A 179,635-nucleotide genomic window follows, 5' to 3' on the forward strand; every position below is an offset into this window, starting at 1 on the left:
ATGGGCGCCGGTCGGCGCGACGTCGATATAGATGCCGCCGGCCAGCGTGACCTCAGGCTCGCAATACTGAAGTGCGGCGACTTCCCTGCCACGCACGACGCCGTCGACCGCGATCAGGATCTGCACACCATGGCAAATGGTGAAGATCGGCTTGCCGGTCTCGTGGAAATGCCGCACCAGCGCCTGTATGCGCTTGTCTATGCGGATATATTCCGGGCCACGTCCGCCTGCCGCATAGACCGCATCGTAGTCGGTAGGGTTCACCTCGGCAAAAGTCTTGTTGAGGATGTAGTCGTGGCCGAGCTTTTCCGTATAAGTCTGGTGGCCCTCGAAGTCGTGCAGAGACGTCTTAAGTATGTCGCCCGCCTTCTTGTCGGGACACACGACATGCACCGTATGGCCAACCGCATGCATGGCCTGTTCAAAGACGAAAATCTCGTATTCCTCGCTGAACTCGCCAACGAGCATCAATATCTTCTTGCCAGCCATTCCCGGTTCCTCCCTTGTGACCACATCTATTTCAATAATAGACCTATCCTAAGGCGCGGATATAAAAGACTCAATCTGCGAATTGGTCCGACCAGATCAGGCAAATCCCGCGCTGGATCCGATCAGCCGGCGCGCTCTCGCCGCCAGGAATATTTGGGGCCTTTGGCCTCTGGCTCGGCGGTCGGCTGATAATACAGCGAAAGTCCACCGGTCCGGCCTTCCTCGAGGCGCTTCAAAAGCACCGGGTTCGACACTTCGAACTCGTCGAAACCGAGGCGCAGCATATGCGGCAGCTGGTCGACCAATACCTGCCCGGTGGCGCGGATCGCGCCCTTGAAATGATAGCGGCTGCGCAGCAGTTCGCCCTTGGAGAAGGAACGGCCGTCATTGAACGCCGGGAAGGCCAGCGCCACCAGCGACAGCTGGTCAAGTAGGTTGGCGATCTTTTCGAGTTGGTCGCCGGGCTGAAGCTCGACGCCGAGACGCTCCTTCGCCGAGCGGCGCACCTCCGGGTCCAACCCGAGGAACGCTTGCAGCGGCAGAATGAAACGGCCATTGCCGGTGAGCGCTTCGGCGCCTTCGGCATGGACCCACTCGTCCTCCCGGAAACCTTGCGGAGTCCAGAGGCGGGTCCCCAATGTTGGTTCGGTCATCAAAACTTCCTAAAGCTAAAAAGAATCCTAGAGTGAGGCGTCGGTCAGCGACTTCTCCAGCCCCGACAGATGGATGCCGCACTCAGTCTTGGCATGCCCGGCCCAGCGGCCGCTGCGCGCGTCCTCGCCCGGCTGTACCGGCTGCGTGCACGGGAAGCAACCGATCGACAGATAGCCATAGGCGACCAGCGGGTTTTCGCGCAACGCATGCGAACGCATGTAGGCGGCCTGATCCGACGTCGTCCAGTGCGCCAGCGGGTTGATGCGGATGCGTGAACCCACCGCCTCGAACACCGGAAGTGCCGCCCGCGTCGACGCCTGGAAGCGCTTGCGCCCGGTGAACCAGGCGCGGAACGGCTCGACGCCCCGCGCCAGCGGCTCGACCTTGCGCACATCGCAGCAGGCGTCGGTGTTGGTTTCGTTCAGATTGCCGGTCGGGTCGATCCGTTCGAGCGCCGCCTCGTCGGGCGTGATCACCCTGACATCGGTCAGCCCGAAATCGGCGACCAGCGCGTCGCGATAGCCAAGCGTTTCCCCGAAATGCTTGCCGGTATCGAGAAAGATGATCGGCAGCGTGCGGTCGATTTCGGAAATCATGTGCAGCAGCACGGCCGAATCGGCGCCGAAGGAGGAAACGGCGGCGATCTCGCCATGAAACAATTCCCGCGCTGACCGCTCGATGATCTTGAGCGGACTCAGGTGACCGTAGAGCGCGTCGAGCCCCGCCGCCTCTGCGGCGACGCCGGCCTCGACGTCGACAATACGGTCAAGCGGCCTTGGCTTCGCCAGCATAGAGCGCCTCCTTGAACGGCGCGGGACCGACACGGCGGTAGGCGTCGATGAATTTTTCCTGTGGATCGAGCCGAAGGCCGAGATAGGTCTCGACGATCTGCTCGATGGCGTCCGTGATCTCTTCCGATGAGAAGCCGCGGCCGATGATCTCGCCGACCGAAGTGTTTTCGTCGGCCGAGCCGCCAAGCGTGACCTGATAGAGCTCCGCGCCTTTCTTCTCGACGCCGAGAATGCCGATATGGCCGACATGATGATGGCCGCAGGCATTGATGCAGCCGGAGATCTTGAGCTTCAACTCGCCGATTTCGCGCTGCCGCTCCAGCGAGGCGAAGCGCTGAGAGATCTCCTGCGCTATCGGAATCGAGCGCGCCGTGGCCAGCGCGCAATAATCGAGGCCGGGGCAGGAGATGATGTCTGATATCAGGTTGGAATTGGCCGTCGCCAGGCCGATATCGACCAGCGCATCGTAGACCGCCTTGAGGTCGGCGCGCGCGACATGCGGCAGGATCAGGTTCTGCTCATGGCTGACACGCAGTTCGTCGAAAGCATATTTCTCGGCGATGTCGGCGACCGCTTCCATCTGGCTGTCCGAGGCGTCGCCCGGCACCTCGCCGATGCCCTTGAGCGAAATCGTCACCGCCGCATAGTCGGGATGGCGATGCGTCACCACATTCTGGTCGAGCCAATCCGAAAAGCTCTTCGAATCGAGCCGGGCCAGCTTGACCGCCTCGTCGCCTTCCGGCCGGTCGCCGAGCTGAGGTGGCGCGAAATAGGCGTCGATGGCGCGGATGTCGGCTTCCGGCAGCTTCAGCTCGGCGTCCTTCAACTCCTGCCATTCGGCCTCGACCTGGCGCGTGATCTCCTCGACCCCGGTCTCGTGGACGAGGATCTTGATGCGCGCCTTGTACTTGTTGTCGCGGCGGCCATAGAGGTTGTAAACGCGCAGGATCGCCGTGCAGTAGGACAACAGATCCGCTTCCGGCAGGAAGTCGCGGATCTTCTTGGCCACCATCGGCGTGCGGCCCTGGCCGCCGCCGATATAGACGGCAAAGCCGAGCTCGCCGGCAGCGTTCTTCTTCAAATGCAGGCCAATGTCATGTGTCTGGATGGCAGCGCGGTCGCGCTCCGCGCCCGTCACCGCGATCTTGAATTTGCGCGGCAGGAACGAGAACTCCGGATGCACGGACGACCATTGCCGCAGGATCTCGGCATAGGGACGCGGATCGGCGGCTTCGTCGGCAGCAGCGCCGGCGAAGTGGTCGGCGGTGACATTGCGAATGCAGTTGCCGCTGGTCTGGATGGCATGCATCTCGACGCTGGCCAGATCGGCCAGGATCGCGGGAATGTCGGACAGCGCCGGCCAGTTGAACTGGATGTTCTGGCGCGTGGTGAAATGGCCGTAGCCCTTGTCGTATTTGCGGGCGATATGGCCGAGCATGCGCAACTGCTTGCTGTTCAGCGTGCCGTAGGGCACCGCGATGCGCAGCATATAGGCATGCAGCTGCAGGTAGACGCCGTTCATCAGCCTCAGCGGCCGGAACTGGTCCTCGGTGATCTCGCCGGCCAGCCGGCGCTGGACCTGGTCGCTGAACTCGGCGACGCGGGCCTGAACGAAATCATGATCGAACTCATCGTAACGGTACATAGTCTGATCTTTCCGGGCGCGTCCGCCCGTGTTTCATCTGATTTGTAGTTTTAAGCCGCCCGGGCAGCCTGCTTGCCCAGATCGTGGCGGATGGTGGGGCCCGCGGCGCGGATCTTCTCGCGCAGCCGCACCGGCTCGACGACGCCATTGACGACGCTCACGTCGATCAGGTTGACGTCGACCACTTCGTTGCTGGCATGAGCCGCCGCACCGATCGCCTCCAACCGGTCCTCGGCCGCTTTGTCGTGGGCAATGTCGGCATGGTCGACCGTGTCGGCCCAACCGCCATCGGCATACCAGACGGCGATGCCGTCGGTTAGGCGGTTTGCAGTCAAAACCTTCACTGTTCAACTCCTTCGGCGGCAGCTTGAGCCGCGCCTTCATGCCTGTGCGCCGCGAGCGGCTCGGAACGTTCAAAATTGGCGCCGGCGACTGCATCGCCAATAATGGTCATCACCGGTCCTGAAAGGTCGGCGCGCGCCTCCAGCGAAGGCAGATCGGCGAGCGTGCCGTGGAAACGGCGGCGGTTGGCAAGGCTGGCATTCTCGACCACGGCGACCGCGGTGTCCGGCGACAAGCCGGCCTCGATCAGCCGGCCGGCGACCTCGGCCGCGACCGAGCGGCCCATATAGACGGCGACCGTGGCGCCGGAAATCGCAAGCTTGGCCCAGTCGGGCAGCGAATTGCCCTTGAGGTCGTGACCCGTCGTGAACACCATCGACGACGACACGCCGCGCAGCGTCAGCGGCAGTTCGAAATCGGCGGCGGCGGCAAACGCCGCGGTGACGCCCGGAACCACCTCATAAGCGATGCCGGCATCGCGCAGCGCCGCCATTTCCTCGCCCGCACGGCCGAACACCAGCGGGTCGCCGGATTTCAGCCGCACGACGCGTTTGCCGTCGCGGCCGAGTTCGATCAGCAGGGCGTTGATCTCGGCCTGGCTCTTGGTGTGGCAGCCCTTGCGCTTACCGACCGGCAGACGCTCGGCATCGCGGCGACCCATGGCGACGATCGCCTCCGGCACCAGCGCGTCATAAACGATCACGTCGGCTTCCATCAGCAGGCGATGAGCGCGCAGGGTCAGCAGGTCTTCCGCACCGGGGCCAGCCCCAACCAGAGCGATGTGGCCCGAGACCGGTGCGTTCGAGAGCAGCAGGTCGACGGCGGCATCATTCGCCTGCGACAACGCGCCGGCCTCCATGGCACGGGCTGGCGCGCCGCCGAAGAAATCGCTCCAGAAGCGGCGGCGTGCATTGCCCTTGGGCAGCAGTTTCTCAGCGGCGCCCCGGAAAGAAGCGGCAAGTGCGGCAAGCGGGCCGAGCGACGGCGACAGCATACGGTCGATGCGGCTCCGCAGCATCTGGGCAAGCACCGGGCCTGCCCCTTCGGTGCCGATGGCGATGGCGACCGGCGCGCGGTTGACCAGCGCCGGGGTGAAGAAATCGCACAGTTCCGGCCGGTCGACGGCATTGACCGGAATGCCCAACCGGCTGGCATCCTCGACAACGCGGAAGTCGAGCGCTTCGTCGCCGCTGGCGGCAAACACCATCACCACGCCTTCGAGATGCGCGACATCGTAGGCGGCGGCGATGTGGGTCGCGCCGGTGGCAGTGATGAAGGACAGCAACTCGGGTTCGGGGGCGTCGGCAATGATGCGCAACGCGGCGCTCGACTGGCCGATCAGTCGCGCCTTTGCCAACGCCTGCTCGCCGCCGCCGACAATGGCCACGGCTTCGCCTTCGACCCGCAGGAAGATTGGGAAAGCATTGAGCTTGGGCGTGGCTTGCGACATTGGGGATGGAATCCTGAACACGCGGCCAGTTCTACGCGCGAGCGCGAAAAAGCAGAAGGAACGCTCTCGCGCATCACTTTGAGGGAAGCAATCGCTTTTCTGCAAGCCTAACAGCCGGGAGAAAAATATTCCACATCGCCATTCCTGGCGGATCGAAGCCCCTGTCGCGGGCCTTGATCTCAGGCTCTTTTAGCGACAGGCAGCGCGCGCCACAAAACGGATTTTTCTAAATTCTACCAATCTACTAGATTAAAGTCGCCTCTGGAACATTCCCGCCTCGGCGCGCGTTTGCCCTGTGCAACCGAGCCTGTCCGTTCGACCGCCGCGACGGCCTTGGCAATGAGCCGAGAAGCCGGGAATGAAACCAGCAAAAGAGGAGCGCGCCATGGACAATTTGAAGCTGAAACATGGTCTTTGGATCGTGGTGGCCGATGGCGAGAAAGCGCTGTTCCTTCGCAACGAGGGCGACACGCTCCATCCGAACCTGCAAGTGGTGCAGGAAATGGAGCAGGACAATCCCGCCAGCCGCGAACAAGGCAGCGACCGGCCCGGTCGTTACAATGATGGTCCTTCCATCCACCGTAGCGCGGTCGAGGACACGGACTGGCACCGTCTCGGCAAGGAGCGTTTCGCCGACGAGATTGCCGAGCGGCTATACAAGCTCGCCCATCGCGGCACGTTCAAGGAGATCGTGCTGATCGCGCCGCCGCAGGTGCTGGGCGAGATGCGCAGGAAACTGCACAAGGAGGTTTCCGAGAAGATAGCGGCGGAAATACCGAAGACACTGACCAATCACACCGTAGCCGACATCGAGACCCTGCTGCAGGCAGCCTGACCGGGCACCGCAGCGCACAACCGACTTTCCGCATCGACCGCCAACAGACCGGAGCACGCTGCCGTGGCGGCTGATCGGGGTCTGACGCCGCCAGATCTCCGTCTTTCGCCGTCTTTGCCATAGATTTCATGGCATTGCGGGTTGCCTCATGGCCAGCCCTGCCTCCATATTGCAAAGGCGGCGGCTTCGGGCGGCGCATACCCGACATTGCGATTTCTGAAAGGCGCTCCATAGACCATGCCGCATGACACGCCCCTTATCGCCACCATCGTCGCCGGTCTGGGGCTGGCTTTCGTCTTCGGCGCTCTCGCCAACCGCTTTCGCATTCCGCCGCTGGTCGGTTACCTCGTCGCCGGCGTTCTGGTAGGACCGAACACGCCCGGCTTCGTCGCCGACGCCGGCCTTGCCAATGAACTGGCCGAGATCGGCGTCATCCTCCTGATGTTCGGCGTCGGCCTGCATTTCTCGCTGAAAGATCTGTTGTCGGTCCGCGCCATCGCCGTGCCCGGCGCCATCGTGCAGATCGGCTTTGCGACGGCGCTTGGCGCCGGCCTCGCCTGGCTGCTCGGCTGGTCGATAGGCGCCGGACTGGTCTTCGGCCTGGCCCTGTCGGTCGCCTCGACGGTGGTGCTGTTGCGCGCCCTGCAGGAGCGGCGGCTGATCGAGACCGAACGCGGCCGCATCGCTGTCGGCTGGCTGATCGTCGAGGATCTCGCCATGGTGCTGGCGCTGGTGCTGTTGCCGGCGCTGGCCGGCGTGCTCGGCGGCCAGCAGCAGGTCGAGACCCACGCCAGCCTGTTGTCGCTGCCGGCGAGCTACGGCATCTGGGGCGTCGTCGGCATGACGCTGGCCAAGGTCGCCGCCTTCGTCGTGGTCATGCTGGTGGTCGGCCGCCGGGTCATTCCCTGGATCCTGCACTATGTCGCCCATACCGGGTCGCGCGAACTGTTCCGGCTGGCGGTTCTGGCCATTGCGCTCGGCGTCGCCTTTGGCGCCGCCAAGCTGTTTGGCGTGTCGCTGGCGCTGGGCGCTTTCTTCGCCGGCATGATCATGAGCGAATCCGAACTCAGCCACCGGGCGGCCGAGGAATCGCTGCCGCTGCGCGACGCCTTTTCCGTGCTGTTCTTCGTCTCGGTCGGCATGCTGTTCGACCCGTTCAGCCTGATCGACAACGGCTTGCCGATCCTGGCGACGCTGGCGATCATCGTCATCGGCAAATCGCTGGCGGCCTTCGTCATCGTCGTCGCTTTCCGTTATCCGCTCGGCACCGCGCTGATGATCTCGGCCAGCCTCGCCCAGATCGGCGAATTCTCCTTCATCCTGGCCGAACTCGGCGTCGGCCTGAAGCTGTTGCCAGAACAGGGCCGCGACCTCATTCTGGCCGGCGCCATCCTGTCGATCCTCCTCAACCCGCTGATGTTCCTCGCCCTCGACTGGATGAAACCATGGCTGGAGGAGCGCTCCGCCAAAGCATCGCCACCGGTCGAGGCAAAGCCGATCGGTCCGGCGACGCAGCCCGGCCAGGTGGCTTCGGTCGCTGTATCTGAGACGGCGGATGGTCCGCCGCCCAGGACAGCGCTCGTCGGCCACGCCATCCTGATCGGCTATGGCCGGGTCGGCAGCCTCGTCGGCGCGGCGCTCAAGGAAGCCGCCCTGCCCTTCCTCGTCATCGAGGATGCCGACAAGACGCTGGCCAGGCTCAAGGCGGACGGCATCGAAACCGTCGCCGGCAATGCGGCCAATGCCGATGTCTTCGCCGCCGCCAATCCGGAGGCCGCCAAGCGGCTGATCCTGGCCATCCCCAACGCCTTCGAGGCCGGACAGATCGTGCTGCGCGCCCGTGCCGCCAACCCAGCCATCAGCGTCATCGCGCGCGCCCATTCCGATGCCGAGGTCGAGCATCTCAAGGGGCTTGGCGCCGACACGGTGATCATGGGCGAACGCGAGATCGCGCGTGGCATTGTCGAAGAGGTGCTTGGTCACAAGCCAGGGGCGGCTGAACCGTCCGCTGCCTGAGCGATCCTGCAGGATCACGCGACGAATGCAGAGCCGCCATTTCGAGCGATACTGCCGAGGTACTTTGCCGGCGGCTTGCCAAGCGCCTTCTTGAACATGGTGATGAAGGCCGTGACGGAACCATAGCCGAGATCGCCAGAGACCTGCTGTACGCTGGCACCGGAGGCCAGCTCTCGAATTGCGACGATCAAATGCAGTTGCTGGCGCCAGCGCCCGAAGCTCAGCCCCGTCTCCTTTACCACGAGGCGGGCGAGACTGCTTTCGCTGAGCGCAACGCGGTTGGCCCATTCCGCCAGTGTGCTGCGGTTAGCGGGGTCTTGCGCCAACGCTTCGGCGATCCTCTTCAGGCGAGGCTCGGATGAGATCGGCAGATGCAGCCGCTGGACAGGCATACGCGGCAGTTCGCTGAGCAGCGCCCTGATCAAAAGCCCGTCCCTCGCCTCATCATCCTCCACGCTATCGGACAGTTCGATAATCAGTTCGCGCAACAGTGGCGAGATCGAAAGGGTGCAGCACCGGTCCGGCAGATCGACGGCTCCCGGTTCAATGTAGACGAAGAAAATCCGCGCATTGGCGGTCGCAACATTGCTGTGCTCCATGTCGCCGGGAATCCACACCCCGCAATGAGGCGGCACCATCCACAGGCCGCTGGGCACGTGGCATGTGACGCCGCCTCCGAGCGCGAAGACGAGTTGACCCTTGCGGTGCCGGTGGGCGGGTACCTCCGCCCTGCTCTCGGGGACGTCGACGCGCACGGCAATCGCCGGCGTGGAAGGGTCATCCACATCGACGTCGAGCCAAGGGTAACGGAGGGATTGTCTCATGATTGACTGTTTTTAGAGATTAAATTCCTAGATATCCAGATTATTCGAGAGGGAAATCGATAGGTTCCGCTTGTGAATTAGCACCCTGGAGCGTGCGGCGCTGGCGACCTTTTCTTCGCCAGCGGCCGCCGGCGCTCCAAAGTCGAACCAGCAAGACCGGGCATACAACTGCCCGAAGAGCTGCGCGTCCACCGCGCGGCAGTGAGGTATGAACCATGCTCGCCCTCGTCATCTCTTCCGATAGCGCGACCGGACTGGGGATCGCGGAACTCGCCGAGCCTCAAGCGGCCTCGAACGAGGCGCTTGTTTCGGTCCACGCAACCTCGTTGAACCGCGGCGAACTGCGCCTGCTCTCCATACGTCCGAACGGCTGGATACCCGGCCAGGACATCGTTGGGGTTGTCGAACGGGCAGCAGCCGACGGCTCCGGGCCTGCCGTGGGCGCCCGGGTTGCGGCTTTGGTCGACCAGGCCGGCTGGGCCGAGCGCGTCGCCGTTCCGACCGACCGGCTCGCCGTCCTGCCGGATGACGTCAGCTTCGCTTCCGCCGCCACGCTTCCGGTCGCGGGCACGACGGCGCTGAGGACTTTGCGCCATGGCGCCGACCTGGCCGGCCAGCAGGTCCTGATCACCGGCGCAAGCGGTGCGGTCGGTCGTTTCCAGATCCAGATCGCCCGCGAGCAGGGCGCGTCGGTGACCGCGATCGCCGCCGCCCGGCATGCCCACGACCTCCGCGGCCTTGGAGCCGGGCAAGTAGTCGAGTCGATCAAGCTGGCCGAGGGACCGTTTTCGCTGATCACCGAGTCAGTCGGCGGTGAAAGCCTCGCACACGCGATCGAACGCGTCGCACCTGGCGGGGTCATCGTCATGTTCGGTTCTAGCAGCGGTGAACTCACACCCGTCGGATTCCGCCAGTTCGTTCCGGGTCACGAGGGGGCGAGGCTTCAGACTTTCGCCTACTACGCCTCTGGTCCGAGCATTGGCGCCGACATCGCCTCGCTGCTCGCTCTGGTCGCGGCTGGCCGGCTGGAAACCCGTGTGGCCTTGACCGTGCAGTGGACGGACATCGCCCAAGCCCTCGACGCACTGCGACAGCGCAGCATCAGCGGCAAGGCTGTTCTCACGATAAACGGATGAACAAACCTGCCGATAACGCAGGCGCCGACACGATGATCAGCAGACCGCGCCAAATGCTACTCTTTCACAATCGTGAGGCCTGCGTCGATCAGCAGCTTTCTGATTTTTTGAATGTCTTCGGGCGGAACATCCCACTGCCATGTGACAGGCGAGAGTTGCCGTAGAGCGCCGTAGGCGTTTTCTTCAATCCAGTGCTCCAATCGCTTGCCGTCCAACCGGCGGTCCAGATGCCCCTGTGACAACAGGTTGAAAGGAAACACGTCGCGAAGATTTTCGTTCAGACATCGTTTGTCGCTATCGGCACGGAATGTTCGGCCGAACGCGAAGGATTGCTCTCTCATTTGCGCTGGCGGGCCGTAGAGCGTCTTATCGACCGTCGCGAAGCGAGAAGATGATGAGCCTTTTGCGAATGCTCTCGGTCCCCAAAAATATGGCATCGAGAGGCCAATCCCATAGATCGGTTGCAGCTCGTCGCAGACAAATTGGAGGATTCTCTGGAACGTCCCTTTCAAATCCGCGACTGCAGCCTGGTCTATGTGAATCTCGAACAGCCTGAAGCGATCGATGGAACAACCAATTTCTATCGCAAAGTCCGACAACACATCGGGGCTACGCTTCCACAGATAGCCAACCGAGTCCCAATTTTTCTTGCTTATGACGTCGCGCTTTACAAAATTGCCGTAGAGATAGTCCTTAGCCGCTGTGCCATCGACAACGGTGGCCATGTCAGGCAAAGAGCCAATGATTTCCACGACTTGATCCAGCACTTCGCGTGCCCGATGAATGCTGAGGGTTGCGGCCCACTCATAAATCAGAAGCGACTCAACGACGTTGGTTTCCGTGAACCGCTCATATCGGCCAATCTGCTCGCTCACACGTGCTGGCCGCCATTGATGTGGATTTCCGAACCCGTCACATAGGACGCCTGCTGCGAGCACAGGAAGAAGATAATGTCGGCGACTTCCGCCGTGGTGCCGAGCCGTCGCAGCGGAATCGTCTCGACGATCTTGTCCGTTCCCGGCGACAGGATCGCCGTATCGATCTCGCCCGGCGCAATCGCATTGACGCGGATGCCGTGCGGGCCGAAATCATGGGCCATTTCGCGCGTCAGCGAGCCGAGTGCCGCCTTCGATGTCGCATAGGCGGTGCCGGCAAAGGGATGCACGCGGGTGCCGGCGATCGAGGTGACGTTGACGATCGAGCCCTTCGCCGACGCCAGTTCTTTGAACAGACCCCGCGCCAGCATGATCGGCGCGAAGAAATTGACCTGGAACACGTCGCGCCAGACATGCATCGGCGTGTCGATCGAGTTCATCCGGCTGTTGCCGTCCTCGAGCTTCGGCGAAATGCCGGCATTGTTGACCAGCGCATGCAGCTGGCCGCCATGCGCTTCCAGCCGATGGCGGATTTCCGAGACGGCGACGCCGACATCCTCCTGGTCGGCGAGATCGACCTTGATGTGGTCTTCCGGCCCGGCCGGCCACGGGCAGTCCTCGGCGAATGCCTGGCGCGAGCAGGTGATGACGCGCCAGCCCTCGCGTGAAAAGCGCTTGACCGTGGCATGGCCGATGCCCCGGCTGGCGCCGGTCAGCACGATCGTCTTCCTGGTGTCGGTCTCGGCCATGTCGCGGTCTCCAACCGGAGATGTAGCCGAACACGGCAGCGGTGGCGAGGGGTGGATCAGAGCAAGATGAAGTTGGGTTTAGCCGTTCAGCCCCCGGTGAGGATGTCGAGGATCGAGGTCTGCCGCTTCTTGACCGGGCCGCCGACATTGCCGGGCGGCACCGGGTGCTTGATCGATCCCGTGGCGCCGTCATTGCCCGGCATGCCGAAGCCGCCGGCATCGACCGTTTCCGCGGGACGCGCAGCGCGCACCGGCGCCTGTGCGGGCGCAGCAGCGCGCGCCGGGGCAGCAACCGGCGCCGATTGACCGACGGATACCGAAGGTTGCGGCGCCGGCTGGTTGTCAGCTGAGGGAATATCGTCGGGGACGATCGTATCGGGCGGCGTCGATTTCCATGTTCCGGGCAGCGGCCTGACCGGCACGCCTTCGTGTGCGGCGACCATGAATTCGTGCCAGGCCTGCGCCGGCAACGCGCCGCCGGTGACCTTCTTCATCGCGCTGCCATCGTCATTGCCGAACCAGACGCCGGTGGTGAGGTTGGCGGTGTAGCCGACGAACCAGGCATCGCGCGAATTCTGGCTGGTGCCGGTCTTACCGGCCGACGGCCAGGCGAAAGCCGCCTTCCTGGCCGTGCCGACCTCGACTGTGCCTGTCATCATCGAGTTCATCATGCCGACGATCTCGGGTTTGACGACGCGCGGCGCGCTGCCGCCATTATTGTCGTAGAGCACCTTGCCGTCGGTCGTCGTCACGCGGCGGATGAAATGGACGTCCGGCCGGTAGCCGCCATTGGCGAAGGGGACATAGGCCGACGTCAGCTCCAGCGGCGTCACTTCCGAGGTGCCGAGCGCGATCGACGTGTTGGCCGTCAAGTCGGACTGGATGCCCATGCGATGCGCCGCCTCGACCACCGCGTCGGGTCCGACTTCCATGGTCAGCTGGGCGGCCACCGAATTCAGCGATTTCGCCAGCGCGGTGGCCAGCGTCACCTTGCCGAAATACTTGCCGCCGTAATTGTCGGGCGTCCATTTGCCGATCTTGATCGGCGCATCGTTGCGCACGCTGTCGGGCGTCCGGCCGGCTTCCAGTGCCGCCATGTAGACGAAGGGCTTGAACGCCGAGCCCGGCTGGCGGCGCGCCTCCGAGGCGCGGTCGAACTGGCTGGTCGAATAATCGTAGCCGCCGACCATGGCGCGCACCGCGCCGGAATTGTCGATCGACACCAGCGCGCCCTGGCTGACATTGAGTTTCTTGCCGCTCGCGTCGATCAGCCTGCGGATCGATTGCTCGGCGAGCTTCTGCAAATTCAGATCGACCGTGGTGTCGACGACGATGTCGCCGCGCACGTCGCCGATCAGGTCGGGCAGTTCTTCCATGATGGTGTCGGCGACATAGTTTTCCGAGCCGGTCCAGTAGGACGGCGAACGGGTCGCCGGCGCGCTCATCGCGCTGGTCAGCTCCTTGGCGCTGATCTTGCCTTCCTCGCGCATGGCGGCGAGCACCAACTGCGACCGCTCCTCGGCCGCCTTCGGGTCGCGCGACGGCGACAGCCGCGACGGCGCCTTCAAAAGACCGGCCAGGAGTGCCGCCTCCGACAGCGTGACATCGCGTGCGCTCTTGCCGAAATAGCGGCGCGAGGCCGCCTCAACGCCATAGGCGCCGGAGCCGAAATAGACCCGGTTGAGGTACATTTCGAGGATCTGATCCTTGGTGTGCTTGTGCTCGAGCCACAGCGCCAAAAGCACTTCCTGCACCTTGCGCTCCAGCGTGCGGTCGGGCGTCAAAAACAGGTTCTTGGCCAATTGCTGGGTCAGCGTCGAGCCGCCCTGCGCGAAATGTCCACCGAGAACGTTGGTGACCATGGCCCTGGAAAGACCGATCGGGTCGATGCCGAAATGCGAATAGAACCGGCGATCCTCGATGGCGATGACGGCCTCGGGAATATACGGCGACATTTCATGCAGGCCGACGGCTTCGCCGCCGCTCATGCCGCGATTGGCAAGCAACTGCCCGTCGACGGAGACGATCTTGATGTTGGGTGCGCGGTCGGGGATGGCCCAGGTGGTGGCAGCCGGCATTTTCGCGCCATAATAGACGACGATGCCGGCAGCGGCGATGCCGCCCCAGATGGCCAGCACGAAGCACCAATAGACCAGGCGGCCAAGCACGCCGAACAGGCCGCGCCGGCTTTTGCCGCGCCCGCGACGCGACGATTTCGCCCTGGCCGATTTACCTTTTGCGGCGCTCTTGCGGTTGCCAGGCACGACGCGGTCCTCCTCGCTCACCGAAAAGCCGGCCGATGATTTCGCCCCCGGCGCTCCCTCGAAGCTGGGTTCGATGCGGCTGTCTTTGCGGTTCGCCATGCGCTGTGCTGTCTGTCCCAATGCCTATGGCGCTCGGCGTGAAGAGTAGATGCGGCGATTTAAGGGCGCGTTAAAGCACGAAAATGCCAGCCTCTTGAATTGATTTGGAGATTTCGAAATCCATTCGCTCGCGAGGTTGGGACGGTTCAACCTCCCAAGAAGGCAATCGTCCCGACCGGTTTTACATACGCGGCAAACGCGATCGCCCAACGGCGTTCGATCTGCGGCTCGGTTCGAAAGGATTCGCTAAAGGATGTACGAAAGCGTACAATATTGTGTCGTCAGCAGCACGGTACGGGCGTTGACGCTTGGGAGCGACCATCGCACTCCTGCCCCAGCGCGAGGCATGGGATGTCATGGCGAAAGAACCCGAGCGCCCTGGTCTGGCAGCCGAAGCCGCCCGCGCACTTGCGCGGGAATCGGGCGCCACGGAACAGCAGATACATGAAATAGTATCGCTGGTTGGGTTCGATCGCGCCTCTATCCTCCGGGAAGCTCGTCTTCTAGCGAAGAATGGATAGTCCACGAACCTTACGGTTTTTCCACAGCAGTAATTGTCGGTTTTATACCAACAGGACCGCTTGCCTAGTGCTGCCTGTGGGACGGTCTATGGTTCGCCACCGTCCGCTCGTTCGACGGGCGCGACCGGCTGAGAGATCCCGATGCTCTTGCCCAGCGGAGAGTGTTTCGTGGATCAGAAGATTCTGCAAGCCAGGAGCGAATTGCTGCGCCGCATGAGCGCCGACGATTTCGCGCGGCTGAGGCCGCATCTCCAAAGTGTTTTCCTGGAGTTGCGATCGCCCCTGGAGAATGCGGGGCAAAAGATCGAATCCGTTTATTTTCTCGAAAGCGGGATCGCCTCCGTCGTGGCAAGGACTTCGGCAGCGGCGGAAGCAGAAGTGGGGATAATCGGCTTTGAAGGAATGACCGGTTCGGCCCTGATCATGGGAGACGACCAGGCGAGCCTTGATTGCTATGTCCAGTCGACAAGCGAGGCGATACACATCGGCGCCGGCCCATTCGTCGAGGCCTTGCAGGACAGCCCTACCTTGCGGGCTTTCTTGCTGCGTTACGTCCAATATTTCCACGTTCAGACGAGCTACACGGCATCGGCCAACGCGCGGCAGAGCCTGGAGGTTCGGTTGGCCAGATGGCTTTTGATGTGCAGCGACAGGACCGTCGGCGACAGGCTTATGATAACCCACGAATTTCTCTCCATCATGCTGGGTGTCCGACGCCCCGGCGTAACTGTGGGGCTCCAGATAATCGAGAGCCATGGCTATATCCGTGCCCGCCGTGGAGAGATCACGATCCGCGATCGGGAGGGCCTTCGGAAATTGGCGAAAGAGTCTTACGGCCCTCCTGAAGTCGAATACCGTCGGCTGGTCGGAGATCTGGGTTCAAAGAACCCTTCGAGGCAGGAACGTCCCCCCACCTGACCATCGATATGTTTGTACGGGTTGGAAGTAGCTGCTGGTCCGCGACCGGGATCGAGGCAAATTGCAAATGGCCGACGCGATGGTGCCAGTGAAGGCAGCATTGCCTGAACCCGCGTCGGCCACTACGGCGCACTTTGGGGGTTTGCCGTCTAACCAAGCTAACACGCACCAAACGGCCGGCAATGATGCGCCCGGCTTGGTAAAAAACGTACAGAAAAGTGATCTTGAAAGCCCGGTTCAGCCAAACATATAAATTTTTACGGCGCAATTTCTGAGCGCGGGGCAATGCGGTGGGCGGCACGGTCAAAGAAGGCGCAAGCCTGACAACGGTTGAGGTCGTGGAAGCCTGCGGCGAATGGTTCGTGCGCGTAGTCGAGGACGGCAAGGAAGACAATCGATCCTTCGATCTGGAATCTTATGCTCTCGCTTTCGCCGAGGGCCAGCGGCTGCGGCTCAAACTGGCCGAAATCGTGCGACTTTAGGCACCTCAGAATATTGAACCAATTCCGTGGTTCGGCTGTTTGAGGTGATGCCGCGCTATTTCTTCGACTTTGTCGACACCAGCGAAGCCTATTTCGACGACGAGGGGACGGAGCTTCCAGACTTCGACGCCGCGAAGGACGAAGCGGTAAGGGCGCTCGTTGAAATAGTAAAAGAGGTTTTGCCGGACGGATCATATCGCGAACTGGCGTTCAAGGTCCGCGACGAGCGCGGCAACCAGCTTATGCAAGTCGTGATCAAGTTCGAGCTGCAGATGCCGTAACCGGGGCCGGCTGGATCATCGATTTCAACCGGAAGAAGCCAGCGTCTGTTACAGACGGGAAAGCTGAGCCGGCCCCACGACTCGTACCGAACGGCCACCATGGCGCGGCTGACCCAAAGCGATCAGTTCTGCTGGATCGAAATGCCCTTGTCGTCGATCTTGAGCTCCACGCCCTTCGGCTTGGTCTGCTCGCCGTAGACATAGATGCCGAGCGCTACGACCACGACCAGAAGCGCGCCAACGAGAAGATAGAGCGTATTCTGTTTCATGGCGCGCCCTTGTTCATATCGAGCATCATGCTCGCTTCAGGACCTTGACCAGCACCAGCAGGATGACGGCACCGATCGTGGCATTGATGATGGCGGCGATGGTGCCGCCGCCAATGGCGAAGCCCAACCTGGGGAAAAGCCAGCCGGCGATCAAGGCGCCGACGATGCCGACAACGATGTTGCCGATCAACCCGAAGCCGAAACCCGAGACGATGAGGCCGGCGAGCCAACCGGCGATGGCGCCGATGATGATGAAAACGAGAAGGCTTTCGATACCCATAGAGCGTTCCTCCGCGAGAAGAGGCTGCAGCGGAAAATCCGAATCAGCCTCGATATCAACGGCTTCAAGCTATGCGAAAGTGACCGGTCCCGCCAGCGGCGGCGTCATTCGTCGTCGCTGCCTTCGGAGGTCGGCCGCCAGCTCGTCGGATCGACCCGCTTCTGGGTATCGCTGTCGATATAGGTCCACCAGCCCGCATCGCGATACTGTGCGATGGATTCGTTGATCACGCCGTTGCTGTCTTTCCAGTAGATGGTGACCTTGGAACCGTCCTTCGGCGCTGTCTCGATTGGTTGACGGGCAGCCATCTCATCCCCTCCATGGACCGACGGAAACGCCGGGGAGCACGCCCGGTTCCGTCATCAACTATGTGCAAAAATATCCTCTTCGTCCCAGCCCATCAGGTCGAGCTTGGCACGCGTCGGCAGGAAGCGGAAGCAGGCCTCGGCCTCCTTCGTCCGGTTCTCGCGCGCCAGCCGTGCGCTCAGCACCTCGCGCAGCCGGTGCAGGTAGAGCACGTCGGAGGCGGCGTATTCGAGCTGCTCGGGCGACAATGTCTCCGCCGCCCAGTCCGACGATTGCTGCGCCTTCGACAGGCCGACGCCGAGAAGCTCGAAGCAGATATCCTTCAGCCCGTGCCGGTCGGTGTAGGTGCGGGTCAGCCGCGAGGCGATCTTGGTGCAGAACACCGGCTCCGCCATGACGCCGAAGGCGTTGTAGAGCACGGCCAGGTCGAAGCGGCCGTAGTGGAACAGCTTGGTCACATTGCGGTTCCTCAACAGGCTGACCAGGTTCGGCGCCCTCTTCTGGCCGGGCGCGATCTGGATGACGTCGGCCGAGCCGTCGCCCGGTGAGATCTGCACCACGCACAACCGGTCGCGATGCGGGTTCAGCCCCAGCGTCTCGGTGTCGATGGCGACCGCCCCGACATTGTAGTGGGCAAGGTCGGGCAGGTCATTTTTGTGGAAGCGGATGTCGCTCATCGTCTTCTCCGGTGAGGGCGTGCATCGTCCTCGCCGCGATCCGGCGAAAAATCAACAAAAACTTGTCTTTCCACCACTTCAGCTTTTCAGCGCATCGAGAATGCGCGCCCAGGAGCGCTGTCCCTTGTGGAAGGAACTCATCTCGTATTTCTCATTGGGTGAATGGATGCGGTCGTCGTCGAGGCCGAAACCGACCAGCAGGGATTCGATGCCGAGATAGGTCTGGAAATCGCCGACCACCGGGATAGAACCGCCGCTCCCCGTGGTCACCGCCGGCTTCGGCCATTCGTCGGACAGCGCGTTCTTGGCCTTGGCGAGGAACGGCGAGTCGTAGGAGAGCTGGATTGCCGGCGAACCGCCATGCGGATGGAATTCGACCGAGCAATCGGCCGGGATACGTTCCCGTACGAAGGCCTGGAAAGCAGCGCGGATCTTCTCGGGGTCTTGCTTGTGGACCAGACGGAACGACACCTTTGCCGAGGCTTCCGCGGCAATCACCGTCTTGAAACCCTTGCCGGTATAGCCGCCGGTGATGCCGTTGAATTCGGCAGTCGGCCGCGCCCAGGTGAGTTCGAGCACCGAGCGGCCCTTTTCGCCCGAGGGGATCGACAGGCCGACCGGGCCGAGGAAGGTCTCGGCGGTCTCGCCCAGCGTTTCCCACGATTTCAGTACCTGCGAAGGCGTTTCCTCGACGCCGTCATAGAAACCCGGAATGGTGACATGGCCGTCCTTGTCGTGGATGTCGGCGAGGATCCTGGCCAGGATGCGGATCGGATTGGCCGCGGCGCCGCCATAGAGACCGGAATGCAAGTCGCGGTCGGCGGCTTTCACCGTGATCTCCTCGCCGACCAGCCCGCGCAGCGAAACGCAGATCGAGGGCGTATCGCGGTCCCACATGCCGGTGTCGCAGACAAGCGCGAAATCGGCCTTGAGCTCGGCCGCGTTTGCCTCGAGGAACGGCTTCAGCGACGGCGAGCCGGACTCCTCCTCGCCCTCGAACAGGATCGTAATGCGGCACGGCAGGCTGCCATGCACCTGCTTCCAGGCGCGGCAGGCTTCGACGAAGGTCATCAACTGCCCCTTGTCGTCGGCCGAACCGCGCCCGGTGATCACCTTGTGGCCGGGCCCGATCTCCTTGACGGCGGGCGCGAACGGGTCGTTTTCCCAGAGCTCGATCGGGTCGACCGGCTGCACGTCATAATGGCCGTAGAACAGCACATGCGGCGCGCCCGCCGGGCCTTCGTGATGCGCCACCACCATCGGATGGCCTGGCGTGTCGCGCATATTGGCGTCGAAGCCGATCAGCTTGAGCTCCGCTACCAGCCATTCCGCCGCTTTGCGACACTCCGCGGCATAGGCCGGATCGGTGGAGATCGACTTGATCCTGAGCAGGCCGAACAGGCGCTCCAGGCTCTGGTCGAGGTTGTTGTCGAGACGGTCGAGAACGGGGGAAACTGCTGACATTTTCAAAGCCTTTCGATTCAGAACCGGCACCGTAAAGGCAGGACTGGAAAACGAAAAGCCCGCGATCGTTGGACCACGGCCGGTGAACGCCTGGCAACGTGAATGCCTGGCAAAAGGCAAAAAAATGCCGCCGTGGTGGAGGGGGAACCACGGCGGCCTTTACTCGAAACGATGCGGCAGCCCGGAGAGGGGGGATAGGCTGCCGCAAGTGTCCGGGATAGGCGGGGGACGGGCCTTGCTCCGGACGTCGGCGAAAAACTGCCGATGCCCTCTATCTGTGTCTTCGAACGTGGCGATTCAAGGGCACCAAAATTACACTTTTGTAACGTGCCCGTGATCGGCCCGGCCCTCGGGCTGGAAACCACATCAGGTGGCCAGTTCTGTCAGGGTGTTGCCGGAACCGGTGATCAGCGCCGCCTTTGGCATGGACCGCAACGCCGCGCCGCGCTATCCCTGCCGGCATGAAAAAAGGCGATCATCTCTTTCTTGTCGACGGCTCCGGCTACATCTTTCGCGCCTATCACGCGCTGCCGCCGCTCAACCGCAAATCGGACGGCTTGCCGACCGGTGCCGTGCTCGGCTTCTGCAATATGGTGTGGAAGCTGATGCAGGATGCCCGCAATACCGACGTTGGCGTGGTGCCTACGCATTTCGCGGTCATCTTCGACTATTCGTCGAAGACCTTTCGCAACGACCTCTACCCCGAATACAAGGCCAACCGCTCGGCCCCGCCGGAAGACCTGATTCCACAATTCGGCCTGATCCGCCAGGCGACCGCGGCGTTCAACCTGCCCTGCATCGAAATGGAAGGGTTCGAGGCCGACGACCTCATCGCCACCTATTGCCGGCTCGCCTGCGATGCCGGCGGCGACACCACCATCATCTCCTCCGACAAGGACCTGATGCAGTTGGTCGGCGCTACCGTCGGCATGTACGACCCGATGAAAGACCGCCAGATCGGCATTCCCGAAGTCATCGAGAAATGGGGCGTGCCGCCGGAAAAGATGATCGACCTGCAGGCGCTGACCGGCGACTCCGTCGACAACGTGCCGGGTGTGCCCGGCATCGGCCCGAAGACGGCGGCGCAATTGCTCGAACAGTTCGGCGATCTCGACGGCCTGCTCGCCCGCGCCGGCGAGATCAAGCAGGACAAGCGGCGGGAATCGATCATCGCCAATGCCGACAAGGCGCGCATTTCACGCGAGTTGGTGACGCTGAAGAACGACGTGCCTGTTGCCGAAGGCTTGGACGATTTCGTCCTGAATGCGCCCGACGGACCGAAGCTGATCGGCTTCCTCAAGACCATGGAATTCACCACGCTGACCCGCCGTGTCGGTGAAGCAACCGGGACCGAAATCGGCGATGTCCAGGCCGTTGCGGTCACCATCGAACGCGCCGACACCGCGCATGGCCCCGATGTCGGGTCCGGAGCGCCGGCAGCCGCCGAAAGCGCGGCTGGTGCCGGGCCTGACGAAGCAGCGTCCGCCAAGGCGCAGGCACCCTCGCAAGGCGACACCCCCTCCCTGCTCTCGGCGCTGCGCCTGGAGGCAGCTTCCGCCGGCAAGATCGACACATCAGCCTATGTCGCCATCCGTAATGCCGCGACGCTGAAGGCTTGGTTGGCGGAGGCCAGGGAGACAGGTGTCGTCGCCTTCGATACGCAGACCACCTCGTCCGATCCGATGCTGGCTGACCTCGTCGGTTTCTCCATGGCCATCGCGCCAGGCCGCGCCGCCTATGTGCCGCTCGCCCACACGAGCGGAAACGGCGACCTGCTCGGCGGCGGGCTGATCGAGAACCAGGTCCCGGTCCGCGAAGCGCTGGCCCTCCTGAAACCCTTGCTCGAGGATCGCTCCGTCCTCAAGATCGTGCAGGACGTCAAGTACGACATCGTCGTGATGAACCGCCATGGCATCGACGTCGCGCCCTTCGACGACACCATGCTGATCTCCTACGTGCTCGACGCCGGCACCGGCCACCACACCTTGGCGGCTCTGTCCGAAAAATGGCTTGGCCATGCGCCGACCCCACTCAGGGATCTCGCCGGTTCCGGCAGGAGCCTGGTCGGCTTCGACCAGGTCGACATCGACAGGGCGGCCAGCTACGCCGCCGAGCACGCCGACGTGACGCTGAGGCTGTGGCGGGTGCTGAAGCCGCGGCTGGCCGCCAAGGGCCTCGTCTCGGTCTACGAGCGTCTGGAACGGCCGCTGGTGCCTGTTCTGGCCAGGATGGAACAGCGCGGCATCTCGGTCGACCGGCAGATCCTGTCGCGGCTCTCCGGCGAGCTGGCGCAAGGCGCGGCACGGCTGGAAGAGGAAATCTATGGGCTGGTCGGCGAGCGCATCAATATCGGCTCGCCCAAGCAGCTTGGCGACATCCTGTTTGGTCGCATGGGCCTGCCGGGCGGTTCGAAAACCAAGACCGGACAGTGGTCGACCTCGGCGCAATTGCTGGAGGATCTCGCCGCCGAGGGCCACGAGCTGCCCAGAAAAATCGTCGACTGGCGCCAGCTCACCAAGCTGAAATCGACCTACACCGACGCCCTGCCCGGTTTCATCCACCCCGACACCAGGCGCGTCCACACCTCCTACGCGCTGGCCGCGACAACGACGGGCCGGTTGTCGTCCTCCGACCCCAATTTGCAGAACATCCCGGTGCGCACCGCCGAGGGGCGCAAGATCAGGACGGCCTTCATTGCCGACAAGGGCCACAAGCTGGTGTCGGCCGACTACAGCCAGATCGAGCTGCGCGTGCTTGCCCATGTCGCCGAAATCCCGCAGCTCACGCAGGCTTTCGCCGAAGGCGCCGACATCCACGCCATCACCGCCTCGGAGATGTTCAACGTCCCGGTCGAGGGCATGCCATCAGAGGTGCGCCGTCGCGCCAAGGCGATCAATTTCGGCATCATCTATGGCATCTCGGCTTTCGGCCTGGCCAACCAGCTGTCGATCCCGCGCGAGGAAGCCAGCGCCTATATCAAGAAATATTTCGAACGCTTCCCCGGCATCCGCGACTATATCGAGGCGACCAAGGCCTATGCCCGCGAATACGGCTTCGTCGAAACTATCTTCGGCCGCCGCATCCATTACCCGGAGATACGCTCGTCAAATCCTTCGATCCGCGCCTTCAACGAGCGCGCCTCGATCAATGCGCGCCTGCAAGGCACCGCCGCCGACATCATCCGCCGCGCCATGGTCCATATGGACGAGGCGCTGGAGAAGGCAGGGCTCTCGGCCCGCATGCTGTTGCAGGTGCATGACGAGCTGATCTTCGAAACGGTGGAAGCGGAAGTCGAGGCGACGATCCCCGTCGTGCGCCAGGTGATGGAGCACGCGCCGATGCCGGCGGTTTCAATGTCGGTGCCACTGCATGTCGACGCCCGCGCCGCCAGCAACTGGGACGAGGCGCATTAGCAATCCGAACGGCTGGACGCGCCGCGTTCCTTCACACCCCTCCGTCCTGCCGGACATCTCCCCCGCAAGGGGGGAGATCGGCAGTTTCACGGGCAGCGCTTTCATTTCAACGCTGGCAACTGGCGAAAGCTGAAGCGACAACTAATCTCCCCCCTTGCGGGGGAGATGTCCGGCAGGACAGAGGGGGGTACTGTCCCTCCAGCGTCGACAAGGCAGGCCTTCAAGCCGCCTCCGCCAAACACTTGGCGCACGTCCCCCGAAATTCGATCACCGCCTTCTTCGCGGCGAAACCGGTCGAGCGCACCCATTCGTCCAGCTGGTGGCCGACATCGTGGTCGGACATTTCGGTCACTTGCCCGCATGTGTCACAGATGGCAAAGGCGGTCATCGAATGGCTGTGATCGTGCGGTTCGGCGCAGGCGACGAACGAGTTGAGGCTTTCGAGCCTGTGCACGAGACCGGACTTAACCAGCGTATCGAGCGCGCGATAGACCTGGAGCGGCGCCCGGAAACCACGCTCGCGCAGCTGGTCGAGCAATGTGTAGGCGCTGAGCGGTCCGCTGGCGGCCTCGAGTTTCTCGAGCACGCACAATTGGTTCTTCGTCAGCACATCCCTAGCCGCCATGATCCCGTTTCCAGCCTGTCTGCGCCATCCGCACGCCACGTCTGCATGCCAATGGATCCTCGTCCCTACCCAGATAGCGACGAACAGGCGTTTTTGCTACTGTTTCCGCCTGAAGGCTTCGTGGCGCGATGGCGCATCGCGGGCCGAGCGTAGCGCCGCATTCGAAATACCCGAGCGGGTACACGTTCGAATGAAAGACGGCGGGACCAGGCCCCGCCACCTTATATTTTGCCGGCTATTGATTTCCGGTCACTTCCTCGGGGGGCCTTTGCGCTCTGCCGAGGCCGCCCACAGATTGATGTCGGCTTCGCGCGCGTAGGTGTCGATCTCGGCGAGTTCGGCGTCACTGAAATCGAGCGCCTTCAGCGCGCCGACGCAATCCTCGACCTGTTCCGGCCGGCTGGCGCCGATCAGCGCCGAGGTCACCCGGCCCTTGCGCAGCACCCAGGCCAGCGCCATCTGCGCCAACGTCTGGCCGCGGCGGCCGGCAATCGCGTTCAGCGCCTTGATGTTGGCGATGGTCTTGTCGTTGATGAAGGCCGGCTTCAGCGACTTGCCCTGGCTGGCGCGGCTGCCCTCGGGGATGCCGCCGAGATATTTGTCGGTCAGCATGCCTTGCGCCAGCGGCGTGAACACGATCGAGCCGACGCCGAGACCCTCCAGCGTGTCGAGCAGACCATCGTCCTCGACCCAGCGGTTGAGCATCGAATAGCTCGGCTGGTGGATGATGCAGGGCGTGCCGAGCTGCTTCAAAATGTCGGCCGCTTCACGCGTACGCTGCGAATTATAAGAGGAGATCCCGGCATAGAGCGCCTTGCCCGAACGCACCGCATGGTCGAGCGCACCCATCGTCTCCTCCAGCGGCGTATCGGGGTCGAAACGATGCGAATAGAAGATGTCGACATAGTCGAGCCCCATCCGCTTCAGGCTCTGGTCGAGGCTTGCCAGCACATATTTGCGTCCGCCCCATTCACCGTAGGGTCCGGCCCACATTTCATAGCCCGCCTTGGTCGAGATGATCAGCTCGTCGCGATAGGCGGCAAAGTCCGTGCGCAGGATTTCGCCGAAAGCGGTCTCGGCCGAGCCCGGCGGCGGGCCGTAATTGTTGGCAAGGTCGAAATGCGTGATGCCAAGGTCAAAGGCCTTGCGCACGATGGCCTGCTTGGTTTTGTGCGGCGTGTCGTTGCCGAAATTGTGCCAAAGCCCGAGCGAGATGGCCGGCAGCTTCAGGCCGGATCGCCCACAGCGGTTGTAGATCATCTTCTCGTAGCGGTTTTCGGCGGCAACATAGGGCATGGGGAAATCCTCGTATCTGAACGGACTAGAGCAATTCCAGGAAAAGTGTGAAACGGTTTTCCGCCCGGAATTGCGCAAGAACAAAGAGATAGAGTGGTTGGGCGTTTCTGTGAAACGATGAACCGCTCTAGGAGCCGTCGTCACGAATATGACGAGAAGCCCCGCGCGCCATCCTTACCCTCTCCCCAAGGCAACGGGGAGAGGGACAATCAAAATTATCGATAATCGCTGCGGGTTTATTTCTTCTTGGCCAGCAGCGCCTTCGCTTCCTCGATGCCGAGTGCGGCCGGCCGTTCGCAGCTCGTCTGCATGGCGACGAACTTGCCGGTCTCGCCGGAGAGCAATATGCCGGTCATGACGTCGACGGCATGCAGCGCCAGTTCCATCGAGCAGCGGTGCGGCCGCCCTTCGGTGATCGCCAATGCCATGTCGGCCAGGCCGGCGGTCCGGTAATTGGCCATCATGCCGTGCGAATGCATCTCATTGGCCACGCCGAACGGATGCTTCCATTTCGGCAGCTTCTTGACCGGCTTGGCCGCCTCGGTGAGACGCACTTCGCCACCGAAGAAATTCGGATCCGGCACGAACACCGTGCCCGCCTCGCCATAGAGCTCCATCGGCGCATGGCCATGGCTCCAGACGTCCCAGCTGGTGTTGAGCGTGACCACGGCGCCATTCTCGAACTCCAGCAGACCGTGGATGGTCGTCGGCGTGGCGACCGGGATTTTTTCGCCCGCGCGCGGCCTGGACGAAATCGTCCGCTCTTTCGCAGGGATCGAGGCGAAGGCCGCGACCCGGCTAACCGGCCCGATCAACTGGATCAGATTGGTGATGTAGTAGGGTCCGATATCGAGCACCGGTCCCGCGCCAGGCAGGAAGAAGAAGTCCGGATTGGGATGCCAGTGCTCCATGCCGTGGCTCATCACATGGCAGGTGCCGCTGGTGATCTTGCCGAGCTTGCCGGTGTCGATCAGGTCGCGCACAAGCTGATGCGCGCCGCCGAGGAAGGTGTCGGGCGCCGAGCCGATGCGCAGCCCCTTTTTCTCTGCCCGCTTCTTCAGGTCGAGCCCTTCCTTGACCGACAGCACGAAGGGCTTTTCCGAATAGACGTGCTTGCCGGCATCGAGGATCTGCTTCGACACCTCGTAATGCACCGCCGGAATGGTGAGGTTGACGATGATGTCTATGTCGTCGTCCTTGAGCAGATCGTCGACGGTTTCCGCGCGCAGCTTGAATTCCTTCGCCCGCGCCCTTGCGGCATCCATATTGATGTCGGCGCAAGCCCGCATCTCGATGCCGCGGAACAGCGGGGCAAGCGAGAAATACGCCTTCGAGATGTTGCCGCAGCCGATAACGCCGATACCCAGTTTTTTTGCCATGTTGGTTGTTCCTAGTAATTCTTGACGGATGCGATCGAGCGGCGGGCGAAACGCTCGACATCGTTGGGATTGTCCTGCTCCATGACGTAGTACTTGGCGGCGCTGTTAGAGCGCAATGCCTTGATCAGGCCGGCCCAGTCGATCGTGCCGTGGCCGACATCCGACCAACCGTCCTCGTCGAGCCCCTCGCCGGGCCTGGCCATGTCCTTGACGTGGACGGCGACGATGCGCTTGCCGTGCTTTTCGATCCACGGCAGCGGATCGCCACCGCCGCGCACCACCCAGGCGACGTCCATTTCCCAGCCGGTGTTGGGTGCGGAAGACAGGATGTGATCCTGCGGCACCGAGCCGTCGGCAAGCGTCTTGAATTCGAAATCATGGTTGTGCCAGGCAAAGCCGTAGCCGGCTTTTTTTGCGGCCTCGCCGACCTTGGCCAGACGCTCGCCGAAACCGCGCCAGCCGGCTGTGTCCGCCGGCCTGGCGTCGGCGGCCAGATGGGGGCAGATCAGCAGCGTGATGCCGAGCGCGTCGGCGATTTTGCGCACGCCGTCGAAATCCTTCTCCAGCGCATCGATCGAGAAATGCCCGGTCGGCATGGCAAGCCCGTTCTTGTCGAGCTCGGCGCGGAAGGATTTGGGATCGTCATAGACGCCGCCAAAGCCTTCGACCTGCGCGTAGCCGAGTTCGCCGAGCGTCTTCAGCACGCCCTCCCAGGGCAGGAAATTGCGGGCGCTGTAAAGTTGGAATGACCAGTTCATCGTCTCTGTCCGTTTCTTGGGGGATGGATCTCTTGGGGAATAGGTGGATTGGAGTCTAAAGGCGGTTGCCGGTTTTGGCATCGAACAGCGAGGCGCGCATCGGGTCGAAACCGACGCTCACCGTGTCCGCATTGTTTGGCGTGCGTTCCGAGGTAACTCGGACGGTGAAATTCTGCCCGCCGAGCTTCAGCCACACCAGCGTGTCGGAGCCCATCGGCTCGACGACCTCGACACTTGTCGTCGCGGTAAATGGCCAGCCCGCCCCGCTGTTGAAGGCAACGTGCTCGGGGCGAATGCCGAACACCGCCGGACCCGGCGTCGGTTCTTTCTCGAAGGTGTAGGTTGCGAGCGGGATACGCACGTCCTCGACGGCGAAGTGCCAGTCGCCTTTGTCCTTCTCCAGCCTGCCTTCGAGGAAATTCATCGCCGGTGAGCCAAGGAAGCCGGCGACAAACCGGTTGACCGGCCGGTTGTAGATCGTCTGCGGCGCGTCGAGCTGCTGGATGACGCCGCCCTTCATCACCGCGATGCGGTCGGCCAGCGTCATCGCCTCGATCTGGTCGTGGGTGACATAGATCATCGTGTTCTCAAGCTTGCGGTGCAGAAGCTTGATCTCGACCCTGAGCTCGGAGCGCAGCTTGGCGTCGAGATTGGAGAGCGGCTCGTCGAACAGGAAGACATCGACGTCGCGCACCAGCGCCCGCCCGATCGCGACGCGTTGGCGCTGGCCACCGGACAGGGCGGCAGGTTTGCGCTGCAGCAGCGGCTCGATCTGCAGGATTTCCGCGGCGCGCGCGATGCGCTTGGCGATCTCGTCCTTGGCCAGGCCGGCGACGCGCAGGCCGAAGGAGAGGTTCTTCTCCACCGTCATTTGCGGATAGAGCGCGTAAGACTGGAACACCATGCCGATGCCGCGGTCCTTGGGCTCTTCCCAGGTGACGTTCTTGCCCTTGATGAAGATGCGGCCGTCCGAAATGTCGAGCAGGCCGGCGATGCAGTTGAGCAAGGTCGACTTGCCGCAGCCGGACGGCCCGAGCAGCACGATGAACTCGCCCTCGGCGACGTCGAGGTTGAGCGTCTCCAGCACCGAGATCGCGCCGAAATTCAGCGACAGGTCCTGGATCGACACGCTGGGGTTGGCGATTGCTGTCATTATCACCCTTTCACCGCGCCGGCGGCGATGCCGCGCACGAAGAGCTTGCCGGAGAGGAAGTAGACGATGAGCGGCACAAGGCCGGTCAGGATGGTGGCGGCCATGTTGACGTTGTATTCCTTCACGCCCTGCACCGAGTTGACGATGTTGTTGAGCTGCACCGTCATCGGATAGGTGTCGGGGCGGGTGTAGACGACGCCAAACAGGAAGTCGTTCCAGATGCCGGTCACCTGCAGGATGACGGCGACGACGAAGATCGGCAGCGACATCGGCAGCATGATCCTGAGATAGATGCCCCAGAAACCGGCGCCGTCGACGCGCGCGGCCCGGAACAGCTCCTCCGGCATGGAGGAGAAATAGTTGCGGAACAGGAGCGTCAGGATCGGCATGCCGAAAATGGAATGGACGATCACCAGGCCGCTCAGGCTGCCATAGAGGCCGATCTCGCGCAGGATGATGACGATCGGATAGATCATCACCTGATAGGGGATGAAGGCGCCGACGATCAGGATGACGAAGAACGTGTCGGCGCCCTTGAAGCGCCAGTTGGCGAGTGCGTAACCGTTCACCGAGGCAATGGCGATCGAGAGGATCACCGAGGGAATGGTGATGCGCACCGAGTTCCAGAACCCACGCGAGAGCCCGTCGCAGTTGAGCCCGGTGCAGGCCTGCGACCAGGCCTTGACCCACGGTTCGAAAGTGATCTCGAGCGGCGGCGAGAAGATGTTGCCGAGGCGTATCTCGGGCATGCCCTTGAGCGAGGTGACGACCATCACATAGAGCGGCAGCAGATAGTAGAGCGCCACGACGATGAGCGTGCCATAAAGGAAAATATTGCGGCGCGAGAATGTATGGCGCGGCTTCGGCCCACGCGGCCCCAAGGCTTCGCGCCCGACGCCGGCAGGGGTCAAGGAGACATCCTGATCAGCCACGCTTCCTGCCTCCGAATTCGAGATAGGCCCACGGCACGATGACGATCATTACCGACAGCAGCATCATCGTCGAGGCGGCGAAGCCCTGGCCGAGATTCTGGGCGAAGAACATGTAGTCGTAGACATACTTTGCCGGCACTTCGGAAGCGATGCCGGGACCGCCGCTGGTCTGGGCGACGACGAGGTCATAGACCTTGACGATGCCGGAGGCGATGATGACGAGCGTGGTGATGAAGACCGGCCGCATCATCGGGATGATGATGAACAGATAGGTCTTCCACATCGGTATCCCATCCACCCGCGCGGCCTTCCAGATGTCCTCGTCAATGCCGCGCAGGCCGGCCAGCATCAGGCACATGATGAGCCCGGTGCCTTGCCAGAGTGCGGCGATCGATATGCCGTAGATGACGATGCTGGAATCATAGAGCGGATTGAAGCTGAAGCTTTCCCAGCCCAGCTCCCGCATCACATGCTGTATACCGAAATCCGGATTGAGCAGCCACTGCCAGACGAGGCCGGTGACGATGAAGGAGAGCGCGAAGGGATAGAGGAAGATGGTGCGGAACGTGTCCTCGAAACGGATCTTCTGGTCGAGCAGCGCGGCGAGGACGAAACCGATGACCAGCGAGAACACCAGCGACAGCACACCGTAGATCAAGAGGTTCTCGATCGAGACCAGCCAGCGCGGCGTCGACCACAGCCGGTAATACTGGTCGAGCCCGACGAAGTTCAGCCGCGGCAGCAGCTTCGAGTTGGTGAAGGAATAGAGCACCGTCCATGCGGTGCCGCCGACGAACACCACCAGTGCAGTGAGGATCATCGGGATCGATGCGACCTTCGCATTGAGATTGCGGAAAAGCTGGTTGGGGCGTTCGCTCTTGCTCATCTCGACAGCCGGGCTGGATCGGGTAAGGGCGGGAGGATCAGGACCGAGGTCCTGACCGTGAGATTCCGGCCACGCGCTCGCGCGGCCGGGAGGGCGCGATTGGCCGAAAGGTCAGTCGGCCGAGCCGACGATGTCGGCGAAGCGCTTCTGCGCCTCTTCCACCGTCATGTCGGGCTTGGCGAAGAATTCGGAGAAAAGATCCTCCTTCTGCTTCTGGGTATCCTGCGACAGCAGCTGGTCCGTCCAGGGCATGACGCTGCCCTTGGCCAGGATGTCGAGGCCCTTCTTCATGCAGTCATTCGCCGCTTGCAGGTCGACATCGCCGCGCACCGGCAGCGAACCCTTCTTGAGGTTGAAGGCGACCTGCGTTTTGGGATCGAGCAGGGTTTCGGCCAGCGCTTCCTGCGCCTTGGCCTTGTCGGCGTCCTTCAGCAGCGGGAAGTAGAAGGCGTCGCCGCCCGTGGCGATCACCTCATTGAGGCCGAGGCCCGGAAGGCAGGTATAGTCCTTGCCAGCGGTCTGGCCGGCGACCTGGAATTCGCCCTGCGCCCAGTCGCCCATGATCTGGCCGCCGGCCTTGCCGGTGATGACGAGGTTGGTCGCCTGGTTCCAGTCCTGCACATTGGTGTTCTTCGCCATCTTGCGGGCATCGTCGGCGGCCTTGAAGACCTTGGCGACTTCGGGTCCGGCGGCGAATGTCGCGTCCTTGTCCTTGTAGACCTTGAGGAAGGCGTCGGTGCCGCCCACCGCCGCCAGCAGCACGTCGAAGGCGCCGGAGGACTGCCAGGGCTGCCCGCCGACGGCGAGCGGAATGATGCCTGCCTTCTCCAGCGCGGGAGCGGCGGCCACATATTCATTCCAGTTTTTCGGCACCGGCACGCCGGCTTTTTCGAAAGCGGCGTTCGACAGCCACAGCCACTGCCAGGAATGGATGTTGACCGGCACGCAATAGATCTTGCCGTCGATGGTGCAGCTGTCGAGCAGGCTCTTCGGCCGCACGACTTCCGTCCATTTGCCCTTGGTGGCGATATCGGTGAGGTCGCGCATCAGCCCGGCCTGCACCAGTTCCTCGGCCTGCCGGCCGTGGTTGAACTGGGTCGCGCCCATCGGGTCGCCGCCGGTGATGCGGCTGATCATGATCGGCCGCGCGGTGCCGCCGGAACCGGCGATGGCGCCATCCACCCAGTGATTGCCGGTGGCATCGAAAGCCTTGGCCAGTTCGGCAACCGCCGCCGCCTCGCCGCCGGAAGTCCACCAATGGGTGACTTCCAGATCCGTCGCCGCCGCCGGGCCGGCGAGCTGCAATGCGGCCGTCGCTGCCAGCGCAGCAGTCATAAGTCTGTATCGCATTTCGGTTCCTCCCAGAATCTGAAACGTTACAGAATTTCGATACGGCAATTGAGCGATGCGCGCAACCCCTCGGGTAAAAGGGCGGTCGATATTTTTTCGAAACCCGAACAAAATCCCATCGCCGAACGCGTTTTTGTGCGCCGCAGCGCACAGAACTGCGCGGCAAAACGACAAAAGCCGGCAAGGAGCATGCTCGATACGCCCGGGGCACTGATTTCCAACGGTTTTCCATCCCAGGGGCACCGGGGCCATAGGATACCTGTCAGGATCATTCCTCGCGCAGTCGTGACAAGCTGTAACGTTTCAGTATATTGCAATTCAGATCGGCGGAGAACCGCGATGGACGCGGCGCGCCGATTGCCGGCCAGCCCGGCAACTGCTATGCGCCTGACGGGCGGGACGAATGGACAGACATCAAACCGAGAAGGACGACGAGACGTCGGCGCCAGGCCGGCCGACGCTGAAGACGCTCGCCTTCATGACCGGGCTGGGCGTCACCACCGTCTCGCGCGCGCTCAAGGACGCGCCCGAGATCGGCGCCGAGACGAGGCGGCGCGTCCAGCTCGTCGCCAAGCAGATCGGCTATCGGCCGAACCGCGCCGGTGTACGCCTCAGAACCGGCAAGACCAACGTCATCAGCCTCGTGCTCAACACCGAGCGCGAGATCATGAGCTTTGTCTCCGATATTATCTATGGCGTGTCGGAAGTGATCGCCGACACGCCCTATCACCTGATCGTCACGCCCTATTCACGCTCGCAGGATCCGCTCGACCCGATACGCTATCTCGTGGAGACCGGTTCCGCCGATGGCGTCATCATTTCGCGCACGCAGCCGAATGATCCCAGGGCCCGCTACATGCTGGAGCGCGGCATCCCCTTCGCCACGCATGGCCGCACCGACATGGGGCTCGTTCACCCCTATCATGATTTCGACAATTACGCTTTCGCGGCCGAAGCGGTGCGCCATCTCGCCGGCATCGGCCGCCGCAGGCTGGCTCTGCTGGCGCCGCCTGTCGGCCTGACCTATCACGGCCACACGGTGAACGGCTTCGCCGATGCGCTGAGCGAAGTCGGCGCCAGCGAGGTGCCGTTCAACACCGTTTCGATCGACCATTCGATCGAGCAGATCAGGATGCGCACGGCGCAAGTGATGCGCCGCCAGGACCGGCCGGACGGCTTTGTCAGCAGCGCCGCCGCCGCGACGCTCGCAATCGTCGCCGGCATCGAGGACGCCGGCCTCAAGCTCGGCCGCGATGTCGACGTGGTGTCCAAACAGTCCTCGGAACTGCTGCATCTGTTCCGGCGCGAATTGCTGGTCGTCAACGAGAACTTCCGGCTGGCCGGCTCCGAACTCGCCCGCGCCGTGCTCGGCTGGATCGGCGGTGCGGAGCCTGGCTCCTTGCAGAGCCTGAGCGCGCCGGGCGAGGTTGTGGCTTATCGCCGCTCCGACTAGAGCGGAGACGATCAAATTGAACCGGGCATCCCGCTCCCTCTATTTGTCTTAGCCGCTTTTCTGCGACGCCAAGTGAATCCACTTGGCTGCAAAATGCGCACCGCTGATTGGCAACCTTGGGCCGAGAGCGGAATGTCCGCTTCTGGCCAAGGTACGGCAAATACTTGTAGGCGACTTGCACAACGCCTCGTCTGCCGTCTTGCCCTTAGTGAGCACCTGAGCGAAGCTCCTATGGCGATGCTGGGGAACCGACATGATGGAGAAGATTGACCTTTCGCACTGGTGGACCGCAAGCTTTGCGGGAGGGATCGCGCTCGCGGTTGCCGCCGCAGCAATCGGTCACAATGCACTCATTCTGGTGGGGGTCGGGTTCTCCTGCCTTGGAATCGGGGAGTGGATTAACCGCCCCATCCAGCAGTCCCTTCACCAAGGCTATGGAATGAACGGCATCGTCACCGGCCATCCTTGGCGACCTAAACCATTCGGTATTGCTTTCGACGTTGTCGGCGTCGCGTTGTTCGCCATCGGCGTCTACCGCTTAATCGTTCTGTAGCTCAGGGCGGTTGGACGTTCGCTTTAGGTCTTCACGCTAACGCCTGTCGTTTCGCTGGCTAGTGATAGCTGCTATTATCGTGAGCTTTTCAGAGCAATTAAACTATTGGAATTAGTCGACTGGGGCGTCGGCTTCATCATAAGGCGGGAGGGGTCATGAAATTCGATGTCTTGGGCCGCATCAGCAACATGCAATTGCCCGATGGGCGGACTGCGCTGCTGTATTCGATTTACGAAGCGATAAGTAATGCCATACAAGCTGCTGAGGAGCGCTTCGGTCGAGCAGATTTCACCAAGCGTGGGATAATAAGTATTTTGGTCGAGTTCAACTCGGACAAATCTCTTCGCCACATTGCGATATCGGATAACGGAATTGGGCTAAACTCAGCGCACCTCGAAGCATTTGAGACCTGCGACACCAGACAAAAATATGCACTGGGTGGAAAGGGGGTCGGCAGGCTTGTTTGGATCAAAGTTTTCAGCAAAATTGGTGTTCAGAGTACTTATGAGGTCGGATTAGACCGTTGCGAGCAAGTGTCATTCACTTTCGACCCAACCGCAGAAAACTCCTTGGTCAACCTTAAGAAGGAAAAAGGACGGATTGACGACGTCGGGACAAAGATTGTCCTCGCGGGCATTAAAGCGGATGAAAATGCCGCGATAAGCCCTGCCATTCTGACTCGGAATATCTGCCATCACTTTTTTCCGTACTTCATCGCTGGAAGCATGCCGCGGCTGATCGTGCAGTTCGGGCGTCGCAACATTGATGTCGTGGATTATCTCTCTTCGAAGATTGATAGACAGGCAGACGAGACTATCGATGTCGCAGTCGGATCCGTCGGCACAATCCAAATCGACCATGTCTATGTCGACAAATCGATTTCGCAGAACCTTTCGAACTCAATTCTTCTAACGGCTCAGGGCCGTGTTGTGCAGAGCGTGGAGATCGAGAAGAAGTTCGCCCTCAAAGGTCTCGAAAATGGTCGGGCGTATGTATGCGTCGTGAAGGGCGATTTCTTGAATGCTCGAGTGGATCAAGAGCGGACTGGTTTCAAATCATTGGAATCGGAAATCGAGGCGATCAAAGAAGCGGCTTTGGAGGCGGCCGAGCGATTTCTGGAAGCTCACATAAAAACGGTGCGAGCGACTCAGAAGACTCTCGTGATCAGCCTGTTGGAAGAGCACCCGCAACTCGCGATATCGGTAAAAGATGTTGATGGGTATGTGGCTAGTCTTTCGCCGAGTATGGCCGAAGAAGACATTGGTAAAACCCTATTCACTTTGCTTTATCGCCACGAGCGAAAGGTACGATCTCAGATCAGTGCAATCACTGACCAGCCCTCACCCATTGAAAATGAAATCAGCCGGGAGAAGATCGAAGCACTAGTGAACACCGTCACTGACGACGCTAAACGCCGACTCGCGGAATATACAATAAAGCGACATCAGATAATACAGCTAGCCAGAACGCTCCTACGCTTCAAGGACACATCTTCAAGAAATTATTACTTTGAAAGTGCTGTGCATAATGTAATTTGCCCGATGGGTAAGATGCTTTCGGCGAAGGATTACGATGAACATAATCTCTGGTTGATCGACGATTTACTCTCGTACTACAGCTTTTTTGCTTCGGATAAATCCATGGCTTCGCTGGGTGTCGACGGTGAACGGAAAGAGCCTGATTTGATTTTCTTGAATCCTCATGGCTTCCGGCGCGAGGGCACTAATGACCCGGTTGTAGTTATCGAATTCAAGCGACCGGGCGACGAGGCGCTATCCAGCGACCCAGTTGACCAAGTGCTCGATTACGTCGAGCGCCTTCGCAATAAGACGGTCCGCGACGTGGAGGGGGCGGTCGTATCGGACATTAGTGATCACACTCCGTTTGAATGCATCGTGATATGCGATCTGACCGAGACAGCACGGAAAAAATTCACGCGGAGTATCGCTCAAACGCCGACGCCCGATGGCATGGGATACTACGGTTTTTCGACACCCCACCGAGCGGCGATTAGAGTGCTAAGCTATGCGAAGGTATTCAGAGATGCGGAAATGCGAAACAGAGCGTTCTTCGACAAGCTAGGACTGCTACCCGAGGAAGTCAGAAAGGCTTTGACTGATGCCGCCCAGGCGGCTGAATAGGAGCCAGCCGACATTATCGATAAGCGTCTTCTTTTCAGAGTGGGTTTCACGGAAACGCAGAACGATCTATCTCTTTCTGATGCGATTGCCTTCATGTCCGCTGTCAGTGGTGGGCGGCGCTGTCCTATGTCCGATCTGAGGCGCAGTCCCGACGTCCAGATGGCGAACCGCCGGACCGGCCCGAGAAACGGCTCGCTTGAGATCACCCGAGCGCGGCTCTACTAGTCCGAAAACCTCACGCTCACGCCGCGCTGCCGAAAATAGGCCTGCATCAACTTGCGCCCCGAGCGGTTGTTCTGCGCCAACTTGGTCGGATCGAACACCGCCTGTTTTATACCTTCTCGTGTCAACGCCGCTTTAAGCGTCGCGATATGTGCGTCGATGTCGGCATTGTCCGCCCGCAGCGAGGCATAGATACTTTCGGTCGCCTGGGCCACGGTCGGTTCGCTCACAGGTGTCGTCCTTTGGTTGATTGAGCGGCGGCTTACCACAGATTCGCGGCTCCGCCGATACCGATGAGACCGCTAATCGTCGCTACCGGCATAGCAGGTTCCTGGCGCGACCCGACACCCAGTTGATCGCTGGAAGATGTCTGCTTTCGGGCAACCGCAAAATTGGTCTCTACGTTCAAGTTTAGGCGCTAACCCGCCGCTCCGCTCCCCCACGGGCCATGGAACGCGCCCTGCCCGTCGATGCGCTCGAAGCCGTGCGCGCCGAAGAAATCGCGCTGCGCCTGGATCAGGTTCGAGGTGCCTCGGCCCTGGCGATAGCTGTCGAAATAGGCAAGCGCCGAAGACAGCGCCGGCACGGGCGCGCCAGCCTCGGACGCTCGCGCCACGATGCGCCTGAGCGACGGATGCGCCTCCTGCATCATCGTGATGAAGGCCGGCGCCATCAACAGATTGGTCGAAGCGCCACCGGCGCCGAAGGCTTCCGCCATCGTGTCCAGCATTTGCGAGCGGATGATGCAGCCGGCCCGCCAGATCTTGGCGATGGTCGGCATCGGCAGGTTCCAGTTGAACTCCTTCGAGGCGCCGCTCATCACCGCGAAGCCCTGCGCGTAGGCGGCGATCTTGCCGGCGAACAGCGCCAGTTCGAGATCCCTGAGAAGCGCGTCCTTGTCACCGGAAATCCTGGTGACGCCGCCGTTGCCATAGGCCTTCTCGGCGGCCAGACGCTCATCCTTGATCGACGACAGCACGCGCGCCGCCACCGCCGCTTCGATCGCGGTGGCAGGTATGCCGAGCTGCTGCGCCTCGATGACCGACCATTTGCCGGTGCCTTTCTGGCCGGCGCGGTCGAGGATGATGTCGACCACCGGCTTGCCGGTCTTCGGATCGTCGGCGGCCAGCACCTTGGCGGTGATCTCGATCAGGTAGGAGTTGAGCCGGCCCTTGTTCCAGCCGGCAAACACATCGCCGATCTCCTTCGGCCCCATGCCCAGGCCGTCGCGCAGGATGCCGTAGATCTCGGCGATCATCTGCATGTCGGCATATTCGATGCCATTATGGATGGTCTTGACGAAATGGCCGGCGCCGTCGGTGCCGAGCCATGCCGCGCAGGGTTCGTCCCTGAATTTGGCCGAAATCGCGGTCAGCACTTTTTCCACGCGCTTCCAGGACTCTTCGGTGCCGCCGACCATGATCGAGGGGCCATGGCGCGCGCCTTCCTCGCCGCCCGACACACCCATGCCGATGAAGGTAAGGCCCGAGCCGGAAAGTTCGGAGAAACGCCGCATCGTATCGCGGAAATTGGCGTTGCCGGCATCGATGACGATGTCGTTGGCCGACAGCACGCCGCGCAGCGACGCGATCTGTTCGTCGACCGGCTTGCCGGCCAGCACCATGATGATGATCGGGCGCGGCGGCCGGATCGCGGCGGCGAGTTCCTCGAGGCTGTAGCAAGGCACCACCATGTCCTTCAGCGCGCCGGCGTTTTCGACAAAGGCGTCGGTGCGCGCCCTGGTGCGGTTGAAGACGGCGATGCGGTGCCCGTGCTCGGCGATGTTGAGCGCCAGGTTGGAGCCCATCGTGCCAAGGCCGATCAGGCCGATTTCGGCTTTTTCCATCGTTTCTTCCCTGCTTCCGGATTTTGTTGGGACCGCGTTTTGTGGCGATGCCCATTGTTCCCTGATGATTGACGGGCCTTGGCGCCTACGTCAACCGCCTCGCCGAATTGTGTCGAGCTCGTGCTGAGTGAGATTCAGGTCAGGCCGTGCCGAGAGCGGTGGTTTCCGAGAACCGGAGCGGAGCGTACTTGAAGTACGTGAGCACCGGAAGCGCAGGAGACCGCCGTTCGCAGGCCGGCATCACCTGAATATCACTCAGCGCGGATGTCGATCGGTGCCTCGATCTTCACCATCTCAAAGTCGGAGACGAGGATGTCGAGCCGCGCCGTCCATCGGCCGGCAACCGGGATGACGAGATCGTCGACGCGCCATGTGCCGTCGCCGGCCTTGGTCGCCGGACGCTTGATCGGTTCAATGCCGGAATCGGGCTTCGACAGGACCAGCGTCACTTCCTTTGCGTCGAGCGGGCCGAAATCGCCGCTCATGATGACGATCGAAGCAATAGCCGGCCCGGCATGGCCGGGCGTGATGCTGAGGTCGGCCATCGCTTTCGCCGTATGGATATGGATCGATGCCGGCTGTGCCGCGGCGATTGCCAGCGCGCGCGGCGGCGGCGTGAAGCGCCAGCCGGCGGCAACGCCGAAGATCGCCAGCACGATCAGCATTTCGACGCCGATCGAGCGGACCAGCCGCCTCTGGACTTCGGTCTCTCCCGCTTCAGCCGGAGCAGTGAGCTTCCAGCGGTTGGTCGCGGCGAGTGTGAACAGAAAGAACAGCAGCGCCAGTTTGACCAGCAGCAGCCGGCCATAGGCTGTCCCGAGCAGCGCTGCGGGCGTCTGCACCTGGATGACGGCCAGCGCGATGCCGGTAGCGACGAGCACCGCAACGACGGGCAGGATCGCTTGGGAGAACCGGTGCAGGAATAGCCCCGCCTCGGCCGGCTGCCGCCAGACGGCAAGGCCGAGCGGCGCCAGCGCTCCGGCCCAGAAGGCAATGCCGACGCCGTGCAGAAACACCATCGGCCGCGTCAGCCATTGCGGCTCGGCGGCACTGGCATGCCCGCTGGCGGCGAGCGCGGCGCCGACACTCGCCAATCCGGCAAGGGCGAACAGTCTTGCGTCGGCGCGCGGCCCGACCAGCGAGAAAAGCCCAAGCCCGAGCGCCATCAGCGCAATCAGCACCGTCCAGCCAAAGCTGGTGCCAAGTCCGGTCTGCCAGACAACCGGCTGCGCCAGATGCGTAAGCGGCGCGCCGAGCGCGTCGAGCCCTTGCAGGCCGAGTGACAGAGGCGCCGCCACCAGTCCGCACAGCATCGCGGCGATTGCGAAGCGTTGGCCGGACCGCCCGCCCTTTGCAAGCCAGGCAATGGCGAAAGCGCCGCCGACGCCGAGAAACAAGCCGATATAGAGCAGGACCTTGCCGGTCCAGATCGCCGACCGCAGCCCCCAGTCGACGGCCTCGGAGACGATGGGCGCCGCGCTCGGCGCGCCGATGGAAAACAGCAACGAGCCGCCCACAGGATGGCCATCGGCGGAAATCACCCGCCAGCTCAGCACATGCGTGCCGGGCCCGAGCGCCTGCGGGTTGTCGATCTCGACGGTCTGGTCGCTGAGGCGAAAGGATGTCAGCGGAACCGGCGTCCCGTCGGGCCGCACCAGGGTGAGCACCAGCGGTGACATCGGCTCGCTGAAAGTCAGCGAAAACTGTGTCGGGCTTTGTCCCAGCACCATGCCGTCGGCCGGATCGGCCGCGACCAGCGCCGCATGGGCAAAGGCCTGATTTGGCGTGGCAATGGCGGCAAGCAGCATTATCGCGGCCAGCAGACCAACGGCACTGCTAACGGTTTGCTTTCCCGCCGCACAGACCGTTCGCAGAAATGATGCCAGGTTCATGTCACCGTCACAAAGAACGGCGGCGCGCTCTTTCGAACCGAGCGCGCCGTCAGAGAGATTATTGCTTGGGCAAGAGCTTGAGGCCGGGCGCCGGATATTCCAGCGCGTCCTCGTACTGCCCGGCCGCCGGAATCTCGATCCAGCGCTCGGCGGCGCCGTCGCATTCCTGCACCACCGGGAAGTAAAGCGTTTGGCCGGCCGTCAGGTCCGCCGCCAGTGTGCCGCGGAAGACGAACTCGTCGTAAAATTCGTCCGGCAGGCTGCCGCCGCTCCAGTCGACTTCCCGGACGCCCGATGTCACCGCCTCGCCATAGAGCTGGTAGGACTTCTCGTATTTGCCTTTCTTGACCTGCAGCGTCCAGCCGGGCTTCGGCATCGGCTTCACAGAAATCACCCCTTCCGGGATCTGCACGCGCACAGCGGTCGTCGCCTTGCCCTCGCAGCCATGCGGCACGCGCAAGATTGCCTTGTAGGTCGAACCGACAGCAGCTTCCTGGGTTTCGAGCGTGATGTGGGCGAAAGCCGTGCCCGTCCCGAGAGCCAGCGCGCAGCCCGACAGAAGATATTTGTTCATTATGGTCCCTCTGATCTTCAATTTTGCGGCCGGCTCAATTGGCATGGTCGTCCATGCCGCCCGTTCCGCCGATGCCTTCGACGGCGAATTCGACGGTGACCGTGCCGGCCTTCTCGAAGGTCAGCGTGGCGGAAAACTTTTCGCCTTGCTTGGGCTGCTGCTTCAGGCCGATGAACATCAGATGATAGCCGCCGGGCTTGAGCGCGACCTTGCCGCCGGCCGGGATTTCTAGGCCACCGGCGACCGGCCGCATGGTCATGACGCCATCCTTGACGCCCATTTCGTGCAATTCGGTCTTGTCCGAGAGATCGGAAGAGATCGACAGCAGCCGGTCCACCGAGCTGCCGGTATTGGTGATGGTGAAATAGCCGCCGGCGACCTTGGCGCCGGCAGGCGTCGCCCGCGACCAGGGATGTTCGATTTCGAGATCACCGAGCTTGAACTCATGCGCGAAGGACGACTGGGCGCCCGCGACCAAAAGAACAAACGTGACGACAATGATGCCGAGGCGTTGCCCGGCGCTGCGCAGGAGAGAGGCTCTGTGGCCGGGTGCGCGCGCATGCGCGGCGGCGCGGAAGAAGCAGGACATGATGGCTCCATGGATATGGATCGCGCCGTTGGCCGGCCGCGAATGATTTCAGCGTTGGACGAGTGCGCCCGCGAAAGGTTCCGCGAGCCATGCTGGCTCACACGACAGGCGGCGCGCGCGGGTTCGATGGAGAGCGGGCGCGGGCGAAGTCGAGATGCCTGAACGCCGGCTGCACGAAGGCGACGGCTTCGAAAACGAGGCTGCGGGCCAGCGCGGCGGCATCGGGCGGCGGTGCATGAGCTGCTGAAACCATGCTGCAGCCAAGCATGCAGCAGGCCGGCATGTGTTGGCGGTGCGGATCGCCGCCGGGAAGCTCCGCCGCGCCGTCATGGGTGCAGATGACATTGCCGAAGGCATCGAGCTGCGAAGCGGCCAGGCTTAAGCCGAAGGCGAATGCGCCAAGCGCCGACTGGAGCACGAGCAGATAGGCCGCGACCAGCGCGGCCGGCATGCTCCATCGTCTCCGCCGGATGTTCAAAGCCCTGCCTCTTCTCGCAGCAACGTCAGCTACTAGAGCATTTTGCAGCCAAGTGGAATCACTTGGCGTCGCACAAATGCGGCTAACAAACAGATAGAGCGGGATGCCCCGTTCAATCCAAATGCATCCCGCTCTAGCACGGGGCAGGCACGCCGAAAATCGTCAAATCACTGCTGCGGCAACGCGGCACGATCGGGGATGGAGGTCAAAAGCGTGTGGCGCGCCGATTTCAGGTGCTTGCGGCAGGCCGCGTCGACCTTGCCGAGATCGCGCGACTTGAGCGCGGCTATGTAGGCCAGGTGTTCGGCGACCGCCACTTCGTTGCGCTCGCGCTCCTGCGCCTTGTTCCACTGGTAATGGTAGTGGAAGATCATGGCGATCACGTCATAGAAATCGACGATGAAGCGGTTGTGCGAGGCGCGGTGGATCAGCCGGTGGAACCGTTCGTCGAGCTCCGAGAATTCGTTGAAGCGCGTTGCGATCTCGCGCGCCAGCACGCGATGCTCTTCCTCCAGCAGGTCGAGATCGGCCCACACCGGACTGTCCTGCGGCAGCGCGGCAAAGGCGGCGGCCGAGCGCAGTTCGAACATCTCGCGGATTTCGGTCAGTTCCAGCGCGAAGGCGCGGGTGAAGCCCTTCAGCACCCAGTGACTGTTGCGGCGCTTCTCGATCAGCCCGAAGCGGGAAAAGCGGATCAGGAACTCGCGCACGCTGGTGGTGCCGACGCCGATCTCGCGCGCCAGCTCAAGCTCGTTGATCTGCATTCCGGCCTCGGCGCCGCCCGCGAGCAGCCGCCGCATGAAGGAGCGCTCGATGATCTGCGACAGCGTGTCGGTCTCTTCCTCGGGAAAAAAATCGTCCGGCCGCGGCGCGCGCAGCACCGTCTTGCTGCGCTTGTTCCAGGCGATCAGCCCCGTCTCTTCCATCCGCGCAAGGATGGTGCGGATCGTCGTACGGCTGACGCCGAGCAGCGTGCCGAGCTCCGGTTCCGACGGCAGGCTTTTCGTTTCGTCGAGCAGCCTGAGACCGCGATTATAGGCGTCCTTATAGACGTTGTTGCTCTTCGACATCCCCTGCCCCGTTGCGCGCCGACGCTTGCAGCGGCTGGCTTGAAGCGCGATATGACAGATGTTCCTAGCGTATGCCCCCGAAAAGCGGAATCGCTTTCCAAAAGGGATGCGCGGCTCCGATGCCGGAGCGCCCTGCAAGACCCAAGACGCCCGGCGCATCCATGAAAAAACGATTGACGCAAAAATGTTTTTTCACGATAAAAGACATTATATGTTAAGCAGCGCGTGTCAATCCGCGCCCATCCCAGGACCATACCCAGGAAACCGCCCGTGAACGCCGCAAACAGCATTCTTCTGTCTCCCGCCGACAATGTCGCGGTCGCCAATGGCCGTATCGAGATCGGTACGCCATTGCCGGGCGGGGCCGTCGCCACCGCGCTGATCGAGCCCGGCCACAAAGTTGCGATCAAGCCGATCGCCGCCGGCGAGGCCGTGGTCAAATACGCCCAGGCGATCGGCCGCGCCACTGAAGCCATCGCATCCGGCGAGCATGTCCACTCGCACAATCTGGTTTTCGAGTCCGGGCGTCTGCCGGTGGTGCCGCCGAGCGAGGCCGAGCATGCGACGGAGGCCGATCGCGCCCGCACCTTCATGGGCTACCGCCGCGCCGACGGCCGCGCCGGCACCCGCAATTTCATCGGCATCCTCGCCAGCGTCAACTGCTCGGCCACCGTCTGCCACTCCATCGCCGATCAGGCCAACCGCGAGCTGCTGCCGAAATATCCGGGGATCGACGGCTTCGTCCCGATCGTCCATGGTCAGGGCTGCGGCATGAGCGCCACCGGCGACGGCATGATGGTGCTGCACCGCACGCTTGCCGGTTATGCCCGGCATCCGAATTTCGGCGGCGTGTTGATGGTGGGCTTGGGCTGCGAGGTCAACCAGCTCACCCTTTATGGCCAGAAGGGCGTCGCAGCCGGTAAACGCCATTTCAACATCCAGGAGGCTGGCGGCTCGCGCAAATCGGTCGAGAAGGCGATGGGCGTGCTGGCCGAGATCTGCGAGGAAGTCGGCCAGTTGAAGCGTGAGCCGATCCCGGTCAGCGAGATCGTCGTCGGCCTGCAATGCGGCGGCTCCGACGGCATGTCGGGTATAACAGCCAATCCGGCGCTGGGCGCCGCCGTCGACATCCTCGCCGACGTCGGCGGCATCGGCATCCTCTCCGAGACCACGGAGATCTACGGCGCCGAGCACCTGCTCGCCTATCGCGCCGCGACCCCTGAGATTGCGGCTAAGCTCGACGGCTATATCAAATGGTGGGAAGACCATGTCGCCAAGCACGGCGCCTCCATCGACAACAACCCCTCGCCCGGCAACAAGCGCGGCGGCCTGACCACCATCCTGGAAAAGTCGCTGGGCGCGGTGGCCAAGGGTGGCCAGACGCCGCTCAACGGCGTTTTCGGCTATGCGGAGAAGGTCAGCGGGCACGGGCTGGTGTTCATGGACACGCCCGGCTACGACCCGGTCTCGGCAACCGGCCAGGTGGCCGGCGGCGCCAATGTCATCGTCTTCACCACCGGCCGCGGCTCCTGCTTCGGCTGCCGGCCGACGCCGTCGATCAAGGTCGCCACCAACTCGACCATGTATCACCAGATGGAAGAGGACATGGACGTCAATTGCGGCGTCATCGCCTCGGGCGAGAAGACCATCGCCGGGATGGGACGCGAGATCTTCGAGCTGATCGTCGAGACCGCTTCGGGTCGCAAGACCAAGAGCGAACAGTTCGGCTACGGCGACAATGAATTCGTGCCCTGGCATCTCGGAGCGACCCTCTGATGCATGTCGCATCATTCTCATCCGGCGCCACGCGCTCTGAACCAGAACCGCCCTGAACCACAGTCGACAGGCGCCGAACGCCTGCGACTCCAACAAAGAATGAACATTCCATATTGACACAAAGATGGAATTAATATTCCATCTCGATCGGGAAGGATCGAGAACAGTTGAATGGGGACGAGAAGTCTCTTTCCTGCCGGGCCATACGGAAACGTTACGAAACATCGCTTGCGTCGGCCGAAGCGATGCAATATCAAAATGCGGTAAATGTTTTTTATTGATAAAGTTCTGTTTGGGCCGCGCCTATCCGAATGGGGCTTCCGTAACGTTCACCGGGCGACTTAGGGAGGAATCCTAAATGAAATTCGTGACCAGCATTCTCAACCGCCGCGCCTTCGTGGCGCTTGCAGCCGCCTCGATGCTTGCCGGCGTGGTGCATTCGGCGCCAGCTTCGGCGGCGGACGTGACCATCCCGATCATCGTCAAAGACACCACCTCTTTCTACTGGCAGATCGTTCTGGCCGGCGCCCGCAAGGCCGGCAAGGACCTCGGTGTCAACGTGCCGGAACTTGGCGCCCAGGCCGAGACCGACGTCAACGGCCAGATCTCGATCCTCGAAAACGCCGTCGCCGGCAACCCGGCCGCCGTCGTCATCGCACCGACCGAAGCCAAGGCCCTCGGCAAGCCGATCGACGAGGCCGCCACCAAGGTCAAGATCATCGGCATCGACTCCGGCGCCGATTCCAAGGCCTTCACCTCGTTCCTGACCACCGACAACATCCAGGGCGGCCGCGTCGCCGCTGACGGCTTGGCGGCGGCGATCGGCGAGGCCAATGGCGGCAAGGTCGAGGGCGATGTCGCCCTGATCACCGCACTTCCGGGCGCCGGCTCGCTCGAACAGCGCGCCCAGGGCTTCAAGGAACAGCTCGCCGCCAAATATCCCGGCCTCAAGCTTGTCGCCGACAAATATGCCGACGGCCAGGCAACGACCGGCCTCAACATCGCGACCGACCTGATCACCGCCAACCCCAACCTCAAGGGCATCTTCGCTTCCAACCTGATCATGGCGCAGGGCGTCGGACAGGCGATCGCCGAGAACAATCTTGCCGGCAAGGTCGGGCTCGTCGGTTTCGACAGCGACGAGAAGCTGATCAAGTTCCTCAATGACGGCGTCATTTCGGCGCTCGTCGTGCAGGATCCCTACCGGATGGGCTACGACGGCATCAAGACGGCGCTTGCCGCCTCGAAGGGCGAGAAGGTCGAAGCCAATGTCGACACCGGCGCCAATCTGGTGACCAAGGCCAACATGAAAGAGCCGAAGATCGACGCGCTGCTCAACCCGAAGCTCGACTGAGCATCGCACAGGCGCACCGTTTCCGGGGCTTTGCCCCGGAAACGACCTACACTCGTGCCAATCGTGAGGCCAGTCTGGGAGGATTGTCATGACGTCGACAGTGCAGGAACTGCACCCGGCCCCAACGCTGGAACCTGGCAGGACCATCCTCGAACTGAAGGGGCTGGAAAAGCGCTATCCCGGCACGCACGCGCTGAAGCCGGTGGACCTCGCTTTCAAGGCCGGAGAGATTCACGCCATCGTCGGCGAGAACGGTGCCGGCAAGTCGACCCTGATCAAGCTTCTGACCGGCGTCATGCCGCGCACGTCCGGCGACGTCGTGTGGGAGGGCCAGCCGGCGGCACTGGCAACCCCGCATGAAGCGATGGCGCTTGGTATCAATGCCGTGCACCAGGAGGTCGTGCTGTGCCGCCACCTCACCGTTGCGGCTAACATGTTCCTCGGCGAGGAGGATTCGCGCTTCGGCATCCTGCAGCAGCGGGCCATGGTCAGGCAGGCGCAGAAGATCATCGACGATCTCGGCTTCGACCTGCCGGCGCACGTCGTGCTTGGCGATCTCACCATCGGCCAGCAGCAATTGATCGCCGCCGCCCGCGCCACCGTGCGCGGCACCAAATTCCTCATCTTCGACGAACCGACCGCCTACCTCACGCGCAAGGAGGCCGACCAGCTGTTCACGCTGATCCGCCGGCTGAAGGGCGAAGGCGTCACCATCATCTATATCAGCCATCGCATGGAGGAGGTGTTCGAGCTTGCCGACCGCGTCTCGGTGCTGCGCGACGGCACGCTGGTCGGTACCAGGAACATCAGTGAGACTAACGATACCGAGCTGGTCAAGATGATGATCAACCGGTCGATCGAGCAAGTCTACCACAAGGAGCATTTCACACCGGGCGCGGTGATCGTCGAAGCGCGGAACCTGTCGGGCAAGGGTTTCGAGAATGTCTCGATGTCCGTCCGCGCCGGCGAGATCGTCGGGCTCTACGGTCTGATCGGCGCCGGGCGCAGCGAATTCGTCACCACGCTCTACGGCCGCCACCGCAAGTCGGCCGGCCAGATCCTCTGGGAGGGCAGGCCAGTCCAGGTCAACTCCGAGCACGATGCGATCAGGCTTGGCATGGCGCTGGCGCCGGAAAGCCGCCGCGACCAGGGCCTTTGCCTCAATTTGCCGGTCAGCCTCAATCTCAATTTGCCGATCTACAAGCGCATCTCGAACAATCTCCTGATCTCGAATGCGCAGGAGAAGACCGAGGCCGATCGCCAGATCGCCGATTTGAGGATCAAGACGCCGACACGCAACGCCTTGGCTTCCAGCCTGTCCGGCGGCAACCAGCAGAAGATCGTCATCGGCAAATGGCTGGCCCATGGCGCCAAGCTGTTCATCTTCGACGAGCCGACGGTCGGCGTCGACGTCGGCACCAAGGCCGAGATCTATCGCCTGTTCGGGGCGCTTCTGTCCAAGGGCGCCGGCATCATCCTGATCTCGTCCTATCTGCCGGAGGTCTATGAACTGGCCGACACGCTGCACGTCTTCCGGCGCGGCAAGCTGGTGGCCACGCATGGGTTCCGCACCGCCGATCACGAGGAAATTCTCACACAGGCCCTCGCCGAGAAACAAGAAAAGCTGGGAGGACAGACATGAGCACAGAGGCTATTCCCGCCGAAAAGCCGAAGCGCAACTACAACGCCCTGTTCGGGCTGACGCTGCTGGCGCTGCTGGTTCTTTTGTGGATCATCCTGTCGGTGGCGACGCCAAGTTTCGCCTCGGCCAACAACATCTCGAACCTGTTGCGGCAGGGCTCGATGATCGCGATCCTGGCGGTCGGCCAAACCTTCGTCATCATCACCGGCGGCATCGACCTTTCCGTCGGCGCCGTCGTTGGCTTCGCTACCGTCATCGTGGCGATGCTGATCAATGCCGGGGTACCGCTCTTCCTCGCTATCCTGATCACCTTGCTGGTCGGCGTCGCCATCGGCATGTTCCATGGCTTCGGCATCGTCAAGATGGGCCTGCCGCCCTTCATCATCACGCTGGCGACGCTGACGTCCCTGCGCGGCATTGGCCTGCTGATGACCAACGGCAACTCGATCTCAATCAACAACGATGCCTTCCAGCTTTTCTCGCGCAGTTCCTTCCTCGGCGTCCCCAATCTGTTCTGGATGGTGATCCTGGTCGGTATCCCGGCCTACATCTTCCTGCATCACAGCCGCTGGGGCCGCTATCTGTTCTCGGTCGGCTCCAACGCCGAGGCCTCGCGTCTGTCCGGCGTCAATGTCCAGCGCACCATCTACATGGCCTACACGCTGTCTGGCCTGTGCGCGGCTTTCGTCGGCGTACTGCTCGCCTCACGCATCGGCATCGGCAATCCAACACAGGCGGAAGGCTGGGAATTGCAGGCGATCGCCTCGTCGGTGATCGGCGGCACCTCGCTGTTCGGCGCGGTCGGCTCTGTGCATGGGCCGCTGCTCGGCGCCTTCATCCTCGCCACCATCAACAACGGCGCCAATCTGCTGAACGTCAACGCCTTCTGGCAACGCATCATTACCGGCGCGCTGATCATCGTCATCGTCTATTTCGACGGATTGCGCCGCCGCGGCAAATAGACCCCATCCAAGGCCACCGGCCTCGGCGACAGCCGACGGCCGGTGGCACCCACGAACCGACTGGATAGAAGCATGAAAGCCGTCGTCTGCCGCTCTCCCGGCGACCTTGCTATCGAAGACCGCCAAGTGCCGGGCGCCCCGCCGCCCGGCTGGGCGCTGGTCGCGGTCAGCCATGTCGGCATTTGCGGCACCGACTATCACATCTTCGAAGGCAAGCATCCGTTCCTCGCCTATCCCCGCATCATGGGCCACGAGGTGTCCGGCACGGTGATCGAGGCCGGCCAGGGCGTCGACCTTGCCATTGGCGAAGCCGTGATCATCAACCCCTATCTCGCTTGCGGCAAATGCATCGCCTGCCGGCACGGCAAGCCGAATTGCTGCGTCAGCATTGAGGTGCTCGGCGTCCACCGCGACGGCGCCATGTGCGAGAAAATCCTGGTGCCGGCGCAAAATCTCTATCCGGCCAACGGCCTGTCGCTGGCGCACGCCGCCGCGATCGAGTTCCTGGCCATTGGCGCGCACGCGGTGCGACGCTCCCGCGCCGAGCAAGGCGCACGCACGCTGGTCATCGGCGCCGGCCCGATCGGGCTCGGCACGGCGCTGTTTGCCCGCATCGCCGGGCTAAATGTGAGCCTGCTCGACATGAGCACGGAGCGGCTGGACTTCGCAGCGAGCGAACTTGGCTTCGCGACCCTCGACGGTTCGCGGGCAGCGGCGGCCGATCTGGTGCGGGACGCGACTGGCGGTGAGGGCTTCGACATGGTCTTCGACGCCACCGGCAACACCCGGTCCGTGCAATCGGCCTTCGCTCATGTCGCGCATGGCGGAACCCTGGTCCTGGTCAGTGTCGTCAAGGACGACATCATCTTTTCCGACCCCGAATTCCACAAGCGCGAGATGACGCTTATCGGCAGCCGCAACGCGCTGCGCGCCGACTTCGACCATGTCGCCGCCTCGATCCGTAACGGCGCGGTGCCGCTGGCAAAGCTCCTCACCCATCGCACGACGCTTGATGAGACGCCGCGCGACCTCGCCCGCTGGGCGCATGAGAAATCCGGCCTGATCAAGGCTGTGATCGAAATCGGATAGGCTCTAACCGGCTCACAAGGCTGACAGTTTCAGCTCCACCCGCTCCGCCGGAAACCGCGTCTCGGCGAACTGGATCGGCTGGCCATCGGGCGTGACGTTGACGGCGACGGTGACCAGCACGATGGCGCCGGGCTGCAGGTCGAGATCGGCGAGATCGGCGGCATCGGCATGGCGCGCCGACAGCACCGTCGATTGCCTGAGATAATCGCTGACACCGAAGCGCTCGAGCGAGGCGGTGATCGATCCGGTTTCCGCCATGGCCGCATCGATGCCGGCAAAACGCCTGGCGTCGAACCAACTCGTGGCGCGCGAGACGGACTGTCCGTCGGCTTCACCGCGCGCCTCCAGGCGTATCACATCGGCCCCTCTGGCAAGCTTCAAGGCATCGGCGATGCGACGGCTGGCCGGCTCGACCTTGGATTCGAGCAGCACGCTGCGGCGTTCGAATGCCTGCCCTTGCAGGCCGGCCGAAAAACGCGTGCGCGTGCCGATCGGATAGGACAGCCGCTTGCGCGACAGCACGAAGGTGCCGCGCCCCTGCTCGGCCCGAAGCACCCCCTCCTGCACCAATGCGCCGATCGCGGCGCGCACCGTGTGGCGGTTGACGCCATAGCGTTCGGCAAGTGCCATTTCCGGCGGCAGCGCCGCGTTCTCGACGAAGTCGCCGATCGCTATCGAATGCAGGATCTGGTCGGCGATCTGCCGCCACAGCGAGACGCCGCTGCGCCGCTCGATGCTATTGGCCATCGTCCTCTCGACCATTGCCCTCTTGATCATCGCTTGTCCGGTCATTTCCTGTCCCGATTTTCCGCTTGTCACGCACTCGTCATGGACTCACGCTAAGCAAAGGTATAAATTGTATAGTTGTCTATATCAATAGACAAATTTTACACAACCGGAGTGCAGGCCATGAGAGGACAAGAAGCGCGCGAACAGGCAGAGCGCAAGGCGGTCATGGTGACGCTGGCGCAATCCTCCGGCGACGACATCGTGCGCCTCTGGAACGAGGCCGGACTGCCTTCGGAGGCGGAACTGCTGCGCGGTCCCGAAACCGGCCTGGTCACCGTGCGTGGCCGCATCGGCGGTGGCGGCGCGCCATTCAATGTCGGCGAGGCGACGGTCACCCGCGCCACCGTCCGGCTGGCCTCCGGTCAGGTCGGCCATTGCTACGCGCTCGGCCGCGATCGGGAGAAGGCAAGGCTGGCGGCGATCGCTGACGCGCTGTGGCAGGACCCCGCCCATCGCGACGCGATCGAGGCCAAACTGGTCGCGCCTTTGCAGGCGGCGCTGGTCAAGTCGCATGAGCAGCGTCGCGCCGAGACGGCGGCGACGAAAGTCGATTTCTTCACCATGGTGCGCGGAGAAGACTGATGGATATGACGGCGCAAGCGATCGAGGGCGGGTTCGTCGATCCGGTGTTCAACGCGCAGACGGTGTTCCGTGCGGTCATGGACGCCATGGCCCAGCCCGGCAGCGTGCAAGCCCTACCGGCTTTCGCCCATCCGCCGGCGCCACTGTCCGCGACCGCTGGCGCCGTCGCTCTGGCGCTGTGCGACAACGACACGCCGCTCTGGCTCGACCCGGCTTTGCAGGCTTCCCCGGCGGTGAAATCCTGGCTCGGTTTTCATGCCGGCGCGCCGCTGGCCAACACGCCCGCCGACGCGCATTTCGCGCTGATCGCTTCGCCGGCCGAGATGATGGCGCTCGACGGCTTTTCGCAAGGCACCCAGGATTATCCCGACCGTTCCACCACGCTGATCCTGCAGGTGAGCGATCTGACGTCGGGCACGCCTTTGCTGCTTGAAGGCCCCGGCATCGAGAAATCAGCGACGATCGCGCCGGCGCGGATGCCGCGTCATTTCGTCGAGCAATGGAAGCAGAACAACCAGCGCTTCCCGCGTGGCATCGACATCATCCTGGCCGCCGCCGACAGCATCGCCTGCCTGCCGCGCACGACGCGTATCAAGACGATGGAGGCGTGAGATGTATGTCGCGGTAAAGGGCGGTGAAGCCGCAATCGCCAACGCCCATCGCCTGCTCGCCGATCGCCGGCGCGGCGACCGCTCGGTGCCAGCACTTCGCCTCGACCAGATCGTCGAGCAGCTGGCGCTCGGCGTCGACCGGGTGATGAGCGAAGGCTCGCTCTACGACAGGGAATTGGCCGCGCTTGCCATCGTCCAGGCGCGCGGCGACATGATCGAGGCGATCTTCCTGGTCCGCGCCTATCGCACCACGCTGCCCCGCTTCGGCTACACCAGGGCGGTCGAAACCGGCGCGATGCTAATCGAGCGGCGCGTGTCCGCGACCTACAAGGACCTGCCCGGCGGTCAGCTTCTCGGCCCGACCTTCGACTACACGCATCGCCTGCTCGATCCCGAGCTTGCCGCCGGCGGCGATGTCGAGGAGCCGCAGCAGCGCGAGAGCGAAGCCGAAGCCATGCCGCGCGTCTCCGCGATCCTCGCCCGCGAGGGCCTGATCGAACCCGACGGCGACATGCCGCAGGACCATGTCCCCGGCGACATCACCCGCGAACCGCTGGAATTCCCGATGGCGCGCGACATCCGCCTGCAGGCGCTGTCACGCGGCGACGAGGGCTTCCTGCTGGCTCTCGGCTATTCCACCCAGCGCGGCTATGCCCGCAACCATCCCTTCGTCGGCGAGGTCCGCATCGGCGAGGTCGAACTGGAACTCGACATACCGGAACTGCCCTTCGCCGTGCCGCTCGGCAGCATCCGCGTCACCGAGTGCCAGATGGTCAACCAGTTCAAGGGCTCCGCCAAGGCGCCGCCGCAATTCACCCGCGGCTACGGCCTTGTCTTCGGTCAGAGCGAGCGCAAGGCGATGGCCATGGCGCTCTGCGACCGTGCCTTGCGGGCGAGCGAATTCGGCGAGGATGTCGTCGCCGCGGCCCAGGACGAGGAATTCGTCATCTCGCATTCCGACAATGTCCAGGCAACCGGCTTCGTCGAGCATCTGAAATTGCCGCACTATGTCGACTTCCAGGCCGAACTCGACCTCGTGCGCCGCATGCGCGCCGAGCACGATGCCCGCGAGAATGCCGGCAAGGCCGAGGAAAAGAGGGAGGCCGCGGAATGACCGCACAACCAACCGACATCGCCACCTACAACTTCGCCTATCTCGACGAGCAGACCAAGCGCATGATCCGCCGCGCGATCCTCAAGGGTATCGCCATCCCCGGCTATCAAGTGCCGTTCGCTTCGCGCGAAATGCCGATGCCCTATGGCTGGGGCACTGGCGGCGTGCAGGTTACCGCCTCGATCATCGGCCCGGATGATGTGCTCAAGGTCATCGACCAGGGCGCCGACGACACCACCAATGCCGTTTCGATCCGCGCCTTCTTCAAGAAGGTCGCCAATGTCGCCGTCACCACCGAGACGGCTAAGGCGACCATCATCCAGACCCGCCACCGCATTCCCGAGCATCCGCTGGCGGCCGGCCAGGTGCTGGTCTACCAGGTGCCGATCCCCGAACCTTTGCGCTTCCTCGAACCGCGTGAAACCGAAACGCGCAAGATGCATGCGCTGGAGGAATACGGCCTCATGCATGTGAAGCTCTACGAGGACATCGCCAGGCACGGCCGCATCGCCACCACCTACGCCTATCCGGTCAAGGTCGAAGGCCGCTATGTGATGGACCCGTCGCCGACGCCGAAATTCGACAATCCGAAGATGCACAATTCGCCGGCTTTGCAACTGTTCGGCGCCGGCCGCGAGAAGCGCATCTATGCACTGCCGCCGTTCACCGAAGTGGTCAGCCTCGACTTCGAGGATCATCCCTTCGAGGTGCAGACCTTCGACCAGCCCTGCGCGCTGTGCGCGGCCGAGAATGTCTATCTCGACGAGGTTATCCTCGACGACCATGGCGGCCACATGTTCGTCTGCTCCGACACCGATCATTGCGAGAAGCGCCGCGAACAGGGCCATCGCGGCCATCTCGCACCCGCGACCCCTCTTGCCCCAGAAAAAGTGGAGCCGGCGCGATGACCGACGAACCGCTGCTGCGCGTCTCGGCGCTGTCCAAATTCTATGGCTCGCGCGTCGGCTGCGAGAACGTCACCTTCGACCTGTGGCCCGGTGAGGTGCTGGCTGTCGTCGGCGAATCCGGTTCGGGCAAGACGACGCTGCTCAACTGCCTGTCGACCCGGCTGCTGCCCAGTTCCGGCACTGCCAGCTACCGCATGCGCGATGGCCAGTTCCGCGAGCTCTACCGCATGAGCGAGGCGGAACGCCGCTTCCTGATGCGCACCGACTGGGGCTTCGTCCATCAGAACCCGGCTGACGGGCTGCGCATGACGGTGTCGGCCGGCGCCAATGTCGGCGAGCGGCTGATGGCGGTCGGCGACCGCCACTATGGCAGGATCCGCGCCACGGCCGTCGACTGGCTGTCGCGCGTCGAGATCGACGAGGATCGCATCGACGACGAGCCGCGCGCCTTTTCCGGCGGCATGCGCCAGCGCCTGCAGATCGCCCGCAACCTCGTCACCGGGCCTCGGCTGGTGTTCATGGACGAGCCGACCGGCGGCCTCGACGTCTCGGTGCAGGCGCGCCTGCTCGACCTGTTGCGCGGCCTGGTCACCGACCTCGGCCTCGCCGCGATCGTCGTCACCCACGACCTTGCGGTGGCGCGGCTCCTGTCGCAGCGCATGATGGTGATGAAGGACGGCCGCGTCGTCGAAAGCGGCCTCACCGACCGCGTGCTCGACGATCCGCGCGCACCCTACACCCAGCTCCTTGTTTCCTCGATATTGCAGGTGTGACCATGGCAACCCCGCTCGTCGTCTCCGACGTCGCCAAGAGCTTCACCATGCATCTGCGCGACGGCATCAGGCTACCTGTTGTCGCCGGCGTCTCGTTCTCGATCCAGGCCGGAGAATGCGCCGTGCTCGGCGGTCCTTCCGGCGCCGGCAAGAGCTCGATCCTGAAGATGCTCTACGGCAACTATGCCGTCGACGAAGGACAGATCATCGTCCAGCATGATGGCGGTCTCATCGATCTCGCGACAGCCAGCCCGCGCACGGTGCTTGCCGTGCGCCGGCAAACCATCGGCTATGTCAGCCAGTTCCTGCGCACCGTACCGCGCGTTTCAGCACTCGACGTCGTCGCCGAGCCGCTGGTCGAGCGCGGCGAGGAACGCGAGATCGCGCGGGAGAAATCTCGTTCTCTGCTGGCTGAGCTCAACCTGCCGGAAAAGCTCTGGGCGCTGCCGCCGGCAACGTTTTCCGGCGGCGAGCAGCAGCGCGTCAACATCGCGCGCGGCTTCATCACCGAGCACCCGATCCTGCTGCTCGACGAGCCGACCGCTTCGCTCGACGCCAGGAACCGCGACGTGGTGATCGAACTCATCGCCGCCAAGAAGGCCGCCGGCATCGCCTTGCTCGGCATCTTCCACGATCACGACGTGCGCGAGGCGGTGGCCGACCGCATCATCGATGTGACCGCCTTCGCAGCCGGGAAAATCGCCGCATGAGCAAGAAGTTGTCGGAAGCGCCGCTGGTCCATGAGACGGCGCAAGTCGAGAATTCGACGCTCGGCCGCTGGACCGAGATCGCCGATCGCAGCCGGGTTTCGGAAAGCACGCTCGGCGACTATTCCTACATGATGCAGGACTGCGCCGTCTGGTGCGCGACGATCGGCAAGTTTTCCAACATCGCCGCCAGCGTGCGCATCAACGCCACCAATCATCCGACCTGGCGGCCGACGCTGCATCATTTCACCTACCGCGCCTCGGACTATTGGGACGACGCCGAGCACGAGGGTGAGTTCTTTGCCCAACGTCGCACCAAACGCGTCACCATCGGCCACGACACCTGGCTTGGCCACGGCTCGACCATCCTGCCCGGCGTCACCGTCGGCGACGGCGCGGCGGTCGGCGCCGGCGCTGTCGTGTCCAGGGATGTCGCCCCGTACACGATCGTCGGTGGCGTGCCGGCCAGACCGATCCGCGAACGCTTCGACCGCCGCACAGCGGAACGCTATCAGGCGCTGGCCTGGTGGGACTGGGATCACGCAAGGCTGCGCGCCGCGCTCGACGATTTTCGCGCGCTGGAGGCGGAAGCCTTTCTGGAGAAATATGGCAATTAGTGAATGGTGAATGGCTAACGATAGAGTTCGAGGCTCATGAAGCCTTTCTTGTCACCATTCACCATTCACCATTCACCATTCACCATTCACCATTCACCATTCACCATTCACCATTCACCATTCACCATTCACACCCCTGACACATGACTCGGACAGGACGCTGTCTCCCCAAGGAGATCGCCATGCTCGACAAGCCAAGATCCTCGCTCGCCGGATTTTTCGAAGGCACCAACCCGACCCCTCCGGTGCATCTCGGCAGGCGCTACGACACCTCTGGTAATTTTCTCAACGAGCCCGGCAACACCGTCGTCTGCCATCTCGTCAGCGGCTCGCCGTCCGAGGCAGTGGTGGTCGACGTGCGTGAGCGGATGCGCGCCATGCCCGATGCCGACCGGTTGGCCTTCACGCCGGTCTCCAGCCTGCACATGACCCTGTTCCAGGGCATCATCGAATATCGGCGCAGACTTCCCTATTGGCCTCAGGATGTGCCGCTCGACACCAGCATCGACGACATGACCCGCCTCTATCGGGAACGCCTGAACGGCTTCGAAGGTCGCGGTGCCTTCAAGGTCAAAGTGACCGATGTCGTGCCGACCGGGTTGACCGTCGCCGGCGCGACCGATGAGGACGTGCGTATCATGCGCGAATGGCGCGATGCCTTGGCAGTGCCGTTCGGATACCGGCATCCCGACCACCATGCTTATGTCTTCCATATCACTTTCGCCTACCAGATCCGGCGCCTGGCGGACGAAAAAGCGTCCGGATGGCAAGATCTGTTCGACGATTGCCTCTCGCTGTTTGCCCGGCAGGCTCCGGTGATCGAGCTGCGGCCACCCGCCTTTTGCAGCTTCAGGGACATGGAGCATTTCGAGGAGTTGCTGGTGCTCGGCTGATCCCTTGCGTGCCGCCCAGACGGCAGGGTTTGGGTCAACTCGCCCTCCCGCTCGACGCGCCTGTGGGCGGTAACAAAACTGACATCAATCCGACACCGCAGGTTCATGCCGTTGCGCTAGCGAGGGTTAACAGACCTTCAACCGCGATTGGACTGGAGCTTACCCCATGTCGGCAACGCAAGAAATGTCAGCAACGCTCGAAATTCGCGGCGTCACACGCCGGTTTGGCAAGAACACTGCTGTCAGCAATGTCGACATCTCGATCCCGCACGGACAGATGGTCGGGATCATCGGTCGCTCCGGCGCCGGCAAATCGACCCTTTTGCGCATGATCAACCGCCTCATCGATCCGAGCCAAGGGTCGATTTTTTTTGACGGTGCCGAAGTTTCGCGGCTGCGCGGCTCGCCGCTCCGGCGCTGGCAGCGTGACTGCGCCATGATCTTCCAGCAGTTCAACCTGGTGCCGCGCCTCGACGTGCTGACCAATGTGCTGCTCGGCCGGCTCAATCATCGATCGACCCTTGTCAATCTGCTCGGCGTCTTCTCCCGCGAGGAACGGGCCGAGGCGATCGCGGCGCTCGAGCGCCTCGACATTGCCCGCACGGCGTTGCAGCCGGCCGGCACCTTGTCCGGCGGCCAGCAGCAGCGTGTCGCCATCGCCCGCGCCATGATGCAGCAGCCCAAGGTGATCCTCGCCGACGAGCCGATCGCCTCGCTCGACCCGCTCAACGCCAAGGTGGTTATGGATTCGCTGCAGGATATCAATCTGCGCGAGGGCCTCACCGTCGTCACCAATCTGCACACGCTGGATACCGCGCGCACCTATTGCAACCGCATCATCGGCATGGCCGCCGGCAAGGTCGTGTTCGACGGCCCGCCCGAAGACCTCAACCGCGAGGCCGTGCGCATGGTCTACGGCGCCGACAGCAATGGCGGCGAAATCTCCGAGGCCATCACCTCGACCAGCGTCACCATCAAGCCAAAAATCGCCGCATCCGCCGGACCGCTCGAGCCCGCATTTCCTGGCTACTAGCTCCATGATCCCAACCAGTGGATACCGGTATACGAAAAAGATCATGGACAGGCAAAAGAGCGCCTGGATCGCCAGCCCGCGTCAAGGGCGCTGTCAAAATTCGAACGCTGCCGGCGCGATGCCGGAACCAACAGGAGAGACGCGAAATGTTTAGAAAGATACTTCTCGGTGCCGTTTCCATCCTCGCCATGGCGATGGGCGCGGTCCAGGCACAGGATCTGAAGGAGTTCCGCATCGGCATTCTGGGCGGCGAGAACGAAGCCGACCGTCTGCGCAACTACCAGTGCTTCGCCGACCACATCAAGGAAGTCCTCGGCGTCGAGAAGGTTTCGCTGTTCCCGGCCGCCGACTATGACGGCGTCATCCAGGGCCTGCTCGGCGGCACGCTTGACTATGCCGAACTGGGCGCTTCCGCCTACGCCAAGGTTTATCTTGAAAACAAGGACGCGGTTGAACCGATCCTGACGACGGTCCAGACCGACGGTTCGACCGGCTACCACTCGGTCATGGTCGCCCGTGCGGATTCCGGCATCAAGACGCTCGCCGACATGAAGGGCAAGAAGCTCGGTTTCGCCGATCCGGATTCGACTTCGGGTTATCTGGTCCCGGTCACTTCACTGCCCAAGGACATCGGCATGGATGTGAAAAGCTACTTCGCCTCGACCGGTTTCGGCGGCGGCCATGAACAGCTCGTCCTTGAAGTGCTGAAAGGCACCTTCGATGCCGGCACCACCTGGGCTTCCGGCGTCGGCGACTTCAAGGACGGCTACAGCTCGGGCAATCTGCGCAAGATGGTCGACAAGGGCGTCCTCAAGATGGACGATCTCGTCGAATTGTGGCAGTCGCCGCTGATCCCGAACGGCCCGCTGGTCGTGCGTACGTCGATCGATGCCGGCGCCAAGCAGAAGATCACCGATTTCCTGACCAAGCTTCCGCAAACCGATCCGGCCTGTTTCTCGGCTGTACAAGGTGGCGATTACAAGGGCTATTCGCCGGTTACGCCGGCGTTCTATCAGCCGATCATTGACGCCCGTAAGGCGAAGATCGGCTCGTAAGCAAACTGCCACAACGCCGCCGGGGCCATGTGCCGCCGGCGGCGTTGCCGCATCAGGGCCGGGGATCTATCGATGAGTGCGACCGATGTTTACCGCGCGCCTGCGCTTTCACCGGAGGGGGCCACAGTCGAGCGGCACTGGCGCGACCTCGCCGCCCGCCGGCGCCTTTACACGATCGGCGGTCTGGTTTTCCTGCTTCTTGCGCTCTCCGGCTCGCTCTGGTTCGCCAACGAGACCAACGCCGGAAAATTCTTCGACCGCCTTCCCCACGTCGCCGATTTTTTCACCGAGTTGAAGCCGCGCGACTGGTTCGACCCGGTGCGCGCGCTGTTCGACCTGCCGTCCCCCTATGATGATGGCAGCCTCAAATTCGACTACCCCGAAGGCCGGGTCTACCTGACCCAAAGCATCTACATTCCGGAGTATTTCCACCGGATGATCGAGACGCTGAACATTGCCCTGTTTTCGACGCTGGTGGGCTCCACATTCGGTTTCCTGCTCTGCTTCCTGGCGGCAGGCAACATCACGACCAGCCGCTGGCTCCGTTTCACCACGCGCCGCTTCCTTGAAATTGTCCGCGCCTTTCCCGAAATCGTCATCGCCGGCTTCTTCCTGGCGATCTTCTCGCTTGGACCCATTCCGGCGATCCTCGCGGTCAGCATCCACACTGTCGGCGCACTTGGAAAAATGTTCTTCGAAGTGGTCGAGAATGCCGACATGAAGCCTGAAGAAGGCTTGCGGGCCGTCGGCGCCAACTGGGTCGAACGGGTATGGTTCGGCATCGTGCCTCAGGTTTTGCCCAACTTCATGAGCTATTTCCTGCTCCGCTTCGAGATCAATGTGCGCGCTTCGACCATTCTCGGCGCCGTCGGCGCCGGCGGCATCGGCGAATCCCTGCGTCTTTCGATCGGCCAGGGCCATGAGGCCAAGACCATTGCCATCGTCTTTCTGCTGTTCTGCACGATTGTCGCCGTCGACCAGTTTTCCGCCTGGCTGAGACACCGTCTTGTCGGCCGGCAGGCGTTCGCATACGGGCGCGGAGAGTAACGCCATGAACGCCGACGCCATCAACGACATCGCCGCTCGCCATCCAGATGCGTTCCGGCCATCCCTGTGGAAGCGTTATGCCACCCCGATCGGCATCCTTCTCTGCATTCTCTACACCTTCTATTGCGCGTGGTTTTTCTCGGTCGGCGCCGTTCTCGAAAAAGCGAACTGGAACCTTGCCGGCGCCTATCTCGCTGACTGGGTATCCTACGAAATCCGGCCCGACATCGAGTTCAAGGACAACCACCTGACGATCAACTACTCCCGCTTCTCCAAGCTGGGATCCAATCCAAACCCCGACTGGGTGACCAAGCAGATGGCCGTGATCGAACGGCGGGTCGACGCAGCAGCAGCGCCGGCGATCACGACCAACAAGTCGTCGCAGGATTCGTTTATGGCGCCTGGCGCCCCAACCGCCGAGAGCCCGGCCGCCGCGCCAGGGCAATCGGTTCCGGCTGCTCCTAAAACGATGCGCGAAAACGCCGTCGTGGCGGCGACCGTCACCCTTGGCAATGGGCAGATCGCCATCATGCCAAACCTTGTCACCGTGACGCGCGGCGCCGAAAGCGTCACCTTCGACATCGCCAAGAACAGTTCTGTGACACCGCGCACACCGCTGCCTGACTGGATCGAGCAACGCAGGCCAGGCTCGACAGCCTATGTTTCGTTCGGCTTTCTCGGTCGCGCCGAGGTGCAAAATGACGAAGTGATCGCCTGGAGACGTTTCTTCGGCTGGGCCAATTTCGTGTTCGACACGAATTCGCCATTCTGGGGAAAGCCGATCGGTGAGGTCGCTTCACTGATCGTTTCCGGGGCACGCATCGACCCGTCGCGCTCAAACGCAGCGCTCGCCTGGGACAACATCCTCAACAATGCCGAGTGGCAGCACGGCGACGTCTGGCTGAAACTTTTGCAGACCATCGTCATGGCTTTTGTCGGCACGGTTCTGGCCTCGATCGTCGCCTTTCCGCTCGCCTTCCTGGCAGCACGCAACGTCACGCCGAGCCGGATAGCCAATCAGCTGACAAAGCGCTTCTTCGATTTCCTGCGGTCTGTCGACATGCTGATCTGGGCGCTGTTCTTTACGCGCGGCTTCGGTCCGGGGCCGCTGGCCGGCATGTCGGCGATCTTCTTCACCGACACCGGAACCCTGGGCAAACTCTATTCCGAGGCGCTGGAAAACATCGACGACAAGCAGCGCGAGGGCATCCGTTCGGTTGGCGCCGCGCCGGCAATGGTGCAGCGCTACGGCGTGCTGCCCCAGGTTCTGCCGGTATTCCTTAGCCAATCCCTCTATTTCTGGGAATCGAACACGCGGTCAGCGACGATCATAGGAGCCGTCGGCGCCGGTGGCATCGGCCTGAAATTGTGGGAGGCCATGCGCACCAACACCAATTGGGCCAATGTATTCTATATGGTTCTGCTGATCCTGGTCGTGGTTTTTGTCTTCGACAACATCTCCAGCTATCTCCGCCGCAAGCTGATGGGGGGCTCCGCAAACGGCAATGACGAGCGGCGCGCTCACGTGCTGCCGGCAGCTCAGATCGCCTGAGAGGAAGCTTGCGCCGCCCTAGGCGCCTGCCTTCTTCCAGCCGTTCTTGATGTGCTTGTAGCCGTCGCGGTAGACAGCCTCCGGGCTTTCCGAAAAATCGCGCCACACCTTGGTGGCCGCTGCCAGATCCTTGAGCGAGCGGCCAAAGGCCTCGATCGTCAACCAGTCATCATAGCCGCTCTTGCGGATGGCCGAAAACGTCTCTTGCCACGGAATATTGCCTCGGCCCGGCACACCGCGATCATTCTCTGAAATGTGGATGTGGACGATGTTTTTCCGGTTCCGCCTATAGGCGCCGATCGGATCGGCCTCCTCGATATTGGCGTGGAAGGTGTCGTACATCGCCTTGATGTGCGACCGGTCAATGGCGTCGATATGCTCGGACAAATCGTCCATCGTATTGAACAGGTAGCATTCGAAGCGGTTGAGCGCCTCTAGCCCGATGGTGACGTCCCTCTTGCCGGCATGGTCGCCGATGGCGCGTTGCGAGGCGACCGAACGCTTTTTTTCCGCCGCTGTCGGCCCGCTGCCGGAGAAGGCGCCCAATGTCGAATGCAGCGGGCCGCTCAACGTGCTCGCGCCAAGCGCCTGAGCGCAGTCGATCGCCCATTTCATGTAGTCGATGCCGGCCTTGCGCGTTGAGCCATCGGCCGAGATCAGGTTCATCGCCGGATCGCCCATGGCCGAAACGGCGGTGCGTTCCAGCCCGATGCGGTCAAGCAGCGCGCCGAGCTTTTTGTAATCGTCCGGCGTGCCGGAAAAGATCGGGATCTCGACGCCGTCGAAACCGGTCGCCTTGATGTCCCGGAGCAGCGGCTCGTGTTTCTTCGAAACGGTCGTTGTCCACAAGAGCATGCACATGCCGATTTTCATCGACGCCCCCTCCCCCTGAGTTCTCGGTTGTTTTAGAGCTTCGTCCACGCCCCATTCTTCTTCGACGACTTCACGCAGGCTTCGATGAAGGCCATGCCTTCGACGCCATCTTCGATGGTCGGGAAGACGACATCCTTTGCCGGCTTGCCACCCTTCCTGCGCGCCGCGCGGATGGCGCGGGCCGCCTCCTGGTAGATGTTGGCGAAGCCTTCGAGATAGCCTTCCGGATGGCCTGACGGCACGCGGCTGACACGCCCCGCGACCGGCAGCGCGCCGGCGCCATTTCGGGTGAGCAATTGCTTCGGCTGGCCGAACGGTGTGTACCAGAGATAGTTCGGGTCGGCCTGCACCCATTCCAGCCCGCCCTTCGTACCGTAGATGCGCAATTTCAGCCCGTTCTCGTGGCCGGGCGCCACCTGGCTCGCCCACAACATGCCCTTGGCCGGATGCGTCTTGCCGACGGGTTTGAAGCGCAGCATCACATTGACATTGTCGTCGAGCTGTCGCCCCGGCACGAAGGCATCGAGATCGGCCGACAGCGCGTCGAGCTCCAGCCCGGAGACGAAGCGCGCCAGATTGTAGGCATGCGTGCCGATGTCGCCCAGCGCGCCACCCGCACCGGCCTGCTTCGGGTCGGAGCGCCAGGACGCCTGCTTCTGGCCTGTCGCCGCGAGGTCCTCGGTCAGCCAGTCCTGCGGATATTCCGACTGCACGATGCGGATGTCGCCGAGGACACCCTTGGCCACCATCTCGCGCGCCTGCCGCACCATTGGATAGGCGGTGTAATTGTGGGTGAGCACGAACACCTTGCCGGTCTTCTCGACCAGGGCGGCAAGCTTCTTTGCTTCCGCCAGCGTGGTGGCCAGCGGCTTGTCACAGATGACATGGATGCCGGCTTCGAGAAAGGCCTTCGCCGCCGGCACATGCACATTGTTGGGGGTGACGATGGCCACCGCCTCGATGCCGTCGGGCCGTTTGGCCTCGGCCTTGGCCATTTCGGCGAAGGAGCCATAGCTGCGTGCCGGGTCGAGCCCGAGTTCGGCGGCCGATGCCTTGGCACGCGCCGGATCCGACGACAGCGCGCCAGCGACCAGCACGAAATCATTGTCCATGCGCGCCGCGATCCGGTGCACGGCACCGATGAAGGCGCCCTGCCCGCCGCCGACCATGCCATAGCGGATCGGGCCGCCTCCCGTTTCCGACTTCGATGCGCCGACCATGATTTTTCTCCCTCGTCGTTGCTTACCTCCCTCTTGAGGGGAGGTCGATCCGCGCAGCGGATCGGGTGGGGTCGCCGGGCGTGGAGCTCGGCATGAACCGACCCCACCCGGCCCTTCGGGCCACCCTCCCCTCGAGGGGGAGGGAAAGCCGCCTCAAATTCCCATCATGGCGCGCAGCATCTTCTTGTCGGTCGTGCCGCCGGCAAAATCGTCGAATGCCTTTTCCGTCACCCTGATGATGTGATGCTGTATGAAGGGCGCGCCTTCGGCGGCACCATCCTCGGGATGCTTCAGGCAGCATTCCCATTCCAGCACCGCCCATGAATCGTAGTCATACTGGGCAAGCTTGGAGAAGATGCCGCCGAAATCCACCTGACCGTCGCCGAGCGAGCGGAAACGCCCGGCCCGGTTGGTCCAGCTCTGGTAGCCGGAATAGACGCCTTGCCTGCCGGTCGGGTTGAACTCGGCATCCTTGACGTGGAACGCCTTGATCCGCTCGTGATAGATGTCGATGAATTCGAGATAGTCGAGCTGCTGCAGCAGGAAATGCGACGGATCGTAGTTGATGTTGCAGCGCTTGTGGCCGCCAACCGCATCGAGGAACATCTCGAAGGTCGCGCCATCGAACACGTCCTCGCCCGGGTGGATCTCGTAGCCAAGGTCGACGCCATTGTCCTCATAGACATCGAGGATCGGCTTCCAGCGCTTTCCCAGTTCGGCGAACGCTTCCTCGATCAATCCGGCAGGGCGCTGCGGCCATGGATAAAGGTAAGGGAAAGCCAACGCTCCGCAAAAGGACACCGACGCCTTGAGCCCGAGATTTTTCGAAGCCTTGGCGCCGAACTGCATCTGCTCGACCGCCCATTTCTGCCTGGCCTTCGGATTGTTGTGCACGGCAGGCGGCGCGAAGCCGTCGAACTGCGCGTCATAGGCCGGATGCACCGCCACCAACTGCCCCTGCAAATGCGTGGACAGTTCGGTGATCTCGACACCGGCGTCGGCACAGATGCCCTTCACCTCGTCGCAATAGACCTGGGAAGACGCTGCTTTCTCGAGGTCGAACAGCCGGCTGTCCCAGGTCGGGATCTGCACGCCCTTGTAGCCCAACCCGGCCGCCCATTTGGTGATCGAGGGAAGCGAATTGAACGGCGCGGCGTCGCCCGCGAACTGCGCAAGAAACAGGCCTGGACCCTTCATCGTCGACGGCATCGGCATCCTCCCTCGTTGTTTGCATTACCAAGCATAGCGCCGATTGGAAGTGGGGCCAGCCCGTTTGGTGTTTTCCCGAAGACACTTGTTTGTGTCGCCATTCTGGTATTACCAAATATGGACGAATGGTCAAGCGGCCCGACCCGCCGCCGAAGCGTCGCCAGTCCTCACAAAATGCAAAAATACATTAATCTATTCAATAACGTAACCGGCGCAACGGGTTGCAGCGTGCGACTTCTTGCCGTCCAGGGGAATTTGCTGTAGACCTGCCAGCCAGCCCAATTGGTCGAACCAGTTTGTCAAAAAGCACTGGAGCGCCCCTGGGGAGGAAGCATGCGGCGGACCTCGCTGGAGGACGGACGCGGGAAACGTGACGGGCGATTTCTGGGAAGGATAGATCATGCATCTTTCGACACACAACTGGATGCGGGCCGAGCCGCTGGAGACGACGCTCAAGCGCATCAAGAAATTCGGCTACGAGTCGATCGAGATTTCCGGCGAACCCGAACAGTACAAGACCAAGGAAACGCGTGCGCTTCTGAAGGAGCACGGCATTCGCTGCTGGGGGGCGGTGACGCTGATGCTGGGCGAGCGCAACCTCGCCGCCAAGGACCAGGGCCAGCGCGAACGCTCGGTGCAATATGTCAAGGACGTGCTGACGATGGTCAGCGAACTCGATGGCGAGATCATCACGCTGGTTCCCGCGACCGTCGGCAAGGTGGTGCCGGACGGCACCGAGGAGGAAGAGTGGAAATGGGTGGTCGACGCCACCAGGGAATGCTTCACCCATGCCAAGAAGGTCGGTGTCAAGATCGCGGTCGAGCCGCTCAACCGCTTCGAGACTTATCTGTTCAATCGCGGCGCCCAGGCGCTGGCGCTGGCCGATGCTGTCAGCCCGGAATGCGGCGTCTGCCTCGACGCCTACCACATCCACATGGAAGAATTTAACGTCTATGACGCCATCCGTAAGGTGGGAAAACGCCTGTTCGACTTCCACGTCGCCGACAATAACCGCTTCGCCGCCGGCCTCGGCCAGATCGACTGGCCGAAGATCGTCGCGACGCTGAAGGAGGTCGGCTATGACGGCGCGCTGACCAATGAGTTCGTCGCCCCTGTCGACCGCACGCCAGCCGCACCCTATCCCGACATGGTCGAGCGCCACCCGGTCGACATTTCGCCCGAACAACTGAAATTCATCCAGGATCACGGCTCCAGCGTGTTGACGGAGAAATTCTACACCGACCAGATGCGCATCACCGCCGAAACGCTGCTGCCGCTGATCAAGTAGCCGATCCGATTGGGAATGAGCCCTTCCGCCCGCCGGCGGTGGGGCCGGGGATGAACATGCGCACTAACCCGCCTTTCTCGCACTCCATGTGGCCTGCGCCGGTTCAAGAAGCCGGCAGGGTAGGAGCCGTGCGAAGAGCGATGCGGCTCCATCGCGCGAGCGCGGCGACACCCCCTGCCGGCTTCTTCAACCGGCCCTCTCCGGTCGCCTTTCGGCGGGCATCTCCGATGTCGGGCGGCTCGACCGTATGTCTCGATACGCTCTTCACCGCCCGACACCGTATCTGCCGCGCCGAAAGTGCGACGCAGGCCGCATGGAGTGCGAGAAATGCGGGTTAAGACGGTCCAAGCCTGGTGGGTCCGCGTGCCGATCGAAGCCGCGAAGCAGCATCGCAGCGACTTCGGTCAGGTGACGACGTTCGACGCCGCCATCCTGCGCATCGAGACTGACGACGGGCTGGTCGGCTGGGGTGAAGGCAAGAATGCCGCCGGTAGCGCCGGCAGCTATGGCGCCCTCGTCCACATGCTGAACCACGAAATCGGCCCGCAACTGATCGGCAGCGATCCGGCCGACATCGGGGTCATCTGGGAGAGGCTCTACAACGGCGTGCGCCACGACACCGCCGCATGTGCCGGCCACGCCATGCCGCAACTGGCGCGGCGCGGCGTCAGCGTCGCCGCCATCAGCGCCGTCGACATCGCACTGTGGGACATTCTGGGCAAGTCGCTCGGGGTCCCGGTCTGGCGGTTGCTTGGCGGCCGCAAGCTTGACCGTATGCCGGCCTACGCTTCCGGCGGCTGGGCCTCCAGCGAGGCGATCGGCGACCAATTGAAGTCCTACATCGCCAAGGGCGGCTTCAAGGCGCTGAAGATGCGGGTCGGCGCCATGGACGGCGCTCCGCACGTTTCCGCTGCCCGCGTCCGCGCCGCAAGACAGACACTTGGCCCGGCAGTCGACCTGATGGTCGATGCGCATGGCACCTATACGGTGGCGGAAGCCAAACGCTTCATCCATCTCGCCGGCGATCTCGATCTGGCCTGGTTCGAGGAACCCGTCATCGCCGACGACAAACCAGGGATGGCCGAGGTGCGGGCCTCCGGCTCCATCCCGATCGCCACCGGCGAAAGCGAGGCGACGCGCTACGCGTTCCGCGACCTCGCCACGCTCAAGGCGGCCGATATCTTCCAGCCGGACCCCGCCTTCTGCGGCGGCATCAGCGAGGCGATGAAGATCGGCACCATCGCCAGCGCCTTCAATCTGCGCTTCGCGCCGCATCTGTGGGCCGGTGCGCCTTGCTTCTTTGCCGGGCTCCATGTCTGCGCCGCCTCTCCGGCGAGCTTCATCGTGGAATATTCGCTCGGCGCCAACCCGATGATCCACGACCTGGTCGAGGAGACTGTCGAAGCAAAGGACGGTATGATAGCGATCCCCGAGAAACCCGGACTGGGGTTCACCATTTCAGAGCGGTTCCTGGAGGCGCACGCGCAACGCAATTGACAATGAAAGAAAAGAACCTTCTGGCCGAGCTCGCCGCTTATCTGTTCTCCCACTCCGACAACGGGACGGGCCGGACGCCGTCGGAGCGCGAACTGGCCGAGCATTTCGCCGTCAGCCGCGGCCAGATCCGCGAGGCGCTGGCCATTCTCGAAGCCATGCGCATCGTCGAGCGCCGCGCCAAATCCGGCATCTATATCGACACCAAGCAGGCCAGTGTCGAGGCGATGGCGCTGTTCGCACGGGCCGGCCTGCCGCTCGATCCGGTGCGGATCTATGAAACGGTCGAATTGCGCAAGATCCACGAGATCAAGGCGGCGGAGCTGGCCTGTTCGCGCGCCACGGAGGAGAATTTCGAGCGGCTGCGCGAGATTCTGAAAGCTTCGGAAGAGCGCATTGCGGCCGGCGAAGGCCTCGCCAAGGAGGACCGCGAGTTTCACCTCGAGATCGTGCGGGCAACCAAGAACAGCGTCTTTCACAATGTGTGCAGCGTCTACTACATGATGGGCGAGCAACGCCTGCCGATCTATTTCAACGATCCCGAACGCAACGTGCGCTCGCATGCCGAGCACATCCAGATCTACGAGGCGCTGCTGCGCCGTGACGGCAACCTCGCCCAGGCGCTGATGAGCGCCCATCTGCAAGGTGCGGAAAGCTACTGGAAGGGCCTGATCGAAGGCGGCGGGACGGAACCTCAGAACCCGGCGCTGGAACAGGTCTGACATGCCCAGGATTCTGTCGACGCACACGTTGCACCCGCGCGCCTCCGCCATGCTGACCAGCGCCGGCGACCTCGTTGTCGCCTCCGCCCTCGACGCCGCCACGCTGGCCGCCGAGGCGCGGGACGCCGATGTCATCATCGTTCGCGCCCCACTGCCATCAGCGCTCTTCGAAGGGGCGAACAAGCTCCGGGCCGCGATCCGCCACGGCGCCGGCCTCGACATGGTCCCGATGGAAGCGGCAGCCGCCGCCGGCGTGCTGGTGGCAAACGTACCGGGAGTGAACGCGCGGTCCGTCGCCGAATACATCATGTTCGCGGCCCTGGCGTTGCTTCGGCGTTTCCGCGTGCTGGATCGTGACTTGCGCACGAAGGGCTGGCTGGCCGGTCGCGAGCACACCGTGGTGGCCAGCGAACTCGCCGGCAAGACGATCGGCATTGTCGGCCTCGGCGCCATCGGCCAGGCGGTCGGCCATATCGCCGCACATGGCTTCGACCTCAACGTGGTGGCAGCGGCGCGCAGCATGCGGCCGGCGCCGGACCGGGTCGGCTTCCTGTCGATCGATGCGCTGGTCGAACAGAGCGACATCATCGTTCTGTGCTGCCCGCTGACACCGGAGACGCGTGGCCTGATCAACCGCGAGCGCATCTCCCGGATGAAGCCGGATGCCTTGCTGATCAATGTTTCGCGCGGACCGGTGATCGACGATGACGCACTGATCGAAGCGCTGGAAAAAGGCCGCATCGGCGGCGCCGCGCTCGACGTCTTTGCGACGCAGCCGCTGCCACCGGATCATCCCTATTTCGGCTTCGACAATGTCATCGTCACCCCGCACATGGCGGGGATCACCGAGCAATCGATGATGCGCATGGGCACCGGCGCGGCGGCCGAGGCCTTGCTGGTGCTGGCCAACAAATTGCCGGTCAATCTGCGCAATCCCGAAGTAGTCGAGCACTACCGCCGGCGCTTTCCGGCCAACGTGTAAGCGCCTCAACGGCCAAGCAGCGCTTCGATTGCCGCAGCGATCCGCAGCAGATGCCGGTCGTGGCCACTGCGCGACACCAGCATCAGCCCGGCCGGCCGCGCGGTCCCTGGTATCGGCAATGAGATCGCGCAGAGATCGAACTGGTTGGCGACCTGCGTGTTGCGCAGCAGCAGACCTTCAGTGCGTTCACGCAGATCGGCATTCCCGGCCATCGAAACGATGGTCGGCGCCGTCACCGGTGTGGTTGGCAGCGCCAGCACATCGACCGACGCCAGCCGCTCGTCCATGGCGGCGCAGAGTGCCGTGCGACGGCGCAGTGCCCTGATGTAAACCGGCGTCGGTATTGTGGCGGCCCGCGACAGTGGCTCGCTCACCCATGGGTCGACGGGCACCGATGCGCCCGTCGCCAGCCAGTCGGCATGGATCTCGGCGCCTTCCATGGCAGCGATCGAACCACGCTTGGTGGCCGCGCGCATATCGGCAAGCAAATCGTCGATCGACAGGTCCGCCAGGCGCGCGCCTGTCCGCGCGATCTTGGCAAGGCAACGATCGAATACCGTGGCGACCTCGCTTTCGGTGTCTTCGAAAAGCAGGCCGCGCGGGATGCCGACACGAAGCGCCGCAAGCGCAAGCGGTACAAGCGCTGCAGGTTCCTCGCCCGCCATCACCGCGTCGGCCACGGCACATTCGGCGACGGAGCGGGCGAGCGGGCCGATGGAGTCCAGCGTGGCGGAGAGCGGGAAGGCGCCACCGAGAGGCACGCGCCGCGCCGTCGGCTTGAAGCCGACGACACCGTTGAGCGAGGCTGGGATGCGCACCGAGCCGCCAGTATCGGAGCCGATGGCGATGTCGCTGGTGGCCTCGCCGGCCGAAACGCCGGCGCCGGAGGACGAGCCGCCCGGGATCAGGCTGGCATCGACCGCATTGCCAGGCGTGCCGTAGTGCTGGTTGTCGCCGATCGCGGTGAAGGCGAATTCGGTCATGTTGGTCTTGCCGATGATGATCGCGCCGGCCTGCCGCACCCGGCTGACGATGACGGCGTCCCGCACCGCCGGCGCCGTGGTGGCCAGCAGCAGCGAACCGGCCGTGGTCGGCTCGCCAGCGACATCGAACAGATCCTTGATCGAGACAAGGGTGCCATCGAGTGGGCTGAGCCTCACGCCCGCCCGCTTGCGCGCATCGCTGGCTTCGGCCGCGGCTCGTGCTGCTTCGGCATAGAGCTTTACGAAAACGCGTTCATCGTCCGCACGCGCGGCGAGGCGTGAAAGGACGGCTTCGAGGCGATCGCGGGCGGATTGCATTTTCGGTGTCGGACTCCGGAGGCCTTGAACGTCTTTCAGGCAGCGGCCAACGTCTGGCGTGCGAAAGGCATAACCCGGCGGGGGCGAGTTTGCACCTGTCGAAGCGACGAAAGAGGAAATCCGATGCACTACAGAGGCAGCTGCCATTGCGGCAAAGTGGCATTCGAGGTGGAGGGCGAGCTTGGCGGAGCCGTGCACTGCAATTGCTCGATCTGCTCTCGCAAAGGCGCGCTGTTGTGGGCCGTGCCGTATCAGAAGTTGCGGCTGCTGGCTTGGGGCGATGATCTCGGCCGGTACACGTTCGGCAAGGGCGGCATCGCGCATCGTTTCTGCCGCACCTGCGGCATCCATCCCTTCGCCGAGGATGTCAGCGAAGGGAGTGAGCGAAGCGCTTATGTCAACATCAATTGTCTGGACGGCCTCGACCTTGCCGCGGTGGAGGTTTTCGACTTCGACGGCCGCTCGGCTTAGGCTCTTTCGGACTTCGGTCCCATCAGGAACGTCGCCAAGGCCGCCAGCAGCGTCGCGATACCGCAATAGGCGAAGGCGCTGGCCACGCCTGCGTGATCGACCAGCAGGCCGCCGAAGACGGCGCCCAGCGCGATCGCCACCTGGAATGTGGCGACCATCAGCCCGCCGGCGCTCTCGGCCTGGTCGGGAGCGGCGCGCACCAGCCAGGTCTGCAGCCCGACCGGCACCGCGCCGAAGGCAAAGCCCCAGGCGGTGACCGCCACCGCCGCCACCACTGGCGAGGCGCCAAGAACGAGTAGCATGAGCGCCGACAATGCAATCAGCAGAGGCGCCAGGCCGACGGCTGCGCTGAGGTTGCGCTCGGCCATGAAGCCGCCGGCGAAATTGCCGAAGAACCCACCGATGCCATAGGCAAGCAGCACCAGCGAGATCGTCTCGATGTCCAGCGCCGGAACCTTCTCGAGAAATGGCCGGACATAGGTGAAGCCGGCAAAGTGTCCCGAGGCGACCAGCAGCACTACCAGAAGTGCCGCCCTGATCGTCGGCCGCTTGATCACCTCGAGCAAGGTGCGAAAACTGGCAACGCCCGCCGGCGGCAGTCGCGGAATCGTGGCGATCTGTACCACCAGCGCCAGGGCGCCGACGACGGCTGCGATCATGAAGGCGGTGCGCCATCCCCAGACGTCGCCGACATAGGCGCCAACCGGAGCTGCGGTGACAGTGGCGACCGAAACGCCGGTGAGGATGATCGACATGGCGCGCGGCATCAGCCGCATCGGCACGAGCCGCATGGCCATCGCCGCCGACATCGACCAGAAACCGCCAAGGGCGACGCCAAGCACGACGCGGGCCGCCAGAAGCACGGGAAGCGACGATGCGAAGGCCGCGAGCAGGTTCGAGACGATCAGCAGCACCGTCAGCCCCCACATGACCAGCCTGCGGTCGAGCCGCTTGGTGACGATGGCCATGGTTGGCGCCGCAATCGCGCCAACCACCGCGGTCGCCGTGACGGCTTGCCCGGCAGCACCTTCGGTGATGCCGAGATCCTGCGCCAGCCGCGTCAGCAGGCTGGCGGGCAGGAATTCTGCCGTCACGAGCCCGAACACGCCAAGCGCCAGCGATACCACCGCGCCCCAGGCCGGCTCGGCCCGTTCTTCGGATTCGGAGGCGTCGAGAACAGCGGCGTCGATGACGCCTGCGGCGGGTTCGGTCATGCTGGGATCTCCGTCTGGTTGCGGCGCAACATTTGGCTGCACTGCAACATGGGAGTGACAAGTTGGAGTTTCCATGCTAGAAACGCCGAAATGAATTACAATTCGTCCAAAACAACGCGGGCGACTTCCGGCGATCCGCTGACCGACATGCTGCGTGGCCTGCGCCTTGATGGCGTCGACTATGGACGCTGCGTGTTGGGAGAACCCTGGGCGGTGTCCTTCCCTGCCCAAAAGGCAGCCCGGTTTCACTTTATTGGCCAGCAGGGCTGCTGGCTGTTCGCTCCCGCGAAGGAATGGGTCGAGCTGTCGGTGGGCGACGCGCTCCTGATCCCGCGCGGCGACGAGCATGTGCTGGCCAGCGCGCCGGGCGTGCCTCCGGTGCCGATCGGCCGCTACACGATCCAGCCGGTCTGCGAGAACATCTACGACGTTTCGAACGAGTGCGGGGGGCCCAAGACCCTGCTATTCTGCGGCAGCATGCATTTCAACCTCGACGGCTCGCACCCGTTGCTCGACATGATGCCGGACTTGATGCAGGCGCATAAGCTGATGGCGAACGCGCCGGGCATCCAGCATCTGCTTGATGCGATGGCGGGCGAAGTGACGATGGATCGGGTGGGATCAGGCGGCATTCTGGCGCGCCTCGCCGACGTGCTGGCGGCGACGATCATTCGCTCCTGGGTCGAGAATGGCTGCGGCGACGCGACCGGATGGATCGAGGCGGTCAGAAATCCCGATGTCGGCAAGGTGCTGGCGGCCATTCATCTGCAGCCGGAACGCGAATGGACGGTCGAAGCCCTGGCGCGGATGATGGGGGCCTCACGCTCCGCCTTTGCCCAGCGCTTCGCCACGGTGGTCGGCGAGACGCCGGCCAGATATGTGCTGCGCGTGCGCATGCACCAGGCCCGCCAATGGCTGGCCCGCGACAGGATGAGGGTTTCCGTGGCGGCGGCGAAACTGGGTTACGATTCGGAAGCGTCTTTCAGCCGCGCGTTCAAGCGGGTCATCGGCGTGGCGCCGAGCCATCTGCGCAACACCGGCGGCGACGACGCGTCCTAATTTAAGCCCGGAGGAATTGCCAAGTCTTTTGGACGGCGCGTCATTGCCCGGCAACGTCCCGTGAATAATCTGGCAAGCGGAGGAACCCGCTATGGCCAATCATTCTCTACTGCTTGCGCTCGCCGCCCTGTCCTTCGTTCCCGGGCAGGCATTCGCTCTTGAAGACAGCTACCTGCCGGCCGGCAAGATCCCCTATGTCGCCGAAGCGCCGGACCAGCCGCAACGCCTCGGAGCGCTCTGGGGCGAGCGGGCCAAGGGCCCGGCGGGAACCCTGCTCAAGGTCCCTGGCAACTGGCGCGCACCGGTTCACGCGCACACCGCCGACTATCGCGCCGTGGTCATCCAGGGTCTATGGGCGCATTGGCAAATGGACGGCGGCGAGGCCACCAAGGTCGAGCTTCCTCCCGGATCCTACTGGACCCAGAAAGCCAATGAGATGCATGGCGACGCGTGCCTCTCGGACACCGAGTGCGTGATCCTCTTGATCAACGACGCACCTTACGAAACCTATCTGCAGAAGTAGCGGACGCCCGCCTCATCCCGCGTGGCGCAGATTGATGCCGCTGCCCTTGTCGAACAGCACCACCTTGTCCGGATCCCAGGCAAAGCGCACCGGCTGCTCGATCTCGACATCGGTCCTGGCCGGCACCGTGGCGCGCAGCATGGCGTCGCCGACCCGCAGAGTCAGGATCTTCTCGACGCCATGGTTCTCGACATCGTGGACGCGCGCTTCCACCGGCGCCCCGCTCTCGAGATAGACATCCTCGGGACGAATGCCGAAGACGAGCGGGCGGCCGTCGGTCGCGCCGCTTGTCTTGGCTCTCCCCTCAAAAGGCAGCTCGAAATTCAGTGGCGCCATCACCGCGCGGCCGTTGACGAGCTTGCCGTCGATCAGGTTCATCGGCGGCGAACCGACGAAGCTAGCCACATAGGTGTCGCGCGGATTGTTGTAGATCTCATACGGCGTGCCGGTCTGGACGATGCGGCCATGGTTGAGCACGCCAACTTTGTCGCCCATCGACATCGCCTCGATCTGGTCGTGCGTCACGAACAGGAAGGTCGCGCCGAGCTGCATCTGCAGGTTCTTCAGCTCGGTGCGCAGCGCCTCACGCAATTTGGCGTCGAGCGCCGACAGCGGCTCGTCCATCAGGAACACGCGCGGCTTGCGCACGATGGCGCGGCCGATGGAGACGCGCTGCATCTCGCCGCCCGAAAGACGGTCGGTCTTGCGGTCGAGCAGATGTTCTATCCGCAGCGTCCGGGCGGCACGATCGACACGATCCTTGATCTCGGCATCGGGCAGCCGGCGGATCTTCGGCTTCAGCGGAAATTCGAGGTTTTGGCGCACCGTGTAGCGCGGATAGAGCGAGTATTGCTGCAGAACCAGCGCCACGTCGCGCTCGGCCGCACCCCAGTTGGCGACATCGACGCCGTCGATGAAGACCTGGCCTTCGGTCGGCTTCTCCAGGCCGGCGATCATGCGCAGCGTTGTCGTCTTGCCGGCGCCAGTCTCGCCGAGCAACACGAAGAACTCGCCGTCGCCAATGTCGAGATCGAGCCCGGTCAATGCGGTGTGATTGCCGAATGTCTTCGAGATGTTCTTGAGCTGGATATGGGCCATCAGAGTCTCACCCCCAGCGACTTGCCGCTCGCCTTATCGAAGAAATGCGTCTGGGCCGGATCGATCCTGGCAAAGACCTTCACGCCGGGCCCGCTGATAAAACCGCTCTTGGTGCGGGCGCGCAGCATCTGGGAGCCGACCTTGAGGTCGACGATGTCGAAGGATCCGAGCGGTTCGACGATCTGCGCCTCGACCGGCAAGAAGCCATCGGCGGCTTCGCGGCGAACGATGACGCCTTCCGGGCGGATGCCGAGCGCAAGTCTGTCGCTGGCATGGCCGTTGAGCTTCGACAGCAACACGCCCGGGAATTCGAAGCCGGTGGCGGCTCCGCCGACCGTCACCGAGGCGGACGAGGCTTTTTCCACCACCGCCGCGTCGGCGACGTTCATCACCGGGCTGCCGACGAACTGCGCAACGAACAGATTGGCCGGCCGCGAATAGACCTCGTCCGGCGAACCGACCTGCTGCAGCACGCCTTCATGCATGATGACGATGCGGTCCGCGAGGCTCATCGCCTCGATCTGGTCATGGGTGACATAGATGGTGGTCGAGCCCTGCTTGATGTGCAACCGCTTGATCTCGGCCCGCATCTCCTCGCGCAGCTTGGCATCGAGTGCCCCGATCGGCTCGTCCATCAGCATCGCCTTGGGACGCCGCACCAGTGCCCGGCCAATGGCGACGCGCTGCATGTCGCCGCCCGACAATGCCGACGGCTTCTTCGCCAGCAGATCCGATATCTGCAGCGTCTTGGCGACCGAGCGCACTTCCTGGTCGATCTCGGCCTTGCTCTTGCGCGTCGCCCTCAGCGGAAAGGCGATGTTCTCGTAGACGCTCATATGCGGATAGAGCGAGAACGATTGGAACACCATGGCGATGTCGCGGTCAGCGGCCTTGAGATGCTGGACCGGCTTGCCGTCGATGAGGATATCGCCGCCGTCGATCGTCTCCAGCCCCGCGATGGCGCGAAGCGTCGTCGTCTTGCCGCAGCCCGACTGGCCGAGCAGCACGATGAACTCGTTGTCGTCGATCTTCAGGTTGAGGTCCTTGATGACCTGGACGGCGCCAAAATACTTCTGGACACCGCGAAGCTCGATCTGGGTCAATGCTGTGCTCCCGGATGTGCTGCCCCGGGATTTGCTACCTGCCCGGTACCGGCTTTTTCCTCCGGCGCGATCTTCGACGTGATGTTGAACCCGATCAGGCCGATCAGGATGATGGTCACGCCATAGCTGTGCAGCAGCATGTTCCACGGCTGGCAGAGCGCGATGATGCCAAGCACCATCAGCACCTGGCTGCCGGGCTCGAGATATTTCTGATTGATGGCGCGAAAGCTCATTTGCGGATCGCTCCGAAGGACATGCCGCGCAAGAGATGGTTGCGGAGCAGGAAGGTGAAGATCGCGACCGGCAGCAGGAACAGGAAGGTTCCGGCGGCAATCACAGTCCAGTCCGGCAGGCCCGAACCGACCTGGCTGGGGATGAAGGGCGGTGCTGTCTGGGCGCGGCGGTTGGTCATGATCAGCGCGAAGGCATATTCGTTCCACGCCGTAATGAAGCAGAACACGGCGGTGGCGGCGATGCCGGTGGCCGCCTCCGGCAGCACGATCTTGAAGAAGGCCTCCATGCGCGTATAGCCGTCGACAAGGGCCGCCTCCTCATACTCCTTCGGAATCTCGTCCATGAACCCCTTCATCAGCCAGACCGAGAAGCTGAGGTTGAAGGCGGTATAGAGGATGATCAGGCCCCAATGCGTGTCGTTGAGGCCGACGACCCGGTACATCAGGAACATCGGGATCGCCACCACCACTGGCGGCAGCATGCGCGTCGACAGGATGAAGAAGAGCAGATCCTGCTCCCCCTTTACCTTGAAGCGCGAGAAACCGTAGGCGGTGAAGGTGCCCATGCCGACGGCCAGGACGGTCGAGGTTATGGCGACGATCAGTGAGTTCATGAAGCGGCTCGGATAACCCGACCACTGCACTTCGCCCCTGCCTGAGCGCACCACCTTCTCGCCGCCGTCGAACACCAGCCGCTCCCACCACGGGGCGGCGGCGTATTGTTCCGGAGTCGGCGCGGTGCGCAACTGCGACCGCTTGGTGAAGAGCTTCACGAAGGGTGATATCTCAGGCTGGAACACCACCGTCGGCGGAATGGTGGTGGCAAGGTTGCGCGGCTTGAACGCCGTCGAGGCTATCCAGTAGATCGGCGCCAGGAAGATCATTGTGATGATCAGCACACTGACGATGGCCAGCTTGTTGAGCGAACGCTCGGTAGAGGTGGTGACAGCGGCCATTCTAGCGCTCCTTCACCTTGTTCAGGTATTTGACGTAGATGTTGGTGATCGCCAGGATCATGATCAGCACGATGTAGGCAAGCGCGCAGGAGCGCCCGGTCTGCCATTCCTGGAACGCCATCTTGTAGAGCCGGATCGAGATCACCTCGGTGGTTGGCTGGCTGGTCAGGATGTAGGCGAGGTCGAAGGTCTTGAACGCCTCCATGGTGCGGAAGATGACCGCGATCATCAGGATCGGCGCGACCAAGGGCAGCGTAATGCGAAAGAAGGTGTAGAACGAGCCGGCGCGGTCGATCGCGGCCGCCTCGTAGAGGTGCTTCGGCACCGCCGACAGGCCGGCAAGCGACAGCAGCATCACGAACGGCGACCACATCCAGATGTCGGTTATGGCAACCGCGTAGAGCGCCATGTCCGGGTTGGACAACCACTCGAAGGAGCCGAGGCCGAGCGTGTAGTTGATGATGCCGAAGGACGGATCGTAGAGCAGTTTCCAGAACAGGCCGACGACAGCCATCGACAGCATCATTGGCAACAGCAGCAGCGTCGTCAGCAGACCCTTCAACGGGATATCGCGGTTGAGCAGCAACGCCACGCCGAAGCCGACGATGACCTGGCCGGCTACGGAGACGATGACATACTTGGCGGTGATGGCGAAATTCGACCAGATGAACGGGTCGTTGAGCAACTCGCGGTAATTCTGCAGTCCGACGAAATTGGCAGCCGCCGGGCTCGACGCGCGAAAATCGGTGAACGAATAGCCGAGCGAATAGATCAGCGGAAAGATGTTGAAGACGATCAGGAAAACGATCGTCGGAATGATGAAGAGATTGCGGATCGTGAGATCGCTCATGCCGCGGGCGGCGGAGCGCGAATTGGGATCCAGCGTGGTCATGACTGCAGTGGCCAAGGCCCGTTCCTTCATTGTCCGGAAAAGAAAACGGAGGGGGCGGCTTCCGCCCCCTCCGAGCGTTAGTCTCGTTTACTTCACGCGGTTGTATTTCTTGAACGTCGCGTTCCAGTCCGCGGCGAGCGAATCGAGCACTTCCTTGGCCGTGCCCTGATTGCCGGTGATGTACGGATAGACGCGTTGGTTCATCTGGATGAGCAACTCGGCATATTCCGGCGTCGCCCAGAAGTCCTTCACCTTGAACATGGTTTCGTAGAAGGCCTTGTTGTAAGGCGTGGCGTTCTGGAATTCAGGCGACTCGAGCACCTTGGCGCTTGCCGTGTAACCGCCGAGTTCCGCCCATTTCTTCTGCGTATCTTCCTTGATGAACCATTCCAGGAACTTCATCGCCTCTTCCTGGTTCTCGGAATAGGAAATGACGGAGATGCCCTGGCCGCCGAGCGCGGCGAACTGGTCGCCGTTCGGCCCTGGAGGATTGGCAAAGAAGCCGGTGGCCTTGGCATTCGGGTTCGAAGCTTCGTTGATGAGCGCCGGGAAGAAGGCGAAGTAGTTCATGCTCATCGCCGCCAGGTTCTCGGTGATCGCCTGGTTGTCCTCGATGAAGAAGCTCTTGGCCCAACCAGGAGGAGTGAAGGAATAGAGCTCCTTATAGGCTTCGAGCGCCTTGACGTTCTGCTCGGAGTTGATGATCCCGTCGACCTTGTAGTTGGCATAGTCGCCAAGTTCGCCGCCGTAGGAGAAGATGGCGTTCTCGACGCCCATCACCAGAGCGTCATACGAGTTGTCGGTGTAGATGGCGACGCCGTAGCGCTTCTCGTCGGGACGGTGGAAGAATTCGGCGATGTCGCGCAACTGCTTCCAGTCCTTCGGCACGCCGAGATCGTAGCCATACTTGGCCTTGAAGGCTTCCATCTCCTTCGGGTCTTCGAACCAGTCCTTGCGGTAGGACCAGCCGACCGCGTCGCCCTCGGCCGGGATCGACCAGTACTTGCCGGAGTCCGACGGATATTCGGCGTAGTACTTGACAGTCGCCGGCGCCATCACCTCCTTCAGATTGTGTTTGTTGAAGAAGTCGGTGAGATCGACATAGTGGCCCGCCTCGGAAGCCGCGCCGATCCACTGCGAGTCGCCGACGACCATATCGTAGGCGCTGCCCTTGGCGTTGAACTCGGTGAAGGCCTTCGTCTGGAAGTCGGACCAAGGCGTGGTTTCGACCGTGACCTTCACGCCGGTCTCGGCCTCGTAAAGGTTGACGAGTTCCTGCAAATAGTTCGCCGGATCCCATTCAGCCCAGAATATGGTGAGTTCCTTGTCCTGCGCGTAGACGGACGTTCCGCAGGCGAGCACTAAGCCGATACCAGCAAGCATGCTGGTCATTGTCTTGCGCATAATGATTTCCTCCCTTGTGCGCATTCTACCTTGTCATGCGAGCCGGCTGCGAGGTCGGCCCTGGTAGTTCCTGCCGTGATGGCACCATTCCGGTTTTGAGCCTCCTCGCCCAGTCGGAAATGGATCTCAAGCCCTCACTTTCGATCTGCATTGTCAGTCCTGATCTGGTATTACCAATTTCGGACGCGCGTCAAGCTCTTTCTTGGACGTTAGCGGACAGCCCCGCAAGCGGATTGCTGCATTATCTGCCTGTTTTCTCTCGATTTTCCTACTCCTTGATACACGAGAGCCTTGTTTCGGCCCTAGCATTGCAACTATTGTGCGTAACTGGCACTCCAATCTGGTCGAACCAGATTGAGACTATTCCGCAGCCGTCGCGGGCGTAATTCCGCCTCCCTCGCGCATCGATTCCGCCACCGCCGCACGCACCAGGGCGCCGGCCGCCCACTGCGCGACCGACATCATCTTGCGGCTGTCCAGCCCCCATATGTCCTTCAGCACGATGAGCAGTTCGACGCCGAAGATCAGCGACAGGGCCTGCGCCAGGCGCTTGAACTCGCGTGGCGGAAGCCGGCCCTTGAGCGGTGCGATTGCATCCTTCAACAGGTCGACGCGATGGCCGCGCGTAAAAGCCGGCTCGCCGCCCAGCGTGCCTGCCTGTCGGCGAGCCCACTGGTCGAGCGACAGTTTCAGCGCCGCCTTGAACGTCGCCTCGAAGGCCTCGATGCGCGGCATCGCCGTCTCGAACAGTTCGGCGACCCGGCGCTCGGAATCGGTGGAACTCGATTGCCAGGTGAGGATCGGCCCGAGCCCCTCGTCGACCACTGCTTGCACCAGTGCCGCCTGGCTCGGGAAGTAGCGATAGGCGGTCGCGCGGGAAACCTCCGCCGCCTCCGCGACCTCGCTGACCGAAGGCGTTGCGCCTTCCTGCATCAGCCTCGTCGCCGTCTCCAGCATCAATCGCCTTGTACGTGCCCGGGCACCGCGCTCGGCTCCTCGGCCGCCACTGCGATCGGCATCGTCGTTCACTGCTTGTTGACGTGAGACTTTCATATCAATACGATACGCGCGTCTCAAAAAATTGCAATGGCCTTCGCGGCCGGGCAAAAGAGCGGCAGGCAACGACGCCGAGCGCGCCGGGGAGCGGGAAACGCGATGAAGCGCATCTACGTGGTGGGCACTGCCGACACCAAGGGCGAGGAACTCGCCTTCCTGGCCGACGCGATCACCGCTACCGGAGCCGCTGTCGTGCGTGTCGATGTTGGCACGCGCACGGCCACCGTACCGGTCGATGTTTCGGCCGAAGACGTCGCCGGCCACCATCCCGGCGGCAGCCCTGCCGTGCTCGGCATCGATGACCGCGGCAGCGCGGTCGCGGCCATGGCCATCGCGTTCGCCCGGTTCGCGCAGTCGCGCGCCGACATCGCAGGCGTGATCGGCATTGGCGGCGGCGGCGGCACCTCGATCATCACTTCAGGCATGCGCACGCTGCCGCTCGGCCTGCCCAAGATCATGGTCTCGACGCTCGCCTCGGGCGATACCGCGCCTTATGTCGACGTCTCCGATATTGTCATGATGCCTGCAGTGACCGACATGGCTGGCTTGAACCGGCTGTCGCGAGTCGTGCTGCACAATGCCGCCCAGGCGATATCAGGCATGGCGGCGAACCCTGCGCCGCCGCCCGACGGCAAACCCGCGCTGGGCCTCACCATGTTCGGCGTCACCACGCCATGCGTGACGGCCATCGCCGACGAGCTGCGCTCGACCTATGACTGCATGGTCTTCCATGCCACCGGCACCGGCGGCCGCGCCATGGAAAAGCTCGCCGACAGCGGGATGCTGTCCGGCGTCATCGATATCACCACGACGGAAGTCTGCGATCTCCTGTTCGGCGGTGTGCTGCCGGCGACCGAGGATCGTTTCGGCGCCATTGCCCGCACCGGACTGCCCTATGTCGGTTCGGTCGGCGCGCTCGACATGGTCAATTTCTGGGCGCCGCCGACCATTCCGGAACGCTATCGCGGGCGGCTATTCTACGAGCACAATCCGAACGTGACGCTGATGCGCACGACGCCGGACGAATGCCGCGCAATCGGCGAATGGATCGGCGAAGGACTGGCCCGCTGCGATGGTCCGGTCCGCTTCCTCATCCCGGAGAAGGGCGTCTCGGCTCTCGACATCGAAGGCGGCGCCTTCTTCGATCCGGAAGCCGATGCCGCGCTGTTCGAAGCCATCGAGCGCACGATCCAGCCGGGCGCCAACCGGCGCGTGACCCGCCTGCCGCTGCACATCAACGACACCGAATTCGCCAAGGCCGCGGTAGCGGCCTTCCTCGACATCGCCAGCAAGTGAGACCTGACAGCATGGCCGCTATCCCGCGCAAGAAGATCCTGGAGAAATTCCGCAAGATGATCGCCGACGGCGTGCCGATCGTCGGCGGCGGCGCCGGCACCGGCCTTTCGGCCAAGGCCGAGGAAGCCGGCGGCATCGACCTCATCATCATCTACAATTCCGGCCGCTATCGCATGGCCGGGCGCGGCTCGGCCGCCGGCCTGCTCGCCTATGGCAACGCCAACGAGATCGTCAAGGAGATGGCCTATGAGGTGCTGCCGGTGGTGAAGAAGACGCCGGTGCTGGCCGGCGTCAACGGCACCGATCCTTTCGTCATCATGCCGCTGTTCCTGGCCGAACTGAAGACGATGGGCTTTTCCGGCGTGCAGAACTTTCCCACCATCGGCCTGTTCGACGGCCAGATGCGGCTGAGCTTCGAGGAGACCGGCATGGGCTTCGGGCTCGAGGTCGACATGATCGCCGAGGCGCACAAGCTCGACCTCCTGACCACGCCCTATGTGTTCAATTCGGATGAGGCACGCGCCATGGCACGAGCCGGCGCCGACATCGTCGTCGCCCATATGGGCGTGACGACAGGCGGTTCGATCGGCGCAACCTCGGCCAAGTCGCTCGACGACTGCGTGCGGGAGATCGACGCCATCGCCGCCGCCGCCCGTTCGGTGCGCAAGGATATCATCCTGCTTTGTCACGGCGGCCCGATCTCGATGCCGGACGACGCCCGCTACATTCTTGATCGCTGCAAGGGCCTGCATGGTTTCTATGGCGCAAGCTCGATGGAGCGGCTGCCGGCGGAAGCGGCGATCGCTAGGCAGACCGCCGATTTCAAGGCCGTGACGCTTGCTGCCAAAACGACTGCGAAGAAAAAGAAGGGATGAGACGATGACCGACAAGAGCAAGGTGTTTGTCTATCCGAAGGACGTCAGCGCCTTCGGCTTCGACTGGGGCAAGCTCTCGCTGACGGTGGCGCCCGAAGTGAACGGCGCGGAGCGCTTTTCCGGCGGCGTCGTCGACCTGCCCTCCGGCAAGGGCCACACACGTCACAACCATCCGGGTGCGGAAGAGATCATCTTCGTCATCTCCGGCCATGGCGAACAGATGGTCGAGGACGAGAAAGGCAATCCAGTGGTCGAAAAGGTCGGCCCCGGCTGCACCATCTATGTGCCGGAAAGCCGCTTCCATTCGACGCTGAACACCGGCGACGGGCCTATGCAGCTCTTCGTCGTCTATTCGCCGGCCGGGCCGGAACTGGGCTTGCGGGAATTGCCGGATTTCAGGCTGCTGCCGCCTGGCGGGAGTCGTTGATAGCACTGTTCGCCGGTGGCGGTTCGAAAGGCTCTCACCGGTTTGCTGGCAAACCACCTCCGCCTGACTAGAGCCGGATGATTTCACGCCAAAGTCGACCTGAAATCTGAATCCGGTTCTAAATCAAAGAGATACAGCATGATGTCGTCCGAAAACCGCTTCACACTTTTCGGCATCATGCTCTAGTGAGGAAACGTGGCTTCTGCGCGGCGGGGCTTTGCCAACCGCGCATTTAAGCTTATGCTTGCGTATCGGCCGCCAGCGCTTCGGATGCAGCCGACAGTAAGAGGGTACGTGCTCTTGCCCGTCTGGGAGAGAGCCATGCCCCAGTCTCTTTTTCGCAACCAGCTATTGAAGGCCCTTTCCCCGGAGGATTTCGCGCTTTTGCAGCCGGCAATGCGTCACGTCGAACTGGCCATCAAAGCCCAGCTGGAAATCCCGTATCAACCGATCGAGCATGTGTATTTTCCAGAGATGGGTATCGCTTCTGTGGTCGCCACCATGACCGGAGGCCGGCAAAGCGAAGTCGGCATCATCGGTTACGACGGTATGACCGGGGTGGCAGTCATACTCGGCCAGGACAGGTCTTCCAATGAAACCTATATCCAGGTCGCCAGCAAAGGCTGGAGCCTGCCGGTTGAAAATCTCCGCTCCGCGATTGCAAAAAGCCTGTCCCTTCGCGAGTCACTGCTCCGCTATGCCCACGCGTTCCTTATCCAGTCGTCCCGGACGGCATTGGTCAACGGCCATTCGAAAATCGAGGAACGGCTGGCCCGCTGGTTGCTGATGGTCCACGACCGCGTCGAAGGCAACAAGATCTACCTGACGCATGAATTCCTGGCGACCATGCTCGGCGCCCGGCGTCCTGGCGTTACCACCGCCTTGCAAATGCTTGAATACAGGGGGCTGGTTCACGCCAAGCGGGGCGAGATCACCATTGTCGACCGCGCCGGGATGATAAAGCTGACCCATGGCGCTTACGGCGAGGAGGAGCAGCGCTATTTTGGCTTGGCCTCCGCCTGATTGTCCGCTTTCAGACATAATCTTGAAGGCCGCCGCGTATTGGCCGTAAATCATCTTTGGCAGAATTTCAGGGAGGAAATTCTCGATGGCCAGTACCTTTCACACACTCACGGTTGAAAGAGCCGCCGAAGCCTATGTTCTCTCCAGGGGCAAGGCACACTTTCTCTCCATCGCACAGGCAATCCGCGCCATCCGAACGCTCATACCGGCTTGCATCGCAACCGACCACGAGTTGGAGGAGATGCTGGCGGCGGCATGCGTCACTCACGGCGTGCCCGTCGCTTTCGACGTAACGGCAGCCGAGGGCGCAGAACCACGGCTCCATTCGTAAGGCCGGAGATGCCCGCGCTCGCGCAGACGCCTACCTTGTCGGACGTTCGCCTTGCGATCGTCCGCTACCTGATTGACAATGTCGACCACCCGAGCGTTTCGATATCCGAAGTTAACCACGCCGTGAGAAGAGCGTTTCCGCTTTGCGAACTCACGGACTGGGAACTTGGCGATCTCATTGCGCGAAGCGCGATCTACGCGGGATTTGCTGTTGATTTCGATACGACGGAGCCCTGACGTCTCTCGAGGCACCCAGGGTTCTGCGCCGTCTTCCAAAGGGGATCGAACTCTTCCAGAGTTACCGGGGTTCTGGCCGCAAAAACGCGCGCTAAGCCACCCCGCCCCTGTTCCACCCCCGGCCCCGGTCACCGAACATCACATAACCGGTGTCGGTGACCGCAACCGTGTCCTCCAGCTTGATGAAGCCGCGCGTTGGATGAAGCATGGTTGTCTCGACCGACAGCACCATGTTTTTTTCCAGCGGCTGTCCGGCATAGGTGCCTTCGTAGGTCACCGGATGGTTGGTCATCAGGAACGGCGCCTCATGCGTGATCAGCCCCATGCCGTGGGCGAAGAAATCGGTATACGACGCGACCTTGGATCTCTTAAGCACGCCCTCCGCGTGAGAAATCATGTCGCCGCCCAGCGTGCCTGCTCTGACCTGGGAGAAGGCCGCTTGCTGCACCGTCTCGACCTCGGCCAGCAGATCCTCCAGTTCGGCGTCTGGCTCGCCCAGAATGCCCATCCGGCAGAGATCGCCGATATAGCCGTGATAATTGCCGCCGGAATCGATCGACAGCACCTCGCCCTTCTTCCATGCTTGCGGCGAGGCGGCGCGGTTGTGGCTGGAACCAAGCGTCAGCAGGCAATATTCGAAATGCGCGCCGCGATTGGTCTCCTCGCGCCTGAGCTGTTCGATGATCTCGGTCTTGGTCGTGCCCTCGCGCGCCCATTGGATGGTCGCCAGCATGGAATCGGTGATCAGTTCCGAGGCGATGCGCAGCTTCTCCAGTTCGGCATCAGTCTTGATGGCGCGCATGCGCTCCAGCATGTCGGTCGCATCGATCAGCTTGGCGTCCGGCAGCGCCTTGCGGATCAGCATATACGCGTCCGAGGGCAGAAAAGCCGGCTCGATGCCGATGCGGGCAGCGCCCCTGCCGATCGTCTTCAAGTGCTCGACGGCGAGATTGGCGGCATCGAGCGTGCCCCAGCAGGCGGTATGCAGCGTCGGTGTCCAGAACGGGTGGTTCTGGTGCTCGCCGCCTTCCATGCGGTTGCCGATATAGGCGGCATGGTCCGGCCCGCCCTTTTCGTACACGACCACGGGCAGATAGCGGCTATGGCCGATCGCATCCATGGCGGCGAAGAAGATGAACTTGTAGCCACCAAGCAGGTACTGCGTATTGTGCTTGGAGGTGGCGAGCAGCACATCGATGCCGGCCTCCTCCATCAACCGGTCAACCCTGGCATGGTCGAACGGAATGGCACTGACGGCATTCTTGCCCGGGGCGATGTTCATTTCTCTCTCCCTGAATTCCTAGGCGGCCGGTGGGATCGCCGGCTGTTTTCGATCCCGATACGCTCGCTGTCGATCAAATCTGCACTATTTTGCCGGGTCTGGTCCAGCCAGCAATAGCCCGAACGGCTACGCTCGCATGTTTTGTCGCCCGTACGTCGTGACATCAACCTGACCTGGTCCTACCAGATCAGGTCGAATAGAGCCGCTTCGCTACAACTGGTCCAGCGGACGGAATTTTCAAAGCCACATGAAGATGCGCCAAATCCATCTCTGGCGAAACCCCGGACAAAGCCCATAATCGCTGTTGCAGGATGCTGGCGGGCTCGCGAGTATCCGAGGGGTATTGGCGCACCGGCCGGATCACGGCGAGGACGGAGTTCGATCATGTCAGGCTTCACGATTTCCAGACGCACCATGCTTGCCGGTTCGGCAATGCTTCTGGCCTCCACCGCCATGCCCGGTATCGGCTGGGCGCAGACGCCGAAAAGGGGCGGCCGGCTGGTGGTTGCCGCCGATTCCGAGCCGCGCAATCTCAATCCGGCGATCGTTGCCTCCAACGGCGTCTTCTTCATTTCGAGCAAGATCGTCGAAACGCTGGCCGAAGCCTCTTTCGACGGCAAGGACGGGCTGGCTCCGCGCCTTGCGCTCAGTTGGGAAGGAGCTGCCGACGGCCTGTCGGCGACGTTCAAATTGCGCGAAGGCGTCAAATGGCATGACGGCAAGCCGTTCACATCGGCCGATGTCGCTTTCTCGGCGCTGCAAATATGGAAGCCGCTGCAAAATCTCGGTCGCACCGTGTTCAAGGATCTGGAGGCCGTCGAAACGCCGGATGATTTCACCGCCGTGTTCAAATTCGCCAAGCCGACGCCGTTCCAGCTGATCCGCAATGCCTTGCCGGCGTTGAGCAGCGTCGTGCCGAAACACGTCTATGACACCGGTAAGATCGAGGACAACCCGGCTAACAACGCGCCGATCGGTACCGGCCCGTTCAAATTCGCCGAATACAAGGCCGGCCAGTATTACCGGCTGCAGAAGAACACTGACTATTGGGGCAAGGACGAACCCTATCTCGACGAGATCATCTACCAGGTGCTGCCCGATCGCACCTCGGCGGCCAGCGCCCTGGAGGCCGAGGAGATCCACCTTGCCGCCTTCTCCGCCGTGCCGCTGGCCGACCTTGAGCGCATCTCCAAGGTGCCGGGTCTCAAGGTGATCACCAAGGGTTACGAGGGACTGACCTATCAGCTCGTCGTCGAGATCAACCATCGCCGCAAGGAACTCGCCGACCTCAAGGTGCGCCGGGCGATCGCCCACGCCATCGACAAGAATTTCGTCGTCAAGACGATCTTCCTCGGCTATGCCGCCGCCGCCACTGGTCCGGTGCCGAAGAACGATCCGCAGTTCTACACCGCCGACGTGCCGACCTACGCTTTCGACGTCGCCAAGGCCAATGCGCTGCTCGACGAAGCCGGCTACATCAGAGGCGACGACGGCAAGCGTTTTTCCCTGAAACTTTTGCCGGCTCCCTATTTCAACGAGACCAGGCAGTTCGGCGATTATCTGCGCCAGGCGCTCGCCGCCATCGGCATCGACGCCGAACTGGTCAACAACGACTCGCCCGCGCATATCAAGGCCGTCTACACCGATCATGCCTTCGACCTTGCCGTCGGCCCGCCGGTGTTTCGCGGCGATCCGGCGATCTCGACCACAATTCTGGTGCAGAGCGGCATTCCGGACGGCGTGCCTTTCTCCAACCAGGGCGGTTACAAGAACGCCGATCTCGACGCCCTCATCGCCAAGGCCTCCGAGACACTCGACACATCGGCCCGCACCGAACTCTACAAGGAGTTCCAGAGACAAGTCGCCACCGACCTGCCGCTGATCAACGTCGCCGAATGGAGTTTCATCAGCGTCGCGCGGGATACCGTCGAGAATATCGCCAACAACCCGCGCTGGGCGGTGTCGAACTGGGCGGACACGTATTTGGAATCGTGACACACTCTCACGGATGAGAGTTCGCGATAAAATCGGTGAGGAAACTTCGTCAAATGCCGAGTTCCTTCACACCCCCCTCTGTCCTGCCGGACATCTCCCCCGCAAGGGGGGAGATTGGCTGTCCGCAACGTCGACTCACTTGCCTGCCGCGTTGAAGATTGGCGAAATCGTTGATGACATCCGATCTCCCCCCTTGCGGGGGAGATGTCCGGCAGGACAGAGGGGGGTGCCTTGGCGCAGCACCTCTCTTGACGGGCACGGCGTCAAGTCATCGCCATGAACCGCGCCCTCACCCTCCTCCGCCGCCGTCTCGTCGGCAGCGTCTTCGTGCTGCTGATCGTCGTCATCGGCACCTTCCTTTTGCTGGAACTCGCTCCCGGCGATGCGGTCGACGCCTATATCGTCTCGACCGGCGGCGATGCCGGCATGATCGAACTGCTGCGCCATCGCTGGGGTCTCGACCAGTCGGAACTGACGCGGCTGGCCAACTATCTCTGGGCGCTGCTGCATCTCGACCTCGGCCAGTCGGTGACTTTTTCCAGGCCGATCCGCGACGTCATCCTCGAGCGCCTGCCGACAACGCTCATCCTGATGGGCAGCGCCACCGCGCTTTCCTTCGGTCTCGGCTCGGCGCTCGGCATCTACGCCGGCGCCAGGCCCGGCAGCTTTCGCGATCGTTTCCTGTCGGTCGGCTCCCTGGCGCTCTATGCGGTCCCCGGTTTCTGGCTCGGCCTGGTGCTGATCGTCATCTTCGCCGTCGACCTGCGCTGGCTGCCGATCGGCGGCATCGAGAGCATCGCGTCGACCAAGACCGGCCTTGCCCGTGCCACCGACATTGCTATCCATCTCGTCCTGCCGGTCTCCGCGCTCGGCTTCATCTATCTGGCGCTCTATCTGCGCATGATGCGCGCTGGCATGGCCGAGGCCTGGCGGCAGGATTTTGTCCTCGCCGCCCGCGCCAGGGGCATTTCGCGCCGCCGCATCGTGCTCGCCCATGTCGCCCGCAACGCACTGCTGCCGCTGGTCACCATGCTCGGCCTGCAGTCGGCGCAGATGCTGGGCGGCAGCGTCGTCATCGAAAGCGTCTTTGCCGTGCCCGGTCTCGGCCGGCTGGCGCAGGAAGCGGTGGCCGCGCGTGACACACCATTGTTGCTCGGTATCATCCTGGTCAGCGCCGTTCTGGTCATCCTCATCAACCTTCTCGTCGACATCGCCTATGCTTTGCTTGATCCGCGCGTCGGCGCCAGCGAGGCCGGCGCGTGAGCCCGCTTCGCCGCTTTCTTCGCATGCCGGAAGCACTCGCCGGCACGGTCATTCTGGCGGTGCTGTTCGCCATGGCGCTCGCCGCACCCTGGATCTTTCCCGGCGATCCGCAAGCCATTGCCGGGCCGGCGCTGCTGCCGCCTTTCCAGGACTGGTCGCTGCCGCTCGGCACCGACCGGCTCGGTCGCGACGTGCTGGCCGAGTTGTTTCACGGCGCCCGCACGTCGCTGGCTGTCGGACTGGCGGCGGCGGCCGCCGCTCTTGCCGTCGGCGCGATAGTCGGCACGCTGGCAGGCTTTGCCGGCGGCCTCGTCGACGACGTGCTGATGCGCATCACCGATGCCTTCCAGACCGTGCCGAGCTTCCTCCTGGCGCTGGCCTTCGTCAGCGTCGTCGGGCCTTCGCTCGGGGTCGTCGTCGTGGCGATCGCGCTTGGCGCCTGGACTGGGCCAGCGCGCGTGGCGCGAGCCGAAGTGCTGTCGATCCGCGAGCGCGATTTCGTCGCCGGCGCCCGCGTCATCGGCATGCGCCCGCTGGAGATCGCCTTTCGCGAAATTCTTCCCAACGCCTTGCCGCCGGTGGCGGCATTGTCCTCGGTGATCGTCGCTGCCGCCATCCTCACCGAAGCCGCTCTATCCTTCCTCGGTCTTGGCGATCCCAATCGCGTCACCTGGGGCGGCATGATCGCCGAAGGCCGTGCCGTTTTGCGCACGGCGCCCTTCCTGTCGGTCATTCCGGGCATCGCGCTCGTGCTAACCGTGCTTGGCGTCTATCTCGCCGGCGAAGGCGTCGTCGAAACGACGGCGGTGAGACGGAGCCTGTCGTGACGGCGCTGCTTTCGATCCGCGATCTGACAGTGACCTACCGCCGCGACGGCAGCGAGGTGGCGGCCCTGAAAGACATCAGCCTGGATATTGCCGCCGGCGAGCGGCTGGCCGTCATCGGCGAGAGTGGGTCTGGCAAGAGCACGCTGGCGCTGGCGATTGCCGGGCTGTTGCCGGCTCCCGCCATAGTCGGCGGCCGCATCGACTGGTCTTTGCCGCTCTCACCAACCCTGGGTGCCAAGGCACCCCCCTCTGTCCTGCCGGACATCTCCCCCTCAAGGGGGGAGATTGGCTGTTTCGCTGTTGGGTCCTCTCCTGCGACCTTGGAGATTGGCGAAGGCGGAGATGAGAGCGCAATCTCCCCCCTTGAGGGGGAGATGTCCGGCAGGACAGAGGGGGGCCTCATGGAACGCAAGGCTCAAAAATCCGCCGCCAACCCGGACCACACCCCGCTCGGTGGCCGCGACATCGGCTTCGTCTTCCAGGACCCGTCGGCAAGCCTCGATCCGGTGATGACGGTCGGCAAGCAGATCGCCGAAGTTGCCCACACCCATCTCGGCCTCAATTGGCCGCAAGCCTATGCCAAGGCAAAGATCCTGCTCGAACGCGTCCGCTTGCCCGATCCGGACGCCGCCTTGCGCGCCTTTCCGCACCAGCTTTCCGGCGGCCAGAAACAGCGCGTGGCGATCGCCGCCGCGATAGCGGCCGGCCCTAAACTGCTCATCGCCGACGAGGCGACCAGCGCGCTGGACACCATCGTGCAGGCCGAGATCGTTGCATTGATCCGGAAGTTGGTGACCGAGGACGGCATGACGCTGCTGTTCATCAGCCACGACATCGCGCTGGCCGCCGAGCTTGCCGCGCGCATCGCCGTATTCCGGCATGGCAAACTGGTCGAAATCGGTGCGGCCAGGCAGATCGTCAGCGCCCCGCGCCACGCATACACACGCTCGCTGCTCGACGCCCATCTCGGCCTCGACGCCGAACCGCTTTCGCGGCAGGCCGGACCTTCGGCATGAGCAGTCCGTTGCTGAGCGTTTCCGGCCTCACCAAACGATACCGCCGCGGCGGCAAGACCATCGCCGCCGTCGATGATGTCTCCTTCCACATCGAACCCGGAGAAACGCTGGCGCTGGCCGGACCATCAGGCAGCGGCAAGTCCACGATCGCACGGCTGGTGCTCAGACTGGTCCAACCCGACGCCGGCGATATCCAGTTCGAGGGCGAGGATTTTCTCGCCCTCGGTGGCGCCACCTTGCGCAGCCGGCGCGCACGCTTGCAAATGGTGTTCCAAGATCCGCTCGCCGCTTTCAACCCCCGTGCCACCGTGGCGCGTGTGCTCGACGATCCCTTGCGTATCCATGGCATCGCGTCCCGGCAGGAGCGCCCGCGCCGCATCGCCGACCTATTGGAGCGCGTTGGCCTTAGCCCTGATCTTGCGCCGCGAGCCATTCACGAAGTCTCCGGCGGCCAGCGTCAGCGTGTCGCGATCGCCCGCGCCATCGCCACGAAACCGTCGCTGATCGTGCTCGACGAAGCCGTGTCGGCGCTCGACGTGTCGGTACGCGGACAGGTCCTCAGGCTGCTGCTCGATCTGCAGCGTGAGGATCGGATCGCCTATCTGTTCATTTCGCATGATCTCGGCGTGGTCCGTGCCATCGCCCATCGCCTCGTCGTCCTTGACGCCGGCACGATCGCCGAGAGCGGCGATGCCCGCACGGTAATTGACGCGCCGCAATCGGCCATCGGCAAGGCGCTGGTGACCGCGGCGCCAAAACTCGACCGAACCGGACCATGACCCCGACGACAAGCCAGGACGCATCATGACAGACCCCGAAGCCAGAGCCGAAAAACTGTCGCGCGAACTCGATTCAGCCTTTCGCAACCGGGCCGATCTCTATCGCCTGTTCCTGGACGAGTTGACCGCAGAACTGGGCGCGGAAAGGGCCGAAGCGATCATGACCCGCACCATCGAGCAGCGCGGCAAGGAGGTGGCGGCGGCGGCCTTCGCCGGTTTCGGCCCCAATGATGCGCCGGCAATCGGCGAGGCGTTCCTGGCCGTCAGCCCGGATGGCGGCCGCATGTATCCGGCCGACGTCGAACGCAGCGCCGACCGCATCGCCTTCAAGGTGAAACGCTGCCCGCTGAAGGACGCCTGGATCGAGGCCGGCGTTGACCAAGACAAGCTCGCCACGCTTTGCCGCATCGCCGGCGCCTTCGATCGTGGCCTGTTCGAGGCGACCGGTATACGCTTCGACAACGTCACCTGGACGCCGGATCACGGCTCCGGCTGCTGCCACATCGCCCTGACGAACAGGGATGCCGGCTAAGGTGTGGCGCCGTCAATAACCCAGCGCGCAACCGTCCTTGCGGGGATCGGACGCGCGTCGCACGAACGGCGGCCGTCCGGGGAATTGAAAATCACGCATGCGGGATCAAAAACCTCCTCAACGCGCCGCCCAGACCAGGCCGCGACGAAATATCGTCTGCATCTGCGGCACCTCGAACTCCTTGGCGGCATGCCCGAGCGACGAGTAGAAAACCCTTCCCCTGCCATGCCGGCGCTTCCAGACCACAGGCATCACGACACCGTCTATCCAAGGTGCGTGCTCACCGGAGAAAGTCGTGGTCGCCAGCACCTCATTCGACGGATCCACATGCATGTAATACTGCTCGGAGCGATACGAAAAATCGTCGATGCCATGCATGATGGGATCGTTGCGCCTGGCGATGTCGACCTTGTAGTCGATGATGTTGCCGGGATGGGCGACCCATTGGCCGCCGCACATGAATTGATACTCCGTGGCTTCACGAAACGCATCGCACATGCCGCCGTGATAGCCGCCAAGACCGACACCGCTCTCGACCGCCTTCGTCAGGTTGAGCTCTTCGTTCTTCGCTAGCTTGGACATCGTGTAGATCGGCACGATCAGGCTCAGATCGATGATCGCAGGGTCGGCGAAAACCTCGGTCGTGGTCTCGACGCGAACCTCGAACCCTTCCTCCTCGAGCATCGCCTTGACGGCGCGCGCGCCTTGTTCCGGCTCGTGTCCATCCCAGCCGCCCCATACGATCAGCGCTTGCCGCATCTTTCGCTCCTTCAATTGGCTATGTCGTTTACCTCGGAAATTGCCGGCTCGGTCAGCGGAATCTGAACAGATCGATGGTGTAATCCGGATAGGCGTCCAGCCCGTCGAAAAGTCCGGCAAGGTCGGTAGTGTCCGCCAATATTCCGGACAAGACCAGCGCCGTCGCCACGCCGGCGCCAAGCCCGCCGGCGATATCGTGTTCAACGCTGTCACCGACACATACCACCGTGCTGCGATCGGGATCGCCCGCCAGCGCCAGGGCGGCGGTGAAAATCGGAAGATAGGGTTTGCCGATGCGGGTGACTCTGCCGCCGAGGCTTTCGTAGAGATCCGCCAGCCGGCCGGCGCCGAAACGCGGCCCCACGGCCGTCAGCATGATCTTGTCGGGATTGGTGCAGAAGCACGGCACCCGCCGCGCCGCTGCCGGCGCGAGGAGTCGGCGATAATGATCGAGGTCGTGACGGTCGCCCTCGCTTGCGGAAATCAGCACCAGTTCGGCATCGTCGCCACTCCTGGTCAGTTCGAACGGCAGGCCGTCGATCGCCGAGCGGTCGTCGTCGCGGCTGATCAGCAGGCATTTCGTGCCCGGTCGCAGGCTTCCATGTGCCACCATATCGTGGAAGGATCGCCACGCCACCTCGCCGGAAGAGACGAAGTGGTCCCAACTCCCCGCTTCGAAGCCAAGCTTCAGCAGGCGACGCTCGTTGGGCTCGGCCCGCTTGCCGGAATTCGAGATCAGCACGACGGTCTTGCCCGCGCGCTTCAGCGCCGACAATGCTTCCACCGCGCCCGGATAGGGGCTGGTGCCGTCATGCAGCACACCGAACTGGTCGAGCAGGAAGACGTCGTACCGCGCGGCCAGCGCTCCGATCCCGTGGAGATGCTCAGCCGTTTTCGCGCTCACAACAGCCCCGCAGCACTTGCACCCGTCAGCGCCAGCCGCGCCGTGCCGGCGGCGGCCTCGTCGGAAAGCGCCGGCAGGAAATCGACGCCGAGCTTGCGTTGGCGGATCGCGGTCCAGGCGGGATTTGCCGCGCCACCGCCGACGCTCCTGACCGATGTCAGCCGAGGCGCGCCGAGTTCGGCAAGCCTGCTGTAGCCGAGCGTCTCGATCGCGGCGATCCCCTCCAGCATCGCCTTCAGGTAGTCCGCGTCGTCCACCGGCCGCGGAACAAGCCGTGGCGGCAGCGCCGGATCGGCGATCGGAAAGCGTTCGCCCGTCGCGGGAAGCGGATAGTAGTCGAGGCCGGTCTCGGTCATCGGGTCGATAACCGCACTGAGTTCGATGATGCGCGCAAGCGAAAAGTGCTGTGCGAGCACCTTGCCGCCGGAATTCGACGCACCGCCCGCCAGATAGGCATCGCCGAGCCGATGGCTGTAGATGCCGAAATGCGGCGCCGAGATCGGCCGGTCGGACAGGATCTTGATGGTCAGCGAAGATCCCAGCGCAGTAACGCCGTCGCCGACTGTCGCCGCACCCGTCGCCAGGAACGAAGCGCATCCATCCGTCGTGCCGGCGACGATAACCACGTCACGCGGCAGGCCGAACAGCTCGGCGGCGCGCGCCGCGATCGTGCCGACAACATCGCCCGGCCTGACGACGCCAGGCAGCAATCCCACGCGCATGCCGGTGGCCGCGATCCAGTCCGGCCAACAGCGGGTCTCGACGTCGTAGCCGGTTTTCAGCGCGTTGTTTTCGTCGCTGACATCGAAGCGGCCGGAGAATTGTCCCGCGATCCAGTCGGCCTGGTGCAGCACGGCAGCGACGCCGGGCAGGCGCTGGAAAGACAGCGCCTTGGCGAGACCGGACGTCGCCCCAAGCGCTGCGCTCGTTGCCGGCGCCGCGCGGGCAACCGCGGCAAGGATGGCGTCGTCGGTGACCTTGTCGCTGTACATCAGCGGTTCGGCCAGCGGCCGCCCGGCACTGTCGACCGGCAGCAGCGTGCCCGACGTACCGTCGACGGCGATCGAGCGGACGGCAGAGCGGTCGATAGATTTGAGCAGCTCCGCCAGCGCCGCCCCAACCGCCTCCCACCACACGCCGGGGTCGCGGCCGTTCGGCCCAAATCGTTCGAGCGAGACAGCGGTATGCGCGGCAATGGAAAAATCCGGTCGCATGGCAACGGCGCGTGCGCCCGACGTGCCGATGTCGATGCCGATGGCAAGCGCTTCTTGCGTGGCGATGATCTTGCCCGAACCGGTTTCCAAGTCTTGCTGCGCTGACTTTTCTTGCCGCGCTGACCTTTGGTTCGGGATCATGATCTAACTGCCGGCGGCATTGAGTTTCTGGCGATACTGCTCGGCGTCCCAGTTGATCAGTTCGTCGTTCTCGGCATCGGTAAGGTAGTTCAGCCTCGCCGTGGCGTCGACCCGCGCGGTCACGTCGGCCAGGCAGCGCTGCATGGCATGGGCGCCGGCGCTGGCGTCGCCGCGCATCAGCACGCCAAGGCCGGGAAACAGGATCGCCGCCGGCGCCGTGCCCAGCCGCTCGATGATACCGGCGGCACCTTCGCCAGACCTTGCCACGATGGAACCTATGCCGAGAAATATGACGTGGTCCGGATAAAGGCTGCCGCCCGATGCCATGCGGCAGCTCTCGGGATCGATCGCTACGGCATGTGCCTCGATGTCGGCCGGCAATCTGTAACCACTGTTTCCGGCGAGTGCCGTCAATGCCGCAATATCCGGTTCCGCCACGTCGCGCGGCGACCGTGCCAGAAGCTGCGTGACGCGGCGCAGCAGCGCCTCGGCCTCAGTGACTGTCTCGGCCGCGACGACAAGCCCGTGATTGCCAAGGATCAGCACATCGACGCCTGGCCGAAGGCGCTCGGCAATGCCCTGGGCCAGCGGCAGGCCCGGCCGGCGATAGGGGACATAGGCCCATTCAAGGCCGTCGAGACGCCTGGCGGCCTCAGCCTCGCCATCGGCCTGCACGGCGAGCGAAATGGTGTCGACGCAGTGGACATGCAAAACGACACGCTGCGGCATCAACGCATGCACCGTTGTCTCGATCGAGGGGCGCAACCCGCGCGGATTGAGCTCCTCGATGGCGAAACCCTGCGGCCGGTCGGCGGCCGGGTCGCGCTGTCGGACGGCGCTCAGCAGCGGAGGGATCGCCACCGGCACCATGATGTCCTCGGCCAGCGCCTCCCTCAGCCAGGTGCCGGACGCCTTGATCCAGAGCGTCTCACCAGTCTTCAGCGAGGTGTTGCCGCCGGCGGCCTGGGTCAAATGCGGATCGCGCCCGATGCCGGCTGAAAGCGTCCGCAAAGCGGCCAGTTCCCGTGCATCCGCCAGCGTATCAGCTTGCGTCGCCATCGCGCATTTCCTCCAACAGTCCGGCCACGTGTCCCGCAGCTTGCCTGTCCCGTCGCCGGGACAATTATTGGTGCTGGTATCGCAGATGCGAGTGAGTTACGTCAATAGTGATCCAACATCATCAAATCGACTTGCAATCTGGTCAACGTTGAGTAAGTTGCATCAAAGCCGCCACAGAACGGCATTCAGGAGGAAACGGTTGAGCGACTCCGGCCGCCAGCGTCAGATCGTCGAGCTCTTGCGGGATCGGCCTTTCGCCTCGGTGCGCGAGCTGCAGGAGCGGCTCGGCGTGTCGGCAGCGACGGTCAGGCGCGATATCGACAGAATCGACGAGGCTGGCGAAGCGCGGAAAGTCTATGGCGGCATCTCGGCGCTCGATGGCGCGTCGCAGGCAGGTGTCGCCTATGCCCGGCCCTATGACGAGAACCGCGACCTCGCGGTCGAAGCCAAGCGGCAGATCGCCGCTGTCGCCGCAACCATGGTGCGCGACGGCGACGCGGTCATCGTGCATGGTGGCTCGACCTGCTTTCACCTCGGCGTCAAGCTCGCCGACCGCAACATCCGGCTCTACACCAACTCGATGCCGCTCGCGGCCTATTTGAGCGACCACGGCCATTGCGGCCTGACGGTTGCCGGCGGCGAGTTGCACCGTGAGCCAGGCATCATCCATTCGCTCACCCAGGCCGTGCCCTTCTATGCCTCGAAGTTCTTTCTTGGCGCGCAGGGCCTTGGCCAGGAAGGCGTGCTGGAATCGCATCCGTTGCTGGTCCGCTCGATCGTCGACCTCAGCCTGTGCGCCGACCAGATTGTGGTGCTGGCCGACAGCCGCAAACTGTCGATCCATGCGCGCAATGTGGCGCTGCCTCTGGCGCGCATCGGCACGCTGGTCACAGATGACGGCCTCGCCGACGCCGACGCCCGCATGCTGGAGGACGCCGGCGTGACGGTGCGGATCGCCTCAACCGCGGGGGCTATCCAGTGAAGATGGCCGTGCTCGACTTCGGCAAGACCAATTCGAAGCTGTTCGTCTTCGCCCAGGACGGACGCATCCTCGACGAACGCCGGACCCGGCCGAACTGGATGCGCAAGGGTGGCTTCAGCGTGCTCGATGAGCCGGCGCTTCACGGTTGGGCAGTTCGCGCCGTCAGCGATGCGATCGATGACCACGGCGTGGAGGGTTTGATGGTGTCGGGCCATGGCTGCACCTTTGCCCTGGTCGACGATACCAGCCTGACGCATCCGATCCTCGACTACGAGCAGGAGCCGCCTGCGGAAATCGCCGCCGAGATCGATCGCCGCATTCCGGATTTTGCCGAGACCTTCTCGCCGAAATTGCCGCTCGGCTTCAACTATGGCCGCCACATGCTGTGGCTGCAGGCGGTGGAACCGAGCGCCTTCACGACGGCGAAATCAATCCTCGGCTATCCGCAATACTGGAGCTGGCGCTTTGGCGGCCAAGCGGTCTCGGAAGTGTCCTATCTCGGCTGTCACTCGCATCTGTGGGCGCCGCGCAAGCGCGACTTTTCCTCGTTGGTCGACGCCGAGGGCTGGCGCGGCCGGATGCCTGCCTTCGAGCGAGCCGGCGCCGTCATCGGCGAGCAGCGCCTCGGCGACGCGGCGCGGCCGATTGCCATCCACAATGGCGTCCACGACTCGAACGCCGCGCTCCATGCCTACCGCAGGCAGCAGCTTGGCCCGGTCACTGTCGTCTCGACCGGCACCTGGGTCGTCGTGCTCAATCCGGACTGCCCGCTCGATGTGCTCGATCGCGACCGCGACATGCTTGTCAATGTCGACGTCGATGGCGGTCCGGTGCCAACCATCCGCTTCATGGGTGGGCGCGAATTCGCAACGATCAGCGGCGACTGGCAGGGCGCGATCGACCGCTCCTCGGTGCAGCAGGTGATCGACGCTGGCATCATGGCCCTGCCGAGCTTCGCGCCGGGCGGGCCGATGCCTCACCACTCCGGCGAACTGACAGGGCGCATGCCCAGCGCTGGGGAACGCGCGGCCGTGGCGCTGCTCTACGTGGCGCTGATGATCGACCTCTGCCTCGACCTGATCCAGTCGAACAACACCGTGATCGTCGATGGCGGGCTGAATACTGGCGGCCTGCTCGCTTCCCTGCTGGCTGAGCTGCGTCCCGGCCAGGCCTTCATGCAAGGGGCGACGCTGGAAGGCAGCGCCACCGGGGCGGCGGCTCTCGCTTTTGAGAGTGTCGGACGCGAATTTGCCGCGGAAGTGCCGGAGGCTGTTCGCGCCTCGAACTTCGCCGGTCTCGTCGGCTACCGCGATCGCTGGCGCGGTCTGGCCGCCGATCGCGGCATGGCTGGCGCAGCCGTTGGAGGTGCGCGATGACCGTAGCCGCCAGCATCGAGACAGCGCGCCAGCCGGTGCTGGAAATGCGGCATATCTCGAAGACCTTCGGCGCCATCCGCGCCTTGCAGGACGTTTCGCTCACCGTTCATGCCGGCGAACTGCATGCGCTGATGGGCGAGAACGGCGCCGGCAAATCGACCCTGATGAAAGTGCTGTCCGGCGCCTACCGGCCTGACCCCGGCGGCGAGATCCTGATCGACGGCGCGCCTAGCGTGACCGGCAATCCGATCAAGGCCCGCGCCCAGGGCATTGCGGTGATCTATCAGGAACTGTCGCTGGCGCCCAATCTGACGGTGGCGCAGAACATCTTCCTTGGCAATGAGCCGCGGCGTTTCGGCGTCGTCGACCGCGACCAGTGCAACCGGCGCGCCAAGGAAATCATCACACGGCTTGGCGTCTCCTTCTCGGCGCGCGCCCTTGTCTCCAGCCTGTCGCTGGGCGAGCGCCAGCTGGTCGAGATCGCCCGCGCGCTGTCGACCAATGCGCGCATCATCGTCATGGACGAGCCGACCACGTCGCTGACCTCGCGCGAGACCGACCGGCTGTTCGAGGTCATCGCAACGCTGAAGTCGCAAGGCATCGCCATCATCTATATCAGCCACCGCATGGAGGAAGTCTACCAGCTCGCCGACCGCGTCAGCGTGCTGCGCGACAGCGGCTATGTCGGCACGCTCGATCGCGCCGACCTGAACGCCTCGCGACTCGTTTCGATGATGGTCGGCCGTGATCTGTCCGCTTTCTACAAGAAGGATCACCGACCGCCGGACGCAAAGCGCGCGGTGGCACTTTCGGTGCGCGGCATGTCGGACGGCAAGCTCCTGAAGGACTGTTCCTTCGACCTGCACAAGGGCGAAGTGCTGGCGCTGGCCGGCCTCGTCGGCTCGGGTCGCACCGAGCTTGCCCGGCTGATCTTCGGCGCCGATCGGCACACATCAGGCACGCTGGAGCTCGACGGCAAGCCTGTAACCATCGGCTCGCCGCGCGAGGCGCTCGATGCCGGCATCGCCTATCTCACCGAGGATCGCAAGGAGCTTGGCCTGTTCCTCGACATGTCGATCTCCGACAACATCAGCATGGGCGTGCTCGCGAGGGATGCGCGGGCCGGCGGATTCCGCGACTTCACGGCGGCCGAAAAGCGTGCCGCCAAATCCGTATCCGACCTCTCCATCCGTACCAGTTCGGTTGCGGCCAATGCCGGTTCGCTGTCGGGCGGCAACCAGCAGAAGGTGCTGCTTGCCCGCCTGCTCGAGACCGAGCCGCGGGTCCTCATCCTCGATGAGCCGACCCGTGGCGTCGATGTCGGGGCGAAATCGGAAATCTACCGGCTGATCGACAATCTCGCCAACAGGGGCATCGCCATCCTGATGATCTCCAGCGAACTGCCGGAGGTGATCGGCGTCGCCGACCGCGTGCTGGTGATGCGCGACGGCGCCATATCGGGCGAGGTGACGGCATCCGAAGGCGAGCCGCTCAGCCAGGAAAAGATCATGGAACTTGCAACGGGAGCGGCCAAGGGATGACCGACAGGGCGACCGGAACAATGAGCACAAGCGACCAAACCGTCGCCAGGAGCCGGCGGTTGCGCACCGCCTTCGCTGCACTCGGCATGTTGCCGGTGCTGGTCCTGCTGGCGGCCGGCTTCCAGTTCCTGAATCCGCGTTTTCTGACCGAAACCAATCTGCTCATCGTCACGCAGCAATCGTCGATCAACATCGTGCTCGCGGCCGGCATGACCTTCGTCATTCTGACTGGCGGCATCGACCTGTCCGTCGGCGCCATCCTGGCCGCCTCGGCGATGGTGGCGGTGATCGTTTCGCTGGTGCCGGACTGGGGCATGCTCGGCGTTCCGGCCGCCATTCTGGTCGGCCTCGGCTTCGGCCTCATCAACGGGCTGCTCGTCGCCTACATCAAGCTGCCGCCCTTCATCGTCACGCTGGGATCGCTGACCGCCGTGCGCGGCGTCGCGCGCCTGCTCGGCCAGGATACGACGGTGTTCAATTCGGACCTGCCGTTCGATTTCATCGGCAACGGTTCGCTGTTCGGCATTCCCTGGCTGGTGATAATCGCGCTCACGGTCGTCGTCCTGTCCTGGCTGGTGCTCAAGCGCACCGTGCTCGGCACCTGGATTTATGCCGTCGGCGGCAATGCCGAGGCCGCCCGCCTCACCGGCATCAAGGTGCCGCTGGTGCTGCTCTTCGTCTATGGCGTTTCCGGCCTGCTGGCCGGCCTTGGCGGCGCTATGTCGGCGGCCAGGCTCTATGCCGCCAACGGGCTGCAGCTCGGGCAGTCTTACGAACTCGACGCCATCGCCGCGGTCATTCTCGGCGGCACCAGCTTCGTCGGCGGCGTCGGCTCGATCTGGGGCACGCTGATCGGCGGCCTGATCATTGCGGTGCTCTCAAACGGGCTCATCTTGGCCGGCGTTTCCGACATCTGGCAGTACATCATCAAGGGATTGGTCATCATCGTGGCGGTCGCCCTCGACCGCTACAGGCTCCAGGCAGGAGCAAGAACGTGATTGACCTTAGTCGCCGGCGTCAACGACCCGGTTTCATGTGTAACGCACCGTGAGAGGCGCGGGGCATCAGGAGGAAAGCAATGAAGACCATCGCTAAACTGCTCTGCGGCGCTGCATTCGCGGCCGTCGCCATCGCGCCGGCATCGGCCAAGGACCTGAACAAGGTCGGCATCTCCGTCGGCCTGCTCGGCAACCCCTTCTTCGTCGCCACCATCAAGGGCATCGAGGATGCGGCCAAGAAGATCAACCCGAATGTCGAGGTGACGTCGGTGTCGGCCGACTACGACCTCAACAAGCAGGTCTCGCAGGTCGATTCCTTCATCGCCGCCGGCGTCGACGTGATCATGCTCAACGCCGTCGACGCCAAGGCAATCGCGCCGGCGGTGAAGAAGGCGCAAGCGGCTGGTATCGTGGTTGCCGCCTTTGACGTTTCGGCGCCGGGCGCCGACGTCACCGTGATGACCAACAACGTCAAGGCCGGCGAAGAGGCTTGCCAGTATCTGGTCGACCACACTGGCGGCAAGGGCGACTATGTGATCCTGAACGGCCCGGCGTCGTCGTCGATTCTCGAGCGGGTGCAGGGCTGCAAGAACGTGCTGGCAAAGCATCCCGACATCAAGATCCTGTCCGACGACCAGAACGCCGAAGGCTCGCGCGATGGCGGCCTGAAGGTGTTCCAGTCGCTGCTCACCCGATTCGACAAGATCGACGCGGTCTTTGCCATCAACGATCCGACGGCGATCGGCGCCCAGCTTGCGGCCAAGCAGCTCAACCGCTCCGAGTTCATCTTCACCGCGGTCGACGGCGCGCCGGACATCGAGAAGGAGCTCTCTTCCGGCACCTCGATGATCAAGGCGTCTGCCTCTCAGGATCCTTATGTGATGGCCGGCCAGTCGCTGACGATGGCGGCTGACCTGCTTGCCGGTAAGAAGCCGGCCGAGCCTACCGTCTTGCTCGACCCCAAGCTGATCACGGCCGAGAACCTGAAGGACTACAAGGGCTGGACCGCGGCCCGCTAAACCTCCCAGGCCTGGTGCGGCCGGGATGACCGGCCGCACCCTTTTTTTAGCAGCGGATTTGCAAAAACGGTTCCCGCTTTGGGTCCGGTGCTCCCGCGCAACCGGAGACGATCATGTCGCGCATTGGCATCCATTCCTTCGTCTGGTCGGCGAGCTCGGCGCAGGGCGATCTTGAACGCACGCTGGCCAACACCAGGGAGGCCGGCTTCGACCTGATCGAATTCTCCTATCTCGACCCGGCCAATGTCGATATCGGCAGGCTGGCCAAGCGCATCGCCGATCTCGATCTCGCCGTGGCGATCAGCATCGGGCTGCCGGCCGATGGCGACATTTCCAGCGCCGACAAGACGATTGCCGCACACGGCGTCGAAATCCTGCAACGTACGATCGCGCTGACCCGCGATCTCGGCGGCAGCAAGGTCGCCGGCATCCTCTCGACCAGCCACGGATTGCAGAGCGAGGCGCCGACGCGCGACCAATGGAACCGCAGCGCCTCGACGCTTGCAAAGGTGGCGGAGACGGCCAAGGCCGCCGGCGTCACGCTCAACCTCGAGATCGTCAACCGCTTCGAAAGCAATCTGCTCAACACCGCAGCCCAAGGGCTCGCCTTCATCGAGGACACCGGCTCCGACAACATCTTCCTGCATCTCGACACTTTCCACATGAACATCGAGGAGGCCGATGTCGGATTGGCCATCCGCCATGCGGCAAGGAAGATCGGCTACGTCCACATCGGCGAGAGCCATCGCGGTTTCCTCGGCACCGGCAACATCGACTTTGCCGCGATCTTCGATGCGCTCACCGCGATCGGCTATCATGACGACCTCAGCTTCGAATCCTTCTCGTCCGAGATCGTCGACGAGAACCTGTCGAAGAAGACCGCGATCTGGCGCAATCTGTGGACCGACAATATGCAGCTGGCCCGCCATGCGCGCCGCTTCATCGCTATCGGGCTGGAGACGGCGCGGCTCAAGGCCGAGCTTGTCTCGTCAGGCCACCGGCCATAGGTCTATCGGCACGAGCGACATTCAAACGGGACGCGCTTTAACGACAGGTATAGCCGCCATCTATCGGCAACGAGACGCCGGTAATCATCGAGGCCGCATCACTGAGCAGGAAAACGATCGGCGCTGCGACTTCATCCTCGGTGGCCCAGCGGCCGAGCGGCATCTGCTTCAGGAACGGCTCCGCGACATGCGGCTGGCTCCAATGCCCGGAAGAGATCGGCGTCATCACCACCGTCGGGTTGACGCTGTTGACACGTATCCCGTATTTGCCGAGCTCAAGGGCTGAAACGCGCGTGATGTTTTCCAGCGCCGCCTTCGACGATCCGTAGGAAATATGCCCTTCCAGGGCGACGAGCGCGGCCTGGCTCGACACATTGACGATCGCACCGCCCTTCTTGAGCCGGACCATCGACTGCGTAGCATATTTGGTGACGAGCAGTGCGCCGCGCGCATTGATGGTGATGACCTTGTCGAAGATGGCGATGTCGGTATCCATGGGCGTTGCGATTTCGCCGCCGAAGCCGCCGCAGTTGACGACGCCCCAGAGGTCGAGCCCTTCGAGGGCATTGCGGATTTCCTCTTCCGAGGCGAGATCGAAGGTCAGAGTGCGGCAGCCGGTCTCGCCGGCGATCGCATCGAGTGCTTCGCGCGAGCGGCCGGCGGCGATGACATCAGCATTGGCCGCCACCAGATGGCGAACGACAGCGCCCCCGATTCCGCCACTGCCGCCGGTGACCAGAATGGGTCGCCCCTGGAAATCCGTCATATTTTCCTCCTTGTATTCCTTGGCTGCCGTCAGTTGATCCGCGCTTCTGCGGGTGTGGGTTCCCAGCGCGTGGGTGCGTTTTCGGAGATTCTGTGGCCGGTCTTGTCGAAGAGATGGCAGGCGGCAGGCGGCAAGGAGATCGCGATGCGATCTCCGGCGCGCGCCACGCGCCCGCTGCTGTCGCGGATAACCAGGTTCTCTTCGCCGTTCCGCACATGAATGAAGGTGTCGCTGCCCAACAATTCGACCACGCCAGCTTCCACGACATGTGCATCCGCGTCTGCCGAGAGCAGAATATGTTCCGGCCGAATGCCAAGGATGACTTCCTCGCCCGGTTCAAGGGGCCTGGAGATAGCGACATCAAGCGTGGGGCCTAATGCCAGACGGACCGTCGCTCGATTGTCCTGAACGGAGGCAACCCGGCCATCGAGGAAATTCATGGCAGGCGAGCCGATGAAGCCTGCAACGAACAGATTGGCGGGCCGGTGGTAGAGTTCGAGCGGCGTGCCTACCTGCTCGATCCGCCCGCCATCCATCACGACGATGCGGTCGGCAAGCGTCATCGCCTCCACCTGGTCATGGGTGACGTAGATCATCGTCGATGCGAGTTCGGCTTTGAGGCGCGCGATCTCGACGCGCATGCCGACACGCAACGCCGCATCGAGATTGGAGAGCGGCTCGTCGAGCAGGAAGAGCTTCGGCTTGCGGGTTATGGCCCGGCCGATCGCCACGCGCTGCCGCTGACCGCCGGAGAGTTCGCGCGGCTTGCGCCGCAGATAGGACGACAGGCGCAGCTTGTCGGCTGCCCGGCGCACCCGCTCGGCAATCTCGGCCGAAGGGGTGCGGGCGATCTCGAGGCCGAAGCCGATGTTGCGGCCGACATCCATGTGCGGATAGAGCGCGTAGGACTGGAAGACCATGGCCACGCCGCGTTCCGGCGGCTCGGCATCGCTCATGTCGACGCCATCCACCAGGATACGCCCTGAATTAACCGGTTCCAGGCCGGCGATGATCCTCAGCAGCGTGGACTTGCCGCAGCCCGACGGTCCCACAAGCACGCAAAACTCGCCGTCGGGGATGGTGAGCGACAGTTCGGGAATGACCGTCACGCTGCCGAAAGCCTTGGTGATCTTGTCGATCGAAAGCGTCGCCATGGATCTAGCCTTTCACCGCGCCGGCGAGCAGCCCGCGCACGAAGGCGCGCTGGACCAGCACATAGAGGAGGATGAGGGGAAGCGCGATCAGCGTGAGCACCGCAAACAGCGCACCGGGATTGGCCATGTACAGGCCCGAATACTGCATCGGCACGATGGTGAGTGTCTTCATCTCGGCTTTGGTGAGCACGATGAGGGCGAGGAAGAATTCGTTCCAGGTGACGATGAACTGCCAGATCGTGACGAAGACAAGTGCTGGCCTGACCAGCGGCAGCGCCACGTGCCAATAGGTCTGCCAAGCATTGCAGCCATCGACGCGCGCCGCTTCGAAAAGCTCGCGCGGCGCATCCTCCAGGAAGGATTTGAGGATGACCATGGCAAAGGGTACGCCAAGCGCAGCATAGGGCAGGATCAGGCCGATATAAGTGTTCACCCAGCCGAAATTCTTGAGCAGTATGGCAAGCGGCAGCACCATGGAGGCGAGCGGCACCATGAGTGTCGTCAGCAGCGTCGTGTAGAGGAAGAGCGAGCCCTTGAGCCGCAGGATGGCGCAAGCGAAGGCGAAGAGCGAGGCGACGGCCACCACGATCGCCACCGTCGCGACCGTCACGATAAGGCTGTTGAGGAAGATGCCGCCAAGCGGATTGTCACGGATGACCGTGACGAAGTTGTCGAAGGTGACCGGCCAGGTGAAGAGCGCCGCATCGAAGGCCTGGGCCGGCGTCCTGAGACCGATCGACAGCATGTAGACCTGCGGGATCATCCAGAAGCCGAGCACGATGAAGAGAACCAGATGGATCACGGTGCTGCGAAGACGGGAGCGGGCAAGCGGGGTCACGCGCGCTCCTTTCCGGCCGGCGTCAGGCGGGCGCCGAGCGTCACGATCTGGAGCAGCGAAAGGACCAGCGCGACGACGAGCACGATGACGGAAAGGGCCGCACCGCTGCCGGTGTCGCCGAGCACGAAGCTCTGCTTGAAGATGAATGTGCCGAACACCTCGCTGGCGCGGTTCGGGCCGCCGCCGGTCATCAGATGGACGATCGGGAAGGTCTGCAACGTGCCGATGACGCCCAGCAGCAGCAGCGACTTGGTTGCCGGCGCCAGCATTGGCACGATGACGTATACTGCAAGCCGCCAGCCCCTCGCCCCGTCGACGCGCGCCGCGTCCAGCACCTCGCTCGGCAGGTTTGCGATGCCGGCGATGTACATGAGCATCGAAAAGCCGGTCCACTGCCAGATGTTGACGAGGATGAGCGCATAGATCGCCATCTTCGGGTCGCCGATCGGCGAGGTCATCATGACGAACCCGACATGCTTCAGATATTCCTGGGCGATGCCGTAGTAAGGCGCATAGATCTGCACCCACACCAGGCTGATGACCGAAACCGAGGTGACGACCGGCAGAAAGAACATGGTGCGGAAGAAGCCGCGCAGGGCATGGGTATGCCGCTCGATGAAATAGGCAAGCAGCCCACCGATAAGCATCTGCACCGGGATGGTGATCACGCCCCACAAAAGCATGTTGCGCACCACGATCCAGAAAGTCGGATCACCGAGAACCGTCACATAATTCGCGAGGCCGGCGAAGGAAGATACGCCGCTGCCCGAACGAATGTAGAGGCTCTGTCCGGCCACCCAGAGGATGGGATAGGCAATGAAGACGACGAACAGAAGCGTCGCCGGCAGAGCGAAGAGATAGAGCGTCGAGGTTCTCGATGCCGGCCGCCGTTCGATCGCCGCCGCGGGTCCGGCTCGCACGGCTTCTGCGCGCATAATGCTCACCCTGTCAGATCAACGGGGACCGGGCGCTCGCAGGCGCCCGGCCGGCCGCTGCGGTTCATTGAGCGGCGAGCGCCTTTTCGGTCGCCGCCTCCACGGTCGCAAGTGCTGCCTCCGGCTCGGTGCTGCCGGCCGCGACAGCGGCAAGGGCGTTGTCCAGCGCCTCGGCGACGGCCGGCGAGGCAAACCTCTGGTTCTCGGCCCTTGGCAGGTCGGCCATGAAGCGTGCCGACATCTCCTTCACGTGGTCGGTGATATCGCCCTTCGGTGAATGGCCTTCGAAGGCCGGCAGATCGTTGAGGTCGTTCAGCGCTTCCTGGAGGCCGGCGCCATTGGTCAGCTCCGCCAGGAAGGTCCATGCAGCGGGGTTCTTGCCTCCGTTCTTTGTCAGCCCGTAGCCGATGTCGATGCCACCGACCGGCGGGCTCGCCGGATTGCCTTGCTTGACTGGCGGCATGTAGAAGAAGTCGAAGCCTTCCATGTTCTGAACATACTCCGAAAGCGGCGGCGGGAACTTGCTTTCCTGCATCCACCACGAGCCGAGCGCCATCATGCCGACCTTGCCCTGCGCGAAGAGCTGGGCGCCCGTCGGATAGGCATGGGCGCCAAGCGCGCCCTGCTGGAAGATGCCGTCGTCGAAGAGGCCCTTCCAGGCCTTCATGGCCTCGACCAGTTCAGGCGCGGTCCATGGCGTCTCGCCGGCCTGTGCCTTGTCGACGATGCCGGGCGAGAACTGGTTGGCGAGCATCAGGAACACGTTCTCGTTCTGCCAGCCGTCGGCCGCTCCCTGGAACATCGGGATATAGCCGCCGTCGGTCAGCGCCTTGGCCGCCGCCTTGAGCTCGTCATAGGTCTTCGGCGCGGCAATGTTGAGTTTTTCGAAGATCTTGCGGTTGTACCAGATGCATAGGACCTGCGATTCCTGCGGGACAATGTAGTAGTTCTTGTCTCCCGCCGGATTGCCCATCAGCATCTGCTTGCGATTGACCGGGAAGATCTTCTGCGCCCAGTCCGCGCCCCATTCCTTCTCGGCGCGCTCGTTCACTGCCTCCAGATTGTCCCGGTACTGCTGTGTCAGCGATCCCGGCTGCAGGCCGATGACGTCAGGCAGGCTGCCTGAGGCCGCCGCCGCCTTCAGCGCCGTGATGTATTCAGGAGAATAGTTGTAGTAGGTGTATTTGACCTTGATGTCCGGATGGGCCTTCTCGAAAGCCGCGATCGACTTGTCCATCGTGCTCTGGATGAACCAGGACCAGACCGTCACTTCCTTCTCGTCGGCCCAGGCCGAACCGGCGGCAAGAGCCGCCGTAAGGATGGTCGTCGCAAGAAACAGCATTTTCCTCATTATGTTCCTCCCTTTTTCTCCAAGCATGCGCGCCACGCGGCCTCTTACTCGCGGGCGTCGTAACCCCTCAGGGGCCACGTTCCGAAGGAGACGAAATGGCGTCTCCCTGTCAGTGGTCAGGCGGCCTTGGCGGCCGCGACCTTCAAGACGTCCTCCGTAATGGCCCGGTCGTCCGCCAGCGACCGGTTGGGGGCAAGGCCCAGTTTCTGCAGTTCACCGTGATAGGCGCGGACAGCCTCTTCCGGCCCCATCTCCCCGTCGGCGACCGCTCGCATCAGAATGATCAGCTGAAGCGGCGCCTCGGCGAGGTTGATCTTGCGCCCGAAGAGGGCCAGCCGCGCGCCGTAGCGCTCGGATTGAGCGACGAGCTCGAATGTGTCGCGCGTTGTTCCGGCGCCGCCGCCGAGCACGCCGACAATGAGTTCGGAATCGAAATTGACGAGCTCTTCCAGCGCCTTCGGTCCGTTGTACGGGGTTTTGAGGAAGAGCGGCCGATCGGCGCGCGGCACGCTTGCCAGCGACTTGATGATATTGTCGTTGACGAACTCGCCGATCTCCTCGCGGCTGAGCCCGATGTCGACGCTTGGATTGAAGACCTCGTAGAAATATTTGAAATTGTGGCTGGCAGCCTCTGCCCGGAATTCGGCAAAGGCGTTCAACGTGCGGATATCGAGCTCGATATTGTTGCTGAAGGAGACCGAGTACAGGCCGAGATTTGTGCCGCTCGTCGGATAGTTGGCAACGAGGCGGGCGAGATTGGCATCGCGAAAGGGAATGGATGGCGTCTGCGTATAGACGCCATGCCGGACCGCCCCCCAGCACATGGTTTCGAGATTGGCGCGGATCGCCGGCTTCACCTCGCTGCCAAGAAAGGCGGCACGTTCGTCCAGCAGTTCGAGATTCGACTGCGACACCAGCATGATGTCGACGATGTCCTGCCTGATGATCGCCTCGATCTGCGCGATGAATTCCTGGCGGCTGCGGCGGCGCGGCGGTCTTGCCGAATAGTCGAACCCGGTCGCGGTCACGCCCGCTCCGACATCGCTGTCCTTGGCATCGGCGATGATGAAGTCGGTGGGCTTGTAGTTGCCCGCCCGGATGTTCGCCAGTTTTCTATCGAGTCTCGTGAGCATCGGTGTTCCTCAAAATTCTGGACGGCTCGGGCCGCGGCGCGTCCTCTCGCCGCCAAAGACCTGCAGCCATATGCCGATTCTTTTCATAATCTGTCAATAGCTATCTAACTCTCTCGAAATTTTACCAGTCGACACCTGTTCGCAGGCATCAATGAGCAGGATTTTTTGCGTATGGATTTACAAATCCTATTTAATAACAACAGTTTATACTAGAAAATCGATGCCATCGGATGCCCTTTCAATGTGCGATGCAGGGAGTAGGAATTTTCAACATCATGGCTACGGCCGGTTCCGGAACTCGCCGGATATGCATAATTCTGGCAGCCTTCCGCAAAACCGCATTGACGATTTGGAAGATAATGGTAGCAATTGACATCATTGCCGGGTAGGGAGGATTTACGCGGCCATGCAAGAGGTTTTCACTGGATCTTGGGCCGATCGCTATGCCGCCCTGACGAACCCGCGATCGGGTCCGTTGAGCGCGAGCGCCCTGTCCCGGTCCGGATTGGTTCTGTGCGGCATAAGCGCCTGCGTGGATGCCAGGATCGACATGCGCGACATTCAGCCCTTGCTGGACGCGCCCGAGGCAAGCCCGGCCGGGGAACTTGCATCGCTTCTGCTCTCACGCGCCGCGCGCGGTATCGGCGGCGAGGTCCGTTTTGAATGGCCGCAAGGTCCGGCCTGGCTGCGTGAGCGGCTCGAGCCACGCTATGCGCTCGGCGGAACCGGTCCGCAGGCCGCCTGGGTTCTCTCGCGGCTGGGCGTGCCCGCGCTGATCGCGCTCGAGGATCGCCACGAGCAGATGCTGCGGCAAATCCCGAGCGGTGTTCTGCTCGCCGAAGGTGGTGTGATGAAGACGGTCGACGCGATCAAGCCGGCCGGACCGCACATTCCCGAAATATTTATCTTCGAATACACGGCAGGCCAGCCGATCGGCACGCTGGTGCCTCCGCGCTCATCACGCGTCATCGTCCGTTTCTGCGACCGGGGCATCCAGCGCGATGCAGATTTCGAGGCACTGTCCCGGCAACTGGCGTCATCGGCTGCCACCGGCTTGCTTTCCGGCCTCAATGACGAGGCGGTGGAGAATGTCGGCACGGCCAGCCGGCATGTCTTCGAACTCAGTCGGGCCTGGAAGGCGGCGGGGCTCAAGACCATCCATTTCGAGCTCGCCGGTTACGCCTCGCTGGCCGCCGTGGAAGAATTGCTCGCCCAGGCAAAAGGCACAATTACTTCTCTCGGCATGAGCCATTCCGAGCTTCTCGCCATGGACCCTTCGGCCCAATCACCCCAGCAGGCGATGATGGCGCTCGCGGAGCGCCTGGATCTTGAACGCGTGTGCGTTCACGCCGACACCTGGGCCGCGGCCATCACGATCAACGATCCGCGCGAGGAGGAACTTGCCTTGATGACTGGCTGCGCCATCGCCAGCTCACGCGCCGCTACGGGCGCACCAGCCGAGATCATTACCACGGCGCCCGAGGTTCAGTTCCACACCGTGCCGTTCGAAATGCCGGTGCGCAAAGGGCGCTGGGCCTTCGTCGCATGCGCTTCGCCTTACGTCGAAAAGCCGGCCACCACACTTGGCCTCGGCGACAGTTTCACGGCCGGTTGCCTGCTGATGCTTGGCCGGCACAACCGGGCCGACACGCGCACCGCACTCAAGCAAGCATGAAGGAATATCCGATGTATCTCGAACGATTCCGCCTGGATGGACAAACGGCATTCATCACCGGTGGAGGACGCGGCATCGGCCTGGCGACGGCCGAGGCGCTGGCCGAAGCCGGCGCGCGGGTGATCATTTCAGACATGAACCCAGACGTGCTCGAAGCCGGCCGGCGGGAATTGACCGAGAAAGGCTACACGGTCGAAGCTGTCGTACTCGACGTTACCGATTCCAAGGCAGTCGCGGCCGCCGCCCGATCGGCCAACCAGCGTTATCAGGCCGTCGATATCCTGATTGCCAATGCCGGCATCGCTTGGCCGGATACAGGTGGCGAGGAGATGGCGGATGAGGCCTGGCTGAAGGTGGTCGATGTCGATCTCAACGGCGCCTACTGGTCATGCCGGGAATTCGCCAGGCCGATGCTGGAACGCGGTCGCGGTTCCATCGTCACGCTCGGCTCCATGTCCGGCCTGATTTCGAACAAGCCGCAGCGTCAGGCGCACTACAATGCGGCCAAGGCGGCCGTTCATCACCTGACACGCTCGCTTGCCGGCGAATGGGCGGAGCGGGGCGTGCGCGTCAACTGTGTGGCTCCGACCTATGTGGACACTGTCATGTCCCGCGACGGCTTCACCGACGACAAACTCATGCCGGTCTGGATGGACATGACGCCGATGAAGCGCGTGGCGCGGGCGGACGAGATCGCAGCACCCATCCTCTTTCTTGCCTCCAGTGCTTCCAGTGCGATGACCGGCTCGGTGGTCGTGGTGGATTGTGGATACACGATTTGGTAGAGATTGACCGAAATTGATCGGAAACCGGCCGGCATCATAGCCAGCCACCAACCGGGTGATGCATGGAGTCTCCGAGTAAGCGCGTCGACATCGTTCCGGCCAAACGGCGGGCTCTGATCTTGGAGCATCTGCGGATCAACGGGGCAGCCAGCATCCAGGAACTGGCCGACACGATCGGCGGTTCTCAATCGACCGTTCGGCGCGACCTCGAGGATCTCGTGGAAAAGGGCTACCTGGAACGCACCCATGGCGGAGCGCACCTGCTTCAGCCGATGCGGGCCACCTTCGAAAGGGAGATGACGGTCAACGCCGAACTCCAGCACGCGGAAAAGGTGGCGATCGGCCGCGAGGCCGCCCTGCGCCTCAGTGCGCGAGACAGCGTCATCTTCGACAGTTCCTCGACGGTCATGGAGGCGGTTCGCGCGGCTGCCGAGCGCGATCTGCCTCTGACCGTGGTGACCAACAGCCTGCAGATCGCCGACTTTGCCGCTGACATCAAATCCTGGCGCATCATCCTGCCCGGCGGCACCGTCAGGCCGGGCTATCGCCATCTTGCCGGCGAGCCGGGTGAAAGCTTCATCAGGACGCTCCACGCCGACCTTTGCATGACCGGCGCATCAGCGGTAACCGGCACCCTGCTCACCGAGACGGCGCTCGAGGTTGCATCCCTCAAGCGGGCCATGATTGCGTCAGCCAGGCGAACAATTCTGCTTGTGGATGGTTCGAAGTTTACGGCACCTGGCTTCTGCACGCTCTGTGATATCTCCGAGATTGACGAAGTCATCACCGACGACAGCGCCTCCAAGGAGGCGCTGGGCCTGCTGCGATCGGAGGAGTGCCTGGTGACCGTTGCCTCCACAAGGGCGTCGATGTCAGCGGCATAGCGAAATCCGGACGGCTCGCGCAGGGTTTGCCATCGACTCGATCATCGCTTCTGCGGCCATCTTAAGCGCCGACGCGCGCCGCCTCTCGTCTTTGATCTGTCTGTCAGCGACCATTTAAATAATTGCCTACCTATCGATCAAACGCCCGAAGCAGGCCTCAACTTTGCCGTTGACTTTGCGAAATTGCCGCGCAATTATTCTCTAGCCGAGCAAATGATCGGCACATGGAGGTGCTTGCGCACCGCCGGGAGAGGACCAAAGGGAGGAATGCCATGAAATTGCTCAGGGGGCTGGCGGCCGCCGTGCTGCTGGCGTTGGCCGCCGCGATTGCGGCGGGACCGGCTTATGCCCAGGCGCTGTCTGGAAAGAAGATCGGGATCGCTGCGCGTGAGATCACCAACGACTACAACCGTGACATCATCGCGGGCGCCACCGCCGTGCTCAAGGCGGCCGGCGCCGAGGTCGTGGTGACCGATGGCGGGACAGATCCGCGCAAACACAACGAGAATATCGAGAGCCTTGTCAATTCCGGCGTCGCCGGCATCATCGTGCAACTGGGTGATCCAAAGCAGCTTGCGCCGGTCGTCGCCAAGGCGAATGCCGCCGGAATTCCGGTGATCACGACGTCGATCGGCTCCAAGACGAAGGGCGCGATCGCCGATGTCGGTGGCGACGAGGCCCTGATGGCCGCCATGCTGGCGCGCTCGCTTCTTTCCAGCATCGATTACAAGGGCAATGTCGTCGCCTTCTGGGTGCCCGGCGCGCCGCTCCTCGAGACACGCAAGCGCGTCTTCGAGGCCGTTGTCGCCGACTATCCCACCGTCAAGGTGCAGTGGGTGCCGACCGAGCACAGCGCCGCCAAGGTGCAGACGCAGATGGAAGATCTGCTGACCGCCAATCCCGAAAAGGGCAGCATTGCCGGCGTCTGGGGTGCCTACGATCTGTTGGTGTCCGGCGCGGTCGAAGCTGTCAGGCGCTCCGGACGCGATGAGATCAAGATAGCCTCCATCGACGGCGACCGGATCGGTTTCCAGATGCTGCTCGACGAAGGCAGTCCGTTCGTGGCGACCATCGTGCAGGATGTGCCGGCGATCGGTCGGCTTGCAGCCGAGACTCTCGTTTCCGCCATCGGCGGCAAGAAGGACTTTCCAAGCGCCATCTTCACCGAGGTCTATGTCGCAACCCACGCCAACGGCGCCGCCGCGGCGGAAAAGCGCTGGGGGCCCTCGGTCTGGGATGACCTCGCCATCGCCAAGAAAGACGTGGAAGGCCGTTGGCCTCAAGACAGCGACCTCATCGTCGTACGGCCCGTCCTCCCGTGATGCGCATCGCTGGAGCGGAAGCCCCGCTCCAGCACTTTCTTAAAGGTCGTTGGAATGTCCATGGTAAGTCCGGAAACGCTCTCCGCGCCGGCTGTTCGGCCGGCCGTGGAATGTCGTTCGATAAGGAAGTCTTTTCCGGGCGTCGTTGCCCTCGACGATGTATCCCTGTCGATAGCACAAGGCGAAATCCACGCTCTCCTCGGCCAGAACGGGGCCGGCAAGTCGACGCTGGTCAAGATACTGACCGGGGTCTACCAGGCGGACGCCGGACAGATCTTCATCGATGGCAAGGAAGTCCGTCTGCGCGACGTCCGCGAGGCGGAAGCCAAGGGCATAGCCATCGTTCATCAGGATCAGCAGCTCATCGCCCAGTTCGATGTGGTGAGCAACGCGCTTCTCGGCAACGAGATCGTGCGCATAGGTGGCCTGCTGGACCGCAAGACCATGCGCCTGCGCGTGCAGGAGGCGCTCGACCGCGTCCAGGCCGAGTTCTCCCCCAACGCGCTCGTTCGCGACCTGTCCGTGGCGCAGAGAGCCCAGGTGGCGATCGCTGCCGCGCTGCTGCGCAATCCGACGGCCCTCATACTGGACGAGCCGACGGCCTCGCTCAGCGACAAGGAAGCCGAACACCTGTTTGAGGTCATCCGCTCGCTGCGGGCGCAGGGTGTCACCATCATCTACATTTCCCACTATCTCGATGAAGTGCTGGGCCTCGTCGACCGGATTTCCGTGCTGCGCGACGGCAGGCTGGTTGCGACGACGCCCGCCGCCGGGGTCTCGCGCGGCGACATTGTCAAAATGATCGTCGGCCGCGAAGTCTCGCAGCTCTATCCCAAGGAGAAAGTGCCGATCGGTTCGCCATTGCTTGAAGTCCGCGGCCTGGCGCACGGTTCGGCGCTGCGAGGCGTCGACCTCACGGTTCGCCGCGGCGAAATCCTCGGCATAGCGGGCCTTGTCGGCGCGGGACGCTCGGAGTTGGCGCTTACGCTCATGGGGGCGCTCAAGCGCGACGCAGGCACCGTCAGCATTGACGGCCGCCCGTCCAATCCCGCCGATCCACGCATCGCCAATGAGCAAGGTTTCGCGCTGATCCCTGAAGATCGCCGGCAGGAAGGACTTATCGCCGACCTGCCGGTCCGCGAGAACCTCACGCTTTCCAACATCGCGCGCTGGGCGCGGTTCGGGCTGCTCAATCCTCGCCTGGAAGCGGGAGCCGCGCGCGAGCTTGTCGACCGTCTCGCCATCCAGCCGCCATCCATAAAGACGCTCGCACGAAACCTCTCGGGCGGTAACCAGCAGAAAGTGGTCGTCGGCCGCTGGCTGACGGGCGAGTCCCGGGTTTTCCTGTTCGACGAGCCCACGACTGGCGTGGATGTCGGCTCCAAGATCGAGATCTACCGGCAGATGGTGGAATTGGCGCGTTCCGGCGCGGCCGTGATCTTCATCTCCTCGGATTTCGAGGAGATATCCGCCATGTGCGACCGGACCGTGGTGATGCGGAGAGGGCGCATCAACAAGGTGATCGACGATCAGGCGCAAGCAACGCCGGAGGCCTTGCTTTACTGGGCCTCGGGCAGCGCGGCCCCGGAAACGGCCGAAGCGGCTACAGCGCAGGCGGCCAGATCGCCGATGCAGACCGCCCTCGACGCCATGTTCTCGCGCTGGAGCACGATTGCCGGAATGCTTCTGACGGTCGCGGTCATCGCCGCCCTTGCCCCGCAGTTCGTCGGCCTGGGCAATATCTTCGATGTGCTGAAGCAAGGCAGTGTCCTGGCCTTTATCGCGCTCGGCCTGACGGTGGTTCTGATTGCCGGCGGCTTCGACATGTCTGCCGGCGCGGCCAGCCAGTTCGCCGCCAATGTCGCGGCCGGCACGCTGATCGGCGGGTTCGGTTCAGCCGCGGCCATCGGCCTTGGCGGTTCCCTCGGCCTCCTGATCGGCGTCATCAATGCCGGCCTGATCTTGTTCCTTCGCATTCCCGCCTTCGTCGCCACGCTGGGCATGATGTTCGTCATCATGGGAGCGACGCTGCTTTACAATGGCGGCCAGGCGCTGACGCTCAGCGATGCGCCGGGCTTCTTCTTTCTGGGACAAGGCTATGTCGGGCCTGTTCCTTTCGTCTTCATCCTGCTCGTCGCCTTCACCTTCGTCCTTCACGTCATTCTCAAGGAAACGCGGCTCGGACTGCGCATGTATGCGGTGGGCCAGAACGCGGCGGCGGCGGCGCTGCGCGGGGTCGGACTGAAACAATATGCGTTTGCTTCCTGCGCGCTCGGCGGGCTGGTGCTGGGCCTGGCTGGCGTGTTCCTGGCCTCCTACAGCTATGGTGCATCGGCGCTCGCCACCGGGGTCGACTTCCTGATCAGCGCGCTCGCCGCGACCTTTCTCGGCAGCACCATCTCCCGCGCCGGCGAGCTCAACGTGATCGGCACCGTCGTGGCGGCGATCTTCCTGGCCTCACTGTCCAACGGCCTGATCCTGATCGGCGTCTCAAGCCAGGCTCTGCCAGGGATTCAGGGGATTGTGCTTGTGCTCTCCATTTCGCTCGGCCTGGTGCGCAAGCGCTCCATCGGGCAGATCATGATTTTCTAGAGGTCGGCTCCATGCAATCCTTCGCTGCCGCGAAACGCTCCCTCGACGCCTTTCTGCTCGAGCAGCTTCGCGCCTATGGGCCGGTCATCGGCATGCTCGCGGTCCTGTTGATCTTTGCGGTGCTGAAGCCGTCCTTCCTGAGCGCCGCCAATGTCGGCAACGTCCTGCACCAGAGCGTCATCCTCATCATCATGTCGTTTGGTCTCGCCGTGGTCATGGCGATGCGCGGGGTTGATCTGTCGATCGCGCAGATCGCCGACGGCGCCGGTCTGCTCGCCGCGGTGCTCATGCTGCACAGGGAGCCGCTTTGGATCGTCATTCTCGTTCCGATCGCGTTCGGACTGATCGCGGGCCTCATCAACGGACTGCTGACGGCCTATGCCGGCATACCCGCGATCATCTCCACGCTGGGGATGATGTTCGTGATCCGCTCCGGCGAACTGCTGATGACCAACGGGGCCGAGCCCCAGATCCTGTTCACACTGCCAAGGGGACTTACCCGCGATTTCCTGTTCATCGGTCAAGGCTCGATCGGCCCGGTGTCGGCGCTCGTCGTGCTTGGCGTCGCGGTGTTCGTCCTGATGATGATCGTCACCAACCTGACGACATTCGCACGCCGTGCCAGGGCGGTCGGCGGCAATTCGCGCGCGGCCTACCTTGCCGGCGTCAACGTCCGCGCGGTGTTCGCAAGCGGCTTCGTCCTTGCCGGCCTGCTGTCCAGCATCGCCGGAGTGGCGCTTGTTGCGCGCACCAGCATTGCCGTGCCCCGAGGCGCCGAGCCCTATCTGCTCGACGCCTTCGCCGCGGTCTATCTCGGCACCCTGCTGTCGCGGCGCGCCGAGATAACCATCTGGGGCACGCTGCTGGGCGGTCTGTTCATCACTTTTCTCGGCAACGGCCTGACCTTGCTCGGCCTCGGCGCGCCCTACCGTTATGCCCTGAACGGCGGTTTCATCCTGCTGGCCATGGCCGTCGGCGCTCTGAAGCGCAATCAATAAGGGAGAACATCATGAGCCTCGTCATCGACGCCCACAACCATCTCGGCGACCGTCCAGGCGCCCGCCAGACCGGTGCGGAACTGGTTGCCAAGCTTGACGCCGCCGGTGTCGACAAGGCGGTGGTATTTCCGTTCGTGGAGGGCAATTTCACCAACGATTTCGTCAAGGACGCCTATGATCAGTTCCCCGACCGGCTGATCCCCTATTGCGCGGTCAACCCCTGGGAACGCGACGCGGCCGACACTGTGCGCCATTGCATTACGCAATGGGGCTTCAAGGGGCTGAAGCTTCATCCCACCATAAACGGGTTCCATCTCGCCGATCCCGAACTGGTCGATCCGCTGTTCAAGGTCGCGGACGAACTGGGATTTCCGATCATCGTCCATGGCGCAAGCGACCTGTTCAACAGCCCGCCGGAGTTCGCGATGATGGCCGCCCGTTTCCCCCGCGTACCGCTGATGATGGCCCATATGGGTTTCTTCTGGGCGGTCGATCAGGCTATTTCCTTTGCCAGCCAGTTCGAGAATCTCTATCTGGAAACGTCCAGGGCGCCGATTTTCGAGATCCAGACAGCCGTCAAGAAATTGGGGCCTCATAAAGTCATTTGGGGGACGGATTCTCCATTCGTGGACTACGAGTTCGAGTTCAAGAAGATGGAGCGCTCGACACAGGACCGAGAGGGCTACGCATCGATTGTTGGCGGAAATATCGCTCGCCTGCTCAAGCTCTGACGCCAGGCTTGCATAGAGCTGGATGAGTTGAAGCTGACATCCTGCTCTAAGTCTTTGTTTTTGCGCATGATCTTGTCCGAAAGTGCAATTTTTCGGGATCATGCTCCAGGGGTGGGCTGACATGATTTGGAAGGTGTTTTCTTGACGACGATGATCGAGCGTTCGGATCCGGCTGGAGAGCGCCGGCTGGATCTCGCCGCGCGCGCGGCCTGGCTCTACTATTTCAAAAGCCGGACGCAGGAGCAGATCGCGACCGAGCTCAACATTTCCCGCCAGATCGTCCAGCGATTGATCGCGCTCGCCAACTCCGAGCGGCTGATCCGGTTTCAGCTCATACATCCCCTGGCGGAATCGATCGAACTGGCTGACCGGCTGAGGGATCGTTTCGAGCTGATCTATTGCGACGTGTGCCTGAGCGAGAGCGGCAGCAGCGAGGACATTCCTTCCGTCGCCACGCAGGCCACGTTCTATCTCGAGAACATCATCCAGCAGAAGGCTCCCCTGACCATCGGCATGGGAAGCGGCGGCGCGATGCGCGAAGTCTCACGCCGCCTGCCGCCCATGGACAGGCCCCAGCATCATTGTGTCTCGCTGATGGGTAACCTGACGCGCGACGGCCGTGCAACGCATTACGATGTCGTCACGAGATTGGCCGAGCGCCTCAATGCCCAATGCTATCCGCTTCCCGTGCCTGTCGTTACCAATACGATCGAGGAGCGCGAGGTGCTGCAGGCCCAGCCGGGCTATGGCGTCCTGCGTTCCCTGGTGGAAGAGGCCACCTTGCTCATCATGGGCATAGGCTTTTGGGGCCCCCAGGCGACGCTCTATCGCGACGGTTTCATCACCGCGGCCGAAACCGCCCAGGCGATGGACGCCGGCGGGGTCGGCGAACTGCTCGGCTGCGCCATATCGGCCGACGGTGAAATCGTCGACGCGGCCTATCACGACCGGCTGACTTCCTTTGTCAGGACGCAGCCGGCGGACCGACCCACGACCATTGTGGCCTCGGGCGTCTACAGGGCGCCGGCAATACGCGCCGCCCTAAAGGGCCGACTGGCAAATTCGCTGATAACGGACGAGAACACAGCGAGACTTGTGCTGTCCATGGATTGATGACGCCTGCCAGACCGGAGTGTGCCGTACGCATTGGTCGGAGGCCGCATCGGCTGAAGGGCTGAGACACCAAGCCGTTGGAAAAGACCAAAAAACGCCAGCGGCTTTCGCTATGGGCGTTTGTTCGCTATGGGCGTTTGGTTGTCGTTGGTTGCGGGACAGATTTGGCTCTCTCGTCCCACGGCGCGCCGTGCCCGCAAAAGCCGCAAATAAAGCCATGAAACAAGCGCGACCTTCTCTAGTCGTCGGAGCTGACCCAGAACGCGGCTTTCAGGTGGTTGCTCGTCTTCCGATACCGCAAACGGCCATTTCCGAAGCCGGATAGAAGAATGAAGCCGCAGGCGTAAACCTTTTCGGGCGATATGCGTTGTTCATTCTCCAGACCAGGGAGACGATCATGCAAATGAAATCGGAAATCACCGGCGAGGCCGCCAAGCAACGCCATATCCAGCGCGGCATCGACGCCAAGGACAAGGCAAAGACCAACGGCAAGCAGCAAGGCGCCATGCAGGCGGGCGCTCGCAACTATCCGGAGCCACCCTTCCCCGAGCAGCACCAGCCGAAACCGGGACATGAATGGGCGATAGAGCCGGCGCCACTCTATGATGCGCCATATTATCTCGGGTCGAAAAAACTCGACGGCAAGATAGCCCTGATAACGGGAGGCGATTCAGGCATCGGCCGCTCGGTCGCCGTGCTGTTCGCCCGCGAGGGCGCCGACATTGCGATCGTCTACCTGGCCGAGGACAAGGACGCCGAAGTGACGAAGGCGGCGGTAGAGAAGGAAGGCCGGCGCTGCATCCTGATCAAGGCGGATGTCAGCGAACGCGACCATTGCCGCAAAGCGGTTGCGGAGACGGCGGAAAAATTCGGCCGGATCGATGTGCTGGTCAACAACGCGGCCTTTCAGATCCACTCCAGCGATTTCGGCGAGCTGACCGAAGAGCATTTCGACACGACGCTGAAGACAAATCTCTACGGCTATTTTCATATGGCCCAGGAAGCGGTGCCGCACATGAAGCCCGGCTCGGCGATCATCAATACGGGTTCGGTAACCGGCATCGAGGGGTCGAAAGCACTCGTCGACTATTCCATGACCAAGGGCGGCATTCACGCCTTTACGCGGGCGCTCTCGGGCAATCTGATCGGCAAGGGGATCAGAGTTAATGCCGTGGCGCCAGGCCCGGTGTGGACGCCGCTCAACCCATCGGACAAGGAAGCCGGCGACGTGGCGAAGTTTGGCGCCGACACCCCAATGAAACGGCCGGCACAGCCCGAGGAACTCGCTCCGGCCTACGTCTTCCTCGCCTCGCCGCACTGCTCGAGCTACATCACCGGCGAAATATTGCCTGTGGTCGGCGGCTATTGAGAACCCTGACTCACTGGGGTCGATTCTTGCAAGTGAGGGAACGGCTTCGCCCGCAAACCATGCCCAAGGGGCAAGGTGCGTAAGTTCTACCCTTGCCCTCTTGCTTGGGATCGGTGCACACGGTCAGGTGATCAAATCGTCGATCCTGATCGGCAGATCGCGGATGCGTTTTCCCGTGGCATGATAGACCGCACTCGCCACGGCGGCCGCCGTTCCGACATTGCCGAGTTCGCCCAGCCCTTTGACGCCGGCGGGATTGACCTCATGGTCAACCTCCGGGACAAGGATCACGTCGACCGCTTTGATATCGGCATTGACCGGCACGAGATAGTCCTGCAGGTCGCGGTTGACATAGCGGGCGTGGCGCTGGTCGATCTCCGTCGCTTCATGCAGCGCCTGGCCGATGCCCCAGATCATGCCGCCCATCAGCTGGCTTCGCGCCGTCCGCGTGTTCATGATCCGCCCGGCGGCAAAGGCGCCGACCATCCTTGGCACCCGTATCTCCCGCGTATAGCTGTTGATGCGCACTTCGACGAACTCCGCGCCAAAGGCGTATTTCACCGAATCCTTGTCCTGGTCGCCGCCATGGAATTCGGCTTGCCCGGCATAGAGTTTTTTCAGCGCCTCGGGCGAAGAACCCTTTGGCGTGAATTCGGCGTATTCCTCGATCGCGCCGATCTGCATCGCCTTGAAGACGTCGGCGAGCTTTGCGGATTTGCCGGTCTCGGTGACGACCTCTTCGTTCGTCATGTCCAGCTTCGCATTGCCTGACCCGGCAAGAGGACCATCGTTGCCCGCTGCCGCCGCGAACAGCTTCTCGCGCACCGCCTCGCACGCCTTGAGCACCGCCGAGCACACGCTCGCCGTCGAAATCGAGCCGCCCGATACCGGGGCCGGCGGCAGGGCGCTGTCACCCATCTCGACGGCTACCTTGCCGACATCGACGCCAAGTCTCTCGGCCGCCATTTGGGCCGCAACGGTGCGCACACCGGTGCCAATCTCATGCGAACCGCACTGAACCCGAACCTGGCCATCGGCTGTCAGCCTGACCCGCGCGGCGCATGGCGCCGCCGCGGTCGGGTAAATCGCGGTCGCGCATCCCATGCCGACCAGCCAGTCGCCGTCGCGCATCGAGCCGACGGCCGGATCGCGCTTCGACCAGCCGAAAGCCTCAGCGGCCTCGTCGTAGCATTTGATCAGGGATCGGCTAGAGAAAGGCTTGCCGCCGATCGGCTCTTTCTCAGGCTCATTGATGCGACGGAACTGCACCGGATCCATGCCGAGCGCCACCGCCATTTCGTCCATCGCGTTCTCCAGCGCATAGACATAGGGCGTCTCGGGAGGCGATCGCATGTAGCCGGGTGTGTTGCGGTCGGCATGCACCAGTGAAACCCGCGTCAGGACGGAGCCGTAACCATACATGCGGCCGGTCGCGGACGTGCCGCCGACGACATAGGCGTCCGGCCGCGAGGTCACCTCCCAGCCTTCGTGCGCGAATGCCGTGATGCGGCCATCCTTGCCCGCTCCGATCCGGATGCGATGACGCGTCTCCGCCCTGTAGGTTTGCGTACTAAACGCCTGCATGCGGCTGACCACGCAGCGCACCGGCCGGCGCACACGGCGGGCGGCAACAGCCACGATCGCCGTACGGGCTGTCATAGGTCCCTTCGAACCGAAGGCGCCGCCGATATAGGGGCTGACGATCCGCACATTGGCCGGGTCGATCTTCAACTGCCGTGCCAGCTCGATCTTCCAGCCGGTAACGTTCTGGCTTGGTTCGTAAATCGTGAGCTTGTCGCCTTCCCACATAGCGGTTGTCGAAAACAGTTCGATCGGATTGTGATGCTGGGTCGGCGTCGAATACTTCTGGTCGATCTTCACGGCGGCGGTCGAGTAGGCTGCTTCAAAATCACCTGCCTTGACGTCCTCCTTGAACAGCGGGCTCTTGCCGGCCGCTGGCTCCATCTCCGTTCCTGCGGAATCGAAGCTGGCGCTGGGAGTCTCTTGCGTATAGTCGGCGCTGATCTGCATCGCGCCCTCCTCCGCCGCCTCGAATGTTTCGGCCACCACCAACGCTATGATCTGGCCGTCATGGAAAATGGTCCTGTCGTGCAACGGGGCGATCGAGCTGGCGCCAGTGTTGCCAAATTTCGGCTTGTCGACGCCATCCATGTCGCCGATGCTGACGATGTCGAGGACACCGGGCACGGCGCGGGCTTTCTCGAGCCTGAGAGCGGAAACCCTGCCTTTGGCAATGGTGCTGGCGGCAAGTGCGCCATAGGCGACATTGGCGACGGCAAGATCGGCAGGATAGCCGGCTTGCCCGGTGACCTTCAGCCGGGCGTCGACCCGCGGGACGGGATTTCCCATGTTCTGCTTTGGCGCGGGAGCAGCTTGGTTCATTGTCCTAGACCTCCATATCGCGCGTTTCGAGCAGGGCCCGCACCAGCGTGCGTTTGCCGAGCGGTATTTTGAATGCGTTGTGCCGGCGCGGCTTCGCTTCGGCGAACGCCGCGTCGGCGGCAGCTTCGGCCATGTTCTGATCGAGCCGCTTTCCCTCCAGCGCTTCTTCCGCTGATCGCGCCCGCCATGGAACGGTCGCCACGCCACCAAGCGCTATGCGTGCCTGCCTCACCGTGTCGCCGTCCATGTCGAGAGCCACAGCCGCTGAAGCCAGCGCGAACGCATAGGATTCGCGATCGCGTATTTTGAGGTAGCGCGAGCGGCGGCTCCACTCACTGAAGGGGACGTTGATCGCCGTGATCACTTCGTCGGCGGCCAGATCGGTCTCCACATCGGGCGTATCGCCGGGCAGACGATGCAGCTTGGCAAACGGTATTTGCCGCGCGCCGCGCCTTCCCTCGACATCGACCACGGCGCCGAGCGCGATCAACGCCTGGGCGAAATCACCGTGATAGGTGGCAATGCAGGCGTCGCTTGTGCCAAGCACCGCATGCTGCCTGTTCAAGCCCTCCATTGCCGCGCAGCCGGAGCCCGGCTGGCGTTTGTTGCATGGCCAGGACGTCTCGCGGAAATATTCGCATCGCGTCCGTTGCAACACATTGCCGGCAAGGCTGGCCATGTTGCGGATTTGGCCGCTGGCGGCGAATTTCAGGCTTTCGGCGAGTAGCGGGCAATGGCGTTTGACGTCGTTGCTGTCGGCTGCTTCACCCATCCTGACAAGGGCGCCGAAGCGAATGGTGCCTTCGCTGATCCTGATCTGCCGCAGCGCGGGTTCGGCAAGCTCATTGAGATCGACCAGGCGCTCTGGCCGCGCCACTCCCAGCTTCATGTAATCGACCAGATTGGTCCCGCCGGCGATGAATTGAGCATCGGCCTGTGTCGGAGCGCGCCCGTCGGCAAAAGGTGAGGCCAGGGCTACCGCCGCGGAAATGTTGGTCGGTCGTTCAAGGACGAACGGGCGCATCTCAGGCTCTCCTCATCTCGTCCCGGGCCTGGAGGATGGCGGCGACAATGTTCGGATAGGCCGCGCACCGGCATAGGTTGCCGCTCATATATTCGCGGATGTCGTCCTCCGAGCCGGCGTGGCCTTCGCTGATACAGCCAACGGCGGATAGGATCTGGCCCGGTGTGCAATAGCCGCATTGGAAGGCATCATTGTCGATGAAGGCCTGCTGCATCGGGTGCAGGCTATCATCGGCCGATACGAGTCCCTCCACGGTCGTCACCTCCCTGCCCTCGTTCATGATGGCGAAGCTCAGGCACGAGAGTACCCGCTTGCCGTCGACAAGCACGGTGCAGGCCCCACACTGGCCGTGGTCGCAGCCCTTCTTGGTGCCGGTCAGGCCGACATGGTCGCGCAACGCGTCCAGCAGGCTCGTACGGTTGTCGAGGGCAAGATTGTAGACCTGTCCGTTGATCCGCATCGCGACCGCCGAGAGATCATGCGGCTCCGCCCTCCTCGCAGATGACGGTTCGGCGGCTTTCGTCGGCGGCGCCATCAGCGGCATTGCCGCGGCCGCCGAAACAGATCCGGTCATGAAGCTGCGCCGGCTGAGGCTTGGAGAGATCGGGCTGCTGGTTGATGTGGCATCGGACATGGCTGGCTCCCGGCTGGCTCAAGTGGCCCGAACCATCGAGTGGGAACAAGGTTCCCTCCTCACACTGGTGTGAACCCAGATTACGGTTCTTCAGGCGCAAGTGAAGAACGCCGAAGCCAAGCTCCAGCAAGCGAAGGCCAGCCAGGACCAGGCCCACACGGCGCTGGCGCGAACAGCCATCACAGCGCCTGTCGCCGGCAGGGCAACGAACATTTCGGCCGCCAGCGGCACTTATGCCCAGCCGGGTCAGGTCCTGATGATGTTTGTTCCCAACGAAGTCTGGGTCAAAGCCAACTTCAAGGAGACGCAGCTCGACCTGATGCGCGCCGGACAGCCGGTCGACATCGATATCGATGCGTATCCGGACAAGACCTTCGGCCGAGAGGAAATCATCAAGCGCGTGCTAACCGTGCTGGGGAACGTTTCACGGAGCGCCAGCGTTGGTTCAATGCTGCGGACCGCGTCAACCGGGCACGGCGGTATGATGAACAGGGTAGTTTTCCCGGTTTCATATTCTGGCCAACGAATGGAATAGCATCTGTCCCGCCCGGTCCGCAGCCATGCCGGCGATAGCGCTGTTTGTGGTTGGAACTCTATTGCTGGCTTTCCGTTCAGACTCCATCAGCAGGAGAAACTGTCATGCCACGAGGCGACAAATCGAAATACACCGACAGGCAGGAACGTAAAGCCGATCATATTGCGGAAGGGTACGAAAAGCGCGGCGTCTCGGAGAAGGAAGCTGAGCGCCGGGCATGGGCCACGGTCAACAAGGACGATGGCGGCGGCAAGAAAGCGGGCGGCTCCGGCCGTGGCAAACACACCGGTAATCCGGCTGCCCACAAAGGTGGCGAAAAGGGCGGCAAGGCATCAGCCTCGCGCTCAGCCGCGAGCCGGTCGGAAGCGGCCAAAAAAGCCGCGGCCACCCGCAAGCGCAATGCCGAACACCGTGCTCATTGACTGGTCGGCATCGTCGGAGCAGAGGCATGAAATCACAGCTTGTCGGTGAGGCCAGCGGTCAAAGGACATTCGTTGTGGTGCTCGATCCCGGCGAGGAAGCCTTCGCCGCGCTGACCTCGTTTGCCGCCGATCAGAACATCGGCGGCGCCTCGCTCACCGCGATCGGAGCTTTCGAAAGGGCGACCGTCGGGTGGTTCGATTTCGAGGAAAACGACTATCGCAGGATACCGATCCTTGAACAGTGCGAGGTGCTGAGTGCGATCGGCGACGTTGCGACAGGTGACGACGGCAAGCCCAGCCTTCACGTTCATGCGGTGCTTGGGTTGCGGGATGGCACGACGCGGGGCGGCCATCTGCTCAACGGACTTGTCCGACCGACGCTTGAGGTCATGCTGGTCGAGACTCCCGGCCACCTCCGGCGCAAAAAGCGTCCTGAGCTTGGCATCGCTCTGATCGATCTCGACGCCTGAGCGGGCAGCCCAACCTCACTCGGTTCCATTTCCATTCCTCTTCCGCTCCGGGGCCGACTTCTCAGGCGCCTTCTCCCAACCGAATACACTGCGGCCGCCGAGCAGGTGTGACTGATCGAACTCGCCGGCAACGATTTCCTTGAGGCTCGGACCGGTGACATAGCGTTCAACCTGTCGGGATTGGTCATCCAGTCGCTTCAGCGCGCCGATCTCTTCATGCCCGCCAAGTTTGGCCTTCCGCACCGCTGATTTCAGGACGCCGATCGTCTCGTCATAGACCTTGAGTGGCACTGGAAACGGGTGCCGGTCCTTGCCGCCATGCGCCAGCGAGAAGCGCCCGGGGTCGGAAAATCGGCATGGCGCGCCATGCAGTACCTCCGCAATCAGCGCCAGCGCCCGCACGGTTCGCGCGCCAACCCCAGGCACCAGCAGGAGTTCCGAAAAGTCGGCTGGACCGCGATCGGCGGCTGCCGCGATGTTGCCGTGCAGACGGCGCATGACAACATCGCTTTCGCGTACATCGTGATGTGCCGGCATGACCAGATGCGGCAGCATCGGCTGTTCCGGACTTGCTTGCGCGCCCCGCTCCAGAGCGGAGAATTCCCTCACGATCCGGTCTGGCCCGAGATCCTGCAAAAGCGCCAATTGTCCCTGACGCGAGGCATCAGCGCGCCGATCCGTCAGATTGACGATTTCGCCCTGGTTGGCGCCCTCGATCGCCGCGTGCGGCTGGTCGACGAAGCTTTTCAAGCCTTCGGACAGCCAGTGATAGCGGCGCGCCACCTTGCTGTCGCCATTCATGCCTTGCTGCACGACGACCCAGTCGCCGTCATCGGTGACGATGAAACCATGCAGGTAGAGATCGAAGCCGTCCTGGACCGCGGCGCTGTCCACCTTGGCGACCAGCCGGCTGGCGGTTGCAAGTGCGGTCCCGTCGAAACCGACGCGCTCGCCAATGGCGGCAAGCTCATGCGGGGTCTTGCGCGAATGCGCGCCACGGCCGCCGCAGACATGAATGCCAAGTTCGCCGGAGAGCGGCGTCAGGCCACGCTTCAGGGCGCCGACGACGCTGGTCGTGATCCCCGAAGAATGCCAGTCCATGCCCATGACGGCGCCGAAGGACTGGAACCAGAACGGGTGCGCCAAGCGACGCAGCAATTCCTCGCGGCCGTAGTGATGGACGATCGCCTCGCACATGACCGCGCCAAGGCGCGTCATGCGATCGCCCAGCCATTTCGGCACGCGTCCGCCGTGAAGCGGAAGATCAGCACTTCCAGATCGCTGCGCCAAATCCTTCTCCAATTACGTCCAACGGAAACGTCCTCATCTTCACGGTCAGGAACGAATCTTGCCGCCGCCCGTTCGAGTGTCAGACCTGATCATCAGACCGGGATGAAAAGATGGCTTCGCCACGTGCGGCCTGGAAAGGCTTCCTGAAGATCGGAACGGTGTCCTGCGGCGTCAAGATCATCGGCGCCGTCACCGAGGCCGAAAAAATCCATTTCAAAATCCTCAACCGCGAGGATGGCCTCCCCGTGAAGAGCGCTTATGTCGACGAAGAGACTGGCGAACCAGTCGAAACGGAAGACCAAATCAAGGGATACGAATCCGAAAAGGACGAGTTCATCCACATTGAGCCGGACGAGATCAAGAAGATCAAGCTGGTGTCGCAACATACGCTCGAGGTCGAGGAGTTCGTGTCGATTGCCGATATCGACCCGCGCTATCTCGAAAAACCCTATTATCTTGTTCCTGCCGACGGCGCTTCCCTCGAAGCTTTCGCCGTGATCCGTCACGCCATGGCAAGAAAGAAGGTCGCGGCGCGCTCCTGCGTGGTGCTCTACCAGCGCGGCCGGGAAGTGCTGATCCAACCCCTGGGCAAGGGCATGCTGCTGACCGAGCTGCGCACCCATGACGAGATGATCTCCGCCGAGACCGTGTTCAAGGACTTGAAGGCGCGCAAAGTCGACCCGGAGATGCTCGAAATCGCTCAGTTGCTGATCGAAAAGAAGCCGGCCAAATTCGATCCGTCAAAATTCGAAGATACCTACGAAAACGCGCTGATTGCGATGATCGATGCAAAGCGCAAGGGCAAGAAGCCGCCGAAAGCGGCGCCCAAGCCGAAAACAAACGTGGTCAATCTCGCCGACATATTGCGCAAGAGCCTCGCCAAGGAAGGCGGAGCCTCCTCCGCAAAGTTCAAGGCGTCAGCGCGCAAGCGCAAGAGTGCGTAGGAACCGGCATGGCAAAACAGCTTTCAAATGTACGCAGAGTGCTGAAAGACAACGTCGAGACCGACTTGCAGGCGAGGAAATTGGCAAAGGAGGCAGCGGCAAGCCTTCATCCGCAAGCTGCCGCGACGGAGCAGAAACTGCTGGAGGCCTTCAGGCTAATTCCGGTGGCAAAACGGCTGCGGGGAGAGAGCGAAGCCGCCCGCCACGCCGCGCTGGACTTGCTGGACGAAGCAGAGAAGGATTCTTCGGAAAAGGAACATTAGTCCGCCCTTCTGAGAGCCGATGTGGTCGGCTTGGTGCAGCCTGAACACATCCGGTCATGAGCGCATTTGCCCTCCCACTCGACACCCCGCCCATGGAAGCCAAGGTCGCCGACCATATCCCCAGCGATCGCGATCTTTGGCAATATGAACCGAAGTGGGATGGCTTCCGCTGCCTAGCGTTCAAGGACGGGGCTGCGGTTGAATTGCGCGCCAAGTCGGGAAAGCCGCTTGGCCGATACTTTCCCGAACTTGTCGCCGTGTTGCAGGAACTTAAGGCGAAACAATTCGTCGTGGACGGTGAGATCGTCATCGACGTCGGCGGCTCATTTTCGTTTGAGGCGCTGCAGGCGCGTCTTCACCCTGCCGCAAGCAGGATTCGCAAGCTGAGCGCACAGACACCTGGCACGCTTGTCCTTTTCGACATGCTGGCAGCGCCAGGCGGCAAGGTAATGATGGAAAATCCGCTCGCCGAAAGGAGAGAAGCGCTCGAGGCCTTTTTCGCCTCAGCGCGAAGCTCCGGGCTGCAGCTTTCGAAATTTACCCGCGATGCCGCCACCGCCGGACGCTGGCTGAAGGACGCCGGCCATGGGTCGACCGACGGCATCGTCGCCAAGCAGCTTGGCGACACCTATCGTGCGGGCGAGCGTGCGATGGTCAAGGTGAAAAGGATGCGCACCGCCGATTGCGTCGTCGGTGGATTTCGCTATCTGGCCGGCCGCCGCGAGGTCGGCTCGCTCCTGCTTGGACTTTATGACGATGAGGGCAGGCTCGACCATGTCGGCTTCACCTCGACCATCGGCAACGAGACCAGGCCTGACTTGACCAGGCAACTGGAGGGACTTCGCGCCGAACCTGGTTTTACCGGCAGGGCGCCGGGCGGGCCGAGCCGCTGGAGTACGGAGCGCAGTGGAGAGTGGGAGCCGGTGAGGCCTGAGCTTGTGGTCGAGGTGCGTTTCGATCATGTGACCGGCGACCGTTTCCGGCACGGCACCAGATTGTTGCGGTGGCGGCCCGACAAGCTGCCTCGCCAATGCACGTTCGAGCAGCTCGACTAGGTCGCGGCAGTCAGATTCCTCCTCGCTCGCTCGGATTTCCGAACGATGGATCGCGTTGTCTCGAATAGGTCTCCACGCGCGGCAATTCATCGCGAAAATCGACCCACGGCAACCTCATGTTCCAATAAGCATGCGCCTGCGGCGGAAAGCGCTCCGGATGGTCGAAAAAGCCGATCGCCAAATAAAGTTCTTCAGGCAGACCCTGGTCGAAATAGGATATCGATGTCCCGCAATCCGAACAAAAGCCGCGCAGCACTCCTCTCGTCTTTGAAAACGTCTTTGGCGTGCCGGTCAGCAATTTGAATTCCGCAGGCCGATAGCCGACCCACACGGTGAGAGGGCTTCCCAGCGCCTTGCGGCAATCGTCATCGTGATCGGAGCATATCCAGAACGGCTCACCATGCATCTCGGCCTTGATGGCGCCGCAGAAACAAGCACCGGTCTCGAGCCTGTTCATCAAGCTGTCCTCCTTCCGCTTAAGTCAGCTCCTCTGCGGAGGATGCCGAAAATTTGCGTGGGAGCGTGGTGGACCGTTCCATAGCGAAGGCGGAGCCCTGGCGGGCCTGCCAGGGTTCCGCCCGCAGCAGGTAACGATGGGGACTACGCGGCTTCCTGGAGAGCACGTTCGTTGACACCGCCCTCGCCAAGACCGGAAAGCGCTTCGTCGGTCGCGACCTCCTCCTTGAGCGTTGCATTGAGGAGGTCGACGACATCGCTCTTTCCGAGTTGCTCGGCCCAGGCAGCCAAAGTGCCGTACCTCGCGATCTCGTAATGCTCGACTGCCTGTGCGGCGGCAACCAGGCCGGCGTCGAGCGCGGGCGCGCCTTGATAGTCTTCGAGGATTTCCGAACCTTCTTCAAGGATACCGTCAATCGCCGGACAGGTCTTGCCTCGCGCGGCTTTGCCGAAGATCTCGAAAATCTCCTCGAGGCGCTCGACCTGGCCCTCTGTTTCCATACGGTGTTTCTCGAAGGCCGCGGCGACCTCCTCCGACTCCGCGCCCTTGGCCATTTTCGGCAGCGCCTTCAGTATTTTCTTTTCGGCATAGTAGATATCTTTCAGTCCATCGAGGAACAGGTCCTCGAGACCTTTGCTTGCCGCCTTCGCGGCCTTCCTTGTCGTCGCCATGATCGTTTCCTCTGGGTTGAAGCGCCTCTGAAAAAAGGAGGCGTTCGATAACCCGACTGGGGGAAACTTGTTCCGCCATCAGTCAACGACATCGCAAAATTTGTCTCACGGGCCTGGCCCGGTTTCTCGATGGACGGAGCACGAACCGTCACGGCGTTGCCGAGGTCACTCGCCAAACCGTATTTCCGACATCGTCGGCGATCAGAAGCGCGCCAGATTTATCGACCGCCAGTCCCACCGGTCGCCCGCGCGCCTCGTTCTTGGCGTCAAGAAAACCGGTGACGACGTCCTGTGGCTTGCCGTCGGGATGACCATCCCTGAATGGCACGAAGACGACTTTATAGCCGTTGAAGCTGTAACGGTTCCAGCTGCCATGTTCACCGACGAACGCTCCGCCGCGGTAGGATTGCGGCAGATTGCTTGCGGTGTAGAAGACCAGCCCCAGCGGGGCGACATGAGAGCTGAGCGCATAATCGGGAGGAATAGCCTTTGCGACCAGATCGGGACGCTGCGGCATCACTCGCGGGTCGACATGCTGTCCGTAGTAGCTATAGGGCCAACCGTAGAAAGCGCCGTCCTTCACCGATGTCATGTAGTCAGGCACCAGATTGGGGCCGAGTTCATCCCGCTCGTTGATGACCGCCCAGAGCGCACCGGTCTGCGGTTCGAACGTAAGGCCGTTCGGATTGCGTAATCCGCTGGCGAAAATCCGCGAACGGCCGCTGGCCCGGTCCACCTCCCAGATGGCGGCGCGATCCTTCTCGGCCTGGATGCCATTCTCCGTGATGTTGCTGTTTGAACCGACGCCGACATAGAGCAGTGAACCATCCGCGCTCGCGACAAGGCTTTTCGTCCAATGGTGGTCGATCGGGCCGCCAGGCAGCGGGGTGAGCGTGGTGCCTGGCGCGGTAATCTTGGTGTCGCCGGGGTTGTAGGGGTAGCGGACGATGGCATCGGTGTTGGCGACATAGAGATCATTGCCGACCAGGGCGACGCCGAAGGGCGAATTTAGATGATCGAGGAAAACGCTGGTCAACTCGGGCACGCCATCGCCGTTGGCATCGCGCAGCAAGGTAATGCGGTTGCTACCTTCATTGCCGCTTCCACCCGACGTCACCAGCGATTCAATCCAGCCCATGATCAGGTCCTTTGGGCGTTTCACCGCGGCTTCTGTGGGCGCCACCGATTCGACTGCAAGGACATCGCCATTCGGCAGCACGTAGAGTGAGCGCGGATGTTTCAGCCCAGTCGCCAACGCCTGGATTTTCAGCCCTTGCGCCACAGTCGGCCGCTCCTCCTGTTTCCACCCGATGACGGAGGCAAGATGCATCGGCGGGAAGAGGTACTGCGTCGGCTCGGGCAATGTCGGGTTCGGACCCACTCCACTGGCAGGATCCGGATCGTCGGCACTGCATGCCTGCAGGCCCAAAGCCGAGCCAAATAGCAGGGCCAGTGCCGCTGCACGTCTGGCCCCTTTATTGAAAGTGGGATCATCTCTCATTTGATCGCTCCTGTGCTGCGATCAACCAGGAACCACTCCATCCAACCGGTGAGGATCAAAACGACCACGACGACAGCGGAAAGGATCAGACCGGTCGGCACCACGGACGTCCAGGCGTCGCGGCTGTGAACCAGCGCGTTGAAAAACGAGAGCACCAGCGCGGCGACAGTGCCGAGCACGGAAGGCCAGCCGGGGCGCAGAGCGGGCGTTACGTCTCTGCCGAAAACATCGATCAGGCTGGCGATCACCGCAAGAACACCCATCACCAAGCCGGCCATCAGCAACCAGGCTGAAAAATTTGCCCAGGTCATTTCGGCCGTTCGCCAATAAGTAAGGTCGGTCAACAGCGTGGCGACGAAGCAAGCGCTCGAGACGGGCGCAAGCATGGAATAGATCGGCCGCCTGACCAGGATGGTTGCTGGAGCAAGATCAGGATTGTTCATGGTTTTCTCTCGTGCCGGTTTGGCTCCAGTCCAACAATCGCCGCGCCGCCAAGTTCCAGCAGAACGGCTTCCGCCCCGATCAACGAGTCGTGATAGGCGGTACGCCGTGCCCGGAGATCTTGCCGAAAAGCACCAGGAGCGGACGGATTAGAAAGGTGTTTCTTCAGACCGTTTACCTGATCCTATGCGTTGCGGCTTGTGGCAGGCCGCAAGGTGCGCAAGGTGATCGAGTAGCGATGTTCGGCAAGAGGCGGGATGCTGTGCTCCCATTCGGCGCGCGCCGGGCCTGTCATCAGGTAGGCCGACCTTGGCTCGGCCACGATCGTCCTGCGATCCCATCCAGCACCGTTCTTCCGGCGAAGCCGGAAATTGCAGGCGGCAAGCAGAGAAACGCCGGCTATCGCTTCGAAGTGCGGCTTGTCGCGATGCCAGCCTATGCCGGCGCCAGGCTGGTACTCGTTGATCAGAACCTGCACGAAATTTTCGACCGGCAATCCGGCGAACGCCGCAACTTTGTCTCGTAGCGGCATGAGAAAGCCCGGTATCGGAGGCGCCTCGACGACTTCGCGCCGGTCATAGTCGTAGCGCAGGCCGAAGCCGATCACCCGGCGGTTTGCCAGGTGACCATGGAAATCGAAGGGTTGGAAAGGCAGTCTTTCAAGCTGGCGCAGCAGATCCTGTTCTTCGTCCGGCGTGATCAGGTCAGGCCGGTAGACAAACCCGTCCGGCAGGTCGTCGGCGACGGCGAAGAGATCGCCTTGAAAGGCAGGCATGGGAGCCGGGATTTTCGGTTTCAGCGATGGCATAACCTCATAACTGGTAAAGCCGGCGGCCGGCGGCAAGCCCGGCCAAGCTCCATGCCGCGGCTCGCCGTCTTTGTGTCGATACGGGAACCCTCCATCGCCGAATGGGTTTCCCTGATGCGCGTTTGGGAATCCCATCAGGCTTGGAACATGCCGTCGACAGCAATCCGAAACATGCATTACGACGCCGCAAAGAGGATCCTTTCGGTGTGGTTTGTCCCTTCTGGCTATCGTTATGACTATGAAGACGTAGCCCCGCAGACTTATGCCGCTTTCCGCAAGGCCTCATCGAAGGGCCGCTTCTTCAACACGTACATTCGAGATCGATATAACTATCGCCTGGTCGAAGAAAGCAGATCTGCCTGAGCGTGGGGCCGAACGAATTCGGCTTGGCTTCATTCTAGTTGGATACCGGTATACCCAAGGGGCAAAGCCTGCCATGCGCGAGAAAGTGATAGAGGCTGGTGAGCTAGGCTTGCACATGATCGAGGCCGGTCCGCCGGATGCTCCCTCGTTTCTCTTCCTGCATGGCTGGCCGCAGAGCAGTCATGCGTTCGTGAAGGTGATGGAACTGCTTTCTGGTCGGTTTCGTGTTGCCGCCATTGACCTTCCCGGAATCGGCCGCTCGACTGGTCGTCCGCCGACTGGCGACAAACGCACACTGGCGCGTTGCATAAACGCGGCCGTGGAAGCATCGGATTTCCATCGGCTGACTTTGGTCGGGCATGACGTGGGTGGCCAGATCGTCTATGCCTATCTTCGCCAGTACCGCCACACGATCGAACGCGCCGCGATCCTCGATGTCGTGGTCCCCGGCGTAGAGCCATGGTCGGAAGCCGTTCGAAGTCCGCAGATCTGGCACTTCGGCTTTCATGCGGTTCCGCACCTGCCGGAACTGCTGGTGCACCGACATGAAGCCGCATATTTCGCCTTCTTTTTCGATGCCATTTCAGCTCGCCCGGAAGCGATATCTCCCGAGGCGCGGCGTCTCTATGCCGAGGCTTATGCCACCGAGGACAGCTTGGCGCGGGCTTCGATTGGTACAGGGCCTTCAAGCAAGACGAACAGGACAACCTCGAAAGCGCTGGATCGGAGGTCTCAATCCCGGTCCTGTATGTTCGGGGTGATGCGGAAAGGGGCGAGCTTCAGTCTTATCTCGATGGTTTCAGAAAAGCGGGGCTGACGAACTTGTGCGGCGAAGTCCTTGCCAGTTGCGGTCATTTCTCACCCGATGAACAGCCGGACGCATTAGCTGACGTCCTTGAGCGCTTCGCCGACAGGGAACCGGGCGCCAAGTGATTGACCAGCGCCGATGGATGGATTGCGCCGCAACTAGCTCGCGCCTAACCTAACTGACCAGAGCGGTTCGGCCGTTCATTCACCGCCGGGTTGTCTCGCCGGCTTCTCCTTGCCTGGCCTTCGAGGGGACCAGCCTGCCTGCATTGGCCCGCAGCCCTCTCACGAATTCTTCCACATACGGCAGCAATTCGAAAAGCAGGATTACTGTCATCACCGTCACGATATAGGCTGTCGGCAACTGTTGTGGTTTCCATACCAGATCGAAGCGAGCTTCTTCGGGGCCGATACCGACCAGGGCAAGAAATTGCGGCCAATGAAGTGAAATAACGCTGACCAGTCCCAAAAGGGGAATCATCTCCAGAAAGCTATGTACGTGCTGTTCGACCGGACTGACGGTGCGCGCCGTCGTCGCGTAGCGAACGTCCCACATTGCCGTCGCCTCATGGATAAAGAAGGTAACGACCATCGTGGCGATGACCAGGGCATTGATCTCGAGGAACATGGCGGCCAGCAAGGGGATGCCGACTTCCACAAACATCAGAAGATGGATCAGCGACTCCTTGGCGCCTGTGGTGGACTCGATATGCGACGCACGATGACAGAGCCAGTCGGCAAACCCGGCGATCAGCCAAACCGGCAGCACGAAATACATCAGGATCAGCACCGTCGGATCCGCCAGCATCAATCTCCCTCTCCGCCGGATAGGCCGAACACCAGAGACCCGACTATCGCTCGCCACGCCCAGGTTTTCGTGCTTCTTGCTCGCTTGCGCAGGACCGCCTGTCGTTTCGGTCAGGTTGCCAGCAGCTACTGAACAGCGGGGGGCACAAATGGTTCCCGCTCACGGCGGAGGGCAATCCCGGCAGAGACCTCGTTATGCGTAAGGCGCTGGTCGTGCGCCTAAGGCTTCCGGCCCCCTGGCATCCCCTGTCGTGGCATCGATGATGATGTCTTCCAATGACCGGCGCGGGCTGAGACAGGGCTGATTTTTCGGGAAGCCCGCGCGGAAGATAAAGGCGGCCTCCAAGCCGACCGTGGCAACCGCGCGTGCAAGTGCCTCGCTGGCTCGTGGTTTGAGGCCGAGTTCGCGCTCACGGTCAGCACGTTCCACGGGCTGGTTCAGCGGTTGCGCTGCAATGCCACGCGTCGTGAGAAAAAGATGAAGTCGTTGCCAGACCCGCCCCGCTTCAAGCGCCAATGCTCTCTCATGGGCATCGGGAACAGCGATGATCCCGAACAGCGCGGCCGTCCGAACTTGGGTCTTCGTGCTTCCAATCCAGCTTTTGTTCGCTGCCCGGTCGCTCGGCGGTATCAGCCTTGCAGCGGCTGCCACCAGCCGCGAAGGCACATTGGCGCCGAGGGTCAATCCGTCGCGCCGGCGGCCCACGTACCCGGCGCGAAACCGGAACCACTTTGCATTGTCCACGGCCATCTCGTGGTCATCGACGATCTGGCGTGTCGACTGCAGGATCAGGTCGCCAAGTTCTGCTCGGCGTGCGTCCTGGAACAGGATCAACCGAAGGTGAGGATGGTCGACGAGCGCCGACATTTCCTCGCAGAGATAGGCAGGCACGCCGCGTTCACCATCATAGGCACTGCGGTTGGTGTGTCGCTTGGTGATCGCGCCGAAAAGTTCGGTCTGCCGCGCTGCGACGGGAATAAAGCGCAGTCGTGCGGCAAGCGTGTCGTCTCGCTTCGGCGGGAGTCGTGCAGGAAAGGTTTCCACCTGCGCATCGAGACCTTGCGCGAGCGCGGCTTGAACAAGATTTTCAATCGCGCATCCAAGCGACTGATGCATTTCCCGCCGGAACGGATCGAAACTTCCGAGGTGCCGTTCGAGATCGGCGCGGACCTCGACCGCGTTAGGGAACAATGCAAAGCGCCAGGGCTGCGAATTGTGCGCATTGGCGGCCAGCACTGCCGCATGTACCAGATCGCTGAACGCGTTATGGCCGATGGGTCTTCGCCAAAGGTCAAATTCCTTGGTGGTATCGGCACAAGCCAGTTTCTGTAACATCGCCATGCAGTCAGCTATGAGGATGATATGTCGAACCGCCTGCCAACGCTTTTGTTCCGTTTGGCCATATGTTTGAGATGACGTGCAAGATTGTTGGAACCATCTCGGCGCCAGCAGATCCGACTGCCAGCGCGACCTCCGCCACCAATTGAACGTCTACGGATCATCTCCCGTGGCCTAACGCTCCCACTGTGGGATGAAACGCCTGTCGAGGTACTCGGCCAGCGGTTGCGAGTGCAACGGCACGGCCAATTCCGCTGCCTTCATGTAAACCATGGCCCGTATCGAAGAGCCGTCGGCGTCAGGCGCCACATCGATGGCAATACGAAAATTGCCGGGTTTGCCGACGGATTCCAATGCATCAAGAATGGCGAGGCGATCAGCGTCGACCTCGTAAAGCTCGCCGCGGACCTGCATTCCCTCGCCGGGACGATTGATCATCATCGGGGCATACCACGGACCTGCGATGACCATCGGATAGGGGTGCCCGGTCCGGTAGCGTCCAAGATAGGGTGCGCCGATCAGCCCTTTTTCATGCAGCGCGAATCCGCGCTTCAGCGTGCCAAAGACGAATAGTTTCACTGCCACTCCGTCAGCCAAGCGTGTTTGCCTATCGGCTCGGCAACGTGTCGGTTGCGTCACAGTTCCGCACGCGAGTTGCAGCGGCGCATGGATCATTTTTCGATTTCGCCGGTTAGGCAGTCCAACCTCCTACGAGCAGCCCAACGCCCTTCGAGCAGCGAGACCGAGATGAGCAGGACGAAACTGAAAACCCGCGTCAAGCAGCAGCGGATCAGCGCAGAGCTCGTTTTCGAGGCGAGCTACTTTGCCCGCAAGTGCGGCCTGACGAAGGACGAAGCCGTCGAGTTGATGATCGGAGATCACGATGCGATCGATAACAATCGTGGCCGCGACGCGAAGCCCACCCGAAACAGGAAATCTCGACGATAAGGCAGCGTGGCAAGCCGCAGGTGGCGCGTCGTTCAAAATTGAGGATCGCAAATCTCGATTGGGAACAAAGCCCATGGATGATTGTTCGGCTTCACCCATTCGAGCAAAGGAGCTTGGGATCATGAATACGCGGACACTACTCGCCCCACTCGCCGTCGCGACCGCGCTAGCGCTGGCCTTCCCTGCCGTCGCTGCCGAGGACGCTCAGAGTTTCGTCGACAAGGCTGCTGTTGGCGGTCTGTTCGAAGTGAATTCGAGCAAGATCGCGATCGACAAGGCCAAGGACCAGAACGTCAAGGATTTCGCTCAGAAGATGGTCGACGATCATGGCGCGGCGAATGCCAAGCTGCAAACGATCGCCGGCGAGCAGAAACTGAAGGTGCCGGCTGAACTCGATGCCGCACACAAAAGCGATCTGGAAAAACTGCAGAACAGCACGGCGGATTTCGACCAGCCTTACGTTCAGATGCAGCGCAGCGCACATGCCGATGCAGTGAACCTGTTCCAGTCCTACGCCAAGGACGGTGACAACACCAGTTTGAAGGCCTTTGCCGCCGAGACGCTGCCGACGCTCAAGATGCACCAGGACATGATCGAGAAGATCGCGGCCTCGGGCACTGGCAAGCCTGCGGCGGATGCCAGCACGCCAGCGGTCAAGTCGGCGTCGACCCCCAAACCGGCCGCCCCGGTCCCGGGCGCCAACAGCTTCACCGAGGACCAGGCCAAGGGCCGCATTCAGGACGCCGGCTACACCGACGTTTCCGGGCTCGCCAAGGATGACCAGGGGATCTGGCGTGGCCAGGCGAAAAAGGACGGAAAGAGCACGCAAGTGGCGCTCGACTATCAGGGCAATGTCTTTGCCGGCACCAATTGAGCCCCGGCACCACTGAACCACGAAGGAGATACCAGATGCAAACGATCACAGCGCTGTTCGACGACTATGACGATGCTTCCGATGCCGTCGGCGAACTCGAATCGATGGGAATATCCGACATCAGCATGGTCGCGAGCAATAGTGGCGGCCAACACCAGGAGGCCGACTCCGAAAGCGGCGAAGACGCCGCCGCAGGGGCCGGGATCGGGGCCGCGATCGGGGGCGCGGGAGGATTGCTTACCGGACTTGGCGTGATGGCCATTCCCGGCGTCGGCCCGGTCGTTGCCGCCGGGTGGCTCGCGGCGACCGCGGCCGGCGCCGTCGCCGGCGCCGCGGTCGGTGGCGCCGCCGGAGGGATTGTCGGCGCGCTGACCGATTCGGGCGTCTCGCGCGAAGATGCGGACGTCTATGCCGAGGGCGTTCGCCGTGGCGGTACTTTGGTCACCGCGCGCGTCGACGACGAGCTTGCTCCAAAAGCGCAGGAGATCCTGAACGGCTTCAGTCCCGTCAATGTCGGTAACCGGCGCAGCGAGTATGAAGCGGGCGGATGGACCGGGTTCGACCCCTATGGCGGCGACTATTCGGCACTGGACGCCGATCGCGATCGCGCTCGCCGGGATACTGCGTGATCACAGCGGCCGGCTAGACAAGTGCGAAAGGAATGTCCGGTATGAGACGAGTACTGCTGCCACTGTTGCTTACCGCAGCGGTTCTCGTGCTCTCCTATTGGGCATTCCTTTATGTAGATCGCGGCTGGCCGACATCGCCATTGAAGCGGGCTCCTGAGCAAAACCAGGGCGGTAACGCGCCGCAGGACACCTCGCCTGCGGCAGGTATAAAAAAGAACCCGCAAGAAAATACGGAAATGCCAGGAAACCAGTAACCCGTCTGAATGCTGCGCCAACAGTTAGCCTGCCGATTTCGCCGGAGCGGATCGTCTCGTTGGACAGAAATTCAGTTGGCCCAAATCCGCGCAGCCAGGGGGCGAAGGTGCGAAACCCGCGGCCTGGAGAGAAGGCGCGATTTCCGAGAATGTTGTTGTGTCGTCAGGCCAAACGTGAAGAAGCAAGACCGGGCGTGCCGTCCTGTTGGCCACGGCACAAACAGCCGATACCCAAAAGCGATGTCAGCGGTGCGGATATGGCTCTTCGGCAGTATTCCGCAGTCCAACCTCGTGCGAGCGAGACTGTTCCGGGATCTGCCTCCGTGGAACAAACCATTCAGCGCCGGGTTAGGCGCCAGGAGGTCGATCATGGACAGGGAAGAACGCATCAGGCGCCGCGCCCATGAGATTTGGGAACGGGATGGCCGGCCGGAAGGTCGTCGGCAAGAGCATTGGGATCAGGCTGTGCAAGAGATCGAATCCGAGGGTTCGGAAGCCGAGCGCGGTCCGGTCGCGCCAGATCCGGCCGTCGGCGTCGGCTCCGACCCGAACGCGCGCATCAACCGGCCGGGCGGCTGAGCATACTTCCGTGGCATTCACCTGCCCTCAGGCGCAGCGAGCGCGGTGGCCGCAGAGGCCAGCGCCACCTGGCTCAGGCGCAGCATCATGCATCTCCTTCCTTTCTCGAATGGAGGGCATCTTGGTAGAAAATTTTAATGATGGCGTACTCCGAAAACGGAGGAAGATTCGGCGTGTTTCAGGCATTGCATTGCCAACCTTGCCCTCCATGGGAGATCCCCGGGGCGGTGCCGATCTCCAAGCTCTCCTTGGGCAAGCACGGGAGGAACCTTGAAGTCTTTCGGCGAGTTAAAGATCGCGAAACCGCCTCCAAATTGCTGCTCGGGCAACGCGATATGACGGGCGGAAAATGTCGCCGAGGATTCCTGAAGCAGTGAAGAGGGCTTAACCCACCGGAGGAGCTAGAAATGCTCGATCTTCCTCAAGTCCGCGATCGAATGGTCAAGGTTCATATCAGCCGGCGTGGCATCCGCGACCGTGAGATCCTGCAGGCGATGCGTGAAGTTCCGCGCGAGGCTTTCGTCGATCCTGGCTTTGAGGAATTCGCTTACGAGGATGCGCCACTGCCGATCGCCGACGGCCAGACGATATCGCAACCCTACATCGTCGCGTTCATGATCGAAATGGCGGATGTCAAACCGGGCGACCACGTGCTCGAGGTCGGCACCGGCTCCGGTTACGCGGCGGCCGTGATGAGCCGGATCGTCGAACAGGTTTACACGATCGAGCGTCATCCAGCGCTGGCCGAAACGGCCAAGCGGCGATTTGAAAAACTTGGCTATGAGAACATTGAGGTCCGAACGGGCGACGGCACCAAAGGCTGGCCGGAGGCGGCTCCCTTCGATGCCATCGTGGTAACGGCCAGCGGCCCGGGCGCGCCGCTTGCGCTTCAGGAACAACTGGATGTGGGCGGCAGACTTATCATTCCCGTTGGCGACGATCCGGAGTCGCAGCGTCTGCTCAAGGTTATTCGAACGGGGGCTGCAACCTACAGTGAGGAGGATTTCGGCGGCGTGCGGTTTGTCCCCCTCATCGGCGAGCAGGGCTGGCCCGAAAGCGACAGACCCGCAGAGGTCAGTCACTCGCTGCGACATCCGCATCCGCTCAGCCTGCCCGAGATGATCGCGACCGCGGCTGAACCGCTGCCCGATTTCGATGATGCAGCTTTCGGCGAATTGTTCGATCGGTTTGCCGACAGGCGCGTCGTTCTGCTCGGCGAGGCAAGTCATGGGACGTCCGAGTTCTACAGAGCGCGTGCGGCGATCACCCGCAGGCTCGTCGAAAAACACGGTTTCACCATCGTTGCGGTCGAGGCGGATTGGCCCGATGCCGCAGCGATCGACCGTTATGTTCGCCACCGCAAGCCGCGAGCCGCGGCCATTGCTCCGTTCCAGCGGTTTCCAACCTGGATGTGGCGCAACGCCGATGTCGTGGCCTTCGCCGACTGGATGCGCCATCACAACGATAAGCTCGAGTCATCGGCACAGGCAGGCTTTTACGGCCTCGACATCTACAATATGAGCGGGTCCATAGAGGCGGTTCTTGACTATCTCGATCGGGTCGACCCGCAGGCAGCAAAGATCGCGCGCGAGCGCTATGGCTGCCTGACCCCCTGGCAAAACGAGCCGTCGACCTATGGCCGGGCGGTGCTTACCGCCGGCTATCAAAAATGTGAGAAGGCGGTGTTACAGCAGTGCCGGGACCTGCTCGCCAAACAACTTGATTACGCACGGCAGGACGGCGCCGACTTTCTCGATGCCAGCCAGAATGCCCGGCTGATCGCCGCAGCCGAACACTACTACCGGATCATGTACTACGGCGGTGCGGAGTCCTGGAACCTGCGCGACACGCACATGTTCCAGACTTTGGAGCATCTGCTGGATGCCGGCGGACCCAAATCCAGGGCGGTGGTCTGGGCGCACAATTCCCATATTGGCGATGCCCGCTATACCGAGATGGGGGTGGTCAGGGACGAACTGAACATCGGTCAGCTCTGCCGGGAGCGTTTCGGCGAAAAAGCGGCGCTGATCGGAATGGGTACGCATTCCGGCACTGTAGCCGCTGCCACCGACTGGGATGGGGAAATGGAGGTCATGCAAATGCGCCCGTCCCACGCCGACAGCTATGAGCGGCTTTGCCATGATGCTGGCGTGCCGCGCTTCCTGCTCGATCTCGATCGCGACGATGCATTGCGTAGGCGGCTGCTGGAACGCAAACTGGAGCGCTTCATCGGCGTGATCTACCGGCCGGAAACCGAACTGCGCAGCCACTATGCGGACGCGTCCCTGCCCCAACAATTTGACGCGTTCCTATGGTTCGACAGAACCGCTGCGGTAACACCGCTTGGCCCGGAGCACGCGAGAACCGGTGTTCCCGATACCTATCCGTTCGGACTCTAAGAGCCGTGGAAGGCAGTGCCTTGGACCCAAAACGGGCCTGGAACATTTCAACCCGGTTACGGTTTAGAAAACTGAACACCTCGTTGTTGGAGCTTTGTCATGACCGGAACCAAACATCCGAAGTGGAAAATACCGAGCAACGCCGACCTGGCAAGAAATCCCGGCATCGGCACGTCCAAGGGAACAATCAAGGAAGGCGACGATCTCGAACTTGAGGGCGAGAACACCATCGAAGGTGACATCGAGAATGATACCACCGCCGCTGGCGGGATCAATCCGAGGCAGAAGATGCGCACGAACAAGTAGGAGAGCAACGATGGCCCTCGCGCTCCCATGTTTCACGGGCTCGCCGCTCGCTTCTGATCCCAACAGTTGGAGGCCTCGGAGCCGTCGCGCTGACCTACTTCGACCGCTTAATCAATCCGTTTGATGCGGCCCTTGTCGAGCCGGTACACACCAATAGTACCGCCCTGCCTCTCGAAGTCGGCAAGCAGATCGTCCCATAGGCCTAGAAATTGGCCGCAATCGTCGCAAACGATCCGGGTTTCCGGTCCGGCGTCGGCTGGAATCCTCAGCCTGATAGTGAGGCAGTAGGGGCATTCCAGTCGATGGTTGAGATAGCGCTGCCGGGGCATAATACAGACAGTGCACCCTGTTGCCTGCCATTTGCAAGTTGCAAAGACGCCTCGCGCGATCATGCCGTCGCGACCCGATGATGCAGCGGATTCTTGGCGGGACCGTGGACGATCGAACCGTCCGCCAAGAATAGCGAGCCATGACAGGGGCAGTCCCAGGTTTGGTCGGCATTGTTCCAGGTCACGGTGCAACCCTTGTGGGTGCATTTCGCCGACAGCACATGCAATCCGCCTTGAGCGTCGCGGCAGACGGCGATCTTTTCACCATTCTTCTCGATCACGCCGCCATGTCCGGGCGCGATTTCATCGATTGACGCGACGAGACTGGCTGTCGCCATCGCGATGGAAATCATCAGGAGAAGAGCGTGCGGGATCGTAGAGGGCTTTCCAGCGGCTGCGTCGCTCCACAATCAGATCGCAGATCAGCATTCCGGCGGCCGTGCCGTTGCTGATACCCCAGGCATTGAAGCCGGTGGCGATGTAGAACCCGGGGGCTTTCCTGGCGTCGGGCTCGCCGGCATAGGCGATCCGATCCGGCGTGTCGTAGTCCTCGTTGCACCAACGCCAGGCTGCGTCGCCGACATCAAAATAGTCGCGTACCCAGCTTTCCAACTCCCTGAACCGTGAAGCGACGTCGCCATCCTGCCCGGTATTGAACCGCGGACCGAGCACGACGAGCAATGGCTCGGTTGGATAGCCAGCTTGTGATTTTTCATGGAATGCGTTTTGCGCGAAAAAACAGGGTCCCAATTCCGTGGTCATTGACACGCATCGCCTCTGCACATTCGGAGTCGCCAGTTGCAATGCCCTTGGCGAGGCCCGTTTGAAGTTGATTCAGCTGTTCCTCGTAGCGTGCCAACACCGCAGGGTGCAGCGCGATCACTCGGGTCGCTGCGGGCACCTGATCCAACTCGGCCAAAATGCCTTTACGCTCTTCATTCAACGTTGTTGATGGCGGTCCCAGGACGGCTGGGTCGCCATGGCCTTTGGCAATGGCGTTGACCAGCCGATCGATCTCACCTGATCGCCGTTTTATTGCGGGAACCGAGGGTAAACGTCGCGTCCTGAGCATCGAGGCAGCCACAGACCTGATTGGTCCGCTGGCGCCGGCATGAAGTTCCCCAGCGGCAAGGTAGGCGGTTTCTCGCCCAGGGCTACTCCCGGTTGATTATCAAACTGTCATGTGCGTTCCACTCAATGTAGACCGTCTCGCCCACGCGGGCGGCATAACTGTCGCGGTTCATGTGCTGCTGCTGTTCCACGATCGTGCCCATCTTGAGTCGGACCCAGTGCCGCTGGATGCCATTCGAGAAGGTCGCGTCAATGACCTCGCCTTCCAGCGCGTTGTCTCTGTCAATCCGCACAGCCGTGATGGTAATTGCTTCCGGTCTCACACAGACACATGCCTTATCGCCTACCGCGCTGGAGAGCATCCCATTCAGGGTCAGTCCATTCTCGCAGTGCGCCACCGCGCCAGTTCCCCGTCGATCCAAGGTTTGGACTGGGAAAATATTAGCGCTACCGAGGAATGCCGCAACAAATCGGTTTCGGGGTCGGCTGTAGAGTTCCTTCGCAGAGCCGATCTGGACTATCTCGCCCGCATTCATGATCGCGATGCGGTTTGCCATTGCTGCAGCTTCGCCCTGGTCGTGCGTAACGTAGAGCACCGTCGAGCCAAATTTCGCATGCAGCTGCTTTATCTCGAATTGCAGGCCCTCACGCAGGTTCTTGTCCAGCGCGCTCAGAGGCTCGTCCATAATCAGAAGCGCCGGATTGTAGATCGCGGCCCGCGCAAAGGCCACGCGCTGCTGCTGGCCGCCCGAAAGGGCAGTTGGCAGGCGCCCGGCATAGTCGGTAAGCCGCACCTGTGCCAATGCATCGGCAACCCGGGACTCGATTTCAGCCGAAGCCATTCCACGCATCTTCAGCGGAAACGCAATATTCTGTGCAACCGTCTTGTGTAGAAAAAGCGAATAGTTCTGGAATACCATTCCGATATTGCGCCTGAACGGCGGCACGCCGCCGATCGAATGACCATCTATAAGGATATCTCCGGCCGATGCTGGAACAAATCCGGCGGTCAAGCCCAAAAGTGTTGTCTTTCCCGACCCGCTCGGGCCGATTATTGCGAAGAACTCCCCGGCTTCGATCGTAAGGTCGGTTGGATGCAGCGCTACGTGCTTGCCATAGGCCTTCGTTATACCTCGATAGTCGATACGTTTTCCTATCGTTGACTTCGAGGCAACTGGGCCTGCGGTCTGTACCTGAGAAAATTCGAAACCCATCGACCGGCGGTCCTGATTTACTTAGGGAATTTCATGGCGCTTGATCGCTGCAAAAGAGCCACTGCGGACAGAAGGCTCAGCGAGACGACAATGGCGGCAGTGGAGGCGGCGGCGATCGTCGGCTCCATTTGGAAACGCAATTCATTCCACATGTACACTGGAAGCGTCACAGAGGAAGCGTCCGTCAGGAAAAGCGCGATGATAATTTCGTCAAAGGACGAGGCAAAAGCGAAGATCGCACCGACGATCGTGCCCAGTCGTATCATTGGCCAAGTGACGTGGATGAAGGTCTTCCAGTCATTGGCGCCAAGCGTCATGGCGGCCAGTTCCATATTGGCCGAATAGCTGCGAAGCGACGTCGACACCGTAATGAAGACGAGCGGCAGCGCGATGGCCGAATGGACCAGGATCACCCCGAGCTTCGTGCCTACGAGCCCGGCGGCCGCCACGACAGGGTAGGCACCGATCGCTACAATGATTTGCGGCATAATAAGCGGCGCAACGGCCAGACCAGTCAAAACAGCGCCGAAGCGGATCTTGCCGCGAACGATGGCGAGTGCGGCCAATGTGCCGAAAACTGCCGCAATTGCAGCTACGGAGATGCCGGTCACTAGGGTGTTCCAGATGGCAAGCCTGTATCCGTCGCTGCCGAACATCTTCTCGTACCATTGTGTTGAGTAGCCAGGAACCGGGAAACTTATGTATCGATCACTGCTGAAGGAGACGGGAACGATCACAAGGATGGGCGTCAGCATGTAGACCATGCTGATCACGGTAACCGTGACAGCCAAGCCTTTCATCGCCCGATTGAACATGGGCCACATCACGACACACCGATCTTGATGCCGCGCCACTTGGCAAAGAGGGAAAACAGCCAAAGTGTGGCTACGACAATGGCTAGGAGCACTGTCGCCAAGGCCGATGCAAGCGGCCAGTTAAGCGTCTTGGTGACTTGCTGCTCGATCAGCACCGCGATCATCGTGTTCTGGTCGCCTCCCAGAAGCGCCGGGGTGACGTAGAAGCCCAGTGCGGTAATAAAGACCAGGACTGAACCTGAGACGATCCCTGGCAAACACATTGGGATGTATGTGTTGAAGAACGCGCGGATCGGATTAGCCCCCATAATCTCCGCCGCCATAAGTTTGGTCAGATCGACCTGCCGCATCACGCTGACCAGAGGCAGGATCATCATTGGCATCATGACCTGAACCATACCGATCTGCACTGAAATCTGATTGTGTATCAGCGTTAGCGGCTGGTGGACCATGCCGAGATCCATCAAGGCAGAGTTGATAATTCCACCGCGGCCAAGTATCGCAAGCCATGCATAGGTTCGCGTGACCACGCTGGTCCAGAGCGGCACCATCACACAGGCGAAGAGCAAATTTGCAAGGAATGGCGGCGCGCGGGATATAACGTGGGCGATTGGGAAGCCGATCAACAACGCTGTTAAGGTCGAGATTAAAGCAGTCTTGAAGGTGATGTAGAGAACTTTGAGGTATGTCGCGTTTGTAAGGATGTCTTGAAATTGGCTGAAGTCCAGCGACGTCCCGTTCACGCTACGCGTCAAAACCACAGCCAATGGCAATACGAACGTCGGCACCAGCAGAAGCGCCGGCGGGACGATCATGAACTGAAGAGCCCTCTCGGGCGTCCAGGCCTTGGTACGGGTCACGTGCGAAAATCCATGCGTAGCTCTTGCTTCTTTGCGACATCTACGGCCCGAGTATCTGGCACCAAAGGAGAGTCGTCGACTATTATCTGATCGACGACCCAGGTTCGCGAGAGGGATACTCAGCCGAGGAGCCACTTATTCCATTCGCCATTCAATTTGTCGGCGTTGGCCGCCAGCCATTTGAAGTCCTGGAAGCGATTGGTCGAGGCATATTTCGGGTCCATCGCTGTCCTGGCGAGACGCGCCGGATCACAAAGGGGAACGGCCTTTGTGTTGGATGGGCCAAGCGCAACCAGGTTGGTCAGACGCGCTTGCGGTTCTGGACTGGCCATGTAGGCGGCGAACTTCATGGCTGCATCCTTGTTTGGATGCCCTTTCGGAATGATGATCGCATCCCCGTCCAAAACAGTATTCGTCGGGGTGTAGTTCACTGGCCGCTTATCCTGCACCAGGGTGTCGGCGCGATTGATCCAAAGCATCGCCACATCGACTTCGCGGCTCGTGATCATCTGCTGCGACTGCGCTCCGCCCTCATACCAAGAGATGGAGTCGCGCACATTCTGCAGAACGTCCAAGGCTTTTGTAATGTCAAACGGGTAGAGATCCTTGATTGCAATGCCACGGCTGAGCGTGGCGATCTCGAGCGTCTGATTCGAGCCTTTAAACAGGCCACGAGGCGACTTCAGGGCCGGATTGAAGAACTCCGTCCAGCTCTTAGGCTCCTTGGCAGCCGGGAAGGCATCCGTGTTCCAAGCAAGAACGGATGCCGCCACATCGACGATGATATAGTTGTCGTCGTATGTGTCCGGGAGGAGCGAGGACTTGTCGACAACGCTGTAGTCAATGGGTTCCGACAGCCCTAGGGCCTGGGCCATAGCTGCATCGCCGGCCGACCCCAGAATGACGTCGGCCTGCCCCCACGACTTAGCCTCAACCATGGCTTTCAGCTCGGCCAGACCCTTGTAAGGCTGAGGGCTAATGGGAATGCCTGCCTTCGCATAGTCATTGAACCAGGCCTTCTTCAGCAGCTCAAGCCAGTCCCCGCCGCCGCATGTCACCAATAGCTCGCTAGGCTGAGCCTTCGCTATAGCTGGCGCTGCCAGTCTTGAAAGCATAATTGCGGCCGACCCTGCCACCGTTGTCTTTAGCAGCTGCCGGCGCGACCACCCGTTAACAGTATTATCGCTCATTTTGAAAGCTCCCATTTTCCATTGGTTTGTCAAAGCCGGCTAGTCGCCGGTCTTATTTGGTTACAGTTTTTGCACGACCTTAGCGCTTCCTAACATACCTTTATCAGGTCGGATGTCAACTAAATGAAATTTAATTTTGATTTTGAACATTCATGCGAACAGGCAAGCGTCCTCGAATGGAAGGCGGGGCAAACGCGCAAACACCATCGACGGATCGCCATGCCCCAGGTTCACGAGAAAATTTGATTGCCAGGTCGTACCCGAGAAGAAGGCCTTATCCAGGATGTCCGGCTTAAATCCTGACATCGGTCCTGCGTCCAGGCCCAAGGCCCTGGCAGCCATGATCAAATACGCGCCCTGTAGCGTGCCATTGCGAAACGCGGTTTCCTGGGCCATCGCCGGACTCGACGTGAACCATGGTCTGGCATCCCTATGCGGGAACAGATCCTGGAGCTTGTCGTAAAAGGCTGAATCATAAGCCACGATCACAGTGACGGGTGCCGCCATGGTCTTCGACAAATTGCCGGAAGACAGCGCCGGACGCAGCTTCTCCTTGCCCTCGGCGGTGCGCACGAAGACGAAGCGCGCGGGGCAGCAATTGCCAGAGGTCGGCCCCATTTTTAGGAGATCGTAGAGTTGGCGCAACTTCGCGTCCGAAACAGGCTCATCTAGCCACCCATTTTGACTTCGCGCTTTACGAAACAGGCGGTCAAGCGCTACGTCGGGCAGCTCCCCACATGTCATCCTGGGATCTACGACATGAGACGTCATGATGCGGCCAGCTGGCGAAAACGCCGATCGTGGAAGATCAGCGGCTGTGCAGGCACGGGCACCGAATGGGCAGCGAGCTCCAACAGGGCCAGGATGTGATCGCCAGCGTCAACAGTCTTGTAGAATCTACATTCCAGGCAGGCAATCGCCCCATCGATGAAGACGGCTCCCCGAGCGGAGCTGGTCCAAGCGACGTTGGCGAAGCGATCCCCTTCTTTCTGAGCAAGCTGACGACAGACCTCGCTCTGAGAATCGCCCAGAATTGACAGACCTGTCCAATCGCAGCTTTGCAATTTCTGCCAGGTGGACGAATTCTTCTGGATGCAGATTGAAACAAGTGGCGGCTCCAGCGACACCGAAGTAAAGGAGCTGATGGCCATCCCGATCGGGACGCCGTCGATCATGGCGCACAGGGCGACCACGCCTGAGGGAAAACAGGCGAAAACCGATCGCAGGCTGCCTCCATCGATCTGTGATATGGAAATCCATTCCATTGACGCGTTTTCCTGGAATTCAGATTCGTGCGGGAGCATTTGCATAACGGTCCTCACATGGTTTCGCGAAGATGTTCGCGGAAAGTCTGGCCCTGGTAATCCTGACGATAGATGCCACGCCGCTGAAGTTCGGGAACGACCATGTCAACGAACTGGGAGTAAGACGTAGGCGTGAGCGAAGGACAGATAATGAAACCGTCACAGGCTTCTGCCTCAAACATCTCCTGAAGTGAATCGGCAATCGTGCTTGGCGAGCCGATAAGCTGTGGGGCCATTTGCCTTACTCCCCAGATATAACCGACATCGCGAAGCGTGCGGCTTTCCGAACCCTGCAAAATGATGTCCATCATGCCTCGGGCGCCCTGAGTGATCTCCATATCCTCCAACGGTTTGTCCAAAGGATACTTGGAGAGATCAACGCCAATGGCGTTAGAAACCTCTGCAACGCCGAGCTCGGTGCTTACCAGCGAATTGAGATAGTCCGCCTTTTCTTGTGCTATCGAATCGGTTTCGCCGATCACCACGTCGACGGAAGGAAGGATCGCGCAATGACCGGGGTCACGTCCGGCAGCGACCACCCTGCCCTTTACGTCGTCGTAGAATTTCTTCATGTGGGGCGTGTCGGAATGCAGCGTGAAGATCACCTCGGCCCAGCGCGCGGCGAACTCACGGCCTCGATCGGAAGCGCCGGCCTGCATGATCACCGGTGAGCCTTGGGGCGAACGCGGCGTTGTCAGCGGTCCACGGGTTTTTACATATTTGCCTTGGTAGTTTGCGTAGTGGACCTTGGACGGATCGGCGAAGATGCCGGTTTTCTGGTCGACGATCAGAGCACCCTCGTCCCAAGTGTTCCAGAGGGCCTTGCAGGCCTCTACAACCTCGTCGGCATAGTCATAGCGGAGACTCTTCTCCATGAGCCTCTCGCCGCCGAAGTTCTGGATTTCGCGATCGTTAGTCGACGTTACGCAGTTCCAGCCGGCACGCCCGCCGCTGATATGGTCCAGTGTCGCGAAAGCCCTGGCAATATGAAAGGGAGGATAAAGGGAAGTCGACATCGTCGCAGCCAGCCCCAACCGAGACGTCACGCGCGCGACAGCAGACAAGACCTGCATGGGCTCCAACATCCACGTTTGCCCTGGCTGCTTCAGGTTCGCCTCGAAGCTACCGCCGTATGTGTCGTGCAACATCATCAGGTCGACCACGAACATGCCGTCGAACTTCCCACGCTCCAGTATCTGGGCGATGTTTTCGTAGCGCGCAGGATCAAGCGGGCGAACGGCGTCGCTTTCAGGGTGCCGCCAAGCGCCATTGTGATGCCAAGTCGGCGTGATGCAGCAGTATCCGACTAGATGTATTTGACGCTTCATTCGAACCTCCCAAATAGATTGACGGATCCTTGAGGCGCCGTCGGAAAACTCACGGACACTACTAAGGCAGAATTATATTCCACTCCTTTTTCAGCGGGGTTTTCATCCAGCAAATCACCCAACGGTAGATAGAGACTGCTAAATCACCCACGGCTCCGGTCGGCCAGGGCGCGAGTATCTAACGATCACCTTTTAGCGGCTCTCAATGTCATAGTAAAGAGACAAACCCGAATTTATTCGACTTTCTTGCCTAATGTGGATGGCATTTCTGGCGAGGCTTTCGGAGCCCTATGCAAGAGGGCTATGCAGCGTCCGGTAGGAATGGTAACGTAAGGTGCCTGCATCAATCTGGCTCGCGATTTCCGGGTAGTGTTGACTGATATCCGAATTTATTCGACTTTTAGGCGGAGATCGACAAGGCGTTGGGCAAGGAATTTGCACGCGGTACTGTCGGCGGGCTGGCAGTTTCTCTAGCACAGCCTCAATCCTTCCTGCTGCTTCCGCAAGTTAGTTGAGTCACGAACCGTGATGCGGTAGCGCAAGGATAAGGTCCGGTATAAGTTGGTGGAAAGGCATGCAAAATGAAGGACGACGACAACGGGAACCTTGTGTCGAGCGAACACGGAAATGATAGTTTGGCTTCTGACAGGCCGAAGGTCATGCGCGAACGTGGCAAGGCACGCTTGGAGCTGCTAATTGCGGCGACTGCACATCTGGTTGCAGAGCGGGAATTGGAGGAAATTAGTCTTCAGCATATTGCTGAAAGGGCCAAAGTCCCACTGAGTTCTGTATACCACTTTTTGCCTAATCGCGAGGCAGCATTCTTCCTCCTCGCGAGTCGATACCTGCAGGATTTCGAGCGTCTCTCAGAGACGACTGTTGGCGGTCATCCAGGCAGTTGGCAGTCATACATATCGGACCGCGTTTGGGCATCGGCCGAATACTGTAACAACAACCCTGGGGTGATGCGGCTGCTACTCGGCCCTTATTTCTCGCGCGAATTAAGGCGAGATGGTGTCACCGGCGTTTTCAGCGTCGCCGCGGCACGCGTGCGGGCTATGAACCACTTTTTTCGCATGCCCGAGGTCGAGGACTTGACTGGCAAAATCGCGACCGCCATTGCACTTGTCGACGGGATACACTCGATGTCGTACGCTTTGCACGATGCGGTCACACCACACTATGCTGAAGAGTCCGCGCGCGCCGCCGTATCATATCTGCGCTCGTTCCTTCCAGAAGTGATTCCGAACAAGTCAGCTTGCTACCTCGACCTCCAATCCTGATGTTACGAAGCGAAACGGCACCTTTGTTTGATCGCGCAGAGTCTTACCCGGGTGGTTCGATGCGTGCCCTTGGGCTGAGAGGTACGTACGCGAGATCCTTACCGTTAAGTCGTTCGACCAACCCCCTGTATGTTCTGTCTTGGATGGTTGAGACTCGTTGGCTTAAGCTATACTGATGGCCCGTGCCGTCCGACGCGGCTCAAAAATGGGGAGCGCGCTTGCGAAAGAGAGAGAAAGGCCAGTTTCCTATCGACGATACTGAACCCGCCGAACAGCGTGGCTTCTCAACGTCGCTTGAACGCGGTCTACAGATATTGCGCGCTTTCGGCCCTGGCGACAGTTCCCTGGGAAACCTCGAGTTGATTCAGCGCACTGGACTCCCAAAGGCGACTGTATCCCGACTGACCTACACGCTCGCTGGTCTGGGATATCTGGTCTACAGCGACACGCTTGGTCGTTATAGTCTTGGATCCGCAGCAGTAGCCCTCGGGTACTCAGCCCTCAGTTCGAATCCGATTGTCCAGCTGTCACGACCGCTTATGCAGAAGATAGCCGACGATACGGGAGCCGCTGTCGCCCTGGGGGGGCGTGACCAAGCTGAAATGGTCTATCTCTCGAACTGTCGGTCGGAAAGCCTCGTGACCTTGCGCCTTAACATCGGGTCTCGGTTGCCGCTTTGGAAGAGTGGCATGGGGCTCGCGTATCTGGTCGGCCTAACCAATGACGAGAGGGCCGAGATCAAGGAGCGGTTCGGGTGGGCGCACCAGGACGATCGGTACGCTTTAGAACGGACCCTAGATCGCGCTCTAAACGAGTATCAAGAATATCGCTATATTACTGCTTTTGGTACATGGCAGAGTTATGTGAGGGCAGTCGGTATTCCCTTCAGGGCTCGTGACGGCTCACCGCCATTAGCTTTCACTTGCGGGGGAATTGCCGAAATTATCGATGAACGCTCTGCCCGAGAGAAAATCGGACCTGCTATGATCAATCTGGTTTCCCAGCTAGAGAAATTGCTAGGGGAAAAGTCCGACTTAACACCGCGCAGCGTGACTTGATTACTCGACCATTAGCTCGATCAAGAAAGGTCCCGACTTCGCGAACGACGCCACGAGGAGATCCCCGAACTGCTCTAGAGTTTCGGCACGGGCCGACTCGACGCCGAAGGAGTTTCCCAGTCCGACCCAATCGATCGGCGGATTGTTCAAGCTCATCATCTCGGTTGCCACCTGGCCAGGCTTGGCGCCGACATTGGCAAACTCGCCGAGGAGAATGGCATAGCGGCGATTGGACAATATGACCGTGGTGACAGGGCAGTGCTCCCGCGCCTGCGTCCACAGACCCTGTAACGTGTAGAGCGCCGAGCCGTCGGCCTGCATGTTGACCACTCGCCGCTGCGGTGCGCCGATCGATGCGCCTGTCGCCATCGGGATTCCGTCGCCGATTGCGCCACCGGTGAGCTGAAGCCAGTCGTGCGGCGCGGCGCCGACGGTTTCCGCGAAGAACTGGCGGCCGACGGTAATCGCCTCATCCACGACGATAGCGTCCTCCGGGAGAAGCGCGCTGAGGGTCTGGGCAATCGAAGCCGAGTTTATCGCTCCGCTCGGACGGCCGCGCGTATCGCGCGCCGTGGGCAAAGGACGCGCCGAGCCCGCGCCGACTGCGTTACAAAGCTGAAGAAGGGCGTCCACCGCGTCCTGCTCCGGACGCGCAAGCACGTGGACCTTGGCGCCCGACGGCAGCGGAGTGGACGGCATGCCGGGATAGGCGAAGAAGGCCACGGGCGATTTTGCGCCGACCAGGATGACATTGGCCGTTCCGCTGAGCGTGGCAATAGCCTGGTCGAGCGGATAAGGCATGCGCGTGACGGCGTGACGGCCGGCACCGCGCTCGATTCGCGCATTCGCGTTCGGGGCAACGAGCCATGCGCCCGTCGCTTCGGCGATCTTCGCCGCAACCGAAAGAGAGACGGAACGCAGCGCCATGCCGGCCAGCAGCAACACGGTCGGAGCGCCAGAGCGAAGCAGGCGTACGGCGCCGTCGATTGCATGCGGGTCGACCTTGGTCGTCGGCGAAACAGCGAGCGGCCGATGAACCACGCCGCCAGGATTCCAGCTTACATCCGACGGGAGGATCAGAGTGGCGACCCCCGGCCGCCCTTCGACCGAGGCTTGAACAGCCGCCGCGGCATCCCTACCCACCTCGCTGGCGTCCATCGACGTCCGCACCCACTTGGACACGCCTCCCGCCCACACTTCCGTGTCGGCTGTCAGGAGAGGATCGTTGACGCGATGATAGCTCGCCTGGTCGCCGACGATGTTGACGATGGGGACACCGCCACGCCGTGCATTATGCAGATTGGCCATGCCGTTTGCCAAGCCCGGCCCGCAATGAAGCAAGACGGCGGCGGGCTTGTCGGTCATGCGCGCATAGCCGTCGGCAGCGCCGGTGGCGACGCCTTCAAACAGGCTGAGTACACACCGGACTCCGGGAATCTGATCCAGTGCAGCGACGAAATGCATTTCGCTGGTCCCCGGATTCGAAAAACAGGTATCGACACCGCTGGCCACGAGGGTGTGGACCAGGCTTTCGGCGCCGTTCATGGTTTTTGGGTCTGCTGACATGGCTAGCTCCGCTGCCTTTTTTTGCTGGGTTTGGGATCGCCAAGTTGAGAGCAGATAGACGGACCACCGTACCTGGGCGTAAAACTAAGATCGACATCGCAAGCAGTGACGAGGGCGGTCTGCGTCAGCCTTGAAGACGGTTCCGTCTTGAGCTCCTGCAGTGCCGATACTCTCTGCCGTTTTCCAGTCATATCGCCCGCAGATGATCTGCGACCCGCAACGCGTTGCTGGCGATGGTGAGGGAGGGATTGGTCCCGCCGCTTGTTGGCATGAACGACCCGTCAACGACGTACAAATTTTCGACCTCGTGGGCGCGGTTGTTGCGGTCGAGCACACTGGTGGCTGGGCGGTCGCCGAACCGACAGGTTCCGCAGCTATGACCAAGCATCTTGTTTTCATGCGCGCGAAACATCGTACGTATCTTGCCGCCGCCAAGAACCTTCATCAGGTCGCGTCGGTAGGCATCCAAATGCTCCTGCTCGACTGGCGAAATCTTATAGCGTATCGTGATCTGGGATTTGTCAGGCGTAAGGCCGATACGGTTCTCGGCATAGGGAGGGTCTTCCATATACGAGATCAGGAGATGCGCTTCGGTCAACGCCCGCGGGACGCCATATTCGACGAAAGGCCGGATAAGAGGAAAAAGCCTGGACCCGATCTTCCCTAGCCTTTCCTGGAGCATGAGAGCGACATTCCTGGGCGGGGGCGCCGGCCCGTTGTCCTGGACAGCGCCAAGCTTAATGCCGCCGCGCAGGTAGAAGTCGTTGAATGCAAGTTGCTTGTTCGGTTCACCTTTCACACGTTTCGCGCGCGGATAGATTGCGTAATAGTCGATAAAATGGCGCATCAGATTGCGTCCGACCTGATCCGAGCCGTTGGCGAGGCCTTTGATGCCGCCCGACCGCAACAGAATGGTGGGCGAGTGAAGGGCGCCCGCGGCCAGCACCACCGTTTTTGCCCTCAACCGTCTCTCTTCCCCGCGCCAATGCGCAACGACGGAATCCACCCGCGCCCCCTTGGCATCGAGCCGCTCCACCCGGCACCCGCTGAGAATCCACGCGCCGTGCTGTTCGATCGCAGGCCGCAGACATGCCGTCATGCTATCCATCTTGCAGGAGCGAGGACAGATATACCCGATACATTCCTGGCATCCAGGAAGGTATTTGCATGCCACCGAGACTTCGTATGGATGCATTCCACTGGCCTCGTAGGTGGCTTTCATCTCCCTATTGATAACCGTGAGAGGCAGCGGCGGGCGTACACCCCTATTCTCGCCCTTCGGACGCAGGGGTCGCGGCCCGCATGGACACCGTAACGAGCTTCGGCGGCAGTATAATAGGGCGCAAGTTCTTCGTAGGTGATCGGCCAGGCCTCGGGCACATTCGCGCCCTTGGACTTTCGGAAGTAGAGGCCGGGAACGAAATCTTCAGGAAAGAAGCGTTCGAGCACCATCCCGAAAAGGGCGCTCGTGCCGCCCGCGCCCATCCCCGTGACGGGATAGATAGGCCGTTCGGTGCCGTCGTCCTGCTGATCGAGGACCGGCCCTTCAAATCGGCCGGATCGCGCATACCGGGATGCTGTTGCGCCACCCGCCTGATCCATGGTGAACGTTTCCAGCCAATTTCCGGCTATCACATCCTGCGCTCCGGGATGATAGCGTCCCCGTTCGCAGAAAAGCACAGACTTGCCGGCCTTTGCCAAGGCGTAACCCAAGGTCGCGCCTCCCATGCCGGTGCCGATAACGATGACGTCCCATTCCCGCTCAAGGACGGCCGGGTCATCGATGCGATTCTTCATGTCGCGCGAACTCCTGAAACCTTGCTGCGCTGTTTGTGTCTGACCGGCAAACGCCGGCGGAGCGTCGTGGCGACAACCGAATTGCTATGAGCCGGGGGAGTCTCGCTCGGCTTCAAAAACCTGATTTCCGAACACCGACGCCGGCAAGCTAATGCACAAGCCCCACTTGCTCTTCCGCCTGCTGTGCTTCGTGCGCCAGCCTCTCCGACTTCAATTTCCGGCGATGATCCCGGCGGCGGATGATCTCGTACGCGATACCACCGCCGACCGTAATCAGGATCATGGCGACAGCCACCGCATTGATCTGGGGCGTCACGCCTACGCGCACCTGCGACGCAATGTAAATGGTCAGGGTCTCCGCATTGCCGCGAGCAAACAACGGCACATTGTAGGCTTCGAGGGCCTGCAGAAAGGCTATCATGGCACCGACGATGAGCGCGGGACGCAGATGCGGAACGACAATGAGCCTCAGGACATCCCAGTTACTGGCGCCAAGGTCCAAGGCGGCGTCTTCAAGCGCGCGATCGAAACTCTGCAAGCGGGCGAGCACCAGCAGCATAACGAAGGACGATATGATCGAGGTCACGCCGAGCGTCGTCATGAAGATGCCCGCCGGGACATTTACGCTGCGCCAGAAGATCAGGGTCGAAATGCCCACCACTGCGGCCGGTGTTAATATAGGCGCCGTCATCAACGCATACATCACCGCCCGCGACCGGCCCTTCATGCTGTTCAAGACAATGGCGGCGGCCGTTCCGATCGGTACCGAAAGAACGGTCACGCCGATGGCGAGCAGTAATGTATTCGTCACTGCAACCAGCAGGATGGGGTTGTTCGCGATGTCGTAAAACCAGTGGAGCGTCCAGGCCTTCCATGGCCAAATCGAAGGAAATCGCGTGTCGTTGAAGGCCGCGCCGGCCACCACAAGCAGGGGTATCAGCAAAAAGCCGAGAAAAAGCGCGACATAACCCGCTGACGTGACGTTCCCGTAAGCTCTTTTCATATCACAGAGCCTCTATCTGGTGATGTCTGAGAGGTTGACACGGAACAGTTTCATGACCAGGGAAACGAACAGGAGACAGACCAGGAGGAGCAGGAAGGCGTACGCCGCCGCCGAGTTCCAGTCCTGGCCTTCGAACATCGAACGCAAGATAATTTCTGTAAACCAGCGCGAATTGGGCGAGCCCAGAAGGGTGGGAACCAAGACGGAGCCGACGGCGAACATGAAAACCATTGTCGCGCCTGAGCTGATACCCGCCTTTGCATGAGGAATGATGACGTTGCGATGTACCTGCCAGCTGCGGGCACCAAGATCCTTCGCCGCTTCGATCTGATTGTTATCTAATGCCGTCAGGCTGTTGTAGATCGGGAAGAACATGAACATGATGTACGTATAGACCATTCCTATGACGATGCCGTTGTAGCCGCTTAGCCAGCGCACCTTGGATAGACCCACCCCATCGAGCATCGCATTGAGCGGGCCCTGATAGGAGAGGATGATGAACCAGGCGAAGGTTCTCAGCATCTCGCTCACAAACAAGGGGATCGCCAAAAGCAGGAACAGCGTTGGCACGACCCGGAGCGGCGCTTTCTTGGCGAGATAATAGGCCGCCGGATAGGCCAGAGCAAAGCAAAGCAGGGTAACGCCACAGCTGTAGGCCACGGTGATGAAGAAGACCTGCAAACCGATAGGGACCATCATCCCCATGAAAGGGCCGCTTGTCTTTGGGTCGAACAGCGAAAGATAATTCGCCAGCGTGTATGTATCGGACGGGCCGCCGACTTGGACTGCCGGAAGGGAGAGCCGGAAGGATTGTTCGATCATCACCGAATACGGCACCCAAACGAGCGCAAGCATCCAGAACGCTGTCAGACCGAACAGCAGACAGGTCAGCCCCCACCCATAGCGACGAACAAATCCGGTCATGTTGCTCCCTCTTGATCGACGCTTAATCGACGTTGAGAATTTTCGCCGCTTCGGCAGCGAAGGTGAGCTTGATCGCTTCGCCGACCTTGGGGAGCTGCATTCCCGGACGGTTGGTAAATTGGCACGTCAGATGCGCGCCGCTTTGCGTCGTCCCAATCACGCTGACGACATTGCCTTCGAAGATAACGCTCCCGACCGTCACGGGCAACGTATTGGCCAGATCGTCGCCGATCTTTATCATCTCGGGGCGAATATAAAGCTTCGTTCGCGTGACGCCGGTCACGTCGGGACCCGCGGTCGCGTCAACAGGACCATCGGCCGTTGCGAACGTCGCACGGCCGTCATTGAGCGAGTCGACGCTCCCAGCGAGGATGGAATTCTCCCCCACGAAGGACGCCACGAAGCCATTGACGGGATTGTTGTAGATGCGATCGGGCGTATCCACCTGCTGGAGCCTTCCCTTGGACATCACTCCGATGCGGTCGGACATCGCCAAGGCTTCATTCTGATCGTGCGTTATGTAGACGAACGTCACTCCGGTGCGTTCCTGGATAGCCCGCAATTCGGCGCGCATGTGCTGGCGAAGCTTTAAATCCAGCGCAGATAGGGGTTCGTCCAGCAGCATCACCTTAGGCTCTACCGCAAGGGCGCGTGCAATGGCGATGCGCTGCTTTTGTCCGCCCGACAATTCCGCGATCATCTTGTCCGCCGAATCGGGCAGATCGACGATCCGCAGCAATTCCTCCGCGCGGCGCCGGCGCGCGGCTTTGTCGACGCCTCTCACCTTGAGGCCGAAAGAGATGTTTTCCCAGACACTCATCAAGGGGAAAAGCGCCAGGTTCTGAAAGATCAGGGCCGTTGGCCTCTTGTTGGGACCCATGCCTTTCATGGGTCGGCCGCCAATGCTGATGCTGCCCTGAGTTGGATCAAGAAAACCTGAGATAGCCCGCAGGATCGTTGTCTTGCCGCAACCAGATGGCCCCAGAAACGAGAAAAACTCTCCCGGCCTAACGTCGACGGACACATTGTCCACCGCCCGGAAGGCGCCAAAATTGATGCTCACATTGGCTACTTCGACGCCTTCGCTCATGCCCGGTCCGAGATTGTAAAGTTGAAAATTCAATGGAATCTGCGGGGCAACCAGTTGGCGCCCCGCAGAAATCAGCTCGTGCTTAAGCGGAACGGAAGCGGTCCGCGTATTCGCCGCGCAGCTTGATGAACCACGGGGACTGCGCCGGCCACCACCACATTTTGGCGATCGCTTCAGGCGGATATGCTTTGACGCTGAAGTCCTTGAACGGTCCGGTAAGCAGATCGATCGAGCCCGCCGAACTGGAGAGACCCTGGTTCGCGACGCCCCAGCGCACGCCGTTCTGCGGTCGCGATATCCAGCGCATGTACTCGTAGGCCTGGTCGACGTTCTTCGACGACTTCGAAAGCACATAGCCCTGGTTCCAGCCGAACGCACCCTCTTTCGGGGCGACCCAGCGGACCTTGGTTCCCTGGTCTTCGAGCGACCGGCCGATCGATTCCCAAACCAGACCAACGCGGCAGCCGTTGGTCGTGAACGCACCGATGCCTTCGTTGTCGTTGGTCCAGAACTGAGCGACGTTCTTCTTGTACTTCACCGCTTCGGCGGTGATCACGTCGTAAACGGCGCGCATGGACTTCTCGTCCTTGTACGCATCCAGATACGGCATGGGCAACTTGCCGTCGGCATCCATCAGCCGGCCAAGCGCCGCAAGGGCCGAGTATGGGCGAACGGTCACCTGGCCCTCGAACTGCGGATCGAACAGGTCCTTGAGGCTGGCAGCACCAAATTCGTGGCCCTCGACGTCGCTGGCATAAGCCATGCCTTCGCCGCCCCAGAGAGCCGTCATATAATACAGCTTGCCATCGACATGGGCGCTGTCGCCTTCCGTTGTTCCGGGCATGCCCTTTGAGATGTTGCCGAGTTCAAGCTTCGACGGGTCGAGCGCCTGGACGAGTCCGCTATCGGGATAGACCGGCAGCGTGGTGATCGTCGCCTCGATGAGATCGAGCTCGCCAGGATTGGCGAGCTTCGCCTGCGAAAGGATGCTGTCGGCGTCGGGTTGGCCGATCGCGTTCACCGTGATGCCGGTTTCGGCCTTGAACGCGTCAAACACGTCCTTATGCAGCGGGAAGCCGGCATAAGTCAGGAGATTGAGTTCGCCAGACGATGCCAACGCCTTGGACGAAATGATAGCCGGAGCGGCAAGAAACGCGCCGGTTGTCACTGCACTTTTAAGTAAGGTACGCCGATTCATATTGAGGATCATCATAGCATCTCCTTTATTGTGTAATTTCAACCTAGGCATTTCCATAATAGGACTCGCCTATTTGATCATGTGTCGAGTCTGTTCAACCTGGCCCCAGCTCTTCTTCCGAATGTTTTCGTCCCCGACGTGGACAAGCCCGCAGCGCCGAAGACATGCTCGACTGTGGGCATAGCCGGCTTCCGCCCATGACAAGCGAGGCAACGAAAAAGCTCAAAAACTCCTATTCCCATTTGCGCGCATCCCCACTTTGTTTTGCTTTAAATTTGGCTGCGCACCCTACGCTTGCCATAAGAGCGTCATCGTGGCAATCGTTTTCGGAATTAAATTCTGTAACTCGCGGGTGAGAACGTGGTCAAACACCACAGTCGACATTACGACATGCGAAGAGGCAATCATTGGACGCAAATGGCAGGCCTGCGGGAATCGTGTTTTCCAGTATTTCTTCGCGGGGCCGTTGCGAACCATGTCGATTTAATCGCCGAACCCAAGATTTGAATCCGATAGAAGCAAGCGAGCCACCGTGAGCAGAGAAGCAAGTCACCTCTATGACGTGATCATCGTCGGCGCAGGCTCCGCCGGCTGCGTGTTGGCCAATCGGCTGACCAGCGATGGCCGGGCCCGCGTCTTGCTTGTCGAAGCAGGCGGTCGCGACTGGAACCCGCTGGTGTCGATACCCCTTGGCGCCCGCAAACTGCTCGACTGGGGCTGCTACCAATGGAAAGATCTGTCGGAGCCGGATCCGCTCTTGAACAACCGCCGACAAGCTGTGCCGCATGGCAAGGTCTTGGGCGGAACCTCCTCCATCAATTTCATGGCGCATGTCCGCGGCCACCCCCAGGACTACGCAAATTGGGTCGAGCGGGGTGCAAAAAGCTGGAGCTACGAAGCAGTCCTGCCCTTCTTCCGCGCCTGTGAGCGCTGGAAGCTCGGCGCCGATGCATGGCGGGGCGGCGAAGGACCCCTAGGCGCGGAGCCGTCCGCCCTTCGCGATCCGATTGCGGAAGCATGGTTCGGCGCCATCGATTCCCAAGGCTACGCGAGGACGACGGACTATAATGGCGAACATCCCGAGGGCTTCGGGCCGATGCAGTACTCGGTCGACGACGGCCGAAGAAGTTCGGCCGCATCGAGCTTCCTGAGGCCTACTTTGTCTCGCCCGAACCTGCACCTGTTGACGAGAGCAACGGTCAGCCGCGTTTTGTTCGACGGCCTGCGCGCCATCGGCGTCGAATATGTCTGCAAGGGAAAAACGGAACGCGCTTTGTGTTCGCAACGCGTTGTCCTTTCCATGGGCTCGATCAACACGCCGCACGTCCTCATGCTGTCTGGCGTGGGACCGGCCGACCATTTGAAAAAACACGGCATCCAACCTGTTCTTGATCTGCCGGTCGGCAAGAATCTCGAGGATCATCTGGGCTATTTCGTCGAATGGGAACGTATCGACGTCGACCCCTTCCACCGATCTCTCAGGCTCGACCGGATCGCGCTCAACATGATCCGGGCCTATCTGTTGCGGGCGGGACCGGCCGCACATCTGCCTGGCTCGATCGGCGGTTTCATACGCTCGCGCCCTGATGTGTCGGCGCCCGACCTTCAATTCCTCATTCCCTTTATCAGCCCAAGCGCGAATGTTTGGCTGCCCGGCCAGAACATCGATGGGCGAGGCGTTTTCGCAATCAAAGTCCAGCTGTCGTCGCAAAAAAGCAGGGGCGAAGTTACCCTCGTGTCGAACGATTTCCGGACGCGCCCAAGGATCGTTTACAACTCCCTTTCGAACGATGATGACATGGCTGTTCTGCGCAGCGGTTTCAGGATTGCGCAAAACCTTGGCAATTCAGCCGCGCTGGCTCCGTTCAGACGGCGTCCCAAAGACCCCGGCCGAGTGCTCGACCTCGACCGCGACATCGACGACTTCATCAAGGCCACAGCAATCCAGCAGTATCATCCGTCAAGCACATGCCCGATGGGAGACGGTGATCAGACGGTCCTGACCGACCATTTGAAGGTGCGCGGGAGCGCAAATCTTTTCGTGGTCGATGCCTCGGCGATGCCCCACCTGATATCGGGCAATCCCAATGTCGTCATCATGATGATGGCGGCGCGCGCCGCAGATTTGTGGGCGCGGAAGCAATCCATGTAGGAGAACCACAAGCTCCTCGCTGCATCAGTTCTTCAGATGCCCGCCTTGGAGCCCGTCTTCTGAGCCTTGGAAAACAAGACCCGCGCAAAGGCCAAGGCGATGCTCGGACGCACAAGACAGCGGAGAAGGCTGCGGATGTCGTCCCGCGACAGATCCGTTGTCGCCTTGTAGGCGCCGATTTGGCAGATGATGACCGGTCGCCCGTCCCGGACTTCGACATCGGTAAGGACCATGTCCAGCTTCATTGAAGGCGCATTGATCCGCATGGCAATCTCGCGACGAGGATGGCCAGAAGGGCCATTGGGCTAACCTTAAACCGCATGCCCCTTAGGCACGATGGAAATGAGATCAATCCCGGTTCAGATAACGGCGGATTCGTTCGGCGTCGGGGTAGATCGAGGCATTTCCCAGCACTTGGCCGACGACCATCTTGCCGGAGAGACTTCCACTGAACATCCCTTCGCCGTTGAAGCCAATATTGGTGACGACATTCGGCATTCCAGCGGCCGGCTTGATGATTGGTGAGAAGTTTTCCGTGATGTCGATCGGACCGGACCAGGCGGCTTCCAGGGCAACGCCGTCGAGCTGCGGGAAACGTCGCTGCAATTCGTCGTAGACGCGCTGGAACTCGACAGGGTCGGTATCCGCCGCCTGGTCGACGGTCGACGGCGAAAACAGCCCCTTGGTCGGCATGCCGCCGCCAAAAAGTATCTTATTCTGGTAGGCGCGGGCATAGTAGAACGTCATGCCGACGTCCTCGATATAGGTGTAATCCTTCAGACCGAGGCTGTTGAAGAGGTCATCCTCCAGCCGAACTGTCGCGACTACATAGGATTGCCGGGGGAAAAGGAGGTCCGAGAACGGCTTCATGAGGTAGGTATAGGCATTCGTGGCGAGCACGACCTTGCTGGCCTTGATGGTGGCTCCATCGGTTGTAGTGACTGTCACCTTCGAACCATCGTCCTGGATATCCGAGACTTTCGTGGCCTCGTGGATCGTCACGCCCAGTCCCCGAAGCTGCTCGCCGAAACCTCGGACCAGCTTGAAAGGATGCGCCGAGCGCCACGCCGTCAGAACCATTCCACCCTGGATGTTGTAGGGGACGGGAAGCGCCCGCCGCACTTCCTCGCCGCTCAGAAGCTTGTTGGGTGTGCCACGCTGGTGGAGAACTTCCGATTCGTGCTGCAGCGTTTCCCACGCGTCGGCATCGAGAGCATGCATGAGGATCGGTTCGTTGCGGTATTCGCAGTCGATTCCGCCTTCGGCGATGCGCTGTTCGAATTCCTCGCGACACGACAGGAAGTAGCGGGCCGCAAAACGCTCTTCCTCGAGATCGAAGCCGGTAATAAAGGACGTCCGCAGTTCACGCATGCCTGTGGTGACGCCGCCAAAATTGCGCCCGCTCGGCCCGAAACCGATATACTCGGCCTCGACGACCGTGAGGTTGAGTTCGGGCTGCGTCTTCTTGAGGTAGTAGGCCGATGAAATTCCGGCAAAACCGGCGCCGATCACCAGAATGTCAACGCTGATGTCCTTGGGGCCAAGCGGATTGCTCGGCGTCACGCCGGACGGCGCCCAAAAGCTTACCTTGTATGGAAATTCAGTCACCGCCGTCCCCAATTGTTGGATGCAATTTTTGAGATAGTCGTTATATATCGACTATGCTCGCATCCTCTATGCGTCAAGTGCATTGGATGAAAATGGAATATTATTCTGATTTAAATGGATCCCGCTCCGTCCGCATAGCGGTCGATCTCGGACCTTTGGAATTCTACGCAGACCTTCAACAGTCCGTCGTCAGCACTGAGCCTTTCAGGCATTTTTGATGGGAAGACATGTGAGCCGGCAAAACGTGCAGTCACCGACTGCTTTGCGGGACCCCGAAAAAGCCCGGGAAGCGCACACCCCGCGCAAGCCCCAGAGAAGCCAAGGGATTCGTCGCTTCGATCTATTGTTGAGCGCCACCGAGGAACTGCTTCACCAGCACAATCCCAACGACATCGGGCTCTATCAGATCGCGTTTCGCGCAGGCGTACCGCCCGCCTCGGTCTATCACTTCTTCCCGACGAAAGAGGCCGTGTTCACGGCGCTGACGCGGGTCTACATCGACCGCCTGTCGAAGCACCTTTCCGAGCCGATGGAAGCGGCGCGGATATCGGATTGGCGCGCGCTCTTCGAAATCGATATGCGCCGCTCGATGACCTTTCACAACGCCAATCTGCCGATGATGAAGATGACCTATGGCGGCTACGGCGGCGTGGAAGCGCGGGAAATCGACATGTTGTTCACGCGCAAGCTTGCAGAGGCTCAGTATGCCCGTCTCGACAGCATTTTCCATATGCCCGTCCTGGAGACGGCAGCGGAGATATTCGAGATGCGCCTGGCCATCATTAATGCGTTCTGGGCCATATCATTCCGGGCTCACGGCGAGATCACCGAATACTACTTCCGCGAAACGTTAGGCGCGGTAATTGCCTTTATGGCGCGGTTCCTGCCCGCGGAGCTTGAACGCCGGGAGTGCCTGAGCAAGGCAGCCGCGGAGGGAGTCCTCATTTCGCTGCCATACATTCTGGATGGAATTTGATCCCTATCGAATCGGCGACGACTTTGCGGTTGCAACAACCGCCGAGACAGGCCACTATTGAAACGAAATTCCATTCAGCCACAAATACAGGACGTCGCCCTTGTCGACCTTTGATATTATCATAGTGGGCGCCGGCATCGGCGGCCTGACGGCGGCGGTGCGATTGCAGCAGGCGGGGCAAAATGTGCTCGTGCTTGAAGCTTCCGACCGTCCTGGCGGACGTGTGACGCGCATCATCCGCAGCAATGGCGACCGAGCCGAAGCCGGCGCGCAGGGCCTTCACTCGAATTATACCGAGATGCATGGTATGATCGCCCACTACGGTATGACGGATGAAATCATGCCAACAGGTACCAAGCTCCAATATCTGGATCGAAGGGGGTGTCCCCGGATATCGGGCAAGAACATGGATCTGGCGCGAATCATCGGCGTGCGCGGCAGCCTTGATCTCGCCCGTTTCTGGACGCGCTATTTTACCTATGCCAAACCCTTCCCGCAGTTCGAATTAAATACTGACATCCCAGAGTACGACAATGTCAGCGCCGCGGATGAATTGAGCTGGGCGGGCAGCAATTTTCGCGATTTCGTCCTGCGCCCGATGGCTTGGGCTATGGCGAATTCCACGCCGGACAAGATCAGCATGTACTATATCGTTAACGGGCTGCGGCTTAGGATGACGACCAAGATTCTTGGGTTGCGGCGAGGCATCGCGTCGCTTCTCGAACGCATGGCCGAGGATGTTCCTGTGCGATACGGCAATCGCGTGGTGTCGGTCTTGACCACGGCCGGGACCGTTGAAGGCGTCATGCTGGAAGACGGCACCGCGCTCAAGGCAAACCACGTGATCCTGGCCTGTACGGCCGGCGCGGCCGGGTCAATTCTGACGGACGACTTCCCCACGCAAAAGCGCTTTCTGGTCAATTTCACCCATACCCAGATGCCGCTGGTCTTTTTCTTCCTGGACCGTCCCGTCCAGAGCGTTGCCTATGCCTATATGGGCCATGCATTCCGTGACGCGACCTTCAACATGGCGGTGAACCACGCAGCCAAGACGCCGTATCTGGTTCCAAGCGGCAAGGGCCTGATTTCCGCCTGGCCGGCGTTTCCGAAGACGGTCGACCTTTTCACACGTCCCGACAGTGAGCTTATCGAGCAAGCGAAGAAGGACCTGGGCGATTTCTTTCCGGAATTTCCCCATGCAATCGAAGAAGCGCATGTGGTCCGTCACAATTGGGGCCTTGCCCGCTACGAGCCTGGCATGCATCGCAAGGTCCTGGACTTCAAGCGTGATGCGGAAGGCCTGAGAGGGATCTCCTTCGCGGGCACAGACTACGACAGCATCCATATGGAAAGCGGGATCCGCAGCGGTCAGCGCGCGGCTGAAAGGGCCTTGCGGGGAGCATAGGCTTGGCGGAATCAAGGCGATTTACAACAGAATGGAACCTGCGCTTCCATAATGGCCGCACTCTCGGCTGGTCACCGTTGATTGCCCAAGGTGGGACGCAATCCCTCTAGGAGGAAAGAACATGACCGCCTCTACAGGTGCGGAAGCGGTTGTCGGATACCGTGAAGACTTCTTCGAAGTCGGGAAGGGTCATCGGCTCTACTATCGGGAGTACCAGGGTTCCAACGCTGCGACGCCCGTCGTCTGCCTCCCCGGCTTCTGGCGCAATGCGAAGGATTTTGAGCGCCTCGCTCTGCACCTTTCACCCAAGCGCCGGTTGTTGACGCCCGACCTCAGGGGACGCGGAAAATCGACACGCGCCACCCTGTCTGCCGAATACAGGTTCGAGACCTTGATGGAAGATGTCTGGAAACTGATGGACCATCTCGATATCGGCCGACCGGTTCTCGTTGGCACAGCCCTCGGCGCTTTTATGGCGCTTCAGATGGCGCATGATCGTCCGGATCGCGTCGCGGGCATCATCCTGAACGACGCCGGCACCGAGACGACACCCCCAGGGACCGAACGACTGGGCGGCACGCTCGACCACGAGGAGCGGCCGATCGGCGAACTCGTAGAGAAACTGAAATCGATCAACAGCCGCTATTTTCCCGATTTCATCGACAAGGATTGGGAGTGGTTTGCACAATTGTCCCATAGCGAAACCGCCAGCGGACAGTTCGTCCGTGACCTCGACGCGTTGACGAGCGAGGAGACGAAACGCTTCCGTGATCACAGACCCTCTTTCTGGGACGAGTTTGTCGGGCTGGCAGTGCCAATTGCCATCTTGAGGGGCGAGATGTCGGACTACCTCACCCAGGAGCACGCCGAGCGCATGGCTCGCGCCAATCCCAACGCTCACCTGACGACAGTCAGCGGACGCGGACATCCTCTGTTGCTGGATGAGCCGCAGTCGCTTTCAGCGATCGAGGCAGTGTTCGACAAAGTGGATAATGGCTGACAAGGGTCAAGAACTCTAAAGGCGGTCGTTACTTCATAGCCTCACTTGCGCCAGGTAGGCAGGCGTCAAGCCCTGCAGCCGCGATGCCTGCGGCTTCTCCGGAAAGGTCGAGGCTGTAAAGGCGCTCGTCCCGCGCAAACCAAAGGATGCCTACCTAACGCACTCAGGTACGGGGGTGACCGCCTTGCGCTCAGTGAACCAGTTGATCAGGTTTCGCGTCACGAGTTCGCCCATCAGATTGCGGATATATACGGTGGCCGATCCGATACGCGGAAGCAGGCGAACATTTGGGAGGTCGAGCAATGCAGCTGGAACGTGCGGCTCGTTCTCGAACACGTCGAGGCCCGCAGCGAAGATAACCCTCCGACGCAAGGCATCCGCCAGCGCCGCCTCATCCACCGTTGATCCTCGCCGACGTATAATCCTGAACCAGCGCCTCGATCATCACTTTCTGAGTGCCGTAGGATGTCAGCGGCGTTGGCGCAGAGTCATCGTCGATCAGATCGGGCATGGGACCGCCGAAGACTGCTCCGGACGATGCGAACACGAAACGCGGCTTGTTTCCCTGCATCCGCACGGCATCAAGCAAAGCACGCCCGCCATCCAAATTGACCTGGTAGCCGATGTCGAAATTCGTTCACGCTTCGCCAGAGACCACGCTGGCAAGGTGGAAAACGACATCCGGATTCGAAGCGGAAAGCCGCTTCGACATTTCGGGGTCGGCGATGTCGCCTTCGAACCCTGTATTTCGACGCCTTCGGCCGCGGGCGTTGCAGAAAAGCGTCGAACAAATCCAGGGCCGTGATAGGCTTTCCAGCCAGACTTCCATGGTCAAGCAGACGCTTCACCAATCTGCTGCCGATCGTTCCGGCAGCGCCGGTGACAAGGATCCGCATCAAGGTGATCCCGCTACGCCGTTTTGCCGTCGGCCACAGCCAACACCTTGCGGATGGTGCTGAGCGAGGCCGGCTCATCAAGCAGAAGCGGATGGGCCCTGCCCTGGACGCTGACAACCCAGGCAGAAGGCAGCGCTGCAGCCATCTTTTCCGCGTGCTCCAATGTGAGGAAGCCGGAGTTCTCTCCGCGCAGGATCGCTACCGGTATGTCACCTATTTTTGCGAACTCGTCGAACATACTGGGCGTCTCAACCTTGGTCCTGCCCCACTCCTCGAGGATGTTCGGATCGAAATCGCGCACCCATTTCCCTGGAGACACTTCACCGTAGACCTGCCGCGCATAGCCCAGCCAATCGTCCGTCCCGAAATCCGGAAAGTTCTTTTCGTTCGCGACACGCAACTTGTCAGCAGCTTCATCGAGGCTGTACTCGCCGTGGTCGGCAAGGGCCACCATCTTCTTCCCAAGGGGATTGAACAGTTCGGTGCCGGTGTCGTTGGCGATGACGCCCGCGATACGATCGGGCCGGCTTGCGGCCATGCGCCAGGACATGAACACGCCGATCGCAAGTCCCGCAAGGACCATCCGCTTTATGCCGAGAGAGTCACAAAGCTTCCAGACATCGTCGATGAGCAGGTCGAAGTGATAGTCGGCCGGATTGGCCGAGCGGCCACCCTTGCCCCGTCCACGCGTATCGACCGTGACGACGCGGCGTTCCGCGGCAACGCGGACAGCAACGCGGTCGAAATCGCGCGCCGTCCGCATCAGCCCTGGGAGGTATACCAGTGGTATAGTGCTCGTCTGCTTGCGCGGCTGATAGTCCTTGACGAAGACACTCATTCTCTCGGAGACGCTGAACTGCTTCTCGGAGACGGTAAAAGATTGTTCCATCGGTCCATTCCTAAAACTAGACGGTGCGGCTGACCGCGCGAGCGCGACTATGGGGATCGACCGTTGGAAAAGCTGTTGTTGCGCCGGGTAGCAATGCCAACAAGCCGGCGAGAAACGATGAGCAACAGTTTAGGCGAGCTGATCGGACGACTATTTCGAGGCGCGACGCTCCTCGTCGGCAATGGCGCGCTCGACCGCCTCGATGACTGGCTGGATCTTGGCGATATCGAGGCTACGACCCAAATAGGCGATCGGATATTGCACGACGTCCTGTGCAAGATTGCGCCTCTTTTGAAGAAGTTTTTCGTGCAGATCCCGCAAATTTTTCACGTGGTCGGGATTCTCCACCGCGCCGCCTGCCTTGGCATACTCAGCTGCGTGCGCAAGGATGTCGAGCTCTTCGGGATCTACTTTTCTCATGGCCATTTGAAAGTCCAATTGTTGTCGAATACTAGATGAGTTTCGAGAGTTTTTCGGCGGGATGGATTTCGGGCTCAAGCTGGCGGATCCCCCTATCGGCCGCGCGCCATACTTGCGCCAGGGGACCAGCGACGCCGAAGAATGGGTCATAGTCGATAACAGGTATCTCACGCGCCCGCAGACACAACTCATAGTACTCGTCTGGGAAACCCATGCGGAAGTCGACAACGCCAAAACCTTCATGGAACCCGCCGGTAAGATCCAGGTCCTCGCTGATTTCCAGACCACAATGGCCCACGCCAGCGGGGATCACCACTACGTCGCCGGCATTAAGCTGAGATACGATGCCCTTATGCCCCCCAAACTTGCCGATGTGGACGCCGCGCGTCACGCAGATGAACTCATGCGCTTCGGTGTGGAAATGATGTCGCGGCCACATGCCGTCATGCGCATGCCAAGCGGGGATCCATTTGTTCTGTCGCATGATCGCTTCCATCGTGGGAACGTCCCACCTGATCACGTTACGATAGATTAGAAGCGGCAGGCGCGAATTGGGAACGCGTCCATTTCCCTCAAAAAAGTGCTTCTCGATTGTTACGGTCACGGGAGCCTGTCTGCTGTTTGCTAGTGAGTGGGCAAAGGTGATGCTTTCGCCAAGCAGCCGGCATTTACAATCAGCCGATGAGAGGCGTGAGATTGAATTTAAATTCCAATTATAATTTTTTATCGCCGCAAAGCAAGAGCGCAGTTGACGCAGCATGCGTCACAAAGCGCCACGGCGCTTACCGTAGAATTGGATCGACACCGTCCCACGAAAGGGCTGCCTGCTTCAGCTTCTCCCCTAGTTGGCTTACGAAAGGAACCCAAATCAGTTCCACGATTCCAAGCGGCCCACCGAAGAAAATGGTTTCCGTACCCGTCGAGGACACGCTCCGCTGCAGCCGCGACATGCCGGCCGCGACCAGCTTGCGTTCGTCATCGGCAAGGTTCTTCGTGCGGATGCCAATGTGGTGAGGGCCGCCCAAAGCCGGCGCGTGATCGATGATCGAGGGGGCCTTCGAGTGCGATTGCATCAATTCGATCTGCACCCCATCCCGCCAAGCGAGCGCGATGCTAAGGTCGAATTCTTCGGATTTGCCACGATATTCGCTCGCGGTATACTGAATATGGGGAAGAACTAGAAACGGCCCTACACCCATATGCTTGGCCCAAAAGTTTACGCCCTCCTGCAAATCCTCCACCACATAGGCGATCTGCGATATCGGGGGCAACGGCGCTCCTGGCCCAACCCTCGCCGCGCTTTCACTGCTGATTGCCGTCGACAATTGTTTGCTCCTCTTCATCAAGCTGAAACGGCCAGGCCGGGTTGGCTCAGTGAATTTCGGGTTCGGCTGTCGGCACGTTGCCCGTCATGAAATCGAAGTCACAACCGAGATTCGCCTGGGTGACATGACGGCTGTACATCACGCCATAGCCGCGCTCATACCGGCGGGTCGGCGGCTGCCAAGCGCGTCGGCGCTCTTCCATCTCCTCGGGCGAGATCATGACGTCGATGCGTCGCGCTTCGACATCGAGCTCGATCATATCGCCGTCGCGCAACATGCCGATCGGCCCGCCGGTGAAGGAGTCAGGAGCCACGTGCAGGACGCAGGTGCCGCTCATGCGGGCGTCGGAAATCCGCACCATGTCGCGCACGCCCTTTTCCAAAAGCTTTTTCGGAATCGGCAGTTGGTCCCACTCGGGCTTGCCGGGGCCTCCGTTCGGGCCACTGTTTTGCAGCACGATTACGGAATCCGCATCGACGGCCAGATTTGGATGGTCGATCCTCTTCTTCATGTCGCTATAGTCCTTGAAGACGACAGCCGGAGCGCGATGTTTCAAAAGACGCGCCTCGGCGGCGCTGCGCTTGATGACGGCGCCGTCTGGGGCAAGACTTCCCTTGAGTACCACAAGGGCGCGTGATGCCCCGCTTCACGTCGTCGACCCGCGTCTTGAAGAGTGCGTGGCAAGGGTTGAGATCGTTCCACGTGTTCAGGATGGCAATGACGGGCTTGCCGTCGAAATCCTCCTGCGAATATCCCATCTGCCGCATGCGCGCGCGATGACTGAGCGTGCGCATGTCGTCGGGAACGAACCAGCGCGCGCTTCGCAGGTCTTTGGCATCGCGAACAGACATCGGCTTTCTCCAGCTCCGGCGACCGACTCCAACGTCAGTCGGTAGCAAGTTCAATAAGAAAGGGCGAATCGCCCGTGAAGCTTTGCTTCATGAGATCGGCACAGTGCTCGAGCGTATCGGCGCGCGCCGCCTCGACACCCATTCCAGCCGCGATATTCACCCAGTCGATTTCAGGATTGGACAAATCGAGCATGTTCATCGCCGTGGGGCCAGGCGTCGCGCCCACGCCCTTGTATTCGTTGATCAGAATCTTGTACTTCCGATTGGACAGGATGACGGTCGTCACCGGCAGACGTTCACGTGCCTGTGTCCACAGTGACTGCAGCGAATACATCGCCGATCCATCGGCCTGCAGGCTGATGACACGCCGTCCGCGCCCTGCCGCGATGGATGCTCCCGTCGCAACAGGCATGCCATCGCCGATAGCACCGCCTGTCAGGTGCAGCCAGTCGTGCTCGGGCGCAGCAAACGTCTCGCTGTAGAACCCCCGACCGAAAGATATACTTTCATCGGAAATGATGGCTCCCTCCGGCATCACGGCGGCAACGGTTCGCGCGAAACCCTCGGGCGTCGGACTGCCGGTTACAATGTCCGGACGGGGACCGGGATCCGCGGGCGCCACTTGCGGCGCCTTCAGCATTTCGGCGAGATTCGCCAGCGCGGTCGCGGCGTTCTGGTCGTGCCGGCAAAGCTCATGAAAGGCGGTTTCGGGGTTGTGGTGAATCGACGGCTGGCCGGGATAACCGAAGAACCCGACCGGCGGGCTGGCCCCCACAAGAATAATGTGGCTGTACCGCCAGAGCTGCCGGGCCGCTGCATTGCCCGTATACGCCACGCGGTCCAACTGGATTCGCCCACGGCCACGGGACATGCGGGCACAGACATATTCGGCCAGAAGCGAAGCACCCGTGGCTTGTGCCACCCGATAGGCGGCGTCTTGCGCGTCGGCCAAGGTGGCACGCGCCCCGAGCAGAATAAGTGTATCCTTTCCATGGTCGCGCAAGATGGAGACAGCGGTTTCCATCGCACGTTCGTCAGGCCCGCTCGGATCGTCGACGGGCAATGCCTCGGCTGCAACACCGCCTTCGTTCCAGGAGGAGTCCGAGGGCAAGACAAGCGTGGCGATGCCGCCTCCATACCGGCGTGCAAACTGTATCGCAAAGGCCGCATCGCGTCCGACTTCGCTTGAGTCCGAGGAGGTCATGACCCAGTCGGAGCAGGCGCGGGCAATCGACTCGGTGTCGCTCGTAAGCGGCGCGTCGAACGGGCGGTGCCAGGTCGCCTGATCGCCAACAATGTTCACCATGCCGCTTCGGGCCCGCCGGGCATTGTGGACGTTCGAGAAGCCGTTTGCCAGTCCAGGGCCGCAGTGGAGTAGGCTGGCGGCGGGGCGCTGTGCCATACGGTAGTACCCGTCGGCCATCCCGGTCACCACATTTTCTTGCAGGCCCAGAACGCAGCGAATCCCGGGAATTTGATCCAGAGCCGCAACGAAATGCATTTCGCTGGTGCCCGGGTTTGCAAAGCAGGTATCGATCCCGGAGCCGACCGCCGTATGGACGAGGCTCTGCGCGCCATTCATGCTAACACTCCACGCCGTAGCGATATCCGACCGTCTTTCCCTCGTCCCCGCACCCTAGCCACAGAGGCCAGAAGCCAAGCTATGGTAACCCCTGCCACATAAAAGTCTGGACATCAACAAAATATTGGAACTAAATTCCATTTATACGGAGTGTTGGGGTGTATCAGTTTCGAATATGGGATAAATAGCGGAGCGGGTGCCCTGAAGGACGAAGCGGTAACATATTGAAGGGGGAGGCTTGTTCTCCGCGAGAGACGGCGTATGGCGGCTCAAAAATGGAAGCCGGGTCTAATTATCGAATGGAGAACGATCATGAGCGAATGTCTTGACTTGTCTTTGAATGGGGAGGGCGAATTCTGTGGGGCCTAGCGGCAAAGGATCTGGCTGCGAGCCAGAAGCGACGTACAAACCGCCAAGCGGGGCGATGCGATCGAAAGCAATTTCGTCAGATTCTGCGTCTGGACCGTTCGGGACCCGGTACAGCCATATAGATGCGGCCAGCGTATACTTCCGTCCAACGGATGCGTCATCGCTGCTTTAACCTGTGACGGCATCTCCCGCATTCTGGCGCGTGAGGTGTGCCTCTCCCGATAGCGATGAAGTTGTAGCAACAGTGCAAAGGTTGGTGAGGGCCCGGAGAGGCTCCGACCAAAACTTAGTCTTTAGAGCGATGTCGGCAACTGTCCCTCGCTGTCACCAGTTTTGTCGGCTGCGATCACACGTCAAGAAGAGCGTTATCTGGCCGCAAGGTCGATACTCATCGTTCTTAGCCGAGCGATCCACTTATTCTACAAGGAGCCTCCGTTTTGTTCCTTTCGGTTTTCGACCTGTTCAAGATCGGCATCGGACCATCAAGCTCGCACACGATGGGGCCGATGACAGCGGCGCGGCGGTTTCTCGACGAAGTCGCGGGAGACGACTGGCCGCGGCCGGCCGGCGCCAGGGTCGATCGCATCGCCGCAAGCCTGCATGGCTCGCTCGCCTACACCGGTATCGGCCATGGATCCGACCGCGCGGTGGTGCTTGGCCTTGCCGGTGAGACACCGCAGACCGTCGATCCCGACCAGGCCGACGGCATTGTCGCTGGCATCGCCGCCGAGAAGCGGATTTCGCCGCCCGGTCATCCATCCTATCGCTTTGACCCGGCCACGGACCTGGTGCTGGACCGCAAGACGCCGCTCACCGGCCACGCCAACGGCATGGCCTTCTCGGCCTATGACACCGACGGCCGGCTGCTGCTCAGGCGCATTTACTATTCGATCGGCGGTGGCTTCGTGGTTTCCGAGGAAGAGCTGCAGCGGATGAAGGCCAAGGGGTCGGTGACGACGGAAGGCAAGAAGGTTCCCTACCCATTCAAGAACGCCGTCGAGATGCTGTCCATGGCGGCGAAAAACGGCCTTTCCATCGCCGACATGAAGCGCGTCAACGAGGAAACGCAGATGTCGCGCGAAGAGCTCGACGCTGGTCTCGACGGCATCTGGAGCGCCATGAAGGGTTGTATCGATCGTGGCCTGTCGCAGGACGGCATCATGCCGGGCGGGCTCAAGGTGCGCCGTCGAGCGCGGCAATTGCATGACAAGCTGCAGGAGCAGTGGCAGCAGAACCGGCCCAATCCCTTGCTCGCCAATGACTGGCTGTCGATCTACGCCATGGCAGTCAACGAGGAGAACGCCGCCGGCGGGCGCGTCGTCACCGCGCCGACCAATGGCGCTGCCGGAACGCTGCCCGCGGTGCTGCGCTACTGGCTGCATTTCCACCCCGAGGCCGATCAGCCGAGCATCCGCGATTTCCTGCTGACAGCTGCGGCGGTCGGCGGCATCATCAAGACCAACGCCTCGATCTCGGGCGCTGAAGTAGGCTGCCAGGGCGAGGTCGGTTCAGCCTCGGCAATGGCGGCGGCGGGTCTGTGCGCCGTCATGGGCGGCACGCCCGAGCAGGTCGAGAACGCGGCCGAGATCGCGTTGGAACATCATCTCGGCATGACCTGCGATCCGGTCGGCGGGCTGGTGCAGGTGCCGTGCATCGAGCGCAATGCGCTGGGCGCCGTCAAGGCGGTGACCGCCGCTTCACTGGCCATCAAGGGCGACGGCGTTCATTTCGTGCCGCTCGACGCGGCAATCGAGACCATGCGCCAGACCGGCCTCGACATGAACGAGAAGTACAAGGAGACCAGTCTTGGCGGTCTTGCCGTCAACGTCGTGGAGTGCTGATCTTGCGCGGATGGTCTCCAAAGACCGCCGGCCATCGCAGCGTCTCGCGGAGCTTGAAACAGAAGGTCGAGGCTTCGCATCGGCCAGCGATGGTAACCTTTCGCAATTTTGTTGTCACGCAAAACGCCGTGTCTCCTTAACGTGTGAGCACGCGCTGCATGCTAGTCCTCCCTTGAACTCCTCCGATACCGCGGCCCTGAGCTGAAGCGGACGGATGCGGGTATGCTGCGTTTCTTTGCAAAGCGCGAGCCTTACAAGTTGCAACTGCGCCGAAAATGCGCGAATGTCGGAATTAAGTTTCTTTTTTGAGTGTTTGCAGGAAAGCGCCTGGGTCGTGTCCAAGATCGATACAATCATCGTCGGAGCTGGAATTGGCGGGCTGACGGCGGCGGAAGAGCTGCAGCGCAAAGGTCAGAATGTCCTTGTGCTCGAAGCTACAAACCGCCCCGGCGGACGGGTGGTGAAGATTACCAGGAAAAACGGGGATGCTGCTGAAGCCGGTGCGCAGGGCATCCATTCCAACTACGTCGAAATGCTTGGGATGATCGCTCGTTTCGGCATGACTGGCGACTTGAGGCCGTCTTTTGGCAAGGTGCAATATCTCGACCATTCGGGCACGCCGCGCATTTCAGGCGGTAACTCCGATCTCGCAAAGATCGTTGGAACCCGAGGGAAGCTCGACCTCGCCTATTTCTGGACGCGCTATTTCACCTTCGCCAAGCGATTTCCGCAGTTCGAGGCAGTGCGGGACATTCCTCAATACGACAACATCAGCGCGGCTGACGAGCTCCGCTGGGCTGGTCGCAATTTCACTGATTTCGTGTTGAGGCCGATGTCTTGGGCAATGGCCAACTCCACGCCGGACAAGATCGGGATGTACTACATCGTCAATGGACTGCGGCTCCGCATGACGACCAAGATCATGAGCCTCTTGCATGGCAACGAGTCTTTATTGGCCAAGGTCGCGGGGACCGTCCCCGTGCGGTACGGTGCCCCGGTCAAGAACGTGCTGACCACAAAGGGCGTCGTAGATGGCGTCGAGTTGGAGGACGGCAGCACTCTTCAGGCTAAACACGTGATCCTGTCCTGCACGGCGGCCGTCGCCGGCGGGATTCTTACGGATGATTTTGCCGAGGCGAAAAAATTCCTGACCAACTATACGCATACGCCCCTTCCACTGGTCTTCTTCTTTCTCGACAGACCCCTCGACAAAGAAGCTTATTCGTTCATGGGCCACCCGTTTCGCGATGCAACTTTCAACATGGCGCTGAACCATGCAAAGAAGACGCCTTTCTTGGCCCCCTCTGGAAAGGCGATCATTTCTGCTTGGCCAGCCTTCCCGAAATCTGTCGACCTGATGAAACGCCCTGATTCAGAGATCATCGACCAGGCGAGAAAGGATCTAGAAGCGTTCTTTCCAGGCTTTTCGCCTTGGATCGAGGAAGCCCAGGTTGTACGTCACGACCGGGCGGCGGCTCGGTATGAACCAGGAATGTATCGCAAAGTGCTCGATTTCAAGGAGCAGTCGGAAGCGTTTCGGGGCGTATCGTTCGCCGGAACCGATTACGACAGCATTCATATGGAAAGCGGGGTGCGCAGCGGACAGCGCGCCGCCATCCGCGCCCTACGCGGCGCTTGATCAAAGCGGCGCCAGTGCCAATCATATTCCCGCGACAAGGGCTTCATACATGGCTGAGACATTCGACATCGTGATCGTCGGTGCGGGATCGGCGGGCTGTGTCCTTGCCAACCGTCTTTCGAGGGATCCGACCAAGCGTGTGCTGCTGCTTGAAGCCGGAAATTGGGACTGGAACCCGCTCATTCACATCCCATACGGCGCCCGCAAGATGTTCGAATACGGGATGTACCAGTGGGGCGATGTTTCCGAGCCGGACCCTTGTGCCAACGACCAGCGTATGCAGGTGCCGCATGGGAGGGTCGTCGGGGGGACGTCATCCCTGAACTATATGGCGCACGTCCGAGGTCACCCGCACGACTATGTTCGCTGGGTCGAGCAGGGCGCAAAAGGGTGGAGCTACGATGAGGTTCTGCCCTACTTCAAGGAATGCGAAACCTGGGAAGGGGGCGAAAACCATTGGCGCGGCGGCTCCGGCCCGCTTGGCGCCTGCACGCCGAAATACAAGGACGCCCTGGCTCAAGGGTGGTTCAACGCGGCGAAGGAACTTGGCCATGCGATAACGCCGGACTACAACGCGGCCCAAAGCGAGGGCTTCGGCGTTATCCAGTATACTATTCGCAATGGCCGTAGGACGTCGGCGGCGCGTGCCTTCCTGCGCCCGGTTCTAGGACGCAAGAATCTAACCGTTCGAACGGGCGCCTTTGTGACAAAAGTGATTTTCGAAGGAAAGCGCGCCATCGGCGTGGAATATGTCAGTGGCAGCCAACGCAATATAGTCCATGCTATTGAGCGAACTGCACTGTGTCTCGGCGCTATTAATACACCGCACCTGCTCCTGCTCTCTGGTGTTGGGCCGGCGGACCACCTGAAGGCGACGGGCATTACGCCCCTCGTGGATCTCCCAGTCGGCCAATCGCTCGAGGACCATCTAGCCTACATGCTACAATGGCGGCGCAAGCAGGTCGATCCATTTCATCAAACGCTGAGAATAGATCGAATTGCCGTGAACATGCTTCGAGCCCAGTTCTTTGGGGCCGGACCGGCAGCGAACCTGCCCGGCGCGATCATGGGGTTCCTGAAGACCAAGTCCGAGATGCCGCAGCCCGACATCCAGCTTGTTATCCCCTTGATCGCGCCTGAGGCAAATCTCTGGTATCCCTTTGTCAACAGGCCTCGAAACGGCACATATGCCGTCAAGGTCAACCTGCTGAACCAGAAGAGCCGTGGCGAGGTCCTGCTGCGCTCGGCCAACCCGCGCGAGCGTCCTCGGATCTTGTACAATTCGCTGAGCGCACCGGAAGATATGACCACCATGCGCCGTGGCTATCATCAGACAATCGCGCTCGGCGAGGCTGCGGCTATGGGGCCTTTCCGCGACGAAGCGATCTTGCCGCCAAAGCCCCTGAAGACCGACGACGAGATTGATGCCTTCATCCGCAGCAATTCCTTTCAGCAATACCATCCCGCTAGTACATGCCGGATGGGAGGTGACGAAGGCGGGGTCTTGAATGCCGACCTTGGTGTGAAGGGTCTGGAGAGACTCTATGTTGTGGACGGATCCGCCATGCCACATCTGATTGGCGGTAACCCCAATGTCGTCATCATGATGATGGCCGCTAGGGTCGCCGCCATGTGGAAAGGCTGAGGTCGCAATCCGCCAGATCTGGCGGATTGCGACGGACATTCCAAGTAAAAGCTTAGGTGGATGCGGGGTCTAGCGTTGCTCCCGGATGTCCGTACAGCACTGACCCGGGGTATATTCAAGGCGTCCAGCGCCTTGCGAGGCGGTGAAGTCGATTCCCAACCCACCCCTCACCACCAAGGGCAAAGGCACGGCTACTTTCACCTTCGACAGAACCAAGAAGAAGCTCAGCTGGACCGTCAAATATTCCGGCCTTAGCAGGCCGGCGATCGCTGCGCACATTCACGGCCCGGCGGCGATGGGTGCGGACGCCGCTCCCGTCATCCCCTCAAGGGCAGGCTCAAGAGCCCGCACAAGGTTCGGAGACACTGACGGACGCGCAGACCGCCGACCTGGCGGCCGGCAACTACTACGTCAATGTCCACACCGCCGCGAACAAGGACGGCGAGATCCGCGGGCAAATCGAGAAGGCAAAATAGCAACAAACAGGACAATTGTCCTGTTTGTCAGGTTTTGTCGCGAATCTGGGTCATTGTGCGGGTCGGTGTGATGGCCTCGGGATCGAGCCTGATCTCGACGATCGACGGCTTGCCACTGGCGCGCGCACGCTCGAAGGCGGGCGCGAAATCGGCTGTTTTGTCGACCGTCTCGCCATGGCCGCCATAGGCGCGGGCGAGAGC

General features: G+C 61.8%; 179 protein-coding genes and 3 pseudogenes (1 of these 182 only partly in view). 86 read left to right on the forward strand and 96 right to left on the reverse strand.

What is annotated here, in order from left to right:
- The 6 genes from AC0L2H_RS02525 to cysG form a co-directional block, all read right to left on the reverse strand.
- A protein-coding gene (locus AC0L2H_RS02525; RefSeq protein WP_473588706.1) for a DJ-1/PfpI family protein crosses the window boundary here: on the reverse strand, positions 1 to 489 show its 5' portion. It extends 132 nt beyond the left edge of the window; only the first 489 of its 621 coding nucleotides appear in the window; it begins with the start codon at positions 487 to 489; its stop codon lies off the left edge, out of view.
- A 122-nt stretch (positions 490 to 611) separates the two neighbouring features.
- Positions 612 to 1,142, reverse strand: coding sequence for a DUF934 domain-containing protein (locus tag AC0L2H_RS02530; protein WP_473588707.1), 531 nt, complete (start codon positions 1,140 to 1,142; stop codon positions 612 to 614).
- Between the two features lie 27 nt (positions 1,143 to 1,169).
- On the reverse strand, positions 1,170 to 1,934 hold the full coding sequence (locus AC0L2H_RS02535; protein WP_107651187.1) for a phosphoadenylyl-sulfate reductase: 765 nt from the start codon (positions 1,932 to 1,934) through the stop codon (positions 1,170 to 1,172).
- Positions 1,909 to 3,579, reverse strand: a complete 1,671-nt coding sequence (locus AC0L2H_RS02540; protein ID WP_107651188.1) for a nitrite/sulfite reductase — start codon at positions 3,577 to 3,579, stop codon at positions 1,909 to 1,911. The genes AC0L2H_RS02535 and AC0L2H_RS02540 overlap by 26 nt, the downstream gene beginning before the upstream one ends.
- 50 nt (positions 3,580 to 3,629) lie before the next feature.
- Positions 3,630 to 3,923, reverse strand: coding sequence for a DUF2849 domain-containing protein (locus tag AC0L2H_RS02545; RefSeq protein ID WP_107651189.1), 294 nt, complete (start codon positions 3,921 to 3,923; stop codon positions 3,630 to 3,632).
- Positions 3,920 to 5,371 carry a siroheme synthase CysG gene (gene cysG / locus AC0L2H_RS02550; RefSeq protein WP_473588708.1) on the reverse strand — a complete coding sequence of 484 codons (1,452 nt, stop codon included), beginning with the start codon at positions 5,369 to 5,371 and terminating at the stop codon, positions 3,920 to 3,922. Before cysG ends, AC0L2H_RS02545 begins: the two co-directional genes overlap by 4 nt.
- Before the next feature lie 385 nt (positions 5,372 to 5,756).
- Between cysG and AC0L2H_RS02555 the strand changes: the two genes are divergently transcribed.
- Both AC0L2H_RS02555 and ybaL read left to right on the forward strand, forming a co-directional pair.
- The gene (locus tag AC0L2H_RS02555; protein ID WP_473588881.1) at positions 5,757 to 6,206 is read left to right on the forward strand and encodes a baeRF12 domain-containing protein; all 450 of its coding nucleotides are present in this window, start codon (positions 5,757 to 5,759) and stop codon (positions 6,204 to 6,206) included.
- A 237-nt stretch (positions 6,207 to 6,443) separates the two neighbouring features.
- Positions 6,444 to 8,222 (forward strand): YbaL family putative K(+) efflux transporter, encoded by a 1,779-nt coding sequence (ybaL, locus tag AC0L2H_RS02560; protein ID WP_473588709.1) that lies wholly within the window; start codon positions 6,444 to 6,446, stop codon positions 8,220 to 8,222.
- Positions 8,223 to 8,236: 14 nt separating this feature from the next.
- Here ybaL and AC0L2H_RS02565 read toward each other — a convergent pair whose 3' ends face one another.
- A complete protein-coding gene (locus AC0L2H_RS02565) occupies positions 8,237 to 9,046 on the reverse strand; it encodes an AraC family transcriptional regulator (protein ID WP_473588710.1) in 810 nt (269 codons plus the stop codon).
- 215 nt (positions 9,047 to 9,261) lie between these two features.
- Between AC0L2H_RS02565 and AC0L2H_RS02570 the strand changes: the two genes are divergently transcribed.
- Positions 9,262 to 10,182: a zinc-binding dehydrogenase gene (locus AC0L2H_RS02570; protein WP_473588711.1), complete on the forward strand. Its 921-nt coding sequence runs from the start codon at positions 9,262 to 9,264 to the stop codon at positions 10,180 to 10,182.
- A 56-nt stretch (positions 10,183 to 10,238) separates the two neighbouring features.
- On the opposite strand, the gene AC0L2H_RS02575 is transcribed toward AC0L2H_RS02570, so the two are convergent.
- From AC0L2H_RS02575 to AC0L2H_RS02585, 3 genes are all read right to left on the reverse strand, one after another.
- A complete protein-coding gene (locus AC0L2H_RS02575) occupies positions 10,239 to 11,057 on the reverse strand; it encodes a hypothetical protein (protein ID WP_473588712.1) in 819 nt (272 codons plus the stop codon).
- Entirely contained in the window at positions 11,054 to 11,806 is a 753-nt protein-coding gene (locus AC0L2H_RS02580) for an SDR family NAD(P)-dependent oxidoreductase (RefSeq protein ID WP_473588713.1), read from the reverse strand. The genes AC0L2H_RS02575 and AC0L2H_RS02580 overlap by 4 nt, the downstream gene beginning before the upstream one ends.
- Before the next feature lie 86 nt (positions 11,807 to 11,892).
- Entirely contained in the window at positions 11,893 to 14,169 is a 2,277-nt protein-coding gene (locus AC0L2H_RS02585; protein ID WP_473588714.1) for a transglycosylase domain-containing protein, read from the reverse strand.
- Positions 14,170 to 14,858: 689 nt separating this feature from the next.
- On the opposite strand from AC0L2H_RS02585, the gene AC0L2H_RS02590 reads away from it, so the two are divergent.
- The 3 genes from AC0L2H_RS02590 to AC0L2H_RS02600 all read left to right on the forward strand — a co-directional run bounded on the left by AC0L2H_RS02590 (position 14,859) and on the right by AC0L2H_RS02600 (position 16,371).
- Entirely contained in the window at positions 14,859 to 15,608 is a 750-nt protein-coding gene (locus tag AC0L2H_RS02590) for a Crp/Fnr family transcriptional regulator (RefSeq protein WP_473588715.1), read from the forward strand.
- Between the two features lie 290 nt (positions 15,609 to 15,898).
- The gene (locus AC0L2H_RS02595) at positions 15,899 to 16,090 is read left to right on the forward strand and encodes a hypothetical protein (RefSeq protein WP_473588716.1); all 192 of its coding nucleotides are present in this window, start codon (positions 15,899 to 15,901) and stop codon (positions 16,088 to 16,090) included.
- 26 nt (positions 16,091 to 16,116) lie between these two features.
- Entirely contained in the window at positions 16,117 to 16,371 is a 255-nt protein-coding gene (locus tag AC0L2H_RS02600) for a DUF6894 family protein (RefSeq protein ID WP_473588717.1), read from the forward strand.
- Positions 16,372 to 16,493: 122 nt separating this feature from the next.
- Here AC0L2H_RS02600 and AC0L2H_RS02605 read toward each other — a convergent pair whose 3' ends face one another.
- The 5 genes from AC0L2H_RS02605 to AC0L2H_RS02625 form a co-directional block, all read right to left on the reverse strand.
- Positions 16,494 to 16,640, reverse strand: coding sequence for a hypothetical protein (locus AC0L2H_RS02605; protein WP_473588718.1), 147 nt, complete (start codon positions 16,638 to 16,640; stop codon positions 16,494 to 16,496).
- 25 nt (positions 16,641 to 16,665) lie between these two features.
- Positions 16,666 to 16,920, reverse strand: a complete 255-nt coding sequence (locus AC0L2H_RS02610) for a GlsB/YeaQ/YmgE family stress response membrane protein (RefSeq protein ID WP_097574305.1) — start codon at positions 16,918 to 16,920, stop codon at positions 16,666 to 16,668.
- Positions 16,921 to 17,024: 104 nt separating this feature from the next.
- Entirely contained in the window at positions 17,025 to 17,228 is a 204-nt protein-coding gene (locus AC0L2H_RS02615; protein ID WP_473588719.1) for a hypothetical protein, read from the reverse strand.
- A 54-nt stretch (positions 17,229 to 17,282) separates the two neighbouring features.
- Positions 17,283 to 17,903, reverse strand: coding sequence for a ribonuclease D (locus tag AC0L2H_RS02620; protein ID WP_473588720.1), 621 nt, complete (start codon positions 17,901 to 17,903; stop codon positions 17,283 to 17,285).
- A 78-nt stretch (positions 17,904 to 17,981) separates the two neighbouring features.
- Positions 17,982 to 19,367, reverse strand: a complete 1,386-nt coding sequence (locus tag AC0L2H_RS02625) for a M20/M25/M40 family metallo-hydrolase (protein WP_473588721.1) — start codon at positions 19,365 to 19,367, stop codon at positions 17,982 to 17,984.
- Between the two features lie 461 nt (positions 19,368 to 19,828).
- On the opposite strand from AC0L2H_RS02625, the gene polA reads away from it, so the two are divergent.
- Complete coding sequence (gene polA, locus AC0L2H_RS02630) at positions 19,829 to 22,780, forward strand: DNA polymerase I (RefSeq protein WP_473588722.1); 2,952 nt, start codon at positions 19,829 to 19,831, stop codon at positions 22,778 to 22,780.
- A 220-nt stretch (positions 22,781 to 23,000) separates the two neighbouring features.
- On the opposite strand, the gene AC0L2H_RS02635 is transcribed toward polA, so the two are convergent.
- From AC0L2H_RS02635 to AC0L2H_RS02675, 9 genes are all read right to left on the reverse strand, one after another.
- Entirely contained in the window at positions 23,001 to 23,405 is a 405-nt protein-coding gene (locus AC0L2H_RS02635; RefSeq protein WP_473588723.1) for a Fur family transcriptional regulator, read from the reverse strand.
- 249 nt (positions 23,406 to 23,654) lie between these two features.
- Positions 23,655 to 24,701, reverse strand: coding sequence for an L-glyceraldehyde 3-phosphate reductase (gene mgrA / locus AC0L2H_RS02640; RefSeq protein WP_473588724.1), 1,047 nt, complete (start codon positions 24,699 to 24,701; stop codon positions 23,655 to 23,657).
- A 236-nt stretch (positions 24,702 to 24,937) separates the two neighbouring features.
- Complete coding sequence (locus tag AC0L2H_RS02645) at positions 24,938 to 26,080, reverse strand: Gfo/Idh/MocA family protein (protein WP_473588725.1); 1,143 nt, start codon at positions 26,078 to 26,080, stop codon at positions 24,938 to 24,940.
- An 11-nt stretch (positions 26,081 to 26,091) separates the two neighbouring features.
- Positions 26,092 to 26,838, reverse strand: coding sequence for a sugar phosphate isomerase/epimerase family protein (locus AC0L2H_RS02650; protein ID WP_473588726.1), 747 nt, complete (start codon positions 26,836 to 26,838; stop codon positions 26,092 to 26,094).
- 55 nt (positions 26,839 to 26,893) lie between these two features.
- Complete coding sequence (locus AC0L2H_RS02655) at positions 26,894 to 27,991, reverse strand: ABC transporter ATP-binding protein (RefSeq protein WP_473588727.1); 1,098 nt, start codon at positions 27,989 to 27,991, stop codon at positions 26,894 to 26,896.
- Between the two features lie 2 nt (positions 27,992 to 27,993).
- Positions 27,994 to 28,923: a carbohydrate ABC transporter permease gene (locus tag AC0L2H_RS02660; RefSeq protein WP_473588728.1), complete on the reverse strand. Its 930-nt coding sequence runs from the start codon at positions 28,921 to 28,923 to the stop codon at positions 27,994 to 27,996.
- Positions 28,916 to 29,809: a carbohydrate ABC transporter permease gene (locus AC0L2H_RS02665; protein WP_473588729.1), complete on the reverse strand. Its 894-nt coding sequence runs from the start codon at positions 29,807 to 29,809 to the stop codon at positions 28,916 to 28,918. The genes AC0L2H_RS02660 and AC0L2H_RS02665 overlap by 8 nt, the downstream gene beginning before the upstream one ends.
- A 111-nt stretch (positions 29,810 to 29,920) precedes the next feature.
- Complete coding sequence (locus tag AC0L2H_RS02670) at positions 29,921 to 31,159, reverse strand: ABC transporter substrate-binding protein (RefSeq protein ID WP_107651205.1); 1,239 nt, start codon at positions 31,157 to 31,159, stop codon at positions 29,921 to 29,923.
- 26 nt (positions 31,160 to 31,185) lie between these two features.
- Positions 31,186 to 31,380, reverse strand: coding sequence for a hypothetical protein (locus AC0L2H_RS02675; RefSeq protein WP_473588730.1), 195 nt, complete (start codon positions 31,378 to 31,380; stop codon positions 31,186 to 31,188).
- A gap of 182 nt (positions 31,381 to 31,562) precedes the next feature.
- Between AC0L2H_RS02675 and AC0L2H_RS02680 the strand changes: the two genes are divergently transcribed.
- The 3 genes from AC0L2H_RS02680 to AC0L2H_RS02690 all read left to right on the forward strand — a co-directional run bounded on the left by AC0L2H_RS02680 (position 31,563) and on the right by AC0L2H_RS02690 (position 35,306).
- Positions 31,563 to 32,612, forward strand: coding sequence for a LacI family transcriptional regulator (locus tag AC0L2H_RS02680; protein ID WP_473588731.1), 1,050 nt, complete (start codon positions 31,563 to 31,565; stop codon positions 32,610 to 32,612).
- Positions 32,613 to 32,865: 253 nt separating this feature from the next.
- Positions 32,866 to 33,165, forward strand: a complete 300-nt coding sequence (locus AC0L2H_RS02685) for a hypothetical protein (protein ID WP_473588732.1) — start codon at positions 32,866 to 32,868, stop codon at positions 33,163 to 33,165.
- 155 nt (positions 33,166 to 33,320) lie between these two features.
- Complete coding sequence (locus AC0L2H_RS02690; protein WP_473588733.1) at positions 33,321 to 35,306, forward strand: ATP-binding protein; 1,986 nt, start codon at positions 33,321 to 33,323, stop codon at positions 35,304 to 35,306.
- A gap of 221 nt (positions 35,307 to 35,527) precedes the next feature.
- On the opposite strand, the gene AC0L2H_RS02695 is transcribed toward AC0L2H_RS02690, so the two are convergent.
- The 7 genes from AC0L2H_RS02695 to AC0L2H_RS02725 form a co-directional block, all read right to left on the reverse strand.
- Entirely contained in the window at positions 35,528 to 35,758 is a 231-nt protein-coding gene (locus AC0L2H_RS02695; RefSeq protein ID WP_095488311.1) for a hypothetical protein, read from the reverse strand.
- A 188-nt stretch (positions 35,759 to 35,946) separates the two neighbouring features.
- Positions 35,947 to 37,374 carry an NADP-dependent phosphogluconate dehydrogenase gene (gndA, locus tag AC0L2H_RS02700; RefSeq protein WP_473588734.1) on the reverse strand — a complete coding sequence of 476 codons (1,428 nt, stop codon included), beginning with the start codon at positions 37,372 to 37,374 and terminating at the stop codon, positions 35,947 to 35,949.
- 251 nt (positions 37,375 to 37,625) lie between these two features.
- Positions 37,626 to 39,266: a copper resistance CopC/CopD family protein gene (locus AC0L2H_RS02705; RefSeq protein ID WP_473588735.1), complete on the reverse strand. Its 1,641-nt coding sequence runs from the start codon at positions 39,264 to 39,266 to the stop codon at positions 37,626 to 37,628.
- Positions 39,267 to 39,324: 58 nt separating this feature from the next.
- Positions 39,325 to 39,840 carry a YcnI family copper-binding membrane protein gene (locus AC0L2H_RS02710; protein WP_473588736.1) on the reverse strand — a complete coding sequence of 172 codons (516 nt, stop codon included), beginning with the start codon at positions 39,838 to 39,840 and terminating at the stop codon, positions 39,325 to 39,327.
- 34 nt (positions 39,841 to 39,874) lie between these two features.
- Complete coding sequence (locus AC0L2H_RS02715) at positions 39,875 to 40,429, reverse strand: copper chaperone PCu(A)C (RefSeq protein ID WP_473588737.1); 555 nt, start codon at positions 40,427 to 40,429, stop codon at positions 39,875 to 39,877.
- A gap of 97 nt (positions 40,430 to 40,526) precedes the next feature.
- Positions 40,527 to 40,880: a DUF2946 family protein gene (locus AC0L2H_RS02720; RefSeq protein WP_473588738.1), complete on the reverse strand. Its 354-nt coding sequence runs from the start codon at positions 40,878 to 40,880 to the stop codon at positions 40,527 to 40,529.
- Between the two features lie 194 nt (positions 40,881 to 41,074).
- Complete coding sequence (locus tag AC0L2H_RS02725) at positions 41,075 to 41,977, reverse strand: GntR family transcriptional regulator (protein ID WP_473588739.1); 903 nt, start codon at positions 41,975 to 41,977, stop codon at positions 41,075 to 41,077.
- 270 nt (positions 41,978 to 42,247) lie between these two features.
- On the opposite strand from AC0L2H_RS02725, the gene AC0L2H_RS02730 reads away from it, so the two are divergent.
- The 5 genes from AC0L2H_RS02730 (at position 42,248) to AC0L2H_RS02750 (ending at position 48,800) form a co-directional block, all read left to right on the forward strand.
- Positions 42,248 to 43,753 carry a UxaA family hydrolase gene (locus tag AC0L2H_RS02730; protein WP_473588740.1) on the forward strand — a complete coding sequence of 502 codons (1,506 nt, stop codon included), beginning with the start codon at positions 42,248 to 42,250 and terminating at the stop codon, positions 43,751 to 43,753.
- A 358-nt stretch (positions 43,754 to 44,111) separates the two neighbouring features.
- Positions 44,112 to 45,107, forward strand: coding sequence for an ABC transporter substrate-binding protein (locus tag AC0L2H_RS02735; protein WP_107651216.1), 996 nt, complete (start codon positions 44,112 to 44,114; stop codon positions 45,105 to 45,107).
- Positions 45,108 to 45,195: 88 nt separating this feature from the next.
- A complete protein-coding gene (locus AC0L2H_RS02740) occupies positions 45,196 to 46,749 on the forward strand; it encodes a sugar ABC transporter ATP-binding protein (protein WP_473588741.1) in 1,554 nt (517 codons plus the stop codon).
- The gene (locus AC0L2H_RS02745; RefSeq protein WP_107651218.1) at positions 46,746 to 47,711 is read left to right on the forward strand and encodes an ABC transporter permease; all 966 of its coding nucleotides are present in this window, start codon (positions 46,746 to 46,748) and stop codon (positions 47,709 to 47,711) included. Before AC0L2H_RS02740 ends, AC0L2H_RS02745 begins: the two co-directional genes overlap by 4 nt.
- 72 nt (positions 47,712 to 47,783) lie before the next feature.
- Entirely contained in the window at positions 47,784 to 48,800 is a 1,017-nt protein-coding gene (locus tag AC0L2H_RS02750; protein WP_473588742.1) for a zinc-binding alcohol dehydrogenase family protein, read from the forward strand.
- A gap of 12 nt (positions 48,801 to 48,812) precedes the next feature.
- On the opposite strand, the gene phnF is transcribed toward AC0L2H_RS02750, so the two are convergent.
- Entirely contained in the window at positions 48,813 to 49,577 is a 765-nt protein-coding gene (gene phnF / locus AC0L2H_RS02755; protein WP_473588743.1) for a phosphonate metabolism transcriptional regulator PhnF, read from the reverse strand.
- A 132-nt stretch (positions 49,578 to 49,709) separates the two neighbouring features.
- Between phnF and phnG the strand changes: the two genes are divergently transcribed.
- The 12 genes from phnG to phnE (AC0L2H_RS02815) all read left to right on the forward strand — a co-directional run bounded on the left by phnG (position 49,710) and on the right by phnE (AC0L2H_RS02815) (position 60,481).
- The gene (gene phnG, locus AC0L2H_RS02760) at positions 49,710 to 50,171 is read left to right on the forward strand and encodes a phosphonate C-P lyase system protein PhnG (protein ID WP_473588744.1); all 462 of its coding nucleotides are present in this window, start codon (positions 49,710 to 49,712) and stop codon (positions 50,169 to 50,171) included.
- Complete coding sequence (phnH, locus tag AC0L2H_RS02765; RefSeq protein WP_473588745.1) at positions 50,171 to 50,782, forward strand: phosphonate C-P lyase system protein PhnH; 612 nt, start codon at positions 50,171 to 50,173, stop codon at positions 50,780 to 50,782. Before phnG ends, phnH begins: the two co-directional genes overlap by 1 nt.
- Before the next feature lies 1 nt (position 50,783).
- Positions 50,784 to 51,896 carry a carbon-phosphorus lyase complex subunit gene (locus AC0L2H_RS02770; protein ID WP_473588746.1) on the forward strand — a complete coding sequence of 371 codons (1,113 nt, stop codon included), beginning with the start codon at positions 50,784 to 50,786 and terminating at the stop codon, positions 51,894 to 51,896.
- Positions 51,893 to 52,804 carry an alpha-D-ribose 1-methylphosphonate 5-phosphate C-P-lyase PhnJ gene (locus tag AC0L2H_RS02775; protein WP_473588747.1) on the forward strand — a complete coding sequence of 304 codons (912 nt, stop codon included), beginning with the start codon at positions 51,893 to 51,895 and terminating at the stop codon, positions 52,802 to 52,804. Before AC0L2H_RS02770 ends, AC0L2H_RS02775 begins: the two co-directional genes overlap by 4 nt.
- A complete protein-coding gene (phnK, locus tag AC0L2H_RS02780) occupies positions 52,801 to 53,577 on the forward strand; it encodes a phosphonate C-P lyase system protein PhnK (protein WP_140536281.1) in 777 nt (258 codons plus the stop codon). Before AC0L2H_RS02775 ends, phnK begins: the two co-directional genes overlap by 4 nt.
- A 2-nt stretch (positions 53,578 to 53,579) precedes the next feature.
- Positions 53,580 to 54,287: a phosphonate C-P lyase system protein PhnL gene (phnL, locus tag AC0L2H_RS02785; protein WP_473588748.1), complete on the forward strand. Its 708-nt coding sequence runs from the start codon at positions 53,580 to 53,582 to the stop codon at positions 54,285 to 54,287.
- Complete coding sequence (locus AC0L2H_RS02790) at positions 54,284 to 54,901, forward strand: DapH/DapD/GlmU-related protein (RefSeq protein WP_473588749.1); 618 nt, start codon at positions 54,284 to 54,286, stop codon at positions 54,899 to 54,901. The genes phnL and AC0L2H_RS02790 overlap by 4 nt, the downstream gene beginning before the upstream one ends.
- Positions 54,902 to 55,083: 182 nt before the next feature.
- On the forward strand, positions 55,084 to 55,794 hold the full coding sequence (locus AC0L2H_RS02795) for a DUF1868 domain-containing protein (protein ID WP_473588750.1): 711 nt from the start codon (positions 55,084 to 55,086) through the stop codon (positions 55,792 to 55,794).
- 166 nt (positions 55,795 to 55,960) lie between these two features.
- Positions 55,961 to 56,827, forward strand: a complete 867-nt coding sequence (gene phnC / locus AC0L2H_RS02800) for a phosphonate ABC transporter ATP-binding protein (RefSeq protein ID WP_107651227.1) — start codon at positions 55,961 to 55,963, stop codon at positions 56,825 to 56,827.
- Positions 56,828 to 56,973: 146 nt separating this feature from the next.
- Positions 56,974 to 57,882, forward strand: a complete 909-nt coding sequence (phnD, locus tag AC0L2H_RS02805) for a phosphonate ABC transporter substrate-binding protein (RefSeq protein ID WP_473588751.1) — start codon at positions 56,974 to 56,976, stop codon at positions 57,880 to 57,882.
- Between the two features lie 72 nt (positions 57,883 to 57,954).
- Positions 57,955 to 58,929: a phosphonate ABC transporter, permease protein PhnE gene (phnE, locus tag AC0L2H_RS02810; RefSeq protein WP_473588752.1), complete on the forward strand. Its 975-nt coding sequence runs from the start codon at positions 57,955 to 57,957 to the stop codon at positions 58,927 to 58,929.
- A gap of 4 nt (positions 58,930 to 58,933) precedes the next feature.
- Positions 58,934 to 60,481: a phosphonate ABC transporter, permease protein PhnE gene (gene phnE / locus AC0L2H_RS02815; protein WP_473588753.1), complete on the forward strand. Its 1,548-nt coding sequence runs from the start codon at positions 58,934 to 58,936 to the stop codon at positions 60,479 to 60,481.
- 18 nt (positions 60,482 to 60,499) lie between these two features.
- Here phnE (AC0L2H_RS02815) and AC0L2H_RS02820 read toward each other — a convergent pair whose 3' ends face one another.
- From AC0L2H_RS02820 to AC0L2H_RS02830, 3 genes are all read right to left on the reverse strand, one after another.
- The gene (locus tag AC0L2H_RS02820) at positions 60,500 to 61,354 is read right to left on the reverse strand and encodes a sugar phosphate isomerase/epimerase family protein (RefSeq protein WP_473588754.1); all 855 of its coding nucleotides are present in this window, start codon (positions 61,352 to 61,354) and stop codon (positions 60,500 to 60,502) included.
- A 32-nt stretch (positions 61,355 to 61,386) separates the two neighbouring features.
- Complete coding sequence (locus tag AC0L2H_RS02825) at positions 61,387 to 62,574, reverse strand: Gfo/Idh/MocA family protein (RefSeq protein ID WP_107651231.1); 1,188 nt, start codon at positions 62,572 to 62,574, stop codon at positions 61,387 to 61,389.
- Positions 62,575 to 62,727: 153 nt separating this feature from the next.
- Positions 62,728 to 63,783 carry a sugar phosphate isomerase/epimerase family protein gene (locus AC0L2H_RS02830; protein ID WP_473588755.1) on the reverse strand — a complete coding sequence of 352 codons (1,056 nt, stop codon included), beginning with the start codon at positions 63,781 to 63,783 and terminating at the stop codon, positions 62,728 to 62,730.
- Between the two features lie 400 nt (positions 63,784 to 64,183).
- Here AC0L2H_RS02830 and AC0L2H_RS02835 point away from each other — a divergent pair, with 400 nt between their 5' ends.
- The 4 genes from AC0L2H_RS02835 (at position 64,184) to AC0L2H_RS02850 (ending at position 68,269) form a co-directional block, all read left to right on the forward strand.
- Positions 64,184 to 65,071 carry a sugar phosphate isomerase/epimerase family protein gene (locus AC0L2H_RS02835; protein WP_107651232.1) on the forward strand — a complete coding sequence of 296 codons (888 nt, stop codon included), beginning with the start codon at positions 64,184 to 64,186 and terminating at the stop codon, positions 65,069 to 65,071.
- A 327-nt stretch (positions 65,072 to 65,398) separates the two neighbouring features.
- Positions 65,399 to 66,568, forward strand: a complete 1,170-nt coding sequence (locus AC0L2H_RS02840) for a mandelate racemase/muconate lactonizing enzyme family protein (RefSeq protein ID WP_473588756.1) — start codon at positions 65,399 to 65,401, stop codon at positions 66,566 to 66,568.
- A 2-nt stretch (positions 66,569 to 66,570) separates the two neighbouring features.
- Positions 66,571 to 67,287 (forward strand): FadR/GntR family transcriptional regulator, encoded by a 717-nt coding sequence (locus tag AC0L2H_RS02845; protein ID WP_473588757.1) that lies wholly within the window; start codon positions 66,571 to 66,573, stop codon positions 67,285 to 67,287.
- Between the two features lies 1 nt (position 67,288).
- Positions 67,289 to 68,269, forward strand: a complete 981-nt coding sequence (locus AC0L2H_RS02850) for an NAD(P)-dependent oxidoreductase (protein WP_473588758.1) — start codon at positions 67,289 to 67,291, stop codon at positions 68,267 to 68,269.
- Positions 68,270 to 68,274: 5 nt separating this feature from the next.
- Here AC0L2H_RS02850 and AC0L2H_RS02855 read toward each other — a convergent pair whose 3' ends face one another.
- Positions 68,275 to 69,570, reverse strand: coding sequence for an amidase (locus AC0L2H_RS02855; protein ID WP_473588759.1), 1,296 nt, complete (start codon positions 69,568 to 69,570; stop codon positions 68,275 to 68,277).
- A 123-nt stretch (positions 69,571 to 69,693) separates the two neighbouring features.
- Here AC0L2H_RS02855 and AC0L2H_RS02860 point away from each other — a divergent pair, with 123 nt between their 5' ends.
- Positions 69,694 to 70,041: a GFA family protein gene (locus tag AC0L2H_RS02860; RefSeq protein ID WP_473588760.1), complete on the forward strand. Its 348-nt coding sequence runs from the start codon at positions 69,694 to 69,696 to the stop codon at positions 70,039 to 70,041.
- Here the strand turns inward: AC0L2H_RS02860 and AC0L2H_RS02865 are convergent.
- Positions 70,038 to 71,255 carry an MFS transporter gene (locus AC0L2H_RS02865; RefSeq protein WP_473588761.1) on the reverse strand — a complete coding sequence of 406 codons (1,218 nt, stop codon included), beginning with the start codon at positions 71,253 to 71,255 and terminating at the stop codon, positions 70,038 to 70,040. The genes AC0L2H_RS02860 and AC0L2H_RS02865 overlap by 4 nt on opposite strands.
- 90 nt (positions 71,256 to 71,345) lie before the next feature.
- On the opposite strand from AC0L2H_RS02865, the gene AC0L2H_RS02870 reads away from it, so the two are divergent.
- Together AC0L2H_RS02870 and AC0L2H_RS02875 are read left to right on the forward strand one after the other, a co-directional pair.
- Positions 71,346 to 72,314 (forward strand): AraC family transcriptional regulator, encoded by a 969-nt coding sequence (locus AC0L2H_RS02870; RefSeq protein ID WP_473588762.1) that lies wholly within the window; start codon positions 71,346 to 71,348, stop codon positions 72,312 to 72,314.
- 91 nt (positions 72,315 to 72,405) lie between these two features.
- Positions 72,406 to 72,837 (forward strand): DUF4437 domain-containing protein, encoded by a 432-nt coding sequence (locus AC0L2H_RS02875; protein WP_473588763.1) that lies wholly within the window; start codon positions 72,406 to 72,408, stop codon positions 72,835 to 72,837.
- A gap of 12 nt (positions 72,838 to 72,849) precedes the next feature.
- On the opposite strand, the gene AC0L2H_RS02880 is transcribed toward AC0L2H_RS02875, so the two are convergent.
- The 7 genes from AC0L2H_RS02880 to AC0L2H_RS02910 all read right to left on the reverse strand — a co-directional run bounded on the left by AC0L2H_RS02880 (position 72,850) and on the right by AC0L2H_RS02910 (position 79,576).
- Positions 72,850 to 73,935, reverse strand: a complete 1,086-nt coding sequence (locus tag AC0L2H_RS02880) for an ABC transporter ATP-binding protein (RefSeq protein WP_473588764.1) — start codon at positions 73,933 to 73,935, stop codon at positions 72,850 to 72,852.
- The gene (locus AC0L2H_RS02885) at positions 73,935 to 75,038 is read right to left on the reverse strand and encodes an ABC transporter ATP-binding protein (RefSeq protein ID WP_473588765.1); all 1,104 of its coding nucleotides are present in this window, start codon (positions 75,036 to 75,038) and stop codon (positions 73,935 to 73,937) included. Before AC0L2H_RS02885 ends, AC0L2H_RS02880 begins: the two co-directional genes overlap by 1 nt.
- The gene (locus AC0L2H_RS02890) at positions 75,035 to 75,271 is read right to left on the reverse strand and encodes a hypothetical protein (protein WP_107651242.1); all 237 of its coding nucleotides are present in this window, start codon (positions 75,269 to 75,271) and stop codon (positions 75,035 to 75,037) included. The genes AC0L2H_RS02885 and AC0L2H_RS02890 overlap by 4 nt, the downstream gene beginning before the upstream one ends.
- On the reverse strand, positions 75,268 to 76,227 hold the full coding sequence (locus AC0L2H_RS02895) for a carbohydrate ABC transporter permease (RefSeq protein WP_473588766.1): 960 nt from the start codon (positions 76,225 to 76,227) through the stop codon (positions 75,268 to 75,270). The genes AC0L2H_RS02890 and AC0L2H_RS02895 overlap by 4 nt, the downstream gene beginning before the upstream one ends.
- Before the next feature lies 1 nt (position 76,228).
- Positions 76,229 to 77,134 carry a carbohydrate ABC transporter permease gene (locus AC0L2H_RS02900; protein WP_473588767.1) on the reverse strand — a complete coding sequence of 302 codons (906 nt, stop codon included), beginning with the start codon at positions 77,132 to 77,134 and terminating at the stop codon, positions 76,229 to 76,231.
- A gap of 72 nt (positions 77,135 to 77,206) precedes the next feature.
- The gene (locus tag AC0L2H_RS02905) at positions 77,207 to 78,523 is read right to left on the reverse strand and encodes an ABC transporter substrate-binding protein (protein WP_473588768.1); all 1,317 of its coding nucleotides are present in this window, start codon (positions 78,521 to 78,523) and stop codon (positions 77,207 to 77,209) included.
- Positions 78,524 to 78,883: 360 nt separating this feature from the next.
- Complete coding sequence (locus AC0L2H_RS02910) at positions 78,884 to 79,576, reverse strand: TetR/AcrR family transcriptional regulator (RefSeq protein ID WP_473588769.1); 693 nt, start codon at positions 79,574 to 79,576, stop codon at positions 78,884 to 78,886.
- A 102-nt stretch (positions 79,577 to 79,678) separates the two neighbouring features.
- Here AC0L2H_RS02910 and AC0L2H_RS02915 point away from each other — a divergent pair, with 102 nt between their 5' ends.
- The 6 genes from AC0L2H_RS02915 (at position 79,679) to AC0L2H_RS02940 (ending at position 83,767) form a co-directional block, all read left to right on the forward strand.
- Positions 79,679 to 80,875: a Tm-1-like ATP-binding domain-containing protein gene (locus AC0L2H_RS02915; RefSeq protein ID WP_473588770.1), complete on the forward strand. Its 1,197-nt coding sequence runs from the start codon at positions 79,679 to 79,681 to the stop codon at positions 80,873 to 80,875.
- 11 nt (positions 80,876 to 80,886) lie between these two features.
- A complete protein-coding gene (locus AC0L2H_RS02920) occupies positions 80,887 to 81,750 on the forward strand; it encodes a phosphoenolpyruvate hydrolase family protein (RefSeq protein ID WP_473588771.1) in 864 nt (287 codons plus the stop codon).
- Between the two features lie 4 nt (positions 81,751 to 81,754).
- Positions 81,755 to 82,177 carry a cupin domain-containing protein gene (locus AC0L2H_RS02925; RefSeq protein ID WP_473588772.1) on the forward strand — a complete coding sequence of 141 codons (423 nt, stop codon included), beginning with the start codon at positions 81,755 to 81,757 and terminating at the stop codon, positions 82,175 to 82,177.
- Positions 82,178 to 82,498: 321 nt separating this feature from the next.
- Positions 82,499 to 83,200, forward strand: coding sequence for a Crp/Fnr family transcriptional regulator (locus AC0L2H_RS02930; protein WP_473588773.1), 702 nt, complete (start codon positions 82,499 to 82,501; stop codon positions 83,198 to 83,200).
- 85 nt (positions 83,201 to 83,285) lie between these two features.
- Positions 83,286 to 83,531, forward strand: a complete 246-nt coding sequence (locus tag AC0L2H_RS02935) for a hypothetical protein (RefSeq protein ID WP_473588774.1) — start codon at positions 83,286 to 83,288, stop codon at positions 83,529 to 83,531.
- Positions 83,532 to 83,539: 8 nt separating this feature from the next.
- A complete protein-coding gene (locus AC0L2H_RS02940; RefSeq protein WP_473588775.1) occupies positions 83,540 to 83,767 on the forward strand; it encodes a hypothetical protein in 228 nt (75 codons plus the stop codon).
- A 91-nt stretch (positions 83,768 to 83,858) separates the two neighbouring features.
- Here AC0L2H_RS02940 and AC0L2H_RS02945 read toward each other — a convergent pair whose 3' ends face one another.
- Entirely contained in the window at positions 83,859 to 85,049 is a 1,191-nt protein-coding gene (locus AC0L2H_RS02945; protein WP_473588776.1) for a M24 family metallopeptidase, read from the reverse strand.
- Between the two features lie 384 nt (positions 85,050 to 85,433).
- Between AC0L2H_RS02945 and AC0L2H_RS02950 the strand changes: the two genes are divergently transcribed.
- The 6 genes from AC0L2H_RS02950 to AC0L2H_RS02975 all read left to right on the forward strand — a co-directional run bounded on the left by AC0L2H_RS02950 (position 85,434) and on the right by AC0L2H_RS02975 (position 91,461).
- On the forward strand, positions 85,434 to 87,044 hold the full coding sequence (locus tag AC0L2H_RS02950; protein ID WP_473588777.1) for an ABC transporter substrate-binding protein: 1,611 nt from the start codon (positions 85,434 to 85,436) through the stop codon (positions 87,042 to 87,044).
- Between the two features lie 276 nt (positions 87,045 to 87,320).
- A complete protein-coding gene (locus AC0L2H_RS02955) occupies positions 87,321 to 88,307 on the forward strand; it encodes an ABC transporter permease (RefSeq protein WP_473588778.1) in 987 nt (328 codons plus the stop codon).
- Positions 88,304 to 89,134, forward strand: coding sequence for an ABC transporter permease (locus AC0L2H_RS02960; protein ID WP_473588779.1), 831 nt, complete (start codon positions 88,304 to 88,306; stop codon positions 89,132 to 89,134). The genes AC0L2H_RS02955 and AC0L2H_RS02960 overlap by 4 nt, the downstream gene beginning before the upstream one ends.
- Complete coding sequence (locus AC0L2H_RS02965; protein WP_473588780.1) at positions 89,131 to 90,150, forward strand: ABC transporter ATP-binding protein; 1,020 nt, start codon at positions 89,131 to 89,133, stop codon at positions 90,148 to 90,150. Before AC0L2H_RS02960 ends, AC0L2H_RS02965 begins: the two co-directional genes overlap by 4 nt.
- Positions 90,147 to 90,929: an ATP-binding cassette domain-containing protein gene (locus AC0L2H_RS02970; RefSeq protein ID WP_473588781.1), complete on the forward strand. Its 783-nt coding sequence runs from the start codon at positions 90,147 to 90,149 to the stop codon at positions 90,927 to 90,929. The genes AC0L2H_RS02965 and AC0L2H_RS02970 overlap by 4 nt, the downstream gene beginning before the upstream one ends.
- 25 nt (positions 90,930 to 90,954) lie before the next feature.
- The gene (locus AC0L2H_RS02975; protein WP_473588782.1) at positions 90,955 to 91,461 is read left to right on the forward strand and encodes an L-2-amino-thiazoline-4-carboxylic acid hydrolase; all 507 of its coding nucleotides are present in this window, start codon (positions 90,955 to 90,957) and stop codon (positions 91,459 to 91,461) included.
- A 117-nt stretch (positions 91,462 to 91,578) separates the two neighbouring features.
- On the opposite strand, the gene AC0L2H_RS02980 is transcribed toward AC0L2H_RS02975, so the two are convergent.
- From AC0L2H_RS02980 to AC0L2H_RS02995, 4 genes are all read right to left on the reverse strand, one after another.
- Entirely contained in the window at positions 91,579 to 92,220 is a 642-nt protein-coding gene (locus AC0L2H_RS02980; RefSeq protein ID WP_473588783.1) for a ThuA domain-containing protein, read from the reverse strand.
- Positions 92,221 to 92,272: 52 nt separating this feature from the next.
- The gene (locus tag AC0L2H_RS02985) at positions 92,273 to 93,124 is read right to left on the reverse strand and encodes a TIGR01459 family HAD-type hydrolase (RefSeq protein WP_473588784.1); all 852 of its coding nucleotides are present in this window, start codon (positions 93,122 to 93,124) and stop codon (positions 92,273 to 92,275) included.
- Positions 93,121 to 94,338, reverse strand: a complete 1,218-nt coding sequence (locus AC0L2H_RS02990; protein WP_473588882.1) for an FGGY-family carbohydrate kinase — start codon at positions 94,336 to 94,338, stop codon at positions 93,121 to 93,123. The genes AC0L2H_RS02985 and AC0L2H_RS02990 overlap by 4 nt, the downstream gene beginning before the upstream one ends.
- 144 nt (positions 94,339 to 94,482) lie before the next feature.
- On the reverse strand, positions 94,483 to 95,538 hold the full coding sequence (locus AC0L2H_RS02995) for a class II aldolase/adducin family protein (protein WP_473588785.1): 1,056 nt from the start codon (positions 95,536 to 95,538) through the stop codon (positions 94,483 to 94,485).
- 199 nt (positions 95,539 to 95,737) lie between these two features.
- Here AC0L2H_RS02995 and AC0L2H_RS03000 point away from each other — a divergent pair, with 199 nt between their 5' ends.
- The 6 genes from AC0L2H_RS03000 (at position 95,738) to AC0L2H_RS03025 (ending at position 102,461) form a co-directional block, all read left to right on the forward strand.
- Positions 95,738 to 96,520 carry a DeoR/GlpR family DNA-binding transcription regulator gene (locus tag AC0L2H_RS03000; RefSeq protein WP_473588786.1) on the forward strand — a complete coding sequence of 261 codons (783 nt, stop codon included), beginning with the start codon at positions 95,738 to 95,740 and terminating at the stop codon, positions 96,518 to 96,520.
- Positions 96,517 to 97,896, forward strand: a complete 1,380-nt coding sequence (locus tag AC0L2H_RS03005; protein WP_473588787.1) for an FGGY-family carbohydrate kinase — start codon at positions 96,517 to 96,519, stop codon at positions 97,894 to 97,896. The genes AC0L2H_RS03000 and AC0L2H_RS03005 overlap by 4 nt, the downstream gene beginning before the upstream one ends.
- Positions 97,893 to 99,437, forward strand: coding sequence for a sugar ABC transporter ATP-binding protein (locus tag AC0L2H_RS03010; protein WP_473588788.1), 1,545 nt, complete (start codon positions 97,893 to 97,895; stop codon positions 99,435 to 99,437). The genes AC0L2H_RS03005 and AC0L2H_RS03010 overlap by 4 nt, the downstream gene beginning before the upstream one ends.
- Positions 99,434 to 100,435, forward strand: coding sequence for an ABC transporter permease subunit (locus AC0L2H_RS03015; protein ID WP_473588789.1), 1,002 nt, complete (start codon positions 99,434 to 99,436; stop codon positions 100,433 to 100,435). Before AC0L2H_RS03010 ends, AC0L2H_RS03015 begins: the two co-directional genes overlap by 4 nt.
- Before the next feature lie 80 nt (positions 100,436 to 100,515).
- On the forward strand, positions 100,516 to 101,454 hold the full coding sequence (locus AC0L2H_RS03020; protein ID WP_107651296.1) for an ABC transporter substrate-binding protein: 939 nt from the start codon (positions 100,516 to 100,518) through the stop codon (positions 101,452 to 101,454).
- Positions 101,455 to 101,567: 113 nt separating this feature from the next.
- Positions 101,568 to 102,461, forward strand: a complete 894-nt coding sequence (locus AC0L2H_RS03025; protein WP_473588790.1) for a sugar phosphate isomerase/epimerase family protein — start codon at positions 101,568 to 101,570, stop codon at positions 102,459 to 102,461.
- A gap of 37 nt (positions 102,462 to 102,498) precedes the next feature.
- Here the strand turns inward: AC0L2H_RS03025 and AC0L2H_RS03030 are convergent, their stop codons facing one another.
- The 6 genes from AC0L2H_RS03030 to AC0L2H_RS03055 all read right to left on the reverse strand — a co-directional run bounded on the left by AC0L2H_RS03030 (position 102,499) and on the right by AC0L2H_RS03055 (position 108,638).
- Complete coding sequence (locus AC0L2H_RS03030; protein ID WP_473588791.1) at positions 102,499 to 103,227, reverse strand: SDR family oxidoreductase; 729 nt, start codon at positions 103,225 to 103,227, stop codon at positions 102,499 to 102,501.
- Between the two features lie 29 nt (positions 103,228 to 103,256).
- Positions 103,257 to 104,381: an ABC transporter ATP-binding protein gene (locus AC0L2H_RS03035; RefSeq protein WP_473588792.1), complete on the reverse strand. Its 1,125-nt coding sequence runs from the start codon at positions 104,379 to 104,381 to the stop codon at positions 103,257 to 103,259.
- Positions 104,382 to 104,385: 4 nt separating this feature from the next.
- Entirely contained in the window at positions 104,386 to 105,219 is an 834-nt protein-coding gene (locus tag AC0L2H_RS03040; protein WP_107651300.1) for a carbohydrate ABC transporter permease, read from the reverse strand.
- The gene (locus tag AC0L2H_RS03045) at positions 105,216 to 106,154 is read right to left on the reverse strand and encodes a carbohydrate ABC transporter permease (RefSeq protein ID WP_245441002.1); all 939 of its coding nucleotides are present in this window, start codon (positions 106,152 to 106,154) and stop codon (positions 105,216 to 105,218) included. Before AC0L2H_RS03045 ends, AC0L2H_RS03040 begins: the two co-directional genes overlap by 4 nt.
- 64 nt (positions 106,155 to 106,218) lie before the next feature.
- A complete protein-coding gene (locus AC0L2H_RS03050) occupies positions 106,219 to 107,505 on the reverse strand; it encodes an ABC transporter substrate-binding protein (RefSeq protein ID WP_473588793.1) in 1,287 nt (428 codons plus the stop codon).
- 116 nt (positions 107,506 to 107,621) lie between these two features.
- Positions 107,622 to 108,638: a hypothetical protein gene (locus tag AC0L2H_RS03055; protein ID WP_107651301.1), complete on the reverse strand. Its 1,017-nt coding sequence runs from the start codon at positions 108,636 to 108,638 to the stop codon at positions 107,622 to 107,624.
- A gap of 406 nt (positions 108,639 to 109,044) precedes the next feature.
- Here AC0L2H_RS03055 and AC0L2H_RS03060 point away from each other — a divergent pair, with 406 nt between their 5' ends.
- From AC0L2H_RS03060 to AC0L2H_RS03100, 9 genes are all read left to right on the forward strand, one after another.
- Positions 109,045 to 110,313 carry an ADP-dependent glucokinase/phosphofructokinase gene (locus AC0L2H_RS03060; protein ID WP_473588794.1) on the forward strand — a complete coding sequence of 423 codons (1,269 nt, stop codon included), beginning with the start codon at positions 109,045 to 109,047 and terminating at the stop codon, positions 110,311 to 110,313.
- Between the two features lie 11 nt (positions 110,314 to 110,324).
- On the forward strand, positions 110,325 to 111,098 hold the full coding sequence (locus tag AC0L2H_RS03065) for an SDR family NAD(P)-dependent oxidoreductase (RefSeq protein WP_473588795.1): 774 nt from the start codon (positions 110,325 to 110,327) through the stop codon (positions 111,096 to 111,098).
- A gap of 62 nt (positions 111,099 to 111,160) precedes the next feature.
- The gene (locus tag AC0L2H_RS03070; RefSeq protein ID WP_473588796.1) at positions 111,161 to 111,982 is read left to right on the forward strand and encodes a DeoR/GlpR family DNA-binding transcription regulator; all 822 of its coding nucleotides are present in this window, start codon (positions 111,161 to 111,163) and stop codon (positions 111,980 to 111,982) included.
- 272 nt (positions 111,983 to 112,254) lie between these two features.
- Positions 112,255 to 113,304 (forward strand): substrate-binding domain-containing protein, encoded by a 1,050-nt coding sequence (locus AC0L2H_RS03075; RefSeq protein WP_473588797.1) that lies wholly within the window; start codon positions 112,255 to 112,257, stop codon positions 113,302 to 113,304.
- 54 nt (positions 113,305 to 113,358) lie between these two features.
- Positions 113,359 to 115,896 carry an ATP-binding cassette domain-containing protein gene (locus tag AC0L2H_RS03080; RefSeq protein WP_473588798.1) on the forward strand — a complete coding sequence of 846 codons (2,538 nt, stop codon included), beginning with the start codon at positions 113,359 to 113,361 and terminating at the stop codon, positions 115,894 to 115,896.
- An 11-nt stretch (positions 115,897 to 115,907) separates the two neighbouring features.
- Positions 115,908 to 116,894: an ABC transporter permease gene (locus tag AC0L2H_RS03085; protein WP_473588799.1), complete on the forward strand. Its 987-nt coding sequence runs from the start codon at positions 115,908 to 115,910 to the stop codon at positions 116,892 to 116,894.
- An 11-nt stretch (positions 116,895 to 116,905) separates the two neighbouring features.
- A complete protein-coding gene (locus AC0L2H_RS03090) occupies positions 116,906 to 117,625 on the forward strand; it encodes an amidohydrolase family protein (RefSeq protein ID WP_473588800.1) in 720 nt (239 codons plus the stop codon).
- 150 nt (positions 117,626 to 117,775) lie between these two features.
- A complete protein-coding gene (locus tag AC0L2H_RS03095; protein ID WP_097575950.1) occupies positions 117,776 to 118,738 on the forward strand; it encodes a sugar-binding transcriptional regulator in 963 nt (320 codons plus the stop codon).
- Between the two features lie 397 nt (positions 118,739 to 119,135).
- Positions 119,136 to 120,107, forward strand: a complete 972-nt coding sequence (locus tag AC0L2H_RS03100) for an SDR family oxidoreductase (protein WP_473588801.1) — start codon at positions 119,136 to 119,138, stop codon at positions 120,105 to 120,107.
- Between the two features lie 123 nt (positions 120,108 to 120,230).
- Here the strand turns inward: AC0L2H_RS03100 and AC0L2H_RS03105 are convergent, their stop codons facing one another.
- Genes AC0L2H_RS03105 through AC0L2H_RS03115 form a run of 3 tightly spaced genes read right to left on the reverse strand, consistent with a single transcriptional unit; the run spans position 120,231 to position 124,108 of the window.
- Positions 120,231 to 122,510: a xanthine dehydrogenase family protein molybdopterin-binding subunit gene (locus AC0L2H_RS03105; RefSeq protein WP_473588802.1), complete on the reverse strand. Its 2,280-nt coding sequence runs from the start codon at positions 122,508 to 122,510 to the stop codon at positions 120,231 to 120,233.
- Between the two features lie 4 nt (positions 122,511 to 122,514).
- Positions 122,515 to 123,534: an FAD binding domain-containing protein gene (locus AC0L2H_RS03110; RefSeq protein ID WP_473588803.1), complete on the reverse strand. Its 1,020-nt coding sequence runs from the start codon at positions 123,532 to 123,534 to the stop codon at positions 122,515 to 122,517.
- A 1-nt stretch (position 123,535) separates the two neighbouring features.
- Positions 123,536 to 124,108, reverse strand: coding sequence for a (2Fe-2S)-binding protein (locus AC0L2H_RS03115; protein ID WP_473588883.1), 573 nt, complete (start codon positions 124,106 to 124,108; stop codon positions 123,536 to 123,538).
- A gap of 160 nt (positions 124,109 to 124,268) precedes the next feature.
- Here AC0L2H_RS03115 and AC0L2H_RS03120 point away from each other — a divergent pair, with 160 nt between their 5' ends.
- The 3 genes from AC0L2H_RS03120 to AC0L2H_RS03130 all read left to right on the forward strand — a co-directional run bounded on the left by AC0L2H_RS03120 (position 124,269) and on the right by AC0L2H_RS03130 (position 125,595).
- Positions 124,269 to 124,703 (forward strand): HlyD family secretion protein, encoded by a 435-nt coding sequence (locus AC0L2H_RS03120; RefSeq protein ID WP_473588804.1) that lies wholly within the window; start codon positions 124,269 to 124,271, stop codon positions 124,701 to 124,703.
- A 104-nt stretch (positions 124,704 to 124,807) separates the two neighbouring features.
- Complete coding sequence (locus AC0L2H_RS03125; protein WP_473588884.1) at positions 124,808 to 125,125, forward strand: plasmid stabilization protein; 318 nt, start codon at positions 124,808 to 124,810, stop codon at positions 125,123 to 125,125.
- A gap of 26 nt (positions 125,126 to 125,151) precedes the next feature.
- Positions 125,152 to 125,595 carry a PPC domain-containing DNA-binding protein gene (locus AC0L2H_RS03130; protein WP_473588805.1) on the forward strand — a complete coding sequence of 148 codons (444 nt, stop codon included), beginning with the start codon at positions 125,152 to 125,154 and terminating at the stop codon, positions 125,593 to 125,595.
- A 15-nt stretch (positions 125,596 to 125,610) separates the two neighbouring features.
- Here the strand turns inward: AC0L2H_RS03130 and AC0L2H_RS03135 are convergent, their stop codons facing one another.
- Positions 125,611 to 126,885: a DUF763 domain-containing protein gene (locus AC0L2H_RS03135; RefSeq protein WP_473588806.1), complete on the reverse strand. Its 1,275-nt coding sequence runs from the start codon at positions 126,883 to 126,885 to the stop codon at positions 125,611 to 125,613.
- Between the two features lie 110 nt (positions 126,886 to 126,995).
- Between AC0L2H_RS03135 and ku the strand changes: the two genes are divergently transcribed.
- Genes ku through AC0L2H_RS03150 form a run of 3 tightly spaced genes read left to right on the forward strand, consistent with a single transcriptional unit; the run spans position 126,996 to position 129,147 of the window.
- The gene (ku, locus tag AC0L2H_RS03140) at positions 126,996 to 127,829 is read left to right on the forward strand and encodes a non-homologous end joining protein Ku (RefSeq protein WP_473588807.1); all 834 of its coding nucleotides are present in this window, start codon (positions 126,996 to 126,998) and stop codon (positions 127,827 to 127,829) included.
- An 8-nt stretch (positions 127,830 to 127,837) separates the two neighbouring features.
- Positions 127,838 to 128,092: a hypothetical protein gene (locus tag AC0L2H_RS03145; protein ID WP_146172575.1), complete on the forward strand. Its 255-nt coding sequence runs from the start codon at positions 127,838 to 127,840 to the stop codon at positions 128,090 to 128,092.
- 56 nt (positions 128,093 to 128,148) lie between these two features.
- A complete protein-coding gene (locus tag AC0L2H_RS03150) occupies positions 128,149 to 129,147 on the forward strand; it encodes an ATP-dependent DNA ligase (RefSeq protein WP_473588808.1) in 999 nt (332 codons plus the stop codon).
- A gap of 10 nt (positions 129,148 to 129,157) precedes the next feature.
- Here AC0L2H_RS03150 and AC0L2H_RS03155 read toward each other — a convergent pair whose 3' ends face one another.
- The 5 genes from AC0L2H_RS03155 to AC0L2H_RS03175 form a co-directional block, all read right to left on the reverse strand.
- The gene (locus AC0L2H_RS03155; protein ID WP_473588809.1) at positions 129,158 to 129,604 is read right to left on the reverse strand and encodes a GFA family protein; all 447 of its coding nucleotides are present in this window, start codon (positions 129,602 to 129,604) and stop codon (positions 129,158 to 129,160) included.
- A 143-nt stretch (positions 129,605 to 129,747) separates the two neighbouring features.
- Positions 129,748 to 130,275, reverse strand: coding sequence for a YciE/YciF ferroxidase family protein (locus AC0L2H_RS03160; protein ID WP_473588810.1), 528 nt, complete (start codon positions 130,273 to 130,275; stop codon positions 129,748 to 129,750).
- 148 nt (positions 130,276 to 130,423) lie between these two features.
- The gene (locus AC0L2H_RS03165) at positions 130,424 to 131,776 is read right to left on the reverse strand and encodes a PQQ-dependent sugar dehydrogenase (RefSeq protein WP_473588811.1); all 1,353 of its coding nucleotides are present in this window, start codon (positions 131,774 to 131,776) and stop codon (positions 130,424 to 130,426) included.
- The gene (locus AC0L2H_RS03170; RefSeq protein ID WP_473588812.1) at positions 131,773 to 132,219 is read right to left on the reverse strand and encodes a DUF2231 domain-containing protein; all 447 of its coding nucleotides are present in this window, start codon (positions 132,217 to 132,219) and stop codon (positions 131,773 to 131,775) included. The genes AC0L2H_RS03165 and AC0L2H_RS03170 overlap by 4 nt, the downstream gene beginning before the upstream one ends.
- 182 nt (positions 132,220 to 132,401) lie before the next feature.
- Positions 132,402 to 132,992 (reverse strand): alpha-ketoglutarate-dependent dioxygenase AlkB, encoded by a 591-nt coding sequence (locus AC0L2H_RS03175; protein WP_473588813.1) that lies wholly within the window; start codon positions 132,990 to 132,992, stop codon positions 132,402 to 132,404.
- A gap of 84 nt (positions 132,993 to 133,076) precedes the next feature.
- On the opposite strand from AC0L2H_RS03175, the gene AC0L2H_RS03180 reads away from it, so the two are divergent.
- Complete coding sequence (locus AC0L2H_RS03180; RefSeq protein ID WP_473588814.1) at positions 133,077 to 133,388, forward strand: KTSC domain-containing protein; 312 nt, start codon at positions 133,077 to 133,079, stop codon at positions 133,386 to 133,388.
- 73 nt (positions 133,389 to 133,461) lie between these two features.
- Entirely contained in the window at positions 133,462 to 134,205 is a 744-nt protein-coding gene (locus AC0L2H_RS03185) for an alpha/beta fold hydrolase (protein WP_473588815.1), read from the forward strand.
- A gap of 195 nt (positions 134,206 to 134,400) precedes the next feature.
- On the opposite strand, the gene AC0L2H_RS03190 is transcribed toward AC0L2H_RS03185, so the two are convergent.
- The 3 genes from AC0L2H_RS03190 to AC0L2H_RS03200 all read right to left on the reverse strand — a co-directional run bounded on the left by AC0L2H_RS03190 (position 134,401) and on the right by AC0L2H_RS03200 (position 137,016).
- Positions 134,401 to 135,003 carry a diguanylate cyclase gene (locus tag AC0L2H_RS03190; protein ID WP_473588816.1) on the reverse strand — a complete coding sequence of 201 codons (603 nt, stop codon included), beginning with the start codon at positions 135,001 to 135,003 and terminating at the stop codon, positions 134,401 to 134,403.
- A 192-nt stretch (positions 135,004 to 135,195) separates the two neighbouring features.
- Positions 135,196 to 136,344, reverse strand: coding sequence for an Acg family FMN-binding oxidoreductase (locus AC0L2H_RS03195; RefSeq protein WP_473588817.1), 1,149 nt, complete (start codon positions 136,342 to 136,344; stop codon positions 135,196 to 135,198).
- A gap of 171 nt (positions 136,345 to 136,515) precedes the next feature.
- A complete protein-coding gene (locus tag AC0L2H_RS03200; protein ID WP_473588818.1) occupies positions 136,516 to 137,016 on the reverse strand; it encodes a gamma-glutamylcyclotransferase family protein in 501 nt (166 codons plus the stop codon).
- Between the two features lie 72 nt (positions 137,017 to 137,088).
- Here AC0L2H_RS03200 and AC0L2H_RS03205 point away from each other — a divergent pair, with 72 nt between their 5' ends.
- The 7 genes from AC0L2H_RS03205 (at position 137,089) to AC0L2H_RS03235 (ending at position 142,330) form a co-directional block, all read left to right on the forward strand.
- Entirely contained in the window at positions 137,089 to 137,289 is a 201-nt protein-coding gene (locus AC0L2H_RS03205) for a hypothetical protein (protein WP_473588819.1), read from the forward strand.
- Between the two features lie 121 nt (positions 137,290 to 137,410).
- Complete coding sequence (locus AC0L2H_RS03210) at positions 137,411 to 138,163, forward strand: DUF4142 domain-containing protein (RefSeq protein WP_473588820.1); 753 nt, start codon at positions 137,411 to 137,413, stop codon at positions 138,161 to 138,163.
- 35 nt (positions 138,164 to 138,198) lie between these two features.
- The gene (locus AC0L2H_RS03215) at positions 138,199 to 138,792 is read left to right on the forward strand and encodes a hypothetical protein (RefSeq protein ID WP_473588821.1); all 594 of its coding nucleotides are present in this window, start codon (positions 138,199 to 138,201) and stop codon (positions 138,790 to 138,792) included.
- Between the two features lie 41 nt (positions 138,793 to 138,833).
- Positions 138,834 to 139,046, forward strand: a complete 213-nt coding sequence (locus AC0L2H_RS03220) for a hypothetical protein (RefSeq protein WP_473588822.1) — start codon at positions 138,834 to 138,836, stop codon at positions 139,044 to 139,046.
- Positions 139,047 to 139,415: 369 nt separating this feature from the next.
- On the forward strand, positions 139,416 to 139,625 hold the full coding sequence (locus tag AC0L2H_RS03225) for a DUF2934 domain-containing protein (protein WP_473588823.1): 210 nt from the start codon (positions 139,416 to 139,418) through the stop codon (positions 139,623 to 139,625).
- Between the two features lie 407 nt (positions 139,626 to 140,032).
- Positions 140,033 to 142,024 (forward strand): protein-L-isoaspartate(D-aspartate) O-methyltransferase, encoded by a 1,992-nt coding sequence (locus AC0L2H_RS03230; RefSeq protein WP_473588824.1) that lies wholly within the window; start codon positions 140,033 to 140,035, stop codon positions 142,022 to 142,024.
- Positions 142,025 to 142,123: 99 nt separating this feature from the next.
- Positions 142,124 to 142,330, forward strand: a complete 207-nt coding sequence (locus AC0L2H_RS03235; protein ID WP_473588825.1) for a hypothetical protein — start codon at positions 142,124 to 142,126, stop codon at positions 142,328 to 142,330.
- Positions 142,331 to 142,718: 388 nt separating this feature from the next.
- Here the strand turns inward: AC0L2H_RS03235 and AC0L2H_RS03240 are convergent.
- The 9 genes and pseudogenes from AC0L2H_RS03240 to AC0L2H_RS03280 form a co-directional block, all read right to left on the reverse strand.
- Positions 142,719 to 143,343, reverse strand: a pseudogene (locus tag AC0L2H_RS03240) (FAD-dependent oxidoreductase); the annotation flags it as partial.
- A gap of 28 nt (positions 143,344 to 143,371) precedes the next feature.
- Entirely contained in the window at positions 143,372 to 143,731 is a 360-nt protein-coding gene (locus AC0L2H_RS03245) for a hypothetical protein (protein WP_473588826.1), read from the reverse strand.
- 82 nt (positions 143,732 to 143,813) lie between these two features.
- Complete coding sequence (locus AC0L2H_RS03250; RefSeq protein ID WP_473588827.1) at positions 143,814 to 144,944, reverse strand: ABC transporter ATP-binding protein; 1,131 nt, start codon at positions 144,942 to 144,944, stop codon at positions 143,814 to 143,816.
- Positions 144,945 to 144,961: 17 nt separating this feature from the next.
- A complete protein-coding gene (locus AC0L2H_RS03255) occupies positions 144,962 to 145,759 on the reverse strand; it encodes an ABC transporter permease (RefSeq protein ID WP_473588828.1) in 798 nt (265 codons plus the stop codon).
- Positions 145,760 to 145,767: 8 nt separating this feature from the next.
- Entirely contained in the window at positions 145,768 to 146,619 is an 852-nt protein-coding gene (locus AC0L2H_RS03260) for an ABC transporter permease (RefSeq protein WP_473588829.1), read from the reverse strand.
- A gap of 119 nt (positions 146,620 to 146,738) precedes the next feature.
- On the reverse strand, positions 146,739 to 147,809 hold the full coding sequence (locus AC0L2H_RS03265) for an extracellular solute-binding protein (RefSeq protein WP_473588830.1): 1,071 nt from the start codon (positions 147,807 to 147,809) through the stop codon (positions 146,739 to 146,741).
- Between the two features lie 150 nt (positions 147,810 to 147,959).
- The gene (locus tag AC0L2H_RS03270) at positions 147,960 to 148,553 is read right to left on the reverse strand and encodes a malonic semialdehyde reductase (protein ID WP_473588885.1); all 594 of its coding nucleotides are present in this window, start codon (positions 148,551 to 148,553) and stop codon (positions 147,960 to 147,962) included.
- Positions 148,554 to 148,576: 23 nt separating this feature from the next.
- Positions 148,577 to 149,074 (reverse strand): flavin reductase family protein, encoded by a 498-nt coding sequence (locus AC0L2H_RS03275; protein ID WP_473588831.1) that lies wholly within the window; start codon positions 149,072 to 149,074, stop codon positions 148,577 to 148,579.
- Between the two features lie 53 nt (positions 149,075 to 149,127).
- Complete coding sequence (locus tag AC0L2H_RS03280) at positions 149,128 to 150,441, reverse strand: LLM class flavin-dependent oxidoreductase (protein ID WP_473588832.1); 1,314 nt, start codon at positions 150,439 to 150,441, stop codon at positions 149,128 to 149,130.
- Positions 150,442 to 151,022: 581 nt separating this feature from the next.
- On the opposite strand from AC0L2H_RS03280, the gene AC0L2H_RS03285 reads away from it, so the two are divergent.
- Positions 151,023 to 151,724, forward strand: coding sequence for a TetR/AcrR family transcriptional regulator (locus tag AC0L2H_RS03285; RefSeq protein ID WP_473588833.1), 702 nt, complete (start codon positions 151,023 to 151,025; stop codon positions 151,722 to 151,724).
- 218 nt (positions 151,725 to 151,942) lie between these two features.
- Positions 151,943 to 152,782 carry an IclR family transcriptional regulator gene (locus AC0L2H_RS03290; protein ID WP_473588834.1) on the forward strand — a complete coding sequence of 280 codons (840 nt, stop codon included), beginning with the start codon at positions 151,943 to 151,945 and terminating at the stop codon, positions 152,780 to 152,782.
- Here the strand turns inward: AC0L2H_RS03290 and AC0L2H_RS03295 are convergent, their stop codons facing one another.
- The 7 genes from AC0L2H_RS03295 to AC0L2H_RS03325 form a co-directional block, all read right to left on the reverse strand.
- Positions 152,783 to 154,327, reverse strand: coding sequence for an acetolactate synthase large subunit (locus tag AC0L2H_RS03295; RefSeq protein ID WP_473588835.1), 1,545 nt, complete (start codon positions 154,325 to 154,327; stop codon positions 152,783 to 152,785).
- A gap of 208 nt (positions 154,328 to 154,535) precedes the next feature.
- On the reverse strand, positions 154,536 to 155,570 hold the full coding sequence (locus tag AC0L2H_RS03300) for a GMC oxidoreductase (RefSeq protein WP_473588836.1): 1,035 nt from the start codon (positions 155,568 to 155,570) through the stop codon (positions 154,536 to 154,538).
- Positions 155,567 to 156,145 carry an FAD-binding protein gene (locus AC0L2H_RS03305; protein ID WP_473588837.1) on the reverse strand — a complete coding sequence of 193 codons (579 nt, stop codon included), beginning with the start codon at positions 156,143 to 156,145 and terminating at the stop codon, positions 155,567 to 155,569. The genes AC0L2H_RS03300 and AC0L2H_RS03305 overlap by 4 nt, the downstream gene beginning before the upstream one ends.
- Positions 156,146 to 156,293: 148 nt before the next feature.
- The gene (locus AC0L2H_RS03310; protein ID WP_473588838.1) at positions 156,294 to 157,148 is read right to left on the reverse strand and encodes an ABC transporter permease; all 855 of its coding nucleotides are present in this window, start codon (positions 157,146 to 157,148) and stop codon (positions 156,294 to 156,296) included.
- A gap of 12 nt (positions 157,149 to 157,160) precedes the next feature.
- Entirely contained in the window at positions 157,161 to 158,072 is a 912-nt protein-coding gene (locus AC0L2H_RS03315) for an ABC transporter permease (protein WP_473588839.1), read from the reverse strand.
- A 22-nt stretch (positions 158,073 to 158,094) separates the two neighbouring features.
- Positions 158,095 to 159,162: an ABC transporter ATP-binding protein gene (locus AC0L2H_RS03320; RefSeq protein ID WP_473588840.1), complete on the reverse strand. Its 1,068-nt coding sequence runs from the start codon at positions 159,160 to 159,162 to the stop codon at positions 158,095 to 158,097.
- 82 nt (positions 159,163 to 159,244) lie between these two features.
- Positions 159,245 to 160,372 (reverse strand): extracellular solute-binding protein, encoded by a 1,128-nt coding sequence (locus tag AC0L2H_RS03325; RefSeq protein WP_473588841.1) that lies wholly within the window; start codon positions 160,370 to 160,372, stop codon positions 159,245 to 159,247.
- Positions 160,373 to 160,922: 550 nt separating this feature from the next.
- Between AC0L2H_RS03325 and AC0L2H_RS03330 the strand changes: the two genes are divergently transcribed.
- The gene (locus AC0L2H_RS03330) at positions 160,923 to 162,512 is read left to right on the forward strand and encodes a GMC family oxidoreductase (RefSeq protein WP_473588886.1); all 1,590 of its coding nucleotides are present in this window, start codon (positions 160,923 to 160,925) and stop codon (positions 162,510 to 162,512) included.
- Between the two features lie 32 nt (positions 162,513 to 162,544).
- Here AC0L2H_RS03330 and AC0L2H_RS03335 read toward each other — a convergent pair whose 3' ends face one another.
- Entirely contained in the window at positions 162,545 to 162,778 is a 234-nt protein-coding gene (locus AC0L2H_RS03335; RefSeq protein ID WP_473588842.1) for a hypothetical protein, read from the reverse strand.
- Between the two features lie 82 nt (positions 162,779 to 162,860).
- On the reverse strand, positions 162,861 to 164,120 hold the full coding sequence (locus AC0L2H_RS03340; RefSeq protein WP_473588843.1) for an NAD(P)/FAD-dependent oxidoreductase: 1,260 nt from the start codon (positions 164,118 to 164,120) through the stop codon (positions 162,861 to 162,863).
- Between the two features lie 229 nt (positions 164,121 to 164,349).
- Between AC0L2H_RS03340 and AC0L2H_RS03345 the strand changes: the two genes are divergently transcribed.
- The 3 genes from AC0L2H_RS03345 to AC0L2H_RS03355 all read left to right on the forward strand — a co-directional run bounded on the left by AC0L2H_RS03345 (position 164,350) and on the right by AC0L2H_RS03355 (position 167,501).
- The gene (locus tag AC0L2H_RS03345) at positions 164,350 to 165,096 is read left to right on the forward strand and encodes a TetR/AcrR family transcriptional regulator (RefSeq protein ID WP_473588844.1); all 747 of its coding nucleotides are present in this window, start codon (positions 164,350 to 164,352) and stop codon (positions 165,094 to 165,096) included.
- A gap of 100 nt (positions 165,097 to 165,196) precedes the next feature.
- On the forward strand, positions 165,197 to 166,501 hold the full coding sequence (locus AC0L2H_RS03350) for a protoporphyrinogen/coproporphyrinogen oxidase (RefSeq protein WP_473588845.1): 1,305 nt from the start codon (positions 165,197 to 165,199) through the stop codon (positions 166,499 to 166,501).
- 121 nt (positions 166,502 to 166,622) lie between these two features.
- Positions 166,623 to 167,501, forward strand: coding sequence for an alpha/beta fold hydrolase (locus tag AC0L2H_RS03355; RefSeq protein ID WP_473588846.1), 879 nt, complete (start codon positions 166,623 to 166,625; stop codon positions 167,499 to 167,501).
- 150 nt (positions 167,502 to 167,651) lie between these two features.
- On the opposite strand, the pseudogene AC0L2H_RS03360 reads toward AC0L2H_RS03355, so the two are convergent.
- From AC0L2H_RS03360 to AC0L2H_RS03405, 10 genes and pseudogenes are all read right to left on the reverse strand, one after another.
- Positions 167,652 to 167,912: pseudogene (locus AC0L2H_RS03360) on the reverse strand (NAD(P)-dependent oxidoreductase); the annotation flags it as partial.
- Positions 167,893 to 168,072: an NAD-dependent epimerase/dehydratase family protein gene (locus AC0L2H_RS03365; RefSeq protein WP_473588887.1), complete on the reverse strand. Its 180-nt coding sequence runs from the start codon at positions 168,070 to 168,072 to the stop codon at positions 167,893 to 167,895. The gene AC0L2H_RS03365 and the pseudogene AC0L2H_RS03360, both read right to left, overlap by 20 nt.
- Before the next feature lie 66 nt (positions 168,073 to 168,138).
- On the reverse strand, positions 168,139 to 168,336 hold the full coding sequence (locus tag AC0L2H_RS03370) for a hypothetical protein (protein ID WP_473588847.1): 198 nt from the start codon (positions 168,334 to 168,336) through the stop codon (positions 168,139 to 168,141).
- A gap of 74 nt (positions 168,337 to 168,410) precedes the next feature.
- Positions 168,411 to 169,286: an alpha/beta fold hydrolase gene (locus AC0L2H_RS03375; protein ID WP_473588848.1), complete on the reverse strand. Its 876-nt coding sequence runs from the start codon at positions 169,284 to 169,286 to the stop codon at positions 168,411 to 168,413.
- 150 nt (positions 169,287 to 169,436) lie between these two features.
- Positions 169,437 to 169,712, reverse strand: coding sequence for a hypothetical protein (locus tag AC0L2H_RS03380; protein WP_473588849.1), 276 nt, complete (start codon positions 169,710 to 169,712; stop codon positions 169,437 to 169,439).
- Positions 169,713 to 169,737: 25 nt separating this feature from the next.
- Entirely contained in the window at positions 169,738 to 170,466 is a 729-nt protein-coding gene (locus AC0L2H_RS03385; RefSeq protein ID WP_473588850.1) for a cupin domain-containing protein, read from the reverse strand.
- A gap of 22 nt (positions 170,467 to 170,488) precedes the next feature.
- A complete protein-coding gene (locus AC0L2H_RS03390; protein WP_473588851.1) occupies positions 170,489 to 171,031 on the reverse strand; it encodes a VOC family protein in 543 nt (180 codons plus the stop codon).
- 46 nt (positions 171,032 to 171,077) lie between these two features.
- Positions 171,078 to 171,656 (reverse strand): hypothetical protein, encoded by a 579-nt coding sequence (locus AC0L2H_RS03395; RefSeq protein WP_473588852.1) that lies wholly within the window; start codon positions 171,654 to 171,656, stop codon positions 171,078 to 171,080.
- The gene (locus AC0L2H_RS03400) at positions 171,547 to 171,882 is read right to left on the reverse strand and encodes a hypothetical protein (RefSeq protein WP_473588889.1); all 336 of its coding nucleotides are present in this window, start codon (positions 171,880 to 171,882) and stop codon (positions 171,547 to 171,549) included. The genes AC0L2H_RS03395 and AC0L2H_RS03400 overlap by 110 nt, the downstream gene beginning before the upstream one ends.
- Positions 171,883 to 171,916: 34 nt before the next feature.
- Positions 171,917 to 173,464, reverse strand: a complete 1,548-nt coding sequence (locus AC0L2H_RS03405) for an acetolactate synthase large subunit (protein WP_473588853.1) — start codon at positions 173,462 to 173,464, stop codon at positions 171,917 to 171,919.
- An 806-nt stretch (positions 173,465 to 174,270) separates the two neighbouring features.
- On the opposite strand from AC0L2H_RS03405, the gene AC0L2H_RS03410 reads away from it, so the two are divergent.
- The 4 genes and pseudogenes from AC0L2H_RS03410 to AC0L2H_RS03425 all read left to right on the forward strand — a co-directional run bounded on the left by AC0L2H_RS03410 (position 174,271) and on the right by AC0L2H_RS03425 (position 179,434).
- A complete protein-coding gene (locus tag AC0L2H_RS03410) occupies positions 174,271 to 175,674 on the forward strand; it encodes an L-serine ammonia-lyase (protein ID WP_473588854.1) in 1,404 nt (467 codons plus the stop codon).
- 334 nt (positions 175,675 to 176,008) lie between these two features.
- The gene (locus AC0L2H_RS03415; protein WP_473588855.1) at positions 176,009 to 177,313 is read left to right on the forward strand and encodes a protoporphyrinogen/coproporphyrinogen oxidase; all 1,305 of its coding nucleotides are present in this window, start codon (positions 176,009 to 176,011) and stop codon (positions 177,311 to 177,313) included.
- Positions 177,314 to 177,362: 49 nt separating this feature from the next.
- On the forward strand, positions 177,363 to 178,958 hold the full coding sequence (locus tag AC0L2H_RS03420) for a GMC family oxidoreductase (protein WP_473588856.1): 1,596 nt from the start codon (positions 177,363 to 177,365) through the stop codon (positions 178,956 to 178,958).
- 142 nt (positions 178,959 to 179,100) lie between these two features.
- Positions 179,101 to 179,434: pseudogene (locus AC0L2H_RS03425) on the forward strand (CHRD domain-containing protein).
- Between the two features lie 27 nt (positions 179,435 to 179,461).
- Here AC0L2H_RS03425 and AC0L2H_RS03430 read toward each other — a convergent pair.
- A partial coding sequence (locus tag AC0L2H_RS03430) for a thiamine pyrophosphate-dependent enzyme (protein WP_473588888.1) occupies positions 179,462 to 179,635 on the reverse strand: 174 nt, incomplete at its 5' end.

The sequence above is a fragment of the Mesorhizobium sp. WSM4871 genome, assembly GCF_055811295.1.

What these genes read in the sequence shown, in the direction of transcription:
- AC0L2H_RS02770 (WP_473588746.1), top strand. Translation starts at nt 50,784, where the DNA reads ATGTATGTCGCGGTAAAGGGCGGTGAAGCCGCAATCGCCAACGCCCAT.
- AC0L2H_RS02895 (WP_473588766.1), bottom strand. Translation starts at nt 76,227, where the DNA reads ATGGCCGCTGTCACCACCTCTACCGAGCGTTCGCTCAACAAGCTGGCC.
- AC0L2H_RS03075 (WP_473588797.1), top strand. Translation starts at nt 112,255, where the DNA reads ATGAAATTGCTCAGGGGGCTGGCGGCCGCCGTGCTGCTGGCGTTGGCC.
- AC0L2H_RS03155 (WP_473588809.1), bottom strand. Translation starts at nt 129,604, where the DNA reads ATGAACAGGCTCGAGACCGGTGCTTGTTTCTGCGGCGCCATCAAGGCC.
- AC0L2H_RS03270 (WP_473588885.1), bottom strand. Translation starts at nt 148,553, where the DNA reads ATGACATGTGGGGAGCTGCCCGACGTAGCGCTTGACCGCCTGTTTCGT.
- AC0L2H_RS02670 (WP_107651205.1), bottom strand. Translation starts at nt 31,159, where the DNA reads ATGCGATACAGACTTATGACTGCTGCGCTGGCAGCGACGGCCGCATTG.
- AC0L2H_RS02850 (WP_473588758.1), top strand. Translation starts at nt 67,289, where the DNA reads ATGCCCAGGATTCTGTCGACGCACACGTTGCACCCGCGCGCCTCCGCC.
- AC0L2H_RS02980 (WP_473588783.1), bottom strand. Translation starts at nt 92,220, where the DNA reads ATGCGGCAAGCGCTGATCGTATGGGGCGGCTGGGATGGACACGAGCCG.
- AC0L2H_RS03180 (WP_473588814.1), top strand. Translation starts at nt 133,077, where the DNA reads ATGCCGCGGCTCGCCGTCTTTGTGTCGATACGGGAACCCTCCATCGCC.
- AC0L2H_RS02565 (WP_473588710.1), bottom strand. Translation starts at nt 9,046, where the DNA reads ATGAGACAATCCCTCCGTTACCCTTGGCTCGACGTCGATGTGGATGAC.
- AC0L2H_RS02650 (WP_473588726.1), bottom strand. Translation starts at nt 26,838, where the DNA reads ATGAACTGGTCATTCCAACTTTACAGCGCCCGCAATTTCCTGCCCTGG.
- AC0L2H_RS03385 (WP_473588850.1), bottom strand. Translation starts at nt 170,466, where the DNA reads ATGCTGCGTCAACTGCGCTCTTGCTTTGCGGCGATAAAAAATTATAAT.
- AC0L2H_RS02870 (WP_473588762.1), top strand. Translation starts at nt 71,346, where the DNA reads ATGAATTACAATTCGTCCAAAACAACGCGGGCGACTTCCGGCGATCCG.
- AC0L2H_RS03060 (WP_473588794.1), top strand. Translation starts at nt 109,045, where the DNA reads ATGCAAGAGGTTTTCACTGGATCTTGGGCCGATCGCTATGCCGCCCTG.
- AC0L2H_RS02860 (WP_473588760.1), top strand. Translation starts at nt 69,694, where the DNA reads ATGCACTACAGAGGCAGCTGCCATTGCGGCAAAGTGGCATTCGAGGTG.
- phnK (WP_140536281.1), top strand. Translation starts at nt 52,801, where the DNA reads ATGACCGACGAACCGCTGCTGCGCGTCTCGGCGCTGTCCAAATTCTAT.
- AC0L2H_RS02715 (WP_473588737.1), bottom strand. Translation starts at nt 40,429, where the DNA reads ATGTCCTGCTTCTTCCGCGCCGCCGCGCATGCGCGCGCACCCGGCCAC.
- AC0L2H_RS02570 (WP_473588711.1), top strand. Translation starts at nt 9,262, where the DNA reads ATGCTCGCCCTCGTCATCTCTTCCGATAGCGCGACCGGACTGGGGATC.
- AC0L2H_RS03405 (WP_473588853.1), bottom strand. Translation starts at nt 173,464, where the DNA reads ATGAATGGCGCGCAGAGCCTCGTCCATACGGCGGTCGGCTCCGGGATC.
- AC0L2H_RS02905 (WP_473588768.1), bottom strand. Translation starts at nt 78,523, where the DNA reads ATGCGCAAGACAATGACCAGCATGCTTGCTGGTATCGGCTTAGTGCTC.
- AC0L2H_RS02690 (WP_473588733.1), top strand. Translation starts at nt 33,321, where the DNA reads ATGAAATTCGATGTCTTGGGCCGCATCAGCAACATGCAATTGCCCGAT.
- AC0L2H_RS03195 (WP_473588817.1), bottom strand. Translation starts at nt 136,344, where the DNA reads ATGGCGATGTTACAGAAACTGGCTTGTGCCGATACCACCAAGGAATTT.
- ku (WP_473588807.1), top strand. Translation starts at nt 126,996, where the DNA reads ATGGCTTCGCCACGTGCGGCCTGGAAAGGCTTCCTGAAGATCGGAACG.
- AC0L2H_RS02855 (WP_473588759.1), bottom strand. Translation starts at nt 69,570, where the DNA reads ATGCAATCCGCCCGCGATCGCCTCGAAGCCGTCCTTTCACGCCTCGCC.
- AC0L2H_RS02685 (WP_473588732.1), top strand. Translation starts at nt 32,866, where the DNA reads ATGATGGAGAAGATTGACCTTTCGCACTGGTGGACCGCAAGCTTTGCG.
- AC0L2H_RS02585 (WP_473588714.1), bottom strand. Translation starts at nt 14,169, where the DNA reads ATGGCGAACCGCAAAGACAGCCGCATCGAACCCAGCTTCGAGGGAGCG.
- AC0L2H_RS03130 (WP_473588805.1), top strand. Translation starts at nt 125,152, where the DNA reads ATGAAATCACAGCTTGTCGGTGAGGCCAGCGGTCAAAGGACATTCGTT.
- AC0L2H_RS03295 (WP_473588835.1), bottom strand. Translation starts at nt 154,327, where the DNA reads ATGAACGGCGCCGAAAGCCTGGTCCACACCCTCGTGGCCAGCGGTGTC.
- AC0L2H_RS03030 (WP_473588791.1), bottom strand. Translation starts at nt 103,227, where the DNA reads ATGACGGATTTCCAGGGGCGACCCATTCTGGTCACCGGCGGCAGTGGC.
- AC0L2H_RS02610 (WP_097574305.1), bottom strand. Translation starts at nt 16,920, where the DNA reads ATGGGTATCGAAAGCCTTCTCGTTTTCATCATCATCGGCGCCATCGCC.
- AC0L2H_RS03170 (WP_473588812.1), bottom strand. Translation starts at nt 132,219, where the DNA reads ATGAACAATCCTGATCTTGCTCCAGCAACCATCCTGGTCAGGCGGCCG.
- AC0L2H_RS03085 (WP_473588799.1), top strand. Translation starts at nt 115,908, where the DNA reads ATGCAATCCTTCGCTGCCGCGAAACGCTCCCTCGACGCCTTTCTGCTC.
- AC0L2H_RS02915 (WP_473588770.1), top strand. Translation starts at nt 79,679, where the DNA reads ATGAAGCGCATCTACGTGGTGGGCACTGCCGACACCAAGGGCGAGGAA.
- AC0L2H_RS03380 (WP_473588849.1), bottom strand. Translation starts at nt 169,712, where the DNA reads ATGGCCATGAGAAAAGTAGATCCCGAAGAGCTCGACATCCTTGCGCAC.
- AC0L2H_RS03095 (WP_097575950.1), top strand. Translation starts at nt 117,776, where the DNA reads ATGATCGAGCGTTCGGATCCGGCTGGAGAGCGCCGGCTGGATCTCGCC.
- AC0L2H_RS02725 (WP_473588739.1), bottom strand. Translation starts at nt 41,977, where the DNA reads ATGTCGAAGAGCAACAACGTCTATAAGGACGCCTATAATCGCGGTCTC.
- AC0L2H_RS03010 (WP_473588788.1), top strand. Translation starts at nt 97,893, where the DNA reads ATGACCGTAGCCGCCAGCATCGAGACAGCGCGCCAGCCGGTGCTGGAA.
- AC0L2H_RS02665 (WP_473588729.1), bottom strand. Translation starts at nt 29,809, where the DNA reads ATGAGCAAGAGCGAACGCCCCAACCAGCTTTTCCGCAATCTCAATGCG.
- AC0L2H_RS03070 (WP_473588796.1), top strand. Translation starts at nt 111,161, where the DNA reads ATGGAGTCTCCGAGTAAGCGCGTCGACATCGTTCCGGCCAAACGGCGG.
- AC0L2H_RS03335 (WP_473588842.1), bottom strand. Translation starts at nt 162,778, where the DNA reads ATGCGGATCAATGCGCCTTCAATGAAGCTGGACATGGTCCTTACCGAT.
- AC0L2H_RS02540 (WP_107651188.1), bottom strand. Translation starts at nt 3,579, where the DNA reads ATGTACCGTTACGATGAGTTCGATCATGATTTCGTTCAGGCCCGCGTC.
- phnD (WP_473588751.1), top strand. Translation starts at nt 56,974, where the DNA reads ATGTTTAGAAAGATACTTCTCGGTGCCGTTTCCATCCTCGCCATGGCG.
- AC0L2H_RS02975 (WP_473588782.1), top strand. Translation starts at nt 90,955, where the DNA reads ATGACAGACCCCGAAGCCAGAGCCGAAAAACTGTCGCGCGAACTCGAT.
- AC0L2H_RS02835 (WP_107651232.1), top strand. Translation starts at nt 64,184, where the DNA reads ATGCATCTTTCGACACACAACTGGATGCGGGCCGAGCCGCTGGAGACG.
- AC0L2H_RS03190 (WP_473588816.1), bottom strand. Translation starts at nt 135,003, where the DNA reads ATGCTGGCGGATCCGACGGTGCTGATCCTGATGTATTTCGTGCTGCCG.
- AC0L2H_RS03420 (WP_473588856.1), top strand. Translation starts at nt 177,363, where the DNA reads ATGGCTGAGACATTCGACATCGTGATCGTCGGTGCGGGATCGGCGGGC.
- AC0L2H_RS03065 (WP_473588795.1), top strand. Translation starts at nt 110,325, where the DNA reads ATGTATCTCGAACGATTCCGCCTGGATGGACAAACGGCATTCATCACC.
- AC0L2H_RS03245 (WP_473588826.1), bottom strand. Translation starts at nt 143,731, where the DNA reads ATGCTCAGGACGCGACGTTTACCCTCGGTTCCCGCAATAAAACGGCGA.
- AC0L2H_RS02875 (WP_473588763.1), top strand. Translation starts at nt 72,406, where the DNA reads ATGGCCAATCATTCTCTACTGCTTGCGCTCGCCGCCCTGTCCTTCGTT.
- AC0L2H_RS03210 (WP_473588820.1), top strand. Translation starts at nt 137,411, where the DNA reads ATGAATACGCGGACACTACTCGCCCCACTCGCCGTCGCGACCGCGCTA.
- AC0L2H_RS03015 (WP_473588789.1), top strand. Translation starts at nt 99,434, where the DNA reads ATGACCGACAGGGCGACCGGAACAATGAGCACAAGCGACCAAACCGTC.
- AC0L2H_RS02845 (WP_473588757.1), top strand. Translation starts at nt 66,571, where the DNA reads ATGAAAGAAAAGAACCTTCTGGCCGAGCTCGCCGCTTATCTGTTCTCC.
- AC0L2H_RS03230 (WP_473588824.1), top strand. Translation starts at nt 140,033, where the DNA reads ATGCTCGATCTTCCTCAAGTCCGCGATCGAATGGTCAAGGTTCATATC.
- AC0L2H_RS03315 (WP_473588839.1), bottom strand. Translation starts at nt 158,072, where the DNA reads ATGACCGGATTTGTTCGTCGCTATGGGTGGGGGCTGACCTGTCTGCTG.
- AC0L2H_RS03320 (WP_473588840.1), bottom strand. Translation starts at nt 159,162, where the DNA reads ATGAGCGAAGGCGTCGAAGTAGCCAATGTGAGCATCAATTTTGGCGCC.
- AC0L2H_RS02930 (WP_473588773.1), top strand. Translation starts at nt 82,499, where the DNA reads ATGCCCCAGTCTCTTTTTCGCAACCAGCTATTGAAGGCCCTTTCCCCG.
- AC0L2H_RS02955 (WP_473588778.1), top strand. Translation starts at nt 87,321, where the DNA reads ATGAACCGCGCCCTCACCCTCCTCCGCCGCCGTCTCGTCGGCAGCGTC.
- AC0L2H_RS02880 (WP_473588764.1), bottom strand. Translation starts at nt 73,935, where the DNA reads ATGGCCCATATCCAGCTCAAGAACATCTCGAAGACATTCGGCAATCAC.
- AC0L2H_RS03310 (WP_473588838.1), bottom strand. Translation starts at nt 157,148, where the DNA reads ATGAAAAGAGCTTACGGGAACGTCACGTCAGCGGGTTATGTCGCGCTT.
- AC0L2H_RS03325 (WP_473588841.1), bottom strand. Translation starts at nt 160,372, where the DNA reads ATGATCCTCAATATGAATCGGCGTACCTTACTTAAAAGTGCAGTGACA.
- AC0L2H_RS02710 (WP_473588736.1), bottom strand. Translation starts at nt 39,840, where the DNA reads ATGAACAAATATCTTCTGTCGGGCTGCGCGCTGGCTCTCGGGACGGGC.
- AC0L2H_RS02920 (WP_473588771.1), top strand. Translation starts at nt 80,887, where the DNA reads ATGGCCGCTATCCCGCGCAAGAAGATCCTGGAGAAATTCCGCAAGATG.
- AC0L2H_RS03285 (WP_473588833.1), top strand. Translation starts at nt 151,023, where the DNA reads ATGAAGGACGACGACAACGGGAACCTTGTGTCGAGCGAACACGGAAAT.
- gndA (WP_473588734.1), bottom strand. Translation starts at nt 37,374, where the DNA reads ATGGAAAAAGCCGAAATCGGCCTGATCGGCCTTGGCACGATGGGCTCC.
- AC0L2H_RS03220 (WP_473588822.1), top strand. Translation starts at nt 138,834, where the DNA reads ATGAGACGAGTACTGCTGCCACTGTTGCTTACCGCAGCGGTTCTCGTG.
- AC0L2H_RS03050 (WP_473588793.1), bottom strand. Translation starts at nt 107,505, where the DNA reads ATGAGGAAAATGCTGTTTCTTGCGACGACCATCCTTACGGCGGCTCTT.
- AC0L2H_RS02745 (WP_107651218.1), top strand. Translation starts at nt 46,746, where the DNA reads ATGAGCACAGAGGCTATTCCCGCCGAAAAGCCGAAGCGCAACTACAAC.
- AC0L2H_RS03200 (WP_473588818.1), bottom strand. Translation starts at nt 137,016, where the DNA reads ATGATCCATGCGCCGCTGCAACTCGCGTGCGGAACTGTGACGCAACCG.
- AC0L2H_RS02865 (WP_473588761.1), bottom strand. Translation starts at nt 71,255, where the DNA reads ATGACCGAACCCGCCGCAGGCGTCATCGACGCCGCTGTTCTCGACGCC.
- AC0L2H_RS02990 (WP_473588882.1), bottom strand. Translation starts at nt 94,338, where the DNA reads ATGCGACCGGATTTTTCCATTGCCGCGCATACCGCTGTCTCGCTCGAA.
- AC0L2H_RS03255 (WP_473588828.1), bottom strand. Translation starts at nt 145,759, where the DNA reads ATGTTCAATCGGGCGATGAAAGGCTTGGCTGTCACGGTTACCGTGATC.
- AC0L2H_RS02995 (WP_473588785.1), bottom strand. Translation starts at nt 95,538, where the DNA reads ATGGCGACGCAAGCTGATACGCTGGCGGATGCACGGGAACTGGCCGCT.
- AC0L2H_RS02635 (WP_473588723.1), bottom strand. Translation starts at nt 23,405, where the DNA reads ATGGCGGCTAGGGATGTGCTGACGAAGAACCAATTGTGCGTGCTCGAG.
- AC0L2H_RS02705 (WP_473588735.1), bottom strand. Translation starts at nt 39,266, where the DNA reads ATGAACCTGGCATCATTTCTGCGAACGGTCTGTGCGGCGGGAAAGCAA.
- cysG (WP_473588708.1), bottom strand. Translation starts at nt 5,371, where the DNA reads ATGTCGCAAGCCACGCCCAAGCTCAATGCTTTCCCAATCTTCCTGCGG.
- AC0L2H_RS02620 (WP_473588720.1), bottom strand. Translation starts at nt 17,903, where the DNA reads ATGAGCGACATCCGCTTCCACAAAAATGACCTGCCCGACCTTGCCCAC.
- AC0L2H_RS03185 (WP_473588815.1), top strand. Translation starts at nt 133,462, where the DNA reads ATGCGCGAGAAAGTGATAGAGGCTGGTGAGCTAGGCTTGCACATGATC.
- AC0L2H_RS03045 (WP_245441002.1), bottom strand. Translation starts at nt 106,154, where the DNA reads ATGCGCGCAGAAGCCGTGCGAGCCGGACCCGCGGCGGCGATCGAACGG.
- phnL (WP_473588748.1), top strand. Translation starts at nt 53,580, where the DNA reads ATGGCAACCCCGCTCGTCGTCTCCGACGTCGCCAAGAGCTTCACCATG.
- AC0L2H_RS02655 (WP_473588727.1), bottom strand. Translation starts at nt 27,991, where the DNA reads ATGACAGCAATCGCCAACCCCAGCGTGTCGATCCAGGACCTGTCGCTG.
- AC0L2H_RS02830 (WP_473588755.1), bottom strand. Translation starts at nt 63,783, where the DNA reads ATGCCGTCGACGATGAAGGGTCCAGGCCTGTTTCTTGCGCAGTTCGCG.
- AC0L2H_RS02790 (WP_473588749.1), top strand. Translation starts at nt 54,284, where the DNA reads ATGAGCAAGAAGTTGTCGGAAGCGCCGCTGGTCCATGAGACGGCGCAA.
- AC0L2H_RS03150 (WP_473588808.1), top strand. Translation starts at nt 128,149, where the DNA reads ATGAGCGCATTTGCCCTCCCACTCGACACCCCGCCCATGGAAGCCAAG.
- AC0L2H_RS03110 (WP_473588803.1), bottom strand. Translation starts at nt 123,534, where the DNA reads ATGCGCCCGTTCGTCCTTGAACGACCGACCAACATTTCCGCGGCGGTA.
- AC0L2H_RS02775 (WP_473588747.1), top strand. Translation starts at nt 51,893, where the DNA reads ATGACCGCACAACCAACCGACATCGCCACCTACAACTTCGCCTATCTC.
- AC0L2H_RS03125 (WP_473588884.1), top strand. Translation starts at nt 124,808, where the DNA reads ATGCCACGAGGCGACAAATCGAAATACACCGACAGGCAGGAACGTAAA.
- phnC (WP_107651227.1), top strand. Translation starts at nt 55,961, where the DNA reads ATGTCGGCAACGCAAGAAATGTCAGCAACGCTCGAAATTCGCGGCGTC.
- AC0L2H_RS02580 (WP_473588713.1), bottom strand. Translation starts at nt 11,806, where the DNA reads ATGGCCGAGACCGACACCAGGAAGACGATCGTGCTGACCGGCGCCAGC.
- AC0L2H_RS02625 (WP_473588721.1), bottom strand. Translation starts at nt 19,367, where the DNA reads ATGTCAGCAGTTTCCCCCGTTCTCGACCGTCTCGACAACAACCTCGAC.
- AC0L2H_RS02940 (WP_473588775.1), top strand. Translation starts at nt 83,540, where the DNA reads ATGCCCGCGCTCGCGCAGACGCCTACCTTGTCGGACGTTCGCCTTGCG.
- AC0L2H_RS02615 (WP_473588719.1), bottom strand. Translation starts at nt 17,228, where the DNA reads ATGGCTGCCCGTCAACCAATCGAGACAGCGCCGAAGGACGGTTCCAAG.
- AC0L2H_RS02910 (WP_473588769.1), bottom strand. Translation starts at nt 79,576, where the DNA reads ATGAAAGTCTCACGTCAACAAGCAGTGAACGACGATGCCGATCGCAGT.
- AC0L2H_RS02890 (WP_107651242.1), bottom strand. Translation starts at nt 75,271, where the DNA reads ATGAGCTTTCGCGCCATCAATCAGAAATATCTCGAGCCCGGCAGCCAG.
- AC0L2H_RS03250 (WP_473588827.1), bottom strand. Translation starts at nt 144,944, where the DNA reads ATGGGTTTCGAATTTTCTCAGGTACAGACCGCAGGCCCAGTTGCCTCG.
- phnE (WP_473588753.1), top strand. Translation starts at nt 58,934, where the DNA reads ATGAACGCCGACGCCATCAACGACATCGCCGCTCGCCATCCAGATGCG.
- AC0L2H_RS03100 (WP_473588801.1), top strand. Translation starts at nt 119,136, where the DNA reads ATGCAAATGAAATCGGAAATCACCGGCGAGGCCGCCAAGCAACGCCAT.
- AC0L2H_RS03145 (WP_146172575.1), top strand. Translation starts at nt 127,838, where the DNA reads ATGGCAAAACAGCTTTCAAATGTACGCAGAGTGCTGAAAGACAACGTC.
- AC0L2H_RS03080 (WP_473588798.1), top strand. Translation starts at nt 113,359, where the DNA reads ATGTCCATGGTAAGTCCGGAAACGCTCTCCGCGCCGGCTGTTCGGCCG.
- AC0L2H_RS02740 (WP_473588741.1), top strand. Translation starts at nt 45,196, where the DNA reads ATGACGTCGACAGTGCAGGAACTGCACCCGGCCCCAACGCTGGAACCT.
- AC0L2H_RS03275 (WP_473588831.1), bottom strand. Translation starts at nt 149,074, where the DNA reads ATGGAATGGATTTCCATATCACAGATCGATGGAGGCAGCCTGCGATCG.
- polA (WP_473588722.1), top strand. Translation starts at nt 19,829, where the DNA reads ATGAAAAAAGGCGATCATCTCTTTCTTGTCGACGGCTCCGGCTACATC.
- mgrA (WP_473588724.1), bottom strand. Translation starts at nt 24,701, where the DNA reads ATGCCCTATGTTGCCGCCGAAAACCGCTACGAGAAGATGATCTACAAC.
- AC0L2H_RS02950 (WP_473588777.1), top strand. Translation starts at nt 85,434, where the DNA reads ATGTCAGGCTTCACGATTTCCAGACGCACCATGCTTGCCGGTTCGGCA.
- phnE (WP_473588752.1), top strand. Translation starts at nt 57,955, where the DNA reads ATGAGTGCGACCGATGTTTACCGCGCGCCTGCGCTTTCACCGGAGGGG.
- AC0L2H_RS03160 (WP_473588810.1), bottom strand. Translation starts at nt 130,275, where the DNA reads ATGGCGACGACAAGGAAGGCCGCGAAGGCGGCAAGCAAAGGTCTCGAG.
- AC0L2H_RS03365 (WP_473588887.1), bottom strand. Translation starts at nt 168,072, where the DNA reads ATGCAGGGAAACAAGCCGCGTTTCGTGTTCGCATCGTCCGGAGCAGTC.
- AC0L2H_RS02820 (WP_473588754.1), bottom strand. Translation starts at nt 61,354, where the DNA reads ATGAAAATCGGCATGTGCATGCTCTTGTGGACAACGACCGTTTCGAAG.
- AC0L2H_RS03105 (WP_473588802.1), bottom strand. Translation starts at nt 122,510, where the DNA reads ATGAACCAAGCTGCTCCCGCGCCAAAGCAGAACATGGGAAATCCCGTC.
- AC0L2H_RS02530 (WP_473588707.1), bottom strand. Translation starts at nt 1,142, where the DNA reads ATGACCGAACCAACATTGGGGACCCGCCTCTGGACTCCGCAAGGTTTC.
- AC0L2H_RS03165 (WP_473588811.1), bottom strand. Translation starts at nt 131,776, where the DNA reads ATGAGAGATGATCCCACTTTCAATAAAGGGGCCAGACGTGCAGCGGCA.
- AC0L2H_RS03355 (WP_473588846.1), top strand. Translation starts at nt 166,623, where the DNA reads ATGACCGCCTCTACAGGTGCGGAAGCGGTTGTCGGATACCGTGAAGAC.
- AC0L2H_RS03175 (WP_473588813.1), bottom strand. Translation starts at nt 132,992, where the DNA reads ATGCCTGCCTTTCAAGGCGATCTCTTCGCCGTCGCCGACGACCTGCCG.
- phnG (WP_473588744.1), top strand. Translation starts at nt 49,710, where the DNA reads ATGAGAGGACAAGAAGCGCGCGAACAGGCAGAGCGCAAGGCGGTCATG.
- AC0L2H_RS02735 (WP_107651216.1), top strand. Translation starts at nt 44,112, where the DNA reads ATGAAATTCGTGACCAGCATTCTCAACCGCCGCGCCTTCGTGGCGCTT.
- AC0L2H_RS02945 (WP_473588776.1), bottom strand. Translation starts at nt 85,049, where the DNA reads ATGAACATCGCCCCGGGCAAGAATGCCGTCAGTGCCATTCCGTTCGAC.
- AC0L2H_RS03020 (WP_107651296.1), top strand. Translation starts at nt 100,516, where the DNA reads ATGAAGACCATCGCTAAACTGCTCTGCGGCGCTGCATTCGCGGCCGTC.
- AC0L2H_RS03090 (WP_473588800.1), top strand. Translation starts at nt 116,906, where the DNA reads ATGAGCCTCGTCATCGACGCCCACAACCATCTCGGCGACCGTCCAGGC.
- AC0L2H_RS03035 (WP_473588792.1), bottom strand. Translation starts at nt 104,381, where the DNA reads ATGGCGACGCTTTCGATCGACAAGATCACCAAGGCTTTCGGCAGCGTG.
- AC0L2H_RS03305 (WP_473588837.1), bottom strand. Translation starts at nt 156,145, where the DNA reads ATGAAGAATCGCATCGATGACCCGGCCGTCCTTGAGCGGGAATGGGAC.
- AC0L2H_RS02680 (WP_473588731.1), top strand. Translation starts at nt 31,563, where the DNA reads ATGGACAGACATCAAACCGAGAAGGACGACGAGACGTCGGCGCCAGGC.
- AC0L2H_RS03235 (WP_473588825.1), top strand. Translation starts at nt 142,124, where the DNA reads ATGACCGGAACCAAACATCCGAAGTGGAAAATACCGAGCAACGCCGAC.
- AC0L2H_RS02970 (WP_473588781.1), top strand. Translation starts at nt 90,147, where the DNA reads ATGAGCAGTCCGTTGCTGAGCGTTTCCGGCCTCACCAAACGATACCGC.
- phnH (WP_473588745.1), top strand. Translation starts at nt 50,171, where the DNA reads ATGGATATGACGGCGCAAGCGATCGAGGGCGGGTTCGTCGATCCGGTG.
- AC0L2H_RS02720 (WP_473588738.1), bottom strand. Translation starts at nt 40,880, where the DNA reads ATGCCGGCCGCGCTGGTCGCGGCCTATCTGCTCGTGCTCCAGTCGGCG.
- AC0L2H_RS03055 (WP_107651301.1), bottom strand. Translation starts at nt 108,638, where the DNA reads ATGCTCACGAGACTCGATAGAAAACTGGCGAACATCCGGGCGGGCAAC.
- AC0L2H_RS03115 (WP_473588883.1), bottom strand. Translation starts at nt 124,108, where the DNA reads ATGACCGGATCTGTTTCGGCGGCCGCGGCAATGCCGCTGATGGCGCCG.
- AC0L2H_RS03205 (WP_473588819.1), top strand. Translation starts at nt 137,089, where the DNA reads ATGAGCAGGACGAAACTGAAAACCCGCGTCAAGCAGCAGCGGATCAGC.
- AC0L2H_RS03025 (WP_473588790.1), top strand. Translation starts at nt 101,568, where the DNA reads ATGTCGCGCATTGGCATCCATTCCTTCGTCTGGTCGGCGAGCTCGGCG.
- AC0L2H_RS02605 (WP_473588718.1), bottom strand. Translation starts at nt 16,640, where the DNA reads ATGAAACAGAATACGCTCTATCTTCTCGTTGGCGCGCTTCTGGTCGTG.
- AC0L2H_RS03280 (WP_473588832.1), bottom strand. Translation starts at nt 150,441, where the DNA reads ATGAAGCGTCAAATACATCTAGTCGGATACTGCTGCATCACGCCGACT.
- AC0L2H_RS02935 (WP_473588774.1), top strand. Translation starts at nt 83,286, where the DNA reads ATGGCCAGTACCTTTCACACACTCACGGTTGAAAGAGCCGCCGAAGCC.
- AC0L2H_RS03215 (WP_473588821.1), top strand. Translation starts at nt 138,199, where the DNA reads ATGCAAACGATCACAGCGCTGTTCGACGACTATGACGATGCTTCCGAT.
- AC0L2H_RS02925 (WP_473588772.1), top strand. Translation starts at nt 81,755, where the DNA reads ATGACCGACAAGAGCAAGGTGTTTGTCTATCCGAAGGACGTCAGCGCC.
- AC0L2H_RS03400 (WP_473588889.1), bottom strand. Translation starts at nt 171,882, where the DNA reads ATGTCTGTTCGCGATGCCAAAGACCTGCGAAGCGCGCGCTGGTTCGTT.
- AC0L2H_RS03300 (WP_473588836.1), bottom strand. Translation starts at nt 155,570, where the DNA reads ATGAAAGCCACCTACGAGGCCAGTGGAATGCATCCATACGAAGTCTCG.
- AC0L2H_RS03225 (WP_473588823.1), top strand. Translation starts at nt 139,416, where the DNA reads ATGGACAGGGAAGAACGCATCAGGCGCCGCGCCCATGAGATTTGGGAA.
- phnF (WP_473588743.1), bottom strand. Translation starts at nt 49,577, where the DNA reads ATGATCAAGAGGGCAATGGTCGAGAGGACGATGGCCAATAGCATCGAG.
- AC0L2H_RS02555 (WP_473588881.1), top strand. Translation starts at nt 5,757, where the DNA reads ATGGACAATTTGAAGCTGAAACATGGTCTTTGGATCGTGGTGGCCGAT.
- AC0L2H_RS02825 (WP_107651231.1), bottom strand. Translation starts at nt 62,574, where the DNA reads ATGGTCGGCGCATCGAAGTCGGAAACGGGAGGCGGCCCGATCCGCTAT.
- AC0L2H_RS03265 (WP_473588830.1), bottom strand. Translation starts at nt 147,809, where the DNA reads ATGAGCGATAATACTGTTAACGGGTGGTCGCGCCGGCAGCTGCTAAAG.
- AC0L2H_RS02535 (WP_107651187.1), bottom strand. Translation starts at nt 1,934, where the DNA reads ATGCTGGCGAAGCCAAGGCCGCTTGACCGTATTGTCGACGTCGAGGCC.
- AC0L2H_RS02750 (WP_473588742.1), top strand. Translation starts at nt 47,784, where the DNA reads ATGAAAGCCGTCGTCTGCCGCTCTCCCGGCGACCTTGCTATCGAAGAC.
- ybaL (WP_473588709.1), top strand. Translation starts at nt 6,444, where the DNA reads ATGCCGCATGACACGCCCCTTATCGCCACCATCGTCGCCGGTCTGGGG.
- AC0L2H_RS03375 (WP_473588848.1), bottom strand. Translation starts at nt 169,286, where the DNA reads ATGGAACAATCTTTTACCGTCTCCGAGAAGCAGTTCAGCGTCTCCGAG.
- AC0L2H_RS02645 (WP_473588725.1), bottom strand. Translation starts at nt 26,080, where the DNA reads ATGGCAAAAAAACTGGGTATCGGCGTTATCGGCTGCGGCAACATCTCG.
- AC0L2H_RS02795 (WP_473588750.1), top strand. Translation starts at nt 55,084, where the DNA reads ATGCTCGACAAGCCAAGATCCTCGCTCGCCGGATTTTTCGAAGGCACC.
- AC0L2H_RS02840 (WP_473588756.1), top strand. Translation starts at nt 65,399, where the DNA reads ATGCGGGTTAAGACGGTCCAAGCCTGGTGGGTCCGCGTGCCGATCGAA.